We start from the raw sequence: 228627 nt of genomic DNA on the forward strand, positions 1-228627 counted from the left end.
AGCGCCGCGGCATCCTCCGCGCGGCCCTCGGTGATCGCCCGATGGATCTCGTGGTGCTGCGTGCGGAGGGCGGCGACGACGTCCTCCCAGTCCGCGACCTCGGTGAGGGCCTCGAGGATCGGGGCCCTCAGGGAGGCGCGGATCGCCTCCGTGAGGTCGGAGAACAGCGCATTGCCGCCCGCTCGCGCGATCGCGACGTGGAAGGCGGTGTCGGCGTCGTTGAAGGCCTCCCGGCTCACCGCGGGATCGTCCATCACGGCCAGGAGCCGCTCGAGCTCGGCGCGGTCCTGGGCGTCGGCCCGCTCGGCGGCGAGCGCGGCGCTGGCGTGCTCCAGCAGCGTCCGCGTCTCGAGCACCTCGGCGATGCGGAAGTTCGACAGCGCCACGTGCAGACGGAGGAACTGCGCCAGGGCGGCGCTGGGCAGCGAGGCCACGAAGGTGCCGGCACCGCGCCCGGACCCGACCTCGGAGCGCAGCACGCCGTGGGCCTCGAGCACCCGGATCGCCTCGCGCACCGCGGCTCGGCTCACCTGGAGCCGGGAGGCGAGCTCGCGCTCCGGCGGCAGGAGGTCGCCGACGGTCAGGGTGCCGGTCATGATCCGCTCCTCGATCGCGTCGATCACCAGCTGGTGGGTGCTGCTGCGGGAGACGGGCGTCCAGGCCGCCTCGGCGCCTCGCGCCCGCTGCGGTCGGACCTCATCGTGGTTCGTCAGGTCGGCCATGGCGCAGTTGTAGCACAGGAGCGTCCGCCGCATCCCCGACCGCCTTGCCCTCCCGCGCGGTGCGGCGTAACATTTCCGCTGGTCATCTGTGGTCCGACCACATGATGGTCAACCCCACTCAGTCGATCACTCCGCCCGACCCTCCCGAAGGAGCCCCCTGTGGTCCAGCGCCAGGTCCCCCGTCCCGCCGAGCTCCTCGAGCTCATGAGGTTCCGCCGCATCGATCTGGACGGGCGGCGCCGGCGGCTCTCCTCGGCGCTGTCGATCGACGATCTGCGCACCATCGCGAAGCGCCGCACCCCGGCCGCCGCCTTCGACTACACCGACGGCGCCGCCGAGCGCGAGATCTCGATGGCTCGCTCCGTCCAGGCCTTCGAGGACATCGAGTTCCACCCCTCGATCCTCCGCGACGTCTCGCAGGTGGACACCACCGCCCAGATCCTCGGCGGCAGCTCGGCGCAGCCGTTCGGCATCGCACCCACGGGCTTCACCCGTCTGATGCAGACCGAGGGCGAGGTCGCCGGCGCCGGCGCAGCGGGCGCCGCCGGGATCCCTTTCACCCTCTCCACCCTCGGCACCACCTCGATCGAGGAGGTCCGCGCCGCCAATCCGCTGGGTCGCAACTGGTTCCAGCTCTACGTGATGACGCAGCGCGAGATCTCCTACGGCCTCGTGGAGCGGGCGGCGGCGGCCGGCTACGACACCCTGTTCTTCACCGTCGACACCCCGGTCGCCGGGGCGCGGCTGCGCGACGTCCGCAACGGCTTCTCGATCCCGCCGCAGCTCAGCCTCGGCACGGTGGTCGACGCCATCCCCCGGCCCTGGTGGTGGTGGGACTTCCTGACCACCGCGAAGCTCGAGTTCGCCTCGCTCAGCGAGACCGGCGGCACCGTCGGAGAGCTCCTGAACTCGGCGATGGACCCCAGCATCGATTTCGACGACCTCGCCGAGATCCGGGCGATGTGGCCCGGGAAGCTGGCCGTCAAGGGCGTGCAGACCCTCGAGGACGCCCGGAAGCTCGCCGACCTCGGGGTCGACGCGATCGTCCTGTCCAACCACGGCGGGCGCCAGCTGGACCGCGCCCCCGTGCCCTTCCACCTGCTGCCCGAGGTGGCCCGCGAGGTCGGGGACGACCTCGAGATCATCCTCGACACCGGGATCCGCAGCGGCGCCGACATCGTCGCCGCGATCGCGCTCGGAGCCGACTTCACCCTCATCGGCAGGGCGTACCTCTACGGCCTCATGGCCGGCGGCCGGGAGGGCGTGGACCGGGCGATCGCGATCCTCACGGACGAGGTCGAGCGCACCATGAAGCTGCTGCAGGTCCAGTCCCTGCAGGAGCTCGGGCCGCAGCACGTCACCCAGCTCAGCCGCCTCACGCCGCTCGCGGCGGATTCGCGGGGGCGCCGGGCCGCGCGCCCCTGAGGCCCTTTCCCTGCGCCGGGACCCGGGTCTAGGGTCGATCCATGACCGCCGACGACGCCTCAGCCCCTGCAGCCGACGCCACTTTCTCGGCCCCGGACCTCAAGCCCCGCAGCCGTCAGGTGACCGACGGCCTGGGCGCGACCGTCTCGCGCGGGATGCTGCGCGCGGTCGGCATGGGGGATGCGGACTGGGACAAGCCGCAGATCGGGATCGCGAGCTCCTGGAACGAGATCACGCCGTGCAACCTCTCGCTGGACCGGCTCGCCCGGGCGGCGAAGGAGGGCGTGCACGCCGGCGGCGGCTACCCGCTGCAGTTCGGCACGATCTCGGTCTCCGACGGCATCTCCATGGGGCACGACGGCATGCACTACTCGCTCGTCTCCCGCGATCTGATCGCCGACAGCGTCGAGACCGTGATGAGCGCCGAGCGACTCGACGGCTCCGTGCTGCTGGCCGGCTGCGACAAGTCCCTGCCGGGCATGCTCATGGCCGCCGCCCGGCTCGATCTGGCCTCGGTCTTCGTCTACGCGGGCACGATCATGCCCGGCCGCGTCTCCCTCTCCACCGGCGAGGAGAAGGACGTGACGATCATCGACGGCTTCGAGGCGGTCGGCGCCTGCGCCCGCGGGCTCATGAGCCGTGAGGACGTGGACCGCATCGAGCGCTCCATCTGCCCCGGCGAGGGGGCCTGCGGCGGCTACTACACCGCGAACACCATGGCGAGCGTCGCCGAGGCGATCGGGATGTCGATCCCGGGCTCGGCCACTCCCCCGTCGGCCGACCGCCGCCGCGACGCCGACTCCCGTGCGGCGGGCGAGGCCGTGGTGGGGATGCTGCGCCGCGGGCACACCTCCCACGACATCATGACCAAGGCGGCGTTCGAGAACGCGATCGCGGTGGTCCAGGCCTTCTGCGGCTCCACCAACGCGGTGCTGCACCTGCTGGCGATCGCCCATGAGGCGGACGTGGACCTGACCCTGGACGACTTCGCCCGCATCGGGGCGGAGGTGCCGCACCTCGCGGACCTGAAGCCCTACGGCCGCTACGTCATGAACGACGTCGACCACGTCGGCGGCATCCAGGTGGTCATGAAGACCCTGCTGGACGAGGGCCTGCTGGACGGCGACTGCCTGACCGTCACCGGACGCACGATCGGCGAGAACCTCGAGGTGCTCGCGCCGCGCCCGGCCGACGGGACCGTGCTGCGCACGGCGGCGGCGCCGATCGCCCCCACCGGCGGCATCACGATCCTGCGCGGCTCGATGGCCCCCGAGGGCGCGGTGGTGAAGTCGGCCGGCTTCGAGTCCGACGTCTTCGAGGGCACCGCTCGGGTCTTCGAGCGGGAGCAGCAGGCGCTGGACGCCCTGAACGACGGCACGATCACCCATGGCGACGTGGTGGTGATCCGCTACGAGGGCCCCAAGGGCGGCCCGGGCATGCGCGAGATGCTCGCCATCACCGGCGCGATCAAGGGTGCGGGCCTGGGTAAGGACGTGCTGCTGATGACCGACGGCCGATTCTCCGGCGGCACCACCGGCCTGTGCGTCGGGCACATCGCGCCCGAGGCGGTGGACGGAGGCCCGATCGCCTTCGTGCGCGACGGGGACGGGATCCGCCTGGACGTCGGCTCCGGCGCGCTCGAGCTGCTGGTGGACGAGGCGGAGCTGGCCTCCCGGCGCGAGGGCTGGGAGCCGCTGCCGCCGAAGTTCACCAAGGGCGTCCTGGGCAAGTACGTCAAGCTCGTGCAGTCCGCGTCGACCGGGGCGATCCTCGGCGACTGAGGCGCGCAGCGATCAGCATCCCGGCGGGCACCAGCACGAGCAGGAAGCCGCTCGGACCCACCACCCAGAAGCAGGCGCTCGCCCACAGCGCGAGCACGATGCCGACGACGGCGGGGACGGTGCGCCCGAGACGGCCCTCACGGAGGACCATCAGCCCCAGGAGGGCGCCGGGCGCGACGAACCCGCCGGGCAGGCCCCAGAACTGGGCAGCCTCGTCGGCACCCACCTCGCTGTCGCGGAAGGGCCCTGCGAGCCAGTCGGCCCAGTAGGGGTGGACGGAGAGGACGAGCGTGTGCAGGAGGCAGATCACGAGGATCGTCGCTCCGGCGGCGCGGGTCAGCCGGAGAGCGGCGGAGGTCGGGGACAGGGGTGCTGTGGTCATGGCATCGAGCCTCCCGGGGCCGGGCCCGCCGTGCATCCTCCTGCAGGGTGGGGCCCTTCCCCCGCCCGGGGGATCCGACCCGATCGATCAGCGGCGTCGGGCGCTGATCGCTCCGTGCGGGCGCGATCCGGGGTCCTGGCGCCGCTGGCTGTCGAGTACCTCGAACCCGGCCTGCTCCACGAGCTCGGAGATCAGATCGAGCGGCCAGTGCTGGGCCGGGGCGACGGCGTGGTCGAAGGCCTCCTGGCGCGGACCGTCGAAGAAGCCCATCAGGAGCGCACCGCCCGGGGCGAGCGCGTCATGGAGGGTCGCGAGGGTTTCGGGCACCGCGGACGGCTCCAGGTGGATCAGCGAGTACCAGGCGAGGATCCCTCCCCAGCTCCCGGGCCGCTGTGCGAGGTCCGCGAAGGTGCCGAGCGAGTACGGGATGCCCGGGTGGGCGCGCTGGGCGATCTCGACGAACTCGGGCACCGGATCCATGCCGCGGGCGTCGTGGCCCCGGGCGGCGAGGTGCGCCGTCCAGTGGCCCGGCCCGCAGCCGGCATCCAGCAGCGGACCCCGCACCGTGCCCGCCCAGTCCAGGATCGTCCGCTCGTCCGTCGGGGACATCGCCTCCATGCTCCCCAGCAGGTCCGCGTACTCCTGGGCCCGGGCGGAGTAGGCGGAGAATGTCATGGCGACCAGCCTACGGACTCGCTACGGTGACCGGATGCACCGACCCGAGGAACAGCCGCTGAGCGGCGGCAACGCGACCGAGGGCGTGGTCCGTGCGGGCGACACCGTCCGCAAGCCCTGGGGGCCGACGACCGCCGCCGTCCACGAGCTGATGCGCACCGTCGCCGCCGCCGGCGTGGACGTCCCCGCCCCGCTGGGCAGGGACGAGCAGGGGCGTCAGGTCCAGGAGTTCGTGCCGGGCCCGCTCGCCATGGACTCCCCTCCCCTGACCCCTGTGGAGCTGCGGCGCGTCGGCACGGTGCTGCGCGCGATCCACGACGCCAGCGAGGGCTTCACCCCGTCGGCGCCGACGCCCTGGGAGCCGCTGCTCCCGGTGCCCGGCGGCGGAGAGGATCTGATCTGCCACGGCGACCTCACCCCGTGGAACCTCATCCTCGGGGAGCGGTGGGTGTTCATCGACTGGGACGGGGCGGCACCCAGCACGCGGCTCTGGGACCTCGCGTACTCCGCGCAGGCCTTCACCCTCAACGACCCGTCGGCGCGACCTGCGGAGGCGGCCGCCGATCTCGCCGCCCTGGTCGACGGCTACGGGGCCGATGCCGCGCTCCGCGCGCAGCTGCCGGACGCGATGATCGATCGCACCGAGGCGATGCACACGATGCTGGAATCGGCGCACCGCGAGGGCCGCGAGCCCTGGGGGACGATGTTCGTGGAGGGCCACGGCGCGCACTGGCGCGGGGCCGCGGACTTCGTCACGGAGCACCGGGAGCTGTTCGCGGCGGCGCTGAGCGGGGTCACGGGCCGGGGCTGACCGGGTCGGTCCGTCGTCTGTCGGACCCGGTCGCTAGGTTCGCGGCATGACCACCACAGGACCGGTCCTCGCACACCCCTCGACAGGCGGCACCGCTCAGGTCGAGCGGGAGCAGATCCGCGCCCTCCTGGTGGAGCGGCGTCCGGAGCTCGCCGCTCTGCTGCAGGTGGGCCCGAGCGGCGCCCTGCTCCTGCCCACGACGGCGGGTCGCGGGATCGAGGTGGGGCGGATGCGCCGTCGTGGTCGGTCGCGCTGGGTGGTCGTGGTGCCGGAGGTCGAGGGCGCCCGGATCCGCGAGCCCGCCTCGGTGCACGCCGCCGCACGGGTCGCTGCGGAGGCCTGGGATCAGCGGCGCGGTGCGGCGGTCAGTCCCCGGTGAGGAGCTCGGCGAGCAGCTCGACCTGGGTGGCCAGGATCTGCTCGCCGATGGCGGCCGCATCGGCTCCCAGCTGACGGAACACGTGGGCGCTGATGACGCCGACGAGGCTGCTCCAGGCAGTCACCGCCCGCACCCCGGCCTCCGCCCCCGCGTCGACGGAGAACTGGGCGAGGTGGCTGTCCAGGAGCGCCGCGACCTCCGAGGAGATCTCCAGGTCGCGACGCGGGTCGCCCGCTGATGCCGCCGCGATCTCCAGCACGCGGGCGATGACGCGCGTGCCGTCGGCGTTGGTGGTCTCCGCCGGGGCGTCGTAGCCGCTCACGGGGGTGCCGTAGAGCAGGGTCCAGCGCTCGGGGTGCGCAATCGCCCAGCGGATCATCGCCACGGCGAGCGCGCGGAAGCGTGTGCGCGGGTCCTCTCCGTCCACCGTCGCGAGCGCGGCGTCGACCTCGTCGGCGAGGTCACCGTAGGCGTCGACGATCAGCAGGGTGAGCAGCTCGTCGCGGCTGCTCACGTAGCGATAGACGGCGGAGGAGACCATGCCGAGGCCCCGTGCGATCTCCCGAACGCTCAGCTCCGCCGCTCCGCACTCGGCCAGCTGGGCGTTCCCGAGCTCCACGATGCGGGCCATCGTGCGCTCCCGGGCCTGCGCCCGCGGGGTCGCGGGGCGACCGCTCGCGCTCTCGTCCTGACTGCTCTGCTCGACCATGGCGACATCCTGCCACATTCCGAGAGCAGTGCTCTTGACTCCGAACCGAGAGCGGTGTTCACTGTTTTCATCCACTTCAGAGAGCAGTGCTCACACTTCGGGAGTTCCCATGCATCATCTCGTCATCGGTGAAGGTCAGATCGGCCGTGCGCTCATCGAGCGCGCTCGGGCGGACGGCGACCGCGTCACCATCCTGCGGCGCAGCGAGGTCGCCCCCTCCCCGGGCATCGACCGCGTCGCCGGCGACGTGCTCGACCCGACCGCGCTCGCCGCGGCCCTGACCGGGGTCGACGCGGTCCACGCCGTCTTCCATGCCGCCTACGACGCACGCATCTGGCGACGCGACCTGCCGCCTCGCGAGCTCGCCGTGCTCGACGCGGCCGTCGAGCGCGGGATCCCGGCCCTCTTCCCGGAGTCGATGTACGGCTTCCAGGGCGAGGCCCGGAACCTGGTCGAGGGCGCCGGACCGACGCCGCTGGACGCGAAGGGCGAGGCGCGCATCGCCCTGCTCGAGCAGCGCCGCCGCCACGCCGCGCAAACGATCAGCCTGGTCGCCTCGGACCTCGTGGGCCCGACGGCCGTGGGCACCGGCGCCGCGGTCGCCTCGGCGATGATCATCGAACGCATCGCCGCGGGGCGGCGCCCTGTCGTGGTCGCCGCTGCGGACGCCCCGCACACGCTCACCCATCTCCCCGACCTCGCCGCCGCCATGCTCCATGCGGCCCGGCACGCCGAGCGCCTCGCCCCGAGCGGGGACGCGGTGCTGCATGCCCCGTCGGCCCCTGCCCGCTCGCAGCGCGAGCTGGCCGCCCTCGCCTCGTCGCTCCTGGGACAGCCGGACCGTCGGCCGCTGCGGATCCCGATCCTCGCCCTGCGCGCGCTGTCCGGCGTGAACACCTTCGCCCGGGAGCTGTCCGGCATCTCGCGGATCTGGTCGGAGCCCTGCGTCCTGCAGCCGGGCATCCTCACCACTCAGGAGGGGCTGGAGCCCACGCCCTGGTCCCAGGCCGTGCGCTCCACCGTGGAGCAGGCCGAGGCGGCGCGGACCGGCACCCGCACGACCGAGACCTCCTCGAGCGCCCCGCGCCTCCGATGAGAGAGCGTGCTTCGGGAGAGCGGCGGGTCGCCCGCGCCTGCTAGCGTCCCGCCCATGGACGAGAGCACCGGACCGAGCACCACCCGCCACCTCGACGTCGTCATCGAGCGCCCGTGGCGCGAGGTGTACGAGGTCGCGAGCGATCCGCGCAACCTGCCGCGCTGGGCCGCAGGGCTCGCCGGCGGCGAGGTGAAGCGCGAGGTGACGCAGTGGTCGATGACCTCGCCGATGGGTCGGGTGCTCGTCAGCTTCGTGCCGGAGAACGAGTACGGGGTCGTCGACCACACCGTGACCCTCCCCAGCGGCGAGTCCGTGCTGAACCCCATGCGGGTGCTGGCGCTGGACGAGACCCGCTGCGAGGTGGTCTTCACCCTGCGCCGGGGCTCGATGAGCGAGCAGGAGTTCGCGGAGGACGCCGCAGCGGTCTCGGAAGACCTCGCGACGCTCAAGGAGATCTGCGAGCAGGAATGACCCGATGTCGGGCCAGCCCGACATCCTCTGACCCGGTGCCAGGATGGGAGCGGCGCCTCCTCGCCGCCAGAGTGGAGACATGACCACCGTGAGAGCTCTCAGCCCCTCCTCCGCCCCCGCTGCCGACGTGCTGCAACCCGACGAGTCGTGGAGCGTCGGCCGATGGGCCGCGCGCATCGGGCGCTTCCTCGCCTACTCCTTCCTCGCCCTGCTGCTGGGCACCGTCGGCTTCTCGCTCGTGATCGGCCTGCTCTCTGCCGGGGCCTCCACCGTCGTGGTGTGGATCGGGCTGCCGATACTGGTCGCCGCGGTGCTCGTCGCGCACGGATTCGCGAAGGCCGAGCGCGGGGTGCAGTCCGCCCTGCTGGGCACCGACCTCCCCTCCCCCGCACCGGTGCGGCCGCCGGAGGGCGCCGGGGGGATCCGCCGGATGCTCACCCCGCTCACCGACCCGCAGAACTGGCTGGACTCGCTGTGGGTGCTGGTCAACTTCGTGCTTGTCCTGGTGACCTTCCCGCTCGCCCTCGCCTGGACCGTCGGCGCGATCGGCACCATCGGCGGACCCCTCAGCACCCTGATCCTCGAGCAGGTCCTCCCCGGCGACGGGCGCCATGGGCTCGGGGAGCTCGTGGGCGTCCCGGAGCCCTACACGCTCCCGGCCGATCTCCTGCTGCAGTTCCTCGCCGGCCTGCTCTTCCTGATCACCCTGGGCCCGGTGGTCCGCGGACTCACCCTCCTGCACCAGGGCGTGGCGCGCGGCCTGCTGAGCTCGCGCCACCAGGAGCAGCAGCGCCTCCACCGCACCGAGCAGTCCCGGGCCGCCGGCCGCAGCGCGGAGTCCACGGCCCTGCGCCGCCTGGAGCGCGACCTCCACGACGGACCGCAGCAGCGCCTGGTGCGCGCCTCGATGGACCTCGCCCGGATCGAGTCGCTGGCCGACCGGAATCCGGAGCGAGCACGGGCCGTGCTGCGTGAGACGCGCGAGCAGCTGGGGCAGACCCTCGACGACCTGCGCCGACTCTCCCGCGGCATCGCCCCGCCGGTGCTGGTGGACCGCGGCCTGCACGCCGCGCTCACCGAGCTCGCCGCGATCTCCCCGATCCCGACCACCGTCGAGTGCCCGGAGCTCGAGCTGCCCGAGCATGTGGAGATCGGCATCTACTACGTGGTCTCCGAGTCGCTCACCAACGCCGCGAAGCACTCCGGTGCCGGGTCGGTGAATGTGGAGGTGGCCCGGATCGGGGATGATGCTCGGGTGAGGATCGAGGACGACGGGCGCGGCGGCGCCGAGATGCGCACCGGGGGCGGGCTGGCCGGACTGGCCGGCCGGGTGGCCTCCCTGGAGGGACGGCTCACGGTCGCCTCGCCGCCCGCCCACGGAACCCGGATCGAGGCGGTGATCCCGTGCGCGTCCTGATCGCCGACGACTCCGCACTGATCCGCGAGGGCCTGCGCCTGGTGCTCGAGGACAACGACCATGAGGTCGCGGGCACCGCGTCGACCGGCACCGAGCTGGTGGCGAGGGCGCTCGAGCTGCGGCCGGACCTGATCATCTCCGACATCCGCATGCCTCCCAGCCACACCGACGAGGGGCTTCGCGCCGCGCAGGAGATCCGCGCCCGATGGCCCGAGGCGCCGATCATGCTGCTCAGCCAGTACGTGGTGGTCGGCTATGCGACCGAGCTCATCGAGTCCGGGGAGCACGCCACCGGCTACCTGCTCAAGGACCGCGTGTTCGACATCCGCTCCTTCCTGGAGTCGATCGAGCGCGTGGCCGCCGGCGGGGTCGCGATCGATCCGGATGTGGTGGGGCAGGTCATCTCCTCGAGGCGCCGCACCCCGCTGGACGAGCTCACCCCGCGTGAGCGCGAGGTGCTCGAGCTGATGGGCGAGGGGCTCACGAACGCCGGCATCTCCGAGCGGCTGTTCATCAGCGGCGGCGCGGTGGAGAAGCACACGCAGCGGCTGTTCGCGAAGCTCGGGCTCAGCGAGGATGCGAGCGTGCACCGCCGGGTGACGGCGGTGCTGACGCTGCTGGGTCGGTGAGGGCCGGGGGTCCGGGGCGTCGTCGACGCTTCTGAACCGATGACGGCCCCTCCCCACGTTCGATTCATCCACATTCCTGCAAACCCGCCGCTCCGCCTTCCGGGACGGCTGCGCCACCTGAGCACGAGCGGTCGGCCTCTCAGAGAGAATGCCAGGTGGGAGGCCCTGACCGTTCCTCCACAGGACCGGTTCGTACACACTCGAGTTCACATTCAGTGTTCATGGCTTGGCGGCTTCACCGAGTTATCCACAGATTTCTCCTGACGGTGCAATCCGGTATCGAACCTGCATACGATCGAGGGCATGGAATCGACGATGCCGACGAACGCCGGGGACGACCCCGCGAAGCAGCACCGCTCCGCGGAGCGGTCCCGGCGCCGTCGTGTCGGCCCGCCGGACGCCCTGGACGGGGCCGCCGCTGCACTCGTCGGGATCGAGGCGAGCCCCGCCGCGCGGCTCGTGCTCGCCCGAGTCCTCGGCGCCACCCTCCAGGCGTTCACGAGCACCCGGTCGGTGCGCGACGCTCTGCCGGACACCGCCGCCGGATCGCCCGGGGAGGCGCTCTCGGTGCTCGCCGGGATCGATCAGCTGCGGTCCTCCCTCGCCGCGATGGACGCCGGCTGGCAGGTGACCGCCGAGCAGCGGCTCCGCCGCGCCGACGCCCGGCGCGACGTCCCCTCCTCCGAGCAGAGTCGGGGCGCGGCCGGGGAGATCGCGCTGGCCCGGCGCATCTCCCCTGCCGCCTCGTCCTTCTCGCTCGCCTCATCCCGGCGTCTGGTCCAGGACATGCCCGGCACGGTGGAGGCGCTGCGGGAGGGCGCCCTGAGCGAGCAGCAGGCCTCCGCCGTGGCAGGTGCGCTGTCCACGGCCTCTCCCGAGACCTGCCGACGGATCGACGAGATGATCCGTCAGGATCCGCAGACCCTTCACGGCAAGGGCCACAGGCGCCTGCGCTCGGACATCGAGGAGCTGGTGCAGCACCTGGAGCCCGGCACCTCGCGTGAGCGCGCCGAGCGTGCAGCCCGGGCGCGGCACGTGACGATGACCCCGCTGGCGGACGGGATGGCTAGGGTGACCGCGATCCTGCGCGGCCTCGACGCCGCCGCCCTCATGCACTCCCTGCAGGCGCAGGCGGGCTCCCTGCGCGCCGACGGCGCGAAGACCTCCTCGCCCGCGCTGCAGGCGGACCTGCTGGTGGACGCGGTCCTCTCCTCCGCAGGCTCCCCCGCGCGTCCTCGTCGACATCCCGTCGTCGAGGTCGGGATCGTCATCACCGACTCCGCACTGCTGGGCCGGGACGACGACGCCGAGACGGCCCGGATCGAGGGGTACGGCATCATCCCGGCGCACATCGTGCGCGACACCCTCAGAGGCCTACCTCCCGGGACGGTGCACGAGATCGAGAGCGCTGACCAGCATCCCGACGGGGAGGTCTCCGCCTTCTTCCGACGCCTCTACCGGGCGCCTTCCACCGGGGAGCTGGTGGCGATGGAGTCCCGCTCCCGCGCCTTCCCGGCGGGCCTGGCCCGCATGATCCGCTGGCGGGACACCACCTGCCGCACCCCATGGTGCAACGCGATCATCCGTCAGAGCGATCACGTGGTCCCCCACCATCGAGGCGGACCCACCAGCTTCGCGAACGGTCAGGGACTGTGCGTGCGCTGCAACCTCCTCAAGGAGCTCGGCCCCTGGCACCTCGAGCCGCTCGCTCCGCAGAGCACCGCGGAGACGGAAGCGCCCGAGGAACCACCACCCGTCGCCTGGGCGTGGACCAGTCCCCACGGCGCACAGGGCATCTCCCGGACTCCCCCGCTGCTCGCCCGCCTCCCCGCCGAGGACGAGGTCGAGGCGGTGGCCGAGGCGGTGGCCGAGGCCGAGGCCGTGGCCGATCCCCCACCCGAGCCATCGCCCGCGTAGGGTCGCTTCATCGAGCGTGACGGTGACGGCAGCGTGGGCGCGATGCTCCCCAGCACCGGAGCCAGCGCCGGAACCATCGCCGCGTCGTCGAGGAAGGCCATCCCATGTCGACACCGCTCACCGTCCGCGTTCTCGGCGCAGGCGTCTCCGGGCTCGCCGCCGCGCATCTGCTGGCCGCCGACGGCCACGAGGTCGAGCTCGTCGACGAGCGCTTCACCACCCCCGCCGTCGGCACGGCTCTCGGGCTGTTCTCCCCGGCTCAGCAGGTGCTCTCACGGCTCGGGGTGCTCGAGGAGGTGCGGTCGATCTCCGCCGCTCCCGAGGTGGGCACGCTCCGCGCCGCCGACGGTCGCATCCTCGCCACCGTCCCCGCCGGAAACGCTCTGCTCGTCTCCCGCTCAGAGCTGGTGCGGATCCTCCTGGATGCGCTCCCCGACCGGGTGACGACCACCCGGCGGCGCATCGAGGACGTCCGTCCGCTCCGCGCCGGTGCGGACCTCCTCGTCGGGGCCGACGGCGTCCACTCCCTGACCCGGCGCTCCGGCTGGCCCGGCCGTCCGCGCGCCCGCTCCCACGGACTGACCGTGCTGCGCGGCACCACGGCGCTCGAGCCGCCCGAGATCTCCGAGACCTGGGGACGCGGCTGGCTGTTCGGCATCACGCCCCTCGCCGGGATCGGCACGAACTGGTTCGCCTGCCTCCCCGAGCACCGCACGTCATCACCCGCCGAGGACCTCGCCCACCTCCGCCGCACGATCGGCGGTCACCGCGAGGCGATCGACGCCGTGCTCGACGCCGCGACCCCGCAGCGGACCCTCATCCACGGCATCCACACGGCACCACCGGTGTGGCCGGTCCGGGAGGACGTGGTGCTGCTGGGCGATGCGGCGCATGCGATGGCTCCGAACCTCGGTCACGGCGCGAACACCGCGCTCCGGGACGCCCTCTCGCTCTCGCTCGCCGTGTGTGGGAACGCGGAGGTGCGTCGGGCGCTGCACCGGTATGCCCTGCGTCGGGCTCTCCCTGGTCAGGGATGGCGGCTCGGCTCGGAGGCCGTGATGCGACTGGCCATGACGGCGTCCACCGCCGCGCTGAGGGATCGGGTGCTCAGCGGGTCTTCCGCGCGAGGGTCGTGATGACGTGCCAGTGCTTCTTGTCGGCGAGGAAGCGGCCGTCCTCGTCCCGGACGGAGCGATCGATCACCTGGAAGCCGCGGAACATCTCGTCGATCTCCTCGAGCGGGAGGGTGGCCACATCCGGTCGCTCCGCCCAGGAGTCGTTGGTGCCGAAGAAGTCCACCGCCATCACACCGCCGCGCGGCAGGGCGTCCACCAGCTTCCTCCACACCGCGGGAAGCGCCTCGGGGCCCAGCAGGCCGAGCGTGTACGTCGAATAGACGATCTGCGCGGCAGGGAATTCGGGGACATCCGCGATGTCTGTGTGGTGGAAACGCACCGAACCGGTCATCCGTTCGTTCTCCACCAGCCGCGAGGCGAGGGTGTCGTCGCTGTCGTAGGCGTGCACCGTCCAGCCGTGCCGGGCGAACTGCAGGGAGTCGGCACCGGCGCCGGCGCCGAGATCGAGCACCACCCCGGGGCGGCGGTCACCTCCGGCCGCAGCGATCGCCTTGGCCACCAGGCGACGAGCAGGGCGGCCCGCCGCATGGGCGTTCAACGCAGCCCAGTCAACCTTCTCCGCCGTTTCCATGCTTTTCAGGCTGGAGCAAGCCGGTGCCCAATTCAACTTCCCGTGACGCAGGCCGCGTCCATTTTCGTCACGGGCGAACAGCAGTGCACCCTGTGCCACTGGCAGGTCGCTCGGGCAGCGGCGTCCCCGGACCTCCCGCCTAGGATGGCGGGCATGTCGGACGCCCCCCTGCGCATCGCCGCGATCTCCCTGCACACCTCCCCGCTCGAGGAGCCCGGCGGAGCGGACGCCGGCGGGATGAACGTGGTCGTGCTCGAACAGGCCCTCGCCCTCGCCCGCCTCGGTCACCGCGTCGACCTCTTCACCCGCCGCAGCGACACCGACTCGCCGGACATCGTCGAGATCGCCGACGGCGTGCGCCTCCATCACCTCGTCGCCGGTCCGCCTGCTCCGCTGGCCAAGAGCGCGATGGAGCAGGCGATCGCCCCGTTCCGCAGCGCTCTGCACGAGGCGCTCACCGCCGCGGACGACCCGACCCCCTGGGACGTCGTGCACTCCCACCACTGGTTCAGCGGCGTCGCCGCCCTGCCGGTCGCCCGCGAGCTCGGCATCCCCCATCTGCAGTCCTTCCACTCGGTCGCCGCTCCGGACGGCGCCCGCACCCTCGACGCGGGCGAGCCCGCGGAGTCCGACGGCCGCATCCCCGGCGAGCAGTTCGCCGCCACGGGATCCGACCTGGTCGTCGCGGTCTCCGAGGCCGAGGCGCGCACGGTCGGCGAGCGCTACGGGGTCCCCGGCTCGCGGCTCGGCGTGGTCCGCCCCGGTGTGGACCTCGAGCGCTTCCGCCCCTGCCCCGACGTCGAGGAGCGGCGGATCCGCCCCACCCTCCTGTTCACCGCGCGTCTCCAGCCGCTGAAGGGCCCCGACCTCGCGCTCGAGGTCCTCGCCCGCCTGGACCCGGCGCTCGGAGCCCGGCTCGTGCTCGCCGGCGGCGTCTCCCAGGACTTCTCGGAGTACCTCGAGGAGCTGCGCGGACTGGCGCGCGAGCTCGGGGTCGAGGACCGGGTCGACTTCGCCGGCTCCCTGGGACGCGACGAGCTCGCCGAGGCAATGCGCTGCGCGGGGGCCCTCGTGCTGACCAGCTGGTCGGAGACCTTCGGCCTGGTCGCTCTGGAGGCACAGGCCAGCGGCACCCCGGTGCTCGCCTGGCGCTGCGCGGGCGGGGTGCAGGAGGCCGTCGGTCCGGACGGGATCGTGCTGGAGAGCCGTGACCCCGATGTCTGGGCCGAAGCCCTCCAGTCCCTGCTCGGGGATGCCGACGGGTACCGCACCGCCGTGCACTCCGCGCAGGAGTTCGCGGCCACCCGCACCTGGGCCGCCGTCGCCGAGGCCCTCTCCGGCCTGTACACCTCCGTCCTCGCACACCACACCTCGGGAGACGCTTCATGACCACGCCCGCCGCATCCGGCCCGGCCCCCGTCCCCGATCCCTGGCGCCTCCTCGACGAGGCCTCGACGATCCTCGCGGTCCACGCCCATCCGGACGATGAGTCCCTCTCCACCGGAGCCCTCCTCGCCTCCCTCGCCGCGAGCGGCACCCGGGTGGTGCTGGTGACGGCGACCCGCGGGGAGGAGGGTGAGATCGTGGCCGGCGCGATCGAGCCCGGGGACACCCGAGCGCTCGAGGAGATCCGCGAGGCGGAGATCGCCGCGGCGACCGCCGCCCTGGGCATCGCCGAGCGGCACTGGCTCGGCACCGCCCCCGCCCTCGCCCAGGCCTCCGCACCGCGCCGCTTCCGGGACTCCGGCATGCGGTGGGTGCGCGAGGGCCTCGCCGGCCCCGCGGACACCGCCGGGCCCGACAGCTTCTCCCTGCGCCCCCTCGACGAGGCCGTCGGCGACCTCGCCGCGCTCATCGAGTCGGTGCGCCCCGACGTGATCCTCGGCTACGACGACGAGGGGACCTACGGGCACCCCGATCACGTCCGCGCCCATCACGTCGCCGTCGGCGCGAGCGCCCGCACCGGGGTCCCCCTGCTCGAGGTCGCCAGCACCCTCCCACAGGTTCCGGGGTCTGATCCGCGGATCCTCGAGCGGGACCACCCCGGGACCGCCGAGACCGTGCGACGGGCGGTGGACTCCTATCGCACCCAGCTCACCGTCGTCGGGGACGCGGACGGAGGCATCGCGATCCGGCACGTCGGCGGCCAGGACGACGTGGTGCTGCTGCGCACCGGGCTGCACGCCCGGGGCTGATCCGCTCCGGGACCGGCCCGGCCGGGGATCGGCGAGATCAGAGGGAGACGTCCAGCAGCGTCGGCAGATGGTCCGACGCCCCGGACAGCCGCGCCTCGTCGACCGTCCGCGTCGAATGCACCGACCGCGCCTCGCGCACCTCGATGCCGTCGGTGACCAGCACCGCGTCGATCCGTCGGGTCGGCGATGCGGCGGGGAAGGTGTGCTCCTCGGGGCTCGCGGGATCGCGCAGCAGCGGGGACAGGAGGCGGCGGGCGGTCCCGTCGGCGGTCTCGTTGAGATCCCCGCCGAGGATCACCGGCGCCCCGGCGCCGCGCACCAGGGCGGAGAGGTGCTCCGCATGACGCATCCGGTTGTCCTCCTGCAGCGCCAGGTGGGTCGCGGCGACCACGGCCGTCCCGCCGCCCGGCACCGAGAGGCGCAGGGCGGCGACGCCGCGCGGATAGGTCGAGTTCAGGTCCGAGACGGTCTGGGCCACGGGATGCGCGCCGCGACGGATCACCTGGGCAGCGACCTCGTCGGTCGCGAGGATCGCCAGGCCGCGCCCGCCCGCCCCGCCGAGCAGGATCCGGCGATCGATCTGCCGGGCGAACCAGCGCAGCCGCGTCGTCGGCAGCACGAACCGCGGAGCCTCCTGGACCAGCAGGATGTCCGGCTCCAGATCCCGGACGGCCTCCACGAGCGCCGCGAGATCACCGCGCAGCTCCCACAGGTTCCAGCTGAGCACCCGCAGATCCCAGCTCGCCCGGCTCATGCGCGGGTCCCCTCGCCGCCCTCGCGGACCATCGGGGCGATCACGCGCTCCACCAGGCCCCAGAGCTCGTCGACCTCGTAGCTCGGCCAGCCGAAGAGCATGCGCCGCCACTCGGGCAGCACGGCCTTCGGACCGAGGGCCGCCCCCATCAGCGCCCCGGTGATGCAGGCGACCGTGTCGGTGTCGTAGCCGGCGCGCACGGCGGATCGCAGCGCCACCACCAGGGCATCGCGCTGGGCGAACTTCCCCTCCGGGATCGGGCTGACGCCGGAGATCGCGGCCCAGGCGGCCTGGAAGGCGCCGACCACCCAGCCGTTGCGACGGAACATCTCCGGGGTGGACTGCTCCGCCTCCTCGATCCGTTCGAGCCAGACCTCGCGCCGCTCCTCGGACAGCTGCGCGAGCCCCACCCGCACATCGATCTCGCCGGTGAGGATCGCGCGGCGCACCGCCAGGCCCCACAGGATGTTCGCCTCGATCGTGTCGGGATGCACGTGTGTCAAGCGACACACCGCGGTGATCGCCTCGACCGCATCCTCCTCCGGGGAGAGCAGATAGGGCAGCACGGTGACGTGCGCGCGCATCAGCGATCCGTTCCCGGCGGAGGCGGGGAGCTGCTCGTGGGCGGTGCTCGCCGCGATCCGGAAGTCCTTGGCCCGGGGCGCGTAATGGCCGTCCTCCCGGGCGAGATCGGCGGCGGTGCGGACCACCTGCGAGGTGAGCGTGCCGATGTCCGGAGTGCCCAGCGACCAGGAGTACCACTCCCGGGCGATGTGGTCCTGAGCGGTGTCGAGCCGCAGGTCATGGCCGTCCGACGCGGCGAGGGACGCCTCCAGGACCACGATCGCCATCGCGGTGTCGTCGGTCCACTCCCCCGGCTGCCAGTCGAGGACGCCGCCCCCGATCATGTCGATCTCCTCGACGTCGGGCACGGGCGGCTGGAACTCGTAGGGAGCACCCAGGGCGTCCCCGGCGGCTGCGGCCACGACGGCGCCCACAGCGCGCTGGCGCTGGAGGGGCGACAGGCCCTCTCCCCCGGTGGTCATCGCATCCGTCCTCACGGGCCCATGGTTCCACACCGAGGGCGTCGGATCGCATCCTGTCCGTCCCCGGTACCCTGGTGAGGACCCAGAAGGAGCCCCATGCCAGACACCCCTGCGGCCTCCGCACCGCACTGCGACGACCCGCACGACCACACCGGCCACGACCATCCGCCCACCGGCGCGGACCTCGTCCGGGATCTCGTCAAGGGACTGTCGATCCAAGCGCTGCTGATCCCCGCGGTGGGCGTCGTGCTGCTGCTCGCGATCCTCCCCGTCGCCCCGCTCTCCCCGGTCACCCTGCTGCTCGGCATCGGCCTCGGCGCCGCCCAGCTGATCTCCCTGATCGCCACCAGCCTGTTCGTGGCCCGCACCCGCACCCAGCTGGCCGTGAACCCCGGCCTGCTGGCCGTGCGCAGCGTCGTCGACGAGCTGCTGCGCGTCGCCGCCGTGCTGCTCGCGATCCTGCTGTGGCCGGCGGACATCCGCTCGGAGCTCGGGATCTGGGTGGGCGCCGGCTGCGCGCTGGTGTGGCTGATCCTCGCCACCGCGCAGACGGTCACCACCCGGCAGCGGATCGCCCGCCCCGGCGAGTGGTCCGAGGAGGCGATCTCGACCCTGCTCGCGCACCGCGTCGGCGCCCGCTCCACCGTCGTGATGCGACTGCTGGACGTGCTCGGAACGGTCATGTTCCAGGTCGGCGCCACGGTCCTGGTGATCCTCTCCCCGGTGCTCGTGATCGGCACCGTCGTGCTCTCGATCGGCGTGGGCCTGTCCACGCTGGTGCTGCACCGCCGCCCGCCGGCCGGCCGCTCCCGCAGCCCCTGGGCCTACGCGCCCTTCGGGCTCGGGCTGCTCGCCCTGCTGCTCGCCGTGTTCGGCCTGAACGTCCTCTGACCCGCCGTACCCCCTCCACACCTCGCAGGAGCCGATGATGACCACTGCCCCCTCCGCTCGCCCCTCCGGCCTCTCCCTCGACCAGGTCGACGAGTCCGTCCGGATCCAGGACGACCTCTTCGGGCACGTCAACGGCCGCTGGCTCAGCGAGCACGTGATGCCCGCTGACCGCTCGAGCGACGGTGCCTTCCACGCCCTGCGCGACCTCTCCGAGGAGCGGGTGCGGGAGATCGTCGAGGAGGCGGCGGCCGACGTCACCTCCCGCGACCCGCGCGCCGAGCAGGTCCCCGCCACGGACCATGACCGGGTGGGCGCCCTGTACCGCATGTTCATGGACACCGACGCGATCGAGGCCGCCGGGGTGGGCGTGCTCGAGGACCTGCTGGGCACCGTCGCCGCCGCCGCGGACCTCGATCAGGTGGTGCGGGTCATGGCCGCCCCGGACTCCGGCGCCTCCGCACTGCTGGCCTACGTCTGGACCGACGACATGGACTCGACGAACTACCAGGTCAAGATTCATCAGGGAGGCCTCGGCCTGCCGGACGAGTCCTACTACCGCGAGGAGCACTACGCCGAGATCCGCACGGCGTACGTCGAGCACCTCGCGAACCTCGCCCGCCTCGCCGCCCTCCCCGGACGCGAGGGCCTGGTCGCCGGGAGCGCCGAGGACCTCGCCGCCGCGGTGATGGGCTTCGAGACCCGCCTCGCCGCCTCCCACCTGGACGTGGTGCGCCTGCGGGACCGGGAGAAGTCCTACAACCCGATGGATGATGCGCAGCGCCGCGAGCTGGCGCCGGCCTTCCCCTGGGACGCCTACATCGAGGGCACCGGTGCGCCGGCGAAGGCCTTCGAGGTGGTCTCGATCGGCCAGCCCGAGTTCGTCACCGCCGCCGCGGAGCTGCTGGCCGGCGAGGACCTCGCCGTGCTGCGCACCTGGCTCTCCCTCCACTCCGTCGCCTCCTACGCCCCGTACGGCCCCGCCGCCCTGGTCGAGGAGGACTTCGACTTCTCCGGTCGGACCCTCTCGGGGGCAGAGGAGCTGCGCGACCGCTGGAAGCGCGGCGTCGCCTTCGTCGAGGGCGTGGTCGGCTTCGCCGTCGGCCGCGAGTACGTCTCCCGCCACTTCCCGGTCTCCCACAAGGAGCGCATGACCGAGCTGGTCGACGCACTGATGGCCGCCTACCGCACCTCCATCGAAAGCCTCGAGTGGATGACTCCCGAGACCCGTCGGAAGGCGCTCGCGAAGCTCGAGAAGTTCATCCCGAAGATCGGCTATCCCGATCAGTGGCGCGACTACGACGGGCTCGAGATCGTGCCCGGCGACCTGGTCGCCAGCGCTCGTGCCTCGCGCCGCTTCGAGGCCGCCTTCGAGTTCGCCAAGGTGGGCGGGCCGATCGACGAGACCGAATGGCACATGACCCCGCAGACGGTCAACGCCTACTACAACCCCGGCCGCAACGAGATCGTCTTCCCGGCGGCCATCCTGCAGCCGCCCTTCTTCGACGCGGAGGCCGACGACGCCGTGAACTTCGGCGGCATCGGTGCGGTCATCGGGCACGAGGTGGGCCACGGCTTCGACGACCAGGGCTCGAAGTACGACGGCGACGGCAACCTGATCTCCTGGTGGACGCCCGAGGACCGCGAGGCCTTCGACACCCGCGCCGCGCAGCTGATCACCCAGTACTCGACCCTCTCCCCCCGGGAGCTCGACGACTCCCACCGGGTCAACGGAGCCCTCACCATCGGTGAGAACATCGGCGACCTGGGCGGTCTGTCCATCGCCGTCAAGGCCTACCTGGCCAGCCACGACGAGGAGCAGGTCGCCGCCGAGATCGACGGCTTCACCGGCCTCCAGCGCGTGTTCTGGTCGTGGGCCACCGTGTGGCGCGGCCGGAACCGGGTCCAGGAGGCGATCCGTCGCCTGGCCGTGGATCCCCACGCCCCGATGGAGTTCCGCTGCAACACCGTGGTCGGCCACCTCGAGGAGTTCCACACCGCCTTCGGCGTGGTCGAGGGCGACGCGATGTACCGAGCCCCCGAGGAGCGGGTGAGCATCTGGTGAGGCCCGAGGCGCCCTTCTACGTGGGCCGCACCCGGCCCTCGGCCATCGGCTGGACCCGGATCGGGCTCACGCTGCTGGCCGGGGCCGTGCTCGCGCTGATCATGGCCCAGCGCTCCACGGCGCTCGGCGTCCTGCTGGTGGTGGCGCTCTTCGCAGCCCTCGCGCTGTGGACGTGGATGGGTCAGTGGACCCGTTTCATCGTCGACGAGCACGGGCTGACGGTGAGCCTCGGCGGCTTCCTGCCGCGCCGGGCCTGGCCGCTCGAGGACTTCCGCACCGTGCAGCTGCGCGAGCTGCCGCGGTCGACGGTGGGCGTGACCCTGGGCGGCTACGGCTGGCGGCGGGGCCGCGCGAGCACCCCGAAGCTCGCCGAGCTGACCCCGGTCGGCTCCCGCAAGGTGTTCACCCTCGATGACCTGCAACGTCCCTACAGGATGCTGGTCACCCGCGAGGGCACGATGGTCGAGATCATCGGCCGGGGGACGACGCAGTACATCCTCTCCCCCGAGGACCCGCACGCGACCGCCGACGCCGTCGACCAGGCGATCCGCGCACGACGCTGACCGGACGAGCGGACCCGGTCGCGTAGACTGGTCGATCGTCATCCACTGACAGGGGAGCACCGCAGGGTGCTGAGAGTGCGCGCAGGCGCAGACCCTCGAACCTGATCCGGCTCGCACCGGCGTAGGGAGTCGGGATTTCCGTGGGGGCACCGCCGGTGCCCTGCGCCCCTTCCACTGGGAAGGAGAAGTGATGACTCGTTTCCGTACCGTGGACCTGCTGGTCACCGTGCTGATCGGGGCGGCCTTCGGGGTCGCGTTCCTGGGCTACGGCCAGCTGTACACGCTCATCGGTCCGCTCACCGCGGCGTTCAAGCCCGCCGAGGGGCTGCTCGCAGGGATCTGGTTCCTGCCCGCGATCCTCGCCGGTCTCATCGTGCGCAGGCCGGGCGCCGCCCTGCTGGCGGAGATGATCGCCGCCGTGCTCTCGATGCTGCTGGGCAGCCAGTGGGGCTGGGGCACCGCGATCTCCGGTCTCCTGCAGGGCGGCGGCGTCGAGCTCGCCTTCCTGCTGACCCGCTACCGCCGCTACACCCTGCCGGTCGCGATCCTGGGCGGCGTGCTCGCCGCCCTGCTCGAGTGGGGCTGGGAGAGGTTCGCCTACTACCAGGAGATGAGCTGGGGCTTCTCCGGCGCGATGCTCGGGTTCTTCCTCATCTCCGGGGCGCTGCTGTGCGGCGTGCTCGGCTGGGCGGCGACCCGAGCGCTGGTCGCCACCGGGGCGGTGGACTCCCTCGCCGCCGGCCGGGAGCACGCCCGGACCGTCGCGGTCTGACCGGGAGGCCACGATCCCCGCGCCCCGCTCCTCCGTCACGACCGGTCACCAGCTGACCGGTCTGACCTGGCGACCCCTGACCCGGCGGGAGCCGACGATCGCCGGGCTCGACCTCGCGATCCCCGCCGGGCAGCGCGTGCTGCTCGCGGGCGCGAGCGGGAGCGGGAAGTCCACGGTGCTGCGTGCCCTGGCCGGCCTGCTCGATCCGGAGGACGGCGAGGGCACGGGCCTGCTCCCGCCGCCGCAGCGAACCGGCGAGCGGGGCCTGCTGCTGCAGAACCCCGCCCACGCCCTGGTCGCCGCGACCATCGCGCGGGATGCCGCCTTCGGGCCGGAGAACGCGGCCCTGGACCGACCGGAGATCCACGAGCGCGCGGCGGCGGCCCTCGCCGCGGCGCAGGTGGGTGTGGAACCCTCGCGCGCGCCGCTCGACCTCTCCGGGGGCCAGCAGCAGCGGGTGGCACTCGCGGGCGCGCTCGCCCTGGACCCGGATCTGATGCTCCTGGACGAGCCCACCAGCATGCTCGACGCCGACACCGCCGCTCTCGTTCGCGAGGCGGTCCTGAGTGCGTGCGACCGCTCGCGCTCCACCCTGGTGGTCGCCGAGCACCGCCTGGAGCCCTGGATCCCCCATGTGGACCGGCTGGTGGTGCTCGGCGCACAGGCGGAGGTGATCGCCGACGGCGACCCCCGGGCGGTGCTGCGCGAGCACGCGGCGCTGCTGCGGCAGGAGGGGGTGCTGGGCGCGGAGCCGCCGAGCACGGAGACGGCGACGGCAGGTCCCGTGCTCGCCTCGCTGCAGGGCGTGACCGTCCCGGCGCGCGGCCTGCACGAGCCGCTGGGCCTCGAGGCCCGGGCCGGCCGGATCACCGTGCTCACCGGCCCGAGCGGCGCCGGGAAGACGAGCCTGCTGCGCGCCCTTCTGGACCCGGGCGAACCCGCCACCGGCGCCGTCACCCGGCCGGAGCCCGAACAGACCGCCTTCGTCCCCCAGGATCCCGAGCACTCCTTCGTCGCCGCGACCGTGGGCGAGGAGGTCCTCGCCTCCCCCTGGGCCGCTGATCCCGGGCTCGCCGACGAGCTGCTCGAGCGGGCCGGTCTCTCCGCGCTGCGCGGCGCCCACCCGCATCGCCTCTCGGGCGGCGAGCAGCGCCGGCTGGCGATCGTCGCGGCGCTCGCGCAGTCCCCGTCGCTGCTGGTCCTGGACGAGCCGACCGTCGGCCTCGACGCCCGCCGCCGCGCCGCGGTGCTCGCGCTGCTCTCCGAGGCCGCCTCCCGCGGCTGCGCGGTCCTGGTCGCCTCCCACGATCCCGAGCTGATCGCCCGCGCCGACCACCGCACCGAGCTGCCCGCCCCGGATCCCGCCGGTCCTCCCCTGACGCCGCGCCGCCGGATCCCCGCGGACGCCCTGAACCCGCTGACCCTGTGCCTGATCGGGATCCTCGCGGCGATCGGCTCCTTCGCCGTCCAGACCTGGCAGGGCGGTCTGCTCGCGCTGGTGCCGACGGTGCTGCTGGCCCCGCTCGCGGTGCGCACCCTGCGCGGCGGGGTGCTGCGCCTGCTGCCGATCCTGCTCTCCGCCGCCGGGCTGGCCTGGACCACGGCCCTGCTCGGCGACGCGCCCGCCCTCTCCGGCGAGGCCTGGCTGGTGGGCCTCAAGGAGGCCGCGAGGATCACCGCCTTCGTCGCCCCCGGGGTGCTCGCGCTCGGCGGCGTGGCGGCGACGCCCCTCGGAGACGCGCTCGCGCAGCGGCTGCGGATGCCGGCCCGACCGGTCGCCGCCTCGGTGGTGGCGCTGGTGCGCGTGGGCCACCTGGGCCGGCAGTGGGAGATGATCCTGCGCACCCGGATCCGCCGCGGTCTGGGCACCGCCCGTTCGCCGCGGCTGCTCGCGGGGGCCACCCTCGCCCTGCTGGTGGACACCCTGCGCGGCGCCGAGCAGCAGGCCCTCGCCATGGACTCCCGCGGCTTCGCGACCGCCTCCCACCGCACCTGGGCCGAGCCCAGCCCCGTCCGTCCCGTGGACCTGTGGGGGCTCGGGATCGCCGTGCTGCTGCTGCTCTGGCCCGCTGCCGCCGAGCTGCTCGTGGGGTGAGCACGGCCTCGGCGCCTCGTATCCTGGCCGGATGAACGACACCGCTGATCCGACCGGTCCCTCCGAGGACGAGGCCGTCATCGCCCTCGCCGCCTCGATGCTGGACGCCGCCCGTCAGGGCGACGCCGCCGCCCTGCTGCCGCTGCTGGACCAGGGCGCCCCGGCGAACCTGCGCGACAGCGCCGGGAACTCCCCGCTGATGCTCGCGGCCTATCACGGCCACGCCGAGCTGGTCCGCGAGCTCGTCGCCCGCGGGGCCGACGTGGACCTCCAGAACGATCGCGGCCAGACCCCACTGGCCGGGGTCGCCTTCAAGGGCTTCACCGAGGTCGCCTCCGTGCTGCTGGAGGCCGGGGCGGATCCGGACCTCGGCGTCCCGAGCGCCCGAGAGACCGCGGGCTACTTCGAGCGGGCGGAGATCCTCGCGATGCTCGGGTCCTCTCCGGCCTGAGCGGGCCGGCGCACCATCGCGACGTGCTCGATGCCGGCCTCCCAGAACATCTCGCTGACCGTCTCGAAGCCCATCGAGGCGTACCACTGCTCGAGGTAGGCCTGGGCGTCGATGTGCACCTCCGCGGCGGGAGCGGTCTGTGCGATGTGGGCGATCGCCGCCTCCATGAGAGCGCGGCCGTGGCCGCCGCGGCGGTGGTCCGCCCGGACGGCGACCCGGCCGATCCGCGCGGTGCCGTCCTCCTCCGGCAGCACCCGCAGGTGTGCGATCGGCTCGCCGGTCAGGCCCGCCCGCTCGGCGAGCGGACCGGGGACCTCGAGCCACATCACGGTGGTGGAGGCGTCGAGCTCGCGCCCGTCGAGGTCGGCGTCGGTGGCCTTCTGCTCGAGGGTGAAGACGTCCTGGCGGAGCATCGCGAGCAGGTAGAGGGTCCGCGGATCGATGTCGGCGAGCGCGGAGCGGTGCAGTACGGGCATGCCCGTCAGATTACTGCCGCTCGCCGGGTGCTGCGTCCACCATCGCTGCGACGGCCTCGCGCCAGATCTCGCCCATGAGCGGGCCGCCGTGGCCCTCCTCCTCGACGATCCTCAGCTCGCTGCCCCGCCAGGCCCGATGCAGCTCCCAGGCGGTCAGCGCCGGACCGGAGACGTCGCGTCGGCCGTGCACCAGCACGCCCGGGATCCCGTGCAGACGGTGCATCCCGCCCAGCAGCCCGCTGCCGGGTGCGGCGCCCCAGGGCACGGCCCAGTCGGCGACGAAGCCGTCGTGGGCCCAGTAGTGGGTGACCAGGCGCACGAAGCCGCGGGCATGCTCGCTCACGGGCTCGTCGTCCGGCTGGGCGTGCGGCTGGGACGGGCCGCCCGCCCCGATCGCTATGTGCGCGTCCTCCCAGCGCATCCAGGCCCGCACCGCCAGGTCGACGAGCACGGGGTCCTCCCCCGTGACCATCCGACGGTAGGCCTCGACGAGGCGCAGCCGGTCCGGGGCGCGGTCGTGGCGGTCGAAGCGGGCGCGGGTCTCGGCGAACGCGGCGACGGCGTCCCACTCCTCGGGGTAGAGGGCGCCCACCCCCTCGGTGATCCAGTCGACCTCGCGACGGGAGGTGGAGGTGACGGCGAAGAGCACCACGCCGAGCACCCGCTCGGGATGCGCCTGGGCGTAGGCGAGGGCGAGTGTGCTGCCCCAGGAGACGCCCTGCACGATCCAGGTCCCGATCCCGAGATGCTCCCGCAGCAGCTCCAGATCCGCGACCAGGTGCGCGGTGGTCTGGGCGGCGAGGTCGACGGCCCCGGGAGGGCCGGCCGTGGGGGTCGAGCGACCGGCGCCGCGCTGGGAGAGGCCGATGATCCGGGCGCGGTCCTCCGGGGAGCTGCGCCGGTAGCCGGGGGTGAGCCGGCCGCCGGGTCCGCCGTGGAGGTACAGGGTGGGCACGCCGTCGGGGGCGCCGGACTCCTCCCAGTGGATCTCGTGGCCGTCACCGACGGCGAGCATGCCCTCGTGGCGCACGGAGGGCGGGGGCGGGAGCGTCATGCGGCCTCCTCGGTCTCTCCTGCATCGGCCGCCTCGGCCCAGGGCGCGGCGGGATGCTCACGGGTCCAGCCGGCGCGCCGGCTGCGGACGCTCTGGCAGCGGGGACACCAGAACACGGTGCGTGCGGCGAGGTCGGCGGAGCGGATCACCGTGCCGCAGAGACGGCAGGGCAGGGTCTGGCGGTGGTAGACGTAGAAGGACCGCTCGCGGGCGACGATCCCCGGGTCCTCGTCCCCGTTCTGCCGGGTGCCGCGGGAGCGCTCGACGATGCGGGCCTCGAGATCGCGGTGCTCGGGCTGGGTGGTGACGATCCGGCCGGTCCGGGCGCCGTAGGCCATGAGCGCCACCAGGTCCTCCCACATCTCCTCCAGCATCCCGGCGCTGAGGTCGCGGCCGGGCACGAGGGGGTCCAGCCGGGCGCGGAACAGCAGCTCGGCGCGGTAGATGTTCCCGATCCCCGAGACGACCTTCTGGTTCATCAGCAGGGCTCCGATCGTGGTGCGGGAGCGGCGCACGGCCTCGACGAAGCGGCGGCGCTCCCGCCCGTCGGGATCGGGCCGCAGCGGGTCCGGTCCGAGCCGGTCGATCACGGCCTGCCGCTCCTGGGCGTCGAGGATCTCGCAGGCGGTGGGTCCGGTGAGATCGGCGAGGCCGTGCTCCCCGGCGACCCGCAGGCGCACCGTCGGGCGCGGCACCAGACGACGCCAGTCCGGGCCGCCCTCGAGCTGCTCCTCCTGCTCCCCCAGCCGCAGGCGCGGCGCCCCGATCGCGTGGGCGTCGGCGAAGCCGGGATCGCCCGCGAAGGTCCAGGAGCCGTACAGGCCCAGGTGGATGTGCACGTGCCGCACCGCCGGGGAGTCGGGGGCGACGTCCGCGGCGGGGGCGAAGGGCAGGAACAGGTGCTTGCCGACCGCCTCTGCGCCCAGCATCACCATCCCGTCGAGCTGGGCCGCCTCGGAGAAGCGTCCCTGCGGGCTCGAGGTGCGCACGTGCTGCCCGCCGAAGGCGCGCTCGAAGGCGGCGGCCAGCCGGTGGACGGTATGTCCCTCCGGCATCAGCTCTGGGAGCTCGTGTACCCGCCGGTGCGCTCGTAGAGCCCCACCAGGTCGATGCGGCGCTGGTGGCGCTCCTCGCCGGTGAAGGGCTCGGCGAGGAACAGGTCGATCAGCGCCTCGAGCTCCTCCTCGGAGTGCTGGCGCGCCCCGACGGAGATGACGTTGGCGTTGTTGTGCTGACGGGCCAGCCGGGCGGTGTCCTCGTTCCACACCAGCGCCGCGCGCACGCCCTCGACCTTGTTCGCGGCGATCTGCTCGCCGTTGCCGGAGCCGCCGATCACGATGCCCAGCGAGCTCGGGTCCGCGACCACGGCCTCGCCGACATCCGTGCAGAAGGGCGGGTAGTCGTCCAGGGCGTCGTACTGGTGGGCGCCGTGGTCGGTGACCTCGTGCCCCTTGTTCTGGAGGACCGTCACGAGCCGGTTCTTGAGCTCGAAGCCGGCGTGGTCGGTGCCGATGTGGACGCGCATGGGTGAGGGGTTCTCTCTCTCGGGATGGGGCGGGGTCGGTCGCGGGGATGGATCGACCGTTGAGCTGGATCGACCGGGGGCGGTCAGCTGAAGTCGATGCCGCCGCTGCGGGAGCGCTTGAGCTCGTAGAAGCCGTCGATCTCGGACAGGGTCGCGAGCGCGTCGAGCAGACGGCCGGCGTCCTCGCCCTTCGGCGCCGGGGAGACGACGGGACCGAAGTAGGCGGTGCCCTCTCCGAAGGAGATCACCGGGGTTCCCACATCGTCGCCGACCCGCGAGATGGCGCCGGCGTGGGAGGCGCGCAGCGCCTGGTCGATCTCGTCGCCGGCCACCGGGTCGTAGGACTCGATGAGCGACTCGGGCAGCTCGGCGTCGGCCAGTGCGGCCACGGCGGTGGCCCGTCGGTCGGACTGCTCGCCGCCCACGTGGTAGCGCTCGCCCCAGGCGGTGTACCAGCGGGCGAAGGCCTCGTTCCCCTCCGCGGCGCTGATCGCGATGGCGAGCCGGGCGGGGCCCCAGGAGTCGTCGAGCATCGCGCGGTAGCCGGGATCGAGGTCGCGGCCCTCGTTGAGCACCGACAGGGACATGACGGAGAAGGTCGGGCGGATCTCTCGGACCTGGGCGGCCTGCAGGAGCCACCGGCTGGTCATCCAGGCGAAGGGGCAGACGGGATCGACGAACAGCTCGACGGGGCGCGCACTCACAGGGACTCCTCGGCTCGGGGATGATGGCCTCCATTCTGTCACCGGTCGGGTCAGGGCGGGCCCCTGGCCGCGAGGTGACCGGACCGACACCCGTGCCCGGCAAAAAACGTTGCACTGCGCAGGCCGGACGGGTTGGATCAACAGGTGCTCGATTCCCGTTCCGCCGACGTCGCGGCCCCCGCCCCTCCCCGTCCCCCCGCTCCCGGGGTGATGCGCTCGATCGTGCGCGGCCACCGCCGGATGCTCGCGATCGTGCTGCCGCTGGCGACCATCGCGGAGGGCGTCGAGCTCACGATGCCGATCGTGCTGGGCATGATCATCGAGCACGGCGTGCTGGCCGGCGATCTCGGCCTCACCCTGCTGGGCGCCGCGGGCCTGATCCTGCTGCGCGTGGTGGGCGTGGTGCTGTGGGCGGCGACCTTCCTGCACTCGCAGAAGGCCGTCATGTTCGAGCGCCACCGCCTGCGCGTGGGCCTGACCGGCGCGGTGCTCGATCCCCGCTCGCGCCCCGTGCAGCGGCCCGCCGGCGAGGTGCTCTCCATCGCCACCTCCGACGCCGACAAGGCCTCCGACCTCCTGGACATGATCCCGTGGGTGGTGCCCTCGCTGATCGCGGTCCTGGCCGCGACCGCGTACCTGACCGCGATGGATCCCTGGCTGGGCCTGGCGATGCTGATCGGGATCGCCGTGATGGTGGTCGTGATCCGCGTGATCACGCCGACCCTCTCCGCCCGCTACGACGACCAGCAGTCCCAGGCCGCCGAGGCCGCGGCCACCGCGACCGACCTGGTCCACGGGCTGCGCGTGCTGCAGGGCCTCGGCGTGCAGAGCCGCGCCCGCGCCACCTACCGGCGCCGCTCGCGCTCCGCACTCCAGGCGGCGCTGGTCAACGCGCGCTACTCGGGGATCTCCTCCGGCCTGACCACACTGGTCACCGGGCTCATGCTCGCGGCCGTCGTGGTGCTCGCCGCGCTGCGCACCCTGGACGGCGCCCTCTCCCTCGGCGTGCTGATCTCCGTGGTGGGCGTGGCCCGCTACGTGATGGGGATGCTCCAGGGCCTCTCCGGCGCACCCGTCTGGTGGGCGGGCATGTCCACCTCCGCACGGCGCGTGCGCGACCTCTACACCGACCTCGGCCGCACCGTCGACGACCCGGAGCTGGGCCTGGACGTGCTGACCACCCGGCGCGACGACCGCGGGGACGCGGGCTCCGCCGGCGCCCGACGCGGCGCCGCCGGCGGCCTGCACCTCGAGCAGCTCTCCGTCGCCGACGGCGAGATCGTGGCGCTGGCCTGCGCGGATGCGAGCGACGCGGAGGCCGTGGTCGATGCGGTCAACGGCCGCGGCGCGTCCGAGGCACGGATCGGCGAGCACTCCCTCGCCTCCGGCGACCGGCTCGGGCTCCGCTCCGACCTCCTCGTCGAGCCGCATGTGGTGGACCTCTTCGACGGCACCCTGCGCGAGCAGCTCGCCACCCGCGCCCCGGAGTGGTCGACGACCGAGGACGACGCCTGGGCCGACGAGGCCCTGCACGCCGCCGGCGCCGAGGACCTGCTGCGGATCCTCCCCGAGGGCTACGACTCCCGGATCCTGGACCGCGGCGCGAACCTCTCGGGCGGGCAGCGACAGCGCATCGCCCTGGCCCGGGCGGTGGCGTCGGACGCCCCGGTGCTCGTGCTGCACGACCCGACCACCGCGGTGGACGCGGTCACCGAGCAGAACATCGCCGAGGCGCTGATCGCCGCCCGGCGCCGCACCGACCGCGCGACCCTGCTGGTCACCCGGGCACCCGCCCTGCTGCAGGAGGCCGACCGCGTGGTGTTCATGCGAGACGGCGAGGTCGTCGTCGAGGGCGATCACCAGGACCTGATGGGCGACGAGGACTATCGAGAGGTGGTGCGGCGATGAGCGATCTGGACTGGAAGCGTCCGCTGGAGGACGTCCTGGGCGGTGACGAGACCGCGCGCCGGCAGCTCGCCGAGCACGCACAGCTGCTGCCCATCGCGGATGCGCGCACCTCGCTGCGGTTCATGGCCGCCCGGCTGCGGGAGCACTGGGTCGCGACCCTCATCACCCTGGTCGTCACGATCTCCGGGGCGATCGCCGCCGCGATGCTGCCACGCCTGATCGGCTCGGCGGTCGACGTCGTCGCCGCAGGCGGTCCGCAGGAGAGGATCTGGACCCTCGGCGGCCAGATCCTCGCCGTCGGCGTCGTCCAGGCGGTGCTGATGGCGCTGGGCTGGTCGCTCGTCTCCGCGCTCGGCCAGCGGATCCTCGCCGGCATGCGCGAGGACGTCATCGACCGGGCGCTGGACCTCCCCGCCCAGACGATGGAGACCACCGGCATCGGCGATGCGCTCTCCCGCGTGGCCGATGACGTGGACGTCGCAGCCCGGGCCGTGAACAACCTGGTCCCGAACCTGATCCAGCTGGGCTTCATGGTGCTGATCACCCTGGTCGGGATGGCGACGCTGTCGCCGTGGCTGCTGCTGATGGTGGTGGTCATCGTGCCGATGTACGTGCTCGCGGCCACCTGGTACCTGCGCCGCACCGGGCCCATCTACCGGCGGGAGCGGATCGCGATGGGCGCCCGGGCACAGGGCCTGCTCTCCGCGATCCATGGCATCCCCACGGTGCATGCCTACGGCATCGAGCGCCGGGAGACCCGCCACGTGGCGGTGCTCTCGGAGACCGCCGCGCTGCTCAACATGCGCGTGATGTTCCTGGTCAGCCGCCTGGTGATGGGGCTGAACGTGCCCGAGAACATCGCCCTGGCGATGGTGCTGCTCTTCGGCTTCGTCATGGTGCAGGTCGGAGGCGCCCCGGTGGGCCTGGTGACCGCCGCGGCGGTGTACCTGGTGACCCTGTTCTGGCCGATGATGGCGGTGATCTTCAACCTCGACGAGGTGCAGTCGGCGCTCGCGAGCCTGGCCCGCATGATCGGGGTCATCACCTCGATCGACCCCGCCGCCTCCCCCGGCACCGAGCGTCCCGCGGATCCCTCGATCCGGCTCGAGCAGGTCTCCCATGCCTATGGGGAGGACGAGGACGGCGAGGAGCGGATCGTGCTGCGGCCGATCGACCTCGAGATCGACTCCGGCGAGGTGGTCTCGCTCGTGGGCGCCTCGGGAGCCGGCAAGTCCACGCTCGCCGCGATCCTCGCCGGCACCCTGGCCCCGCGTCATGGGCGGGTCCTGCACGGCGGGGCGGACCTCGCCCGGTCGGACCTCGAGGCGGTGCGCTCGCATGCCTCGATCGTCAGCCAGGACGTGCACGTCTTCCGCGGGACGCTCCGCGAGGACCTCCAGCTCGCCGCGCCCCGCGCGACGGACGAGGAGCTGCGCCGGGCGCTGCGCCGGGTGGACGCCCTGGGCTGGGTGGACCGCCTCCCCAAGGGTCTCGACACCGAGGTGGGCGAGAAGGGCGAACGGCTCACCGCCGAGCAGTCCCAGCAGCTGGCCCTCGCCCGGATCGCCCTGCGGGACCCCGCGGTGCTGATCCTCGACGAGGCCACGGCCGATGAGGGCTCCTCCGGGGCCAGGGTCCTCGAGCGCGCCGCGCTCGAGGTGGCGCGCGGCCGCACCACGATCATCGTCGCCCACCGCCTCTCGCAGGCGATGATCGCCGATCGCATCCTGGTGATGGCCGACGGCGCCGTGGTCGAGCAGGGCACCCATGAGGAGCTGGTCGCCCGCGGCGGCGACTACGCGCGCCTGTGGGAGGCGTGGTCCTCCTGAACCGGTGCTGCTGAGCCGGTCCTGCGCTCAGCGGCGTCGGTGGCGGAGCACCAGCACGCCCGCGAGGCCGCTGAGCACGCCCAGCATCGTCAGCGCCCCGGCGCCTGCGAACGCCGCCAGACGGCTCCACGAGGCGTCGATGCCGAGGGCCGAGAGCGGTCCGTGCTGCATGGTGGCATCGCCGAGCTCCAGGACGCTCCCCTCGGCGGCACCCTCCGCCGGATCCCCCTCCACCTCGAGGGTCAGGATCAGCCGCACGGGATCGTCGCCCTCGGGGTCCTCCGCGACGGACTCGGCGGAGCGCTGGACGCGGCTGAGCATGACCGTGTGCTGACCGGGCAGCCAGGCGGAGGCGATCGCGAGGTCGTCCGAGCCGCGGTTCCCGCGATCCACCGGGGCCGCCATGCCCCCGCCCGAGACGGCGCCGACGGAGCTCAGCGACGACCTTCCGCCGCCCACCGTCACCAGGTCGCGGGTGGCGTCATGGACCTGCAGGCTTAGGTCTCCCGCGTTCGCCGGAGCGGCGGTGACCTCGGTGCGCCAGCGCAGGCGCTGCCCCTCCGCGACCGACAGGCTGAGCACCGCGGTCTCGCCCGGCAGCAGCTCGAGCACCACGGAGCCCGGCTCGACGACGAGCGGGTCGGCGAAGGAGCGCCCCGGGCTGAGGGGATCCGAGCTCTCCGGCGCGACCGGCGAGGCGCCCGCGTCCTCGACGGGCTCCTCGAGCACCGGGGCGCTGCCGCCGATCCCGGTGGGCTGGACCGCGACCTGCACCTCGACGGGCAGGGGCGTGTCCATCAGGCGGCTCCCCGAGCGCGCGACCGCCACGTACAGCGCCTCGCCGGCGCAGCCGTCCGGGCCCACGGCGGACGAGACGGCGACCGAGGTCACCGCCCCGACCCCGGTCTGCGGCTCGCCGATGTCCGACTCCTCGGAGTCCTCGCACTCGGTGCCGTCGGCCGTCACCACGGAGACGCGCAGGTCCAGCGGTTCGGACTCCGCTGGGAGCCCGTCGGCATAGGGAGGCGCAGCGATCGTCGCCGCGGCGTGCACGCGCTCCCCCTCAGCGAGATCGACGCGGTAGTACTTGACCGTCCCCGACGTGCCGTACTCCGCAGCCCCCGCGGCGAAGGAATCCCGGTACGCGCCGGGGGTGATCGTGGGCGCCTGGGCGATCGAGGCCCCGCCCGCGATCTCGGCGCCTGCGGCCGTGTACGCCTCCTCGGGCACTGCGGGCTCCGCGCCCGGATCCGCGACGGCCCGGGGCGCGCCCGCCAGGACCAGCAGGAGGGAGGCGGCGACCGCGACCCCGAGGGTCCCGCGCTCGCGGAGGTGATCTAGCATGTGCCCATCATGTCCGATGTCATCGCCGGTCGCATCGCGCTGATCGAACCCCTCGCCCGCGGCGCCTCCGGGTCCCTGTGGCGCGCCGTGGACCGCCGCTACGACGCGGTGTGCGCGGCGAAGGTGATGCGACAGCGCGACGGCGCCGACGTGCTTCGCTTCGTGCGCGAGCAGACGGTCGGGACCGCGCAGGGACTCGGACAGCACCCGCACCTGCTGCCGCCGTACACCTGGGTCGCCGAGGACGACACGATCGTGCTGGTGATGCCGCTGGTGCATGGCGGGACCCTGGCCGACGCCCTCGCCGAGCAGGGCGCGCTCTCGCCGTCCCTCGTCGCCGAGCTGCTGCGACAGCTGCTCGACGCGCTCTCGGCGATGCACGAGGCGCACTGGGTGCATCGGGATCTCAAGCCCGCGAACCTCCTGCTGGAGGCGACCGGTGACGCCGCGCCGCACCTGCTCCTGGCCGACTTCGGGATCGCGCTGCACGAGGACGACGTGCGTCTGACCGAGACCGGTTTCGCCCATGGCACCCCGGGCTTCATGGCGCCGGAGGTCCTCGAGGGCCTGGGCACCTCCGCCGCCCAGGACGTGTGGGCCGCCGCGGCCTGTGCGCTCGACGCGCTCGCTCCGCAGCGGCCCCGGGAGCGGCTCGCCCCGTCGGAGCTCCCGGAGAGGCTGAGGCAGGCGCTCAGGACGAGCCCCGATCCGTCGGCCGGCCCGCTCGAGGCGCTGCTGCAGAGCATGCTCCTGCGGGATCCGGCCTCACGCCCCACGGCGGCGCAGGCGCGGGACCGCATCCCCCGTCCCTGGGCGCCGACGGCGCAGTGGGCCCGGACCGCGGGCGGGGCACCGTTCACGGTCCCCGACCGGGTCGAGGCCTCCGACGGCCGACGGGAGGTGCCGCTGGACGGCCCAGGTGCCCTCGCCGGGCTCGCCCCGGGCCTGCACGAGCGGCTCACGGCCCGGTCCCGGTCGGCGACCACCCCCGTCCCGCCCGCCGCGAGCGCCGAGCCCTCCGACTCCCCGAGCACCACCGAGCGCCTCGCCGAGGTCCCGCCTCACCGGGCGGCGATCACGACCGGCGTGGTGCTCCTGGCGGTCTCCGCGCTGAGCTTCGCCGGGGCGGCCGGGCTGCTGTGGTCGGCGCTCAGCTGACCCCGGGGCCGACCCCGCGCGAGCGGGCTCACCCGCCGGGCTGCACCAGCCCGGACTCGTACGCGGCGACGACCAGCTGCGTGCGATCGCGCAGCGCCAGCTTGCCGAGGATCCGCGAGACGTGGGTCTTGACGGTCTGCTCCGCCATCACGAGCTCCGCCGCGATCTCCCGGTTCGCGAGTCCGCGGGCGACCAGCCGCAGCACGTCCAGCTCCCGCTCGGTGAGCACCGACAGGCTCTCGTCGACCTCCGCCACCCGCTCGGGGCGGGCCACGAAATCGGCGATCAGGGCCCGGGTCACCCGCGGCGCGAGCAGCGACTCGCCATCGGCCACCACCCTCACGGCCTGGACCAGCTCCTCGGGCGTGGAATCCTTGAGCAGGAACCCGCTCGCCCCTGCGCGCAGCGCAGCGAACACGTACTCGTCGGCATCGAAGGTGGTCAGCACGATGATCCTCGGCGGCTCCCCCGGCATCTCGAGCACCGTCCGGGTCGCCTCGAGCCCGCCCACGATCGGCATGCGGATGTCCATCAGCACCACATCGGGCCGCAGGCGCTCCACCACCTCGGCGATGCCCGCCCCGTCGGCGGCGGTCCCCACCACCGCCATCCCGTCCTGGGCGTTCAGCAGCGCCTCGAAGCCACCGCGGATCATCGACTGGTCGTCGACGATCAGCACCCGGATGTCGGTGCTGCCCGGACGGGCCTGTTTCGGTGGCTGCTCCATGGCGCCACGGTATCCCTGTCCGCCTGGAGGGAGCGTGGATGTTCCTCATCCCTGACCGCCACGCCCTGCGACGGCTCCGCCATGACCTGGCCCTGGTCATCCCCGGGCTCCCGCTGACCCTGTTCGCCGCGCTGAGCCTGCTGCCGCTGATCGTCGTCTCCGCGGCGCTCTCCATCGCCTGGGTGGGCGTGCTCCTGTTCCCCGTCACGCTGGCGCTGGCCTCCGCCTGGGCGCGGCTGGACCGAGCGCGGCTGCGCCGCTGGGGCATCGAGGTCACGACTCCCTCGTACCGGCCCCGGGGGCGGGGCGCCGTCGGGCCCCTGCGGCTCATCACGGACCCGCGCCGCTGGCTCGACCTGGCCTTCGAGGCGATCATCGCGCTGCCGGTGCGGCTGCTGACCGCCGGGATCACGATCGCCTGGCTCGCCGGCGCGGTGGGCGGGCTGAGCTGGTGGGCCTGGGCGCCCCTGCTGCCGCCGGCGCTGACCCCGCTGCCCGGCCAGTGGGCGCTGGCCATGGTGGTCGGCCTGATGCTCGCGCTGTCCTTCCCCGCCATGGTCCGCGCCCTGGCGCTGCTGGACCTCGTGGTGACCGCTCCGCTGCTGGGCGGGGCGGTGCCCGGCTCGAGCCTGCGCGGCACGATCCCCCCTCCGCGGTCGGCGGAGGCCGACGCCCGGCTGCGGGAGAGCGCCTGGACCCGGATGACCATCGCCTTCCTCGCGTTCGTCCTGGTCGTGGTGGGCTGGCCGGTCACCGCCGCGGTCTACGGCGTCCACCCCTCCCCCGCGATGCTGGTGGCGCTCGGGGGCGGTGCCGCCGCCCTGCTCGCGGTGCGATGGCCCTGGGCCGGTCTCTCCCTCGACGTGGTCGCGGTCGCGGCGATGATGCTCGTGACCCTGCCCGCCTCCTCGGAGGCCTCCTGGCCCTGGCCCGTCACCGCCCTGCTCGCCCACTGCCTGACCCTGCTCGTCCTGGCCGTGCTGCACCGGTGGTACTGGACGGTCTCGACCTGGTCGGCCGGGGCGCTGCTCACCCTCGTCGCGCTGCTGCTGACCGATGCCCGCGTGATGCCGGGCGGCATGCTGCGCGAGCTGATGACCAACGGCGTGGTGCTGCTGGCGGTCAGCGGCGGGGTGCTGCTGCTGGGCATCACGGTCCGGCAGTGGGTCCTGGTCACGGGAGAGGTGGAGCGGGCGCAGACCCTGAGCGCCGAGGAGGTGCGCCGCCGCTACGAGCTCCAGGAGCGGGGGCGGATCGCCCGCGAGCTGCACGACGTGGTCGCCCATTCGATGTCCGTGATCACCGTGCAGGCCGGCACCGCGAAGTTCCGCCTGCCGGGGCTGGATGCGAGCACCGAGCAGGAGTTCGAGGACATCGCCGCCTCCTCCCGGCAGGCCCTCGGCGAGATGCGCTCCCTGCTCGCGATCCTGCGCACCGACGAGGACCTCGCCGAGGTCCCGATGCCGGGGCTGCCCGATCTCGAGGAGCTGCTGCGCACCACCCGCGCCGCAGGAGCCGCGATCACGGCGGACCTCACCCTGCCCGAGGTGCCGCCCACCGCAGGGCTGACCGCGTACCGCGTGGTCCAGGAGGCGCTGAGCAACGCGCTGCGGCACGCCCGCGGCGCGGCGATCGACGTACGGGTGGGGACGGCCGACGGGGCCCTCGTGGTGGAGGTGACCAACGAGCTCTCCGAGGACCCTGCGGAGTCGATCCCGGGGTCGGGGCTGGGCCTCGCCGGCGCGCAGGAGCGGGTGCGCGCCCTCGGCGGCGACGTGGAGGCGGGTGCGACGGCGGAGGGCGGCTTCCGCGTCACCGCCAGGATCCCGATCGCGGACCCCCTACCCCGGTAGGGGGTGCGGGTTCGCTCCCGCGGGGGACGCGCGCGTGCCACCTGGCGTTCTAGCGTCAACGGCATGACCACCACTGCACAGCCTCGCGCCGCACGGGCCCAGGGCCCGCGGGCCGCCGCCCAGACCCGTGACTACTTCGAGCTCTCGCAGAGGGTGAAGGACGCCGGGCTCATGGGACGCAACGTGCGCTCGTACATGGTGCGCACCGCCGTGCTCGCACTCGGCTTCGTCGGCGCCTTCGCGCTGCTGCTCACCCTCGGCGGCACTTGGTGGCAGCTCGCCGTCGCAGTGCTCTTCGGCATCCTGTTCACGCAGGCCGCGTTCATCGGCCACGACGCCGCCCATCAGCAGGTCTTCGCCTCCGGCAAGCGCAACGCCTGGTTCGCCCGCATCATCGGCAACCTCGTGGTGGGTCTGGCCATCGCCTGGTGGACCCGCAAGCACAACAAGCACCACGCGAACCCCAACACCGTCGGCCGCGACGGCGACATCGCCGGCGGCGTGCTCGTGTTCATCCCCGAGGAGCAGGCCGACCGCACCGGCTTCATGGCCTGGTTCGCGAGGCGTCAGGGATGGGCCTTCTTCCCGATCCTCACCCTGTTCGGCTTCGTGCTGCACTACGAGGGCATCACGGCCCTGCTGACGACCGAGAAGGTCAAGCACCGCCGGGTCGAGCTGGCGCTCGTGCTGGTGCGCCTCATCGGGTTCCCCGCGATCGTGCTGTCCACCCTGGGCCTCGGCATGGGCCTGGCCTTCCTCGGCGTGCAGATGGCCGTCTTCGGGGTCTACATGGGATCCTCCTTCGCCCCGAACCACAAGGGCATGCCCCTGATCCCGAAGGGCCTCGAGGTCGACTTCCTGCGCCGGCAGGTCCTCACCAGCCGCAACATCAAGGGCGGCCTGCTGATGAACTGGGCGATGGGCGGCCTGGACCTGCAGATCGAGCACCACCTGTTCCCCCGCATGCCCTCGGCGAACCTGCGCAAGGCGAAGCCGATCGTCAAGCAGTTCTGCGCCGAGCGCGGGATCACCTACACCGAGACGAACCTGCTGACCTCCTACGGGATCATCATCAAGTACCTCAACCGGGTGGGGCTCGGCTACGCCGACCCCATGGACTGCCCGCTGGCCGCACAGCTGCGCGGAGCCTCCGTCTCCTGAGCCGACCGGACTCGGCGCGCCGCCCGCGCGGTCGGGGGGCAGGCGGTATGGTCGCCCCATACGCCTACCCCTTCACGGGCAGCGCAGCCCCGACTCGGTGGCCGGTCGGTACGGGGCGTCCGTGGAGGCCGATCCGGCCGGGATCACCACCATGTCTTCCACCCCGCGCTGGTCGCCCGGCGACCAGGTGACCTGGACCTACTACACCCTTCAGCACCCCACTCGCACCGTTCGACCCGGCACCGTCGTGCTGGACGACGACCGCGGCGTGGCGGTCTGGATCGCGCCCGGCACCGAGGTGCTGCTGCCGGTTCTGGAATCCGGGGCGGCCCTGCGCCGCGCCGGCGACGAGGGCATGTTCACCGCCCCTCGCGTGCAGTCCAAGCAGCTCTGGACCGGCAACGGCATCCTCATGATCGGCCTGCCGGACAAGCCCTATTCGATCTGGCTGTTCTACAAGGACGACGGCTCGCTGGGCTGCTACTACGTGAACCTCGAGACCCCCTACGAGCGGACCGAGGAGGGCGTGCGCACGCGCGACCTCGTCCTGGACCTGGTGGTGCTGCCGCGCCGCGACTGGCACTACAAGGACGAGGACGAGCTCGAGGGCGCCGAGCGGACCGGCTACTTCTCCGCCGAGGAGATCGAGCAGATCCGCGCCGCCGGCCGCGAGGCGGAGCAGCACATCGCCGACTGGCAGTACCCGTTCTCCGCCGGCTACGAGTACTTCTTCCCGGATCCGTCCTGGCCGCTGCCGAGACTGCCCGAGCACTACACCTGGGACCTCGACCTCACGAGGCGGTGAGCCGTCCTGCCCGGCGCTCAGCGCAGCTGCTCGGTGAAGATCTCCGCGAAGCGGCTCCCCGGCACCAGGAGCTCCTGGTAGGTGCCGCTCTCCACGATGCGGCCCTCCTCGAGCACGTGGATGCGGTCCATACCCCGCAGCGTCCATGCCCGATGCGAGACCACGAGGGTGATGTGCCCGGCGGCGGTCTCCCGGAGCTGTGCGAAGACCTCCTGCTCGGCCTCGGCGTCGATCGCGGACGTCGGCTCGTCGAGGACACGGATCCCCGCCCCGCGCAGGTGGATGCGGGCCAGCGCGAGGCGCTGCCACTGCCCGCCCGAGAGCCCCGTCCCGCCGAACTGCGGGCCGAGCATCGTGTCCAGGCCGTGCGGGAGGCGGCGCACCAGATCACCTGCGCGGGCCGCGTCCAGGGCGATCCAGATCTCCTCGTCGGCCACGTCCTCCTTCGGGGTGCCCAGTGCGATCGCCTCGCGCACCGTCATCTCGTAGCGGCCGAACTCCTGGGTGACCAGCCCGAAATGACCGAGGCGCGCGGCGGCGGAGAGCGCTCGGGCCGGCTTGCCGTCCAGCAGCGCCTCCCCACGCTCCGGCTCCACGATGCCCAGCAGCGCGTTGACCAGCGTCGTCTTGCCGGCGCCGTTGACCCCGACCAGCGCGATCATCTCCCCGCGCTCCGCACGCAGGCTCGCACCCTCCAGCGAGGGGACCCGCGCCCCGGGGTACGTGACCGTGAGATCCCTGATCTCGAGCGACTCCACCCCCGGCACGACCACCTGGGTCTCCGTCTCCTCGGGCAGGGCCTCGATCTCGCGGAACCGGGCCACGAGCGGACCGGCGGAGATCACGTCCCCTATCGCGAAGCCCGCCCCGCGGGTGGCCTGCAGCCCGGCGACCACGCCGAGCACCCCGGCGCTCAGCCCGGCGGCACCGCCGTCCTCGGCGAGCACCGCGACCAGGGCCCCTCCGAGCAGCACCGCGGTGACGAGGCCGCCCAGCAGATCCCCGCGCAGCAGCAGCGCATAGAGACGATCCTGGATCCCGGTCATCCGGGCCTGGGCCGCTGCGGCGTCCCGGGCGACCCGCGGCCCCGTGCCGAGCGTGGCGAGCTCGGTGCCGGTGCGGGCGTCCACGAGCTGATCGAACAGGTAGCGGAAGCGGGCGCCGTGCGCGGCGGCCTCCTCGAAGCGGCGATCCTGGATCCTCGCGGACCAGGCGAAGACGAGCAGGTTCGGCACCAGCGCCGCGACGACCAGCACGGCGGCCAGCATCGAGAAGGGTGCGATGGCGGCACCCAGCGCGAGCGCGGCCAGCAGCGAGGAGAGCGCACCGATCACGGCGCCGGGGCTTCGGGAGAGCGCCCAGGTGCTCGTGCGCGTCCCCTCGAACAGGGCATGCACCCGCGGATCCGCCGTCCGCCGCGGGGACAGCGCCGCCGCGCTGGCGGCGAGGCGGGAGTCCAGGGCGAGCATGAGCCGCATCGAGATCCGCTGCCCCACCAGGTTCTCCGCGCTGCCGAGGATCTGACCGACCCCGACCAGGACGGTCAGGAGCAGCAGCGGCGCAAGGGCTGCCAGCAGGCCGCCGGCCTCCGCGACGCCCACGAGCCAGGAGACCGCCCGCACCTGCGCGGCCGGCACCAGCGCCAGGACGAGCGAGGTGAGGATGGTGAGCAGGAACCAGGCGGGAGATCGCCGCGCCGCGAGCGCGATCGACCAGCGCACCCCGCCGAGCACCCGGCCGATGCCCCCGCCGCGTCCGGGCGCGGGAGCAGGAGGCGGGGACGGCATGTCCGCACCTTATCGAGCAGGACCCGATGGGGCACCCGATATCCCTCCGAGTGGCAGGATGGCTCCCATGTCATCCGAGAACCTCACTCGCGACGAGGCCCGCAGCCGCGCCTCGTTCCTCAGCACCGACTCCTACGAGATCCGCCTCGACCTCACCACCGATGAGCGGACGTTCCTCACCGAGACCACGATCCGCTTCACCTCCACCGCCGCTCGGGCCACCTTCGTGGATCTCATCGCGCAGTCCGTCGAGGAGATCGAGCTCAACGGCGAGCTGCTCGAGGATCCCGCGTCCCGCTTCGACGGGGCCCGGGTGCAGCTGCCGGAGCTCGCCGAGGGCGGGAACACCCTGCGGATCCTGGCCACCGGTCGCTACATGAACACCGGCGAGGGCCTGCACCGCTTCGTGGACCCGGTCGACGACGAGGTCTACCTGTACACGCAGTTCGAGGTCTCCGACGCGCGCCGCATGTTCGCCTGCTTCGAGCAGCCGGACCTCAAGGCGACCTTCGCCCTGGACGTCACCGCTCCCGCCCACTGGCGGGTCATCTCCAATGCGCCCACCCCTGCCCCGTCGGCCGCCGGCGAGGGCACCGCCACGTGGAGCTTCGAGCCCACCGAGCGAATCTCCACCTACCTGGTCGCGCTGATCGCCGGGAACTACCAGGGCGGCACCGGTGAGATCACCACGCGTGACGGCCGCACGATCCCCATGGGCGTCTTCGCCCGCGCGTCGCTCGCCGAGCACGTGGACGCGCAGGACGTCATCGACGTGACCAAGGCCGGCATCGACTTCTACGAGGAGGCCTTCGACCAGGACTTCCCGTTCCGGAAGTACGACCAGGTGTTCGTGCCGGAGTACAACATGGGCGCGATGGAGAACCCCGGTGCGATCACCTACGTGGAGGCGTACGTGTTCCGCTCCGAGGTCTCCGACGCCGTGCGCGAGCGCCGCGATCTCACGATCCTCCACGAGCTCGCCCACATGTGGTTCGGCGACCTGGTCACCATGCGCTGGTGGGACGACCTGTGGCTGAACGAGTCCTTCGCCGAGTACGCCTCGACCCTCGCCAGCGCCGAGGTCACCCGCTGGAGCGACTCCTGGACCACCTTCGCCCTCTCCGAGAAGGGCTGGGCCTACCAGCAGGACCAGCTCCCCTCGACCCACCCGATCGTCGCCGACATGGTCGACTTCGAGGCCGTGGAGACGAACTTCGACGGCATCACCTACGCCAAGGGCGCCTCGGTGCTGCGCCAGCTGGTCGCCTACGTGGGCCGCGAGGAGTTCTTCGCCGGGGTGCGCGCGTACTTCGCCAAGCACGCCTGGGGCAACACCGAGCTGCGCGACCTGCTGGTCGAGCTCGAGGCCACCAGCGGCCGCGACCTCAGCAGCTGGGCCGAGCTCTGGCTGCAGCGCGCCGGGGTCAACACCCTGCGCCCCGAGATCGAGCGCGACGCCGACGGCGTCGTCACCCGCTTCGCGATCGTCCAGACCGCACCCGAGGAGCACCGCACCCTGCGCCCGCACCGTCTGCAGGTGGGCGGGTTCACGCTCCGCGACGGGGCCCTGGTGCGCACCGAGACCGTCGAGCTCGACGTCGACGGCGAGCTCACCGAGGTGCCCCAGCTGACCGGGAAGCGCGCGGACCTCTGGCTGCTCAACGATGGCGACCTCGCCTACGCCAAGGTGCGCCTGGACGAGCAGTCCCTCGCCGTCGCGATGGAGCACCTGCGCGACCTCGATGACTCCCTGGCCCGCACCCTGCTGTGGTCCGCCGCCTGGGACATGGTCCGCGACGGGGAGCTGCCCAGCCGCCGCTACCAGCAGCTGGTGCTCGCGAACCTCACCGGGGAGGCCTCCTCCTCGGTGGTCCGCACCCTGCTGCAGCAGCTCGAGTCGGTCGCCGGGCCCTATGCCGCGGTCGACCAGCGCGAGCTGCGCACCGAGCAGGCGGCCTCGGCCGTCTGGGAGCTCGCCCAGGGCGCCGAGGCCGGCTCCGACGCCCAGCTCCAGTTCGTCGAGGCCTTCGCCCGCCTCGCCCGCTCCGAGGAGCACCACCACACCCTCGAGGGCCTGCTGGGCGGCAGCATCGCCCTGCCCGGACGCACCATCGACACCGATCTGCGCTGGAAGCTCGTGATCTCGCTCGCCGTCCTCGGCGGGATCGACGCCGCCGGGATCGACGAGCAGCTCGCCTCGGACGACACCCAGTCCGGTCGCAAGAGCGCCCTGACCGCGCGCGCCGCGCTGCCCACCGAGGTCTCCAAGGCCAAGGCCTGGCGGCGCACGGTGGAGAAGGACACCCTGGCCAACGAGTCCATCACGGCCGTGATCCAGGGCTTCCGCCGCGTGACCGACGAGTCCCTGCTGGCCCCCTACCGCCAGCGCTACTTCGACGTCATCTCGAGCGTGTGGAAGGAGCGCTCGAACGAGATCGCGGCCCGCATCGTCGGCGGCTACTTCCCGAACTCCTACGGCGGCCAGGGCGTGCTCGACGCCGCCGACGCCTGGCTCGCGGAGGCCGAGGAGGCGCCCTTCGGGCTGCGTCGCATCATCATCGAGGGCCGGGACACGGTGGCCCGCCAGGAGAAGGTCCGCGCCGCGGACGTGGCCTGATCCGCCGACGGTGACACACCTCGCCCGGGGCCGCTGCGGACAGCGGCCCCGGTCGCGACTATCGTCGGGAGCATGGTGGACGACCCCCTGGACCCTGGCACCCTGCTGACGGCCCCCACGACCGATGAGGCGCTGACCCTGATGGATCAGCTGCTGAGATGGCTGGCCACCAGCGGCATCAAGATCGTGATCATCCTGCTGGCGGCGATGCTCCTGAGCCTCCTGGCCGGATGGTTCCTGCGCCGCTTCTTCCGCACCATGGTGCAGTCCGGCTCGAAGATCTCGACCGTGACCGGCACCGTGATCCGGCGCGACCCGCGCGCGCAGAAGGCCGCCCAGGCCCGCCGCGAACAGCGCGCGAGCACGCTGTCGAACGTGGCGCGGAACATCTCCCGCGTGATGATCTGGGCGATCGCCACGATGATGATCCTCTCCGAGATCGGCGTGAACATCGCGCCGGTGATCGCGAGCCTCGGCGTGGTGGGCCTCGCCGCGGGCATCGGCGCGCAGACGATCATCAAGGACGTGGTCGCCGGCGTGGTGATGCTGTTCGAGGACATCGTCGCCGTGGGCGACTGGGTGGATCTCGAGTACGCCGAGGGCACCGTCGAGTCGATCAACCTGCGCGCCACCCAGGTGCGCGGACTCGACGGCGTGCTGTGGACGGTCCGCAACGGCGAGATCGTCCGGGTGGGCAACTACGCCCGCGGCCACTCGATCGCCGTGGTGGTGCTCGACATCGACGCGGCGGCCGACGACGACCAGGTCACCCGGGTGGTCCAGCAGGTCGTCGCCGAGATCGGCGAGGACCCCGCCTGGGACGACACCATCCTCGCCCCGGGCGATGTCACCGGCATCCTCGCCGTCGACGCCAACCGCTACCAGCGCCGCGTGACCATCCAGACCGCACCCGGCCGGCAGTGGGGCGTGGAGCGGGAGCTGCGCGCCCGCATCCGCGCCGGCTTCGCGGCCGCCGACATCGCCTTCGCCATGCCCCGCTTCGTCGAGACCGTGCAGAAGTGATCCAGCAGAAGTGATCCAGCAGAAGTGATCCAGCAGAAGTGACAGCCCCCCCCGACCCGGAGGACCCCTCATGACCAGTCCCAGCGCCCGCCCCGAGCAGGTCAGCTTCTACGAGGAGATCGGCGGGCACGAGACCTTCGTGCGGCTCGTGGACCGCTTCTACGAGGGTGTCGCCGAGGACCCGGTGATGCGGCCGATGTATCCCGAGCAGGATCTCACCGGGGCGCGGCACCGGCTGACCACCTTCCTCGAGCAGTACTGGGGAGGCCCGAAGACCTACGGCGAGGAGCGCGGCCATCCGCGGCTGCGGATGCGCCACGCCGTCTTCGCCGTCTCCCCCGCGGCGAAGGACGCCTGGCTGCGCCACATGCGCGCGGCCGTGGACTCCCTGGACCTGCCGCCCCTGCACGAGCAGACGCTGTGGGACTACCTCGACCGGGCCGCGCACTCGCTGGTGAACACGGTCAACGGCGGCGAGGCCCCGGCGGCCGGGCAGAGCATCCCGGACCGCCTGAGCTGAGGAGACCCGGGAGCTGAGGAGCCCGGGCGCCGTCAGTCCCGGAAGCTCAGCGGCTCCCCCTGGAACCGTGCGAGCATCTCGCGGGTGCCGGACTCGAGCCGCACCGGGGCGCCCGTCTCCGCGTCGATCAGCACCACGACGGTGCGTGCCCGGGCGTAGGGCGCGGCGCCGTCCGGGTCATCGCGCGTGAGCACCAGGTAGTCCACGCTCAGGCTCGCTCCGCCGATCCGCGAGAGCCACAGCCGCACCACCACCCCGTCACGGCGGTGCTCGAGGGAGCGGGCGTACTCGATCCGCTGCGAGGCGATCACGGTGCTCAGCGCCGAGCCCGCGCCGCTGACCGGCAGGGCCGCGGCGGGAGCCGGGGCGCCCAGGGCGATCTGCTCCGCCGGCGGCTGCCAGAACGCGGCGATGCGCGCCTCCTCGAGCAGCCGCACCATCGCGGCGTTGTTCACGTGCCCGTAGGCGTCCAGATCCGTCCAGCGGACGGGGACCGGGACGTCCAGCGGTCCGGGAGTGAGATCGGGTGCATCGTCAGCGGAGGAGGGGGTCATGGCACTCATCGTAGGAGACATGACCAGTACGATCGGGCCATGACGTTCCCCCGCACCGACCCCTCGGAGATCGCCGCCGGCCTGGTGGACCTGCTGGACCTGCGCGAGATCGCCCCGTCGGGAGAGTTCTCCACCCCGGCCACCGTCGCCGCGTACCAGGGCGACTCCTCGCCCCAGCCGGGAGGCCACGTCTTCGGCGGCCAGGTGATGGGGCAGGCGGTCACCGCCGTGGGGCGCACGGTCTCCCCGGGACGTCGGATCCACTCGATGTACTCCTACTTCCTCGCCCCCGGCGACCCCGAGCACCCGATCCGCTTCCAGGTCGACGCCCTGCGCGACGGCGGCTCCTTCTCGGTGCGTCGCGTGCTGGCGACCCAGCCCGGGAAGGAGGCCGACGAGGAGGAGCGCACGATCCTCGCGATGACCGCATCGTTCCAGGAGGAGCAGGAGGGTCTCGAGCACCAGGAGCGCGCCCCCGAGGCACCGGACCCCGAAGGGCTCCCGACCACGGCGGAGGTGCTCGCGGGCATCGACCATCCGGTGGCGCACTACTGGGCCACCCAGCGCCCGATCGACATCCGCCATGTCACCGATCCGATCTACCTGCGACCCGATCCGGTCTCCGGCACGGGCGATGCGCAGATGGTCTGGATGCGGACCCTCGCCCCGGTGCAGGCCGAACCGCTGCTGCACGACGCGATCCTCGCCTTCGCGAGCGACTACACGCCCTTCGAGCCGATCCTGCGCCGCCAGGGCCTGAGCTGGATGACCCCGGGGCTGAAGATGGCCACGATCAACCATGCGATCTGGTGGCACAAGCACGCCGATCCCAGCGACTGGCTGCTGTACGTGCAGCGCTCCCCCTCCGCCTCCGGCGGGCGCGGCCTCACCCACGGACAGGTCTTCGACCGTGCCGGCGACCTCGTCGCGACCGTGACCCAGGAGGGCATGATCCGGGCCTCGACAGGGCGCTGACGTCAGCCCAGTTCCTTGTTCGCCGCCTTCTGGGCACGGGGCAGCGCCTCGGCGGCGTCGGTCTCGCCGCGGAACACCTCGGCGATGATCGGCAGGGCGGTGCCGGTCGCGATCGTCGAGCGGTTCCCGGTCTCCGGTCGAGCGACCGTCTCGGGGAGATCGATCATCGAGACGTCCACCCCGGCGGCGGACCAGCTCTTCTCCCAGGCACCGCGCAGATCGCGGTGGGCGGGGATGCCGAGCCGGTTCTCCGCGAGATCCCGCTGGCCGTCGACCCCGCCGAGGAAGCGCAGCAGCTTCCCGACCGCGTCCCGGCGGTCGTCGTCGTCCGGATCCATCCCGACGACCGCGATCGCGTGCACCATCGGGAACGATCCCTCGGGACCCTCGACGGCCGGGTGGATCCCCCAGGTGAACTTCTTCCCGATCTCCTCGCTCAGCGCGTGCAGGTCGTAGGTGCCGGTCTGGAGCAGTCCCAGCTTTCCCGACTGGAAGAGCGTCCGGCACAGCTCCGGATCCTCGACCGTCTCCGTGCCCGCCGGGGCGAGATGGTCGGCGGAGAGGTCGGCGAGGTACTGCACCGCGGCGATGCCCTCCCCCGAGGCGAAGGTCATCCGTCCCTTCTCGTCCTGCCACTGCCCGCCCTGCGCGGCGATGAAGGGGCCCAGCAGCGCGGTGCGGTCCGGCTGCGCGCCGAAGCCGTGGATCGCGCGGGAGGTCGGGTCGAAGCCGTCGTCCCCGGGATGCCTGCCCTCGCCGTCCACGGTGACCGCCCGGGCGAGGTCCCGCAGCGGATCGGTCGGGGCCCCGGCCTCGAAGCTCAGGGCCGCCGCATCACCGTCGGCCTCGCCGATCAGACCTTCATGCGCCACCAGGATGCTCTGCTCCCACACCTGGGGCACGCCCCACAGCCCGTCCTCGGTCCGGTAGAGGTCGGTGGCCGCGGTCTCCCACTGCGAGGCGACGTCGCCGGCGATCTCGCCGATCTCCAGCAGATTGCCGTCAGCACGCACCTGGGCGAGGTTCGCCGTGTTCATCCAGAGCACGTCGGGCAGCTTGCCCGAGGCGACGTCGAGCGGAAGCTGGGTCCAGTAGTCGTCCCAGGTCATGACCTCGACGCCGACCTCGATGCCGGTCGACTCCGTGAACGCCTCGAGGGCTGCCTCATAGGCGCTGGCCGCGGACTCGCTCCACACCCGCATCCGGAGGGCGTCCCCGTCCTCGAGCTCCGCGGGCGCCGCGCCGGTGCAGCCCGCGAGGGCCCCGGCACCCATCACCCCCATCGCAGCGGTGGAGAGCAGGAGCTGGCGACGGGTCGGCACGGGGGCGGGCCTTTCGGACGGAGACGCAGGGCGGCTCAGGCGGTGGTGACCAGCCCGAGCTCGGCGCGGGAGGCGAGCACCGGATGCTGCGGGGTGACCCGCACGGTGCAGCCCACCCGGCCGGGAGCCGACAGCGCGAAGCGGGCGGCCCAGCGGCCGTCCTCCCCACGCCGCAGCGGGATCAGCTGAGGCTCGATGATCTCATCCTCGGCGCCGATCTCGCCGAGGACCGCCTCGACGAGCACGTCCGTGTCGCGCAGGGGGCCCAGCTCGACGTCGGCGACGAGGGTCAGCTCGCTCCCGGCGGCCACCGTGCCCTCCTGTACGCCCTCGAGGATCACCTCGCGCACAGCGACCTGTGACCAGGCCTCCTGCACCTCGGCCTTCCAGGCGGTGAACTCGCCGGCCAGCGCCGGATCCGCGACGAAGGCCGACGCCGCGCGGGCGGCCGGCAGGTACAGATCCGTCACGTAGTCGCGGACCATGCGGGCCGCGGTGATCCGTGGCGCCACCTTGACCAGCGAGGAGCGGACCTTCGTCATCCAGCCGTGCTGCATGCCGCGGGCATCGCGCTCGTGGAACAGCGGGACGATCGACTGCTCGAGGATCTCGTAGAGGGCATCGGCCTCGATCGCATCGCGGCGGGCCTGGTCCTCGACCTGCGCGGTGGGGATCGTCCAGCCGGCCTCGTCGTCCTTCATCTCGTCCCACCACCCGTCGGAGACGGAGAAGGTGAGGGAGCCGTTCAGGACCGCCTTCATCCCGGAAGTGCCGGAGGCCTCCTCCGGGCGGATCGGGTTGTTCAGCCACACGTCCGAGCCCGCGATCAGCACGGAGGCCATGCGGATGTCGTAGTCCGGCAGGAAGGCGATGCGGTGGCGCACCCCGTGGTCATCGGCGAACTGCACCAGCTGCTGGAGGAACTCCTTGCCGGGACGGTCCGCCGGGTGGGACTTGCCGGCGACCACGATCTGCACGGGGCGCTCCGGATCCAGGAGGATCCGCTTGAGCCGCTCCGGGTCCGAGAGCATCAGGGTCAGGCGCTTGTACGTCGAGACTCGACGCGCGAAGCCGATGGTCAGGGCGTTCGGGTCGAGGATGTGATCGGTCCAGGCGAGCTCGGCCTCGTCGGCGCCGCGCCGCAGCCAGGAGTCCTTCACGTGCCGGCGCGCCATGGCCACCAGGTCCGCGCGCAGCCCGTCGCGGGTCTCCGTGAGCTCGTGGTCGGTGAGCGTGGACAGGGCGCTCCAGTCGGTCAGGGAGGAGATGTCCACGTCCCCGAGCGCCTTCTTGTAGAGGTCGTCCATGGGCGCGGAGATCCAGGTGCGGCGGTGCACACCGTTGGTGACCGAGCCGATCGGCACCTCCGGGACGTCGAAGCCGGGGTAGAGGTCCTGGAACATGGCCCGCGAGACGGCGCCGTGCAGCTTCGCGACGCCGTTGGAGCGCTGGGCGATGCGGAAGCCCAGCTGGGCCATGTTGAACACGTCCCCGCCCTCCTCGATGCCGAGGGCCAGGGCGGCCTCGACCGGCAGCGAGGGGATCAGATGGGACAGGCCCGACCCGTCGGCGTCGAGGTAGGAGCGCAGCTGGGAGGCGTCGAAGCGGTCGATGCCGGCGGGCACCGGGGTGTGCGTGGTGAAGACGGTGCCGGCGCGCACCTCGGCGACCGCCTCGGAGAAGCCGGCGCCGGACTGCATCCGACGGCCCACGCGCTCGAGGCCCGAGAAGCCGGCGTGGCCCTCGTTGAGGTGGAACACGGTCGGGGCCGGAGCGCCCACCAGCGCGCTGTACGCCTCGACGGCGCGGACGCCGCCGATGCCGAGGACGATCTCCTGCACGATCCGGTGCTCGTGATCACCGCCGTAGAGCCGGTCAGTGATCTGACGCGCCTGCTCGTCGTTGGATCCGACGTTCGTGTCCAGCAGCAGCAGCGGCACCCGACCCACCTGCGCCGTCCACACCGCGATCGCGACCTCGCGGCCGCCCGGCAGGGAGACGGACACCGTGAGCTGCTCGCCCGCTCCGTCGAGGACGGGCTCGACGGGGAGCTCCGCGGGGTCGTTGAGGCGGTACTCCTCCTGCTGCCAGCCGCTGCGGTCCAGCGACTGGGAGAAGTAGCCCCACTGGTAGAGCAGGCCCACCGCGGTCAGCGGCACGCCGAGGTCCGAGGCGGACTTCAGATGATCGCCCGCGAGGATGCCCAGGCCGCCGGAGTAGATGGGCAGGGTGGGGGTGATGCCGAACTCCATGGAGAAGTAGGCGATCGAGGCTCCGCCGTCGCTCCCCTGCGCTCCGGCGGCGGTGCGCTGGAACCAGCGGCCGGAGTCGAGGTAGGTGCGCAGATCGCCGACCTCCGCGCGCATCCGGGCCAGGAAGGACTCGTCCCGAGCCGCCTCGGCGAGGCGACCGGCAGACACCTGCGGGAGCATCGCGATGGGGTTCTCACCGCTGGCCGCGAACACGGCCGGATCGAGAGAGCGGAACAGATCGGCGGCCTGCCGGCGCCAGGTCCAGCGGAGGTTCAGCGCAAGATCGCGCAGGGGCGCGAGGGCGTCCGGGAGATCGGACGCGACCGTGATCGTGGAGAGCGGCTTCATGGCTCATAAGGTACCCGAACCAGGGGGTCCGGAACGCAGCGGCCCAGCGCTGCGCCGGCGACGGTCCTGATCGTCGATATAGGAGCCTCACCAGGGACGATGGATGTTCACGAAGAGTTCGTCGACCGGTGGTCGGGGCCCTTCGGCGGGCCTGTCCCGCCAAGGTCCCGCGAGCGGGGCATCCGCCTGCGACAATGGTCCTCCGCCGTGGGGCGGTGGACTGATCTGAGCTGGAAGTGCACGGAGGGGCCCGATGGCGAGCGTTGCAGGGACCGGGGAGCTGCCGGCCATCCCGGAGGACACGATCGACCTCGGGGAGAGGCTCGATCCGATCCGGACGCTGCTGCGGCGCACGGCCGCCGGGGACGAGCGCGCCGCCGCCGCGCTGGTCGACGTGCTCGGCCCGCGCATCCACGGGCTCGCCGTCCACGTCACCGGGTCCTCCGCCCGAGCGGAGAAGCTCACCGTATCCGTGCTCCGCTCCTGCCTGCGGGATGCCGGGGATCTCGCCGCCAGCGGTCTGCCGGGAGAGGCGGCCGTGCTGGACCGCGCCCGTCGCGCCGCGGTGGCGACCCGTCCTACCGGGGACGTCCGCTCCCTCGCCGGTCCGGGGCCGGTCGCCGACCGCACCAGCGATCGTCGGGAGATCGAGGTGCTCCGCGTGCTGCTGGAGCTCCCGCTCGCCCAGCGCGCCCTGGTCGAGTCCGCGGCCCAGGGCCGCTTCGCCTACTCCGGCGCCGACCGTCAGCAGGCGGCGCTGACCATCTCCCGGATGCTCGATGCCCTGGTTCCCTTCGGCGGCCCCGAGGATGCCGAGACCCGCGGTCTGAGCTCCCTGGACGCCCTCGCCCTCGCCGATGCGGGCGAACGGCTGCGCCTGCGGGAGCTCACCCGTTCTCCGGAGACCGCCGGCATCCATCGTCATGCGATCGAGGCGGCCGCGCGCCTGGCCCTGCTCACCGCCGTCCCGCCCTCCCGTGACCTGCGGATCGCGGTGCTCGAGGGTTTCGGCGATCGCTCCCGACCGGCGCAGTCCGTCCTGGCTCCGCGCGGGCCCGCCCCGTCCGAGCCCGAGACCGCCTACAGCGGCAGCTACTCGACCCCCGTGCTCGGCACCGACACCCAGCGCCGCGTGGTCGGTCCCCCGCCACAGGCCGGAGGGCCCCACGGCAGCGCCACGGAGCTGTCGGCGCTCTCGCCGCCGACCCCCGACTCCGCCGCCCTGCCGCCCCGCGGCGCGCAGGACTCCTCCGCCGCCCCGGCTTTCGCCTTCCGCTCGAGCGACGAGAAGACCCGCTCACGGCGCGATCGGCGTCGGGAGAAGCAGCGGGCACGGGCGGGCACCCGGCGCGTGCCGTGGATCTCCCGATCGCTCGCCGCCCTCTCCCTGATCGCCGCGCTGGTCCTGGGCGGGCTCCTCTGGGACAGCCATCGTCGGCTCGAGGCGTCCGAGTCCTTCTCCGACGCCTGGGCCGATCGCAGCATGGCCGCCGACGCCCAGCTCGTCCCCGGGACCAGCGACAACGGCACCTGGCAGGCGGTCCTGACCGACGACGGGCTCGTGCTGCGCGCCGAGGGCGTCACCGGCTGGGACGGCGAGGTGCTCGAGCTGTGGGGCGAGGCCGATGGCACGACCCACAGCCTCGGCGTGCTCGACCTCTCCGCCGACGGCACGATCGAGTTCACCTCGGGCGAGAGCGTCCAGCGCCTCGTCGTGACCCGCGAGATGTCACCGGGCAACGAGTCCGGCTCCCCCTCCTCCCGGGTGGTCGCCGATCTCGACCCGGAGGGCACCTGAGCCCCGCCCCCGAGACCCGACGGACCCCCGCACGCCGAGGCGTGCGGGGGTCCGTCGGGTCCGGGCCGGCTCAGTCGCGGGTGAGGCGACGGTAGGTCACGCGGTGGGGACGCGCGGCGTCCTCACCCAGGCGGGAGACCTTGTTCTGCTGGTAGGACTCGAAGTTGCCCTCGAACCAGTACCAGTTCGACGGGTTCTCCTCGGTGCCCTCGTAGGCCAGGATGTGGGTCGCGACCCGGTCCAGGAACCAGCGGTCGTGGGAGACGACCACGGCGCAGCCCGGGAACTCCAGCAGCGCGTTCTCGAGCGAGCCGAGCGTCTGGACGTCCAGGTCGTTGGTGGGCTCATCGAGCAGCAGCACGTTGCCGCCCTGCTTGAGGGTCAGCGCGAGGTTCAGGCGGTTGCGCTCGCCGCCGGAGAGGATCCCGGCCTTCTTCTGCTGGTCCGGGCCCTTGAAGCCGAACTGCGAGACGTAGGCGCGCGAGGGGATCTCGACCTTGCCGACCTGGATGAAGTCCAGACCGTCGGAGACGACCTCCCAGAGGTTCTTGTCCGGATCGATGTTCTCGCGGTTCTGGTCGACGTAGCTGATCTGGACCGACTTGCCGACCTTCAGCTCGCCCTCGTCCAGAGGCTCGAGGCCCACCATGGTCTTGAACAGCGTGGTCTTGCCGACGCCGTTGGGGCCGATGACGCCAACGATGCCGTTGGGCGGCAGGGTGAAGGAGAGCCCGTCGATGAGGATCCGCTCGCCGAAGCCCTTCTTGAGGTCCTTGGCGTCGATCACCTGGTTGCCCAGCCGCGGGCCGGGCGGGATGGTGATCTCCTCGAAGTCGAGCTTGCGGGTCTTCTCCGCCTCCGCGGCCATCTCCTCGTAGCGGGCCAGACGGGACTTGGACTTCGCCTGACGGCCCTTGGCGTTGGACCGCACCCACTCCAGCTCCTCCTTGAGGCGCTTGGCGAGCTTCTGGTCCTTCTTGCCCTGGACGGTGAGGCGCTCCTCCTTCTTCTCCAGGTAGGTGGAGTAGTTGCCCTCGTAGGGGTAGAGGTGGCCGCGGTCGACCTCGGCGATCCACTGGGCCACGTGGTCCAGGAAGTACCGGTCGTGGGTCACGGCGATGACGGCGCCCTCGTACTGCTGGAGGTGCTGCTCGAGCCAGAGCACGCTCTCGGCGTCGAGGTGGTTGGTCGGCTCGTCCAGCAGCAGCAGGTCGGGCTTCTCCAGCAGCAGCTTGCACAGCGCCACGCGGCGGCGCTCACCACCGGAGAGGTGGGTGACCTTCTCGTCGCCGGGCGGGCAGCGCAGGGCGTCCATCGCCTGCTCGAGCTGGGAGTCGAGGTCCCAGCCGTTCGCCGCGTCGATGTCGGTCTGGAGGGTGCCCATCTCGGCCATCAGCGCATCGAAGTCCGCGTCCGGCTCAGCCATCTCCTCGCCGATCGCGTTGAAGCGCTGCACCTTCTGGAACAGCTCGCCCATGCCCTCCTGGACGTTCTCCAGGACGGTCTTGGACTCGTCCAGCGGCGGCTCCTGGAGCAGGATGCCCACGCTGTAGCCGGGCGAGAGCTTGGCCTCGCCGTTGCTGGGGGTGTCCAGGCCGGCCATGATCTTGAGGATGGTCGACTTGCCGGCGCCGTTGGGGCCGACCATGCCGATCTTCGCGCCCGGGTAGAAGCTCATGGAGACGTCATCGAGGATGACCTTGTCGCCCACGGCCTTCCGGGCCTTGTACATGGTGTAGATGAACTCTGCCAACTCGTGTTCCTGTTCGGAGAGGGGTCCGGGGATTCTCACCGGCGCGCCCTGGCAGGGCGCCGCACGGGATGTGTCGCAGTGACCGACTCTACCCCGCTCGCGCCTGCTCGACGCCCCGTCAGTCCAGCGGGACGCCGCGGGCGGTCAGCACCCGGCGGGCGATGTCCGCGCCGTGCTCCGCGCCGCCGTCGCCGTTGCGCGGCCACAGATGGGCGTCGATGCCGAGCGCCTTCGCGGCCTCGACGTTCTCCTCGCGGTCGTCGAAGAAGATCACCGCCGAGGGGATCGACACTCCCCCGGTCTCGTGGGCGAGGACGTCCAGCAGCAGGTCGTAGATCTCGCGGTCGGGCTTGACCGTCCGCTCCTCCCCCGAGATGACGGCGAGGGTGAAGGCCTCGAACCAGTCCGCGCGGCGCACCGCCTCGCCGAAGGACTCCGAGGCGTTGGAGAGCAGGGCCAGGCGCACCTGGTTGCGGGCGAGGTCGTGGATGAGGGTGCGCGAGGCGGGGTCCAGGCGCAGGAAGTAGCGGTTGTCCGCGGCCTGCACCTCGGTGACCTCGTCCTCGGAGAGCTGGTCGACGCCGACGGCGGCGGCGACCGCGCCCCAGTACTCGGCGGCGCTCACGGCGCCGCGGTCGTAGGCGGCGCGCTCGCTCCACAGCGCGTCGGCGAGCGCGTCGGCGTCGCCGCCCAGCAGCTCACGGACGTCCGGCACCGGGTCGTGACCGGCGCTCAGGACCCCGCCGAAGTCGAAGACGACGGTGGGCTTGGGGGGTGTGCGGCGACGATTCTTCTTGCTCATCGGGTGGTCACGTCCTCACAGGTGGGAAGGCCTTCGGTGCTGCCGGTGTCGGCGATGGTCTCGGTGGCGGTCAGGGCGTCCGCGAAGGTGGAGACCGCGACGACGTCGAGTCCGTCGGGCTCGTTGCCGACCACCTCGTCGCAGTTCGCACTGGGTGCCAGGAAGTACTCGGCCTCGGAGTCCGCGGCGCCGACCATCTTCTGGCGGATCCCGCCGATGGGCCCGACCTCGCCGTCGTCGGAGATGGTGCCGGTGCCGGCGATGCGATGGCCCCCGGTCAGGGCGCCCGGGGTCAGCTCGTCGTAGACGGAGAGGGAGAAGATCATGCCGGCGCTCGGGCCGCCGATGCCGCCCACCGAGATGTCCACGTCCATCGGGAACTCATGGCCGGCCGCGAGCACCACGCCCATCCGCGCGACGCCGTCCTCCTCCTTCGTGGGCACCTCGAGCTGGACCTCCTCGCCGTCTCGGCGGACGGTCATCGGGACCTTCTCGCCGGCAGGGACCTTCTCGATCAGCCGCTGATAGCCCGCGACGTCGGCCGCCGTCTCGCCGTCGACGGAGACGATCACGTCACCGCCCTTCAGGACGTCCTCGGCGGCGCCGCCGGACTCGACCCCGGCGATCATCACCACGTCCTGGTAGTCGATCCCCAGCTCGTCCAGGGCCACGGCGACGGCGCCCTGCTGCGAGGTGCTCATCGCCGCGGAGTTGACCAGCGTGGTCTGCTCCTTGGTCTGGTCCTCGGGGAAGACCGCCTCCCGGGGCAGCACCATCTTGGAGCTGTCGAACCAGGCCGCCACGACCTCCGTCGGCGTGACCCGATAGCCGGGGCCGCCGTCCACGGAGACGGTCGTCATCATCAGCGCGCCGTCCGTGGGGTGGGTCTCGGCGCCGTCGATCGCCAGGATCTGCTCGTCCTCGTAGTCACCGAGCACATCGATCGCCGGGCCCGGACGTTCGATGACATAGGGCACGGGCAGCAGCGTGCCCCCCAGGATCAGCACGCAGAGGACCACCAGCGAGGTCAGGGCCACCGCCGGGCGGGCGAACTGGGCGTCGTCGATCGCGCGGGTGATCAGCGCGCGCGCTCGACGAGGTCGGTCGGGTCGGGTGGGGGCTTCGGTCACCCCGACATTGTGCCCCACCCTGAGCCGACCCCCAGGAGGGATCGGTAGGCTGGATGCCCCACGGACTGCTGGAGCCCACGAACTGCTGGAGGTGGCCATGAGCGACGCCCCGATCCCGGGTGGACCCGGTGACATGGACGAGGAGGCGCTGAAGCGCTTCCTCAAGGAGACCTTCGGGGACGCGCTCCCCGAGGGAGCCCTGGACGGACTGGACCTGTCGGCGCTGGCGCAGCAGGCGAACCTGCCGCAGGACCCCGCCCAGCTGCGCGCGGCCGCGGCGCAGATGCAGAGCATGTTCGCCGCGCAGGGCGACAGCCCGGTGAACTGGGACATGGCCGAGGACATCGCGCGCCGCACCGCGGCGGGCCAGACCGGCATCCCCGGCATGCCCGAGCCCACCGGCACCCCCGGCGACCCCGGCCCGAGCGACTCCTCGGTCTCCGAGCTGCGCCAGGCCGCCCAGGTGGCGCGGCTGTGGCTGGATCCCGTGATCTCGATCGACGTGCCCTCCACCGAGCTCGGCGTGTACAGCCGCGGCACCTGGCTGCACCGCACCCTGCCCCACTGGAAGCCGATCGTCGAGCCGGTCGCCAAATACATGGCCGGCGCGATCGGCGAGGCGATCGCCGCGCAGCTGGGTGAGATGGGCGACCTCGGCGGGGCCGGCATGGGAATGCCCGGAGGCGACCCCGCGGCGATGATGGAGCGCATCGGCGGGACCATGTTCGGCGTGCAGTTCGGCCACGCCATCGGCGCCCTCGCCCGGGAGGCGGCGGGCACCACCGATCTCGGCCTCCCGCTGGGCCGGGACGGCGAGCCGGCCCTGGTCGCCTCGAACGTCGAGGACCTGATCGCGGCGCACTCGCTCGACCCGGGCGCCGCCCGCATCTTCCTGGCGGCCCGCGAGATCGCCCACACGGCCCTGTTCACCTCCGCCCCGTGGCTGGGGCGGGCTCTGTTCTCCGCGATCGAGGACTACTCGCGCGGTATCACCCTGGACCTCGACGCGCTCGACGAGATGGTGCGCGGGCTCGATCTCGCCGATCCGGAGGCCATGCAGGCCAGGCGTCCCGAGGAGATGTTCGTGTTCACGCGGCGCGCATCGCAGGAGCGCGCCCTCGAGGAGCTGGCCACCACCCTCGCCCTCATCGAGGCGTGGGTGGATCACGTGACCACCAAGGCGCTCGACGGCAAGCTGCCGGATCTCGAGGCGATGCGCGAGGTGCTGCGGCGCCGCCGCGCCGCGGGCGGGCCCGCCGAGGAGATGCTCTCGAAGACCGTGGGCATCGAGCTGCGCCCGCGCCGGGTCCGCGAGGCGCTGTCCTGGTGGGAGAGCGTCCTGGACACCGAGGGCGAGAGCGGCCGCGAGGCGAAGTGGGACCACCCGGACCTGCTGCCCACCGCGGAGGTCCTCTCCGGTCGGCCGCAGGCCCCGCGGCCCGAGGCGGCCCCGACCGAGGCCGAGGAGCTCGCCGGGGTGGCCCTTCCCGAGGACTTCGACGCCGAGCTGGAGAAGCTGCTCTCCGGCGACGGCCAGGACCGTGCCCCTCGCGAGGACGAGCAGGGCGGCCTGCGCGGCTCCGCTTCGAGCGCGCGGGACGAGACCGAGGCCGACGCGACGGGCGAGGACGGCTCGGGCGAGGATGGCACGGGCGAGGACGGCACGGGCGAGGACGGCGAGGGCGGTCGCTCCTCCGCGGGCGACGATGAGCGCTGAGCCGGCCGGGCAGGTCCTGCCCGCCTCCGCCCCGACGACGGCGCTCGCCGAGCTCGAGCACGCCACGGATGCGCTCTCGGGCCCGACGATGGCCCGCGAGTTCCGCGAGCTGCTGGGCGACGCCCCGGAGCTGATGCTCCGCGACGGCGGGCCGATCCATCTCACCGCGAGCGCGATCGTGATCGACGCCCCCGGAGATCACGTGGCGCTGGTGTGGCATCGCAAGGGCCGTTTCTGGGTCCAGCCCGGCGGCCACCTCGAGGCGGGCGAGACCAGCTTCGAGCAGGCCGCCCGGCGCGAGGTCGCCGAGGAGATCGGGATCGACTCCCTGGAGCGGGTGGGCGACGGTCCGGTGCTGCTGCATCGGCACGCGCTCGATGCGGCCTTCGGCAGATGCGCCGAGCACTGGGACGTGCAGTTCCTGCTGCGCGCCCCGGTCCCGGCCGAGGAGCTGCCCCTCACGGAGAGCGAGGAGTCGCCCGAGGTGCGGTGGGTGCCGTGGCCGCTGCTCGGCGCGGGTCCCGAGCGCGACCTCTCGGCGCTGCCCGAGGGAACCGTGCCCGATCTGGCGCCGACTCTCGAGGCCCTCGCACCCCTCCTCGCCCGCCGCGCCGGCTGATCCGGCTCTCAGTCGGTCGCTGCGCCCACGTCCTCTGCGCCGTCGGCCGCGGCGCCGTCGTCCACGTCTCCGCCGCCCTTAGGGAGGTGCTTGGACCAGGAGACGCCGTCGAGGAAGCCCTGTGCCTTCTCCGCCTGCGGATAGTTCGCCATGAGCGCCCGGAACTCGGGTCCGTGCCCCGGAACCAGCAGATGGACCAGCTCATGCATCATCACCGAACGCACCACGTAGTCCGGCATGCCCTGGAGCTGATGGGACAGGCGGATCGTCCCGTCGCTCGGCGTGCAGGAGCCCCAGCGCTGGTTCTGTCGCGAGGACCAGGTCACCGAGGAGGGATGCGCCCGCCCGCCGAGGTGGGCCTCGCTCACCTCCCGCGCCATCCGCAGCAGCGTCTCGTCGCTGCGGCGCGCCGGTGCCCGCCGAGCCTCCTTGCTGACCAGCTGGTCGACCATCTTGGTCACCCACTGGCGCTCCTGGCGCGCGCTGAAGGTCGCCGGGATCGCGATCAGCAGATCGCCGTCCCGGCGCGAGATCGACACGGTGCGTCGTCGACGCGCGCTGCGCCGTACCAGCACCCGCTCCCCGCGCGGGCCGGTGATGTTCTCGTGCAGGACCGGATCGTTCATGGACCACAGCCTCGCACGTGCTGTGGACAGAAAATCTTCGTCCACATGTGTGCATCGCATCAGGGCCGATCAGAGCGCTGTGACCGGCAGATCCGTCCCTTCCTCCACAGTGTGCGCACGCTCGTGGACAGTCTGTCCACAGTAGGAGGACGGTTGTCCACAGCCGGTCCCCGACCGGACTTTGACCCGCCGTGTCCGCAGGGGCTAGGTTTCCCTCCACGTGGGATCCCGGGATAACTAGCAGGACGCACACGGGGAAGGTGCGCGTGGTGCTGAGCGCCCCCGGGATTCCACGGCCCTTCGAGGCCTGACGGCGCCTTCGGGGCCTGTGATGTCGGCTCGTCGCGCGCACTTCCTCGGCTCCTCATGGAGCTCCCCAGCACCCGAAGCGCGCGACGGGCCGCCCCGAACAGACCACATCGACGGTCCCTGATTCGTGCGGCGAGTTCCCGCCCCGTTACAGTGGATCGATCCCAGTGGCGCGGCACCCGCCGCGCGTCCGGGAATGCACATCATCGACAAGCTACGAGGAGCGGATATGGCCGACGAGACCTATGCCGGAGAGTTCTACTGCGTCAAGTGCCGTGAGAAGCGGGAGGCCGAGGGCAACGTCGTCGTCTCCAACGGCCGTCGCATGGCCAAGGCCGTGTGCCCGGAGTGCGGCACCAAGCTGAACCGGATCCTCGGCAAGGCCTGACCCACCCCAGGTGGGGCCCGACCACGGGCCGCATCGTCGAAGGCCCCGGACCGCATGGTCCGGGGCCTTCGACGTGCCTCGGGCTCCGCACGGGCCCGGACGGGCATCGAGATCGGGATCCGCCACCTCTTCCCCGGGGGAAGCTGTGCTGGGTCCCGATCTCGATCTCTCGCGGGGCCGTGCGGGGCCGGTGAGGTCGGCGGATGGGTGAGGATCGCTGCGGAGCACCCGGTGGGAGGCCGGGAGCCGGTGTGCCGCCAGGGGCACGGGCCGGCTCACGCGACCTCCTGCACCGGGTTCTTGCGGGGCCGGCCGCGGCCCCGCTTGACCGCGATGATGCGGCCGGAGTCGAAGATCGCTCCTCCCCACACGCCCCAGGGCTCGGCCCGGTCGAGAGCACCCTGTCGGCACTCGTCGATGAGCGGGCAGCCTGCGCACAGGGACTTGGCCTGCTCGAGGTCCGTGGGTCGCTCGGAGAAGAAGAGGTCTGCGGCCTCCGTGTCATGGCACGGGAGCATGGACGCGGAGGTCTCCGCGGGGTTCAGGAAAGTTGTCAGAAGAGTAGTCATCGTCTCGCTGCTTCGAAGTCCGTCGGGAGGGACATGCCCGTCAGGGCGGGGGCGCGGCGGCGGTGCCGGCACCCGAAGCGAGGGAGGACCTCGTCAGCTCAGGATGGACACCGCGGGGGCAGAGCCCCGTTCACGCTGCAGAAGGGACTGCGCGCCGAAGGGGCGCAGGCCTGCTCCTGCGAGATTCCGAATATCGATCACTGAGGCCACCCCCTTTCATCTGCGCGCGTCCCGGTGTCCCGGACCACGACTGTGGACGATTGACGAGAGTGACTCTACACGGGTTCCGCGGAACGCAAAAGTATTTTTTGACCTGCAGTTTCGAGGGAAGTTCTCCCGACGTTCCCCCTCGGTCGACGCCGTCAGACCCCGCGCTGGTCGGCGCCCAGGAGCTCGAGCAGCTCGGCGCCGTAGCTGGCGACCTTGCCCGGGCCGATCCCCGGGACCTCGAGCAGCTCCTGCTCGGTGCGCGGGGCGCGCTCGGCGACCGCCTCCAGGGCGGCGTCGGTGAGCACGGCGTAGGGCGGCGTCCCACGACGGCTCGCCTGCTCGCGCCGCCAGGTGCGCAGGGCGGTGAGCAGTCCCTCCCCCGCGGCCGAGGGGCATCCCTCGTGGCGGCCCAGGCGCTGCTCCTTCGGGGCGACCAGTCCCTGCCCGCACACGCGGCACTCCGAGTAGACGGTCGCGGAGCGGCGGCCGGTGCGGCGCGGCCCGGCTCCGGGAGCGGTCCTCGGCGCATCGGGGTGGGCGAGGACCCCGTCGAGGAAGCGGGAGGCCTTGCGCGACCCCCGGGCGCCCGGGGTGCGGGCGACGGACCAGCTCACGGTGAGCAGGTCGCGCGCCCGGGTCAGGGCGACGTAGAACAGCCGTCGCTCCTCCTCGACCTCGGCGGGGGTCTTCGCCATCGAGATCGGCAGCAGCCCGTCGCTGGCGCCGATCACGTACACCACCGGCCACTCCAGGCCCTTGGCGGCGTGGACCGAGGCCAGGGTGACGCCGTCGACGACCGGCGCGGCCTGCGACTCGGCGCGCTCCTCGAGCTCGCGGACCACGTCGGTGACGGTGGTGCCGGGGCGCGCGGTGATGGTGTCGGTGAGACCCACCAGGGCGTTCAGCGAGTCCCAGCGGTCACGGACCGCGCCGGTGGTCTCCGGCGCGGTGGGCGACCAGCCCTGCTGGGAGAGGATGTCGCGCACCGCACGGGCCGGGTCGAGCTGCTCGACGCGCGCCGCGGCGCGGAGCGAGACCATGGCGCGGCGCACCTCCTGGCGCTCGAAGAAGCGGTCGCCGCCCCGCACCAGATAGCCGATGCCGCGGAAGGTCAGCGCCTGCTCGACGGCCTCGGACTGGCTGTTGGTGCGGAACAGGACCGCGATCTCGGAGGCGGAACGGCCCTCCGCCACCAGCGCGGCGATCCGTTCGGCGATGCCGTCGGCCTCGGCGGGGTCGTCGGGGAAGGACTCCACCAGCGGCGGCGGGCCGGGCTCCCGCTGCGAGTGCAGGGTGAGCCGGGTCTCCCGGGTGCGGCCCTGGGCGCCGTCCAGGACGGTGTTGGCCATCCGCACGATCTCCGGGGTGGAGCGGTAGTTGCGCTCGAGGCGGATGGTGCGGGCCCGCTTGAACTCCTTGCGGAAGTCCAGCAGGTAGGAGGCGCGGGCGCCGGCGAAGGTGTAGATGGTCTGGGCGGCGTCGCCGACCACGCAGAGGTCGTCCGAGGTGCCCAGCCAGAGCCGCAGCAGAGCATGCTGGAGCGCGGAGACGTCCTGGTACTCGTCCACGACGAAGTGCTTGTACTGGCCGCGCACCTCGCGGGCGACGTCGGACCGCTCGGTGAGGAAGCCGACCATGTGCAGCAGCACGTCCTCGAAGTCGATGACCCCGCGCTCCTTCTTCACCTCCTCGTACTGGGTGAGGATCCGGGAGATGGAGCGGGAGTCGAAGCCGGCGACGCCCGGCCGACGGGCCTTCTGCGCGGCCTCCGGATAGGACTCGGGGGTGAGCATCGAGACGCGGGACCACTCGACCTCGGAGACGATGTCGCGCAGCGCCGCCCGGTCCACGCTCAGGTGGAGGCGCTGGCACGCCTCGCCGATGCCCGCGAACTTGTTCGTCAGCAGCTCGGGCATCGGGCCGCCCACCACGCGCGGCCAGAAGTGGCGCAGCTGCCGCAGCGCGGCGGCGTGGAAGGTGCGGGCCTGGACCGCGGGCACGCCGAGGTCCCGCAGCCGCGAGCGCATCTCCGCCGCCGCCTTCGCGGTGAAGGTCACCGCGAGCACATGGCGCGGGTTCATCTGCCCCGTCGCGACGCCGTAGGCGATGCGGTGGGTGATGGCGCGGGTCTTGCCGGTGCCGGCGCCCGCGAGCACGCACAGCGGGCTTCCGAAGCTGCGTGCGACCTCGCGCTGCTCGGGATCGAGCGCGGCGAGCAGCGACTCCGCGTCCTGCGGGGCGGAGTCGGGTGCGGCGTCGGGGTCAGCGCTGTGGTCGGTCATCACCGATCATCCTGCCAGGAGGGTGGGACGGCCCGCGGACCGCTGTGGACGGCGGGTGCCGCACGCCACCTCGCCCCCGCCCGCCGCGCCCCGGCGCGGGGGCCTCAGCGCTGCGCCGAGCGGCCGAACCAGTCATCGATCAGGGCGCGCCCCATCGAGGCGGGCCCGGGCAGCGCGATCTCGTCGGCCTCGAGCGCCGCGGCGAGGTCCTCCCGGCTGTACCAGCGGGCCTCGGCGATCTCCTCCTCCTGCAGGGTGAGCTCACCGGCCCCGGGCGCCCAGGCCCGGTAGCCGAGCATGAGCGAGCGCGGGAAGGGCCAGGGCTGGCTGCCCACGTACTCGACCTCCTCGACCACGACGCCCACCTCCTCGGCGACCTCTCGGGCCACGGCGTTCTCCAGGCTCTCCCCGGGCTCGACGAAACCGGCCAGGACGGAGTGGAAGCGGCTCGGGAAGTGGGCGTTGCGGGCCAGCAGCAGGCGGTCCTGCCCGTCGCGCACCGCCATGATCACCGCGGCGTCGGTGCGGGGGAACTGCTCGATGCCGTCCTCGCGGCAGCGCAGCACCCAGCCGGCCATCTCCGCCTCGAGCGCCCCGCCGCACTGCGGGCAGTGGCGCATCGAACGGTGCCAGAAGCCCATCGCGACCGCGGCCGCCGCGAGGTCCGCATCGCTGTGGGCCAGCAGATCGGCGACCTGCCGGAGCTCGCGCAGATCCCGTCCGGGGACATCGATCTCGGGGCTCGGCTCCTCGATCTCGACGGCCAGGACCCGCATCCCGTCGCGGCGGCCCAGGAGCACGAGCGGCTGCCGGGTGCCGTCGCGGGGGTCCTCCTCCTCGAGCACCGCGCGCAAGGTGCCGTCCTCGTCCTCGCGCAGGCAGACGGCGCCCGCCCTGGTGACCAGGTAGCGGGCGTCCTCGCCGGGCGCGACGGCCCCCGGGTCGTCGCGCAGGAGCGCGTCCCGATCGGAGCCGAGGACGGTGAGAGGGGTGCTGAGATGAGGGCCACGGAGCTTCGCCATGCTCCGAGCCTACGCGGAGGGGCCCTGCTCTCCGGGTACGGTGGACGCGTGCATCGCAACTCGTACTCCCTGGCTGCCCTCGCCGCGGCGGCGGTCCCCGGCCTGGTCCCCGCGAGGACCATGCCGATCGCCGTTCCGTCCGAGGACCTCGACGTCGCCGGCATCGTGGGAGAGGACGGCCGACGGGTGATGGTCCTCTCCCCCGCCTCGACCGCGGCCGGTGTCCGCCTCGAGCGCGACCTCAAGGTCGCCGACGCCCTCAGCGGCACCTCGCTGCGCAGCGTGATCCCGCCCGTCCTGGGCTTCGTGAAGCTCTCCGAGGGCGGGCGCTGCGCCGTGACGGAGGCCCCCGTCGGCCGCCCGCTCATGCTGGATGATCTCGCCGGCTCCCCCGATCTCGCCCGCTCGCTGGGAACGATCCTCGCCCGGATCCACACCGTCCCGCGCTACGCCGCGGAGGCGGCCGGGGTGGAGTCCTTCACCCCGGAGGCGATGCATGCCGCGCACCGCGCCCGCGTCGAGACCGTCACCGCCGCGGGGCACCTGCCCGCCGCGGTCGCCCAGCGCTGGCAGGCGCTCCTCGAGGACCAGGAGCTGTGGGACATCACCCCGCAGTTCGTGCACGGCGACCTCTCCGAGGAGAGCCTGTTCACGGCGGACCACCAGGTCAGCGCGATCCGCGACTGGTCCTCCTCGACGGTGGGCGATGCCGCCTCCGATCTGGCCTGGCTGATCTCCTCGCTGGACCCGGAGCGCTTCGACGATCTCTACTCCGCCTACCGCGAGGAGCTCCCCACCTCGACGCATCCGCGGCTGATGGAGCGCGCGCAGGCGCTCGGCGAGTTCGCCGTGGCCGAGTGGCTCGCCCACGGCCTCGAGGTCGAGGACGAGGACATCGTCGCCGACGCCCGCGGCATGATCGCGGACCTCGATGCGGATCTCGCCCAGCTCGCCCGCGACGAGGCCGAGCGCGCCTACGAGGAGATGAGCTCCCGGGAGGACGGGCCCGCCTGAGCCCTGCCCGTCACCGCGCCGCTCACCCCTCGGTGAGCATCTGTGCGATGCGCTCGCGCGAGGGATGCCGGCGCACCTCGTGGGTGACCCCGTCGGCCACGAAGTGGAAGGCGGTGCGGATCCTCGCGAGCGGCAGTCCCGTGCGCTCGTGCCAGGCGAGCCGGTAGAGCGAGAGCTGCAGGGCGCGCTCGCGCAGCTGCGCCGGGCGGGGGACCCGGCCGGTCTTCCAGTCCACGATGATCACACCCTCGCCGCCGTCGGTCCCCTCCGGATCGGCGAAGACCGCATCGATGACGCCGCGCACGGCGATCTCGCCGAGCCGGGTGCGGACCTCCTGCTCGACCGCGATCGGCGAGCGGTCCGCCCACTCCGAGGCGGCGAAGGCCTCCCGCAGCGCACGATGATCGGCCTCGGCCTCCTCCTCGATGCCGTCGTCGAGCAGGTCCTCGAGATCCAGCAGGGTCGCGCTGTCGAAGCGGGACTCCAGCCAGGCGTGGAAGGCGGTGCCGCGGGCGGCGGCCGCGGAGGGCTGCCGTGGCAGCGGGCGCAGCAGATCCAGCGCGGCGGCCCGCGGGGAGCGCGCCTGGTGCACGACCTGCGAGGCGGAGAGCCTCGGCGGCGAGTGCACGAGCGGCGGAGCGGCCTGCTGCTCGAGGTCCTCGACGGCGCGGCGCACCAGCTCCGCCAGCTCGGGATCGACCGGGACGCCGTCCTGCCCGGCGATCTCCTCGAGCAGGGCGGCGGCCCGGGCGCGCTCGTGCTCCGGCTCCCCCGGGGCCGGCGGCCACTGCGCCTGGGGACGCTCGCTCTCCAGCGGGTTCTGCTCGGGGACCTCCTGGACGGTGCGGAAGGGCTCGGGCACCAGCTCGGCGACCTCGGTGAGATACCGGGAGCGGGGCCGGGCCGAGCTCAGCCCGCTGCGCCAGGCGGCCGAGGTCAGCAGCAGTCGCCGACGCGCCCGGGTCACGGCGACGTACATCAGCCGACGGTCCTCCCGCAGCGACTCCTCGCCCTGGGCGAAGCGGTAGTCCTGGATCAGGGCCTCGGCGTCGACCTGGGTGTCGGCCTCGGCCCAGGCCAGCTCCGGCAGGGTGTCGGCGTCGCCGCGCAGGGCGGTGGGCACCGCGGCGGAGGCGAGCTTCCCGAGCCATCCGTCGGCCGGGACCCGCACGCGCCCGGCCTCGTCGGTCTTCGCGCGGCGCAGGTCGTAGGAGGGGACGGTGCCCTCGGTGAGCCCGGCGACGGCGACCAGGTCCCACTCCAGGCCCTTGGCCGAGTGCATGGTGACGATCGTGATCGCGGCGGGATCGTGCGCGGCCTCCGGAGCGGCGGTCACGGCGAGCCCGGCCTCCTCGTCCTCGCTGATCTCGAGCAGATCGAGGTAGGCGCCGAGGCCGCCGCGACGGGCGGTGCGGTCGAAGGCGGCGGCGTGGTCGCGGAAGGCCTCGAGATCGGCGAGCGCCCGTGATCCGGGATCCCGTTCCAGCAGAGCCAGATCCACCTCGAGCAGCCGGGTCGCGGCCGTGACGAGGTCGGGCAGGGGCAGCGGCAGCAGGCGGCGCATCTCGCGCAGGATCTGCTGGACCTGGAGCAGCCGCTCCCGGCCCGTGGCGCTCAGACTGCGCCCGGAGGGGTCGGTCCAGTCCGCGGGCGGGAGGTCGTCGACCGCATCGACGAGGGAGACCGTCTCCGCCTCGTCCTGGCCTCCCGGCGCCGCGCCCTCCCGGCGCAGGCGCGAGCCCATCCGATCCCGCCAGCGGCCCAGCACGGCCAGGTCGCTCGCGCCGAGACGGACCCGGGGACCGGTGAGCAGCCGCATCAGGGCATCGCCGCGGCCGGGGTCGTGGGCGCACTCCAGCACGGCGCGGACGTCGGCCACCTCGGGACGATGCAGAAGGCCTCCGAGACCCACGACCGCGACCGCGAGTCCGCTCTCCTCGAGCCCCTCGACCAGGGCAGGGATCTGTCGGCGTGCGCGCACCAGCACGGCGGCCGTGGCCGGGGCCGCGCCCTCCTCCTGCTCGGCGCGGCGGTCGAGGATCCAGCGACCGATCGCGAGGGCCTCGGCGTGCTCATCGGCCGCCTCGATCGTCTCGCAGGCGCCCTCCCCCGCACCGGGACGGGGAGTCAGCTCGGGGATGCTCACCCCCGCGCCGGCGCTGCGCAGTGGACCGGCGAGCCGGTTCGCGACGGCGAGGACCGCCTCGTCGTTGCGCCAGGAGGTGGACAGGGTGCGCTGCAGCACCGGGCTCCCCGGGGTCGCGAAGGACTCCGCGAAGCCGGCGAGGGAGGCGGCCGAGGCACCGCGCCAGCCGTAGATCGCCTGCTGCGGATCACCGACGGCGCAGGCGGCGTGGCCGGGGCCGAACAGGTCGGTGAGCATCTGCAGCTGGGCGACGGAGGTGTCCTGGAACTCGTCCAGCAGCACCACCCGGTGCATCCGTCGGGCCAGGTCGCTCGCGGCCGGCACCTCGCGCGCCACCCGGGCGGCGAGGGAGACCTGGTCGGCGAAGTCGAGGGCGGAGGACTCGGTGCGGATCTCGGCGAAGCGCTCCAGCAGCGGGAGCAGCGCGAGTCGTGACTCGAGCGCCCCGAGCACGGCGGCGACGTCCTTCGGCGTGGTGCGGCGCCGCCCCTCGACCTGGAGCGGGATCTGGGAGAGGTGGTCGCGGATCCCCCGGAGGTGGGCCTCCAGCTGCACGGGGGTGACGAGGTGGTCGGCGAGGGAGGAGGTGAGGGAGAGCAGGGCCGCGGTGAGGGTGGCCGGGGAGGCCTCGAGGTCGAGCGAGTCGTCCCAGCCCTCGACGATCTCGTGGGCGAGCTGCCAGGAGGCGGAGGTGGACATCATGGTCAGCTCGGGGTCGATGCCGACGGCGAGCGCATGCTCGCGCACGAGGTCCAGGGCGAAGCCGTTGTAGGTGTGGACCAGGGGGCGCTGGCCGACCAGGTCGTCGCCGCCGCGCTCGAGCCCGCGGGGCAGTGCGAGGCCCTCCGCGCGCAGCGCCGCGGCGAGGGTGCCGAGGCGCGCCCCGATCCGCTCGGCGAGCTCATGGGCCGCCTTGCGGGTGAAGGTGAGGCCGAGGACCTGGCGGGGTTCGACGATGCCGTTGGCGATCAGCCACACCACACGGGAGGCCATGGTCTCGGTCTTCCCGGAGCCGGCGCCCGCCACCACCAGCATGGGGGCGAGCGGCGCCTCGATGACGGCGGTCTGCTCCGCGGTGGGCGGTGGCTGCTCGAGCAGCGCGGCCAGGCGGGCGGCGGAGTGCTCGTGCCGGCTGGGCGCCGAGGACGGGGACGAGGATGCGGACGGGTTCACAGCTGGTCTCCTTCGGGCTGCAGGGGGCAGCTGCTGCGCACGGCGCAATGGGTGCAGTGGGCGTTGACCCGGGCGATGACCGCGGATCCGGAGACATCGCGGGAGACTCCCTGGACGAGGTCGTCGAACCACTCGGGATCCTCGGCCCGCTGCAGGGCGCCCTGGGTGCGCACCGCGGCCTTCCTGGCCCCGGTGCCGACGTACACCAGCTGGGCGCCGTTCAGGCGTTCGGGGGCGTCGGCGCCGAGCTCCTCCTCGAGCGCCCCCTCCCGCACCGCGGCCTGGTACGCCGCCAGCTGCAGATCCTGCTCGGCGCTCTTGGCGCTCTTCGCGGCGCGCCCCGTCTTGAGGTCCACCACGCGCAGCCCGGTGGGATCGCCCTCGATGCGGTCGATGCTGCCTCGGAGCCGGACGCGGCCGAGCTCGACCTCGAAGGGCGCCTCGACGGCGAGCGGCTCCCCGGCGCCGCGCAGGTGCTCGGCCAGGAGGCGGGCGGCGTCCTCGGCGCGGCGCACGCGGCGCCTGCCGGACCAGGTCTCGGTGCCGGGCACGGTGCGCAGGAGGGTGTGCAGCTCCTCGAGGAGGTCCGCACCGTCCTCCGGTCCCCGCGGGTGGATCTGTGCGAGGTGGTGCAGAGCGGTGCCGATGAGCTGGGCGGGGCCGCCGCTGCGGGTGCCTCCGGCGCGCTCCATCAGCCAGGACTGCGGGCAGTCCACGGCGCGCTCGAGGGCGGAGGGCGAGAGACGGATCGCCGTCCCCTCCTCGTGGAGCGGAGCGGTGGAGCTGGGCTCCTGGTGGTACCAGCGGGCGGGATCGGTCCCGGGGGCCCCGGCCCGTCCGAGCGCGTCGAGGGCCAGGGCCGCGTCGTGGGCGAGGGCCGGGTCGTCCTCGCGCAGACGTCGGCGCAGGGCAGCGACCAGACGGCGGGCGTCCGGGGCGGGGCCGGGATCGCGGCGCAGGGTCTCGAGGTCGATCCACGGCTCGGCGGACCGATCGGCGAGCTCGGCGAGGGCGTCGAAGAGGGCGGAGGGCTCGGAGCGGTCGTCCTGGACGGCGGTGACGAGCACCCGGTGCCGGGCGCGGGCGAGGGCGCTGACCGCGAGGCGGAGCTCGTCGGCGATGACCTGCTCGCGCTGGAGGGCTCGCACCGCCTCCGTCTCGAGCGGGATCTCGGCGCCGGGCCGCGCACCGGCGCAGAGGGACAGCTCGGCGGCGCCGAACAGTGTCGAGCGCAGGCGGAGGTCCGGCCAGGCGCCCTCCTGGAGGCGGGCGATGACCACGGTGTCGCGGTGCTCGCCCGCGAGATGGGCGGGGGTGAGCACGGCGATGCGGCCGCGGGCGGCGGCGGCCGGGGCGAGGGTGTCCTCGACCACCGCCTGGGAGCGGACCTGCTCGACGAGGTCGAGGGCCCCGGCGCCCGGCCGACGGTCCGCGAGCCGTTCGGCGGCCGCGAACAGCTCCAGCAGGGCGTCCAGCCGGGAGGCGGCGAGGCGGGCGCGGGCGCCGTCCACGTCCCCGGGCGCCCCCAGGGCCGCCCGCCGCCAACCTCCGGCCAGACCCGAGGCGTCCCAGGCCTGCCAGAGCACCAGCTGCGCGTCGGCGTCGCGGTGCGCGCGCACCGCGGCGATCATGTCCCGCACCCTGTGCACCGGGGCGGCGGCACGGTCGCGGGCGTCCGGGGCGGGCAGCCCGGGGGCCTCGGGCTCGACGAGGGCCCGGGCGAGCAGCTGCTCGCTGGTGGTGATGCTGTCGGGCTCGGCGGCGCGATGGGCGGCGAGCAGCAGACGGCGGATCCGGCGCAGGCGGAGCGTGTCGGCGTCGCCGAAGGGGCCGCGGAGCAGCTCGGTCGCGAGACGGGCGTCCAGCGGCGCGCCCTCGGGAGCCAGGCCGATCTCGAGGATGCTCAGCAGGTCGGCGATGGCGGGGACCTCGCGCAGCGGCTGAGGGCGGTGCGGCACCCGGACCGGCAGGCCGGTGCGGGAGAGCAGATCGGCGACGTCCGCGACCGCGGCACCGGAACGGCACACCACCGCCATGTCGTCATAGGCGACCGCCTCGCGGTGGTGGAGGTCGCGCAGCGCGGACCCGATCAGCCGGGCCTCGTCCAGCGGGTCCTGGGCACGCAGCGCCACCACGCCGTCCGGCGCTGCGCCCGGGACGGGCCCGTGCTCGGCGGGCGTGCGCGGCCGACGCGAGGCGGCCGGGGCACCGGCCAGGGGCAGGCGCCCGCGCAGCGCGTCGACCGCGGCGGTGAGCTCCTCGCCCTGCGCATGGGCCCCCGTGAGCAGCAGGTCGCCCACCGGCCGCGGGAGCGCGGCGCGCAACCGGTCCGCGGCATCGGGCAGGGCGCCGCGGAAGGTGTCGACCGCGGCGTCCGGGCAGCTGCACACCATCACCCGCGCGCCGGCCTGGGCGAGCGCCGCGACCAGATCCACGCCTGCGGCGGTGAGATCCTGGGCGTCGTCCACGACCACGGCGCGGAAGGGCGGCGGCGTCGCCGGGTCGGCGAGCAGCCCCACCGCCCGCCGCACCAGCGCGCCGGAGTCGAGGCGGGGTCCGGCGTCCAGGGCCGCGGAGGCCTCGAGGTCGAGCACGCCGAGGTAGTCGCGCAGGAGGGCGGCGGCGTCGCGCCAGGCGGGTCGGTGCCGCTCGTGGCCGAGCGCCTCGAGCGCGGCGGGAGCCAGGCCGAGCTCCGCCGCCCGGGTGATCAGGTCGCGCAGCTCGGTGCGGAACCCGGGCAGCGATCGGGCACCGGGATCGGCCTCGAGGTGCCAGGTCTCGCGCTGGGCGATCAGCTCCGAGAGCAGCGCGTCCTGCTCGGCACCCGTGACCAGGGTCGGCTCCCCCAGCCCGCGGCGCAGCGCGTCGGCGCGCGCGATGGCGTGCCCGAGAGCCGGTGGAGTCATGGCGCGCGCCTCCCCCGTCCCACGGACGGCCAGGGCATCGCGCAGGCGACCGGCGGCGGCGCGGCGCGGCGCCAGCAGCAGCGTGCCCGGCCCGGAGAGCTCGGCGGCGGTCAGGGCGAGCGCGGTGCGACCGCTGCCGGGACCTCCGTGGACGATCACGTCGCCGCCGGCGAGGAAGCGGTCCAGGGCCGCGCGCTGCCCGGCGTCCAGCTGCTCGGCGGGGAGGAGGGCGGGCAGCGCCGCGAGGTCGGGTCCGAGCAGACGGATCCCCTCGCCCGTGATCGTGCCCGTCCGTCGCATGCCCCTATTCCACCTCACCGCACCGACAGAGGCGGGCAGGTGCCGTCGCGGAGCGCGGCGGTAGAGTGTCCCGGATCACGGGTCACCGGCCGCTGCTCCGCGCGAGCACCTGCAGCCGTCGGCCCCGCTGTTGTTCCCCTGCCCCTGGAGTCGGAGGTCGAGACCGTGTCCACGCCATCCACGGCGCGAATGCCGCGCGCACAGCGACGTGCGCAGCTGCTCGAGCTCGCCACGAAGGTGTTCACCGCCAAGGGCTTCCAGTCCACCTCGATGGACGACATCGCCGCCGCCGCCGGCGTCACCAAGCCCGTTCTCTACCAGCACTTCGACTCGAAGGAGTCGCTGTACGTCGAGGTGCTGGACATCATCGCCGCCTCGATGATCGCCGAGGTCCGCACGATCGGCGAGGGCACCGGGGACACGATGGTCCGCGTGCGCGCCGGCCTGCACCGCTTCTACGAGTTCGTCGCGCTGGACAACTCCCTGCGCCTCTTCACCGGCAGCGAGATGATCTCCGACGCCGTGCAGGAGAAGGTGGTGACCGTGCTGGACCGGATGGCGGTCGAGCTGGCCGGGGTGCTCACCGCGACGCGGCACATCGGCGCCGAGGAGTCCCGGGTGCTGGGGCGCGGCGTCATCGCCGTCACCCAGACCACCGCGCAGCTGCTCCAGGCCGCCTCCGACGAGGCCGAGCGGGAGGCGATCCTCGACACTATGACCACCTCCGTCGTGCACGGGCTGACCGGGTTCTCGCCCCGGGCGGACTCCCCTCTCGCCGGAGTTGTGCTGGGGGCGGACGACGCCTCGAGGCCGGTCTCCGACGCGTAGACTTCCGGCAGCACAGCAACGGACGTCCCGCCCCCTGGGCGGAGAGAAGGTCAGGTCATGGAGATCCGAATCGGCATCCAGCACTCCCCGCGCGAGATCGTGATCGAGTCCGAGGAGACGTCCGACGCCCTGATCGAGCGGCTCAGCACCGCGATCGGCGACGGCGCCCCGGTCACCCTGGTCGACGACAAGGGCCGCACCGTGCTGGTCCCCGGCGCGAAGGTCGCCTACGTCGAGGTCTCCACCGAGGAGCCCCGGCGCGTCGGCTTCCTCGGCTGAGTCCCGGGACTCCGCGGTGTCCCCCGACGACGACCGCCCTGCCCGCGACGCGGAGGGCGCGGACGCCGCAGGGGATGCCGTGCCCGAGGCACCGGAGGCCTCTGCCGCGCAGGCGGCCGTCCCGCATCGAGGGCTCCGTCGCCGTCGGCAGGGCCGCCAGCGGCTGCTGCACGTCGCCACCACCACGGTCGTGGCGGTGCTCGGCGCGATCGTCGGCCTGCTGCTGGTCCCCGACACGACCGTCGAGGTCGGCCCGTTGACGGCGAGCGTCCACCTGCGCCCCTCCCTCTCCTCCGAGACGGTGCTCCTGCTCCCGCCCGTGGGCCAGGTCGCCTTCGACTCGCACACCGCGCCGGTGCGCATCGAGGCGCGCATCAAGGGCGTCGACGTCGAGAAGGCCGAGGCCCTGTTCTACGCGGACTCCGGCTTCGCCGAGCTGCAGAGCTCCGCCCCGGAGACCATCGCCGCCGCCGCGGCGAAGAACGCGGCGCTGAACGCCCTGTTCGCCGCCCTCGGGGCCGGTCTCGCCGTGGGGCTCACCTTCCGTCGGGTCCGTCGCGCCCTGGTCGCAGGAGGCGGCGCCGTCGCCGTCGTAGGAGCGTCGGTGGCCGCGACCTCCGCGACCTTCTCCGCCGAGTCGCTGAGCCAGCCGAGGTTCGAGGGGCTGCTCTCCCAGGCGGCGTACATCGCGGATCTCGGCCAGGGCAAGGCCATCGACTACCAGAGCTACCGCGCCACCCTCGCGGAGTTCGTCGGCCAGGTCTCCGCGCTGTACATCGCCGCGGACTCCCTCCCGGTGGGCCTGGACCAGGAGAACCTGATCACCGTCCTGCACGTCTCGGACATCCATGACAACCCGCAGGCCTACGACGTCATCGATCAGCTGCACACCCAGTTCGCGATCGACGCGGTCATCGACACCGGCGACATCATCTCCTGGGGCACCCCGGTGGAGAACGAGCTGCTGCACCGCATCGGCACCCTCGACGTGCCCTACGTCTACATCAGCGGCAACCATGACGGCGCCGCGGCGGCCGCGACGATCGAGGACCAGCCCAATGCCACCGTGGTCGACAACGAGGTGGTCGAGGTCGCGGGCCTGCGCATCGCCGGCATCGGCGATCCCCGCTTCGCGGCCGACGACGACTCCGACGCCGGCGGCTGGCGCGAGGGCGACGAGGCGGTGGACGCCAGCGTCTTCCAGCTCGGGGACACCATCCAGGCGTACGACGCGACGCACCCCGAGGAGCCGGTGGACATCGCCCTGGTCCACGACCCGACCCAGCCGGAGGGGCTCCTGGGCCGCACCCCGCTGGTGATGTCCGGGCACATGCACACCTCGAAGGTCGAGCTGGACCGCGAGGGATCCGGCACCGACTGGCTCACCGTCGGCTCGACCGGCGGGGCGCTCGCCTCGGGCGGGGTGCAGCCGGTCCTCCGGGGAGAGGCGCCCCTGGACCTCACCGCACGGATGCTCTATTTCGACAAGGAGACCCGCCGGCTGGTCGCCTACGACGACATCGTCATGGGCGGGCTCGGCCTGGTGTCGGTCTCGATCGCCCGCACGCAGATGCCCGAGGAGGCGCCGGTGCTCGAGATCCCTGACAGCGCCGAGACGCCGGAGGGCACCATCCCGCCGGAGCAGGAGGTCGCCCCGGGCGAGGGCCTGCCGGACGAGGACCGCGTCACCCCCACCGACCCCGTCAGCCCGCCGCCCGAGACCGACGGTCCCGCCCCCTCGGACAGCGGCGGCGGAGCAGGCGGGGGCGGAGGAAGCGACGGCGGAGGCGGCTGAGGTCGCGCCGCGGACGGTCGCTCCCGCAGGGGCCGTGGTCACCTTCTGCCCGCTCCGGCCCGTGGGATGCGGGCCTGGAGGCTACGATGGCCGTGCATATCCATGACCAGAGAGTTGAACGGTGCCTGAATCCACCCCGCACACCGATGAGGCCGTGTCGGCCTCCCCTGCCGTCGAGCTGAGCTCCGGCACCCCTGCATCGCCCGAGCCCGAGAAGACCTTCGCCGACTTCGACGTCCGCACGGACATCGTCGAGGCACTGGCCGCCAAGGGCATCACCACCCCCTTCCCGATCCAGTCGATGACGCTGCCGGTCGCCCTGCGCGGCCGCGACATCATCGGGCAGGCCAAGACCGGAACCGGCAAGACGCTCGGCTTCGGCATCCCGCTGCTGCAGAACTCCGTCGCGCCGGGCGAGCCGAACCCCCAGAACCGTCAGATCGGCAAGCCGCAAGCGCTCGTGGTGCTCCCCACCCGTGAGCTCGCGGTGCAGGTCGCCCAGGATCTCGAGACCGCCTCGGCGAAGCGTCCGATCCGGATCCTCACCGTCTACGGCGGCCGCGCCTACGAGCCGCAGATCGAGGCGCTCGAGAAGGGCGTCGAGGTGGTCGTCGGCACCCCGGGGCGCCTCATCGACCTGATGCGCCAGAAGTACCTGGACCTGTCCCAGGTACGCACCGCGGTGCTCGACGAGGCCGACGAGATGCTCGACCTCGGCTTCCTCGAGGACATCGAGAAGCTGCTCCAGGCGGTTCCCGAGAACCGGCAGACCATGCTGTTCTCCGCCACCATGCCGGGTCCGATCATGGCCCTGGCGCGCCGCTTCATGAAGCAGCCCACGCACATCCGGGCTCACGACCCGGGCGACGGCGCCCGCACCAAGGCCGACATCAAGCAGGTCGTCTACCGCGCCCACCAGCTCGACAAGATCGAGGTGATGGCCCGCATCCTGCAGGCCCGCGGCCGTGGTCTGTCGATCATCTTCATGCGCACGAAGCGCCAGGCCGACCGCGTCGCCGGGGACCTCGCCGATCGCGGCTTCGCGGCCGCGCCGCTGCACGGCGATCTCAGCCAGGGCGCCCGCGAGCAGGCGCTGCGCGCCTTCCGCAACGGCAAGGTCGACGTGCTGGTGGCGACCGACGTCGCCGCCCGCGGCATCGACGTCACCGACGTCACCCACGTCGTGAACTGGAACTGCCCGGACGACGACAAGACCTACCTCCACCGCACCGGCCGCACGGGCCGCGCTGGCAAGAAGGGCACCGCGATCACCTTCGTGGACTGGGAGGACCTCGCGCGCTGGGCGCTTATCGCCCGACAGCTGGGGCTGAAGTCCACCGAGGCCGTGGAGACGTACTCCACCTCCGAGCACCTCTTCGCCGAGCTCGACATCCCCACCGAGTCCAAGGGCACCCTGCCCAAGGACAAGCGCACGCGCGAGGGCCTGGACGCCGAGGAGATCGAGGACCTGGGCGGTCCGGACGGCGCACGCGGCGGGCGCGAGAGCTCCCGCGGCGAGCGTGATCGCGGCGGCCGGGGTCGTCGCGAGGGCGAGAGCGGCGGCCGAGGTGGCCGCGGCGAGCGCAGTGAGCGCGGCGAGCGTGGTGGCTCCCGCGGGCGGAAGGACGGCGGACGGCGGGGCGAGCGTCAGGACGCCGCGGAGAGCACCTTCACCGCCCCGGCCGAGGGCACCGGGCCCGTCGCCGAGGAGAGCACGGGCGAGCGTCCCCGACGCAGCCGCTCGCGCTCCCGCACCCGCCGGGTGGGCGGCGACGTGGTCTCGAGCGACGAGGGCCGCGCGGCGGAGTCGACCGGCGATCGCTCGGGCTCGGGCGAGGCGCAGGGCGAGCGGAAGGACCGACGCGAGGGCGGAGAGTCCTCGGGCGAGGGACGGCCGCGTCGGCGCCGTTCCCGCGGCGGCCGCGGCCGCTCCGGCGGATCGTCCCCGCAGGAATCGGCCTCCCAGGAGAGCTGACCTCCACCACCTCGTCGACCGTTGCACCGTCGGCGTTCTGATCGCTCAGGACGCCGACAGCGCAACGGTCGACGTCGTTCCGAGGCCGGTGGCGTCGGGGCGCGGGGGCAGAGACCGGCTCAGGGGCGCAGGATGCGCGTGGCGCTCGTGGCCCGGGCCGCGATCTCCTCGAGCACCTCCGGCGCGGTGAGGTTCTCCGCCAGGCGGTTCTCCTTGCCGGTGCCGTGGAAGTCGCTGCCGCCGGTGATCAGCAGCTCGTGACGGCGCGCGAACTCCCGCAGCCGGATCCGCTCCTGATCGTCGTGCTCGCGGTGATCGACCTCGATGCCGTCCAGACCGGTCGCGACCAGCTCCTCGAGGAGGTCCAGCGGGAGGTCGTCGTCCCGGGTCACGGATCCCGGGTGGGCGAGCACCGAGATGCCGCCGGCCGCTCGGATCGCACGCACCGCGGACTGCGGCGAGGGCGCGTAATAGGGGACGTAGTACGGGCCCGAGGGCCGCAGGATCTCCGTGAAGGCCTCCGAGCGGTCGCGGACCACCCCGGCCTCGACCAGGGCATCGGCGATGTGGGGCCTGCCGATCACGGTGCTCTCCCCCGCCACCTGCGCCTCCACGTCCTCCCAGCGGACCGGGTGGTCCGAGGAGATCAGGTCCACCATGGCCCGTGCACGATCCGCCCGCGAGCTGCGGGCCCGGGCCATCTCGGCCGCCAGCTCGGTGTCCGGCGAGGGATCCACGAGCAGGGCCAGCAGATGCACGCTGCGGCCGTCGGCCTCGCTGGAGACCTCGATGCCGGGGACCGCGGCGACCCCGCTGGCGGCGACGGCGTCGGCGAGCTCGGGCCAGCCGGTGACGGTGTCGTGGTCGGTCAGCGCCAGCACGTCGAGCCCCGCGGCCGCGGCCTGCGCGAACAGCTCCGGGACGCCCGTGGTCCCGTCGGACCATGTGCTGTGCGCATGCAGGTCGATCCGCGGGGCGACGTCGGCGTCAGTCCTCTCACTCATAGTCCCAGGGTAGACCGCGCCATGAGACGATCGGGGGGTGAGCACCGAGAACAAGACGTCGCAGAACAGTTCGGCCCCGAGCAGCACCGCCGGGGGTGCCGATCCGGAGGGCGGCGAGCGCCTGAAGGACCTCGCCTCACGCGGGGACTCCCGTTCGCAGCGCCCCAGCAGCGAGGCGTTCCGCGAGTTCATCTCCTCCGGCTGGGACGAGACGGTCCCCGACGCCGAGCGCCGCGAGGCGGCCGACCTCACCCCTGATCGCCGTGACGCGCTGGTGCGGCGTCTGCCCGCCACGCGGTTCGTGCTGCCCGCCGGTGTGCTCAAGGTGCGCTCGAACGACACCGACTACCCGTTCCGCCCGGACACCGCCTTCGCGTACTACTCGGGGCTGGGCACCGACGAGGAGCCGGACAGCGTGCTCGTCATCGAGCCCTCCGCACAGGATGCGCAGCGTGCCGAGGCGACGTACTTCTTCCGCCCGCGCGCCGGCTTCGACACCAGCGAGTTCTATGCCGACGCCCGCTACGGCGAGATGTGGGTGGGGCGACGTCCCACCGTCGACGAGGCCTCGCAGCGCCTCGGCATCGAGGTGCGCCACATCGACGAGCTCCGCGACCACCTCGCCAAGGACGTCGGCGCCCAGCTCTCGCTGAGCGTCATGCCGGCCGTGGACGCCTCGGTCGAGGCGATGGTCCAGGAGATCCGCTCCCAGAACGGGCTGCCCGGCGGGGACGAGGCCGCTGCGGAGCAGGCCGCCCTCAAGGAGGCCGCGAGCGAGCAGCGCCTGGTCAAGGACGAGTACGAGATCCGCCAGATGCGCCGGGCCGTCGACGCGACCCTCAAGGGCTTCGAGGACGTGGTGCGGAACCTGCCGCGCGCCGTCGGCCACCCGCGCGGCGAGCGGGTCATCGAGGGCGTCTTCGCGGCCACCGCCCGGGCCGACGGCAACGGCGTCGGCTACGACACCATCGCCGCCGCCGGCGACCATGCCTGCACCCTGCACTGGACCCGCAACAACGGTGTGGTCCGGGCCGAGGAGATGGTGCTGATCGACGCCGGGGTCGAGATCGACTCGCTGTACACGGCCGACATCACCCGCACCCTGCCGGTCTCGGGCACCTTCTCCCCCGCCCAGCGGAAGATCTACGACGCCGTGCTCGAGGCCTCCGACGCCGCCTTCGCGGTCGCCCGGCCCGGTCTGCGCTTCCGCGACCTGCACACCGCCGCGATGGAGGTGCTCGCGCGCCGCCTCGAGGAGTGGGGCCTGCTGCCCGGCACCGCCGAGGAGTCCCTCGCCGAGGACGGCCAGTGGCATCGTCGCTGGATGCCGCACGGCACCAGCCACCACCTCGGCCTGGACGTCCACGACTGCGCCCAGGCGCGCCGCGAGATGTACCTGGACGCGGAGCTGGAGCCGGGGATGGTCTTCACCATCGAGCCCGGTCTCTACTTCAAGGAGAACGACCTGCTGGTGCCCGAGGAGCTGCGCGGCAACGGCGTGCGCATCGAGGACGACGTGCTGGTGACGGCAGACGGCGTCGAGAACCTCTCGGCAGCCGCACCGCGCCGCGCCGAGGACGTCGAGCGCTGGATGATCGAGCTGCAGCGGTGAGCACCACCGCGCCGCCGCGCTTCTACGCGGCACGACTGGCCGGCACCGCCGTCTTCGACCCGATCGGGGACATGGTGGCGACGGTCCGCGACGTGGTGGTGGTGCCCCAGGCCCGCACCAGCGCGCGGGCCGTGGGCCTGGTCGTCGAGGTCGGCGCGAAGCGTCGCGTGTTCCTGCCGATCACCCGGGTCACCTCGATCTCCCCGGGCCAGGTGATCTCCACCGGGGTGCTCAACGTGCGCCGCTTCGAGAAGCGCACCGGCGAGCTGCTCGTGATCGGCGACCTGCTGGATCGGGCGGTGACGCTCGAGGACGGCAGCGGCGAGGCGACGGTGCTGGACATCGCCCTGGATCAGGACCGCCACCGGGACTGGAACGTGTCCCGGCTGCACCTGCGCCGCCAGCGCCGCGGCGGCTCGCTGAGCCGTCTGGTCTCCCGGGGCGAGACGGTCACCGTCGAGCCCGAGGGCGTCGCCGGCCTGTACGGCACGCAGGCCGAGCAGTCCGCGCACCTGCTGGCCGCGTCGTACCAGGACCTGAACCCGGCCGACCTCGCGGAGATCATCCAGGAGCTCGAGCCCAAGCGGCGCATCGAGCTCGCCGGCGACCTGGCCGACGAGCGCCTCGCCGACGTCCTCGAGGAGCTGCCCGAGGACGTCCGGGTGGAGGTCGTCACCGGCCTCGACGCCACCCGCGCCGCGGACATCCTCGATGCGATGGATCCCGACGACGCCGCGGACCTCGTCCAGGAGCTTCCCGAGAAGGTCGCCGCCCATCTGCTGACCCTGATGGAGCCGGAGGAGGCGGAGGACGTGCGCCGCCTGCTCGCGTACGACGAGTACACCGCCGGCGGCATGATGACCACCGAGCCGCTGATCGTGGCCCCGGAGACGCCGGTCGCCCACTGCCTGGCGATGATCAGCCGCGAGGCGATCCACGCCGCGCTCGCCTCGACCGTGCACGTGTGCCGGTCGCCGCTCGAGACCCCCACCGGGAAGCTGCTGGGGATCGTCCACTTCCAGCAGCTGCTGCGGGAGCGGCCCGACCGCCCCGTGGGCGAGATCCTGGACCAGGACAAGGTCTCGGTCGGCCCCACCGCACCGCTGTCCACGGTGACCCGGGAGATGGCCACCTACAACCTCGTCTCGATCCCCGTGGTCGACGACGACGGGCGCCTGCTGGGCGCGGTGACCGTCGACGACGTGCTGGACCACGTGCTGCCCGATGACTGGCGCGAGCAGGACGAGGCGCCCACGACCACCGGCCAGATCGACCTCTCGGAGATCGCCCGGGCCACCTCCCGGGATGCCGGGGACGACGCCACGACGGAGGGGTGAGCATGGCAGAGCACCTTCCCAGCCCGCTCGACGATCCGGCGCCCCGCGGCCGCCGGCTGCGCAACCCCCTGCGCGGCGACGCCTTCGGCCGCGGCGCGGAGTCCTTCGCCCGGATGATGGGCACCCCGGCCTTCCTGGTCGGGATGACGGTCTTCTGCGCCGTGTGGCTGACCTGGAACTCCCTGGCGCCGGAGTCAGCGCAGTTCGACCCGCGCGCGCTGAACTTCACCCTGCTCACCCTGATCCTCTCGCTGCAGGCCTCCTATGCCGCTCCCCTGCTGCTGCTCGCGCAGAACCGGCAGGACGACCGCGACCGGGTGCAGGCGGAGCAGGACCGCCAGTCCAACGACCGCAACCACGCCACCACCGACTTCATCACCCGGGAGATCGCCTCGCTGCGCCTGGCCCTGAACGACGTGGCCACGCGCGACTTCGTGCGCGGAGAGCTGCGCGACCTGCTCGAGGAGCTCGAGGAGCCCCCGGCGCAGGACGCCGACACGCTCCGAGCCCTCCTGCGCGAGGAGATCGAGGCGGTCCTGGATCGCCGCACGAGCACCACGGACGCTCTGTCGGCGAGCTCCACGGCACCCACCCCCACCACCACGAAGGAGCAGGACCCCCGGTGAGCACCTCCGAGCAGCCCGGCACCGACGAGCGCGTCTCGCGGATCCACGAAGCGCTCAGCGGCGTGATCGACCCCGAGATCCACCGCCCCATCACCGAGCTCGGCATGGTCGACTCGGTGACGGTCGACGAGGACGGCACCGCGCGCGTCGAGGTGCTCGTGACCATCGAGGGCTGCCCGATGCGGGACCGGATCGAGCGCGAGACCGCCGAGGCGACCGCGACCGTGCCGGGGCTGACGCGGGTCGAGGTCTCCACCAGCGCGATGACCGAGGAGCAGCGCCGTGCCCTCACCGAGCGACTGCGCCAGGGTCGGCGACAGATCCCCTTCAACCGTCCCGGCTCGCTGACGCGCATCTTCGCGATCTCCTCCGGCAAGGGCGGGGTCGGGAAGTCGACCGTGACCGCGAACCTCGCCGCGGCGATGGCGGCCGACGGGCTGCGTGTTGGCGTCATCGACGCGGACATCCACGGCTTCTCGATGCCGGGCATGTTCGGCATCACCGACCAGCCCACCAAGGTCTCGGACCTGCTGATGCCGCCCGAGGCTCACGGCGTGGCCGTGATGAGCATCGGCATGTTCGTGCCCGAGGGCCAGGCCGTGGTGTGGCGCGGCCCCAAGATGCACCGCGCGATCGAGCAGTTCGCCTCGGACGTCTTCTGGGGCGATCTGGACGTGCTCCTGCTGGACCTCCCGCCCGGCACCGGGGACGTGGCGATCTCGGTCGCCCAGCTGCTGCCGAGCGCCAAGATGGTCGTGGTGACCACGCCGCAGCAGTCCGCCTCGGGGGTCGCCGAACGGGTCGGCTCGCTGTCCACCTCCACCGAGCAGGAGGTCGCCGGGGTGGTCGAGAACATGGCCGGGCTGACCCTCCCGGACGGCAGCGTCATGGACGTCTTCGGGACGGGCGGCGGGGACCGGGTGGCGGCGACGCTGGCCCGGGCCGTCGGGCACGACGTGCCGGTGCTGGGCCGGATCGGTCTGGACCCGGCGCTGCGCGAGGGCGCGGATCAGGGGGTGCCTCTGGTGGTCTCGGACCCGGACTCCCCCACGGCGATGGCGCTCAAGGGAGTGGCCCGGTCGTTGGTGCGCACTCCGCGGGGACTGGGCGGGATGAAGCTCCCGCTCACCGTCTCCCGCTCCTGAGGGGTCTCTCCTCGGGCCCTGCCGCGGCTCAGCGGTGGATCAGGTGGCCTCGTCGTCGAAGGGCGCCCGCTGGGGGCCCTTGTCCTTGGCGGACTTCTTCGAACCCTTGGCGCCCTTCGCGGCGGCACCCGCTGCGGCGCCGCCGGTGGCGATGCTCATCGCCTCCTTGCCGGGCACGAGATCCTCGAGGGAGGTGTCGCCCCAGGCCTCGCGGATGATGCGGCGCGGATCGTACTGGCGGGGATCGTACTTGCGGAGGTCCTCGATGGCGATGCCCATCTCGTCCTCGACGGTGGAGCGGGAATCGTCGACCCAGCGGCGCGCCTGGCGCACCCACTGCACGAGCTGCCGCGTCACCTCGGGGAGCCGCTGCGGCCCCACGATCACCAGGAACACGACGAGCAGGACGACGATCTCCCAGCCGCCGAGGCCCATGAATCCGGTGCCGCCCATTGTCCACCTGTACGTGTCGAGGTCCGCTGATGCGTCGCCATTATTGCATCGCGAGCCCTGCGTGGCTCACAGGAGCGCGCGCTGTCGTAGGATCGGCCAGATCGCACTGTGAACGGAGAGGATGCGCTGATGTCGTCGGGAAAAGTGGCCGGATGGGCCCACGGTGAGGAATTCGTCGACGAGGCGGGCCTCTTCTCCGATGACGGCGTGCTGGCCCGCGCCAGGGAGCGGGGCAACGAGCTCGGCGCCACCCCGGTGCTCCCGGGCGCCGGCGCGCTGATGCGCGTGCTGGCCGCCTCGGTGCAGGCCAGGTCCGCCGTCGAGATCGGCACGGGCAGCGGAGTCGGGTCCCTGTACCTGCTCTCGGGCATGCACCGCGACGGGGTGCTGACCACCATCGATCCCGAGGTCGAGAACCAGCGCGCGGCGCGCGAGGCCTTCGTCGAGGCCGGGATCCGCTCCCCGCGGGTGCGCACGATCGCCGGGCGACCGCGCGACGTCGTCGGCCGCCTCACCGATCACGCCTACGACCTCGTGAGCTTCCCCGCCCACGCTCCGCACGCCCTGGACCTGCTCGAGCACGCCCGGCGCCTGCTGCGCCCCGGCGGCGTCCTGGTGATCCCCCACGCGCTCTTCCATGACCGCGTGCCGGATCCGACCGCGCGGGATGCCACCACGCAGTCCGTGCGCGCGCTCCTGCGGGCCGTCACGGAGGCCGAGGATCTCGTCTCGGTGCTCACCGGCAGCGGCGACGGCGTGCTCGCCGCCGTGCTCCGTCCCTGACCTCACGGGGGCGATGAACGCCCCGCAACGATGACAGCCCCGGAACGATGACAGCCCTGGAACGATGACAGCCCCGCACCGAGCGGTGCGGGGCTGAGATCCGGGCTGGTGACCTGCTACTTGATGACACCCTCGAGGGCGTCGCGCAGCTCCACGGCTTCCGATGCGGCGATCTCGACGACCAGGCGGCCGCCCCCTTCGAGCGGGACTCGCATGATGATGCTGCGACCCTCCTCCACGACCTCGAGCGGACCGTCACCGGTGCGCGGCTTCATAGCAGCCATCGTGCCTCCTTGATGAGTCACTGCCCTTGCATGGCTCCCCCGGACGGGGCCTCGGACAATGCGCGTACGGTGGCCATTATCTCAGGTCTTGGGAGCGTCGCGCACGTCGGGTCCGTCGAGGCCTCTCGGGAAGCTCGATCCCGTCCCCGATCCGACCCGTCGCGACCCCCACCATCAGCACCCCCACCAGCAGTGCCACCAGCAGCAGGAGGATCACGATCGGTCCGACGGCGCTCATGTCACGATCTGGTCCGCGCCGGTCTGCGGACCCTTCCGCGCCGCCTCGCGGAGCACGTCGAGGGCCTCCTGCGGGGTGTCGACGACCCGCATGAGGTCGATGTCCAGCGGGCCCACCATGCCTCCGTCGACCACGGCGGTGCGCAGCCAGTCCAGCAGGCCCTGCCAGTAGTCGCGGCCCACGAGCACCACGGGGAACATGTCGATCTTGTGGGTCTGCATGAGGCAGAGCGCCTCGAACAGCTCGTCGAAGGTGCCGAAGCCGCCGGGCATCACGACGAAGCCGCTGGAGTACTTCACGAACATCGTCTTGCGGGCGAAGAAGTAGCGGAAGTCGACCCCGAGGTCGACGTACTCGTTCATCCCCTGCTCGTGGGGCAGCTCGATGCCGAGTCCCACGGAGATCCCGCCGGCCTCCTGCGCGCCGCGGTTGCCGGCCTCCATGATCCCGGGCCCGCCGCCGGTGATGACCGCGTAGCCCATCTCCACGACGCCCCGGGCGATCTCCATCGCACAGGCGTAGAAGGGGCTGTCCTCGCGCAGCCGCGCCGAGCCGAAGATCGAGATCGCGGGGCCCAGCTCGGCGAGCGCGCCGAAGCCCTCGACGAACTCGGCCTGGATGCGCATCACCCGCCAGGGGTCCGCATGGACCCAGTCGGCGGGGCCGTCCTCCTCGAGGAGGCGCTGGTCCGTGGTGCGTTCGGGTCGCTGGGAGCCGCGCAGGGTGATCGGTCCCTTGCGGTGGCGGTCTCGTTCCTCAGGCGTCATGGTGCGAGGGTAACGGCTCGAGCCGTGAGGATCGCCTGAAGCCGACCACCGGCCATCGCTCAGGCGGGGACGTCCAGCCAGCGACGCAGGCTCGCCAGCGAGGTGCGCAGGTCCTCCAGCGGCACGTGCTCGTCGTCGGTGTGGGCGAGCAGCGGATCGCCGGGGCCGAAGTTCACCGCCGGGGTGCCGAGGGTCGCGAAGCGGGCCACGTCGGTCCACCCCTGCTTCGCCTCGATGCTCACGTCCTCGCCGAGGGCGGCGAGGAAGTCGCGGGCCGCGCCGGCGTCGAGGCCCGGCAGCGCGCCCCCGGCGGAATCGGTCACCGTGATCTCCACGGGCAGGCCGGCGAGCACCTCGCGCACATGGGCCTCGGCCTGCTCGACGGAGGTGTCGGGGGCGAAGCGGTAGTTCAGGACCGCGCTGGCACGATCGGGGATCACGTTCCCGGCGATGCCGCCGGAGATCGAGACGGCGTTGAGGCACTCGCGGTACTCGAGCCCGTCGATCACGGCGCGGCGCGCCTCATAGGCGGCGAGGCGCTCGAGTACCGGGGCGAGGTGATGGATCGCGTTGTCCCCCACCCAGTCGCGGGCGGAGTGCGCGGCGACGCCGGTCGCGGAGACCTCGAGCTTCATGGTGCCCTTGCAGCCTCCCTCGACGCCGGAGGAGGTGGGCTCCCCGAGGATCGCGAAGTCCGCCGCGAGCAGCTCGGGGCGCTCGGCCGCGATCCGGGTGAGGGAGTTGTCCGCCGCGGCGACCTCCTCGTGGTCGTAGAAGATCCAGGTGAGGTCCACGGGCGCGGCGGAGGCCTCGACGGCCAGCTTGAGGAACACCGCGACGCCGCCCTTCATGTCGCAGGTGCCGCGGCCCACGAGCTCCTCGCGTCCCTCGCGGAAACGGCGGGAGGAGGGCAGGTTGCCCGCGAGCGGGACGGTGTCCAGGTGGCCGGCCAGCAGCACCCTCTGGGCGAGGCCGCGCTGGGTGCGGGCGATGACGGTGTCCCCGTCGCGGAGCACCTCCAGGTGCGGGGCGTTCTCCCGCAGCGTCTGCTCGACCGCGTCGGCGAGCGCCTGCTCGTTCCCGGAGACGGATTCGATGTCGACGATCGCGGCGGTGAGGTCGACGATGTCGGCGTGGGGATCGAGGGCGGGTGCGGCCTGGTGCTTCATGGTCCTCATCGTGCCACGTCCTCCTCGAGCGCTCCGCCCGCGCGGGCGAGCCGCAGCGCGACCGCCTCGGCGTGCCGCAGCAGCTGGGCGCCGGTGCCGGGCTCGGCGCTGATCGCGGAGCCGGGCTGCGCGGTGCTGACGGGGACCCCCACCAGCAGGCGGCGCTCGTAGACGGTGTCGTCGACGCCGACGGGGGCGTACAGGCCGTCCACCGCGATGGATCCGGTGAGCATCCGTCGCCGGCTGCCGCGGGAGGCCCAGGAGTCCTTCTGCACCTCTCCGCGCTCTCGCCAGGCGCCGAGCAGGGGGCTGCGGTAGGCGGGCAGGTCCACCGGCGGCAGATGCGCCTCGAGCACGCCGTCGCACAGGGTGATCGGGCCGTCGCCGCCGCGCACCGCGTACCGTCCCGCCGCCTCGTCGATGTCCAGGTGCATGCGAGGGCCGGTGAACTCCAGCAGCCCGGCCTCCTCGAGGGCGAGGACCTGGCGGGCGCGGAGCACGGGCGGCCCCGAGGCCCAGGAGGCGAAGGCGTTGCGCAGGTGGCCGTCGATGTCGCGGCGCACGGAGTCGGTGGTGTAGGCGCCGAGATCGGTGAGGCGGCCCACCTGGATGCGCAGCGCGATCAGCACCCGGTAGATGAGCACCCAGGCCGGGTCGGGCTCGGAGGCGGCGCGGAGCGATTCGCGCAGCACGTCCCGGGTGCTGCGGTGCGGCACCGGGGCCTCGCCGCCGCGCCGACCGAAGGGGAACAGCAGCGGGAGCAGGAGGTCGTCCTCCGCGAGCTCGGGGAATCCGTCGCTGCGCAGCGCCCGGCGCAGCTCGGCGAGCATCAGCGGCATCACGTCCCGCTCGTGGTCCACGCCCGCCGAGCGGACGGCGAGCTCGAGCACCCTCTCGCCGGTGAGCACCTCGGGGAGATAGGGCTCGGGCATGCGGTCCCCGAGGTCGGGCTTGGGCCGGTAGACCATCCCGGAGCGGGAGCCGACCAGCAGGCGCGGCTCCTCGCCGCCGGGCAGGTAGCGCAGCCCGGAGGGAGCGGTCGGGTCCGGCTCGAAGCGTCCGCCGGCGACCTCGGTGAGCATGCCGATCGCGTCGTAGAAGTTCAGCCCCATCCCCTGCACCGCGACGACCTCCCGGCCCAGCAGGCCGGCGTAGTCCACCTCGAGCGGGTTCGCGGGGCCGATGTGGACCAGGCCGTGGCGCTCGGCGGCGTCGGCGAGCTGCTGGGAGCGGGGGCCGAGGGCGGTGGGCAGGTGGCCGAGCGCGAGGGCGACCGCGTCGGCGCGCAGCACGCGCCCGTCGCTGAGCCGTACGCGCTGGGGCCCGTCGGCCGGACCGGTGACGTCGACGGCCTCGGCGGCGTGCTCGACGATCCGCAGCCGCTGCGGGTCCGCGGTCGCCGTCGCGGTCTCCAGCACGTGGGCGAGATAGCGGCCGTGCGCCGCCCGGGAGGCGAAGTCGGTGGGGGCCAGGCCCTCGTCGGCGAGATGGTCGGCCAGGGTCGCGCGCCGCAGCACCGGGAGCACGGCGTGGCAGGACTCGTCGGGATACATCGTGGTCTGGCAGGTGGTGGTGTTCATCAGCAGCACCTCGGACTGGTCGTGCCGCCAGACGGCGCCGCCGCGGCCCACCAGCGGGTCGATGAGGTGCACGGTGAGCGCCCCGCGCCAGTCGGGAGCGGTGGAGGCCGCGACGAGCCGCTCGATGATCGCCGTGCCCCGCGGCCCCGCCCCGACGACGGCGACGGTGCGGACTGGTTCAGCGGCTGCGGTCATCGCACCAGTATCTCCCGGACCTGCCCGCCGACGTGCCCCCTCCGGGCCGTCCCGGCACGGGCGCCGACGATCTGGGACGATGTCGCCATGTCGACTCCCGCGCCGCCGCCGAGGCATCTCCCCCACGACGGTCCTGCGACGCCCTCGAACCAGTTCGACGGGCGCCAGGCGGCCCGGCTGCGCGCCGCCGTCAGCGCGGATCTGCTGCCCCAGGAGCGCGCCTCGGCCGATGCCCTGGTGATGACGGCCTGGCTCACTGCTGAGCAGAGGGCGCTGTACGCACCCTCACTGGGCTCCGGTCCGGGCACCGAGGAGTTCGCCCAGCGGCTCGCGGACGAGCGCCGGGTGGTGCTCGAGGAGGGCGCGGACCCGGTGGAGGACGAGCTGGAGTCCGCGGAGCAGGCCGAGCGGGCGGCGCGCCAGCTCCCCCTCCGCCTCGTGGAGGCGGTCCTGCTGGTGGTGGCGTTCGGCCTGGCGTTGATCACGATGGTGCAGAGCCTGCGCTCCGACGCCGCCGAGATCGCCGATCGCCTGCCCGAGCAGGGTGTCGCGCTCCTCGTGCTCGCCGTCGTCTGCGGTCTGCTGGCAGCCCTGGTGGGCGCTGTGGCGACCCGCCGACGGGACCGGATGCTCCTGGACTGGGCGGTCTCGCGGCCCGGTCAGCTCGGCCGTGGCCTGCCGCTGCGCCGTCCGCTGCAGGGCGATTCGGCCGGCCCCGCCGTGGCGCGGTCCCTCGGCCCGGCCCTTCTGGTGGGAGCCGGGGTGCTCCTGATCGTCGCGGGCGCCGCCCTGCTGCTGATCTCCCCGATGCTGGGCGATCTGGGCGGCTACTCGGTCTGGGCGCCGTGGCTGCTCGGCGGGGGCTTCGCAGCCCTGCTCGTCGCGGTGGCGCTGGTCTACATCCGCTCCCGACGGGTCCGACAGATCTCGCGGCGCTCGCGCGCGGCGCAGTGGGTCGGCCCGACGCCGCTGAGCGAGGAGCCGCCCGCGGTGTGATCGGTCCGTCGACCGACCTCCCTGACTCGGGCCAGGAGACGCACACCTTCCGCATGCTCTGGGCCGCCGTGGGCGACCCTGGACGAGATCAGTCCCCGGAGGCCGACGCCCCGCCCTCGTCGACGGCGAGCCCTTCCTCGCGGGCGTAGCGCTCCCACTGCGGAGCCGTCGGGATCCGGCGCAGGTCCCGTCCCAGCAGCCCGGCCAGGGCGCCCAGTGCGAGGACCCCGGCGAAGACGAGCATGGTGGGCATCAGTCCCACGAGATCGAGACCCCAGCCGGCCATCGCGGGCGCGAGCGGCATCAGCGATGAGGAGACCACCCGCATCAGGGAGCTGACCCGTCCCTGCATCGCCACCGGGGTGATGTGGGTGAAGAAGCCCTGGCTGGAGGCGTTGATGGCCGGGATCCCGATGCCCAGCACCGCATAGGCCGCCCCGACCAGGAGCATCGAGGGGCCCGTCGCGAGGAAGACCCCCACGAGGGCCATGAGGCTCACCGGCACGATCGCCAGCACGCCCGTCGGCACGGTGTCCACCATTCGCGGGGCGAGGAACGCTCCGAGCAGGATCGCCGCGGCCAGCACCGTGTTCAGCAGTCCGATGCGGGTGGCGGAGACGCCCTCGGAGGCGAGGTCCAGCAGCACCGCGAAGATCAGGCCGTTGGCCCCGAGGTTCACCGAGGAGGCGATCGCCAGGATCTGCAGGCGGAGGGGCTGGGAGATCGTCCACCGCAGCGCTTCGCGGAGGTCCTCCCGCACCCGCGTGCGCACCGCCCCCTCGGAGCGCGGGTGGTAGCGGCGCTGCATGGTCAGCGTCGCGAGCAGCGAGCCGAGGTTCCCCAGCAGCTGCGCGAGCGGCGGGAACACGACCGACAGCCCCAGCAGCGCACCGCCTGCGGGCCCCGAGCCCATCTCGACCGCCGCCTGGCGGCCCTGGTTGACCGCGACCGCCCGCGGCAGCTGCGCGGTGGGGACGATCTGCTTGAGCATGGCGTGGGAGGCGCTGCCCAGCAGCGTCTCGCGGAACCTGTCGGCGAAGGCCAGCACCGCCAGGACCACCGCACCGGCCGCCCCGCTCAGCAGCACGATCACGAGGACGGCCTGGAGCAGCGCGCCGGTCGCGCCGGCCAGCAGCCGCAGCCGGCGGCGTTCGACGCGGTCCGCGAGCAGCCCGCCGGGGATCAGCCCGGCCAGCGCGCCGAGCCCCTGGACCAGTGCGACCAGCCCCGTCGTGCCCAGGTCGCCGGTGACCATGTAGGTGATCAGGGGGAAGGCGAAGGCGCCGATCCCGGTGCCCGCGTCGAGGAGGAGATCGCCCACGAGCCAGCGCAGGTACTCGGATTTCCGGCGCAGAGGCATCCGGGGCGCCGGGGGCGGCTCCGAGCCGGTCGCGGGGGCTGTCACCGGCGACCGACCCCGCAGGCCGATGTGCGGTCCGTCCCGCGCAGGGCGCGGCAGATGACCGGGCACCCGCCGGATTCGTAGACTCGGGGGATGACCTCCACGACACAGGACTCCCCCGCCTCGACGGCCTGGGGCATCGCACTCACCACCCTCAGCACCGACGGCTCTGTCCTCGATGCATGGTATCCAGCGCCCCAGCTCGGCGAGGCGCCTTCCGAGATCGAGACTCTTCCGTTGCACGCCCAGCTCACGGCCGCCGCCCGCGCCGACGAAGCGCGCGGCACCACCCAGGAGGTCGTGGTCCGATCGATCACGCTGTCCGAGCCGCCGGCCGATGCGGCCGATGCCTACCTGCGCCTCCACCTCCTCTCCCACCGTCTGGTCCAGCCCAACGGCCAGAGCCTCGAGGGGCTCTTCGGCGCGCTGACCAACGTGGTGTGGACCTCCGAGGGCCCCTGTGCCGTGCCCGGCTTCGAGGAGACCCGTCTGCGCCTGATCGCCGCGGGCCGCACGCCCACCGTGTTCAGCCTCGACAAGTTCCCCCGCATGGTCGACTACGTGCTGCCCACGGGCGTGCGCATCGGCGACGCCGACCGCGTGCGCCTTGGCGCGCATCTCGCCGAGGGCACCACGGTCATGCACGAGGGCTTCGTGAACTACAACGCGGGGACGCTCGGCACCTCCATGATCGAGGGCCGCGTCTCGCAGGGCGTCGTGGTCGGCGACGGCTCCGACGTCGGCGGCGGCGCCTCCACCATGGGCACCCTCTCCGGCGGCGGCACCCAGCGCGTCAGCATCGGCCGACGCTCGCTGGTCGGCGCGGAGGCCGGGGTGGGCATCGCGCTCGGCGACGACTGCGTGGTCGAGGCGGGGCTGTACGTCACCGCGGGCACCAAGGTGCAGCTGGTCGGCGAGGCCGGCACCGAGCCGCGCGTGGTCAAGGCGCTCGAGCTCTCCGGGCTCTCGAACCTGCTGTTCCGTCGCAACTCGCTGACCGGTGCCGTGCAGGCGGTGGCCCGTGAGGGCCAGACCGTCGAGCTCAACGCCGCGCTGCACGCGAACTGACGCGGGACCGGGGCACGAGGTGGCGTCAGGCGCACGGCGGCGCACCCGTCGACGGACCCGCGGCGGAGGGTCCTCCGTCGGGCGCCACCTCGTGATCCCCCTGGTGATGGTGCTGCTGTTCGGCGGCATCGCCGGCGGCAGCTACATCGCCCTGCAGCGCTACGGCTCGCCCGCCCATGAGGGCACCTGCGTGGCCGAGGGGCTCGGGACCAGCCACCGCTACTCCACCGATCGGGTCGCGAACGCTGCGCTGATCAGCGCGATCGCCGTGGATCGGGAGCTGCCGCCGCGGGCCGCCTCGATCGCCCTGGCGACCGCCTACCAGGAGTCGCAGCTGCGGAACATCGACTACGGGGACCGCGACTCCCTGGGGCTGTTCCAGCAGCGACCCTCGCAGGGCTGGGGCACCGCGGAGGAGATCCAGGACCCGGTCCACTCCACCAATGCCTTCTACGACGAGCTGGTGAAGATCCCCGCCTACGAGAGCGCCGACATCAACGACGTGGCCCAGCAGGTCCAGCGCTCCGGGCACCCGGAGGCATACCGGGACCACGAGACCGAGGGCCGCCTCTACGCCTCGGCGCTGACCGGGCAGAGCGGCGCGAACCTGCGCTGCACGCTCGGGGCCGTCGGCGCGACCGCCTCCCCCGAAGAGGTCCGCTCCGAGCTGGAGCGCCAGTTCCCGCGCAGCATCGACTCGGGACGGCTGAGCGCGCAGCTCGCCGCCGCCTCCGGCGCCGCACCGCAGCTGCCGGAGACCGCCGGCGCGACCGCTCTCGTCATCGACACCGGCGGCGACGAGGCCCTGGCCTGGGCAGTCGCGAACTGGGCGGTGGCCCGTGCCGCCGAGGACGGCGTGGTCCAGGTGTCCTACCAGGGGCGGCTCTGGGACCGTGCGGCGCACGGCGAGGAGGCGACGGGCTGGGGCACGGCCGAGGGCGGCGCCGCGGACCGCGTGGTGGTGCTGGTCAGCGGCCGCTGACGACGACGCCCCGACCGCGATCGCCCTCAGGGGGCGGGATCGGGATCGGGGCGACGGGATCGCTGCGATGCGGTCGCAGCGGCGCGGTCAGCCGCGCTTGGCGATGTCCGACTGGAGCGCGGCCAGGTGCAGCTCGCTGGTGCCGGTGCGCTCGCCCATCTCCTTGTAGGGACGCTCCGCGTGGCCGGTGTAGATCTGGCGCGGGCGGCCGATCTTCGTCTCCGGGTCGTGGACCATCTCCTCCCACTGGGCGATCCAGCCCGGGAGGCGACCGATGGCGAACAGCACCGTGAACATCTCGGTGGGGAAGCCGATGGCCTTGTAGATCAGGCCCGTGTAGAAGTCGACGTTCGGGTAGAGCCTGCGCTCGACGAAGTAGTCGTCCTTCAGGGCGATCTCCTCGAGCTTCATCGCGAGCTCGAGCCGCGAGTCGTTGACGCCGAGGCGCTCCAGGACGTCGTCGGCGATCTTCTTGACCAGGCGCGCACGGGGATCGTAGTTCTTGTACACCCGGTGGCCGAAGCCCATCAGGCGGATGCCGTCCTCCTTGCGCTTCACCTTCTCCATGAAGTCGCGCGGGTCCATGTTCTCGGCCTGGATCTGGTCGAGCATGTCCATCACCGCGGCGTTCGCGCCGCCGTGGGCGGGGCCCGAGAGCGCGCCGATGCCGGCGGAGATCGAGGTGAACAGGTTCGCCTGGGCGGAGCCGACGAGGCGCACCGCGGAGGTCGAGCAGTTCTGCTCGTGATCGGCGTGGAGGATCAGCAGCTGCTCCATCGCGCGCACCACGACCGGATCGGCGATGTAGTCCTCGACCGGGAACCCGAAGGTCAGGCGGAGGAAGTTCTCGATCAGGGAGAGGCGGTTGTCCGGGTAGAGCAGCGCATGGCCCTGGGCGATGCGGTGCGCGTAGGCCGCCATCGTGGGCATCTTCGCGAGCAGCCGCACGGCCGAGAGACGCACCTGCTCCTCGTCGAAGGGGTCCAGCGAGTCCTGGTAGAAGGTGGACAGCGCCGAGGTGCCGGCCTGCAGCACGGCCATCGGGTGGGCGTCGCGCGGGAAGTTGTCGAACATGCGCTTGAAGCGCTCGTCGAGGAGGGTGCGGTGCTCGACCTGGGCCTCGAAGTTGTCGAGCTGGCCCTTGGTGGGCAGCTCCCCGTTGATCAGCAGGTAGGAGACCTCGAGGTAGCTGGACTTCTCGGCCAGCTGCTCGATCGGGTAGCCGCGGTACCGCAGGATTCCCTCGTCGCCGTCGATGTAGGTGATCGCGGACTTGGCGTTCGCGGTGTTCATGAAGCCGGGGTCGTAGGTGACCTCACCGGTCTCCTTGCGCAGGGGGGCGATCGAGATGCCGGCGTTGCCCTCCACGGCCGGGACGATCGGGAGATCGAGGGACTTCTCCCCCAGAGTGAGCTGAGCGGACGTCGTCGCGTGATCCATGGGCTCTCCGTTGTGCGTGGTCGGATCGGTGAGGCGCCCGCAGGCGCCGGAGGTTCTAGAGGCGCTCGAGGCGCCGGGCGGCGGCAGCGATCCGCTCGTCGGTCGCGGTGAGCGCGACCCGGACGAATTCTCCACCACCGACACCATAGAACATCCCCGGGGCCACCAGGACGCCGAGGTCCGCGAGGCGTTCGACACTGGTCATCGCGTCCTCGCCGAAGGTGGTCCAGAGGTAGAGACCTGCCTGGGAGGCATGGATCTCGCCGCCTGCGGAGCGCAGCGCCGGCTCGAGGACGGCGCGACGGGCGCGATAGATCTCACGCTGCGCGGCCGGGGCCTCGTCGTCGCGCAGCGCCGCTGTCATCGCCGCCTGGAGCGGCCCGGGCAGCATCATCCCGGCCTGCTTGCGCACGGCCACCAGCTCGCCCACGAGCGCCGGGTCTCCGGCGACGAAGGCGGCGCGGTAGCCGGCCAGGTTCGACTGCTTGGACAGGGAGTAGACGCACAGGAGCCCGTCGAGCGAGCCGCCGTTCACGCGCGGATCCAGCACCGAGGGGACCTCGTCCACGGTCCAGGGCAGCAGCGCGTAGCACTCGTCGGAGGCGACCACGATGCCCCGCTCGCGGGCCCAGCGGACCACCGCGGCCAGCTGCTCGGCGTCGAGCACCTCGCCGCTGGGGTTGGACGGGGAGTTCAGCCACAGCAGCCGGATCCGCTCCACGGCCGACGGGTCCTCGAACGCGGCATCGCCGTCCGCGGCGAGGCGGCCGATGTCCACCGGCAGCGGGTCCGCGCCGATGAAGCGGGCGCCCATGTCATAGGTGGGGTAGGCGATGTGCGGGAACGCGACCGTGTCGCCGGCGCCCAGGCCGAGCTGGAACGGGAGGTGGGCGACGAGCTCCTTGGAGCCGACGGTGGGCAGGACCCCATCGACGCCGAGGCCCTCGGGGGCGCCGCGGTGGCGGCGCACGAAGTCCACGAGCGCCTCCCGCAGCTCGGCGGTGCCGATCGTGGTCGGGTAGCCCGGGCTGTCGGCCGCGGCGGCGAGGGCCTGCTGCACGGAGACGGGCGTCGGGTCGACAGGGGTGCCCACGGAGAGATCCACGATCCCCTCGGGATGGGCGGAGGCCCGCTGCTTCGCCGGGATCAGGGAGTCCCAGGGGAAGGCGGGCAGACGCTGGGCGAGGCCCTGGCGCGGAGCGGCGTGACGGTCGACGGAGGTCGCTGCCACGGCTCAGGCCAGCGGGTTCGGCTGGGTCGGCAGGGCCTCGATGATCGCGTGGTCCTTGTCGATCACGCCCATCTTGGCCGCGCCGCCGGGCGCGCCGAGATCGTCGAAGAACTCGACGTTGGCCTTGTAGTACTCGGCCCACTGGTCCGGGGTGTCGTCCTCGTAGTAGATCGCCTCGACAGGGCAGACGGGCTCGCAGGCGCCGCAGTCCACGCATTCGTCGGGCTGGATGTAGAGCATCCGGTTGCCCTCGTAGATGCAGTCCACAGGGCACTCGTCGACGCAGGCACGATCCTTCACGTCGACGCAGGGCAGGGCGATGACGTAGGTCATGAGCGGCTTCCTTCCGTCGGAGACGGCACCCATCATCTCATCCCGTCCGCTCCGGGGACCGCCCGCACGGGCACCGGGCCCAGGAGGTGACAGGTCGCACATCCGCTGCGGGCAGCAGGGCTCCTCCGGGCGGGTCTAGCCTCGTGGCATGACGATGCACGACGGTCACCGGGCCCGCGCCGGATGGGCACCCTTCCTGGCGGTGGGGCGCCGCGTGGTGCTCCGCTACGCGATCGATGCCCGGACCTCGCCCCACGGGGAGTCGATGACGGATGCGCTGGGCACCGTGGTGGGCAGCGACGAGAGGACCGTGCAGGTGATGACCCGCCGCGGCGAGGTGCAGGTGCCCCGCGCCCTGGTCATCGCGGCGAAGCAGGTCCCTCCCCCGCCGACCCGGCCGCCGGGGCGCTCCGCGCCCTGAGGATGTAGTCGATCCCCGAGGCCGTGTGGAGCACCACCCCGGCCCACAGCAGCCATCGCACGGCGGGCAGCATCGGGGGCCACCAGGCGGCTACCGCCACCAGCAGGAACACCGAGGCCATCAGCACGAAGGTGCGCACCTTGCCGAGCCACGACACGGAGATCCGCCCGCCGAGCGCCGCACCGGTGGCGAGGGCCACCATGGCGACGTCGACGACGACGATGATCACGAGCGCCGCCCAGGGCAGCAGGTCTGCGGCCGCGAGGGCCAGCACGATCGCGGCGAGCCCGATGCGATCCGCGATGGGGTCGATGATCGCCCCGGTGCGGCTGGTCTGGTCCAGGGCCCGGGCCAGCAGTCCGTCCACCCAGTCGGTGCTGGCCCACACCAGCAGCAGCACCACCGCGAGGGTGTCCGGGCCGTCCAGCAGGAGCAGGCACACCGGCGCCAGCAGCACGAGGCGCAGCAGGGTGACGAGATTCGGGATCGTCGCCCAGTCGGGCCTCGTGGAGGAGGTCATCGGCTCAGCGGCGTCGCGGTGCGCGCCGTCCGAGGACCGTGACCAGCCCGGCCATCAGGAACGGGATCAGGATGCCGAGGCCCTGGACGATCCAGCCGGAGATCTGCGGGATGTCGGCGACCTGGGCCGGCAGCAGCACTCCCCCGCCGATGCTCTCCCCCAGGAACGGGGTGGCGAGCATTCCCCAGAGGCCGCCCACCAGCAGGAGCGGGAAGCGGGATCCGGTAGCCGACCAGAGGAACACGCAGATCACGATCTGGAGCACGGCGCCGAAGACCAGCCCGGCCGGGAGGTCGATCCCGCCCAGGGCGAGCTGCAGCCGATGCGTGGTGAGCATCAGCAGCACCGAGACGATCGTGAGCACGATCGCCATCGCGGCCTGAGCGAGGCGCGCCCCGAGGGAGGCGGTGTCGATGGTGCGACCCGACTCCCCCGGTGGCTGCGACACGCTCATGCCGTCACTTCCCCGACTTGGCCTTGGAGTTCGCGCGCTTGCGCTCGTTGGCGTCGAGGATGACCTTGCGGATGCGGACGATCTCGGGGGTGACCTCGACGCACTCGTCCTCGTTGGAGAACTCGAGGGACTCCTCGAGGGTCAGACGACGCGGCGGCACCAGGTTCTCGAAGGAGTCCGAGGACGCGGCGCGCATGTTCGTCAGCTTCTTCTCCTTGGTGATGTTGACGTCCATGTCCTCGTTGCGGGAGTTCTCCCCGACGATCTGACCGGCGTACACCTCGGAGGTGGGCTCGACGAAGAAGGAGCCGCGCTCCTGGAGGTTGATCATCGCGAACGGCGTCACGCTGCCGGCGCGGTCGGCGACCAGCGAGCCGGTGGCGCGGAACTCGATCTCACCCATCCACGGCTCGAAGCCGTCGGCGTAGGAGGAGGCGATGCCGTTGCCGCGGGTCTCGGTCATGAAGCGCGTGCGGAAGCCGATGAGGCCGCGGGCGGGGACCACGAACTCCATGCGCACCCAGCCGGAGCCGTGGTTGCTCATGGTCTCCATGCGGCCCTTGCGCGAGGCCATCAGCTGGGTGACGGTGCCGAGGTACTCCTCGGGCACGTCCACGGTCATCCGCTCGACGGGCTCGTGCACCTTGCCGTCGATCTCACGGGTGAGCACCTTCGGCTTACCGACGGTCAGCTCGAAGCCCTCGCGGCGCATCTGCTCCACGAGGATCGACAGCGCGAGCTCACCGCGGCCCTGGACCTCCCAGGCATCCGGACGCGGAGTGGGCAGGACCTTCAGGGACACGTTGCCGACCAGCTCCTGGTCGAGGCGGTCCTTGACCTGACGGGCGGTGAGCTTGTGGCCCTTGCCGTTCTTGCCGGCCAGCGGGGAGGTGTTGATGCCGATGGTCATCGAGATCGCCGGGTCGTCGATCGCGATCAGCGGCAGCGGGCGGGGATCCGCGAGATCGGCGAGGGTCTCGCCGATCATGATCTCGGGGATGCCGGCGACGGCGACGATGTCGCCGGGCAGTGCGGCCCGGGTCATCGGCTGGCGCGAGAGGCCCTTGGTCTCCAGCAGCTCGGTGATCTTGACCTGCTTGACGGTGCCGTCCTGGGTGCACCACGCGACCTGCTGGCCCTTGGTGAGCTCGCCGTTCTTGATGCGGAGCAGCGCCAGACGGCCGAGGAACGGCGAGGCGTCGAGGTTGGTGACGTGCGCCTGCAGCGGCACCTCGTCGTCGAAGGCCGGGGCCGGGATCGACTCGAGGATGGTCTTGAACAGCGGCTCGACCGTCTCGTCGTCCGGGAGGGTGCCGTCGGCCGGCTGGGTGGTGGAGGCGCGGCCGGCCTTGCCGGAGGCGTAGACGACGGGCACGTCGAGGACGGCGTCGAGATCGATGTCGTCGATCTCCTCGGAGAGGTCCGAGGCCAGGCCCAGCAGCAGGTCGGTGGCCTCACCCACGACCTCCTCGATACGGGCGTCGGGACGGTCGACCTTGTTGACCACGAGGATCACGGGGAGCTTCGCGGCCAGCGCCTTGCGCAGCACGAAGCGGGTCTGCGGGAGGGGGCCCTCGGAGGAGTCCACCAGCAGCACGACGCCGTCGACCATGGACAGGCCGCGCTCGACCTCTCCGCCGAAGTCGGCGTGGCCGGGGGTGTCGATGACGTTGATGGTGATGCCGTCGGGCTCGCCGATCGCCGCGGCGGAGGGGCCCGTGTACCGGATCGCCGTGTTCTTGGCGAGGATCGTGATGCCCTTCTCGCGCTCGAGCTCGCCGGAGTCCATCGCCCGCTCGTCATGCTTGTCGCGTTCGCCGAAGGCGCCGCCCTGGGTGAGCATGGCGTCGACCAGGGTGGTCTTGCCGTGGTCGACGTGGGCGACGATGGCGACGTTTCGCAGGTCGGTGCGGTGCTGGATGGTCATACGCAGGTGCTCGTTTCAGGTTGCGCGATGGGCGAGGACCCTTCAGCGCTGTCTCGCACCGCGCGTGCGAACCGCTCGAGGGCCTCGGCGAGTCTATCGGCCAGAACGCCTCCTGCCATCAGGTGCGGGATGAGACCTTCGACGCGCTCCGCGCCGCTGCGCGGCCGTGAGCCCAGCATCCGTGGTCCCCGCGCCCGTGGTCCCCGCGCCGTGCCGTTCCCGCGCAGCAGTGCGGCCCGCGGCCGGAGCACCTCTGGGGGTCCCTCCCGGTCGCGGGCCGCAGCGGGCCGCGGGGCTCAGACGTGCCCGGCGCTCGCGAAGGGGTCGATCGGTCCCTCGTCCTCGGGGCGCGACGCGCCGCCGCCCGGCTGGTCGGAGTCGGCATCGGCATCCGGGGCCACGACGTCGATCGTCTCCGAGCCGGCGAGCGGAATGGAGCCGCCCGGGATCGCCGCGAGCAGGCGCTTGGTGTAGTCCTGCTGCGGATTGTGGAACACCTCGTCGGTGGTGCCCTGCTCGACGACCCGCCCCTTCTCCATGACCAGCGTGTTGTCCGCGATCTGGCGGACCACGGCGAGGTCGTGGGTGATGAAGAGGTAGGACAGCCCCAGCTGGGCCTGCAGATCGTTGAGCAGCTCGAGGACCTGCGCCTGGACGAGGACGTCCAGGGCCGAGACGGCCTCGTCGCAGATCACGACCTCCGGATCGAGCGCCAGGGCGCGGGCGATCGCCACCCGCTGGCGCTGGCCGCCGGAGAGCTCGTTGGGGTACCGACGCATCATCGCCGACGGGAGCGCGACCTTGTCCAGCAGGTCGCGGACCTTCGCCTCACGGCTCTTCCCGTCGCCGATCCCGTGCAGGCGCATGGGCTCCTCGATCGTGCTGAAGATCGAGTACATCGGATCGAGCGTGCCGTAGGGGTTCTGGAAGATCGGCTGCACCCGGCGGCGCAGGGACTTCAGCTCGCGCCCCCTGTAGGTGGTGACGTCCTTGCCCTCGAAGAGCACCCGGCCCGCAGAGGGATCGAGCAGCTTCAGGACCATCTGGGCCACGGTGGACTTGCCCGAGCCGGACTCCCCCACGATGGCCGTGGTGGTGCCGCGACGGATCGAGAAGGAGACGTCGTCGACGGCCGCGAAGCGCGTGGTGCGCCACGGGACCGAGCCCCGGATCGGGAAGACCTTGGAGAGCTTCTGCACCTCGATCACGGCCTCGGGATCCGCGTCGCGGTAGCCGAACTCCGGCGCCTGCTCGTCGGCCGTTCGACCGGCGGGCTCCGGATCGGTGACCTGCGCGTGCTCCTGGGCCTGCTCGCGGATCTCCGCGCGCTCGCTGCCGGAGACCAGCCGACGGGAGGCGAGCGAGGGCGCGGCGCCGATGAGCCGCTGGGTGTACGGGTGCTGCGGGTTCTGCAGCAGCTCGATCGCCGGACCGGACTCCACGATCTGCCCCTTGTACATCACCACCAGGTGCTGGGCGCGCTCGGCGGCCAGCCCGAGGTCGTGCGTGATCAGCAGGACGGCCACGCCGAGCTCCGCGGTGAGCGTGTCGAGGTGATCGAGGATCTGCTGCTGGACGGTGACGTCCAGGGCGCTGGTGGGCTCGTCCGCGATGAGCAGCTTCGGGCGGGCCGCGAGGCCCATCGCGATGAGCGCGCGCTGCTTCATGCCGCCGGAGAACTCGTGCGGGAACTGGTTGGCGCGGCGCTTCGCGTCGGGCAGCCCCGCCTCCTCCAGGAGCTCCACCGTGCGCGCACGGGCCGCCGCGCCCTTCGCGACGCCGTTGGCGGCCAGCGCCTCGCTGATCTGCGAACCGACCTTCCACATGGGGTTGAGGTTGCTCATCGGATCCTGCGGGACCAGACCCACCTGGTTGCCGCGCAGCACCCGGATCTCCTTCTCGGAGACATGGGTGATGTCGCGGCCCTCGAAGAGGATCTGTCCGCCGGTGACCGAGCCGTTCTTGGCGAGCAGATGGGCGATGGCCATCGCGGTGGTGGACTTGCCCGAACCGGACTCGCCGACGATCGCGACGGTCTCCCCCGGGTACACCTCGAGGCTCGCGTCCCGCACGCCCTTCACGGGTCCGCTCGAGGTGGAGAAGGTGATCTCGAGGTTCTTGATCTCGAGCAGGGGCTGCGACAGTCCGGCGGAGGCGCCGAACGAGGTCGTGGAGGTGGCGGTCATCGCTTCCTCGCCTTCGGGTCGAGGGCATCGCGCACCGCATCGCCGAGCATGATGAAGCTCAGCACGGTGATGGCGAGCGCCAGGGAGGGGTAGAAGAGCATCATCGGCTGGGTCCGCAGCGCGGTCTGGGCGACGGAGATGTCGCCGCCCCAGGACACCGAGGTGGTCGGGAGGCCGACGCCCAGGAACGACAGGGTCGCCTCGGAGACGATGTAGACGCCCAGGTTCACGGTCGCCGTGACGATCACGGGGGCGATCGCGTTGGGGACCACGTGCTTGACGAGGTTGATCACCGGATTCGCGCCCAGCGCCTTGGAGGCGGTCACGAAGTCCTGGTTCTTCACCGAGATCACCGAGCCGCGCATGATGCGGGCGACGTTGGTCCAGCCGAAGACGCCCAGCACCAGGATCACCATCCACACGTTCATGGAGTCCACGCGGTTCGCGATGACGATCGCGCCGAGGATCAGCGGGATCGCGAAGAAGATGTCCGTGATGCGGGAGAGCAGCGAGTCGAAGAACCCGCCCACGTAGCCGGCCAGCGCACCGAGGATCCCGCCGATGAGGGTCGCGAGGATCATCGTGAGGAAGCCGACCATCACCGAGGTGCGGGTCCCGTAGATCACGCGGGCGAGCACGTCGTACCCGAGGCGGGTGGTGCCCAGGGGGTGCTCGCTGCTCGGCGGCTTGCTCGAGGACGAGATGTCCCCGTAGTTGGGGTCCTGGCTGGTGAACAGGCTCGGGAACGCGGCGACGAACAGGATGAAGACGATGAGCGCCGCGGAGATCAGGAAGACGGGGTTGCGCACCAGGCTGCGCCCGGCCTCGGCCCACATCGAGCGCGGCGCGGAGGTGGTGTCCACCGCGTCGACCGCCTGCAGGGGGGTCTCGTCCAGCCGGGCGACGAAGTGCTCGGCCGCGGGGCGGCCGGATCGGGAGACGGGTTCACTTCGCATAGCGGATCCTCGGGTCGAGAACGGCGTAGAGCAGGTCGACGATCAGGTTGGCGACCAGGAAGATGATGACCAGGAGGGTCACCACGGACACGATCATCGGGCTCTCGCCGGCGTTGATGGCGCGGAAGAGCAGCGAGCCGATGCCGTTGATGTTGAAGATGCCCTCGGTGACGATCGCGCCGCCCATGAGCGCACCGAGGTCCGCTCCGATGAAGGTGACCACGGGGATCAGGGAGTTGCGCAGGATGTGCTTGGTGATGACGCCCCCGCGCGAGAGCCCCTTGGCGGTCGCGGTGCGCACATGGTCGGCGGTGGCGACCTCGGCGATCGAGGTGCGGGTCAGGCGCAGCACGTAGGCGAAGGAGACCGCACCCAGCACGAAGCCAGGGACCAGCAGGTTCTGCCAGGAGGGATCCCGGCCGACGTTCACCGGGGCGATCCCGAGCTGCACGCCCAGCACGAACTGCGCCACGAAGCCGATCACGAAGGTGGGGACGGCGATGACGAGCAGCGACACCATCAGCAGCGTGGTGTCGATGAGGGTGCCCTTCTTCAGGCCCGACACGACGCCGGCGATCACGCCGAAGACCGTCTCGATGATCACGGCGATGATCGAGAGCCGGATGGTCACCGGGAGCGCCGCCTGGATCTGATCGATGATCGGCCGCCCGTTGAACCCGATGCCGAAGTCACCCTGCAGAAGATTCCGCAGGTAGATCAGCCACTGGACCACCACCGGCTGGTCCAGGTGGTATTGCGCACGGAGCTTGTCGGCCACGGCCGGGGAGATCGGCTTGTCACCCGCGATCGCCGCGATGGGGTCCCCGGAGGACGAGAAGGCCATCAGATAGACGATGAGGGTGGCGCCGAGGAACACGGGGATCATCTGCAGCAGTCGCCGCCCGATGTACCAGATCACGTCGGTCACCTTCGGTTGAGAGAGCACGGGGCAGGAGGGAGTCGTCGCGCGCTCGCGCCCCGTGCAGGTGGACGCGCGACGGCGGGAGACGGCACGAGGGCCGCCTCCCGCCGGAGGGCTGGGTCAGATCACTTGGTGATCGCGTAGTACAGCGGGACCGTGTCCCAGCCGTACTGGACATCCGAGACCAGGTCGGAGTACCCGCCGAAGGTGTTCTGGTACCACAGCGGGAAGGCCGGGAGGTCCTCCATGAGGATCGCCTCGGCGGCGTGGAACTTCTCGTTCGCGGCGTCGATGTCCGCAGCGGCGAGACCCTCCTTGAGGAGGTCGTCGAACTCCGGGTTCTTGTAGTCGCCGTCGTTGCTGCCCTTGCCGTCCGCCGCGGCGGAGGAGTAGATCGGGCCGAGGAAGTTGAAGACCGAGGGGTAGTCGGCCTGCCAGCCGGAGCGGAAGGCACCCTTCAGCGTGCGCGCGGTGATCTGCTCGCGGAACTCGCCGAACGCCGGGAACGGGTTCGGCGTGGCCTCGATGCCCAGGGTGTTCTTGACCGAGTTGCACACGGCCTCGACCCAGTCCTTGTGCGGGGAGTCGGCGTTGTAGGCCAGGGTGAACGGGCCCTTGAAGGGCTGGATCTTCTCCGCCTCCGCCCACAGCTCCTTGGCCTTGGCCTCGTCGAAGACGAGCACCTCGGCGCCGGGGATGTCGGTGGCGCCGCCGCCGTCGATCACGGGAGCGACGAAGTCCGTCGCGGGGGTGCGGGTGCCGTAGAACAGCGAGTCGCAGATCGCCTTGCGGTCGATGGCGTACGAGAGCGCCTTGCGGCGGATCTTGCCGGCCTCACCGGAGAAGTCCGGGTCGTTCTGCGGGATGGTGAACGACTGGAACACCGCGCCGGGCGCGTTGACCGCACGATCGCCGAGCTCGTCCTCGAAGGTCGCCAGGGCGCCCGTGGGGATCATGTCGGAGACGTCGACGTTGCCCGAGAGCATGTCGTTGTAGAGCGTCTCGTCGTTGTCGTAGATGACGAATGTGACGCCGGCGTTCTTGGCGGCACGGGGGCCGTCGTACTCCGGGTTCGGGACCAGGACGATCTCGGAGTCGTGCGTCCAGGAGTCGACCATGTACGGGCCGTTGCCCACCGGCTTCTCGCCGAAGGCCTCGATGTCGTCGAAGGCCGAGGCGGGCAGCGGCGAGTACGCCGAGTACCCGAGGCGGGAGGAGAAGTCAGCCTGGGTGGAGACCAGCTTGACGGTGAAGCTCGTGTCGTCCACGACCTTCAGGCCCGAGAGCGTGAGGTCCTCCGTGGCATCCTCGGCCGCGACCTTGTCGAAGCCCTCGATCGGCTCGAAGAAGGACTGGCTCTTCTGGGCGTTGGCCGTGTTGGCGCCGAAGTTCCAGGCGTCGACGAAGTTCTGCGCGGTCAGCGCGGAGCCGTCGGAGAACTTCAGACCCTCGCGGATCGTGATGGTCCAGGTCTGGTTGTCGTCGGACTCGATGGACTCGGCGACCTCGTTCTCGACCTTGCCGTCGGCCGTGTAGTACACGAGGCCGGAGAAGACCGAGGTGACGACGCGGCCGCCGCCGACCTCGCTGGTGTTGGTGGGCACCAGCGGGTTCTCGGGCTCGGTGCCGTTGGCGAGGATCGGCTCCCCCGAGCCGGCGCCTCCGCCGTCGCTGCCTCCGGAACCGGAGTCGTCGCCACCGCAGGCGGCGAGGGTCAGTGCAGCGGCACCGCCGGCGGCGGTGCCCAGCATCATGGAACGGCGCGTGATGGCCATGTGTTCTCCTGGATGATTAGAGACTGTGAGCCGTACGACCATTGTGCGGCACGCCTCCAGTGTGCACCCTCGAATGTCAACTACATTCCATCAGCTGGTAACGCTTCGGTCTCGGCACCTTTCAACCACCTGTGCGGCCACGAGCGAAACCTGCTGCACGAGCGACCCACGCCAGGTCCATGCGGTGTTCAATGGCCGTATGACTTCTCCCGACACCTCCTCCCCGATCGATCCGACCTCCACCGACGCCTGGGCCGAGCTCGAGGCGCACAACCTCGAGATCGAGGGCTCGCTGCGCGAGTGGTTCGACACCGACTCCGGGCGCGCCGAGCACTTCACCCACGACGCCGCCGACCTCCACGTCGACCTCTCCAAGAACCTCGTGCTCCCCCGCACCATGGAGCTGCTGCTGCAGCTGGCCCGCGAGGTGGGGGTCCAGGAGCACCGCGACGCGATGTTCGCCGGCGCGCACATCAACTCCACCGAGGACCGCGCGGTGCTGCACACCGCGCTGCGCCGCCCCGCCGGCGCCTCCCCCGCCCTCGAGGTCGACGGCCAGAAGATCGACGAGGACGTCCAGGAGACCCTGCGCCGCGTCTACGACTTCGCGCGCTCCGTCCGCTCCGGGCAGTGGACGGGCGTCACCGGCAAGCGCATCGAGACGGTCGTGAACATCGGCATCGGCGGCAGCGATCTCGGCCCGGTCATGATCTACGAGGCGCTGAAGCCCCTCGCCCAGGACGGGCTCGAGGCGCGCTTCCTCTCCAACATCGACCCCACCGACGCCTACGCCACCACGAAGGACCTCGATCCCGAGACCACCCTCGTGATCGTCGCGTCCAAGACCTTCACCACGCTCGAGACCCTCACCAACGCGCGGCTCGTGCGGCAGTGGCTGCTGAGCGGTCTGCGCGAGAACGCGGGCCTGACCGTCGAGCAGGAGGCCGAGGCGATCGCCAAGCACTTCGTCGCCGTCTCCACCGCCCTGGACAAGGTCGAGGCCTTCGGCATCGACCCCGCGAACGCCTTCGGGTTCTGGGACTGGGTGGGCGGCCGCTACTCGGTGGACTCGGCCATCGGGACCGTGCTCGCCACGGTGCTCGGGCCGGAGGTCTTCGAGGAGCTGCTGGCCGGCTTCCATGCGATGGACGAGCACTTCCGCACCGCCCCGGCGGAGCAGAACGTGCCCCTGCTGATGGGCCTGCTGAACGTGTGGAACGTGAACTTCCTCGAGGCGGAGACGCACGCGGTGCTCCCCTACTCCCAGTACCTCCACCGCTTCCCCGCCTACCTCCAGCAGCTCACCATGGAGTCCAACGGCAAGGCCGTGCGCTGGGACGGCTCGCTCGCCACCACCGAGACCGGCGAGGTGTTCTGGGGCGAGCCGGGCACCAACGGCCAGCACGCCTTCTACCAGCTCATCCACCAGGGAACCCGCGTGATCCCGGCGGACTTCATCGCCTTCGCGACCCCGAACCACGCGCTGGTCGACGGCGAGCAGGACGTCCACGAGCTGTTCCTGGCGAACTTCTTCGCGCAGACCAAGGCGCTGGCCTTCGGCAAGACCGCCGAGGAGGTGCGCGCCGAGGGCACCGAGGGCGCTCTGGTCGCCGCCCGCGAATTCTCCGGGGACCGCCCCACCACCTCGATCATGGCGCCGAAGCTCACCCCCGCGGTGCTGGGCCAGCTGGTCGCGCTCTACGAGCACATCACCTTCGTGCAGGGCGTGGTCTGGGGCATCAATTCCTTCGACCAGTGGGGCGTGGAGCTCGGCAAGCAGCTCGCCAAGGGCCTCGCCGGCGCCGTCGCCGGGGACGAGCAGGCGATCGCGGCCGAGGACGCCTCGACCGCCGCGCTGATCCGTTACTACCAGGAGCACCGCAAGGCCTGACTGGTCTCCCCGGCGCCGGACCCGCACTGGGCCTGGCGCCGGGCCCGCGTCGGGGCCCCGCCTGTCGGCCCGACGCCGAATGTCAGCTGGCGAGCCATATCCGGCCTGGATATGGCTCGCCAGCTGACACTCGGGCCCGGTGGGGCCAGCACGTCGATCAGGCCAGAGCCCGACCGCCCGATCTCCTGCCGCTCGTCCCTCGCAGCACGTCGATCAGGCCAGAGCCCGACCGCCCGATCTCCTGCCGCTCGTCCCTCGCAGCACGTCGATCAGGCCAGGTAGTCCACCTCGCGGGTCTCCTTGCCGACCAGGAGCGCCACCAGGGTGATGATCGCGGCCAGGGTGAGGTATCCGCCCACCAGCCAGAGCGAGCCGTCCAGCGCCTGCCACAGGGCGATCATCGCGTAGGGCGCCGGGGCCGCACCGATGACCGAGGCCATGTTGTAGCTGACCGCGCTGCCGGTGTACCGCACGTCGGAGCGGAACATCTCCGGCAGGAACGCCGCCATCGGGCCGAAGGTGAGGCCCATCAGGGTGAAGCCGAGGATGAGCGCGGCCATCACGCCGGCGGTCCCCGCGTGCATGAGCGGCTCGATGAGGAAGCCGAAGACGCCGATGCCCACGGTCACGCCCAGCAGCAGACGGCGCCGACCCATCCGGTCCGCGAGCGGCCCGGACACGAGCGTGAAGATGCCGAAGAAGACCACGCCGATGATCAGCATCGTGAGGAACTGCGGGCGGGCATAGCCCAGGCCCGGCACGAAGCCCGCGACGTCGAAGGGCTTGCCGGCGGCCTCGGCCGCGGCCTGGGCGATGCCCTTGTCGGACGCGGTGGTGCCGACCACCATGAGGAACGCGGTCATCAGGTAGAAGAGCACGTAGGTGGCGACCATCGCGATGGTGGCGAGCACCAGCGGCTTCCAGGCGGTGCGGAACACACGGGCGATCGGGACCGCGGCCACGCGCTCCTCGGCGATGACCTTCTGGAAGGCGGGGCTCTCCATGAGCTTCAGCCGCACCCACAGCCCGACGATCACCAGGACCGCCGAGAGCAGGAAGGGCAGGCGCCAGCCCCATGCCATGAACTGCTCGTCGGTGAGCTGCAGGCTGAGCACCACAAACAGCAGGTTCGAGAGGATGAAGCCGATCGGAGCGCCGAGCTGCGGGAAGGTGCCGAACAGGGCGCGCTTTCCGGGTGGGGCGTTCTCGGTGGCCAGCAGCGCCGCACCGGACCACTCGCCGCCGAGGCCCACACCCTGGCAGAACCGCAGCAGGACCAGGATCGCCGGGGCGAGCACCGTGAACCCGGGCGTGGACGCCGTGGGCAGCACGCCGATGAGGAAGGTCGCGATGCCCATCACCAGCAGGCTCGCCACGAGCGTGGTCTTGCGCCCCACGCGGTCGCCGAAGTGGCCGAACAGCAGCGAGCCCAGCGGGCGGGCCACGAAGGCGACGCCGAAGATCGCGAAGGAGCTCAGCAGCTGGTTCGCCGGCGACTGCGTCGGGAAGAACAGCGCCGGGAAGACCAGCGAGGCCGCTGTCGCGTAGGCGTAGAAGTCGAAGAACTCGATCGTCGTGCCCACCATCGACGCGGTGATGACGCGCGCAGGGGTGTTGGCGGGCGCCGCGGCGGGCGCGGACGATCCGGTGGATGTCGTCGGAGGTTCAGTGGTGCTCACGACGGAAGACGCTACGTCCGCTGTCCCGCGATGCGGACACCCTCGACACATGGTGAGACCCGGCGCGCGACCCCCTGCCGGATCGAGGTCACGATGCCGTCTCCACTGCCGGGATGACAGGGCGCGAGACCCCGGCAGATGGAAGGATGTATCGGTCACGTGTGCACTGACTCGAGGGGAACCCATGGAACTGTTCTTGCCCATCATCGTGGTGATCGTCATCGTCGCGATCGTCCTGCTGATCGGGGTGGTCGCGCTCATGCGCAGCTACCGGATCGCAGCGCCCAACGAGGCCCTGATCATCACGGGCCGCAATGCGAAGGCGAGCCCCACCGGGGACATCGACCTCGAGTCCGGCAGCGCCCGGGTCATCATCGGCGGCCGCGCGATCGTGCGCCCCATCGTGGACCGCGCGTTCGTCCTCAGCCTGAGCTCGCGCCAGATCCCGGTCGAGGTCGAGGGCTACTCGATGAACGGCATCTTCCTCCGGCTGCGCGGGGTGGCGCAGGTGAAGGTCGGCGGCAACGTGGACGACGTCCGCAAGGCCTCGCAGCGCTTCCTCGACCAGCAGCAGCAGATCGACCACTACACCCAGGAGATCCTCTCGGGCACCCTGCGCGCCGTGGTCGGCACCCTGAGCGTCGAGCAGATCATCCGTGACCGCGCCTCCTTCGCCAGCCAGGTGCAGGCCGAGGCCGAGCACTCGATGAACAACCAGGGTCTGGTCATCGACACCTTCCAGATCTCCGCCATCGAGGACGACGGCTCCTACCTGCGTGACTGGGGTCGTCCCGAGGCGGCGCTGGTGGCCAAGCGCGCCGCGATCGCCGAGTCGGACGCGAACCGTGAATCGACCCAGGCCCGCAACGTGAACCTCCAGCAGGAGGCCGAGTCGAAGCAGGCCTTCGACCTCCGCAACGCGGAGATCAAGGAGGAGACCGATGCGCGTCAGGCCATCGCCGACGCCTCCGGCCCCCTGGCCCGTGCCGCTCAGCAGCAGCGGATCATCGAGCAGGAGGAGCTCATCGCGGTCCGCAACAACGACCTGCGGGAGAAGCAGCTGATCGCCGAGGTCCACAAGCCCGCCGAGGCCAAGCGCTACGCCGAGCAGCAGGATGCGGACTCCAAGAAGTACGCCCGCATCGCCGAGTCGGAGGCGCAGCTGACCGACGAGCGCAACCGTGCGGAGTCCCGCAAGGTCACCGCGGACGCCGAGGCGCACGCCATCGAGACCCGCGGTCGAGCCGAGGCCGAGGTCGACCTCCAGCGCCGGTCGAAGGACGCCGAGGCCGTGCGCCTCGAGGGCGAGGCGGAAGCCGCGGCCCTGCGCGCCAAGGGTGAGGCCGAGGGCGCGTCGATCCGCGCCAAGGGCGACGCCGAGGCCGAGACCACGCGCGCTCGCGCCGAGGCCTACAAGCAGTTCAACGACGCCGCGGTGCTGAACCAGGTGCTCGAGGTGCTGCCGGCAGTCGCCAACGAGCTGTCCGCTCCGTACTCGAACATCTCCAACCTGTCGGTGTTCTCCACCGATGGCGAGGCGAAGATCGGTCAGAACATCTCGCTGGGTCTCGCCCAGGTGCTCGACATGGTCAAGTCCACCACCGGTGTGGACTTCCAGGACACGCTCCAGCGCGCCGCCGACGGCGGCCGGGTGGTGCGCGAGCAGGCCGATCAGGTCCCGCCGGCGCCGCAGCCCGCGGCCGACGACGCGGCGGACCCCGCCGTCGAGGGGTCCGACGCCTGAGTCCGATCCGTTCCACCGCGAACGCCCCGGTCCTCCTCACAGGGAGGGCCGGGGCGTTCGTCCTCCGGAGCAGCGTCCTGCCCGCTGCTCAGCGGGGCGCGGGCCCGGGGAGGAGATCCGCGATCGCGTCCTCGAGGCGCGGATGCCGGAGCACTCGGGCCCAGGCGCCCTGAGTGCGGCCGTCCCAGCCGACGTCCCGGATCTCCCCCTTCTCGTGCCCCGGTCGGGGCGAGCGGGTGAGCACCACGACCTCGTGGCCGGCAGCGGCGAGCGCGGAGGAGAGCGCGCGGCCGAGCGCCCCGGCACCGCCCGCCAGGACGATCCGGCTCACCTCTCCACCACCGATCGCTCCGCGCCGATCTCGCCGAGCAGCGCCTTCGCGTAGGAGGCCTGCACCGACTCCTCGTCGGAGGGGTGGTACATCCCGGCGCGCACGTCCCGGGAGAGCCGCTCGAGCTCGCTGCGGCGGAAGAACTGGGAGCCTCCGCTGGCCCGCAGCACCTCGTCGACGGCGCCGATCGCCGCCTCCGTGGAGCAGGACTTCACGCCGGAGAAGTGCAGGAACCAGCGGGGTCCGTGGTCGACGGTCCCCGCACCGCTCTCGCCGGTGCCGAGGGCGTCGAGATCGGCGAGCAGCTTCTCGATCTGCAGCACGGAGCCGTCCACGGCGATCGCGGCGCGGGCGAGCCGACGGCGGATGTCGGGGTCGTCGGCGTGGACGATGCCCTTGGTGACGCTTCGGCGGGAGCCGGCGATCTCCGCGCCGACGGCGACGGCGCGCTCGGCGACGCCGGTGTAGACCGACGCGATCAGCAGCTCGAAGGCCCCGAAGACCCCCATCACGAACGGATCGGGGTTCGGGCCGACGGGGGTGGTGGTCAGCACCTGATCGGCCGGGATCCGGGCGCCGTGGAGACGGGTGGTGCGGGACTGGGAGGGGCGCATGCCGTGGGTGTCCCAGTCATCGAGGGTCTCGACCTCCTCGGTGCGCTCGAGCACGCCGAAGACCAGCCGCGGATCGACCTCGGAGGCCTCGGCGAGGCGACCGTGCACCACCAGGCGGTCCCAGACCGGGGCGAGGGAGGTGAAGATCTTCGTTCCGGTGACGAGGTGGGAACCGTCCTCCTGCTCCTCGGCGCGGGTCGAGGAGTCGAAGAGCATCGCATCGTTGCCGGCCTCGGAGATCCCGAAGGCGAAGAGCTTCCCGGCGGCGGCCTCCTCCAGGATCGTGCGCACCGCGCCGATGCCGAGGCGGTGGGCGTGCAGCGCGGCCCCGGTGACGACCAGGTGCATGTTCATCGACAGCGCGGTCGCGGGGGCCGCCTGGGCGAGCCGACGCTGGATCCGCGAGGCCTCGAGCAGGCTCCCGCCCAGCCCGCCGAGCTCGGTGGGGACCAGCAGTCGGAGGTAGCCGAGCTCACGGAGATCGGCGAGGTCATCCTTCGGGAAGGTGTTCTCGCGGTCATGGACCGCGGCCCGCTCGCGGAAGGTGGCCAGCAGCGGGTCGGGCAGGAGGTCCTCGGCGGTGATGCTCATGGGTCCACGCTAGTCCAGCCCGAGGGCCGTGGCAGGGCCGTCGGTCCCGGTCATCGCACACGGTCCGGGGCCCGGTCGCCGGGCCCGGTCGCCGGGCCTGGTCGGCGGGCCCGGTCGGCGGGCCCGTCCTGCTCCGATCGCCGGCCCTGTTCATCACCCGCGCGAGCCGCCGTCGCTCAGCGCGGCAGGTGCAGGGTGGCCGTGATCGACCGGTGGTCTGAGCTGCCGCGGGGGCCGACGGCGACCTCGGTGGCGGTGATCCCGCCCCGCACCCAGATGACGTCGATGCGGCGCACCGGGAATCCGGCGGGGTGTGTGGCCGCGGTGGGGCGGGCGGGACGCCGACCGGCGAGGTCCAGCAGGGGCACCACGCGCCGCCGCAGCGGCGGGATCACGACGCGCCGCACCAGCGGCAGAGCACGGCGCAGAAGCGGGAGCGGGGTCCGATCCAGCAGCATCGGCGACCACATGTGCACGGCGCGGTCGTCGGTGCGCCGTGAGGCCGCGCGCGCCGCTGCCATCGCGGACTCGAGCTGCTGGGCGGCGTCCTGCCAGCCGGTGGCCGGGAGGGCGGCGAGCTCCGCGGAGGCGGGGTCGGCGTTCATGTCGCCCATCAGCACCACCGGTCCGGTCAGCGCATCGGTCAGGCGGACGATGCCCTGCACCTGGGAGGTGCGGTGCGCTCCGTCGCCCGCCTCCAGGTGGGTGACCAGCACGTCGAGCTCCTCACCATCGTCGCGGCGAAGCCTCGTGTGGAGCACCGCGCGGGGCTCGCCGGGGGCGACGGCCGCCGGGTGGTCCGGCAGCGGGTGCAGGTGCTGGGAGAGGATCTCGTGGCGGGTCAGCAGCGCGACCCCGTACCGCCGTCGCGGACCGTCGGCCTGCGCCGGTGGGAGGTCCAGCGCGGCGCCGAAGGCGTGCCGCATCCCCAGCAGCCCGGCGAGGACCGTCGGCTGCTCCACGCCGCCGGAGCGCGGGCCGTAGCCCGCGTCGATCTCCTGCACCCCGATCACATCGGCTCCGAGCGCACGGAGCTCCCTCGCGGTGCGCTCGAGGTCGACCCGGCCGTCGTCGCCGAGCCCGTGGCGGATGTTGGCGCTGGCCACCCGCCACGGGGCGATCCGGTCCTCGCCTCCCGGGTTCATCGGCTCACTGGAGGCAGCTGGGGCCCAGCAGCGTCTTCAGCGAGGCGTACAGCGCGGCCGACGGGGTGACCGAGAGGCGCTTGTCCAGCTGCATGAGCGTGGTGCGGCCCGGCTCCTGCAGACGCAGGCGCACCTCGCTGGACCCGGGATTGTCCTCCAGGACCCCGCGCAGCTCGCTGACGATGCGCTCGCTCGCCCGCAGGGCGGGCAGGGCGATGACGACGGGCCCGTCGGCCCCTCCCCCGGTCTCCGGGATGGTCATCTCCATGACGCGCAGCTCCGGCATGCCCTTGGAGGTGTCTACCCGGCCCTTCATCGAGACGATCAGGTCCTCGGCGAGCTCGGTGGCGACCGTCTGATAGGTCGAGGGGAACATGAGGCAGTCGATCGAGCCCTCGAGGTCCTCGACCGTGGCGATCGCCCACATGTCGCCCTTCTTGGTGGTCTTGCGCTGCAGGGAGGTGATGAGCCCGGCGATCGTGACCATGGCGCCGTCCTCGACGGCGCCGTCGTCGGCGAGCGCGCTGATCGAGGTCGAGGAGTTCTGGGCGATGACGTGCTCGAGCCCGTACAGCGGGTGGTCCGAGACGTACAGCCCCAGCATGTTGCGCTCGAAGGCGAGCTTCTCCTTGCGGTCCCATTCGGGCAGGTCCGGGATCGTGATGGTCGCGGCGGAGCCGGTGGCCATGTCGTCCTCGCCGCCGCCCCCGCCGCCGAACACGTCGGCGAAGAGGTCGTACTGGCCCTGGGCCTCCTTGCGCTTCACGTCGACCACGGAGTCCACCGCGTCCTCGTGGATCAGCACCAGCGAGCGGCGGTTCGCGCCGAGCTCGTCGAAGGCGCCGCCCTTGATGAGCGACTCGATGGTGCGCTTGTTGCACACGCTCAGCGGGACCTTGTCCAGGAAGTCGGTGAAGGAGGTGAAGGCGCCCTTCTCCTCACGGGCGCGGATGATCTCCTCGACCACGTTCGCGCCCACGTTGCGGATCGCGGAGAGGCCGAAGCGGATGTCCTCGCCGACGGCGGAGAAGTAGAGGTCCGATTCGTTGACGTCCGGGGGCAGCACCGTGATGCCCCGATGGCGGCAGTCGCCGAGGTAGAGGCCCAGGCGGTCGCGGTTCTCCTGGCTCGAGGTGAGCAGCGCGGCCATGTACTCGGTGGGGTGGTTGGCCTTCATATAGCCGGTCCAGTAGGAGATCACGCCGTAGGCCGCGGAGTGCGACTTGTTGAAGGCGTAGTCGGAGAAGGGGAGCAGGGTGTCCCAGAGCGCCTTCACGGCGGCGGCGGAGAATCCGTTGTCCTTCATCCCGGCTTCGAACGAGGCGTACTGCTTGTCCAGCTCCGCCTTCTTCTTCTTGCCCATGGCGCGACGGAGGATGTCCGCCTGGCCCAGGCTGTACCCGGCGACCTTCTGCGCCGTCTGCATGACCTGCTCCTGGTACACGATCACGCCGTAGGTCTCGCCGAGGATCTCCGAGAGCGGCTCCTCGAGCTCCGGGTGGATCGGCGTCATCTCCTGCAGGCCGTTCTTGCGCAGCGCGTAGTTGGTGTGCGAGTTCATGCCCATCGGGCCCGGCCGGTACAGCGCCGAGACCGCGGTGATGTCCCCGAACTGGTCGGGCTTCATCTGCCGCAGCAGGGTGCGCATGCCGGAGCCGTCCAGCTGGAACACGCCCAGGGTGTCACCGCGCTGCAGCAGCTCGTAGGTCGCCGGGTCGTCGAACGGCAGCGCCTCGAGGTCGAGCGCCTCCTTGCCGTTGCGCTCCATGTTCTGCACCGCATCGGAGAGGATCGTGAGGTTCCGCAACCCCAGGAAGTCCATCTTCAGCAGGCCCAGGGTCTCGAGCGTGGGGTACTCGAACTGGGTGATGATCTGGCCGTCGGAGGGGCGGCGCATCATCGGGACGATGTCGACCAGCGGGTGGCTGGACATGATGACCGCGCAGGCGTGCACGCCCCAGCCTCGGGTCAGGCCCTCCACGCCCTTGGCGATCTCCACGACCTTCTGGACGTCCGGATCCTCCTCGTGGATCCGGCGGAACTCCCCGGCCTCGGCGTAGCGCCTGTCCTCCGGGTCGAAGATGCCCTTGATGGAGATGTCCTTGCCCATGACGGTGGGCGGCAGCGCCTTGGAGAGGCGGTCGCCCATCGCGTACGGGTAGTCCAGCACGCGCGAGGCGTCCTTGAGGGAGTTCTTCGTCTTCATGACGCCGTAGGTGATGACCTGCGCGATGCGGTCGTCGCCGTACTTGCGCTCCACGTACTCGATGACCTCGCCGCGGCGGCGATCATCGAAGTCGACGTCGAAGTCGGGCATCGAGACGCGCTCGGGGTTCAGGAACCGCTCGAACAGCAGACCGTGCTCGAGCGGGTCGAGGTCGGTGATGCGCATGGCGTAGGCGACCATGGAGCCGGCGCCCGAGCCTCGGCCCGGGCCCACGCGGATCCCCTGCTCCTTGGCCCACTTGATGTAGTCCGAGACGACGAGGAAGTAGCCCGGGAAGCCCATCTGGAGGATGACGGAGACCTCGTAGTCGGCGCGCTTCTGCACCTCGTCGGGGATGCCCGAGGGGTAGCGGTACTCGAGGCCGCGCTGGACCTCCTTGATGAACCAGGACTGCTCGTCCTCCCCGGCAGGGGTGGGGAAGTTGGGCATGTAGTTCGCGCCCTCGTTCGTGGTGCGGAACTCCACCTCGCACATCTCGGCGATGGTCAGGGTGTTGTCGCAGGCCTCGGGGAACTCCCGGAACAGCTCGCGCATCTGCTGCGCGGACTTCAGGAAGTAGCCGGAGCCGCCGAACTTGAAGCGGTCGGGATCGTTCAGGCGGGAGCCCGAGTTGATGCACAGCAGGACGTCCTGGATCGTCGCATCCTGCTCGGTGACGTAGTGGAGGTCGTTGGTGGCCACCAGCGGGGCGCCGACGGCCTTGGCGACCTCGAGCAGGTCCTTGGTGACCCGCTTCTCGATGTCGAGCCCGTGGTCCATCAGCTCGATGAAGTAGTGGCCCTTGCCGAACATGTCCTGGTACTCGCCGGCGGCCTTGACGGCCTCGTCGAACTGGCCCAGGCGCAGGCGGGTCTGCACCTCGCCGGAGGGGCAGCCGGAGGTGGCGATGAGCCCCTCGGAGTACTTCGAGAGGATCTCGCGGTCCATGCGCGGCCACTTGCCCATCTGACCGTCCAGCGACGCGGCGGAGCCGAGCCGGAACAGGTTGTGCATCCCCTCGGTGGAGCGGGAGAGCAGGGTCATGTGGGTGTAGGCGCCGCGGGCGGAGACGTCGTCTCCCGCGAGCTGCTGCTCGCGGGTGCCCCACTGCACGCGGGTGCGGTCGTGACGGCTCGTCCCGGGCGTCACGTACGCCTCGATGCCGATGATCGGCTTCACGCCGGCGCTCGTGGCGGCCTTGTAGAACTCGTAGGCGCCGAAGAGGTAGCCGTGGTCCGTGATCGCCACCGCGGATTGGCCCTGACGTGCGGTCTCGGCGACGAGTTTGTCGATCTTCGCGGCCCCGTCCAGGAGTGAGTAGTCGGTGTGGACGTGGAGGTGCACAAAATCATCGGAGTCCGCGGAAGCCATGCCCTCCAGCGTAGTCCTGCGAGGGACGTCCGGGGCGCTCAGGAGGGGGTCGGAGAGGTCACCTCGGCGCGTCCGGCGTGTCGCCGTCGGAGACGCGGGCGGAGCGACCTCACCGCGGCGCGGCGACCTCCGCGTGGGTGCGCAGGATCCCCTCCGTGGTGCCCTCGGGGGCGCGGCCGATGCCGCACTCCGTGGCGACGCCGAAGGAACCCGCCACGGCCGACGAGGCGGCGGCGATGCGCCGACGGGCGCCGTCGGCGCCGTCCTCGCGATGGACCAGGCCGAGGTACAGCTCGGGCACCTCCGCGAGCTGTGCGAGCGGGGCGAAGTACGCCTCGTCGTCCCGGGTGATCGGCACCGGGAGGTGCAGCCAGGACAGCTCGCGGCCGACGGAGTCGACGACCGCGTTCGCGACCCGCACCAGGTTCGCGGTGTCTGTCGGCTCGACGAAGTGCTTCTCCCCGGCGTCGCCGTAGCAGAGGTGCATCCCCACCTCGACGTCGGTGGGGACGGCGTCGACCAGAGCGGCGAGCCGTGCGACGATCCCGCCCAGCACGTCCCCGCTCCACCAGTGGTCCATCACGGAGCCGTAGCCGGAGGCTCCCTCGAGGATGCCCATCTCGCTGGCCACGTCCCACTGGATCGCGAGATCCGCGGCGGGGATCCCCTCGAGGATCTGCTCGAGCTCGCCCAGGAGCGCGTCGGCGTAGATCGGCTCGATCGCGACACGGTCCTCGCCGCGGAAGAAGGAGGAGATCACCGCGACCGGGGTGGGCAGGGAGACCTGGAACCGGATCCCGGCCGGGATCGCGCCCTCCTCCCGCAGACGGGTGAACAGCGCATAGGACTCCACCGCGGCCTCGGCGTAGCCCAGCGGCGGCAGATCGATGCCCGCCGGGTCCACGCCGTCCGCCAGGCGCAGCGGGCGGGCATCGATCCCGGCGCCGAAGGGGATCGGCTCCTCCCCCACCCGCTCGATGCCCTCGGCGGCGCCGAGCACGTCGGGCTGGAACATGATCCAGTGGAACCGCCTGCCCACCTCGCCGTCGGGGATCCGGCCCACGTGGGCGCCGAGGACCTCGGCGACCGTGCGGAAGGTGGTCTCGGCATCGTCGTAGTTCACGCTGCCGGTGAGCAGGGCACCTCTGGGCTGGGTCATGGGCTCAGCGTACGGGGCGCCGACGACCGGTCATGGTCGCCGACGCCCCGTGGGCTCAGAAGCTCGCGCGGACCGTCGTGATCTCGAAGGGCCTGAGGGTCAGCGGGAGCGCCTCCCCCTCGACCGACGCCGCGCGGTGCCCCAGCGGCGACTGCTCCGTCAGCGGCCGCTCGAGCAGGTCCGCCACGGTGAGCGAGCGAGCGCCCGACGCCGTGAGCTCCACCTCGGTGCGCCGTCCCTCGGACTCGTACAGGCGCACCACGAGATCGCCGGATCGGTCCTCGGCGAGCTTGAGGGTCTGGATCCGGGCGCTGTGGTCCTGACCGGCGCGCACCGCCTCGAGGGCGGCGAGCGGCGCGAGCGGCTCGTCCCGGACCAGCACCCGCGGGGCCTGGTTCAGCTCCTCGCCCAGATCGATCGCCGCGGCGACGCCCGCCTCGGGCTGGATCGCGTAGCGCAGCGAGTAGACGCCCTCCTCGGCCGACGGGTCGGGGAACTCGGCTGCCCGCAGCACGGTCGCCCGCACCACGGTGGTGGTGCCGCCGTCGTCCTCCCGCAGCACGCGGCGCACGTCATGCCCGTAGGAGGAGTCGTTCGCCAGCGCGATCCCGAAGTCGGGCTCGGCGACCCGCACCCAGCGGTGGGCGCAGGTCTCGAACCGGCCGAAGTCCGCCGTGGTGTTCACGGGGACGGGACGGTCGAGGTGCCCGAACTGGATCTCGCTGCTCATCACGGCGGCGCGGACGTCCAGCGGGAAGGCCAGCTTGAGCACCTTCTTGCGCTCGTGCCAGTCCACGTCCAGGTCGATCCCGAGGGCCGTGGCTCCCGGGGCGACCGAGTAGGTCAGGGTGATGCGGGATCCCGTGCCCCGGGAGGGCATCGCCTCGGCGGGCCGCTCGAGGTGGCCCTCCTCCCGGGTGCGGTACGTGACCGCCACCCGGACCGTGCCGTCCTCGGCGCGAGAGAGCTCGGGGGCTCCGTCGGCCTCCAGATCGCGGTGGACATGGCGGTAGAACTCGTCGATGTCCCAGGAGTCCCAGGCGTTGGGAGCATCCCGGTGCAGCTGGAGCAGCGCCCCTCCCGCTCCCGGAGCGATCGACTCGCGTCCCTCGGCCCCCGCGCGCAGCGAGGTGAGCAGGCCCCGGTCGTCGATCTCGACGTGGAGGTCCGCGGTGCTCACCCGGATCGTGCCATCGGCCTCGCGGACCTCCGGCGCGGTCCCGGGCGCGGAGGCCGCCCCGATCGCCAACGGCGCGACGCCGTGGCGGGACCGGGAGGAGGAGTTGGCGGCCACGGGATCCCCGGCCTCGTCGCCGAGCGCCTCGAGGGCCGCGGCGACCAGCGCCTCGCCCCGCTCGGTGATGTGCTCGTAGGAGTGCTCCGCCTCGCGATGCACCCAGGCGATGGAGGACCCGGGGAGGATGTCGTGGAACTGGAGCAGCAGCAGCTTGTCCCACAGGGAGTCGATCTCCTCGTAGGGGTAGTCGAAGCCGTCGACACGGTGCGCCGCGGTGGCGCTCCACAGCTCCACGTCGTGCATCAGCGCCTCGGTGCGGCGGTTGCCCTGCTTGCCGTGGATCTGGGAGGAGTAGGTGCCGCGGTGCAGCTCGAGGTACAGCTCGCCGTTCCACACTGGCGGCTCGGCGTACTCCTCGCGCGCCCGGTCGAAGAAGTCCCGCGCGGTGGACCACTCCACCTTCGGCGCCCCCTCGAGATCGGCGAAGCGCTCCTGCGCGGCGATCATCTCGCGGGTGGGACCACCGCCTCCGTCGCCCCATCCGGTGGGAGTCAGGCCGATGTGGCTGGCGCCCTTGTCCTTGAAGTTCTTCTCGAAGTAGGCGAGCTCGGCGGCGGTGAGCTGGCCGTTGTAGCCGTCGATCGGCGGGAAGTGCGTGAACTGCGTGGTCCCGTCGATCCCCTCCCACTCGAAGGTGTGGTGGGGGAAGGTCGAGTACTGGTTCCAGGAGACCTTCTGGGTGAGGAAGGAGTCGTTGCCGGCGAGCGCACAGATCTGTGGGAGCGCCGCGGAGTAGCCGAAGGAGTCCGGCAGCCAGGTCTCCGTCGTCTCGACCCCGAACTCCTCGAGGAAGAACTTCTTGCCGTGGAGGAACTGCCGCGCCATGGCCTCGGAGCCGGGCATGTTCGTGTCCGACTCGACCCACATGCCGCCCACCGGCAGGAAGCGACCGGCGGCGACGTGACCGGCGATGCGGCGGAAGAGCCCCGGGTACTCGTCCCGGATCCACTGGTACTGCTGGGCGGAGGAGCAGGAGAAGGTCAGCTGCGGGTAGCGCTCCAGCAGCCAGCACACGTTGGAGAAGGTGCGGGCGCACTTGCGCCGGGTCTCCCGCAGCGGCCACAGCCAGGCGGAGTCGATGTGGGCGTGCCCGGTCGCCACCACCGTCAGCGCGGAGGCGTTCGCGGGCGCCTCGAGCACGCCGCGCAGCTCCTGCCGGGCCTGCCCCGCGCTCGCGTGGAGGTCGTCCGGATCGGCGGCGTCCAGCGCCCTGCCCAGGGCATGGAGGATGTCGAAGCGTCGCGGGGACTGCTCGGGCAGGGTGTGCAGGAGGCCGTTCAGCGCGACCATGTCCTGCTCGAGCTCCCAGACGCTCTTCGAGCGCCAGGCCAGGCGGAGGGTGGTGAGGTCGTAGATCGGGTCCTCGCCGGCGGTCGCGAGGTCGCCGAGGGCGGTGGGTGCGAAGGTCCAGTCGCCGGGCACGTTCGGGTTCGCGGCGCACTCGAGGTAGAGGTCGATCTCCTGACCGGCCTCGAGGGTCAGGTACTGGTTGTAGGGATTGATGGCCTTCACCGTCTCCCCCTCGGGGGTCCAGATCAGGGCCTCGGCCTGGAAGCCGGGCATGTCGGTGAAGGAGAGGTCGAGCTGGAGCTCGACGTCGCGATCCTCGTCCACGGTCCAGGAGGCGGGCACGGTCCCGGTGAGGTGCAGCCAGAGCGTGGACCAGGGCCGGCCCCAGCGGTCGCCGACGGCGATCGGCCGGTACACCTGCTCGCGCGCCTCGGCGAAGTTCACCGGCTCGCCCGGCGCCTCCCAGGCCTCGATGGTCAGCTCGGCGGTGGCGAGGTGACGGCGGGCCGGCAGCAGCTCGCCCAGGAACCGGCGGACCCGGTCCTCGCTGGTGGGACGGTTGTCATGCATGGGTGCTCCTCGATGAGCGTCGTCAGGGCGAGCGGTCGGGCGCGGGCCGCCGGGGCGTGTGATGGCCGGCGGTGACCGCTGACCGGGGGTTAAGCGGTTTAGGAAGCGTAGCACCGGCGCCCCGCGGCGCCCCCGCGGCGACCGGGCGGACCGCGCCGGAAGGCTCGGACCGCACCGGGAAGCTCGGACCGCACCGGGAAGCTCGGACCGCTGCGGGAGGCTCAGACGGCGTCGTCCTCGGCCTCCTGCTCGCGGCGGGTGTCCGCCAGCAGGATGTTCATGTAGTCATGCACATCCTCGAAGCTCAGCGAGCGCTCGTCGCGCCGGGGCGGGATGCCGCCCACGAAGGCTCCGCCGTGCCAGGACATCGAATCGTCCGGCAGGGATGGGTCGTCGTCGCGCCACAGGTCGATCGGGATCGCGTGCGCGGCCAGGTCACGGGTGATCTCGTCGGCCTGGGCGGGGTGGCCGATGCGCTGCAGGACGGCGACGAGCAGGGACTGCGCGGCCCAGGCGATGGCGTCGTCCGTGCTGTCCTCGCCGGGATCGATCGACTCCTGGACCAGGGCGATGTAGCTCGCGGCGAGTTCGTCGGCGCCGTCCTCGTGATGGTCCTTCGCCACCCGCAGCGCGACCCGCGGCACGAGGTCCCGGGCATCCCACAGCACAGCCGCACCGACCAGCGCCATGCCCACGCCGGTCGGGAAGTCGGGATCCAGGGCGAGGGCGCTCGAGGGGACGCGGCCTGCGCGCCGCTCGTCATCGGCCGTGAGGAACTCCTGGACCGAGCGGGCGATCGCCGAGCGCGCGGTCTCGTCGTCCTGCAGGGCGAGCTCGGCCCCGGCCGGGTCCAGGCCGAGCCGGCGCGCGACCCGCGCGAAGGGGAAGTCGGGCCGGGACAGGGCCGCATCACGGGTGGGCGCCAGCGCGCCGGGGGTCTGCTCCTCGCTCATGCCTCGACGCTACCCCCTGAGAGGTCCGCCCGATGGCCGCGACTCCCCCGGCCCGGCCCCTGCCCCTCAGCGACCGCGCAGCCGCTCCAGGGCCCGCTGCAGATCGGCCGGGTACTGCGAGCTGTAGGTGACCTGACGGCCGGTCACGGGGTGCACGAAGGTCAGCTCCATGGCGTGCAGCCACTGGCGGGTCAGGCCCACGCGCTCGGCCACCGTCGGGTCCGCGCCGTAGAGCGGGTCGCCGACCAGGGGGTGATGGATCGCCGACATGTGCACACGGATCTGGTGCGTTCGGCCCGTCTCGAGGCCCACCTTCAGCAGCGTCGCCCCCTGGAGATCCTCGAGGGTCTCGTAGTGGGTGACCGAGTGCTTGCCGTCATTGCGCACCGCGAACTTGTAGTCGTGCTGCGGGGACCGCCCGATGGCCGCCTCGATCGTGCCGCGCGACTGGTCCGGGGTGCCCTGGCAGACCGCGTGGTAGGTCTTGCCCACCTGGCGGGCGCGGAAGGCGTCCTTCAGGGTGGTGTAGGCGCGCTCGGTGCGGGCGACGACCATCAGCCCGCTGGTGCCCACGTCCAGGCGGCTCACGATGCCCTGGCGCTCCTGGTCGCCGGTGGTGCGGATCTCGACGCCGGCGGCGGCGAGATGGCCCAGCACCGTCGGGCCGGACCACCCGGCGCTGGGGTGCGCGGCGACTCCCACCGGCTTGTCGATCACGACGATGTCCTCGTCCTGATGGATCAGGCTCATGCCCTCGGCGATCTGGGGGCGCACCTCGACCGCGGGCTTCTCGTCCGGCAGCTCCACATCGACCATCGCGCCGGGCTCGAGCCGGGTGGACCGGGCCGGGACCTGCCCGTCCACGAGCACGTGGCCGGCCATGACGAGGTCGGCGGCGCGGGTGCGGGACAGGCCGAGCATCCGGGAGATGCCCACGTCGACCCGCTCGCCGGCGAGCCCGTCGGGCACCATCAGGGTGCGCGAGGCGGTCATCGATCCTCCTCGGAGGTGGTGCGGGTCGTCTCCTCGGACTCCGCGGGAGCATCTGCGGCCGCACCGCCGGCGTCGGCGGAGGGATCCGCGGCGATGCCGAACAGGCCCAGCGCGACCACCAGGACCGCGCCGCCCACGACGCCCATGTCGGCGACGTTAAAGACCGGCCAGTTCGGCAGCTCGAGGAAGTCGACGACGGCGCCGTGGAAGGGCGAGGGGTCGCGCAGCAGTCGATCATGGATGTTGCCGAGCGCGCCGCCCAGGATCAGGCCGAGGGCGAGGGTGTACCAGCCGGAGCGGACCACCTTGACGGCGAAGACGAGCACGCCGATGACGATCGCGATCTGCAGGCAGGTGACCACCGGGGTGATCTCCGCACCCATCCCCCAGGCCGCACCGGTGTTGTACAGGAGGGTGAGCTGCAGGACCTCACCGAGGAACGGCTGGGGCTCCAGCAGGGGCAGGTTGGCCTCGGCCCAGTTCTTGGTGATCTGGTCGATCACGGCGAGCACCACGGCGATCACCACCATGGCGCCCAGGACCGTGGGGCGGCTCAGACGGCGACGAGCGCCGGACCCCTGGGGCCCGGCGCTCGTCGACTCGGTGGAAGCGGCGTTCACAGACCGAAGTTCGCCTGCTTGTCCTGCGTCTCGCTGGTGTCGAGATCGCGGAGCTGGTTCTCCAGGTAGTTGCGCAGGCGGTTGCGGTAGTCCCGCTCGAAGTTGCGCAGGCCCTCGATGGTCTTGTCGAGCTCGGCCTTCTTCTCCTCCAGCTCGGTGAGGGTGAGGCGCGACTTCTCCTCGGCCTCGCCGACGATCCGCTTGTGCTCGTCATTGGCCTCGGTGATGAGACGGTCGCGCTCGTCCTCGCCGTTCTTGACGTGCTCGTCGTGCAGACGGTTCGCCAGGGCGATGATGCCGGCGGCGGACTGGTCCGGGGTCTCCCGGGCGGGGGCGGTCTCGACGGCGGGCTGCTGCGCGGTGGCGGCATCGTCCTGCGCGGCGACGGGCGCGACGACCGTGTCATCGGTCTCGGCGGCGGCGTCGGTCTCGTCCGCGGTGTCGTCACCGGCGGTGACCGGGGCGGTGTCGATGATCGCGTCGGTCTCGTCGCTCGCGGAGGTCTCCGCGGCCGGGGCCACGGCGGAGCCGCCGGCCTCGAGCTCGGCGATGCGGTTGTGCGCCTCCTCGAGCTCGCTCTTGAGCCGCTCGTTCTCGGCGATCAGTTCCTTGAGACGAGGTTCCACGTCGTTGTCGAGGAAGTTGTCGACCTCGTCCATGTCGTAGCCCTCGGAGAACCGAACGGGGGTGAACCGCTGATTCTGCAGGTCTTCGGGCATCAGAGCCATGGGTCACCTTTTCTTAGTGATGTCGTCAGAAGCGCTGTGCGCGCAGTGCGATCAGCCTAGCGGATCCGGCGGAACTTCCCGAACCGGATGGTCCTCACAGGGCGAAGCGGCCGAGGACGCCCAGCAGGATCCATCCCACGATCAGCAGGATCATCAGGCTCAGGTCCAGCGAGACCATGCCGAGACGGATCGGAGGGATCAGCCGACGCAGTCCCTTCACCGGCGGGTCGGTCAGCGTGAAGACGACCTCGAAGAGCACCAGGACGAGCCCGGTCGGCCGGTACTCCCGCGCGTAGGACTGGATCCACTCAAGCACCAGCCGTGCGAGGAGCACGATCAGGTAGACCAGGGCCGCGAGGTACAGAACTCCCGCGATGAGCTGCACGGCGCCGCTCAGCTCTGGTTGTAGAAGCTGCCCTCGTCGGCAGAGCTGTCCCCGTCGACCTGGACGAACTCCGGGGAGAGCAGGAACACCTTCGAGGTGACGCGCTCGATGGTGCCGCGCAGGCCGAAGACCAGGCCGGCGGAGAAGTCCACCATGCGCTTGGCGTCGCCGTCCTGCATGTCGGAGAGGTTCATGATGACCGGCACGCCATCACGGAAGGACTCGCCGATCGCCTTCGCGTCGTTGTAGGACCGCGGATGGATCGTGGTGATGCGGTGCATCGACTCCTCCACTGCCGGGGCCATCGCGACCACGTTGGAATGCTGGCGGATCGGGGTCACCTGGGCCTCCCGTTCGGGTGCGGACTCGATGCCGCGCTCGGTGCGGCGGGGCTGCGCCACCATCTCCTGGCGGTCCCGCTCGTCCTCGTAGTACTCGTCGTCGACCTCGTTGGCGAGGCCGAGTGCGACCATGGCGTTGCGCCAGGTTCCCATCGCAGATCTCCCAGTCTGTTGTTCACGCTGACCTGGGCTCCAGGGAAGCACGGGGAGTGCGCGGGAGCCCTTGCCCACTGAAAGTACAGCAGGCATTTCCCTCACCCCGGGAGGTGACCGGCGTGTCGTGCGCGTGTCCGGCGTGGCGGCGGGCACGCGAGGTGCCCGCCCACCGGCCTCCGGCCTCGACTCCGCTCCCCCGCCCGAGTCTCAGGCGCGGCGGATCACCCCGGCGAAGCGGCCGGTGCGCGCGGCGCGGCGGTAGGAGTAGAACCGCTCGTCCTCGAGGGTGCAGGGATGCTCCGCGTCGATCGCCGCACGCGGCACCCCGGCGGCCTCGAGCACCGCCGCCGCCCCGGCGCGCAGATCCAGGGAGGGCGTGCCCCAGGAGGTGGTGGCCCAGGTCTCGGGCAGGATCTCCGCGGCCTCTCCGCGCATCGCGGCGGGGACCTCGTAGCAGGCGCCGCAGATCGCGGGACCGATGCTCGCCTCCAGATCCTCCGGGCGGGCACCGAGGCGGACCATCGCCGAGACCGTGTTCTGCAGCACCCCGGTCAGCAGGCCCTGCCGGCCGGCGTGGGCGACCGCCACCACTCCGGCGCGCGGATCGGACAGCAGCACCGGCAGGCAGTCCGCGACCATGATCCCCAGCGCCACATCGCGCCGATCGGTGACCATCGCATCGGCGGTGACGATCGCGCTCTGCCCCGTCTCCGGCAGCACGTGCACGTCGGCGGAGTGGACCTGGTTCACGAAGATCACCGGCACCCCGACCTCCTCGGCGAGCAGTGCCCGGTTGTGCTCCACAGAGAGCTCGTCGTCCCCGACGTGTCGGGCGAGGTTCAGCCCGGCGTGATCGCCGATGCTCACCCCTCCGCTGCGCCCGGTGAACAGGGAACGGGCCCCGCGAAGTCGCGGGGCCCGTTCACAGAGGGATGCGCTCACTTGAGGAACGACGGCAGATCGAGGTCGTCGTCGTCCGACGGCGGCTCCTCGATGTGCGGCGGGCGTGCCTGCTCGCGCTCGGGTGCCCGCGGCGCGGGCTGCGGGGCGACCTGCTGCTGCGGCCCGGTGTCCTCGACATCGGCGGCGTCCATGACCTCGGTCTCCGGCTCCGCGGCGCTGGCGCGGGACGGCGAGAACGCCTGCTGCGGCAGACCCCAGGCGCCGGGAGCGGCCGCGGCGCCGGCGGGGCGCTGCTCCTGGGCCGCGGGACGCGGCTGGGCGGCGCGCGGCGCGGCGGACTGCTCGGCGCGGGGCGCGGGGCGCTGCTGCGGGGCGATGTCCTGGCGCGGCGCGGGGCCGCCGCCCTCGAAGCCGGCGGCGATGACGGTCACGCGGACCTCGTCGCCCAGGGCGTCGTCGATGACGGAGCCGAAGATGATGTTCGCATCCGGGTGCGCTGCCTCCTGGACCAGGCGGGCCGCCTCGGAGACCTCGTACAGGCCGAGGTCGCTGCCGCCCTGGATGGAGAGCAGCACGCCGTAGGCGCCGTCGATCGAGGCCTCGAGCAGCGGGCTGGAGACCGCGAGCTCGGCGGCCTGCAGCGCACGATCCTCGCCGCGGGCGGAGCCGATGCCCATGAGGGCGCTGCCCGCGCCCTGCATCACGGACTTCACGTCCGCGAAGTCGAGGTTGATCAGACCCGGCGTGGTGATCAGATCGGTGATGCCCTGGACACCGGAGAGCAGGACCTGGTCCGCGCTCTTGAAGGCGTCGAGCATGGAGACCTGCTTGTCCGCGATGGAGAGCAGACGGTCGTTCGGGATCACGATGAGGGTGTCGACCTCGGCCTGGAGGGCGGCGATGCCCGACTCGGCCTGGGTGGAGCGACGACGGCCCTCGAAGGTGAAGGGACGGGTGACCACACCGATGGTCAGGGCGCCGAGGCTGCGGGCGATCTTCGCCACGACCGGCGCGCCGCCGGTGCCGGTGCCGCCGCCCTCGCCGGCGGTCACGAAGACCATGTCGGCCCCGCGCAGGACCTCCTCGATCTCCTCGGCGTGGTCCTCGGCGGCGCGCTTGCCGACCTCGGGATCCGCGCCGGCGCCGAGGCCGCGCGTGATCTCCTTGCCGACGTCGAGCTTGACGTCGGCATCGGACATGAGGAGCGCCTGGGCGTCGGTGTTGATCGCGATGAACTCGACGCCCTTGAGCCCGGACTCGATCATGCGGTTGACGGCGTTGACACCTCCGCCGCCGACGCCGACGACCTTGATGACTGCGAGTGAGATCTGGGTTCCGGCCACGTTTGGGTCCTTGCTCTTGTCGTTCCTCCGGGGAAAGGGGCCTGCGTCGCTCCTGGTCACGACTTTCCGAAACCCTGGACCTCGAGTTGAGGTTCGGACTTCGGGGCGCCTCTCCTTTCCTCTGACGCTAGGGACCGGCGCACCTGCACGCAAACACAAAGAGCGCGTGTCGGCGCCCGAGGGCGGGTGAGATCACCTCGGCGACCACGGCGCACGTCACCGGGTGACGGGGGCGACCGGGGAGGAGACGTCGATGACGGAGCCTGGCTGGTCGATGAGCGCCTGCACCACCTCGGCCTTGAGGTCGGCGTCCCGAGCGTCGCCCCACACGACGGTCTTGCCGCCGCCGCCCTCGACGCCGAGCACGAGGGTCACGTCGCTCGCGCTGGAGGCCGAGACCTCCTGCACCGATCCGCGCAGCGACTCGGGCATCTCCACGAGGACCTCGCTCATCGCCGCGGCCGCCCCCTCGGGGTCGGTGGAGCCGCTGGTGATCGAGAGCGGGACCAGCTCCTCGCCGGCCGCGGCCGCCTCGGGCAGCTGACGGCCGTCCTCACCGATCACCGCCTTGGTGCCGTCCAGCTCGGTGAGCACGGCGATCGGCGGGGTCTCGCTGATGCTCACGCGGACGCCGTCCGGCCAGACCCGTTCGACGTCGACGGAGGCGACGCCCGGCACCGCGCCGACATCCGCGGCGATCTCGTCGCCCTGCAGCAGGAGCACGCTCCCGCCGGCATGGGGAGCGGCCGCCTCGCGGATCTCCGACTCCTCGAGATAGCCGGTGCCCTCGACCGTCACCTCATGGACCTGGAGGGAGGGCAGGAAGATCACGGTGACGAGCGCGGCGACCAGCAGCAGCGCGGTGATGGCGGAGCCCAGCAGCATCGCCCGACGGCGTCGGCGCCAGGGGCGTCCTGCCACCAGCTCGCGGAACCTTCCGGCGGCCTGGACCACCGTGCCTCCGCCCGTGCTCTCCTCGGGCTCCTCGGGCCGGGGTCGAGGCCGGCCGACGGAGCGGGAGCGCGGAGCCGGGGAGGGCGAGGCGGCCGACAGCGCCGATCGTGCGGAGGGAGCGGAATGCGCCGAGCGCGCAGAGGGTGCAGAGCGCGCGGAGGGCGCAGATCGGACCGATCGGGCGGCCGGCGCCGGCGCCGCTGACGACGCCGACGCCGACGACGCAGCGGATGCGGACGGCGCAGAGGGTGCAGAGCGCCCGGTCTGTGCCGGGCCCGCGGTCGGGTTCTCGGCCGCCCGCTGCCGCGACGTCCCGGTCCGCTCCCCCGCCGACGGGGTCGATGCCGGGCGGCGAGGGGTCGCCGGAGCCCGGGTGCTCTTCCGGGGCCGGGGCGCGCTGGGTCGACGAGCCATCAGCCGCGGCCCCGACCGTTCTCCAGCGCGCTCATCAGCGCGGGCGTGATCTCCACGATGTCGCCGGCGCCGAGCATGAGCAGGAGGTCCCCGGGGCGCGCCGCGGCGGCGGCCCGGACGAGGAGGTCCTCCTTCCCCTCGACCGGCTCGACGGGGCCGGTGGCGAGGTCGGTGACGGTCCGGGCGTCGACGCTCGGGTCGGGATCCTCGCGGGCCGCGTAGACGGGCAGGACCCACGCCTGATCCGCGGCGGAGAGCGCGTCGGCGAAATCGGCGGCGAAGTCACGGGTGCGCGAGAAGAGATGGGGCTGGAAGGCGACGAGCACACGACCCTCGCCGGGCTGCTCGGCGACGATGCCGCGGGCGGCGGCGATGGTCGCCGCGACCTCCCGGGGGTGGTGGGCGTAGTCGTCCACGACCGTCACGCCCTGGACGGTCCCGGCCACGTCGAACCGGCGGGAGGCACCGGTGAAGGTGCCGAGCCCCGCGGCGAGGTCGGGGAGGTCTGCGTCGGGCACGGCGGCGGCGGTCGCGGCGAGCGCGCCGAGGGCGTTGAGCACGTTGTGGTGCCCGCTCACCGCGAGCTGCACGGTCAGCTCGCCGCGGGGCGTGCTGATCCCGATCTCGGCGCCGTGCGGCCCGACCTGCTCCCGGCGCAGCGACCAGGCCGCCGCCTCGTCGGAGCCGTAGAGCACCACGGTGATCCCGCGCTCGGCGGCGCGTCTCCCGAGGTCCCGGGCGCCCGGGTCGTCGGCGCAGACCACGAGGGTGCCGCCGGGGGCGAGCTGCGCGGTCAGGGCGTCGAAGGCCGCGGTGAGGTGGGCGGCGTCGCCGTGGAAGTCGAGGTGGTCGGGCTCGAGGTTCGTGACGATGAGGGAGCGCGGGGCGAAGGCGAGGAAGGAGCCGTCGGACTCGTCGGCCTCCACGACCGCGAGGCCGGTGACCGCTGACGGTGCGGCAGGGTCTGCGCCGAGCCCGGCGTTGCGGCCCAGGTCCGGCACGGCGGCGCCGAGGGCCCAGGCCGGGTCGAGGCCCGCTCCGCGCAGGGCGGTGACGGCCATCCCGGTGGTGGTGGTCTTGCCGTGGGTGCCGGCAACCGCCACCAGGTCCCGCCCGGTGAGCAGACCGGCCAGCGCGGCGGCCCGGTGGATGACGGGGATGCCGCGCTCGCGGGCGGCGATCACCTCGGGGTTGTCGGCCCGCACGGCGGTCGAGACGATCACCAGATCGAGGTCCGCGGCCAGCAGCTCGGCGTCGAAGCCGATGCCGATGCGGGCGCCGGCTTCGCGCAGCGGGGCGATGAACTGGCCGTCCTGGGAGTCGGAGCCGCTGACGGTCAGCCCGGATTCCAGGGCCAGGCGCGCGACGGCGCTCATGCCGGCGCCGCCGATGCGCACCACGTGCACCGAGCGCACCTCGCCGGCGGGCCATCCCGGCTCGGTGACGACGTCCCCGGCGCGCAGGATCGTGCGCGGCGTGACCGGGGGAAGGGAAGCGTTCTCGGGGCCGGAAGTCATGAGGTCACCGTAATCCGCTCGGCTGGATCCCCGGGTCAGGCTCGGCGTGCGACGCCGGTCACGACGTCCGCCATCACCTCGGCGGCGTCGGTGATCCCGAACGCCCGCGCGGCCTCGCTCATCGCCTCGAGCCTGTTCCGGTCCTGCAGCAGCGGCAGCACCGTCCCGGTGAGGTAGGCGGCGTCGACCTCGGAGTCGTCGATCATGAGCGCGCCGCCGGCGGCGACCACCTGCTCGCCGTTCAGCGACTGCTCGCCGTTGCCGATCGGCAGCGGGACCAGCACGGCGGGGAGGCCCACGGCGGTGAGCTCGCTGACCGTCCCGGCGCCGGAGCGGGTCAGCGCGAGGTCCGCGGCGGCGTAGGCGTCCTCCATCGCGGTCACGTACTCCACGACCCGGTATCCCTCCCGCTCGGGGAGGTCGGCCGCCTTGCCGCGGCCGGTGATGTGCAGGATCTGCGCCCCGGCCCCGACCACGGCGGCCGAGGCCTCGGCCACGGCGGCGTTGAGCCGCTGAGCGCCGAGCGAGCCCCCGGTGACCAGGAGCACGGGACGCGCGGGGTCCAGGCCCAGGGTCCGCACCGCCCCCTCGCGCCGTGCGGCACGGTCCAGATGGGCGACAGCTTCGCGCATCGGCATCCCGATGCGGCGGGCCCCCGGAAGGCTCGACCCGTCGAAGGCGGTCAGCACCGCGGCGGCGCGGGGGGCGCCGAGCCGGTTGGCGAGCCCGGGCCGACGATTGGCCTCATGGACCACCAGCGGCAGCCGCAGCGAGGCGGCGGCGAGATAGGCCGGCGGGCAGACGTAGCCGCCGAACCCGGCGACCACGTCGATCTCCCGCTCCTTCAGCACGGAGCGCACCTGGCGCAGGGTGCCGAGGAAGCGGCCCGGGAAGCGCAGCGCCGCACCGTTCGGCCGGCGCGGGAAGGGCACCTTGTCGATGGTGATCAGCTCGTACCCGGCGGCGGGCACCAGATCGGCCTCGAGACCTTCTCTGGTCCCGAGCACGACCACCTCGGCCTCGGGGCTGCGTCGGGTGATCTGTGCGGCGGTGGCCAGCAGCGGGGAGACGTGCCCGGCGCTGCCGGCCCCGGCCAGGAGGATGCGGGGCGTGGTGGAGGACATCAGGACCTTCGGGAGGAGGGGGCGGAGCCGCGACCTCGGCCGCGGGAGGTCGGGGTGCGCTTCGCACGGGAGGGCGAGGAGCGGCGGGCACCGGAGGTCGAGCTGCGCTTCGCGGTGGAGGCGGCATCGCGCTTCGCAGAGGGGGCGGAGCTGCTCTGCGGCGTGCTCTTCGCGGCCCCGCTGCGGCGGGAGCCGGCCGCGGCCTGCGTACGGGAGCTCGTGGAGGACGCGGCCCGTGCGGACCCGGATCCTGAGGAGCGTCGGCGCGGAGCGGGCAGGATGTGCAGCGAGCTGCGCACCGCGCTGACCCGGGCCCCGATCGCCTCGGCCGCGCCGGGCTCGCGCCGGGCGAAGGAGAGCAGCACCCCGAGCGCCGACATCGACGCCAGCAGCGCTGACCCTCCGGAGGATATGAACGGCAGCGGCACGCCGATCACCGGCAGCAGCCCGGTGACCACCGACATGTTCACGAACGCCTGGCCGAGCAGCCAGGCGCTCATGCCGGCCACAGCGATCTGCATGAAGTGGTCGTCCAGGCGGGTGATCATGCGGAACATGATCAGCGCGAGCGCCGCGAAGAGCAGGACCACGCCGAGGGTGCCGATGAGGCCCAGCTCCTCGCCGATGATCGCGAAGATGTAGTCGTCCTCCGCGGCGGGGAGGCGGCCCCATTTCTGCCGGGACTCGCCGAGCCCCACGCCCCACCAGCCGCCCTCGGCCAGGCCCATCAGGCCCTGGTCCGACTGGTAGCAGGAGTCGCCCTCGCAGATCCCGTGGATCCAGTTGGTGATGCGGGCCATGCGGTTGGCGCTGGTGACCGTGAGGATGATGATGCCGATCATCCCCAGGCCGCCGGCGAGGGCGAACCAGCGACGCGGGATGCCCGAGACCCACATGGCCCCGGCGACCAGCATGGCCATGATCATCATGGTGCCGAGGTCATGGCCGAGCACGACCAGTCCGAGCGCGAGCAGCACCCCGGGGATCAGGGGGAAGAGCAGGTGCCCTGGCTTGTGCAGGAGCGGACGCTTGATGGACAGCAGGGCGCCGAGCCACACCGCGAGCGCGAGCTTGAGGAACTCCGAGGGCTGCAGGGTCTGCCCGGCGATCCGGATCCAGTTCTGGTTGCCGTCGACCGCCCAGCCCAGCCCCGGCACGAACACGAGGCACTGCAGGGCGAGGCCGATGCCCAGCAACGGCCAGGCGGCGCGCCGGTAGAAGCCGGGCGGGAGCGCGGCCGCGATGATCAGCAGCACGAGGCCCATGGCGGCGAAGGTGCCCTGGCGGAACAGGCCGGCGAAGCCGGAGTTGCCGCGGGAGATGTTCAGGACCGCGGAGGAGGACAGCACCATCACGAGCCCCACGCTGATCAGCAGGGTGCCGACCACGATGAGGCCGTAGAAGTCCAGCGCCGGGGACTTCAGCCAGCCGGCCACGCCGTCGCGGACCCGGCCGCCGATGTTGCCCAGCGGGTGGTCCTCGTCCGGCCGCACGACGTCCGTGGAGCGGCGAGGATCCCGACGGGACTCCTTGCGGGTGTCCTCCATCGTCATGCTCGCTCTCCTGGCAGTCGGGTCACGGCCGCCGCGAACAGGTCCCCCCGCTCCGCATAGTCACGGAACTGGTCGATGGAGGCGGCCGCGGGGGCCAGCAGCACCACGTCCCCCGCCTGGGCGAGCGAGCGGGCGGCCTGCACCGCGTCGTCCATCAGCCGGGTCCTGCCGGCGACGTCGCCAGTGTCGCCCGGATCGATGCGACGGACCGGGACCTCGGGTGCGTGTCGCTCCAGTGCGCTCGTGAAGGGAGCGTCGTCCCTGCCCAGGAGCACGACGCCGACCAGCCGGTCGCGGACCGCGGCGACGAGTTCGTCGAGATCGGCGCCCTTCGCGTCGCCGCCGGCGATCCAGACCACGCGCTCGGCCGCGCTCAGCGAGGCCGCGGCGGCGGCGGGGTTGGTGGCCTTGGTGTCGTCGACCCAGTCGATGCCGTCGACGGTGGCCAGATGCTCGGCGCGGTGGCCGCCCATCCGATAGGCCCGCAGACCGTCGCGGACCGCACTCGGCTCGACCCCGTGGGCGCGGGCGAGTGCGGCGGCGGCCAGGGCGTCCAGGACGAGGTGGGGACCGGCGCCCTGGGCCCCCAGATGTGCGAGGTCCTCGAGGGTGGCGAGCTCGGCGGCGGTCGTGCGCCGGTCGGCGACGAACGCGCGGTCCACGAGCAGGCCGTCGATCACGCCGAGCTCGGAGGGACCGGGGGCGCCGAGGGAGAGGCCGACGGCGCGCGCGCCCTCGGCCACGTCGGCCTCCTCCACCAGGTGGCGGGTGGTGGGGTCGGCGACGCTGTAGACGCAGGCGGTGCGGACGCCCTCGAAGATGCGGCCCTTGGCAGCGGCATAGGCCTCGGCGCCGCCGTGCCAGTCGAGGTGGTCGGCGCTGACGTTCAGCACCACGGACGCCTCGCAGTCCAGATGCTCGGTCCAGTGCAGCTGGAAGCTGGAGAGCTCCAGGGCGAGCACGTCGAAGCCCTCGGGGTCCAGCGCCGCCTCGATGACGGGCAGTCCCACGTTGCCGCAGGCGACGGCGCGCAGGCCCGCGTGCAGCAGGATCGACTCCAGCATGGTGACGGTGGTCGTCTTGCCGTTGGTGCCGGTGATGGCGAGCCAGTCCGGTCCGTCGGCGGGCTGCATGCGGCGGGCGAGCTCGACCTCGCTCCAGACCGGGATCCCGGCGGCCAGGGCTTCGGCCAGCAGCGGCTGGTCGGGGCGCCAGCCCGGGGAGGTGACCACGAGGTCGACCTCGCGCCCGACGGGGAGCGCCCGGGTGTGCTCGGCTCCCAGCAGGAACTCGACGCCGAGCACCTCGAGGATGTTCGCACGCTCCCGGATCTCGGGGCTGTCCTTCCCGTCGACCACGAGCACCTGGGCGCCGCGCTGCATGGTCTGGTCCGCGATGGCGTAGCCGGAGACCCCGAAGCCTGTGACGAGGATCCGCAGGCCGCTCACATCCAGTCCGGGCCAGGAGCGATCCTCGGCGGGGACAGGGGACGTCGCCTGCGTCATGAGGCGAACCTCGGCAGGGCGTCGAGGTAGAAGATGCCCAGGCCCAGGCCGGCGAGGATGCCGGCGACGATCCAGAAGCGCACCACGATCGTGACCTCGTTCCAGCCCTTGAGCTCGAAGTGGTGCTGCAGCGGAGCCATGCGGAAGACCCGCTTGCCGGTGAGCTTGAAGCTGGTGACCTGGATGATGACCGACAGCGAGATGATCACGAAGAGGCCGCCGATGATGGCGCCGACGATCTCGGTGCGGGAGACGATGGTCAGTCCGGCGATCGCGCCGCCGAGCGCCAGCGAGCCGGTGTCGCCCATGAAGATCTTCGCGGGCGAGGTGTTCCACCACAGGAAGCCGACGCAGGCGCCGATGATGGTCGCGCACAGCACGGCGGTGTCCAGCGGGTCGCGGGCCGAGTAGCAGTGCACCACTCCCCCGGCGTCGAGGTCGATGTTGCACACCTGGCGCCACTGCCAGAAGCTGATGATCAGGTAGGCGCCGGTGAAGATGATCGTCGCGCCGCTGGCCAGTCCGTCCAGGCCGTCGGTGAGGTTGACGCCGTTGGACCAGGCGGCCACCAGGAAGTTCGCCCAGATCGCGAACAGGATGAAGCCCGCCGCGGTCCCGAGGGCCGCGAGGTCGAGCCACTCGATGTCGCGCACGAACGAGAGGTTCGTGGAGGCGGGGGTGATGCCGTTCTCGTCCGGGAACAGCAGCGCGAGGATCGCGAAGGCGGTCGCGACCACGAACTGGCCCACGAGCTTGTAGCGCGGGCGCAGGCCCGTGCTGTCCTGCTGCGAGATCTTCAGGAAGTCGTCGAGGAAGCCCACCACCGCGAGGCCCACGGTGAGGAACAGGACCAGCAGCACCGAGACGCTGGGCGGGGTCCACAGCACCAGGTGGGTGAGGAAGTACGCGACCAGGACCGAGAGGATGATCGCGACGCCGCCCATGGTCGGGGTGCCGCGCTTGGTGGCGTGGGAGGTGGGGCCGTCGTCGCGCACGAACTGGCCGTAGCCGCGCTTCTCGAGGACCTTGATGAACAGGGGCGTGCCGAAGATCGACAGCGCGAGCGCCGCCGCCCCGGAGATGATGATCGCGATCATCGATCGGCTCCTGTCAGGTCGGGCTCTTCGGAGTCTCCGCGCAGCTCGAGCTGCTCGACCAGGGGGCCGGCGATGCGGCGCAGCCCGGCATCACGGGAGGACTTCAGCAGGACCGCGTCCCCGGGGCGCACGGTCCGCTGCAGCAGGTCGATGGCGTCCTCGACGGTGTCGAGGTACTCGGACTCGCCGCCGAAGCTGCCCTCGAGGCTGGCTCCGTGGTGGATCGCCGCGGCTCCGTCGCCGACCACGTACAGCTGGCCGATGTTCAGGCGAACGGCGAGGCGTCCGATCTCGTCGTGCAGGCGCACGGTGTCCGGGCCCAGCTCGAGCATCTCGCCGAGCACCGCGATGGTCCGGTGGCTGCGGCCCAGGTGGGCGAGCGTCTTCAGGGCCTGACGCATGGAGTCGGGGTTCGCGTTGTAGGCGTCGTCGATGATCAGCGCGCCGCCGGCGTGCAGGGCCTGCATCCTCTGGCCGGAGGCCAGGGTGGCGCCCTCGAGCGCCGCTGCGGCCGCGCTCGGGTCCACCCCGGCGACGAGGGCCGCGGTCAGGGCCGCGAGGACGTTCGACGCCTGATGCTCGCCCAGCAGATCGGTCCGCACCGGGAAGTCGCCGGCCGGGACGCTCGCTCCGGAGAGCGTGGTGAGCCCGGCGGGGACCTCGAGGGAGAAGCTCACGCGGGCCTGGTCGTCCAGGGACAGGTCCCCGCCGCGGACATCACCGGTGGTGAAGCCCCACGTGACGACAGGGGCCTCGGAGCGCTCGGCCATCGCGGCGACGAGGCGGTCCTCGGCGTTGAGCACGGCGCGGCCGGTCGGTGCGAGGGCCTCGACGAGCTCGCCCTTGGCCCGGGCGGTCGCCTCGACCCCGCCGAACTCGCCGAGGTGGGCGGAGCCGACATTGAGCACGAGGGAGATGTCCGGGCGGGCGATCGCGGTGAGCTGGGCGATGTGCCCGATCCCGCGAGCGCCCATCTCGAGCACCAGGTACCGGGTCTCGGCGTCCAGACGCAGCACGGTCAGCGGCAGGCCCAGCTCGTTGTTGAGGCTGCCGACGGGGGCGACGACCGGACCGGAGGCGCGGAGGATCGCGCCGAGCAGGTCCTTGGTGCCGGTCTTGCCGGCGCTGCCGGTGACCGCGAGGACCACCAGCTGCGGGTTCTCCTCCCGGGCGCGGTCCAGCTGCGCGTGCGCGAGCTGCGATAGCGCCTCGCGGACGTCCGCGACCCGGACGGCGGGCACGCCGCGGTCCTCGGTCACCAGCGAGAGCGCGGCGCCGGCGCGATGCGCGGCGTCGAGGAACTCATGGCCGTCGACGCGCTCGCCGCGGAAGGCGGCGAACAGGTCACCGGTGCTCACCTCGCGGGAATCGATCTGGGCGATGCCGGTGACGAGCTCGTCACCGCTCGCGCCGCCGACGAGGTCACCGCCGGTGAGGGCGGCGATATCCCGTGCCGTGGTCTGCAGCATGCTCAGCGTCCTTCGTCCATGTGGTCGGCGCCTCCGCGCGCCGTCTGTGCAACCCGCAGCGCATCTCGAAGGCGGAGGCGGTCATCGAACGGCTGGACGATACCGCCGATCTGCTGTCCGGTCTCGGCTCCCTTGCCCGCGACGAGGATGGTGTCGGACACGTCGGCCAGATAGGCGGCCAGAGCGATCCCCTCTCCTCGTCCATCGACGTCGTGGACCTGCGCGTTCGTCCCCTCGGGGATGCCGCTGAGCACCTCCCGGCGGATCTCGGCGGGGTCCTCGGAACGGGGGTTGTCGTCCGTGACGATCACCACGTCCGCGAGGCGTGCGGCGACCTCCCCCATCCGGGGCCGCTTGCCGCGATCCCGGTCGCCGCCGGCGCCCATGACCACCAGCAGACGGCCGGAGTCCGGCAGCCCGCGCAGCGTCGTCAGCGCCTGTTCGAGGGCGTCAGGGGTGTGGGAGTAGTCGACGATGCCGCGCACCGGCGCATCGGCCACCGACTCCATCCTCCCGGGCACGGTGCCGGCCTCGCCCAGGGCGTCGACGACCTCCTCGCCGCTGCGGCCGATGGTCTCCAGCAGCAGATCGGCCGCGAGGGTGTTGGCGACGTAGTGGCGCCCGGGCAGGGCGGCGCGGAGGGTGCGCGTGCCCTGCGGTCCATGGACCTCGAAGACCGAGCCGAACCCCTCGGGACGGTGCTCCCCGGCCCGATGGTCGGCCTCGACGCCCGGCCGGGTGGCGTAGGTGATCACGGGGATCCGCGCCTCCCGGGCCAGGCGGCGCCCCCAGTCGTCGTCGACGCACACGATGCCGGCGCGCGCGTGCTCGGGGGTGAACAGCTCCCGCTTGGCCTCGTAGTAGGCCTCCATGGTGCCGTGGAAGTCGAGGTGGTCCTGGGTGAGGTTGGTGAAGCAGGCGACGTCGAAGACGACCCCGTCGGCGCGGTGCAGGACCATCGCGTGGCTGGAGACCTCCATCGAGACGACCTCGACGCGGTCCTCGACCATGCGGGCCAGCAGGCCGTGCAGCTCGGGTGCCTCCGGGGTCGTGCGGACGGTGCCGATCGCATGGTCGCCGCCGTCCGCGTCGCGATAACTGGTCCCGCTGGTGCCGATCATCCCGGCGGGGACGCCGAGCTCGAGGAGGGTGCGCGTGATGGCGGTGGTGATGGAGGTCTTGCCGTTGGTGCCCGTGATCCCGACGGTCGCCAGGCGCTCGGCCGGACGACCCTGGATCACCGCCGCCGCGGCGGCGGTGGCGGCGCGGGGGTCCTGGACCTCGAGCACGGGGAGCCCGGCGGCCTCGCAGCGCTCGCGTCCTGCGGGATCGGTCAGCGCCATCGCGGCCCCGAGGCCGGCGGCCTGGGAGGCGAACTGCGCACCGTGGGCGTTCGCTCCGGGCAGCGCGCACCAGAGATCTCCGGGCTCGACCGCGCGGGAGTCGAGCGTGACTCCGCTGAGCTGCACGTCGTCCGCGGGCGCGTTCGCACCGAGGGCGCGTGCGAGCTCGATCGCGGAGGCGCCGTGCGCGCGGCGGGGACGCGCCGGTTCGAGCGAGGGCTCGTCGGAGGAATGGGTCGGAGTGGTCATCGTGCGCTCACCAATCGTTCTCGAGCTCGCGGCCGGGCACTCCGGTCGGGGCGACGCCCTGGTTCTGCAGGGCGAAGGTGGTCAGCTCGGAGAAGGCGGGAGCAGCCGCCCGGTTGCCGGAGATGAAGGTGTTCAGACCGAAGATGAACACGCCCACCACGATCTCGGGGTCGTCCGCCGGGGCGAAGCCGATGAACGACGCGGTGTAGGAGCCGTCCCCGACCTGTGCCGTGCCGGTCTTCCCGGCGACCGCATAGCCGTCCACGGCCGCCGCGGAGGTCTTGTCGTCGACGGTGTTGTCCATCAGCGCGCGCACCGTCGCCGCAGTCCCGCTCGAGACCACCCGGGTGCTCTCGGGCTCGCCCAGCGGCCGCACGGACCCGTCGGGCTGGCGGATGCCGGAGACCAGGGAGGGCCGGACCCGTACTCCGTCGTTGGCGAAGGTGCCCACGGCGGAGACCATCTGCAGGGCGTTGACGCTGTACCCCTGGCCGAAGGCGGTCGTGAAGCGGGTGCGCCCCGTCCACTGGTCCGCGGGATGGACGACGCCGGCGGACTCCGCGGGGAGCTCCACCCCCGTCTTCTCCCCGAGGCCGAAGGCCTTCAGATAGTCGTAGCGGACCTCCGGGGAGAGGGTCTCGGAGATCTGCACGGTGCCGACGTTCGAGCTCTCCTTGAGCACGCCCGCGAGGGTGAGCCGCTGGTCCGGGTGGGGATGCGAGTCCTTGATGCGCTCGCCGTCGAACCACTTCTCGTAGGGGACGTCGTACTTCGACTCCGGAGTCACCTTCCCCTCCTCGATCGCGGCGGCCATGGTGAACAGCTTGCCGGTCGAGCCGGGCTCGAAGACGCTGGAGATCGAACGGTTGCCGAGGTCCTCGGACTTGAAGGCGCCCGGGGTGTTCGGATCGAAGCTCGGGTACTCGGACAGAGCGAGCACCTCTCCGGTGCGGGAGTTGTAGACGACCGCGCTGCCGCCCTGGGCTCCCCACTGCTCGACGGCGCCGGCGACGACCTGCTGCGCCTTCCACTGCAGATCGCGGTCGATGGTGAGGACCACGTCGTCGCCGTCGACCGCCGGGGTCGTCTCCTGCTTGCCGGTGGGGATGATCTGCCCCTGGGCTCCGCGCTCGTACGTGGTCTTGCCGTCGGTGCCGCTGAGATCGCTGTCGAAGGAGAGCTCGGTGCCTGCGAGGGCCGAGCCGTCGTCGCCGACGAAGCCCAGGATGTTGCCGCCCACGCTGCCGGCGGGGTAGATCCGCTCGGCCACGCGATCCGCGCCGATGCCGGGGATCTTCAGGGAGAGGGCGGCATCGCGCACCTCGGGCTCGACGCTCTTCAGGAGGTAGGAGAACCCTGCGTCGCCGGTCAGCGCCTTCTCGGTCTTCGCGACGCTCCAGCCGAGCACGGGGGCGAGGTCCTGAGCGGCGGCCTTGACCCCCTTGACCTCGGCCGTCTTGGAGTTCTGGTGGTACTCGTCGACCTGGAGCTGGTTGACCCACAGGTCATAGCGCTCCACGGAGCTCGCCAGGGTGGTGCCGTGACGATCGGTGATGTCACCGCGCAGCGCGGGGATGGTGCGGGTGACGGTGCGCTGGGCGATCGCCTCCTCGGCACGCGCGCTCGCGTCGAGGCCCTGCACCCAGACCAGGCGGCCGGAGAGCGCGAGGACCGCCACCATGATCACGCAGATGAGCAGGCGGTGACGCGTGGACGGGTCGCCGACCCGCGCCGGACGGAGGAGGGTTCGCCCCGTGCCGCCGCTCCGAGATCCCCGAGCACCTCCTGGTGCTCGGCTGCTGCTCCGCCGGCTGCTGCGCGGTGGCGTCATCCTCAGGCCCCTTCGTTGCCCATGCCGTGGTAGGCGCTGGGCTCGTCGTAGATCTGAGCCGGCGGCACGGCGACCTTCTCGGGCACCTCGGCCAGCTCCGGGTTGCCCTCAGTCTGCGCCGCCGGGGACGTCTCACCGATGATCTTGCCCGTGTCGAGGTCGATGTATGCCGGATCCGACACCGGGACCATGCCGATCTCGCGCGCCTGACGCGCGAGCTCCTGCGGGGTGCCCATGCGCTCGTTGGTCTCGGCGAGCGACTGGCCCTCCTCGGCCAGCCGCTGGGACTGGTTCTCGAGCCGGGTGATCTCGTAGCTGGTCCCGGACATCTGGATGTTCATGTAGAGCAGCGCGGCGAGCGTCGCGACGACGATCAGGGTGCACAGCAGGGTGAACGGCATCGAGCTGCCGGCGGCCTTCGGCGTGGCGACGACCGTCAGTCCCGGGCGTGCGGCGGCGCTCCTCCGGGTCCCGCGGACAGGACGGATCGCAGGTGCGTGAACGGCGGACGTGCTGGCCATGTCAGTGTGCTCCCTGGTCGGGTCGGGTCCGGGTGAGTGCACGCAGCCGGACGGAGGCTGCTCGCGAGTTGCTGCCGCGCTCGGCGTCGTCGGCCTGGAGCGCGCCGCGCACGAGCGCGGTGAAGGTGGGCTTGTGCTCCTCGAGCTCGACCGGCAGTCCGGGCGGGGCGGAGGAGCGGGTGCGGCGCGTGAACGCGGTCTTGACCAGGCGATCCTCGCCGGAGTGGTAGGACTCCACAACGATGCGCCCGTCCACGTGCAGGCAGTCCAGCGCCGCGTCGATCGCGGAGGTCAGGATCTCCAGCTCCTCGTTCACGGCGATCCGCAGCGCCTGGAAGGTGCGCTTGGCCGGGTGGCCGCCGCTGGCCTTCGAGGCCGCGGGGATCGCGCGCTCCAGGAGCTGGACCAGCTCGCCGCTGCGGGTCAGCGGCGCGGTCTCGCGCTGCTCGACGAGGCGGCGGGCGATCCGCTTGGCGAAGCGCTCATCGCCGAGATCGCGCAGGATGCGGGCGAGCTCCGCCTCGGGCAGGTCCCGCAGCAGGTCGGCGGCGGTGGGTCCGTCGGAGGAGGGATCCATCCGCATGTCCAGCGGGGCGTCGACCGCGTAGGAGAAGCCGCGATCCGCGGTGTCGATCTGGAAGCTGGAGAGGCCCAGGTCCATCATCACGCCGTGCGCACCGGGGAGCCCGAGATCCTCGAGCACCTCGGGGATCTGGTCGTAGGTGGCGTGGACCAGGGTGGCCCGCTCCCCCACGCCGTCGCGGTCCAGGCGCTCCCGGGCGAGGGCGAGGGCCTGGGGGTCGCGGTCGATGCCGACGAGGTGCGCGGCGGGTGCGGCCCGGAGGACGGCCGCGGCGTGACCGCCCATCCCGAGGGTGGCATCGATGTGGACGGCACCGGGCTGCTGGAGCGCGGGGACGAGGAGCTCGACCGAGGTGTTCAGGAGGACCGGGACGTGCCGGTCCTCTGCCGGTCGTCCGCTCTGCGTCTCGTCCATGTCACCCCCTGGGTCCTTGCTGTCGTGCTGTCTGTGGTGAGCCGGGCGCTGCGCCCTGCCCGTCTCCGCGAGCTGTTCGCGGGGCCGTCCTGTCAGATTCCTCGTCGTTCCCGACCCGCCACCGGGGAAGTTGCGTCGGGGCGGGAACGACGAGAGGTCTCACAGGACGGAGATCCTTCGGGCCGAGCTCAGAACAGGCCGGGGATCACCTCCTCGGAGGTCTCCGCGAAGCCCTCCTCCTTCTGCTCGAGGTAGCTCTCCCATGCCGGGCGCGACCAGATCTCGAGCCGGTCGAGGGCGCCGATCACTGCGCACTCCCGGTCCAGATCTGCGTAGCTGCGCAGATGGCCCGGGATCGTGATGCGGCCCTGCTTGTCCGGGATGACGTCCTCCGCTCCGGAGAGCAGCACTCGCAGGTAGTCACGGGTGCGCTTGTCGGTGGTGGGCGCCCGACGTGCCTCCTCGAGCTTCTGGCGGAACTCCACGAGCGGGTACACGGCGATGCAGTGCTCCTGCCCACGAGTCATGACCAGTCCCGAGGCGAGCTCGTCGCGGAACTTCGCCGGGAAGATCAGGCGGCCCTTCTCGTCGAGCTTGGGCGTGAAGGTGCCGAGGAACATCAGCGCCCTCCTTCACCTGCCGCGACTCGCGATCCGGACTCCATCTCCTCCCAACACGCTCCACTTTACCCCACAACTCCCCACCAAAGGACCCAGAATCGCCGACTCTCCCCTCGATCGACACCATCAACCCAGGTCAGAGGGGTGGGGCAAGGTGGGGGGAAATTCCCGTCACGCCGACCGGCGGGAGTGTTCCTGCGAGCGAGTCCGCCCGGGCTCCGGGGGCGGCGCAGCAGGAGTCGGGACATAACCCCAGGTGAGCGCTCCGGCGAGGTCCGGGCACTGCACCCGGGGAGCGGAGTGGAGGGGTGGGGGGACCGAGCGTGGAGGACAGTGGGGAATCGCGGGGCGGGCAGGTCGGGACCGCGCGATCAGCGGCGGCGATGCCGGACTCGACCGTTCGGTCGATGAAGCGCCTGCGCAGCCGGTGGAGCCCGCGGACCGGGCCCGCGGACCGGGCCGGCGGCCGGGCGGGTGCGCCGCGCGTGGACGCGGCCGCGTCGACGACGATGTCGACGCGGCGGGTGGTGCCGCCGGACATGACGATGCCCCGGCTCGAAGGAGCCGGGGCATCGTGAGTCGTGAGTTCCTCCGGGGCGTGCCGCGGAGGGGCGCGGTCAGTAGCGGGGGTCGTCCCCGGTGCGCTTCTCCCAGCGCTCTTCCATCTTGCGCATGAAGGTTCCGCCGTCGTCCCCGGTGGGGACCTCCGGTCCGGATCCACCGCCGCCACCACCGTCGCCGGTTCCCGTGCCCTGTGATGAGCCGCCGGGCGCCGTGACCGCGTACACCGCACCGGCCAGCATGCCGATGAAGGCGATCACGCCGAGCCAGATGGCCGGGATGCTCACCGCCAGCACGAGGACCCCGAGGCCCACGACGACGGCTCCCAGGCCGATGAGGATCCGACGCCCGCTGCGCCGTGGCGACGCCTTCGGCGCGAACGCTCGTGCGAGGCGCGGATCGTCAGCGAAGAGCTGACGCTCCATCTCGTCGAGCATCTTCTGCTCGTGTTCAGACAGCGGCATGATCCCGCTCCTTGTCCCCGTCCTCTCGCGCCGGTCGGCGCCACAGCCGCCGGGCGAGGACCCTGGCCCTCGTCGGCGGTCCGTCCAGTTTAGATCCTGTTCCTGGGTAATGGGAACTCCGAGCCCGGACCGACGCCGCAACCCCCACGACCCGGCCTCATCTCCGCTCGCGACCTCTGGGGAGAGGACTCGGGAACAGGGACGGCGACTCCTGATCGGCGAGCGGCGCCGGGTCGGGGTCGGGGCGCTGAGCCGGCGCGGCGCCGCGGCCCCGCGCGGACCCTGGAGCAGCGGTCCGGTCAGGAGCTCCGGTCGGCTCCGGGGACTCTGTCCGGTCGGACGCGCCGGCTCGATCCCCTCCTGAAGCCGCCGCGGGATATGTGGACCCTCTGCCCAGGCTCCGCGATCCGAAGCGCTCGAGCGCCTGGTCCATCGCCGCCTCCAGGTCCTGCCAGCCCGCCGACCGGGCGGAGAGCTCGGACTGCACGGCGGTCCCCGCAGCCGGCTCGAGGTGCGACGCCCGCACACCGGCCAGCCGGATCCGAGGCATCGTGGGGCTCTCCCGCTCCCAGAGGGAGACCACCTGCTCCCGCAGTCGCTCACCGCTCGCGGTGGGCTGATCGAGGGTCGAGGAGCGGGTGATCGTGGTGCCGTCCGAGGCACGCAGCTTCAGCACCACCGTCCGAGCCACGAAGCCTCCACGGCGCAGCTGACGGGCGACGTCGTCGGCCATCTGGGTGATGCGCCGACGCACCTCCCCCGCGTCGGTGAGGTCCTCGTCCCAGGTGCGCTCGGTCCCCAGCGACCTGTCGCGGGTGCGCTGCCCGAGCCCTGTCCGGTCGCTGCCCTCGGCGAGCGCGGCGATCTCGGGCGCTCGCGGCCCGAGAGCACGGGTCAGCGCAGAGCGCGGGATCTCCCGGAGCTGGCCGATGGTGCGCACCCCCAGGCGGGCGAGCGAATCCTGTGCCTTGGGTCCGATGCCGGAGATCACCGAGACCGGCAGCGGGGCGAGGAACTCGGCCGTGCGCCCGGCCGGGACGATGAGCATGCCGTCGGGCTTCGCCTGCGCGGAGGCGATCTTGGCGACCGCACGCGAGACGGACCCGCCGACCGAGCTGGGCAGGCCCAGCTCCTCCCGGATCCGCCGCCGCAGCAGCTCGGCGATCTGCTCGGGTCCGCCGAACAGCCTTCGGGCGCCGCGCACGTCGAGGAAGGCCTCGTCGACGCTGATCTGCTCGATGTCGGCGACCACGTCCCCCAGCACCGCCATCACGCTCTGCGAGATGCGACGGTAGTGATCGATCCGAGGCGGCACGATGACGAGATCGGGGGCCAGACGGCGCGCCGTCGCCATCGGCATCGCCGAGCGGATCCCCCGGGTGCGTGCGGGATAGCTGGCGGCGGCCACGACGCCGCGTGCCCCGGCACCGCCGACCACCACCGGCAGGCCCTGCAGGCTCGGATCGTCCCTGACCTCGACGGAGGCGAAGAAGGCATCCATGTCCAGGTGCAGGATCCCCGGGATCTCCTCGACCATGTCCACACGCACGTCCATCGACACCTCCCTCGCGAGGAACTCTACTCGGGCACGATGCGGCCTCGAACTCGGCCTCAGCCCGCCTCGACCAGCTCACCGGGATGAGTGGGCAGATCCTCGAGCAGGCGACGGGCGACCGCCTCGAGATGCGCCGCCGTCCCCTCGAGATGGCCGCTGAGCAGTGCCGGATCGGGCATCGCGGAGGCGTCCCGATCCAGCCGCGCGCGTTCGTGGACAAGCGGGCCGAGCTCCTCCGCACGTTCGGCATCCTCCCCGCCGAGGCGCTCGAGGGCGGTCCACACGTTCAGCGGCAGGGCGCGCCGCCGCTCGCGGTTCGCCCGTGACACCAGCACTCCGGCTCCGCGCAGCGCCGCGCGGTGGATCAGCTCGAAGGCTCCCCGCGGATCGCTGTCCATGAGCATCCGCCCCTGGTGCAGCAGATCCCGGGCACGGTCGAGATCCGCCTGATCCTGGTCGAGGCGCGCCAGGCGCAGACGGACGGTGCGCGTGCTGGAGACGATCTGTGCCGAGACCGTTCCTCGGCGGGTCATCGTGCGGGTCATCGGTCTCCTCCTCCGGAGCGGCGGCGGTCGCCGGCTGCGACGTCCTGGTGCTCAGAACGCTACGGGCGGGGTGTGACAGTCGAGCCCGAGCCGATCGGTCCTGTGGACGGAGGACGGGTGGGGAGGAACCACCTCGGGAGCTCCTGCAGGGTCGGGATCTCCTAGAGTGGGGCGATGTCCCGCCGCGACCGCTCGCGCCGTGCTGCCTTCGAGCACCTCGGCCCACTCGACACCCTGATCCCCATCTCCACCGGCTCGGCCAGGCTGACAACGGAGAGCGACGGGTCCGTGCTGCTGGACGTCAACGGTGCCCCCTCCTCCCATCTGCACCCCGACCCCGAGCATCTGGTGTTCGAGTACATGCGCTGGATGCTGCTGGTGATCGACCGACACCTCGAGGAGAGAGCGGCCCCCTCGACCGACGGCGACGGCTCCTCGGGCGCTCCGCAGCTCGCGCACCTGGGCGGCGGCGGCTGCTCGCTGCCGCGGGCGATCGCCGCCCGCCATCCCCGCACCCGGCAGATCGTGGTCGAGATCGACGCGCTGCTCGCCGAACAGGTGCGGGTCTGGTTCGATCTCCCCCGCTCCCCGCAGCTGCGGCTGCGCACCGAGGATGCGCTCAGTGCGCTCGTGTCCTGGCGTGAGGATCGGTTCGACGTCCTGGTCCGCGACGTCTTCAGCGGCACGCTGACCCCTCCCGAGCTCACCACCGTCGAGACGGCCGCGCATGCGGACAGGGTTCTCCGGGACGGAGGGATCTACCTGGCGAACTGCGCTGCACCACAGGGCAGCGGACTGATGGCCGACGAGGTCGCCACGCTCTCGCAGGTGTTCCCCCACGTCGGCGTCATCGCCGAGCCCGCCCATCTCTCCGGGAAGCGTCGGGGCAACTGCGTCCTGCTGGCCTCCCGCCGACCGCTCCCCGAGGCCATCGATCGGGATCTGCGCTCGGACGCGGTCTCCGTGCGGCTGGCCCGCCGGCCGCAGGTCGAGGCCCTCGCCCGTGCGGGACGGGTGCTGCAGGCGCACTGAGACCGCCGGGCCCGGACGACGAAGGACCGGGCAGGAGCGCGATGCTCCTGCCCGGTCCGTGAAGTCGGCGGTTGCCGACGATCAGACGGGACGAACCTGCTCGGCCTGCGGCCCCTTGTCGCCCTGGCTGACCTCGAACTCCACTCGCTGACCCTCGTCGAGGGCGCGGTAGCCGTCCATGTCGATCTTGCTGTGATGCACGAAGACGTCTGCGCCGCCTCCGTCGATCTCGATGAATCCGTAGCCCTTTTCGGCGTTGAACCACTTGACCGAGCCCTGTGCCATACCTGTCACCTTCTGTGTCGTCCTTCATCGATCGCACGACGCGACCGCGGTGCCGCGTGAAGCCGTCCCCCGTCGGAACGGGTGGCGTCAGGTGCAAGCCGTACTGCCGTGCCGAGGCACCGTCGTCGGACTGTCCTGCCTAACCTGCATCACCGCAACTCCTCCATTCTGGCACGAGCGTGGCCCGGTTCACACGGAGATGGCCAGGACGTGATCACGAAGAGGTAACGAACTGACCGTGCTGGGGGCCTTCCGACACCTCCGGAGGCACCCCGGCGCCGTCAGCGCGGCGGAGGATCCTCCGGGAAGTCACCGTCGTGATCGGCCAGGAAGCGCTCGAAGTGCTCGCCGATCTCGTCCGCGGTCGGGAGGTCCATCGTGGTCGCGAGGGGTGAGGTGTCCTCGCCGTCGCTCAGCGAGTCGTACTGCTCCTCGAGGGCGCTGACGATCTGGCGCACCTCCGCGTTCTGCTCGAGGGAGCCCTGCAGCGCCACGGTGGCCGCATCGGTGAGGTCCCCGAGGTGGACCAGCGGCAGGTCGAGGCCGGCGGCCTCGCTGACGCGGCGCAGGAGCGCCAGGGCTCCCGCCGGGAAATCCGTCCGGGCCAGGTAGTGCGGGATCTGCGCCGCGTAGCCCATCGCCGGGTGACCGGCCCTGCCCAGCCGATGCTCCAGCAAAGTGCTGAAGGCGGCGGGGATCACCAGCTCGGCGGTCCCCTCCTCGTCGAGCTCGGGGACGGTGCCGGGAGCCGGGGAGGCCCGAGCGCCGGGCCGGCCCAGCAGGGAGGGGTCGTTGGCATGCGCGAACAGACCGATCGGCCGGGTGTGGGGCACGGCCATCGGCACGCCCTGCATGCTGACCACCCGCTCGACGTCGAAGTACTCCACGAGGTCGATGATCGCCTCGGAGAGCCGGCCCCACTGCAGGTCCGGCTCCGGGCCGTCGAGGAAGAGGAAGGGATGGTCCTGCTCGTCGTACATCAGGGAGAGCGTGAGCTCGGGCAGCTCCACCTCGGTGAAGGAGGTGCCGTCGAAGGTCGCCTGGGGGCGGGCGCCGCGATAGTCGATCAGCTCATCGGTGTCGAAGGAGACCAGACGGAGGTGGCGCAGCTCGTCGCGCAGATAGGTGGCGGCGATCCGGCACGCGTTGCCGGCGTCGACCATCCCGGGCAGGGAGTGCACGAGGGTCAGCCCCCCGCGCGGCACCGCCTCCAGGACCTCGGTCGACTCGAACCGATACAGGTCACGAGGGTCTCGCATCGTGCCTCCTCCCGCGCAGCCGGCTGGTCGTCGCTCACCTGATGGCACGCGAACCCAGGCGCATCAACCATAATGGACCACTGTGCTTCGCCGACCCGGGGTCCGCCGGTCGACGGCGCGGCATGTGGACGCACAGGGTGAGAGGCAGGGCCGTGGACGACGCTGAAGAACAGATCGCCCGGGAGATCGCACGCGAGCAGACGTACGCAGACCGTCTCTATCGACGGTTAGACGAACTGATCGTCCAGGTCGAGGGCAATCTCGATCAGATCCAGGGATCGCAGCACGCCTCGACGCATCAGAACCGCTCCGAGCGGGACTCCTTCATGGCGCTGTACGAGGACCGGCTCGCGCTGCTGCGCTCGGTCTCCCACAGCCTCGTGTTCGGCCGGCTCGACATGGATGATGCCGCGCGCCACTACATCGGTCGCATCGGGCTGTTCACCCCGGATCGGGAGCAGCTGCTCGTGGACTGGCGAGCACCTGCGGCCGCCGCCTTCTATCGCGCCACCAGCACGGATCGGCTCTCCGTGCGGCTGCGACGGCACCTGATCAATCGGGGGCGCACGGTGACGGGCCTCGAGGACGACGTGCTGGACCAGTCCGTGCTCGAGGATCCGGATCATGACGTGGTGCTCCAGGGCGAGGGGGCTCTCCTGGCCGCGGTCTCCGGCCGGCGCACCGGACGCATGGGCGACATCGTCGCGACCATCCAGGGCGAGCAGGACCGCATCATCCGCTCCGAGAACCGCGGCGTGCTGGTGGTCCAGGGCGGCCCCGGAACCGGAAAGACCGCAGTGGCCCTGCACCGGGCGGCCTATCTCCTGTACACCCACCGACGTCGCCTCGAGCACACGGGCGTGCTGATCATGGCCCCCACGCCCGGCTTCCTCCGCTACATCGAGCGGGTGCTGCCCAGCCTCGGCGAGTCCGGGGTCGTGATGCTCACCCCCGGCGAGCTCTTCCCGGGGGTCGAGACGTTCCGGCACGACGAGGACGCAGTGGCGCGTGTGAAGGGCGACCTCGCGATGGCCGAGCTGATCCAGAACGCGGTCAAGCAGCGTCAGGTGGTCCCCCGGAACGATCTCCGCTTCCGCATCGACGGCACGCCGATCACTCTCACGCGGGATCAGATCCGCGCCGCGCGACGCGAGGCACGAGCCACCCACAAGCCGCACAACGCCGCCCGAGCCGTCTTCGTGCGCGCCGCGATGGATCGCCTGGTGGAGAGCTACGAGCGCGCCCTGAAGGCACAGGGGAGCACCATCATCCCCGAGGACCGCCCGGACCTGCTCGCGGATCTCCGGGGCGACGCCGAGGTGAAGCGGGCCCTGAACCTGGCCTGGCTCCCCTACACCCCGCAGGGCTTCCTGCGGATCCTCCTGTCCCGGCCGGACCGTCTCCGGGCGGCCGCCCCGCGATCCCTCGTGGACACGGTCGATCTGCTGGTGCGCCCCAAGGACGCGCCCTGGACGGTGGAGGACGTCCCGCTGCTGGACGAGGTCGCCGAGCTGCTGGGCGAGGACTCCGCCCCGGCGGAGGCGCGAGCCCGGGACGACGCCGAGCGACGACGTGCGGACGTCGAGTACGCCCGGAAGGTCATCGAGAACATCGACAGCTCGGGGATCATCCGCGCGGAGGATCTCGCCGATCAGGTGCGCCATGTGCGCGACGGCCGCACGCTCGCCGAGCGCGCCTCCTCGGAGCGCAGCTGGACCTACGGGCACGTGGTGGTCGACGAGGCGCAGGAGCATTCGCCCATGAGCTGGCGCGCGCTCATGCGGCGCGCGCCCACCAAGTCCTTCACGGTGGTGGGCGACGTCGCCCAGACCTCCTCCGCCGGCGGCACCGACTCCTGGTCGGCCGCCCTCGCCCCGTACATCCAGGACCGTCTCCAGGTCGAGCACCTCACCGTCAACTACCGCACCCCGAGCCGGATCATGGACCGGGCCGTGGCGATGGCACAGGCGCACGACCTGCCGGTGACCGCGGTGAGCTCCGTCCGAGAGGGCGACCGCGACCCACTGATCGAGCGGACCACGGCCACTGAGCTCACGGCACGCACGACCGATGCCGTGGCGGCAGTGCATGAGGAGCGTCTGGGTCGGATCGCCGTCATCGCGGCGCAGGAGCGGGTCGACGCCCTCGCCGCGGCCCTGCGATCACGCAGCGGCCTGCCCTCGGTGGGCGCGGGCTCCGCGGGGGTGGACGACGAGATCGCCGTGATGACCGCCCAGGACGCCAAGGGCCTCGAGTTCGACGCGGTGGTGCTCGTGGAGCCGGCCGAGCTGATCGCCGCCCACGGCGCCGGCGACCTCTATGTCGCGATGAGCCGTTCCACCCAGCATCTCGGTGTGGTCCACGCCCAGGTGCTGCCTGCCGGCATCGCCGGGTGAGCCTCACGGCCGGCGGTCCCGGAACAGGGATCGGCGGCCGTGGCTTCCCCTCCACGACCGCCGATCAGGTGTGCGCTGCGTGAGCGCACGAGGGATATCTTAAGCACAACCGCAGGGCACTCCGCGCCAGATCCGCGATTTGGGAGGAAACCGATCTCCCTCGATCCGCCTCGGGCGAGGGCGGATCCTCGCGATCGACCCCGGGAGGGCCTCAGCCCGCCGACTCGGGGACCGACTCCCCGTTCTGCTTGGCCTCGGCGCGGAGACGCGCGATCGCCGACTCGAAGTCCTCGAGGGTGTCGAAGCCCTGATAGACGCTCGCGAAGCGCAGATAGGCGACGACGTCCAGCTCCTGGAGCGGCTGCAGGATCGACAGCCCCACCTGATGGGCGTCGATCTCGGCCTGGCCGCTGGAGCGGATGCTCTCCTCGACCCGCTGGGCCAGCATCGCCAGCTGATCATCGCTGACCGGCCGTCCCTGGCACGCCTTGCGGACCCCGGAGATCACCTTGGCCCGGCTGAACGGCTCGCTGACGCCGGAGCGCTTGAGGACGGAGAGGGAGGCTGTCTCCGAGGTCGAGAAGCGGCGGGAGCAGTTCGGGCACTGCCGGCGACGGCGGATCGTCGCACCGTCGTCGGACGTGCGCGAGTCGACGACGCGGGAGTCGGGGTGGCGGCAGAACGGGCAGTGCATCCGCCCAGAATACCGGCACCCTCGTCCGCTCAGCGGGCGGAGTCCTCCAGGACGGGCAGCTCGATCTGCTGGCCTGCGGTGACGCGACCGGTGGGCAGCTGGTTCTCGGCACGCAGCTCGGCGACGTACTCCTGGGCGCCCATGCCCTCGGGGGCGTACTGCTCGGCATAGCCCCAGAGGGTGTCGCCGTCCTGGACGGTGATCGTGACGGGCTGATCGCCCTCGGTGCCCGCGAGCGCCGGGAGCGCGACGACGAGCAGCACGGCGGCGGCCACGATCAGGCCGAGCACGAAGGCGGCGGCGGTCAGCAGCGCGCGACCGCGACGGGTCGGTTCGAGTCGAACGCGCGCTCGAGGAGCGGCCCCATCACGGGTCGACTCCTGCGCCGGGAAGGGAAGCAGCGTGGCGGTATCGGTACGCATATCCGAACTCCTGTTCGATCGAATGTCTGTGCGACTGTAACCCGGGGCGTCCGCGACACGCAACAGAAACATCGAACATATGTTTGGCTTCTGGTGAACGCCGCCCTACGCTGGGTCACAGGACAACGGAACCGCACGGGTCCGACAGACGACGCCAGGAGGCCGCACGATGACGCCGAGCACCCCCAAGCCGATTCCGCTGCGCGAGGATGCTCCGTCCGACGAGCGCACCTCGGGGCTCACGCGGCGCCAGCGGCTCATCCTCGAGACGATCAACGACGCGGTGGCCACCCACGGCTACCCCCCCACGATGCGCGAGATCGGCGACGCGGTCGGCCTGACCTCCTCGTCCTCCGTCGCGCACCAGCTGCAGTCCCTCGAGCGCAAGGGGTTCCTGCGGCGCGACCCGAAGCGCCCGCGGGCGATGGAGGTCGTCATGCCCGATGCGGACGACACCCCGGCTCCCCCGTCCTCCGCCCCGGAGCCCGAGATCATCCCGAACTCCGTGACGGTCCCTCTGGTGGGCAGGATCGCCGCCGGCGTCCCGATCACCGCCGAGGAGCAGGTCGAGGATGTCTTCACCCTCCCCCAGCGCCTCGTGGGCGACGGCGACCTCTTCCTTCTCCAGGTGGTCGGCGAGTCGATGATCGACGCGGCCATCTGCGATGGCGACTGGGTGGTCGTGCGCTCCCAGAACACCGCCGAGAAGGGCGAGATCGTGGCGGCGATGATCGACGGCGAGGCCACGGTCAAGACCTTCGTCCAGCGCGACGACCACGTCTGGCTGATGCCGCACAATCCGTCGTTCGCCCCGATCCTCGGCGATCACGCCGAGATCCTCGGCAAGGTCGTGGCGGTGCTGCGAGCGGTCTGACGACCCGCACCCGCTCGTCCGACGACGCCGCGGCCGCCCGCTGAGGGCGGCCGCGGCGTCGTCGCGTCAGGCCTCGGTGGATCGGACCTCGTGGGACCGGGCGTCGACCGGACCGACGACGGCGGATCAGGCCTCGGCGAGGCGGCGCAGCGCCGCCAGGGCGACCTCGGGATCCGTGGTCGGCCACAGCGGCGGCATCGACTCGCGCAGGAACCCTCCATAGCGAGCGGTCGACAGGCGCGGGTCGAGCACCGCGACCATCCCGCGGTCCGCGTCCGCGCGGATCAGGCGCCCGGCGCCCTGGGCGAGCAGCAGGGCGGCGTGCTGCGCGGAGATCGACATGAAGCCGTTCCCGCCCCGGCGGCCGATCCTCTCCTGGCGCGCGGCCGTCAGCGGGTCGTCGGGGCGCGGGAACGGGATCCGGTCGATGGTGACCAGCCGCAGCGACCGTCCCGACACGTCCACGCCCTGCCACAGGGTGAGGGTTCCGAAGAGGCTCGCGTCCTCCTCCTCGCGGAAGGTGCGCACCAGATTCGTCATCGAGTCCTCGCCCTGCACGGCGATGGTGAGATCCAGGCGGGCGCGGACGTGCTCGGCCGCGAGCTCGGCGCCGCGCCGCGAGGAGAACAGGCACAGCGCTCCCCCGCGGGAGGCCTCGACGAGCTCGGTGAGATGGTCCAGCATCGCCGGCGAGGGACCGTCCCGACCGGGCTGCGGCAGATGACTCGCGGTGTAGAGGATTCCCTGGCGCCGGTACTCGAAGGGACTGCCCACGTCGAGGCCGGCCCACGCGTTCGCGTCCTCCAGCGGCGGGATCTCCTCGGGAGCCATGCGCGCGGCGCGGGCCAGCCCCACCTCGCCCGCAGCGGGCTCGAAGCGACCGCCGAGGGCGAGGGTGGCGGAGGTCAGCACGGCTGTGCGGTCCTCGAGGATCGCCCCGCGCATCGCGGCGGCGACGCTGAGGGGCGCGACCTGGATGCTCGAACGTCCCGTGGCCTGAGAATGCGATATCGAGACGACATCGTCCTCCCCCGGCGCCGAGAGTCGCTCGCAGACGTCGATGATCTCCTGCAGGTTCGCCCGGACCGTCTTGCGGGCCCCGGCGGAGGAGTCGTCGCCGGCATCCTTGGCATCGGAGTGGGCGGTGCGCGCCTCGACGCGCAGCTGGGTGACGGCGTCCGCCAGACGCTCGGGCAGATCGCCGATGACGCGGCCGTCCGGAGCGAGCTCGAGGGCCTCCCGCAGCTCCTCCGAGGCGTCGTCCAGGGCGGTTCCGGCGACGCCCAGGCCGCGCAGATCGCGAACGGTCCCGCGCAGCATCCCGGGAGTGAGCACATCGGTGACCGCGCTCGTCACGCGGGTGGAGAGGTCGTGCGCCTCGTCGAAGACCACCACATCGTGCTCGGGGATGATGCCGTGGTTGTCGAAGGCGTCGATCGCGAGCAGCGCATGGTTGGTGACCACCACGTCGACCTCCCTGGCGATCTCCCGGCTGCGCTCGGCGAAGCAGTCCTCGACCATGGGGCAGCTGCTGCCGATGCACTGGGTGCCGGTCACCGAGACCTGGCGCCAGGCGCGATCGGAGACCGCATCCTCGAGCGAGTCCCGATCACCGCTGTCCGTCTGCTCGGCCCATTCCCGCAGCCGCCGCACCTGGGCACCCAGCCGTTCTCCGCCGTCCCGAGCAGGATCCGTGGAGGCCTCCGCGAAGAGCGCGCCGGGCTCGATGTCCACCGGGTAGCCGCCGGCGATCTTGTGCTTGCACAGATAGTTCGCGCGCCCCTTGAGCAGGGCGAAGGTGGGAATGCGGGGAAGATGCGGGGCGAGCGCCTCGACCAGGCGCGGGAGATCCTTGCGCACGATCTGCGACTGCAGCGCGATCGTGGCGGTCGAGATCACCACCGGCCGCCCGCTGACCAGGGCATGACGCATCGCCGGGACGAGATAGGCGAGGGACTTGCCGGTGCCGGTGCCCGCCTGCACGAGCAGGTGCCGGCCGCCGGACATCGCCAGGTCGACGGCCTCGGCCATCGTCTGCTGCCCCTGCCGGGGAGAGCCGCCGATGGCGGACACCGCCGCATCCATAAAGGTGGACAGGGGGATGTCCCCCGCCGCGGGGGCGGCGGGGTGCTCGGTCGGGGCGGTCATCCGTCAAGGGTATCCGCGCCCCGCCCCCTGATCCGTGAGGCTCCGGACGACAGGCCGGAGCGCTCTCAGGCCGCGCCGCGGAGCTCGGCCGCGAGCGCCTCGTCGACCCGTGCGTGCAGGCGCGTGCCCTCCATGAGGTGCTCCTCGGAGAGCACCTCTCCGCTGGTGTGGACCCGGGAGATCAGGTCACCGCGGGAGTAGGGCACCACGAGGTCCACCTCGACGGCAGGCCGCGGCAGACGGTCGGCGATCAGCTCCCGCAGCTCCTCGATGCCCATCCCGGTGCGTGCCGAGACCACCACGGAGTCGCCCACCTGGCTGCGGATCCGGGCGATGGTCTCCGGCTCGGCGAGGTCCGCCTTGTTCAGCACCACCACCTCGGGGACGTCGAAGCCCTCGATCTCGCCGAGCACGGTGCGCACGGCGGCGATCTGCCCCTCCGGGTCCGGGTGCGAGGCATCGACCACGTGCAGCAGCAGGTCCGAGTCCCCGACCTCCTCGAGCGTCGAGCGGAACGCCTCGATCAGCTGTGTCGGCAGATGGCGGACGAAGCCGACGGTGTCGGCATAGGTGTACTCGCGTCCGTCCGGGGTGGTGGTGCGCCGCACCGTCGGGTCCAGGGTCGCGAAGAGCGCGTTCTCGACCAGCACCCCGGCGCCGGTGAGCCGGTTCAGCAGCGAGGACTTGCCGGCGTTCGTGTAGCCCGCGATCGCGACGGCCGGGATCTTGTGGCGCCTGCGGTCCGCCCGCTGGGCGTCGCGTCCCGGTGCCATCGCCTTGATCTCGCGGCGCAGCTTGGACATGCGGTCGCGGATCCGTCGGCGATCCAGCTCGATCTTGGTCTCGCCGGGCCCGCGCGAGCCCATGCCGGCGCCCGCGCCGCCCACCTGGCCGCCGGCCTGACGGGACATCGACTCGCCCCAGCCGCGCAGTCGCGGCAGCAGGTACTCCAGCTGCGCGAGCTCCACCTGGGCCTTGCCCTCCCGGGACTTCGCATGCTGGGCGAAGATGTCCAGGATGAGCGCGGTGCGGTCCACGACCTTGACCTTGACGATGTCCTCCAGGGCACGGCGCTGCCCCGGCGCGAGCTCGCCGTCGGCGATGACCGTGTCCGCACCGTTGGCGGCGACGAGGTCCGCCAGCTCGGCGGCCTTGCCCTTGCCGAGGAAGGTCGCCGGGTCCGGATGGGCACGACGCTGGAGGACGCCGTCGAGGACCTCGGAGCCCGCGGTCTCGGCGAGCGCGGCGAGCTCCTGGAGGCTGGTCTCGGCCTGCTCGGTGTTGCCGGAGGTGTAGAGGCCGGCGAGGACCACGCGCTCCAGGCGGAGCTGGCGGTACTCGACCTCGGTGACGTCCTCGAGCTCGGTGGAGAGCCCGGCGACGCGGCGCAGCGCCTGGCGGTCGGCGAGGTCGTACTGGTCCCCGTCGGTCTCGGAGTCGTAGGTGACCGCAGAGAGGGACGCATCGCCGCGGGCGAGGATGCGCTCGGTCAGCGGGTCACGGGTGGGACGAGCGGCGGCGGGAGCGTCCTCGGTGCGGTCCGCTCCGCTGACGTGCTCGGCCCCGGGCCCTCCCGCGCTGGTCCCGTCGACGTCGGCGTCGGAGTCGGGTTCGGGATGGAAGGCGATCGGCACGGTCTGGGCACTCCTGGGTCAGGGGACATCTGGAGCTCCAGAATCCCACGTCCGGGCACAGGGGTCGAGACATTTTGCGCAGGGCGGAGCGGACAGGACGGCGACGAGGCTCCTCGCCCGACGGGTCGCCGCCGGGATCCGTATCCTGCTGTGGTGGACGAGCACTACTTCACCCCCTCCCCCTCGACCGAGGATCGCCGCTTCCCGCTGCAGGTGCGCCTGGCCGGTCGCGATCTCGACCTCGTCTCGAGCGCCTCGGTGTTCAGCGGACGCGGTCTGGACAAGGCGACCGCCGTGCTGCTGGATCGGCTCGACGAGATCGCCGAGCCGCCGCCCGGAGCGACGATCGTGGACCTCGGCTGCGGCTGGGGTCCGATCGCCCTGACCGCCGCGCAGCTGCATCCGGACGCCCACGTATGGGCGGTCGACGTCAGCGAGCGCGCCCGGGAGCTGACCGCGGAGAACGCCCGACGCGCCGGCCTGGACAACGTGCGCGTCCTCGCCCCGGACGAGATCCCCGAGGATCTGGCCCCGGACGCGATCTGGTCCAATCCCCCGATCCGGATCGGCAAGGAGGCCCTCCACGCCCTGCTCCAGGAGTGGACCGCCCGGCTGGCCCCAGGGGGCACCGCGGCGCTCGTGGTGGGCAGGAACCTGGGCGCGGATCCGCTCGCCCGCTGGCTCGGCGAGCAGCTGCCGGACCGCAGGGTCGAGAAGGTGGCGAGCGCGAAGGGCTTCCGGATCCTGGAGGTGGGTCCCGCCTCGTGAGGGCGGGTCGCGGTGCGCTCCGGCGCTGTCAGACCAGCGTGGTGCCGTCCGCCACCAGACGGGCGGGACCGGTGAGCTGGACCTCTCCGTCCGCGGACCAGCTGACCTGCAGCCGGCCGCCCGGCACGTCGACGGTCCACGGCTCGCGGGAGTCGTCACCGGCGCGCAGCGCAGAGGCGACCCCGACCGCAGCCACTCCCGTCCCGCAGGAACGGGTCTCCCCCACTCCGCGCTCGAGCACCCGCATCGCCACATGGCGCGTGCCGCGGGAGGCGACCAGCTCGATGTTCGTGCCCTGAGCCGGGGCCGGGTCGGCGGCCGGCGGGCGGAGCTGCAGGTCGAGGTCCTCCAGCTCGAGCCCCTCGGGCAGGAACGCCACGGCGTGGGGGTTCCCCATGTCGACGTCGGCCGCCTCCAGGCGATGCCCGTCGACCACCACGGACCGTGCCGCGGGCGTGAGCTCGCTGCGCCCCATGCCCACGCGGACGCTCCAGTCGGCGCCGGGCGTGGCCGGCGCTCCGAGGATCTCGACGGTGCGCACCCCGGCCCGGGTCCACAGGGCGAAGCGGTCCTCGGCCACGTGCCCGGCTCGGCGCAGGTGGGCGGCGATCACGCGCACCCCGTTCCCGCACATCTCGGCGACGGAGCCGTCGGCGTTGCGGTAGTCCATGAACCACTCCGGGGCGTCCTCCGGGGCGTCGATGCCGGCGCTGCGGGTGCGGACCGCGCGGATCACGCCGTCGCCGCCGATGCCGGCTCGACGGTCCGCGAGCACGCGGACCTGCTCCGCCGTCAGATCCATCCGACCCTCCGGGTCGTCCAGCACCACGAAGTCGTTCTCGGTGCCGTGGCCCTTGGTGAAGTCGATGCGCTCGCTCATGCCCCGAGCCTACGGCCGATGCCCGCCGTGCGCCGTGACGGCCGCCTCGATCTCGGCGATCGCCCGGGGCAGGAGCTCCTCACCGGCGTCGGCCTCGAGCCATCGCACCCGCTGATCACGGCGGAACCAGGTGTCCTGCTTGCGCACCAGGCGCCGGGTGCCGGAGATCGTGTCCTCGATCGCCTGGTCGCAGCCGAGGGTGCCGTCCAGCACCGCCAGGCCCTGCTCGTAGCCGATGGCGCGGCGCGCGGTGCGGCCCCGGTCCAGCCCCCGCCCGCGCAGGGAACGGATCTCCTCGAGCAGTCCGTCGTCCACCATCCGGTGCACCCGCGAGGCGATGCGCTCGTGCAGCTGCGGGCGCTCCAGGCGCAGCCCCAGCTGCACGGTGGAGGCGTCGTGGTGCACGGGGCGGGGCAGGAAGGCCGTGAAGGGGCGTCCGGTGAGCTCAACCACCTCGAGCGCGCGCACGATCCGGCGGGTGTCGTGGCTCCCGATGGTGCGAGCGGCCTCCGGGTCGGCGATCACGAGCTCCCGATGCAGGACCCCCACCCCCTCGTCGGCGGCGCGCTGCTCGAGCCGGGCACGGACGGTCGGGTCCGTCGGCGGGAACTCGATCTCGTCGAGCGCGGCACGGACATACAGCCCCGAGCCGCCCACCAGGATCGGGACCCTGCCGCGGGACCGGATGGCCGTCACCGCCTCGCGGGCGGCGCGCTGGAAGGCGGAGACCGACGCCTCCTCGGTCACCTCCAGCACGTCCAGCAGGTGATGCGGGATCCCGCGACGCTCCTCGACGGTGACCTTGGCGGTCCCGATGTCCATCCCCCGGTACAGCTGCAGGGCGTCGGCGTTGATGACCTCGCCGCCGAGCTGCTCGGCCAGGGCGATCGCGAGATCGGACTTCCCGGTCGCGGTCGCGCCGACCACGGCGATCAGCGGCGCGGGGCTGCTCTTCCCGGCGGCGGTCGATGCGGCGGCGACGTCCATGACCGGCACTGTATCGGCGTCCTCGCGAGCGCGGATCCGTGCGGCCGACCCGGGGTCAGCGGGATCACCCTTCCGACGGAGGCCGTTCCCACGGCGAGGGAGTAGGGTGATCGGCGATCCGAGGCCTCGGATCTTCCTGGACCCTGTATCGATCGCCCGAGGTGGGAAGTGACTGCACCGAACGAGTCCCCTGTTCAGACGGGCAAGGGATCGGCCGACGCCCTGGCTCCCCTGTCCCTGGAGCGGGTCGAGGAGAGCCTCTCGCGTCACGGCTATGCCTTCGTCGAGGACGAGGAGCACCCGGAGATCCTCCGTGCCCGCTTCGACGACTACCGATTCCAGTTCATGATCTCCGGCGACGAGCACGGCGTGCTGCAGACCCGCGGCCGCTGGAGCCACTCGGTGGACGTCTCCCGCAAGGTCGAGATGGTCAAGCTCTGCAACGAGTGGAACATGAACCGGATCTGGCCGAAGGTCTACGTGCGCCGGGAGTCCGAGGGGCTGCTGGGCGTCTACGGCGAGCTCGCCGCGGACTTCCGGGCCGGGGCCCTGGACTCCCAGATCGACAACGGGATCACCTGCGGGCTGAGCACCGTGATCGCCTTCTTCCACAGCCTCGAGGAGCGCCTCGGCGCCGAGCTGGACGACCTCGACAGCTGACTCCCGGCCCCTCCGGGCCGACACAGCAGGACGGCACCCTCCGCACGCGGGGAGGGTGCCGTCCTGCTGTGCGGGTCAGCGCAGTCGCAGCGAGGGCATTCCGAGGGTGATCGGGCCGCTCGGGGCCGCGCCGCCACCGGTGCCGCACGAGCCGCCGGTCTCGAGGCCCAGCGCTCCCGCCTCCCAGGCGTCACCGGACCGGGTGCGGCGCACCGAGAAGAGATCCTCGGCCGAGCTCCCGGCGCCGGCGCGCTCCAGGGCGCTGTCCGCGATGAGGTAGTGCGGGGCGGCGTGGGTGACGCGCGCGGTCACCAGGTCTCCGGGTCGGGGGCGATCGGACTCGGAGAGGCCCTCGGGCAGGGAGAAGTGGACCAGGCGGTGGTCACGGGAGCGGCCCGAGAGACGATCCGTGCGGGCATCGCGCGTCCCTTCGCCCTCGGCGACCAGGATCTCGACCGTCCGCCCCTCCAGGGCGAGGTTCTCCTCGTAGGTGATGCGGTCCTGGAGCGCGGTGAGGCGTTCGAAGCGCTCCTGGACGACCTCCTTGGGCAGCTGGCCCTCCATCGTCGCCGCCGGGGTGCCGGGACGGATGGAGTACTGGAAGGTGAAGGCGCTGGAGAACCGCGAGGCCTCGACGACCTCGAGGGTGCGCTGGAATTCCTCCTCGGTCTCCCCCGGGAAGCCCACGATGATGTCGGTCGTGATCGCGGCCTCGGGGATCCGATCACGGACCCGCTCCAGGATCCCCAGGAACTTCTTGGAGCGGTAGGAGCGCTTCATCCGACGCAGCACCTCGTCGCTGCCGGACTGCAGCGGCATGTGCAGCTGGGGCATGACGTTCGGGGTCTCGGCCATCGCGTCGATGACGTCGTCGGTGAACATGGCCGGATGCGGGGAGGTGAAGCGCACGCGCTCGAGCCCGTCGACCTCTCCGCAGGCGCGCAGCAGCTTCGCGAAGGCGCCGTGGTCGCCGAACTCCACGCCGTAGGAGTTCACGTTCTGCCCCAGCAGGGTCACCTCGATGGCGCCGGACTCGACGACGTCGCGCACCTCGGCGAGGACCTCCCCCGGCCGGCGGTCCTTCTCCTTGCCGCGCAGCGAGGGCACGATGCAGAAGGTGCAGGTGTTGTTGCAGCCCACGGAGATCGACACCCAGGCGGCGTAGGAGGACTCGCGCCGCGTGGGCAGCGTGGACGGGAACACCTCGAGGGACTCGAGGATCTCGACCTGAGCCTCGGCGTTGTGCCGCGACCGGTCCAGCAGCACGGGCAGCGAGCCGAGGTTGTGGGTGCCGAAGACCACGTCCACCCAGGGCGCGCTCTCGACGATGGCGTCCCGGTCCTTCTGGGCGAGGCAGCCGCCGACCGCGATCTGCATGCCGGGGTTGGCGTCCTTGCCCGGGCGCAGCGATCCGAGGGTGCCGTAGAGCTTCTTGGCCGCGTTCTCCCGCACCGCGCAGGTGTTGAAGACGATCACGTCCACCTCGCCGCGGCGGGCGTCGGCCCCGGCCGGGGCGGCGACGTATCCGGACTCCTCGAGCATGCCGGTGAGGCGCTCGGAGTCGTGGACGTTCATCTGGCAGCCGAAGGTGCGCACCTGGTAGGTGCCGCGGGGCGGGGTGGCGGCGTCCAGGGAGGGATCCGACGACGGGTGCGGTGCAAGCGAGCTGTGGGACATGATGGCTCCGAGTTTACGGCGCTCAGCCCTCAGGGGCCTCGGCGGCGGCACGCAGCTCGCCGGAGATCACGTGCACCGCGAGGGACCCTGGATAGCCCTTGCGGGTGAGCAGGGCATCCAGCCGACGCGACAGCCGGCGCCGGTGGCTGCCGTCACGGTCGCTGCGCAGCTGTTCGCGGTCGCGGTGCCCGATCCGGGAGCGCACCAGCTGGCGGCAGCGCTGCTCCTCCTCGTCACCGCCCTCCAGAGCGGCCTCGATCCAGCAGGCGTCGACCTGCTTGGCCTCGAGCTCCCGACGCAGGGCCTCGTCCCCGAGGGAGCGCAGCTCGCGGCGCTGCTCCACCCAGTCGCGGGCGAAGAACTCGTCGTCGATCAGCCCGGCGCGGTCGATGCGGGCCAGCGCCTCGTGGGCGATGGATCCCGGCACCTCGCGCTGGCGCAGACGCTCACGCATCTCCCCCGCCGAGCGGCGGCGGATGGCCAGCAGCCGCATGAGGTAGCGGCACTCATGCACCACGGCCTTCTCCCGCGCGGCGTGCTCCGGATCCGGTGCCGGACGGGGGCGGGAGAGGACCTGCCGGGTGCGATCGGCCAGGCGCTCGCGGACCTCCTCGGGCGCGGCGGTCGCGGCGGACGTCCGGGGGCTGGAGATGCCGGCGGCGCCGGGGACCGGATGGTCCTCGGCGCCGCCGGCGGGTGGGATCGATGCCATCGCTCAGATGGTGACCGGGACGTCCTCGTCGAGGAACTCGTCCTCGTCGAGCGGAGCCTCGACCTGCGGGGCCTCCTGCTCGGCCGCGTACTTCCCCACGCCGAGGGTGCGCAGGATCTTCTCCTCGATCTCCGCGGCGAGGTCGGTGTTGTCCTTGAGGAACTGGCGGGAGTTCTCCTTGCCCTGGCCCAGCTGGTCGCCTTCGTAGGTGAACCAGGCCCCGGACTTGCGGACCACGCCGTGCTCGACGCCGAGGTCCAGCAGACCGCCCTCGCGGGAGATGCCCTCGCCGTACAGGATGTCGAACTCGGCCTGCTTGAAGGGCGGGGCCATCTTGTTCTTGACCACCTTGACGCGGGTGCGGTTGCCGACGGAGTCGGTGCCGGTCTTCAGCGTCTCGATGCGACGGATGTCCATGCGCACGGAGGCGTAGAACTTCAGCGCCTTGCCGCCCGTGGTGGTCTCGGGGCTGCCGAAGAACACACCGATCTTCTCGCGCAGCTGGTTGATGAAGATCGCGGTGGTGCCGGAGGCGGAGAGCGCACCGGTGAGCTTGCGCAGGGCCTGCGACATCAGTCGCGCCTGGAGGCCGACGTGGGAGTCGCCCATCTCGCCCTCGATCTCGGCCTTGGGCACGAGGGCCGCCACGGAGTCGATGACCACGATGTCCAGCGCGCCGGAGCGGATCAGCATGTCCGTGATCTCCAGGGCCTGCTCGCCGGTGTCCGGCTGGGAGACCAGCAGGGCGTCGGTGTCCACGCCGAGCTTCTTCGCGTACTCCGGGTCCATCGCGTGCTCGGCGTCGATGAAGGCCGCGATGCCGCCGTTGCGCTGGGCGTTGGCCACCGCGTGGAGGGCGAGCGTGGTCTTGCCGGAGGACTCCGGGCCGTAGATCTCGACGATGCGCCCGCGGGGCAGCCCGCCGATGCCGAGCGCGGCGTCCAGCGCGACGGAGCCGGTGGGGATGACCTCGACGGGCGGGCGGGTGTCGTCGCCCAGACGCATGATCGAGCCCTTGCCGAACTGCCGATCGATCTGGGCGAGGGCGTTGTCGAGCGAGGAGCTGCGATCCTTCGCGGACGACTTCGTGACCGGGGGCTTGGAGGCTGACTTCGGTGCTGCCATGAGCTGTTTCCTTCCTGAGGGCCGGGAATGCCGACGCGGTGACCAGTGCGGCCACAGTAGGCGCCGGCCCCGACATTCGCCGCCGCCCCGGATCCGCTGTGGACAGCGGCTGGCTGGGGAGGGGAGATCAGTGCGTGGAGGCGGTGCTGGAGGGACCGTCGGGGACCACTCTACCGAACAGGCGTTCGAACGCGCGACACCTGCGCGTCGCGAGGATCGGCGTGTCGCACGATGGGCCGAGCACCCGGACCGCGGCGCCCCGGGCGGCGTCCCCGGAGGGCCTCAGCGTCGTCGCTGCTCGGCCGCGATCTCCCAGCGGGCGGAGTCCGGCACGTCCATGGCGTCGCAGAGCGCATTCCACACGGAACGCACGGCGACCCCGCGCTCGAGAGCCTGCTCGGCGCTGATGCCGCCGATCTCCTCGAGCACGAGGTCGCTGGTGTAGGTGCGGGCGAGAGCAGGACCGAACACGTGGTCGGCCAGCTCCGTGAACTCGCTGCGTCGCACCTCAGCGGGCGCCGACGAGCGGCGCGGTGCCGTCCGCGAGTCCCTCCGGGACCGTGTCCGGGATCGTCACGCGCTCGGCGACGGCGATTCGGTCGGACACCTCTCGGAGCACGAAGGACAGCGGGAGACCCAGGGCGTCGGTCACCGAGACCAGCAGCTCGCTGGAGGCCTCCTTCTGACCGCGCTCGATCTCGCTGAGGTAGCCCAGCGACACGCGAGCATCGGAGGACACCTGCCGCAGCGTGCGGCCCTGGGAACGGCGTGCGTCTCGCAGCACGTCGCCCAGCTCCTGGCGGAACAGGATCATGGTCCTGCCTCCTTTCCTCTGGCTCGCGGAGAACTCATGGTGCAGTTCGGGGGTCCGATGCGTCGATGTCATCACGGATGGTCCAACGCCTCGCCCCACGATTGTGTTCCCACGAGTGTAGTGGGACACCCCGGGCGCTGCCTGAACCCTGTGCAGGACGGGACGGTGGGGAGGGCGGGTGCGCGCGCCGCCGGTCTGAGCTGGGGCGGCGTCTACTCCGCGAGTTCCGCGGCGAGCATCAACAGCGCCGCGTCGACGGTGCGGGAGCGGATCTCGGCCCGCCCGCCGCTGAGACGGAGTTCACGGGTCCACGTCGAGCGGCCGCGTCGTGCGATCCCGAGCATGACGGTCCCCTCGGCGGCTCCCCGGGCGTCGGGGCCGGGTCCGGCCACTCCGGTCGTCGAGACGGCGAGATCCGCGTCGTAGAGGGCGAGCGCCCCCTCCGCCATGGCCGCCGCCACCTCCTCGGTCACGGCGCCCGTGGCGGCGAGGAGATCAGCATCCACCCCGAGCACCCTGGTCTTGGCCTCGTAGGAGTAGCAGGCCGCTCCTCCGGCGATGGCCGCGCTGGATCCGGGCACGTCCGCCAGCCGGGCCACCACGGCCCCTGCGGTCAGCGACTCCGCCGTGGCGAGCATCCATCCGCGAGCGGCGGCCCGCTCGATGATCGGGCGCGGGTCGACGGGTCCCCCGTCGGCCGCCTGCTCGACCATCAGGCGCCGGTGCCGGCGGCGAGGGCCTCACGGCGCAGCCGCAGACCGTCCTTGACGTTGACCGCGCCCGACCACACGGTCAGGACCACGGCCAGGAGCATCAGCGCGAGGCCGATCCAGCGCGCCGGGCCCCACCACAGCTCGAAGGGGATCAGGCAGAAGGTGATCGCGATCGTCTGGACCATGGTCTTGGCCTTGCCCGCCATGTTCGCGGGCAGCGCTCCGTACTTGAGGATGGTGAAGCGCATGACGGTGATGCCGATCTCGCGCACCAGGATCAGCACCGTCATCCACCACGGCACGTAGTCCCAGACCGACAGCATGATCAGCGCCGCCCCGGTCATCGCCTTGTCCGCGATGGGATCCATGATCTTGCCGAAGTCGGTGATCAGGTTGCGGCTGCGGGCCAGATGCCCATCCGCGAAGTCCGTGATCATCGCGAGCACGAACACGCCCGCGACCAGGAGCCGTCCCGGGACCGAGTCCGCGTGGAGCACCGCGAGGACCACGAGCACGGGGACCATCGCGCACCGCACCATGGTGAGGATGTTGGCGATGTTCCAGAGCGGGACCTCGGCGGTGCGCGGTGCGGTCATCTGTGGCTCCTGGGCTGGGTGGGTTCTGAGGTCGTCACGGGCGATCGTGCGGAAGGGGCGAGGTGCGGCGGAGACGGGCGATCAGCGCCCGGTGAGGCTCCACGCGTCCTCGCCCTCCTCGCCGGAGTCGTCGTCGTAGTAGTCGATCGCCGGCTCGGAGTCGTCCTCGGCCAGCGGGTCGCTGCCGTACCGGTCCTGGGAGGCGTCCGCGCCCTCGGCCTCCACCGGGGTTCCCGGGGTCTGGTCGACGGCGTCGTCCCCGCCGTAGGGCGCATCGCCCTCGGCGGCAGGGGCATCCTCGCCGCGGATGCGGGCGATGGCGGTGCCGAGCTCGTCCGGGTGGACGAGCACGTCGCGGGCCTTGGATCCCTCCGAGGGGCCGACGATCTCGCGGGACTCGAGCAGGTCCATCAGGCGACCGGCCTTCGCGAAGCCCACGCGGAGCTTGCGCTGCAGCATGGAGGTCGAGCCGAACTGCGTGGTGACCACGAGCTCCGCCGCCTGCAGCAGCACATCGAGATCATCGCCGATGTCGTCGTCGATCTGCTTCTTCTCGGCGACGACCTGGACGTCCTCGCGGTAGTTCGGCTTCATCTGGGTCTTGACGTGGTCGACGACCTTGTGGATCTCCGACTCGTTGACCCAGGCGCCCTGGACGCGCATCGGCTTGGCCTTGCCCATGGGATGGAACAGGGCGTCGCCCTGGCCGATGAGCTTCTCCGCGCCGACGGAGTCGAGGATGACGCGCGAGTCCTGGAGCGACGAGGTCGCGAAGGCGAGACGGCTGGGCACGTTGGCCTTGATGATGCCGGTCACCACGTCGACCGAGGGACGCTGCGTGGCGAGGATCAGGTGGATGCCCGCGGCGCGCGCCAGCTGGGTGATGCGCTGGATCGACGCCTCGACGTCGCGCGGGGCGACCATCATGAGGTCCGCGAGCTCGTCGACCACGACCAGCAGGTACGGGTACGGGGCCAGGCGCCGCTCGCTGCCCGCGGGCACCTTGACCTCGCCGGCGCGAACGGCCTTGTTGAAGTCGTCCACGTGCTTGAACCCGAAGGCGGCGAGGTCGTCGTAGCGCGCGTCCATCTCCTTGACGACCCACTCGAGGGCCTCGGCGGCCTTCTTGGGGTTGGTGATGATCGGCGTGATCAGGTGCGGGATGCCCTCGTAGATGGTCAGCTCGACCCGCTTGGGGTCGACCAGCACCATGCGCACCTCCTCCGGGGTGGAGCGCATCAGGATCGAGGTGATCATGCCGTTGATGAAGCTCGACTTGCCCGAGCCGGTGGCGCCCGCGACCAGCATGTGCGGCATCTTGGCGAGGTTCGCGACGACATAGCCGCCCTCGACGTCCTTGCCCACGCCCATCACCAGCGGATGCTCGTTGCGTCGGGCCACCGAGCTGCGCAGCACGTCGCCGAGCGCGACCGTCTCGCGGTCGGTGTTGGGGATCTCGATGCCGATCGCCTTCTTGCCGGGGATCGGCGAGAGGATCCGCACGTCGGCGCTGGCCACGGCGTAGGAGATGTTCTTGTCCAGGGCCGTGACCTTCTCGACCTTGGTGCCCGGGGAGAGCTCGACCTCGTAGCGGGTGACCGTCGGCCCGCGGGAGAATCCGACCACCTCGGCATCGACCTTGAACTGCTCGAAGACCTCGGTGAGCGCGGCGACGACCTGGTCGTTCGCCTCGGAACGGGTCTTGTGGGGCGGACCCTCCAGCAGGAACGAGGACTCCGGCAGGGTGTAGACCACGTCGCCCGCGAGCTCGAGCTGCTCCCCCGCCCGGGGCAGATCGCCCAGCGGCGGCGGGACCAGGTCCGGCTTCTCCTCCGGGGCAGGCTTCGCCGCCGGGGCCTTCGCAGCGGCCGACGGGATCGCGGCTGTGCGACCGGCACCCTTGGCTTCGGTGGACATCGGAGTGGTGGCCTGCCCGGCGGCGCCCGGGCCGGGGAAGGTCTTGGCGCGATGGTTCTCGTCCTCGACGACGTCGAAGACCTCGTCGGCGTCCTCGGGCGCGCCACGGCGCGATGCGGCGCGACGGCTCTTCTTCCCGCTCTTCACCTTCCCGGCGGCGGCTGCCGCGTCCTCGTCGACACCCTGCTCGAAGGCCTCGTCCCCGGCGTATCCGAAGGCCTCGTGGTCGCGCTCGGCGTCCTCCGCCTTCTCCTTGCGGGTGCGCCGACGAGTCCGACCTGCCGGCTGAGCCTCGGTGGCCTGGTCGTGCACGGCAGGGTCGACGCGACGAGGGCGCATGCCGAAGGCGACGCGCTCCTCGTCCTCCTCGACGCCGCTGCCCACCATGACCTCGTAGACGCCGCGCACGCGGGAGGGGATCGACTCCACCGGGGTGGCGGTGAGGACCAGGATGCCGAAGGCGATCAGCACCGAGTGGAGCACGATGACCGCGACCGGGGGCACCAGCGCCTCGAGCGGGGCGGCGGCGAGGTAGCCCAGCACACCGCCGCCGCGGGCGAGCGCGCCGATGCCGTCCGCCGGCGCGGGCAGGCGGGCCGAGACGGAGGCGATCGCCGAGATGGCGGTGAGCAGGATCCCGATGCCGATGGCGATGCGGGAGTTGGCCCGCACCTGGTCGGGACGACGGAACATCCGCAGCGCCCAGCCGGCTGCCAGCAGCGGGATCACCATCGAGGAGATGCCGAAGGTGCCGGCCACCACCGTGTGGACCGCGCCGAAGACCGGACCGGCGGACTGCCACCACTCGACGACGGCGACGAGCGTCGCGATCGCCAGCAGGAACATCGCATAGCCGTCACGACGCTGCTCGGGCTCGACCTCCCAGCGCTGCACGCCGATCGAGCGGACCATGCCGCCGACCATGCGAGCGATCGCCAGATAGCCGGAGCGCACAGCGCGCACCGGAAGAGGGAGCGTCGAGGGATCGTTCGCCGCGGAGCCCTTGGTGCGCGAGGTACCGGCAGCAGAGGTCCGCGAGGAGCCTTTCGACGCACGTGCGGGGGAAGACGTACGTGTCGCCATGGCCCCGATCGTACCGTCCCGGGCCCGCCGCGCCCGGGAGGCGACCCGCACGGCCCCGTCGTCCCAGGCAGGGATCACAGCTCCCAGGCCGGGGCGGACGGGAGGCGCCGGGTCGGCGCGGGGCGGGCGGGGAGGCCTTTCCGGCGGAGGATCCGGTCGACCAGGGGCGCCGTGGCGGCCACTGCGGCCATATCGGCATGCTCACCGCCAGGACGCCAGTACCCGACCACCGATGACGGCGCGGCCTCAGCAGCACGTCGACCCGGGGAGGATCAGGACTCGATGACGATCGGGATGATCATCGGGCGGCGGCGCAGGCGCTGGCCGACGTACCGGCCCACCACGCGGCGCATCACCTGCTGCAGCTGGTGGGTGTCGTGGCGGTCGGTCTGGTCGGCGACCGCCTTCTCGAGGGCCTTGATGATCTCCGGGCGGATCTTCTCGAACACCTGGGCGTCCTCGGCGACGCCGCGGGCATGGATCTCCGGGCCGGCGATCAGCGCACCGGTCTCGGAGTTGACCACGGCGAACAGGGAGATGAAGCCCTCGTCGCCCAGGATCCGCCGATCCTTGAGGTCCGCCTCGGAGATCTCGCCGACGCTGGAGCCGTCGACGTAGACGTATCCGTTGGGCAGCTCCCCGACCGTCGTCGCGATCCCGTCCTTCAGATCCACGACGTGGCCGTCCTTCGCCAGCACGATCCGCTCCCGCGGCACCCCGGTCCTCTCGGCGATCCGGCCGTTGGCGATGAGGTGGCGCACCTCGCCATGGATCGGCATGACGTTCCGGGGACGCACGATGTTGTAGCAGTACAGCAGCTCGCCCTCGCTGGCGTGCCCCGAGGTGTGCACCTTCGCGTTGCCCTTGTGGACCACCTCGGCACCCAGCGCCATCAGGCCGTTGACCACACGGAACACGGCGTTCTCGTTCCCCGGGATGAGGGAGGAGGCGAGGATGACGACGTCTCCCGGCCCCACGCTCACGCGGTGGTCACGGTTCGCGATCCGGCCCAGCGCCGCCATCGGCTCGCCCTGGCTGCCGGTGCACATGAGCACCACCTGGTCATCGGGCAGGCCGTCGATGCGCCTGACGTCGATGAGGGTGTCGTCCGGGACGTGCAGATAGCCCATCTGCTCCGCGATGCCCATGTTCCGCACCATGGACCGGCCCACGAAGGCGACCTTCCGACCGTGCGCCGCCGCGGCGTCCAGCACCTGCTGGACGCGGTGGACATGGCTGGAGAAGGAGGCCACGACGATCTTCTGGTGAGCTCGCGCGAAGATCGTGTCCAGGGTCGGGCCGATCTCCTGCTCGCCGACGGTGAAGCCGGGGACCTCGGCGTTGGTCGAATCGGTCATGAACAGGTCGACCCCGGCCTCGCCGAGACGGGCGAAGGCGCGCAGGTCGGTGATCCGACCGTCCAGCGGCAGCTGGTCCATCTTGAAGTCGCCGGTGTGCAGCACCGTCCCGGCCGGCGTGGACACGTGCACGGCGAGAGCGTCGGGGATGGAGTGGTTGACCGCCACGAACTCGCAGTCGAACGGGCCGAAGCTCTCCTGCTGCCCCTCCGCCACCGCGAAGGTGTACGGCCGGATGCGGTGCTCCTTGAGCTTCGCCTCGATGAACGCGAGCGTGAGCTGGCTGCCCACCAGTGGGATGTCCGGCTTCCGACGCAGCAGGTACGGGACGGCCCCGATGTGGTCCTCGTGGCCGTGCGTGAGCACGATCGCGGCGACGTCGTCGAGCCGGTCCTCGAGGAGGTCGAAGTCGGGCAGGATCAGATCGACTCCGGGCTGGGAGTACTCCGGGAAGAGGACGCCGCAGTCGACGATCAGCAGCCGACCCTCGAACTCCAGCACGGTCATGTTGCGGCCCACGTCGCCGAGCCCGCCGAGCGGGACGATGCGCAGCGTCCCCTCGGGCAGCGGCGGCGGGAGCGGGAGACGCCGGGCGAAGACGGTGGACATCGGAACCTCCGAGCGCGGGGAACGGGTGGACCTGGTCGGACGGACGGGCCTCGCGGGCCGGGCGTGCTCAGAGCAGTCCGGCGGCCTCCAGCGCGGCGGCGAGGGCGCGCACCTGATCCTGATCGGCCGGCACGTGGGGGCCGCGCATCGCGGCGTGGGGCAGCACGCCCTGCAGGTGCAGTGCGGCTTTGGCCGCCACCGCGCCGGGCATGTGGCCCATGATCGCCTCGACGACGGGGACGAGTCGATGATGGGCAGCGCGGGCGGCGACGAGATCGGACCGGTCCACGGCCTCGATCATCGCCTTCTCCACGTCGCCGGAGACCTGGCTGACCACCGAGACGATGCCGGCGGCGCCGATCGAGAGCCACGGGAGGTTCAGCGCGTCCTCGCCGGAGTAGTAGGCCAGATCCGTGCGCTCCATGACCCGCGAGGCCTGCTGCAGATCGCCCTTGGCGTCCTTGACCGCGAGGATTCGGGGGTTCTCCCCCAGCCGCAGGATGGTCTCGTAGGCCAGCGGGATGCCGGAGCGGCCCGGGATGTCGTAGAGCATCACCGGGAGGTCGGTCGAGTCCGCGACCGCGGTGGTGTGCGCGATGACCCCGGCCTGGCTGGGCTTGGAGTAGTACGGCGTGACGACGAGCAGGCCGTCGACGCCGAGCTTCGCGTGCTCGCGGGCGAGATCGATCGAATGGGCGGTGTCGTACGTGCCCACTCCGGCGATCACCGTGATCTCGGGCCCGACGGCCTCGCGGACCGCACGGGCCAGGTCGAGCTTCTCGACGTCGGTGAGGGTCGGGGCCTCGCCGGTGGTGCCGGAGACGACGATCATGTCGTGCCCGTGCTCGACGACGTGCCGGGCGAGCTGCTGGGCCGCGTCGAGGTCCACAGCGTGGCCGTCCTCGGTGAGCGGGGTGACCATGGCGGTCCCCACCGCGCCGAACGGCCGCGCCGGGCTCTGGTCGGTGCTGGTCATGAGATCCTCCCGAAAATGCTCTGCTGTCCGGAGCCTAGACCAGATCCGAGCTCGTTCACCGCTGTGTCGCGGTGCCGAGATCCACCAGGACCGCCATCGGGGTGCGCTGACGGCCCTGACCCAGCGGGTTGTCGGCGAAGGTGGCCTCGAGGTTCTCGTGCGGCGTCGCGACGTCCGAGCCCAGCACGTTGCGGCCGATGTCGTTGGCGTCCATCACCACGGTGCCCACGAAGCTGTCCCGGAGGGCGGCGGGGATGTCCGCGCCGCGGATCGCGGCGGAGATCCGCGCGGAGACCGCGTCCGGATCCTTCGGCGGCAGCTTGGCGGAGACGTTCGAGGGGAAGGCCGAGTACGGGGTGGGGCCGTCGATGGCGCGCACGTTGGCGCCGACGACCTCGTAGAAGAGTCCCTTGCGGCCGACGGCCTTGCCCGCGGCACCCGCGGCCGAGGCCGCCAGGACGCGGGGCAGTCCGACCTCTCGGATCGCGAGCTCCATGGTGGTCGGGTCGCCCAGGCCGATGCCGGCCGGGGTGCGGCTGACGAAGCGGCTGAGGACCTTCGCCGAGCGACGCGGCTTGACCTCCCAGGTGAACCAGGAGCGGCCCTGCGAGATAGCGATGATCTTCTCGCTGATCACGAAGTACCACGGGACGCCGGCGGGCGATGCATCCTCGGGGAGGTCGGCGGCGAAGCGCTCGACCCGCTCGCGGACGAGCTTCTCGATGTCGTCGCCGCGGGCGACCAGCTCGGTCTGCAGCGGGAAGCGGCGCCAGGTGTGGCCGTCGGCCTCGGAGACCAGGTCGAGCTCCTTGCCGGGGTTGGCGAGGTGGTCGCTCTTGGGCTCCTCGACGGTCTCCTCCGGAGCCGGGGCGAGGACCGGGGCGGGTGCCCCGGCGGCCTCGGCCGAGCCGCCGAGGGCGCGGACGGCCCCGTCGGCATCGTCGAAGAAGGTGCGCATCCACAGCTCGACGTTCAGCAGGCGCCAGAACATGAGCGTGCCGTGGTTCTCGGGGTGCGCGATGTAGTCGTCGAACAGCGCCAGCACGCTCGCGGCATCGAAGTAGGGTCGCGAGGCGAAGGACGGCGAGGCGAAGATCTCGCGCAGCTGCGGGGCGATGTTCCGGAACCACTCCCCCTCCGGGGTGGTGAAGCCGATCTTGTTGCGGCGCTTGGAGATCATGTCGGGGAGGATCCCGAACATGGACTCGCGCAGGATCCGCTTGTTCCAGCCGTCGTGGATGATCGCGGACTCGTCGAGCGAGAAGAGGAACTTCAGCAGCTCCTTGTCGACGAAGGGGACGCGCCCCTCGATGCTGAAGCGCATCGTGTTCTTGTCCTCGTAGCGCAGCAGCGACGGCAGCGAGGAGCGGAAGGTGTCCTCGAGCAGGCGCTCCTTGAGGTCGTCCTGGACCGAGGAGACCTTCTCGCCGCTGTGCTCGGCGACGAAGCCCGAGTTCAGCAGCGCCTCGATCGGGACAGAGGTGCGGCCGGAGAACTTCGTCCGGGCGAGCTTGCGCAGGATGTCGCGCGAGCCGACGACCTCGCTGGCGAGCTCCTTGAAGCGCTTCTGCTTCCGCAGCTGACGGAGGTAGACGTAGAAGTACGGGTTGTACCCGGCCATCATCTCGTCGGCGCCCTGGCCGTCCAGCAGCACGGTGACGTGCTGGCTGGCCTCGCGCATCACGGCGTACTGGGCGTACGGGCCGGTGGAGATGATCGGCTCCTCCTGGGTGCGCACGAAGTCGTGCACGTCCTCGAGGAAGGCGCCGGGCTGCGGCGTGATCTTGTGCGCGGTGATCTGGCCCTTGTTGTCCTCCAGCAGCGCGTCCACGTAGCGCTCCTCGTCGTTCGAGGAGTTCGGGAAGACGGCCGAGAAGGTGTTCTGACGGGAGCCGACGGCGCTGTAGCGCTCGTCCTCGGGCTGGTCGCGCAGGTGGCGGGCGATCACGGCGGCGACCGCGGAGGAGTCCAGGCCGCCGGAGAGCGAGGTGCCGACGGGCACCTCGGACTGCAGGCGCAGGCGCACCGACTCCTGGAAGCGCTCGCGGTACTCGTCGACCACGGACTCGTCGTAGGGACGGCTGGGGCGCGCGGCGATCTCGCGCAGCTCCTCCTGGAGCCGGGTGAAGGACGAGACCTCGGTGCCGTCGGCGCGGATCTCGAGCACCTGGCCGGCCATCAGGCGGCTGACCCCCGCGAAGAAGGTCTGGGAGTCGTCGTCCTGGACCCGGAACTTCAGGTAGCGGTAGACCGCCCGGTCGTCCGGCGCGGCCTCGAACACGCGCGCCGCCAGCAACGAGCGGATCTCGGAGCCGAACACCACGCGCGGGGAGTCGGCTCCCTCGGCCGCGGGATCGATCCAGTAGTAGAGGGGCTTGATGCCGAAGTGGTCGCGGGCGATGGTGACGGTGCCCGTCTCCGCGTCGTGGATCGCGAAGGCGAACATGCCGTTGAAGCGGTCGTAGGCGGCGGTGCCCCACTCCGCGTGCGCCTCGAGGAGCACCTCGGTGTCCGAGTCGGTGCGGAAGGTGTGGCCGAGCTGCTCGAGCTCGGTGCGCAGGTCGAGGTAGTTGTAGGTCTCGCCGTTGTAGATGATCGTGTAGCGGCCGTCGGCCGTGGTCATCGGCTGCGCACCGTGCTCGCGGTCGATGATCGCGAGGCGGCGGTGGGCCAGGCCGATCTGGTCGTCGACGAAGAGGCCTTCGCCGTCGGGACCGCGGTGGGCCAGCGCACCGCTCATGCGGCGGGCGATGCCCTCGGTGTCAGCACCGAATCCGTAGGTACCGGCGATTCCGCACATGGGACGAGTCCTTTCGAGGGGGACGGCTCCCGCACCTGGTCGCAGCGCGGGAGCGCGGGGACGTGCCGACGTCCGAAGACGCGTGGACGGGCCAGGTGCGGCCGCCCGAGCCTATCAACGGCGGCGGTCGCTCCGAGGCAGGCGCGACGTGATTCTCATCCGCCGCGGCGGGAGAGCAGGAGCTCGTTCCCGTCGATGCGGATCTCGAGGTCGTCCAGGGAGGTGACCAGCGCGTCCGCGAGCGGAGCGAGGTCCCCTGCGGGCGTGGTGCTGGTCACCGCGACGGTGCGTGATCCGGCGGCCGCCCCCGCCCGCAGGCCGCCGAGGGAGTCCTCGACCACGACGGCGGCGGACGGCTCGACGCCGAGGCGCTCGGCGCCCAGGAGATAGGGCTCGGGATGCGGCTTGCCGTTGCTGACCTGGTCCGCCGTGACGAGCCCTGCGGGGACCGGGAGCCCGGTGCGGGCCCAACGCGCCTCGAAGAGCGGGGCCGTGCAGGAGGTGACGATCGTCCAGGTGGGCCGACCGAGCTGCTCGGCGGCGGCGTCCAGCTCGGCGAGCAGCCGCTCCGTGCCCGGGAGCACCACGATCCCGTCCACGTCCGAGATCTCGAGCTCCTCGATCCTCCGGTGAGCCGCCGTCAGCTCCTCCTCCCCCAGATCCGGGAGGACCTGCCCGAGGACCTGCCGGGCGGGCATGCCGTGCTGCTGCGCCCCGAACTCGAGGTCGGTGCCGAGCTCGGCGAAGAGCGTGTTCCAGGACCGCTCCACCGCGGGCCCGGAGTCGATGAGGGTGCCGTCCATGTCCAGCAGCAGCACAGAGGCGCGCAGCGGCAGGGAGGGCACGGCGCCGCTGTCTCCGGCGCGGTCGTCAGCTCGGTCGGCGGCGGGGTCCGGAGGCAGCGTCATGGTTCTAGATTCTCATACCCCATCGCGGACAGTGCGGTGGCGTCGTCCCAGGTGATCGTAGAGTGTCGAGCATCATGAGCACTGCTTCACCCGGGCCTGCGGAGTCCCTGCCCGAGGATCACGGCGACGGGGCCCTCAGCCTCCGCAGCATCCGCCGCACGGGCCTCTCGATCGGGATCGCCACCGGGCTCTACGGGATCTCGTTCGGAGCGCTGGCCACGGCCTCGGGTCTCGACGTCTGGCAGGCGATGGTGCTCTCGGCGGTGATGTTCACCGGCGGCAGCCAGTTCGCCTTCATCGGCGTGGTGGGCGCAGGAGGCTCCGCCCTCGGCGCGGCGCTGGCCTCCGTGCTGCTGGGGATCCGCAACACCCTGTACGGCCTGATCCTGGCCCCCTCGCTCCCCCGCGGCGGACTGCGCGGTCTCGCCCGGGTCCAGCTGACGATCGACGAGTCCGCCGCCCTCGCGGCCTCCGGCACCACCGTCGCGCAGAAGAGGGCGGGCTTCTGGGCGGCCGGGGTGTGGGTCTACGTGTTCTGGAACCTCTTCTCCCTGGTGGGGGCGCTGGTCGGGCAGCATGTCGCCGATCCTGCGGCGTGGGGGCTCGATGCGGCGGCGGCCGCCGCGTTCCTCGCGCTGCTGTGGCCACGGCTGCGGAGCAGGGACGCCGTGGCGATCGCGGTCGCGGCGGCCTTCGTGGCGCTCGTGAGCACCCCCGCTCTGCCACCGGGCCTGCCGGTGCTCGCCGCCGCCCTCGTCGCGGTGGCCGCCGGTCTGCTGGGTCCGGTCCCGGCGCCGCGGCACCGGCAGCGAGCGGCGGAGGCCGATCAGGTTCCGGACGACCGGGAGGAGCCCCGATGAGCCTGCTGTGGATCGCCGTGATCGGCGCGTCGGTGCTGTCCTTCGCCCAGAAGTGGATCGGCTATCAGGCACCGCCGGACGTGCTCGAGAGGCCGCGCATCTCCCGCATCACCACGCTGCTGCCGATCGCGCTCCTCGGCGCCCTCGTGGCCACCCAGACCGCGACCAGCGGCAGCGAGATCGTGCTCGACGCCCGCCTCGCCGCGCTGGCGGCGGCCGCCGTGCTGCTGTGGCTGCGGGCGCCGTTCCTGGTGGTCGTGATCGGTGCCGCGGTCGTCGCGGCGGGCCTGAGGGCGATGGGCTGGGCCTGAGCGCTCAGCCCCGGCTCTCGGCGATCGCCCGACGTGTCGCCATCCTCGCGCCCCTGCGGTCGCGCAGCGATTCATAGGCCAGGGCGAGGCGGAACCAGGCGCGCCAGTCGCTCTCCTCGCCCTCCTGGATCGCCGACCGTGCCGCCTCGAACTCGGCGCGGCGGTCCTCCCCGTCGGCCGTCGCGGGCGGCTCGTACTGCGCCGCGAGCCGCCCTGCGGCCAGGCCGAAGAGAACCTCCCGCCAGGTCACCCACACCGTGAGCAGCAGCAGGATCACGATGGCGAGGGCGAGGCCCAGGCCCAGCGCGCTGCCGGCGCGGAGGAAGCCCCAGGCGATCCAGCCCAGGCCCCAGGCGTAGGCGGCGCTGACCAGCACCAGCAGGACGACGAGGATCCTGTCCTTCATGGGCGGGCGCCTCAGCCGAGGTCCATGTAGCCGTCGAGGCCCACGGTGAGCCCGGGATGCGCGGCGACCTCGCGCACGCCCAGCAGCACGCCGGGCATGAAGCTGACGCGGTCGAAGGAGTCGTGGCGCAGCACGAACTGCTCCCCCACCCCTCCGAACTGGACCACCTCGTGGGCGACCAGTCCACGCTGGCGCACCGCGTGGACGTGGATGCCGTCGACCACGGCACCGCGAGCGCCGTCGGGGTCCTTCTCCGTCGCATCCGGGACGGGGCCGAGCCCGGCCTCCGCCCGGCCACGGGCGATCGCGGCCGCGGTGTGGCGCGCGGTGCCCGAGGGGGCGTCGAGCTTGTTCTCGTGGTGCATCTCGATGATCTCGGCGCTGTCGTAGTAGCGCGCGGCGATCTCCGCGAAGCGCATGGCGAGCACGGCGCCGATCGCGAAGTTCGGCGCGATCAGCACGCCCACGCCCTCCGCGCCCTCGAGCTGGGTGCGCAGGGCGTCGAGGGACTCCTCGGTCCAGCCGGTGGTGCCGACCACGGCGTGGATGCCGTGCTCGACCAGCCAGCGGACGTTCTCGGCGGTGACCGACGGGATGGTCAGGTCGATCGCGACCTCCGCGCCGGCCTCGGCGACCGCGGCGATGTCGTCACCGCGGCCGATCCGCGCGACGAGCTCGAGATCGGCCGCGTCCTCGACGGCGGCGCAGGCGGCGGCGCCCATGCGGCCGGAGGCGCCGAGGACGGCGACCCGGGTGGGACGGGACGGGGACTGGATCATGGGATTCTCCTCGAGGAACGCAGGGGTGGGAGGGACAGGGGGCGCATGGGGTGGGCGCGGGCCTCCGCTCAGCTCTCCGGACCGATCTCGACCCGGGTGCTGAACGAACGCGAGAATCGGGCCGCGAGCGTGGCGACATCGTCGACCCCGACCGCGCCGATCTGCGCGAGGGTCTCGTCGACGCTCGTGTACCGGCCATGGACCAGCTCGATCGTGCCGAGCCTGCCCATCCGGGAGCTGGTGTCCTCGAGACCGAGGGCGAAGGATCCGGTGATCTGGCCCTTGGCCCGCTCGAGCTCGAGCGCCGAGATGCCCTGCTCCCCCATACGCGTCAGCTCCTGCGCGAGCAGCTCGACCACCTGACCGGTACGGCCGGGGCGGCAGGCGGCGTACATGCCGAACAGGCCCGCATCACGGTAGGCGGCGCTGAAGGAGTAGACCGAGTAGGCCAGGCCCCGCTGCTCGCGGATGTTCTGGAACAGGCGGGAGGACATCCCGCCGCCGAGGATCGACATCAGCACCGAGAGGCTGTGGCGGTCCTCGCTGACAACGGTGAGCCCGGGGCCGCCGAGGTAGATGTGGTTCTGCTCGGTGGGGCGGATCAGACGATGCGGGGTGATCGCGGCGACCTCGGAAGGATCCATCACGAGCCCGGCATCGTCGGCGCGATGCACGGCCGGGGTGGGCCGACGGCGCGGCAGAGCCCCCTCGGCCAGCTCCCACCCTCCACGGCGGAGACCCTGTTCAAGAAGCCCGGCGAGCTGTTCATGGTCGACGTCGCCCACCGCGGTGACCACCAGGTTCTCGGGCCGGTAGTGCTCGGTGAAGTGAGCTCGCACGTTCTCGATGCTCAGCGCGCTCACGGACGCCGCGGTGCCGCCGACCGGCCGGCCGATCGCGGTGGCCGGGCCGAGCACATCGGCGAGGAAGGTCTCGTACCCGATGTCCCCCGGATCGTCCTCGGCCATCGCGAGCTCCTCGAGGATGACCTCGCGCTCGGTGACGAGCGCCTCCTGCTCGAGCAGGGAGGCGGTGATCATGTCGGTGAGGACGTCCACGGCCATCGGGATGTCCGCCGACCGGACCCGGCCGTAGTAGAGCGTGTGCTCCTTCGCGGTGACGGCGTTGGAGTCACCGCCCACCTCGTCGAAGGCGGTCGCGATGTCCATCGCACTGCGCCGACGGGTGCCCTTGAACAGGAGATGCTCGAGCACATGGGTGGAGCCAGCATGAGCCGGGGTCTCGTCCCGCGAGCCGACCGGCAGCCACAGGCCGATGCTCGCGCTGCGCACGCTCCGGTCGGTCTGGGTCAGCAGGCGCACGCCGCCGGGCAGGATGCTGCGGCGCACCCCGGCGGCAGGTTCGAGCAGCACATCGGAGCGGGGATCATCGTAGGCGAGGTCGAGAGGCATCGATCGATTGTTCCATGGTCCCGGCGCCCGGCGGACAGGGTGATCTCAGGAAGCCTGTGGAGCTGGGCCGGGTCCAGCCCGCACACTGCCCACGTCACGTCCGGGCCCTCTTCCCCTCCCCGTGTCGTGGGCAGGCGCGCCGTCTCCTCGTCATGGGCGGGCGCGCGCGCGTCCCTCCCCACGTCATGGACGGGCCCATACCGACGCGAGGTGGCATATATGCCACCTCGCGCTGCTATACGCCATCCCGCGTCATCCGACCGCGGCACCTGGCCACCGGGACCGGCCGCGGCGCCCGGCCACCGGGACCGGCCGCGGCGCCCGGCCGCTGGGACCGACCGCTGGGACCGACCGCGGCGCCCGCCCACCGGGACCGGGGATGCAGGAAGGGGAGGCACCCTGGTGGGTGCCTCCCCTTCCGCTGCCGTCAGCCGAGGGCCGGCGGATGGATCACTCCGCGGAGTTCTCCTCGGCCGGAGCGGCGTCGTCGGACTCCGCCTCGTCCTCGATCACCGCGAGGGAGATCTTGCCGCGGGCGTCGATCTCGCGGATCTCCACCTCGATCTTCTGACCGACCTTGGCGACGTCCTCGACGTTGTCGACCCGCTTGCCGTCGTTCAGCTTGCGCAGCTGGGTGACGTGCAGCAGGCCGTCCTTGCCCGGGGTCAGCGAGACGAAGGCACCGAAGTCGACCACACGCACGACGGTGCCGAGGTAGCGCTCGCCGATCTCGGGGACCATCGGGTTGGCGATGGCGTTGACCGCGGAGCGCGCGGCCTCGGCCGAGGGGCCGTCCGTGGCGCCGATGTACACGGTGCCGTCGTCCTCGATGGTGATGTCCGCACCGGTGTCGTCCTGGATCTTGTTGATCATCTGGCCCTTCGGGCCGATGACCGCACCGATCTTGTCGACCGGGACGGTGACCGCGAGGACGCGCGGGGCGTGCGGGCTCATCTCGTCGGGGGTGTCGATCGCCTCGGCGAGCACGCCGAGGATCGCCAGGCGGGCCTCGTGGGCCTGCGACAGCGCACCGGTGAGCACGGCGGCCGGGAGGCCGTCGAGCTTGGTGTCGAGCTGGATGGCGGTGACGAACTCGCTGGTGCCGGCGACCTTGAAGTCCATGTCGCCGAAGGCGTCCTCCGCACCGAGGATGTCGGTGAGGGCCGCGTAGCGGGTCTCGCCGTCGACGGTGTCGGAGATCAGGCCCATGGCGATGCCGGCGACCGGGGCGCGCAGCGGCACACCGGCGTTCAGCAGCGACAGGGTCGAGGCGCAGACGGAGCCCATCGAGGTGGAGCCGTTGGAGCCGAGGGCCTCGGAGACCTGACGGATCGCGTAGGGGAACTCCTCGCGGGTGGGCAGCACCGGCACGATGGCGCGCTCGGCGAGCATGCCGTGGCCGATCTCGCGACGCTTCGGGGAGCCGACGCGGCCGGTCTCACCGGTGGAGTACGGCGGGAAGTTGTAGTGGTGCACGTAGCGCTTGCGCGTGACCGGACCGAGCGAGTCGATCTGCTGCTCCATCTTGAGCATGTTCAGCGTGGAGACACCCATGATCTGGGTCTCGCCGCGCTGGAACAGTGCGGAGCCGTGCACGCGCGGGAGCACCTCGACCTCGGCGGAGAGCGCGCGGATGTCCCGCAGGCCGCGGCCGTCGATGCGGACGCCGTCGGTGAGGACCTTCTTGCGCACGACCTGCTTGGTCAGCGAACGGAATGCACCGGAGACCTCCTTGTCGCGCCCCTCGAGCTGCGCACCCTCGGCGGACAGCTCGGCGACGACCTCGGAGAGGAGCTCCTCGGTGCGCTCCTCGCGCTCGGTCTTGGCGGCGATCGACATGACCTCGGCCAGGCGATCGGCCGCGGCGGCCTCGACGATGCCGTAGGCGTCCTCCTGGTAGTCCAGGAACAGCGGGAACTCGCGCACCGGCTTGGCGGCCTTGGACGCCAGCTCCTGCTGGGCGACGCAGAGGCTGCGGATGAAGACCTTGGCGGCCTCGAGGCCCTCGGCCACGACGGCCTCGGTCGGGGCGATCGCGCCCTGCTCCTTGATGAGGGTCCAGGCGTTGTCGGTGGCCTCGGCCTCGACCATCATGATCGCGACGTCGTCCTCGACGATGCGGCCGGCGACGACCATCGAGAAGACGGCCTCGTCCAGCTGCGAGAAGGTCGGGAAGGCGACCCACTGGCCGCCGCCCTGGGCGTCGGGCATGAGCGCGATGCGCACGCCGCCGATCGGGCCCGAGAAGGGCAGACCGGAGATCTGGGTGGAGGCGGAGGCGCCGTTGATGCCGACGACGTCGTAGGCGTCCTCGGGGTTGTTCGCCATGATGGTGAGCACGACCTGGACCTCGTTGCGCAGGCCCTTGACGAAGGCGGGGCGCAGCGGGCGGTCGGTCAGGCGGGCGGCGAGGATCGCGTCGGTGCCGGGGCGTCCCTCACGACGGAAGAACGAGCCGGGGATGCGACCCGCGGCGTACATGCGCTCCTCGACGTCGATCGTCAGCGGGAAGAAGTCGAAGTGCTCCTTCGGCTTGTTCGAGACGGCGGTCGCCGAGAACACCATGGTGTCGTCGTCGAGGTAGACGGCGACGGCGCCGGCGGCCTGCTGGGCCAGCCGACCGGTCTCGAAGCGGACCTCGCGACGGCCGTAGGAGCCGTTGTCGATGACTGCGGTGGTGGCGGTGATGTCGGGGCCTTCCATGGCCATGTGACTCTCCTTGGATGAAGGGGTGCCCTGCCGGTGCGGCCTTCGTCAGTCACCCGCGGCGGCCGGACCCCGATGTCAGGGTCCTGCTCCGAAGGTCACTGCCGAGGACCGAACCTGGTCGGGGCGGTGGACGGGCGACCCGCCGTCCGAGGACGACGGGCACACGAAACCGCCGCCCGCCCTCAGGGGCGAGCGGCGGCGATCGTCAGCGGCGGATGCCGAGACGCTTGATCAGCGAACGGTAACGCTCGATGTCGACGCCCTGCAGGTACTGCAGGAGGCGCTTGCGCTGACCGACCAGCAGCATCAGACCACGACGCGTGTGGTGGTCGTGCTTGTGGGTCTTGAGGTGCTCGGTCAGGTAGGTGATGCGATGGGTGAGGAGCGCGACCTGGACCTCGGGCGAGCCGGTGTCGCCCTCGGTGGTCCCGTACTCCTTGATGATCTGCTGCTTCGTAGCGGTGTCGAAGGCCATGGCTCTCCTGGGTCGTTGCGCGGCGCTCCGGACCTGATGCCCGGGCTCTGGGTCGAACGGCCCCGGCACGCGCGTGCCTGGAGGCAGGTGCGATGACGAGGAGGATCCGCTCTCCGCGGCCGATGTGACGGCGCTGGCAGGATATCAGTCGGCGGTGCCGGGCCGGGACTGCTCCGTCGCGAGAGTGCGGCGGGTCACCTCGACGTCCCGGTCCATCTGCTCGACGAGGGATTCGACCGAGTCGAACTTGAGCGTGGGCCGCTGGTAGTCGACGAATTCGAGCCGCACGAGATCGCCGTAGAGGTCCAGCTCGTGATCGTCGTGCACGTAGGCCTCGACGGTGCGGCGGGGGCCGCTGTCGGGGTCCTCGCCCTCGAAGGTCGGGTTGGTCCCGATGGAGATGGTCGCAGGGGCCCCTGCCAGCGGCTCGACCCCGAGGTGCGCGGGATCCTGCTCGGTGACGGTGAGGTATCCGGCGTACACGCCGTCGGCGGGGATGAGGCCGGCCGGGGCCGGGCCGAGGTTCGCGGTCGGGAAGCCCAGCTCGCGACCGCGACGGAAGCCGTGGTGGACCACATCGGTCACGGTGTGCAGGCGGCCCAGCGCACTGTTCGCGGCGGCCACGTCCCCCTGGAGCAGGTCGTGGCGGATCCCGGAGGAGGAGATGCGGCCCGAACCCGCGCCCTCCGGTCCCATCTCGTCGACAGTGACGACCTCGAAGCCGTATTTCACGCCGAGCTCGCGCATGGTCTCGATGGTGCCCGCGTTCGCGCGACCGAAGAGCGCGTCCTCCCCGAGGACCACGCACTTCGCCCCGAGACCCTCGACCAGGAAGATCCGCACGAACTCCTCGGGCGAATGCTGCGCGAAGTCCAGCGTGAACTCGAGATCCAGGACGCCGTGCATCCCGGCCAGGAGCAGCAGGCGGTCGCGGTCCTCATGACCGGTGAGCAGCGGGGTGCGCGAGGGGTCTCCCATCACGTGCCGCGGATGCGGCCAGAAGGTGATCGCCACAGGTGCCAGCGACCGCGCCTCGGCATGGTGACGCAGCTGGTCCAGCACGAAGCGGTGCCCGCGGTGGACGCCGTCGTAGTTGCCGATCGAGACCGCGGTGGGTCCGAGCTCAGCGGGCACCTCCTCGACGGAGTGCCAGATGGGGACGCGGGTCACGACGCAGTCATGTCCTTCCGGGGACGGGTGCGCTCTCGGCGCGGGGCGAGGGAGCTGGGCCGGGCGGCGACCCCGGGCGGCCGGGACACCGGGCGGCCGGTGCGACGGCGGGGATCGCCGGTGCAACTGTAATGCCGTCGCCGCCCCTCCTGGACGGCCACGGCCGCGGAGCTCGTCACCATCGGCCGGCCCGCCCTGATGCGGAGAGGGTGATGACGGACCGCAGCACATCCGTCGTCACATCGGGGCCGCCGTTGCGAACCTGTGACGAATCTCGGGCAGGTCGCCATATCGTGCGCGGTACCCCTCCACTACCCTGAAGGGCAAGGCGGCGCCGGGGAGGGACCCCTGTGCCCTCCCGCACATACCTGCGGGGGCAGTCACGACGGCCGCCGAGATCGGATCTGAATCCATGACCAACGTGACCCACACGGCCTCGCTGGGCGGTCGCAACGGGCGTCGCCGAGTCGCTCTGCTGATCGTGGCCATCCTCGCCGTGCTCGCCGTCGTCCTCACGGGCGGCGCCCTGGCCTACGCCAAGCAGTTCGACGGCCGCGCGCTCCCGGGCACCACCGTGCTCGGGCAGGACGTCGCCGGCAAGACGCCGGAGGAGATCTCCGCTCTCGTCACCGAGCGCGCCGAGTCCGTGAAGGTCACCGTCACCGCCGGCGACCAGGAGCTCGAGAAGTCGCTCGCCGACCTCGGGGTGAGCGTCGACGCCGACGCCACCGCGAAGGCCGCCGTCGACCGCGACGATTCCCTCCCCGGTGTGCTCTCGTCGACCTGGTCGGGCGAGCACGCCGTGAAGCCCGTGGTGACCGTCGACGAGAGCGCGACCGCCAACTTCGCCGAGGGCCTCGTGCCCAAGGACAGGACGACCCCGGTGGACGCCTCCGTCACCTTCGATGAGGACGCACAGACCTGGAAGGCCGTGCCCGGCCAGCCCGGCCAGGGCGTGGACCCGAAGCCGCTCGTGGCCGCCGTGGCCGAGAAGGCCCCCGCGCTCGAGGACTTCTCCGTCGAGCAGACCATCGAGGAGATCGCTCCGGCGATCACCACCGATGAGGCCGAGGAGGTCGTCGGCTCGATCTCGAAGCTGCTCGAGCAGCCCATGGCCATCAAGGGCGCCGACGGCGAGACCCACGAGGTCTCCGCCGAGCGCCGTGCCGGCTGGATCTCGGTGGCCCCTGCCGAGGACGGCCAGTCCCTCACCATGACCGTGGACGAGGAGTCCGTGCGCGAGTGGGTCGCCGCCCGCGCCGATCAGGACGCCGTCGAGGCCGAGGACGGCATCGAGCAGGTCGACGAGGACGGCAAGGTCGTCAAGGTCGTCACCGAGAAGAAGGACGGCCTGTCGGTCACCAACACCGACAAGGTCGCCGACGACCTGATCACCGCCATGAAGGGCATCACCCCCCTCGAGGCGACCTTCGAGTCCAAGAAGGTCGAGGCCGAGGTCGAGCAGGTCGACGCCCCCAAGGACGAGAAGGACGAGGACGAGAAGGCCGAGGACAAGAAGGACGACGAGAAGAAGTCCGACGACGAGAAGGGCACCTCCGACGAGGAGGACGAGCCTGCGGCCGAGCCCACCGGCGAGAAGTGGATCGACGTCGACCTCACCAACAAGACCGTCACCGCCTATGTGGGCGACACCCCGGTGTGGGGCCCGCGCTCGATCGTCGACGGCAAGAAGGGCAATGAGACGCCCACCGGCACGTACGACATCTACCTGCGCTACGACCGCCAGGACATGACCAACGCGGCGTTCTACCCCGAGGATCACCCGAAGTACTACTACACCAAGGATGTCCCCTGGGTGCAGTACTTCCACCACGGGTACGGCTTCCACGGCGCACCGTGGCGCTCGTCCTTCGGGTACTCCGGATCGCACGGCTGCATCAACATGACGGTCTCCGATGCGAAGTGGCTGTACGACTGGGCCAGCATCGGCACCAAGACCGTGGTGCATCGCTGATCACCTGAGCGGCGGCGCAGTCCCCCCGACGCACAGAGGAAGGGCCCTTCCCGGGAACACCGGGAAGGGCCCTTCCTCTGTGCGTGATGGGCTCCGAGCGACGGCGTCGCCACCCTCGAGCCGCCCAGCGGATCAGCAGCGTGCGGGAGGCGGCACCACCAGCGCGGGGCGCCAGGAGTCCCCGTCACGGGCCAGGATCGCGATCAGGCGTCCGGCGGCGTCGAGGGCGGCGACCGGAGGCTCCTCGCCGGCCTGGGCGGCTCGCGGGAGCGGGCCGGGTGTCGGCGCGACCTCTGCCGTCGAGCGGATGCGACGGCCGGAGCCGAGCGCCTCGACCTGCTCCGCGTCGACCCTCAGCGTGGCCAGCACCCGGGAGGCGATCTCCCTCAGCCCGTGCAGAGGGAGCTCGACGTCGTCCCCCTCCCCCCGAGCCGGGACGTGCAGGGCGTCCTGGACCGAGAAGGGTCCCACCGCGGTGCGGCGCAGGGCGGTGAGATGCCCGCCCACGCCCCGCGCTGCGCCGAGGTCCCGAGCGAGGGCGCGCACGTAGGTGCCCGAGGAGCAGTCGATCACCGCATCGAGATCGAGGTGCGGCCCGTCGGTCGCACGACCGGTCACCTCGAAGCGGGAGATCCGCACGGGCCGGGCGGCGAGCTGGACGTCCTCCCCGGCGCGGGCGCGGGCATAGGCGCGCTTCCCGTCGATCTTGATCGCGCTCACCGTGGACGGCACCTGCTCGATGTCTCCCCGCAGGGCGCCGAGCGACTCCTCGATCTCCGCCTCGGAGAGGGCGGTCGCGTCGACGACCTCGCCGAGCTCCTCCCCCTCGCGGTCATCGGTGGTGGTGGCGCGGCCGAGCCGGATCGTGGCCTCGTAGGTCTTGTCGAGGCCCACCAGATAGGTCAGCAGACGCGTCCCCTGGCCGACGCCGAGCACCAGCAGGCCGGTCGCCATCGGGTCGAGCGTGCCGGCATGGCCCACCTTCTTGGTGCCCAGCAGCCAGCGGACCCGAGCGACCACGTCGTGGCTGGTGCGCTCCGGGGCCTTGTCGACCAGCAGGATGCCGTGCGGGGCGGAGGTCACGCCTGGCCGCGGTCGGTCTCGTCGTCGGAGAGCGACGAGTCGTCGCCGTCCTCGTCCTCCTCGCGCGGCTTGCGGTAGGGATCGGCCTCGCCGGCGTAGGCGGCGCCGGCCTTGGCCTGCTCGAGCTCGGCGTCGCGCCCGCGGGCCTCGGAGAGGAGGTCCTCGATGACGCGGGCGTTCTCGGGCACCGCATCCGCGATGAACTCGAGGGTCGGGGTCAGGCGCACGCCGGTCTGGCGCCCCACCTCGCGGCGGAGCATCCCGGTGGCGCTGGCGAGGGCGGCCCCGGTCCCCTCCCGCTCCTCGTCGGTGCCGAAGACGGTGTAGAAGAGCGTCGCGTGCTGGAGGTCGCCGCTGACGCGGACATCCGTGATCGTCACGAACCCGAGACGCGGGTCCTTGACCCGGGTGTCGAGCATCGTCGCGACGATGACCTTGATGCGGTCGGCGAGCTTGAGGGCGCGGGGGCTGTCGTTCATGGGGTCTGATTCTCCTGATCGGCGGCGAGAGCGGAGAGCTGCTCGACACGAGGGTGGTCTGCGGGGACCGCGAGCAGGACGTCGCGGTCGATGGACTGGTCGACTCGGTGGCGGAAGGCGCCGTCGGCGCTGAGCACGCGCAGCCCGGACTCGGCGAGGACCGCCGAGGCCTGCTCGTGATCGAGGGTGCGGCGGTTCACGGCCAGGGCCACGCCCGCGCCGTCCCGCAGCAGGCGCCGCCATCCTGGGGCGGCCTCGCGCAGCACCTCGAGGGGCGAGCGCTGCCAGGTCCCGCCGGCGCGGGATCCATGCTGGACGCCGTAGGGCAGATCGGCGACCAGCGCGTCGACCGAGGCCGCCGGCAGCAGGGCGCCGATCCGGGTGGTGTCGCAGCCGAGCACGGTGAGGCGCTGGCCGCCTCCGGCGCGGAAGGACTGCTTGTCCGGGGCGAGCTCGACCTCGAGCCGCGTCCCGAGCTGCTCGCCGCGCACGGTGAGCCGGGTGGAGTCCAGGGTGTGCTTGTACCGGTGGTCCTTGAGCCAGGTGCCCAGGAAGGCGCGGTAGGCCTCGACGTCCTTGCGGTCGATCTCCGCCCCGATCGGGCTCAGGCCCAGGCGCAGGGCGCGGTTGAGCGTCGTGCCCCGGCCGCACAGCGGGTCCAGCAGCGTGAGCGTGCCGTCGAACAGGCCCGCTCGGCGGGTGGACAGGGCTGCGGCCAGCGAGATCAGGAGCGCGGTGAACTGCTCGTTGGTCTTGCCCGGGTAGCGGAGGATCGTCTCCAGATCCGCGGGATGATGCAGGATCCCGGGCAGCGCACGCGGACGCAGCAGCGGTCCCTCCGGATCCGCGGCGGGCTCCTCGACCACGTCGAGCACCCCGAGCGTGGAGGAGAGCGAGCCCAGCAGCCGCCCGAGCTGCTCGGGGTCGTCCTCCGGGGAGGCCCCGTCGGCGCCGAGGCTCACCTCGAGGGCATCCATCCCGCCGACAGTCCGCTCCCGGAGGGCGGCGGACCTGCCCAGATGCGCGCCGAGCACCCAGTGCGCCTCCGCACGTGCGAGCGCACCCGCGGCCTGCGCGTAGACGCGATTGGCCGAGGGTGCGCGCAGGACGAGGGACACCTGGGTCATCGTGGGCTCCTCCCCCGTCGGGCGCGTCCGGGCGTCCCGCAGGACGCCCGGCCGCCGCCTGATCAGATGCGAGGCTTCTCCTGCATCTCATAGGTGGTGATGTGGTCCTCGAGCTGGAGGTCGTTGTACGAGCCCAGGTTGATGCCGCACTCGAAGCCGTCTCGGACCTCGGTGACATCGTCCTTGAACCGACGCAGACCCGCCACCTCGATGTTCTCGGCGACGACCACACCGTTGCGGGTGATGCGAGCCTTCGCACCGCGCTTGATGATGCCGCTGCGCACGATCGAACCGGCGATGTTGCCGAACTTGGAGGAGCGGAAGATCTCGCGGATCTCCGCCGAACCGAGCTCGACCTCCTCGTACTCCGGCTTGAGCATGCCCTTCAGGGCGGACTCGACCTCGTCGATGGCGTTGTAGATGACCGAGTAGTACTTGATCTCCACGCCCTCGCGGTCGGCGTAGTCCGCGTTCAGACCCTCGGCGCGGACGTTGTAGCCGATGATGACCGCGTTCGAGGCGACGGCGAGGTTGATGTTGTTCATCGTGATCGCGCCGACGCCGCGGTCGATGATGCGCAGATCCACGCCCTCGCCGACCTCGATGCCGAGCAGCGACTCCTCGAGCGCCTCCACCGCACCGGCGGCGTCACCCTTGAGGATGAGGTTGAGGGTCTCGACCTTGCCGTCGGCCATGTGCTGGTTGATGTCCTCGAGGCTGATCCGCTTGCGGACCTTCGAGAGCGACGCGGCGCGCTTGGCGGCCTCGCGCTTCTCGGCGATCTGGCGGGCGGTGCGCTCATCCTGGGCGACCAGGAAGGAGTCACCGGCGCCGGGCACCGAGGTCAGACCGAGCACCTGCACCGGACGGGACGGACCCGCCTCGGTGACGGTCTCGCCGTTCTCGTCGAGCATCGCACGGACACGGCCATGGCCGGTGCCGCAGACGATCGCGTCGCCGACATGCAGGGTGCCCTGCTGGACCAGGACGGTCGCGACCGGGCCGCGACCCTTGTCCAGGTTGGCCTCGATGGACACGCCGCGCGCGTCCTTGTCCTCGACGGCGGAGAGCTCGAGAGCGGCGTCCGCGGTGAGCAGGACCGCCTCCAGCAGCGCGTCGATGTTGACGTTCTCGCGAGCGGAGACATCGACGAACATGGTCTCGCCGCCGTACTCCTCCGCGATCAGGTTGTACTCGGTCAGCTGCTGTCGGATCTTCTCCGGGTTCGCATCGGGCTTGTCGATCTTGTTGACCGCGACCACGATCGGCACGTTCGCCGCCTGGGCGTGGTTGAGCGCCTCGATGGTCTGGGGCATCACGCCGTCATCCGCGGCGACCACGAGGATCGCGATGTCGGTGACGTCCGCACCACGGGCACGCATGGCGGTGAACGCCTCGTGACCCGGAGTGTCGATGAAGGTCAGCGCACGGGGCTGGTCCTCGTGCTCGACCTCGACCTGGTACGCACCGATGTGCTGGGTGATGCCGCCGGCCTCGCCCGCGCCGACCTTCGCCTTGCGGATCGTGTCCAGCAGGCGGGTCTTGCCGTGGTCCACGTGGCCCATGACGGTGACCACCGGCGGACGCGGCACGCGGTCCTCGGCGTCCTCGGCGTCGAGCTCGGCATCGAGATCGATGTCGAACTGCTCGAGCAGCTCGCGCTCCTCGTCCTCCGGGGAGACGATCTCGATCTTGTAGCCCAGCTCCTCGCCCAGCAGACCGAAGGTCTCCTCGTCGAGCGACTGGGTCGCCGTGGCCATCTCGCCCAGGGCGAAGAGGACGGTGATCAGCGACGCGGGATTGACGTCGATGCGATCGGCGAAGTCGGACAGCGAGGCACCGCGGCGCAGACGCACGCTCTGGCCGTTGCCGCGCGGGATCGAGACGCCACCCGGCGCCGGAGCCTGCTGCTGCTCGAACTCCTGACGCTTCGCGCGCTTCGACTTGCGCGAGCGCGCCGGCTTGCCGCCACGGCCGAAGGCACCCTGGGTGCTGCCGCGACCGCCGCGACCGCGGGGGCCGCCGCCACCGCCGCCGGCGGGACCGGCACCGGGACCGCCCGGACGACCGCCGGGGCCGGGACGACCGCCACGGCCGCGACCGGCGCCGCCGCCCTGGTTGGCGTCGGCGAGGCCGCCGCTGGAGTGCTGGCGCATGATGCCGGGCGTGGGCATGCCGGGACGGGGTGCACCGCCGCCGGGACGCGGAGCGCCGCCCTCACGAGGAGGACGGCCGCCGGCCTGGTCACCGGCCGCCGGACGCGGCGGGCGCTGGCCCGGACGGGGCATGCCCTGCGAGCTGGCGAAGGGGTTGTTGCCCGGGCGGGCACCGCCGGGACGGGGGCCGCCCTCGCCGCGCGGCGCACGGCCGCCGCCCTGTGCGGGCTTGCGGGAGCCGGGACGCGGCATCCCCTGCGAGCTGGCGAAGGGGTTGTTGCCGGGGCGGGCACCGCCGGGACGGGGCGCGGGGCGCTCACCGCCGGGCTTCGGCGCGGAAGAGGGCTTCTCCGTCGCGGCGGGCTCGGTGGCGGGCTCGGTGGCGGGCTTCGCCGCGCCGGGCTTCGGCGCGGTGCTCGGTGCCTCCTCGGCCGGGGCCGGGGCGGATGCCGTCGGGCTCGGCGCGGGGGTCTCCGCCTCGGGGGCCTTCGGGGCCGGCTCGGCGGCAGGCTTCGGCGCGGGCTTCATGCCCGGCTTGGGCGCGGAGCCGCCGGGGCGCGGGGCGCCGGAGGACTTGGGGGACGAACCGGTGCCGCTCGCGGATGCGGAGGCGTCGCCGCCCTTGGCGGGCAGCTCCTCACGCAGACGGCGGGCCACCGGGGCCTCGATGGTCGAGGAGGCGGAACGGACGAATTCGCCCATGTCCTGCAGCTTCTGCAGAACGATCTTGCTCGGGTGTCCGAGCTCCTTGGCGAGCTCGTGGACGCGGACCTTAGCCACATTTCTCCTGTCTCGGTCCGGCCGACAAGAGGGCTCGGACCATTAATTCCTGAAGGTGCTCATTGGTGAGTACTCATCGGATGTCCATGGTTCTTCTACCTGTTCCACGTTCGGGTGAAATCGGGGTTCTCGAGCGATTGGGCGAGGAGCCCGGTGTCGACCGGCCCCCGGAAGGACCGGGGGAAGCCGCCTCGCCGGAGGGCGAGCTCGAGACATGATGCAACCGGGTGGAGCCACGAACCGCGGCCGGGTGCCGATCCCGAGGGATCGACGCGGACTCGCGGAGCGGTTCCGTCGGGAGCGGACTCCCGGACCAGACGCACCAGTGTGTCGCGCGGGGCCACCTCACGGCAACCGACGCACGTGCGCTCGGGGCGGTGGGAGGAGCGGGTGTCCATTCCTCCCTCTCCGTTCCGAGCGACTCCGCACGAGCAGGTGCACGATCGACGTCCGATCAGTGCGTCCGCTCGGCGAACAGCCTCCCCAGTGTAGCCGATCGGCTCGTCACCGACCGCGCCGGGGAGGCGTGGGACACACCTCAGTCGGCGGAGCCGGGCTCCGGCGCGCCTTCGGCGCGGATGTCGATCTTCCAGCCCGTGAGCTTGGCGGCGAGGCGGGCGTTCTGCCCGTCCTTGCCGATCGCGAGGGAGAGCTGGTTCTCGGGGACGACGGCCCGCGCCGAACGCCCGACCTCGTCGAGCACCGTCACGCTCGTGATCCGCGCCGGGGACAGCGCGTTGACGACGTAGGTCGCCGGATCCTCGTCGAAGTCGACGATGTCGATCTTCTCGCCGCCGAGCTCGTTCATCACCGAGCGCACTCGGGCGCCCATCGGACCGATGCAGGAGCCCTTCGCGTTGACGCCGGGCACGGTGGCGCGCACGGACATCTTCGTGCGGTGGCCCGCCTCACGGGCGAGGCCCGCGATCTCGACGGTGCCGTCGGCGACCTCCGGGACCTCGAGGTCGAACAGTCGACGCACCAGGTTCGGGTGCGAGCGCGAGAGGGTGATCTGGGGGCCCTTGGGCCCGCGTCGCGCCTCGGTCACGTACGCCCGCAGCCGACGGCCGTGCGAGTAGTCCTCGCCCGGGACCCGCTCGTGCGGGGGCAGCACGGCCTCGACCTCGCCGAGGTCGACGAGGACCATGCGCGGGTCCCGCCCTTGCTGGATGATGCCGGAGACGATCTGGTCGGCGCGGTCGGCGTACTCGCCGAGCACCGCCTCGTCCTCCAGATCGCGGATGCGCTGGAAGATGACCTGGCGCGCCGTCGACGCCGCGACCCGGCCGAAGTTCTCGGGGGTGTCGTCCCACTCCTCGAGGACGACGCCCTCGGCGTCGCGCTCGCGGGCGATCACGGCGACCTCCCCGGTGCTGTCGTCGATGAGCACCTCGGAGTCGCGCACCGGGTGGTCGGTGTGGAGGTAGGCGGCGTGCAGCGCAGAGCGGATCGCGTCGAGCAGCACGGGAAGGCTGATCTCGCGCTCGCGCTCCAGGGCCCGGAGGGCACCCATGTCGATGTCCATCTCAGCTCTCCTTCTGTGCGTCCGCGCCGGGTGCGGCGGTCGCGTCGTTCGTGGTGGTCGCGTCGTCCGTGGTGGTCTCGTCGTCGGCGGCCTCGTCACCGATGGCGGCCGCCGCGCCGGCGGCGGTCGCGCTCTCGGCGTCGGCGAGCAGCTGGGCGAGGTCCTCGGGCGGGTCGAACTCGACCTCGACCCGGGCGCCGGTGACCTCGGCGATCGGGAGCCGCAGATGCTCCGTGGTGCCGGCGGGCAGCTTCACGGGGCGCCCGCGGTCGTCGCGGCCGGGCTCCTGGCGCAGGTGCAGCTCCTCGCCGTCGACGGCGAGGAGGCGGGCGCGGAAGGCGGTGCCGTCCGCGGCGGTGAGGATCAGCAGCCGGCCGCGGGAGCGGCGGAAGTGGCGCGGGGCGGTCAGCTCGCGCTCGACGCCCGGCGTGGTGACCTCGAGCAGGACGGGTGCGCTGCCCAGCACGGCGTCGTCGGCGTCCACCGCCTCGGAGAGCTCGCGGGAGGCCTCGGCCACGGCATCGAGGTCCGCGCTGCCCAGCTGGTCCTCGGGGAGATCGACGATGAGCCGCACCTGCGGCATCCCGCCGCCCTGGCGGATCTCGACGTCCTCGAGGACGAGCCCGTGGGCGTCCAGCACCCGGGTCGCCGTCTCCCGCAGGATGGTCTGGTCGTCGAGTGCGCTCATGGCCCGCCCGCCTCCTGCTGCTATGGGTGTCTGTGCCGCCTCGGGTCGGTCCCCGGAGCGTTGGCACCAGGATAGTGGTCATGACGTCCTCGTGCCTCTCCGGGAGGCGCCGATGCGAGAATCATCCCGTGTCCCGTCGCCTCGCTCGCTCGCCGTCCGCCCTCGCCCCGTCCCGCCGTGCGCTGCTGCGCGCCGTCGGCGCGGCGGCGCTGGTGCCGCTCGCGGCCTGCGGACCGATCGCCGTCGGCGGGCCGGAGGAGTACACGCCGCCGCCGCCCGGGATCGACGACCTCTGCCGCGCCGATCTCCTGGAGCTGCTGGACCGCGCCCTCGCGGGCACCGAGCAGGTGCAGGCCTCCGGCGCCGCGGACCCGGTGCTGAGCTCGACGCTGGCCGCGCTCGCCGCGGCCCTTCCGGTGCAGCGCCGTGCCCTGATGACCGGGGCCGAGATCGAGAAGGAGCAGCAGGCGGAGGACGACCCGCAGCCGGGGCAGACCTCCGCCCCTCCGCCCGGGGAGGTGCCGGAGGATGTGGCCGGCCTGGTCTCCGTCCTCGTCGAGCTGCGGGACCTCGCCGCCGCGGCCGCCCGGCAGATCTCCGGCTCGCTGGCCCGGCCCGTGCTCGCGGTCGCCGCGCACACGGCCTGGGCGAGCACACGCCTCGAGAGCTCGGCGGCGAGCGGTCACCTCACCCCGTCCCCCGCCGCCGAGGAGCTCGTGCCGCAGCGCGAGGTGCCCGCGGCCGATCCGCCGTCGGTCGGGGCCGAGTCCGACTACCACACCACCATCGAGCGCGCCCAGCTGGAGGAGTGGTATGCGGGATACCTCCACGAGGTGCTCGCGGCGCGCGTCGACGGCGCTGGGCGCCAGCAGCATCTGGACCTCGCCGCGCTGCACCGGAAGCGTGCCGAGGAGCTGGGCGCCGTGGCCGAGGAGGACGGCGCCCCCGTGGTGGCCCGTCAGGCGGTCTACGCGGTCCCGGGCGGGACCCTCGACGACCAGAGCGCCGCGGCGCTGCCCACCCAGCTCGCCCAGGGCCTGATGGTCGATCACATCGCCCTGGCCGGAGCCGCCCCGTTCGAGCGTCGCCCGCTGCCGATCGCCGCGGCGCTCCAGGAGGCCGAGCAGCTCGCATCGCTGGTGGACCGGATGGATCCCCTGCCGAGCCTCGAGGTCCCGGACCCGCCGGCCGCCGTCGGCTGATCGGAGTCCCGGAGGGTCGGGCGAACGGGAGAGGCCCGGTCACCGCAGCGCGATGACCGGGCCTCTCCGGTGTCTCAGGCGCGGCGCGACTCGGCGAGGACCGCGTCGACGACCTCCTGCGGCGAGACCTCGCGGACCTCGCCGGTGGCGCGGTCACGGACCTCGACGACACCGGTGGCCAGGCCGCGGCCCACCACCACGGAGGTGGGCATGCCCAGCAGCTCGGCATCCTTGAACTTCACGCCCGGGGAGACCTTGGGCCGATCGTCGTAGAGCACCTCGAGCCCCTGGGCCTCGAGCTCCGTCGCGATCCGCTCGGCCTCCTCGAAGATCTCCTGGCCCTTGCCGGTGGCCATGATGTGCACATCGGCCGGGGCGAGCCGACGGGGCCAGGCCAGGCCCTTCTCATCGTGGTACAGCTCGGCCAGGGCCGCCACCGCGCGGGTGACGCCGATGCCGTAGGAGCCCATCGTGACCACGACGGCCTTGCCGTTCTCGTCGAGGACCTTGAGATCCAGCGCCTCGGCGTACTTGCGGCCCAGCTGGAAGATGTGTCCCATCTCCATGCCTCGGGTCAGGCGCAGCGGACCGGAGCCGTCGGGAGCGGGATCGCCGTCGCGGACCTCCGCGGCCTCGATGGTGCCGTCCGCGGTGAAGTCGCGGCCGTAGACCAGGTCGTAGACGTGCTTGTCCTGCTCGCCGGCGCCGGCGACCCAGGCGGATCCGGGCACCACACGGGGGTCCACGAGGTAGCGGATCCCGGACTCGGACTCCAGGCCCAGCCCCTCGGGGCCGATGAAGCCCTTCTTCAGCACCGGGTGCTTCGCGAAGTCCGCATCGGTGAAGGGCGCCGCGACCGCCGGGGCGAGCGCGGTCTCGAGCCGCTTGGGGTCGACCTCGCGGTCACCGGGCACCGCGATCACCAGCGGCTCGGTGGAGCCGTCGGGGAGGGTCAGCAGGTAGACGAGGTGCTTGAGCATCTCGTAGCGGGTCCACTCGCCGTTCTCGGCGACGGGGCCCCGACCGGGGAAGGCCTGGTTGGAGTGGTCGGTGAGCGCCGCGATGGTGGAGGCCCCGGGGGTGTCCTCGAGGTGCATCGCGGGGAGCGCGCCGATCGCGGCCTCGTCCAGCGCGGGCGGGGCCACGGTGGTCACGGCCTCGACGTTCGCGGCGTAGCCGCCGTCGGAGACCACGAAGGTGTCCTCCCCCACCGCGGTGGGGTGGAGGAACTCCTCGGAGCGGGAGCCGCCCATGGCGCCGGCGTCGGCCTGGCAGATCACGATGGGCAGGCCGAGCCGTTCGAAGGTGCGCTGGTAGGCGCCGCGCTGCTTCTCGTAGGAGGCGTCCAGGCCCTCGTCGGTCACGTCGAAGGAGTAGGCGTCCTTCATGATGAACTCGCGGGTGCGCAGCAGGCCCGCCCGGGGGCGTGCCTCGTCGCGGTACTTGCTCTGGACCTGGTAGAGCATCGTGGGCAAGTCCTTGTACGAGGAGAACAGGTCCTTCACCGTGAGGGTGAACGCCTCCTCGTGGGTGGGCGCGAGCAGGTAGTCGTCCTGCCGACGGTCCTGGAGGCGGAACAGGGTCGAGCCGTACTCCTCCCACCGCCCGGTGCGCTCGTAGGGCTCGCGGGGCTGGAGCGCCGAGAACAGCACCTCCTGGCCCCCGATCCCGTCCTGCTCCTCGCGCACGATCTGCTCGACCTTGCGCAGGACCTTCAGGCCCAGCGGCAGCCAGGTGTAGACGCCCGCGGCGCTGCGACGGATGTAGCCCGCGCGCACCAGGAGCTTGTGGCTCGCGACCTCGGCGTCGGCCGGGTCCTCCCGCAGCGTGCGGACGAAGGACGAGGACAGACGGATCATGGGGCAGGCCTTTCACACAGGGCGGATCGGTGCGCTGCCACCGGTGGCGCGCACGCGCCCCATCGTACTGGTCGGGAGCACCCCGTCGCGCTCGTCCCTCCGGTCATCGGTACGCTGGAGACATGGACCGGCGAGGACAGCAGGTGCCGGCTCCCGGTGCCGCGGCGACACGGGCGGAGGCCCCGGCGCCCGCGACGGCGCTCTCCACCCGTCGGCAGCTGCTGCTCGGCACCGGGGCCCTCGGCGCCCTGGCGGCGGTGGGCGCCGGTTCGGTCGCCGGCCGACGGCTGAGCAGCGGCCCCGTCGATCCGCGCACCGAGATCTCGCTGTGGTCGCAGACCGTCGCCTACGACGCCACCGGGAGCCGCACCCTCGTCAGCGGCGACGCCGCACCCCTGGAGCTCGACCCGGACTCCCGCTGGGCCGCGGAGCTCGCGGCCTCCTCCCCCGTCCGCGAGCGCGCCGCCGCGTTCCGGGACGGGACGGAGCAGTGGCGGGCGCGGCTCGATGAGCGCCTCCAGTGCGGGACCACCGGCGACAGTCCCGCGACGACCGCACAGCTCGGCTCCCTCGCCGCCACCGCGCTGCTGGACCTCTGGGTGCTCAGCGATGCGCTGCCCGCTCCCGTCGCCGGATGGAGCGCTCCGTGGCGGTACGTATGGCCGCGCGACGCGGCCTTCGGCGCCGTCGCGCTCTCCCGGATCGGTCACCGCGAGCAGGCGATCTCGGTGCTCGAGCACCTGGGGACCCTGCAGGGCCGGGACGGCTGGTTCGAGGCGCGGTACGTGCCCGGCACGGACCGCGCACCGGATCGCCGCCCGCGGCAGTTCGACGGGACGGGCCTGCTGCTGTGGGCGTGCGACGAGGTGGTCCAGGATCTCGAGGGCCCCGCGGCGACGGGCGCGCTCGAGCGGCTCTCCCCGCTGATCACCCGGTCGCTCAGCGCCCTCCACGGGAGCACGTCGGCCGGGACCTGCCTGCCGCCCGTCTCCCCCGACTACTGGGAGGTGCGCGAGCGCAGCGTGACCCTGGGGATCATGGCGGCGGCGCTGGCCGGGCTGCGGGCCGGAGCCCGGCTGACCGGCTCCCTTGAGGCACGGCGGGCCGCCGAGGCGTTCGCCCTCCTGCTCGAGGGGACGTTCGGCGCCACCGGCTACCAGCGCTACCGCTCCGGGGGCGGCGCCGACTCCGCCCTCGCCCTGCTCGCGGCGACCGGGGGCGCGGACCTGGCCACGGCCGAGCGCCTCCTCCCCCTCCGGGAGTCGCTGGCGCGACCCGGCGGCGGGATCGCCCCCGGCGCGGCGTGGCGCGAGGACGGGGTGAGCTGGACGCCGTCGACCAGCCTGCTGGGACTCGCACTGGCCCGCGCCGGGGAGACCGGCGCGGCGCTCGAGGTGCTCAGCTGGCTCGCCGAGCACCGCACCGAGGCGGGATCGCTGCCCGAGAAGGTGCTCTTCGACGGTCGTCCCGCAGAGGTGGCACCGCTCGCCTGGACGGCCGCGAACGTGCTGCTGACGCTCGACACCCTCGCCCGGGGCTGAGCCCGCGGGGCTCTCAGGCGAGCTCGGCGAGGAGCTGCTCGGCCGCCTCCGGCGGAGCAGTGGTGGTGAGGTCCAGGAGCACCGCGTCCTCCGGGGCGGGCATGGGCGGCTCGGCCAGCAGCTCGCGGAGGATCCCGGGATCCACCAGCTTCGAGCGCTCGGCACGGCCCGGCGAGGCGACCCGCGCGACGAGCGCCTCGGCGGATGCGCTCATCCACACGGGCACGAAGCGTGCCCTGCGACGCGCCGCCAGGTCCCGCAGACGCCGCACATAGGCCGCGTTCTCCGGGCTGTCGGGCACCCAGATCGTGAAGACATGGCTCAGCCGCGGCGAGGCGGCGAGGGTGGCCTCGAGCACCACGTCCAGGACCCGGGCGCGCAGCGCGTCGGTGTCCTCGAGGGTGACCTCGGCGTCCCGGCCCATGCCCAGCGGCACGAACACCGCGTTGTTGACGAGATGGTTGTCGACCACGATCGCGCCGGTGCGCCGCTCGATCTCGCGGGCGAGGCTCAGCTTGCCGACGGCGGGGACGCCCTGGAGCAGGTACAGCCGCGGCTCCGTGGAAGCGGCGTCGTCGAGGGGCAGCGAGGGGGTGCTCATCGGCGCATCCTACCGACACGGAAATCAATGGCCACCTCCTGCCCTGCTCGATAGCGTGCAGGCCATGAGCACCTCAGAGTCCTGGTTCGAGGACAACCGCGCCAACTGGGACGACCGCGCCGCGCTGCACGTCGCCTCGGGCTACGGCATCGATGAGCTGATCGCCGACCCCTCCCGGATCACCCCGGAGGTCGACCAGGACCGGGGACGCCTGGGCGATCTCGAGGGGCTGGACGTGCTGCACCTGCAGTGCCATCTGGGCACGGACACGGTGAGCCTCTCCCGGCTCGGGCCACGGCGGGTCGTCGGCGTCGACCTGTCCCCCGCCTCGCTGCGCATCGCCCGCGACCTCGCCGCACGCGCCGGGGCCGAGATCGACTACGTCGAATCGAACGTGTACGACGCGCGGGAGGCCGTCGAGGGGTCGTTCGACCTGGTCTACACCTCCATCGGCGTGCTGTGCTGGCTGCCGGACGTCGCCGGCTGGGCCCGCGTGGTCGCCTCGATGCTGCGACCGGGCGGCCGCTTCCTGCTCCGCGACGACCACCCGATGTTCATGGCGATCGGGGAGGACGTGAGCGACGGGCTGCGGCTCGAGCAGCCGTACTTCGAGCGGCCGGCGCCGATGACCTGGGACGAGCCGGGCAGCTATGTCGAGACGCCGGAGGGTGCCCCCGAGTTCCGCCACGGCCGCAACCACCAGTGGAACCACTCGATCGGCGAGATCCTCACCGCGGTGCTCGGGGCGGGTATGGTGCTGGACTCGTTCGAGGAGACCCCGTTCTCGGCCTGGACCCCCTGGCCCGAGCTGATGGTCCGCGAAAGCGACCGGTATCGCCTGCGCGAGGAGCCGGATCGCGTCGCGATGCAGTACGTGCTCACCGCCCACCGCCCGGCCTGAACCGCTCGGCTGAGCCGCTCGGCTGAGCCGCCCTGCGTGGACGGCGCGCGGAGTCAGAACAGTATCGTCGAGAGCTCGCCGACCTGTCGGAACCCGGCGGCCGCGTAGGCGCGGCGAGCGGGGTCGTTGAAGTCGTTGACGTAGAGCGAGACCTGCGGGGCGTGGTCGCGACGCACCTGGCGCACGAGCTCCGCCATCGCCGCCCGGCCGAGGCCGCGGCCGCGGTGCGTCGGCCGGACCCACACCCCGTGGATCTGGGCGACCGGACCGAACAGCGCACCGACGTCGGCCTTGAAGTGCACCAGGCCGTTCTCGATGACGACGTAGGTGCGCCGCTGGCGGATCAGCTCGGTGACCCGGGTGCGGTAGGAGCGGCCACCGTCCCCCAGGAGCGGGTCCACCCCCACCTCCTCGCGGAACATGGCGACCGCCGCCGGGAACACCGCCCCCTCCTCCCCGGGGAGCGCGGCGCGCAGTCCGACCTGGTCGAGGGCGGGCGCGTCTTCCGCGAGCAGGAGCGGCTGGCTCCAGCGGTACTCCCGCACGTCGGCGCCCCAGGCCCCGGAGAGGTGCTCCCAGAGGACCTCGACGGAGCGGCGGTCGCCGACCACGGAGCTCGAGCGCCGGGCGCGGGAGGCCTGGAAGCGTCCGAACTCCTCGAGCGCATGGTCCGTGGCGGACACCGGCGCGAGGTTCACACCGTGCCAGAGCAGGCCCTCCGGGCTCATCTCCTCCCCGCAGAAGGAGAACTCCTGGGCGAGCCCGACGGAGCGGTCGAGCTCCCTCAGCCGAGCACCGGCCAGGGCATTGGTGACCGGCTCGGACAGGGCGAGGGCGAGCGCGGCCTCATGGCCGCCGGTGCGGACGGAGCGGACCCGTCCCCCGCGCCGGAACATGCCCGGTCAGCTCACGGAGACGGAGGGGGCGCCGCCCGAGGGAGCGTCCTCCCCCATCTCGGCCGCGATCCGGTTGGCCTCGGCCAGCAGGGTCTCGACGATCTCCGCCTCGGGGACGGTCTTGATGACCTCGCCCTTGACGAAGATCTGGCCCTTGCCGTTGCCGGAGGCGACACCGAGATCGGCCTCGCGGGCCTCACCCGGACCGTTGACGACGCAGCCCATCACGGCCACGCGCAGCGGCACCTCGAGGTGCTTGAGCCCCTCGGTGACCTCATCGGCGAGGGTGTAGACGTCGACCTGGGCGCGGCCGCAGGACGGGCAGGAGACGATGTCGAGCTTGCGCGGCTTGAGGTTCAGCGACTGCAGGATCTGGTTGCCGACCTTGACCTCCTCGACCGGCGGGGCCGAGAGCGAGACGCGGATGGTGTCGCCGATGCCCTCGCCCAGCAGGATGCCGAAGGCGACGGAGGACTTGATGGTGCCCTGGAAGGCAGGGCCCGCCTCGGTGACGCCGAGGTGCAGCGGCCAGTCGCCCTCCGCGGAGAGCTGGCGGTAGGCCTCGACCATGATGATTGGGTCGTTGTGCTTCACGGAGATGCCGAAGTCGTGGAAGTCGTGCTCCTCGAACAGGGACGCCTCCCACTTCGCGGACGCCACGAGCGCCTCGGGGGTGACCCGGTCGCCCTTCATCATGCGCTGGTCGATGCTGCCGGCGTTGACGCCGATGCGCAGCGCGGTGCCGTGGTCCTTCGCCGCCTTCGCGATGTCCTTCACCTGGTCGTCGAAGCGACGGATGTTGCCCGGGTTCACGCGGACACCGGCGCAGCCGGCCTCGATGGCGGCGAAGACGTACTTGGGCTGGAAGTGGATGTCGGCGATCACCGGGATCGGAGACTTCGCGGCGATCGCGGTGAGCGCGTCGGCGTCCTCCTGACGCGGGCAGGCCACGCGCACGATGTCGCAGCCCGCAGCGGTCAGCTCCGCGATCTGCTGGAGGGTCGCGTTGATGTCGTGCGTCGGGGTGGTGGTCATCGACTGCACCGAGATGGGTGCGTCGCCGCCGACGTAGAGGCTGCCGAGCTTGACCTTGCGGGTCTTCCGTCGCGGTGCGAGGACCGGCGGCGGAGTCTTGACGGAGGGGATGCCGAGGCTCACTGAAGTCACCACTCCATTATGGACCGCGAACGCCGCGCCGCGGGGCGAGGTGCGACACCTCCACCGCTCCTGCACGCCCGAGGTGGCCCGTGGCACAGCGCGCCGCACCCGGGCGAGCAGACAGGGCTGTGCTGTGCAGTGCTGTTCCGGGCTGTTCCGGGCTGAGCCGGGTCAGGGGAACAGCGTGATGGGCTTGACGATGTCCGCGTACAGCAGCAGGACGGTCATGAGGATGAACACGATCGCGACGGCGTTGGTCAGCGGGAGCATGCGCGACATGTCCACCGGGCCGGGGTCCGGACGCCCGCGCAGCCGTGCCAGGAACCTCCGCACGCCCTCGAACAGCGCTCCGGCGACATGCCCGCCGTCGAGCGGGAGCAGGGGGATCAGGTTGAACACGAACAGCGCCATGTTCAGCGAGGCGAGCATCGAGATCATCGTCCCGGCCTTCTCCCGCAGCTCGAAGCCGGGCTGATCCGCGGAGGCGACCTCGCCGGCGAGGCGCGAGACGCCCACCACGCCGAGCGGGCCGTTGGGATCGCGCTCCCCCGGCCCGAAGGCCGCCTGGCCGACCTCCCACAGGCGGACCGGCAGCGTGAGGACCAGCCGACCGGTCTGGGTGAAGGCGGACCACGCCATCTGCGGGACCTGCGCCGGGGACTGCGGCACGAGGTCGGGGGTGCCGGCGACGCCGAGGAAGCCCACCTGCTCGGTGACCAGCTTCCCGTCGGCGTCGCGAACCGCGGCGCCGTCCTCGTCCAGCACGGGGCGTGCGTCGACGATCATCGTGGCCTCGAGATGGAGGGTCTCGCCGTCGCGCTCGACGACCACCGGGACGGTGCGGTCCCCCGCCGCGCGGACCGCGACGGTGACGTCCTCCCAGCGATGGATCGGGTGGCCGTCGATCTCGGTCAGGGTGTCCCCGGGGCGGATGCCCGCCGCCAGCGCCGGGGCCTCCGGCCTGCCCTCGCAGGAGACGTCGGCCGGGGCGTCCGCCGGGACCACGCACTGCGAGACCGACTGGACCGTGGGCGTCACCGCCGGCAGCCCGATCCCGCAGACCAGCACCACCATCAGCGCCACCGAGATCAGCAGGTTCATGGTGGGGCCTCCCAGCATGACCACGAGCTTCTTCGGCACGGAGAGCGCGACGAAGGTGCGGTGGGCGTCCTCCGGGCCGTACTGCGAGGACTCGTAGGCCTTCGCCTCCTCGGACAGCTCCGTGATCTGCTGGAGCAGCCCGGTGGAGTCCTCACGGATGGTGCCCTCGGGCTCGCCCCGGTGCGGGGGATACATCCCGATCATCCGGATGTAGCCGCCCAGCGGGATCGCCTTGATGCCGTACTCCGTCTCTCCGCGGGTGCGGGAGAAGACGGTGGGGCCGAAGCCGATCATGTACTGCGTGACACGCACGCCGAACAGCTTTGCGGGCACCAGATGCCCCACCTCGTGCAGGGCGATCGAGAGGGCGAGGCCCACGCCGATCACCAGGATGCCCAGGACGAACAGCAGCATCGCTCAGCCCTCCGTGGAGGAGATCAGGTCGCGGGCGGCGGTGCGCGCCCACCCCTCGACGGCGAGCAGGCCCTCGACGCCGTCGGCCGCGAGCGCGCGCGGTCGCCGCGGACTCTCCAGGACCCGGCGGATTAGCGCCGTGATCCCGAGGAAGTCGAGATCACCGGCGAAGAAGGCGTCGACGGCCTCCTCGTTGACGGCGTTGTAGACGGCCATCGCTCCCCCGCCCTCGCGGTGCGCGGCGCGGGCCAGCGGGATCGCGTCGAAGGTGTCCTCGTCGACCGGCTCGAAGGTCCAGGACTGGGCGGTGGTGAAGTCCAGCGGCGCGGCGAGGCCGGGGAGCTTCTCGGGGTGCGCGAGCGCCCAGCCGATCGCGTGGCGCATGTCCGGCGGGCTGGCCTGGGCGATGGTGGATCCGTCGACCAGCGTGACCATCGAGTGGACGATCGACTGCGGGTGCACCACCACCTGGACCCGGTCCTCCGGGAGGTCGAACTGGAAGCAGGCCTCGATGACCTCGAGGGCCTTGTTCACCAGGGTCGCCGAGTTGGTGGTGATCACCCTCCCCATCGACCAGGTGGGATGGGCGAGCGCCTGCTCCGGCGTCACGGCGGCGAGCTCCGCACGGCTGCGCCCGCGGAAGGGACCTCCGGAGGCGGTCACCACCAGGTGGTCGATCTGGTCGTGGCGCACGCCGGCGAGGGCCTGCGCGATCGCGGTGTGCTCGGAGTCCACCGGGAGGATCTGTCCCGGGGCGGCGGCATCGGTGACGAGGTGGCCGCCCACCACGAGCGACTCCTTGTTCGCGAGCGCCAGGCGCGCGCCGGAGGCGAGGACGGCGAGGGTGGGCAGCAGGCCCACGGAGCCCGTGATGGCGTTGAGCACCACGTCGCCGGGGCCGAGGCAGCCGGCCAGCTCGACGACGGCGTCCGCGCCCACGTCGATCCGGGGCGCGGGGATGCCCGCGGCGGCACAGGCCCGATGCACGGCGGCCTCGACCGCTGCGGCGTGGCCGGCCGCGGAGACGACGACACGCTCCGGACGATGGGCGAGGACCTGGTCGGCGACGAGATCGGGGCGGGTGCCGCCGACGGCGAGGCCGTGCAGGCGCGCCACCTCCGGGTGACGGACCAGGACGTCCAGCGCCTGGGTGCCGATGGAGCCGGTCGCGCCCAGCAGGACGAGCCGGCGCCCGGGAGCTCCGATCACGGAACGGAGGCCATCACGTCCGCGACATGATCGAGGTAGACGTCGACCACGGCCTCGCGGTAGCCGTCCGGGCCGCGACGGCGGCTGAAGGCGGCACGGCGCACGTCATCCACGCTCATGGGGTGACCGTCGGTGAAGTAGGCGACCAGCTGATCGCACAGGGCGTCCACGTCGCCCTTGTCGTAGGCCGGCTCGCCCTGGGCGGCCGGGGAGAAGCGGTCGCCCGCCGGGCGCTCCAGCCGCTCCTTGAGGACCTCGGCGCGCTCGGTGAGCTGGGCGACCCAGGTCTCCTCGCCGTGCTCGGCGACCGCGTCATCGCGTGCCTGGAGCGCGAAGGCGTCGGAGAGGCGGTCCAGCGCCTCGTCGACGACGCGCATGTCATAGCCGCCGCGCTCGGTGCCGAAGCTCGCTGCGGTGATGTCGCCGCCGGAGAAGGCGGGGTCACGGCCCTCATAGGCGGTGCGGGCGCGGGAGAGGAACTCGTCGACCTCGCGCATGTCGTATCCGACGCTGAAACGAGAGACACGCTCGAACGATGTGCTCACCAGGTAGGTCCTTCCTCGGTGCTGTCGGTGCCCCACTGTAGCGGGGCGGACGGGGTGGGGCGGGGAGGCGTGCGGGTCAGCGGCGACCGAACAGCCGCGAGAGGAACCCTCGCTGCTCGGCGGGATGCGGCACGGGGCCGCCGGAGCCGGCCGCCGGGGCATCAGCCGGACGCGGCCGAGCCTCTCCCGACGGAGCGGGCTCCCGGGACGCTGCTGCCGGTGCAGCGGCGTCGCGGAACTGCGGAGCCAGGACGTCATCGAGGAACTGGTCGACCTCGTCGGTGTCGTAGGCCTCGCTGAAGCGGGTCTGGCGGAAGCGGGCCCCGAGCACCGTCTCGGCCGTGACCGAGCCGTCCCCGGAGGCGAGCGCCTTCTCGCAGCGGTCCAGGAAGTCGTCGACCTCGGCCATCTCATAGCCCGCGGCGAAGCGGACGGGGGTGAAGCGGACGTCCATCAGAGCTCCTCTCCGTCTCCGCCACGTGCGGCGGCGACGGCCTCGACCCGCGCGACCCGCGCCTCACGGTCGGCGCGATGGGTGTCGGACTCGATGACCTCGGCGGCGAGCTGTCCGCAGGCGCCGTCGATGTCCGAGCCGCGGGTGTCACGGATGGTCGCGGAGATGCCGTTGTCCCGCAGGGTCTCCACGAAGATCTTCTCCACCCGGGGATCCGAGGCGGTCCACTTCGAGCCCTTGACCGGATTCAGCGGGATCGGGTTCACGTGCACCCAGTGCGCGCCTCCCTTGGCGATGAGGCGGTCGGCGAGCAGCTGGGCCCGGTGCTGCTGATCGTTGATGTCGCGGATCAGCGCGTACTCGATGCTCACGCGACGCCCCGTGGTCTCGAAGTACTCCCAGGCGGCGTCGAGGATCTCGTCCACGTCGAAACGGGTGTTGATCGGGACCAGCTCGTTGCGCAGGGCGTCGTCCGGCGCGTGGAGCGAGACGGCGAGGGTGACCGGGATCTTCTCCGCGGTGAGCTTGCGGACCGCCGGGGCCAGGCCCACGGTGGAGACGGTGATGTGGCGGGCGCCCATGCCGAACCCCTCGGGGGCCGGGGCGTTCAGGCGACGGCACACGGTCGCCACGGGGCGGTAGTTCGCCAGCGGCTCCCCCATCCCCATGAAGACGATGTTGTTCACGCGGCCCGTGCCGCCGGGCAGCTCGCCGCTGGCCAGCATCTTGTTGGCGATGCGCACCTGCTCGAGGATCTCGGCGGCGGAGAGGTTGCGGGTCAGGCCCATCTGGCCGGTGGCGCAGAAGGGGCAGTTCATGCCGCACCCCGCCTCCGAGGAGATGCACAGGGTGTTGCGGTCGCTGTAGCGCATCAGCACCGACTCGACCATCGGCCCGTCGAACAGCTGCCACAGGAACTTCTGGGTGGCGCCGTGGTCGGCGGACTGCCGGGAGACCTGGGTCAGCAGCGGCGGGAAGAACTTCTCCACCAGCTCGTCCCGGCGGTCCTTGGGGATGTCCGTGAGGTCCTCGGGATCGGTGGTGAAGTGCTCGAAGTAGTGCACCGAGAGCTGCTTGGCGCGGAAGCCCGGCAGTCCCATCTCCTCGACGGCGGTCTTCCGCTCCGCGAGCGTCATGTCCGCGAGGTGCACCGGCGGCTTCCCGCGGCGGGAGGGTTTCATCTGCAGCTGGCCGGGAGCCAGGGCGATCTTCTGGCCGGGCACCGCCTCGCGGGAGAGGTCGGGGTTGGTGGACAGCGCCACCGGGGTGGACGTGTCGGGGCGCCTGGTCGGCTCCTCGGGAGTGGTCATGGCAGCAGTACCTCCAGCATGATGTAGGTGGTGGGGGCGGCGAGCAGGATGGAGTCGACCCGATCCAGCACTCCCCCGTGGCCGGGCAGAAGGTGGCCCATGTCCTTGATGCCGAGGTCCCGCTTGAGCAGCGACTGGGAGAGATCGCCCCCGGTGGAGACCAGCACCAGGACCACGCCGATCGCGGCCGCGGCGGCGACCGGGAGGTCCAGGGCGAGCACCCCGACCGCGGTGACCGAGGCGGTGCCCAGCACCAGGGAGCCGGCGAAGCCCTCCCAGCTCTTCTTGGGGCTGATCCGCGGCGCCATCGGATGCTTGCCGAACAGCACGCCGGCGACGTAGCCGCCGATGTCGTTGCCGACCGGCCCGAGGATCGCGAGCAGGACGAGCATCGGTCCGTGCTCACGGGCGAACAGGAGCAGCAGGAAGCACCCCAGGAACGGCACCCACGCCAGGGCGAACACTCCCCCGGCCACGTCCCGCAGAGCGCTCAGGCCCATCGACTCGCTGACGCGCCACAGGATCAGGACGCAGACGGCGACGGCGGTCGACACCAGCAGTCCCTCGACCCCGAGCACGACGGTGGAGACGACCATCCCGATCGTCCCGACCAGCAGCGGGATCTGCGGCAGCTGGAGGCCGCCGTGGGCGAGCGCCCGCGTCACCTCGATCACGGCGATGACCATCGCGATCGCGGCGACCACCGGGAAGGCCTGCGGCACCACGAACACGGCGAGGATCAGGATCCCGCCGAGACCTGCACCGACCGCGATGGCCGCCGGCAGGTTCCGCCCGGCGCCGCGCCGCTTGGCGTGCTCGACATCCCCTGCGGGCGCATCGACGACCGCCTCGAGCGGGCTCGAGGCGGTCGTCGTGACGGGGACCGACGGATCGGCGTTCACGCCGTGGATCCGTCGGGTCGCGATCTGCGGTGCAGGATTCTGCTCTCCTGTGCGGCGGCTCGGAGGTGCGACGGCTCAGACGGTCTCGAGCTCGGTCTCCTTGAGGCCCAGCGCCTCGTCGATGAGCTCGATGTACTTCTTGGTCAGGGCCTCGAGCTCCTTCTCGGCGCGGGTGCCCTCGTCCTCGCCGATCTCCTTGTCCTTGACCAGCTTCTCGATCGACTTCTTCGCGTTGCCGCGGCTGCCGCGCACGGAGACGCGACCCTCCTCGGCCTTGTTCTTCGCGAGCTTCACGTACTCCTTGCGACGCTCCTCGGTCAGCGCCGGCAGCACGACGCGCAGGGTGTCGCCGTTGTTCGTGGGGTTCACGCCCAGATCGGACTCGCGCAGCGAGGTCTCGACGGCCGACATCGCGGACTTGTCGTACGGGGTGACGATGACGGTGCGCGCCTCCGGGAACGTCAGCGAGGCGAGCTGGTTCAGCGGCGTGGGGGCGCCGTAGTACTCCACGTTGATGCCCTGGAACATCGCGGCGTTCGCGCGACCGGTCCGGATGGCGGTGAATTCGTCCTTGGTGACCTCCACGGACTTGGTCATCCTCGACTCCGCGGTCTTCAGGATGCTCGGGGTGTCGTCGCTCACGGGATGCTCCTCGGTTCTGGGTGGGTGTTCATGGTCCATTGTCGCGCACCGACCGTGACGGCCGGTGCGCCGGGGGTCCTCGGGCGCGCCCCTGGCTCTCGCCGAGGGTCCGCCGGAGCGGGGCCGGGCTGCGCCCGGCGCCCGATCACTTGGTGACGACGGTGCCGATCCGGTCGCCGCGCATGGCGCGGGTGATGTTGCCGGGGGTGTCCAGTCCGAACACCATCATCTGCTGGGCGTTGTCCATGCACAGGCTGAAGGCGGTGGAGTCGACGACCTTCAGACCCTGCTGGAGGGCGTCGTTGTAGGTGACGTGCGCGAGCTTCTTCGCGTCGGGGTTGGTGCGCGGATCCGAGTCGTAGACGCCGTCGACGCCGTTCTTCGCCATCAGCACCTCCTCGCACCCGATCTCCAGGGCGCGCTGCACCGCGACGGTGTCGGTGGAGAAGTACGGCATGCCGGCGCCGGCGCCGAAGATGACGACGCGGCCCTTCTCGAGGTGGCGCACGGCGCGCAGCGGGATGTACGGCTCGGCGACCTGGCCCATCTCGATGGCGGTCTGGACGCGGGTGGAGATGCCGCGCTGCTCGAGGAAATCCTGGAGGGCGAGGCAGTTCATGACGGTGCCGAGCATGCCCATGTAGTCCGCGCGTCGGCGGTCCATGCCGCGCTGGGAGAGCTCCGCACCGCGGAAGAAGTTGCCGCCCCCGACGACGATGGCGCACTCGATGCCCTGGGAGACGCCTTCGGCGATCTCCCCGGCGATCCGGGAGACGACGTCGGGATCGACGCCGACGGCGCCTCCTCCGAAGGCCTCGCCCGAGAGCTTGAGGAGGACTCGTCGTCCGTCCTCAGGCTTCGGGAGAACAGGAATCGGTGACGTGAACGTCTGGGTCATGTCGGTCCTTCCGCGCTGGGTCCTCGGCGATGATACCGGTGCGGCCCCGCACCGATGGTGCGGGGCCGCAGGGCGGTGGCCACGCTCACGCGCAGCCGGTGGGAGAGGCCCGCAGGGGCCGCTCCCGGGGCGTCAGTTGCCGACGCGGAAGCGGAGGAAGCCGGTGAGGGTGCCCCCGGCCTCCTCGACGACCTGGCCGACGGACTTCTTGGTGTCCTTGGCGAACGCCTGGTCCAGGAGGCAGTTCTCCTTGAAGAAGCCGTTCAGGCGGCCCTCGATGATCTTGGGCAGGGCCTTCTCGGGCTTGCCCTCGTTCTTCGCGGTCTCCTCGGCGATGCGACGCTCCTCGGCGACGGTCTCCTCGGGGACCTCATCGCGCGAGAGGAACTTCGGGGTGAACGCGGCGATGTGCATCGCCACGTCGCGCGCGACCTCGGCACCGGCCTTGTCGGTGGCGACCAGCACGCCGACCTGCGGGGGCAGGTCCTTGTTGGTGCGGTGCATGTACGAGGAGACGACCTCGCCGGAGACGCGGCCGATGCGACGCACCAGGATCTTCTCGCCCATGGTGGCGCCGGCGTTGGTCAGCGCCTCGCCGAAGGGGGTCTCGGCGAGCTGCTCGGGCTCGGTGGCACCGGACTCGACGGCCGCGGCCACGGCCTCGTCGCCGAGGGCGACGAACTTGTCGTTCTTGGCCACGAAGTCGGTCTCGGAGTTGAGCTCGACGAGGGTGCCGGTCTGGCCGCCCTCGCTGTCGCGGATGTCGACGGCGATGAGGCCCTCGGAGGCGGTGCGGCCCTCGCGCTTGGCGATGCCCTTGAGGCCCTTGACGCGGATCAGCTCCACGGCCTTGACCTTGTCACCGTTCGCCTCGTCGAGCGCCTTCTTGACGTCGAGCATGCCCGCGCCGGTGGACTCGCGGATCTCCTTGATGTCTGCTGCCGTGTAGTTGGCCATGTTCCTCTTCCTTGTGGGAGCTGCTTCGGGAGGGGAGGGAGGCGTGGTGCGCCTCCCCGTGGAGAGGCCCGGGACCGGTCGTGCCGGCCCCGGGCCCTGGTGTCACTCGGCGGCGGGGGCCTCGGAGGACTTCTCCTCGGTGGGCTCCGCAGCGGCGGTCTCCTCGGCGGCGGGCGCCTCGGCGGCAGGGGTCTCCTCGGCGGCCGGGGTCTCCTCGGCCGCGGCGACGGACTCCTCGGCCGGGGCGTCCTGCTGCTGGACCTCGGACTGCTTGAGCAGCTCCTGCTCCCACTCGGCCAGCGGCTCGGCGTCGACGGCCGAGACGTTCTTCTCGCCACCGGTGGACTTGGCGTGGCGCTCCTGCAGGCCGGCGGCCACGGCATCGGCGATGACGCGGGTCAGCAGGGTGACGGAGCGGATCGCGTCATCGTTGCCCGGGATCGGGTAGGTGATCTCGTCGGGATCGCAGTTGGTGTCCAGGATCGCGACGACGGGGATGTTGAGCTTCTGCGCCTCGTCGACGGCCAGGTGCTCCTTGTTGGTGTCCACGACCCACACGGCCGAGGGGGCCTTGGCCATGTCGCGGATGCCGCCGAGGGTCTTCTCCAGCTTGTCCTTCTCGCGGCGCATCATCAGCAGCTCCTTCTTGGTGCGGCCGGAGGAGGCCACATCGTCGAAGTCGATCTGCTCGAGCTCCTTGAGGCGGTTCACGCGCTGGGAGACGGTCTGCAGGTTGGTGAGCATGCCGCCCAGCCAACGCTGGTTCACGTAGGGCATGCCGACGCGGGTGGCCTGCTCCTGGACGGACTCCTGCGCCTGCTTCTTGGTGCCGACGAAGAGGATGGTGCCGCCGTGGGCGACGGTCTGCTTGACGAAGTCGTACGCCTTGTCGATGTACGTCAGGGTCTGCATCAGGTCGACGATGTAGATGCCGTTGCGCTCGGTGAAGATGAAGCGACGGACCTTCGGGTTCCACCGACGGGTCTGGTGTCCGAAGTGGACGCCGCTCTCCAGGAGCTGGCGCATGGTGACGACTGCCATGATGGTGTCCTCTGTTCTCCGGCCCTGGGCTCACACGGCTCGCCCGTAGGCGTCCGCGGTCATCGCGCAGGACCTGCTTTCTCGGTTGTTCCCCCGCCACCGGACGGTGCGAGGCCTGGTGCCCGGGACGCCGACCGCCCCGGTGCACCCGCGCGCGAGGCGCAGGCACGGTCGAGGACCGCTGGTCGGCGGGCCCTGGTGGGCACGCGAAGTCATCCGGACGGACCGGATGCTGGGAAGAGTCTATCCGACGTCTCCACCTCCCCGTGCGCGTCGTGCGTCACCCTGCGGGGTGTCGTCCGCCGCATGGGCGGGGGTGGCCGGGAGCGGGTGCGGAAGACGCCGAGCAGGGTCGAGGGGCGGAGCGCCGACGGTTCCTCCCCACTCCCCCGCCGTCCACCTCGCGACGGCCGCCCGACCGCTGCGGCCTCCGGTCCCGGAGGATGCGGGCATGGCACACCTGAGTGGAAGCACTCCCCCGCGATCGCCCCACCCCCGCGGCGCTCACCCGTCGAGCCGCCGCGCGCTGCGCCGGATGCTCGCGCTCCTGACGGTCCTGATGGCATCCGTCGTCGCCGTCGGCACCCTGTCGCCACCGGCGCATGCCGATGGTCCGCGCTGGCAGTGGCCGCTGCCGGCGCCGCACCGGGTGCTCGAGCCGTTCCGCGCGCCGGAGCACCGCTACGGTCCCGGCCATCGGGGGATCGACATCGAGGTCGCGGCCGACGGCGCCGCGGTGCGTGCGGTGGAGGCGGGCACGGTGCAGTTCAGCGGGATGGTGGCGGGCCGGGGCGTGGTGTCGGTGCGGCACGCGGACGGGCTCCTGTCCACCTATGAGCCGGTGATGGGCACCCTCGAGGTGGGGACGACGGTCGAGGCCGGACAGGTGCTCGGCACCGTCGCCGCGGATCCGGTCGCCTCGCACTGCGCAGGGAGCACCTGTCTGCACCTGGGGGCGAGACGGGGCGAGACCTACATTGATCCGCTGACCCTGCTCGGTGCGCGGGGTCCGAGCATCCTGCTGCCCTGGGGAGGCGGAGCGACCGGGAGCGAGATGACGCCCGGGGGTGGGATGGTGCCCGGGGGCGGGATGGCCGGGGCCCGGGTCCCCGGTGCCCCGGTCTCAGGCGCGAGGGTGGGCCTGGTCGACGGTGCGGCGCAGCCTCTCGGCGCTGACGTGGGTGTATATCTGCGTGGTCGCCAGCGAGGAGTGGCCGAGGAAGTCCTGCACGCTGCGCAGGTCGGCGCCGCCCTCCACGAGGTGGGTGGCCGCGCTGTGGCGCAGGGTGTGCGGGGAGATGTGGCGGCTGATCCCGGCCTCGCTCGCGTGACGGTCCACCAGGGTGCGCACGGCGCGGTCCCCGAGCCGCCCGCCCCGCGCTCCGAGGAACAGCGCATCCCCCGCCCGTGAGGCGGAGCCGCCGCCCCGCAGCAGCACCGGGCGACCCTCTGCCTCCCACCGCTGCACGGCGTCCAGGGCGGGAAGCCCGACGGGGACGATCCGCTCCTTGTCCCCCTTGCCGCGCACCCGCACTGTGTGCTGGCTGCGGTCGATCCCGGAGCGGTCCAGGGCGACCAGCTCGGAGACTCGCAGCCCGGAGGAGTAGAGGAGCTCGAGCACGGCGGCGTCCCGCAGGAGCAGCGCACGTTCGTGGAGCGTGCTCTTCTCGTGGAGGGCCCGAGGATCTCGCCCTGGCTGCTGCCCCGGATCCTGCTCCGGCACGGACTCTGGCGTCGACCCCGGATCGGGGCGTTCCCCCAGTGCGGTGGACCGGGTCTGCTCGGTCCGCTCGGTCTGGCCGAGCCCGTCGAGCAGAGCCCCGGCCTGATCGCCCGTCAGCACGGTGGGGAGGTGCCGCCCTCGGCGCGGCGCGCGCAGACGCCCACCGACGTCGTGCGGGATGCGTCCGGTGGCCGCGAGCCAGGTCGTGAAGGTGCGGGCCGCGGCGGCGGACCGAGCCAGCGTGCTCGCACCGGCCCCGGTCTCCGATCGGGCGGCCAGCCAGGAGCGCAGAGCGTTGACGTCGAGCTCGGTCACCGAGATGCGCTCGATGCTCCGCAGGTGCTCGAGCAGCCCGGCGGCCTCTCGGCGATAGGCGCGCACGGTGTGCTCCGACCGGCCGCGCTCCAGGCGCAGGTGGGCGGCGAAGTCGTCGACGACGGTCTCGTCGTCGTGCTCCCGATCGGTGCTCATGGCCACAGTCTCCCGCATCACCGGCGGCGCTGCCGCGTCTCAGGGGGTGGTGCGGGCGCGTCGCACCCGCTGCGCCGAGCACTCCACCAGCCCCAGCAGCTCCAGACGCGCCAGGGCGGCCTCGACCTCCTCCGGGCGGAAGCCGACCTCGTCCGCGAGGCGCGTGCCGGTGGTGCTGGACCGGGGCGGCACGGCGTCGAGCACCCTGCGGTCCGCCGGGGCGAGCAGATCCAGCTCGTCCTGGACGGCGAACCCGCCCTCGCCGGCGGCGGGGCCACCCGGGAGCAGGTCCAGCAGGTCACCCGGCTCGGTGATCAGCACGGCACCGCGCTCGCGGATCAGGCGATGGCTCCCGGCGCTCGCCGCGGAGGTGATCGGGCCGGGCACAGCGCCGACGGGACGGGAGAGCTCGTCGGCCAGTCGCGCTGTGGACAGGGCGCCCGAACGCCAGGAGGCCTCGACCACCACGGTGGCCCGGGACAGCGCGGCGATCAGCCGGTTGCGGGCCAGGAACCGCCACCGGGTGGGAGCGGTCCCCGGCGGTGCCTCGCTGACCAGCAGGTGCCGGGCCCCGATCTCCTCCAGCAGCTGCGTGTTGCCCCGCGGGTAGAGGCGGTCCAGCCCTCCGGCGAGGACGGCGACGGTCGCTCCGCCGTCCGCCGCCAGCGCGCCGCGATGCGCCGCGGCATCGATGCCGTACGCACCGCCGGAGACGACGGTCCCGCCGCCAGCGGCGAAGGCGGAGGCCAGCGTCGCGGCGGTGTCCTCGCCGTACGGGGTCGAGGCGCGGGAGCCGACCAGCGCGGCGGTGCGCGGTCCCAGCAGGGCATCGAGGTGCCCCGGCCCCTGCACCCACAGGCAGTGCGGGGCGGTCTCCTGCAGATCCTCCAGCAGCTCCGGCCACTCCCCGTCCTGCGGGGTGAGCTGACGGATGCCGCGCCGACGGGCCTCCTCCCGGACCCTCTCGACGTCGACGCGGCCCAGTCGAGCCGCCCACCTCTCGACAGCCCGGTCGATGCGGGCCCGCGGCGCTCCGCGTTCCGGATCCGAGGCCTGCGTGGGCAGATCCCCGCCGAGCTCGCGCAGCAGCGTGGCGGCCTCTCCACGGCGCGCCAGGTCGAGCGCGACAGCGTGACCGAGCACCGAGCAGACGGCGAAGGCGATCGCATCCGAGGGCTCGGCGATCAGCGACCAGGTGATCCGGGCGGTGCGATCGGCCGCGGCAGCCTGGTCGGAGCCGTGCGGGCGAGGGTGGTCAGGGGTCATCGGAGCTCTCCTCCACGCAGGGTCAGTGCCTGACCGATGTGCTCGGCGGCGGGGCGCTCGGCCTCATCGAGGTCGGCGAGGGTCCAGGCCAGACGCAGCACACGATCGTGCCCGCGCAGGGTCAGTCGTCCTTGGGCGACGGCGTGGTCGAGCAGGCGGCGCTCTCTGCGCTCCGGAGCGAACTCCCTGCGCAGCAGCGGTCCGGGCACCTGGGCGTTCAGCTCCCAGCCCCGACCCTCGAACCGTCGGCGCTGGCGCTCGCGGGCGGCGGCGACGCGTCGAGCCATCACGGCGCTCGGCTCCCCCGGGATACCGGCCTCCCCGTGGAGGTCCACGGGGCCGACGGTGACGCGCATGTCCACCCGGTCCAGGACGGGACCGGAGAGCCGCGCCAGGTACCGGCGTCTCTGCTGCGGAGTGCAGCTGCACTGGTCCCCCTTGCCCCAGGCCTTGCCGCAGGGGCACGGGTTGGCCGCCAGGACCAGCTGGAACCGTGCCGGGTATCGCGTGACGCCGCGGGTGCGATGCAGGGTGATGTCCCCGGTCTCGAGCGGCTCGCGCAGCGCCTCCAGCACCCGGGAGGGGAACTCCGGCGCCTCGTCGAGGAACAGCACCCCGGCGTGGGCGCGGGAGATCGCACCGGGACGCGCGAGGCCCGCCCCTCCCCCGACGACAGCCGCCGTGGAGGCGGTGTGGTGGGGGTTCTCGAAGGGCGGAGTGCGCAGGAGGCCGCCGCGCGCGTCGAAGCGTCCGGCCAGCGAGTGGATCGCGGAGACCGCCTGGGAGTCCTTCGTGCCCAGCGGCGGGAGGATGCTCGGCAGGCGCGAGGCGATCATCGTCTTGCCTGCACCGGGCGGGCCCATGAGGAGAAGATGGTGGGCGCCGGCGGCGGCGACTTCCGCCGCTCGGCGGGCCGTCGCCTGGCCCAGGACGTCGGCGAAGTCGGGTCGGTGGGCGGCGACCGGGACGGGTGCCGTCTCGACCTCGCCGGAGTGCGACGGCTGGCGCACCGGGGAAGGCGGGACGTCGGCCCCGTGGCGGTGCAGGAGCGCCGTGAGGTCCCCGGCCCCTGTGACATCCATGCCGTCGACCAGCTGGGCCTCAGGCAGGTTCTCCTCGGGCACGACCGCACGAGTGATGCCCTGGGCCCGCGCCGCCAGCAGCGCGGGCAGGATCCCCGGGATCGGGCGGACACGACCGTCCAGGCCGAGCTCCCCGAGCAGCACGAGGTCCGCCGGGACATGGACGAGCAGGTCCCCCTGGGCATCGAGCACCGCCATCGCGATGGCGAGGTCGAATCCGGAGCCGTGCTTCGGCCGCCAGGCGGGGGTCATGTTCACCGTGATCCTGCGGGCGGCGAGGCGGATCCCGCTGCGGGCGGAGGCGGCGCGCACCCGTTCCCTGGCCTGGAGGGTGGAGGAGTCGGGCAGCCCGACCACGGAGAACGCCGGAAGCCCCGCAGAGACGTCCGCCTCGACCTCCACCAGCAGTCCGTCCAGGCCGCTGAGGCTCACCGAGAGCGTGCGGGCGTGTCCCATCAGGACACCGCCTCGAGGTGCTCGAGGGAGAAGGTCCCTCCGGGGTGGGCGTGCACGGCGACGACGTCGATCCGCACGTCGCGGTGCGGGGTGGAGCGCTCCATGAGGTACTCGCCGGCCAATCGGCGCAGACGCCGCATCTTGTCCGGGGTGACCGCGGCCTGAGGCACTCCGGTGACGAAGGAGCGCCGCGTCTTGACCTCGACGAAGACGAGCGTGGTGTGGGCCAGCGCCACGATGTCCAGCTCTCCGTGGCGCAGGCGCAGATTGCGTTCGACGATCTGCCAGCCGCAGGCGCTCAGGTGGGCGGCGGCCAGGTCCTCGCCGGCGCGCCCCAGCTCGGAGGTCGTCATGGCGCGGATCTGCTGGGCAGAAGGCACGGCGATCGGTCCGGAGGCCGGCGGATCGGCGGCGGCGCCAGGGGCTCTGGCGGCAGCGGGGGCTCTGGCGGCAGCGGTGGCGCCGGAGGCGAGGGAGACGTCGGGGCGGCTCGCCGCGCGACCCGTCCGGGGCGAGCCGGACGGCGCCGGCGCGGCGCGGCGCCGAGGGCGGCCTGCGGAGGGATCAGGGGTGGTGGCGAGGCTGTTCATGCGGCCAGCGTGGCCGCATCCCGGCTCGTGCGGTACCGCCTCGCCACAGGTGTGGACGACGGGGCTCTGGGGAGGAACGGTGCGCCGAGGCGGCTCCCGCGCGATCCCGCTCGGGGATCAGGGCAGGGAGATGTCCTGCTTGTTGAGCTCCTCGATGTTGACGTCCTTGAACGTCACCACGCGCACCGAGCGCACGAAGCGGTTGGAGCGGTAGATGTCCCATACCCAGACGTCCGCGAGCCGCAGCTCGTAGAAGACCTCACCGCCGCCGGAGCGGACCTGGAGGTCCACCTGGTTCGCGAGGTAGAAGCGACGCTCCGTCTCGACCACGTAGGTGAACAGGCTGACCACGTCGCGATATTCGCGGAACAGCTGGAGTTCGAGGTCGGACTCGTAGTTCTCGAGGTCCTGGGCGCTCACCGACGCTCCTTCCCATCCTGCGGGTACCACTGGTCGTCCCACAGTACGCCAGCGGCGGGGGCCGACGGGACCTCCGCCGGAGCGTCGTCCGGGGCAACCGGCATGGCCGACGGCACGGGGACCGGTGCAGGTCTCGCCGCCGGTACCGCCGACGCGGCGGGCCGGGAGCCGAGGCGCCAGCTGCGGCGGTGGTGCTCGTGCGCACCGAGGCGGTCGATCGCCTCGCGATGCGCCGCGGAGCCGTAGCCCTTGTTCGAGGCCCAGCCGAAATCGGGGGCCTGCGCGTCGAGCTCGACCATGAGGGCGTCGCGGGCGACCTTGGCCAGGATGCTGGCCGCGGAGACGCTCGCGCAGTCGCGGTCCGCCGCCACCTGGAGGTGGACGAGCGGGGCGGGGCGACGCGCCGCGGCGAGGGACGGGGTGAGCACGTCGACGTCTCCGTCCAGGACGATCGCGTCGACCTCGCCGTCCAGCCCCAGGCCCTCGAGGGCGCGCAGGGCCGCGCGGGTCAGCGCCGGCATGATCCCGATCTCGTCGATCTCCGCAGCGCTCGCCCAGCCGACGGCTCCGGCGCGGGCGGACTCCCGGATGGGGTCCACGAGCGCCTCACGACGGCGCGCAGTCAGCTTCTTGGAGTCGCGCACGCCCTCGGGCAGCGGCGCGATGACGCCGTCGACCACCTCGATCGCGCAGGCGCCCACGGCGACCGGGCCCGCCAGGGCTCCGCGTCCCACCTCGTCGATGCCGACGACGATGCGCCGCCCTCCCCCGCGACGAGCGGCCAGCGCGCGCTCCACCTCGAGGGTCGGGTCGACAGGGCTCACGGCTGGTCCGGGACGTCGGCGAAGCTCGCGGGGCCGTCGTCCAGGCGCGTCCAGCTGGAGGCGGGCCAGAAGATGACCTCGGCGCGACCGGTGATGTCGGACTCGTCGACGAAGCCGTCCTCCCCGTGGACCTCGTGGTACGCGGAGTCCGCGGAGGCGTAGCGGTTGTCGCCCATCACCCACACCTTGCCCTCGGGCACGGTGATGTCGAAGGCGTCCTGGCAGGCGGGGGTCGCGGGATTGATGTACGGCTCGTCGAGCGTGACCCCGTTGACCTGGAGAGCCGCGCCCCTGGACTCGCAGACGACGTGGTCGCCGGAAGTCCCGATCAGGCGCTTGACCAGGTGGTCCTGGGAGGGATCAGGAGCCAGGCCCACGAGGCTCAGCAGCATCATCACGCGCACGCGCGGGGTGGGGTCATCGGTGGCATCGCCGGGGATCCAGTCGCTGGGGTCCTCGAAGACGATGACATCGCCGCGGTGGAGGTCGAACACCCCCGGGCTGAGCTTGGAGACCAGGATCTTGTCGTTCTGCATCAGCGTGGGGTTCATCGACGCCGAGGGGATGTAGAAGGGCTGGATCAGGAACGTCTTGACCAGCACCGCGATGAGGAGCGCGACCACCATGGTGACCAGGGTGTCCAGCCACAGCGGCATGCGCTGGCGGCGCGAGCGTCGCCCCCGGCCGTGCTCGTCGGCCGACAGGTCGAGGTCGCGTGCGGAGTCCCCGTCGTCCGCGGGGCCCTCGGGGCGGGACCCAGCAGGTCGGGAGTCATGGGTCGCGTTCATCGCGTTGATCCTATCGGCAGAAGCTGGGCGTCAGAGGGCACTTCGTCGCGTGAGAGGCCACACGATGCGATCCGCCTCGCCCACCACGCGGTCCACCGGCACCATCCCCCCGCCGGGGGCTCCGAGCAGATGACGGGAGTCGGTGGAGTCCGCCCGGTTGTCGCCGAGCACGAACATGTGGCCCTCGGGGACCTGCAGGTCGAACTCGATCTCGCTGGGGGCGGTCCCCTCAGGGAGGTAGGGCTCCTCGAGCGGCTCGCCGTCGACGGTGATCTCTCCATCGGTCGTGCAGCACGTCACCCGATCGCCGCCGACGCCGATGACGCGCTTGACCCAGTAGCGGTCGCCGTCCGCCGAGGCGGAGGAGAAGTACCCACGGCCGTTGAAGACGACGATCTCGCCCCGCTCGGCGGTGCCGCGCGTGGTGCGGTCGGCCAGGAGCACGTCACCGACCTGGAGCGTGGGGGACATCGAGGCCGAGGGGACGCGGAAGGGCTGGACCACGTAGTGGCGCACCAGCAGCGCGGCGATCAGCAGCAGCACGACGAAGACGGCGGCGGCCACCACAGGGTGGGACCGCCGCCGTCCGTTCGCGCTGATGCGGGACATTCCTGAGATCAGGAGTGGTCGCGCTTCTCCTTGATGCGGGCCTTCTTGCCCGTGAGGTTGCGCAGGTAGTACAGCTTCGCGCGGCGCACGTCGCCGCGGGTGACGACCTCGATCTTGTCGACGGTCGGGGCGTGCACGGGGAACACGCGCTCCACGCCGACGCCGAAGGAGATCTTGCGGACGCGGAAGGTCTCGCCCACGCCGTGGCCCTGGCGGCCGATGACGTAGCCCTGGAAGACCTGGATACGAGAGCGGTTGCCCTCGATGACCTTCACGTGCACCTTGACGTTGTCGCCGGCGCGGAACGCGGGGATGTCCTCGCGCAGGGACGCCTTGTCGAGCTCATCGAGCTTCTGCATGTTCTTTCTCCAGCCCTCCGCCTCAGGTCGGACAGCTTCGTTCGCAGGGCACCCGTCGGAACGGGGCCCGGTCTGAACTGTCGATCCGGCGAGGAGCGAGCTCCTCGTGCCGGCGTGCTGGGCCTCTGGCGGCGACTCCCATCGCCACGGATCTGCCCGACCGCTTGCTGCGCCCTCCCCTGAGGCAGAGAGACGCGCGGTGCGCACGAGGGGTCATTCTGCCAGGGCGCGGAAGGAGCGGCAAGCCCGGGCGGCGGCGACCGTGCTGGTCATCACCGACAGGCGGTGTCTGCTGCGTCACTCCCTGCCGTGGGGGGGGGGAGGAGGATGCCTCGTCACCTCACGCGCTCTGGGTATCCCCATCCCCGGCCGCCAGCAGATCGGGCCGACGCTCCGCGGTGCGCGCGAGCGACTGCTCCCTGCGCCACGCCGCGATCTTGCCGTGATCCCCCGAGAGCAGGATCGGCGGGGCCTCGCGGACCACCCCGGCCGGATCGGTCCAGGAGGCCGGCCGGGTGTAGAGCGGGTACTCGAGCAGGCCCTCGGAATGCGACTCCTCGACGAGCGACTCGGCATTGCCCACCACGCCCGGGACCAGGCGCACCACGGCCTCGGTGATCGCGAGCACCGCGACCTCGCCGCCGTTGAGCACGTAGTCGCCGAGGGAGGCGAGCGCGACCTCGCAGCCCACGTCCGCGAGGTGCTCGTAGACGCGCTCGTCGATCCCCTCGTAGCGGCCGCAGGCGAACACCAGCCACTCGCACTGGGACCACTCCTGAGCGGTGGCCTGGGCGAACGGTGCACCGGCGGGGTTCGGGAAGATGATCAGCGGCTCGACGTCCTCACCCAGCTCGGCGTGCCCGGCCTCGCGCACGCCGGAGAAGGCGGCGGCCCACGGCTCGGGCTTCATGACCATGCCGGCACCACCGCCGAGCGGGGTGTCGTCCACCGTGCGGTGGCGGTCATGGGTCCACTGACGCAGGTCGTGCACGTGGAGATCGACGAGACCCTCGCGGCGGGCCTTGCCGATCAGCGAGAGCTCGAGCGGGGTGAGGTACTCGGGGAAGATCGTGATGACGTCGATGCGCATGGCCGTCTCAGCGCTTCTTCCGCGCCGGCGCCGAGGTCTCGGGCTCGGGCCCCTGCTCGTCCTCGGGGAGGGCGTCGAACATCCCCCCGGGCGGGTCGGCGATCACCACTCCGGCCTCGAGGTCCACCTCGGGCACCAGCTGCTCGACGAACGGCAGCTGGACCCGGCGACGATCCGTGGTCCGCACCACGAGCAGATCCTGCGCCGGGTAGTGGTCGATCCCGATCACGGTGCCGAGCTCGCGCCCGTCGACGTGCCGGACCGGCAGGCCCTTGAGCTGCGAGAGGTACCAGGCGTCGGGGTCCTCGTCGGCCTCCTGCTCGGCATCCACCTCGACCTCGAGATCGATCCCGCGCAGGGACTCGGCGTCGCTGCGGTCGGCGACCTCCTCGAAGCGCAGGTACCAGCGGTCCTGCTGCACGCGGGTGCTCTGGATCGTCAGGGAGCGTCGGCGCCCACCGGCCTCGACCTCGAAGACTGTCCCGATCTGCAGCCGCTCCTCGGGCTGATCGGTGCGCAGCACCAGGGCGACCTCGCCGCGCAGACCGTGGGCCCTGCCGATGGTCGCGATGATGACGTCGAGCGTGCTCATGATCGTCCTCCATGGTTCGTGCCGGTCCGGCCCTCGGCGCTCGCGCCGACGACCGCATCGGCCTCGTCGTTCTCGTGGTTCCTGTCGTCGATCTCCCCGGCATCCGGGGAGGAGTATCCGGCGGCTTCGCAGGCCGTGCCGAGCTCGGTGAGGGGGCCGCTCAGCCCTTCGGACCGGATGTCGCCGGCCAGGGCGTCCGCGAAGGGGGCGCGCACCTGCTCGAGCGCCGCGCCCACCGCGTCGTCGTCGACCGCGTTGATCTCGACGGCGAGCAGGTCGGCGGTGTCCTGCACGTCCTCCTGACGGTCCACGGGGACCTCGCGCGGCTGCAGGCCCACGAGCTTGAACATGTTCGAGGTGAGCACGTTGGCGTTGGCGAAGTGGGTGAGGGTGCCCGGGGTGTCGAAGACGTCGGCGCAGACGAGTGCCGCCGGCTTGGTCCCGTCCTCCCCCGGGGCGAGCGCCCAGAGCGCCGCCGGGGACACCTCACGGCAGTCGCCCGCCACTCCGTGCCATGCGGTGCGGAAGGCCTCGAGGTCGGCGTCGGCGCCACGCTCGGGCTCGGTGCGGAACCACTGGGCGAGCGTCTCGGCGCTCTGCTGCGCCGCGGACGGCGCGCCCTCGAAGGCGCCCTCGATGTCATCGCCCATCAGGGCGAAGAAGTCGGGATCGTCGGGCCCGGCCTCGGCGGCGCTCGCGGCGCGGGCCAGCACGGTCCGGGAGAGGGGGTCGACGTAGTCGGGGTCTCCCCAGAACGTGGTGCAGGCCGCCTGCAGCGCGGGATCCGCCTGCGGCTCCTGCGTCGCAGCAGACGCGGTGCCGCCCCCGGCGTCGGAGGGGGGCTGCTCGGACCCGGTCCCGGCGCCGGTGCATCCGGCGAGCAGCAGGCTCAGGCCGAGCAGGATCGCGGCCGACCGGCCCGCAGCGCGGCGTCCTGGCACGGACGTGCGCCTGGAAAGCCAGGAGCGGTGCTGCCCGGACCTCTCGGTCCGCTCGGCAGCACCGCTCCGCAGAGTGGCTCGCGGCACCTCAGCGCCGGTCGACGTCGACGATGTCGACTCGCACGTCGTCATCCGACAGGGCGGCCGTCACCGTGCGCAGGGCACGGGCGGTGCGCCCCGAGCGGCCGATGACCCGACCGAGGTCGGCGGCGCCGACCCGGACCTCGAGCAGCGGACCGCGACGCGTGGACTTCTCGGTCACGCGCACGGCGTCGGGGTCATCGACGATGCCGCGGACGAGGTGGTCGAGGGCTTCGGCGCGAGAGCTCATGTCAGGCCTCGTCGGTCGCCGCGTCGGCGGCGTCCTCGGTGGTCTCACCCTCGGCCGGGGCCTCCTCGGAACCGGCGGCGACCTCGGCGGCCTCGGACTCCTTGGCCTTCTTGGCGCCCTCGCGGCTCTCGGCGGCGGCCTTGTCGGCGTCGGCGATGAGCTCCTCGGCGGTCTTCCTGGTCTCGGCGGTCTTCAGGGAGCCGGCGGCGTCGCCCTCACCCTTGAACTTGGCCCAGTCGCCGGTGACCTTGAGGAGTGCGGTGACCTGCTCGGTCGGCTGGGCGCCGACACCGAGCCAGTACTGCGCACGCTCGGACTCGACCTCGATGACCGAGGGGTGCTCGGTCGGGTGGTACATGCCGATCTCCTCGATCACGGCGCCGTCGCGCTTCTTGCGCGAATCGGCGACGACGATGCGGTAGTACGGTGCACGGACCTTGCCCATGCGCTTCAGGCGGATCTTGACAGCCACGTGGGTGGACTCTCCTTCAATGATGTTCGGGTGAGTCCCGCCGCAGCCTGTGGGGTCATGCGGGCGCTGACGGTTCTCGGGGTGTCGTGCACGGACGGGTAGAGGGCCGGTCCGCGCGCATACAGGTTCAGAGTATGCCAGGGATGGGCATCCCTGATCCACTCGTCGCCGTGTGCACCGGGGCACACGGCGCGTCGTGGCCTCACCCTCCGCCCAGCGCGTCCAGCAGCTGGGAGACGCCGAGCACCACGAACAGCAGGGTCACCACGGCGAGCGCGATGTTCCCGGCCGGCCCGTTCCGCCAGGCGGCGGGCATGTGGCGGGAGTTCATCAGCACCAGCAGGGTGACCGCCAGGAACGGCATGAAGAAGGACCCCAGCACACCGTAGGCGATGATCACCTGCACCGGCTTGCCCAGCAGGAGCAGCAGCATCGGCGGGATCGTGAGCCACAGGACGTAGAAGCGGTAGTACTTCCCGCCGATACGGCGGTCCGGATGATCCTCCGCCTTGCCGCGCACGTGGCCCCAGAAGTCCGCGAACATCACCGAGACGCCGTTCCACACCCCGAGCACGGAGGAGAACGACGAGGCCCAGAAGCCGATCAGGAACACCCAGCTGAACACGGTGCCGTAGCGGTCCGCGAGCACGTCCGAGAGATCCAGCAGCCCGCGGTCCCCCTCCCCGATCGCGATGGAGGAGGAGTACAGCAGCTCGGCGCCGACGATGAGCATCGCGACGACGAAGATCCCGGAGATGACGTAGGCCATGGCGTTGTCGATCCGCATGACCTTCATCCAGCGCGGGGTGGACCAGCCCTTCTCGGTGAGCCAGTACCCGTAGGCGGCGAGGGTGATCGTGCCGCCGACGCCGCCGGCGATCGACAGGGTGTAGATCAGCCCGCCGTCGGGGATGCGCGGCACCAGGCCGCCGACGATCTCGCCAAGATTCGGGACGGTGACCGCCGCGGCACCCACGACCGTCACGAACATGACGCCCACGAGGATCGCGACGAGCTTCTCGAGGGCGTGGTACCGCCCCATCCAGACCAGCGCGGCGCCGATCAGCCCCGAGAGGACCGCATAGACCATGAAGGGCATCTGCGCGATCCACTCGACGTCCCCGAGCACGGGCACCTGCGGGATCAGGGCAGCCAGCGGCAGCGCGGAGGCGCTCATCGCGGTCGCTCCGTACACGAAGCCCCAGATCATGATGTACGGACCGAAGTACCAGGAGGTCCAGCGGCCCACGCGCCGCCAGCCCTCGAAGATCGAGTGCCCGGTGGCGAGGGTCCAGCGGCCGGCGCCCTCGACGAGGACGATCTTGATGATCACGCCCGCGATCGCAGCCCAGAGCAGGGCGTAGCCGTACCGGGAGCCGGCGACCAGGGTCGCCACGAGGTCCCCGGCGCCGATGCCGGTGGCCGCGACCACGAGGCCGGGACCGATGAGCTTCCAGCGGGGCGGAGGTCCGGAGCCGTCGGCGGTGCCGTCCGACGCCGCGGCGGATCCGGTGGTCTCGGTGGCGGCAGGCGGCCGGTGCGCTTCATCCTCGGAGTGCATCCCCCGACGGTATCGGTATGTCCGGTCGCTCGGACACCGCTCGGCGAGGGAATCTCGATCCGGTCGCCGCGGTCGCCCGGCGACGTCGGTCACGGGCGGGGTCCGGTGGGGTCGGCCGGGACAGACCCGGCAGGGCTCTCAACGGCCCGCGACGATCCGTCCGCCCAGCACTACATGGCTCCGTCGGCGCAGCACCCGATGATCGGTGCGGGGGTCGCCGGGCAGGACGAGGAGGTCCGCGGGCGCTCCGTCCTCGAGGCCTGGCACCCCGAGGAAGGTTCGGGGCGCCCAGGCCGCGGCGTCCAGGATCGCGGTGGGGTCCAGACCGGCTCGGGCGAGCTCGTCGAGCTCGTCGTGGACGATGCCGTGGCCCAGCACTCCCCCGGCGTCGGTCCCCACCAGCAGCTGGACCCCGGCGTCGTGCGCGTCCCGGGTGCGGTCGAAGCGGGCCGCGCGCAGGCGGCGCATGTGCGCGGCGTAGGCGGGGAACTTCCGCTCGCCCTGACTCGCATAGGCCTCGAACTCGCCGACGTTGACGAGGGTGGTGACGACGGGGACCCCGAGCTGCGCGGCACGGGTGATCGTCCCGTCCGTCAGCCCGGTGGCGTGCTCGAGGCAGTCGAAGCCGGCGTCGAGTGCGAGGGGCAGGGTCGCCTCGTCGAAGGTGTGGGTGGTGATCCGGGCTCCCGCGGCATGGGCGGCGTCGGCCGCGGCGAGGAAGCCGTCGGCGTCCCAGCAGGGGTCCAGATCACCCACCGCCCGGTCGATCCAGTCCCCCACCAGCTTCACCCAGCCGTCACCGCGCCGGGCCTCGCGGGTCACCGCGGCGGGGAGGTCCTCGGGCTCGACCTCGTCCGCGTATCCGATGAGGTAGCGCCGGGTGCGGGCCAGGTGGCGGCCGCAGCGGATCAGTCGTGGCAGATCGTCCTGCCGCTGCAGCGGCGAGTTGTCGATGATCGAGCCGGCGTCCCGTATCAGGAGCACCCCGGAGTCGCGATCCGTGATCGCCTGCCGACGGGCCTCCGCCAGCGTGGTGCCCCCGCCGCCGTCGCCGATGCCCAGATGGCAGTGGAGGTCGGCGAGCCCGGGCACCACCACGCCGTCGAGCTCGCGGATCTCGACGCCCGCGGGCAGCTCAGGTCGCTCGTGGTGGATCCGGCCTCCCACCACCCACGCCCCGAGGATCTCCTGCTCGGGGCCCAGCAGGAGCGGGCCGGTCAGTCGCAGGACGGGATCACGGCGCACCGGGCGCGGAAGGTCAGCGGACATGCCGACGAGCCTAGACGGCAGGGCGAGGGCGGGGCTGCGCCCGGCGGCGTTCCCCTCCCCCACCCGGCTCGCTCATCCGCCGAGGCGCGGTTCTGAACCAGATCCTGGATCAGAACCGCGCCTCCGCAGCCTGGGCGGGAGCGGTATCGGGCCGGGCGGGCGGGGGCGCGGGCGGTACAGGCGCGGGCTCGGGCGGTACAGGCGCGGGCGCGGGAGCGGGAGAGTCAGAGATCGTTCCGGGCGCCTGCGGCGGTGAGTCGCGCGATCGCATCGGCGGGATCGAGCAGATCCGCGACCGACAGCCTCACCACGGACCAGCCGAGCTGATGGAGCACCTCGTTCTTGTGCAGGTCCTTCTGCCATTGCCGACGGTTGAGACGATGCTCCTCGCTGTCGTACTCGACCGCGACCTTCGCCGCCGGATACGCCAGACCGATGACGAACGTCCGTCCCGTCGCCTCCTCACGGACGCGGAGGTTCGGCGTCGGCTCCGGGAAGCCGTGTCGCCGCAGGAGGAGCCGGGTGCGAGTCTCCATCGGCGACCAGACCTCCGCACGGGCGTCCGTCGCGGCACGGCGCACCGCGACGGATCCGGGCCCGCGCAGCCGCCCGACGTCGGGCAGGATCAGAGGAAGAGGGACGTGCACCGCTGCCCCATGCCGTCTCGCGGCGAGAGAGTCGAGGCAGGCCACGAGGTCGTCATGGGACAGCTTCGAGACGATCTGCCGCAGGACCTCCAGCGGCGGGGTGATGGCGAGGCCCCGCAGGCGGCTGCTGGGGAGAGCGGTCGCGGCGTGCACGACGAGGCTCTGCCGCGTCCGTCGGCGTCCGCCGCCGGTGTCCTCAGCGGTTCGAAGGATCGTGCAGTGCAGCGGTGCGCCGCCCGCACGCGTGAGCTCGAGGGGCAGCGGGAGGCCGAGCAGCTCCGCAGCGGTCGCGTGCGAGATGACGGAGCCCGGGACGAGGACGGTCTGCACCAGGAGCGCGACGCGGACCAGCGGAGCAGGAGCGTCGGCGCGGGAGCAGTACCCGGCCACCGGCGTCGCGATCTCATCCGATGCGAGAACCCGCGGGTGCATGCCCTGCTCACGCAGGCCGCGGCGCGAGTAGAGGCGGCCCGGGAGGAGGTCGGTGGCACGGCGGAGCGTCATCGCCGCACCCTAGGCAGCCGTCGATCTCGAGACCGGGCATCCCAGGCCGATGTGCATGACTCATCGCTGGGGAGGAACGCTTCCCGGCCGATTACCCGCAGGTCATGCGCGGTTCTGAACCAGATCCTGGATCAGAACCGCGCATGACCCGGCGGTCACCGGGGATAGCGCGTGCCGAGCCGGGCCGAGCGGGGTGGCGCGGGCCGGGCCGGGCGGGGTGACGCGGGCCGGGCGGGGTGACGCGGGCCGGGCGGGGTGGCGCGGGCCGAGCAGGCCCGCGCCGCGGCGTCACTTGTTGCCGAAGAGCTTCTGCATCTCCGGCGGGAGCTGGCTGGGGTCGAAGTCGGAGAGATCCGTCTGACCGCCCTGCCCGGCGCCCGCACCGAAGGCCGAGCCGCCCGTGGAGCCCCCGGCGGACCCTGCCTCGGAGGCGCGACGAGCGGCCTCGGCCTCCTCGCGCGCCGCCTTCGCGGGGTTCTTGGACTTGCCCTTCTTGACCTGCTTCTGCGGGGCCTGCTTGCCCCGGGACTTCTTGCCCATGCCCATGCCGGGACCGCCGGGCATGCCGGGCATCCCGCCGCCGGCCATGCCCTTGCCCATGGTGCGCATCATCTGCTGGGCCTGCTTGAACCGCTCCAGCAGCTGGTTGATCTGCTGGACCGTGGTGCCGGAGCCCTTGGCGATGCGGTTGCGGCGGGAGCCGTTGATGATCTTGGGGTCGTTGCGCTCGGCGGGGGTCATCGAGCGGATGATCGCCTCGACCTTGCCGATCTCGCCCTCGTCGAAGTTGTCGAGCGCCTCGCGGTACTGGCCCATGTTCGGCAGCATGCCGAGCATCTTCTTGATGCTGCCCATGTTCTTGAGCTGCTGCATCTGGTTCAGGAAGTCGTCGAGGGTGAAGTCCTCGCCGGAGGCCAGCTTCGCGGCGGCCTTCTCGGCCTCCTCCTGGTCGAAGGCCTTCTCCGCCTGCTCGATGAGGGTGAGCACGTCACCCATGTCGAGGATGCGGTTGGCCATGCGGTCCGGGTGGAAGCGCTCGAAGTCCTCGAGGCTCTCACCGGTGGAGGCGAAGAGGATCGGGCGCTGGGTGACGCCGGTGATGGACAGCGCGGCACCGCCGCGGGCGTCGCCGTCGAGCTTGGAGAGCACCACGCCGGTGAAGCCCACGCCGTCGCGGAAGGCCTCGGCCACGCGGGCGGCGTCCTGGCCGATCATCGCGTCGACCACGAAGAGGGTCTCGTGGGGGTTGACGGCATCGCGGATGTTCCGCGCCTGCTCCATCATCTCCTCGTCGATGCCGAGACGGCCGGCGGTGTCGACGATGACCACGTCATGCTGCTGGAACTGGGCGGTGGAGACGCCGTTCATGGCGACCAGCACCGGATCGCCCACGCCGTTGCCCGGCTCGGGGGCGAAGACCGGCACGCCGGCGCGCTCGCCGACGATCTGCAGCTGGTTGACGGCATTGGGGCGCTGGAGGTCGGCGGCGACCAGCAGCGGGGTGTGGCCCTCCGACTTCATCCACGTCGCGAGCTTGCCGGCGAGCGTGGTCTTGCCGGCGCCCTGGAGGCCGGCCAGCATGATCACGGTGGGCGGGTTCTTCGCCCAGTGCAGCTCGCCGGTGGCGCCGCCGAGCACCTCGACCAGCTCGTCGTTGACGATCTTGACGACTTGCTGGGCAGGGTTGAGGGCCTTGGAGACCTCTTCGCCCAGGGCGCGCTCGCGGACCCGGCCGGTGAAGTCGCGCACCACCGACACGGCGACGTCGGCGTCGAGCAGGGCTCGGCGGATCTCGCGGATCGTCTTGTCGACGTCCGCTTCGGTGAGGCGGCCATGGCCGCGCAGACCCTTCAGCGATGCTGTGATGCGATCGGAGAGGTTGTTGAACACGAAGCGCTTCCCCTTGGTCGTATGGACCGCATCAGTGTAGTGCGCTCCGCGCCGACACCCCAGGATGCGCGCGATGGGCCACAGGAGAGAACCACCACCCCGGCCCGCCGCCGCAGGGCGGAGGCGGGCCGGGCCGGAGCGCTCAGGTGGCGGCGGCGTCCATCAGCGCGGCGACGATGCGGCCGACGGTGGGCGGATCCAGCGCCCGGCCGTGCTGATCGGTGAGGTAGAGGACGTCCACGGCCCGTCGGCCGAGGGTCATCACGTGCGCGCTGCGGACCAGCAGGCCGTGCAGCGTGATGGTCTCGGCGAGGTCCGCCAGCAGGCTGGGCCGGTTGCGGGCGTTGACCTGCACCACGGTCGCCTCCCGGGAGGCACCGGGCAGCAGGGTCACCACCGGGGTGTCCTCGGCGGTGCGCGGTGGCGGGGCGGGCGGCAGCTCGAGCACGCGGGCGTCGGGCCGGTCCCGATGGGCCAGCTCGCGGTCCAGGGCCGAGCGCAGCACCGAGGGGTGCGGCAGCTCCGAGGGCAGCCCGGCCACCCACCAGGTGTTCACGGCGATGCCGTCGAGGGTGCTGACCACCGCGCTGTGCACGTCCAGGCGCAGCCTCACCAGCACTCGGGCCATCGCGGCGAAGACGCCCGCGCCGTCCGGGGCGCCCAGGCACAGCTGGGAGATGGGTTCGTCCTCGAGCGGGGCGGGGTAGATCACCTGCGCGCCGCCGGTGCGCAGCACGGCGTCCCGCACCGCCTCCTGGGCGGAGCGCTGAGGGGCGAGGCGGAGCCGCGGCGCGGAGGCCGTGCCCCGCAGGGTGTCCCGGGCGCGCTCGCTGAGGTGGTCCACGAGGTCGGCCCGCCATGCGGACCATGCGGCAGGACCG

General features: G+C 72.1%; 199 protein-coding genes, 1 pseudogene and 1 riboswitch (2 of these 201 running past the window's edge). Of the genes and pseudogenes, 60 read left to right on the forward strand and 140 right to left on the reverse strand.

What is annotated here, in order from left to right:
• A protein-coding gene (locus CFK41_RS10940) for a FadR/GntR family transcriptional regulator (protein ID WP_096799682.1) crosses the window boundary here: on the reverse strand, window positions 1-722 show its 5' portion. 58 nt of this gene lie to the left of the window's left edge; the window shows 722 of its 780 coding nt (coding positions 1-722); it begins with the start codon at window positions 720-722; its stop codon lies off the left edge, out of view.
• 159 nt (window positions 723-881) lie between these two features.
• Between CFK41_RS10940 and CFK41_RS10945 the strand changes: the two genes are divergently transcribed.
• The gene (locus tag CFK41_RS10945; protein ID WP_096799683.1) at window positions 882-2147 is read left to right on the forward strand and encodes an alpha-hydroxy acid oxidase; all 1266 of its coding nucleotides are present in this window, start codon (window positions 882-884) and stop codon (window positions 2145-2147) included.
• Between the two features lie 41 nt (window positions 2148-2188).
• Window positions 2189-3928 carry a dihydroxy-acid dehydratase gene (ilvD, locus tag CFK41_RS10950; protein WP_096799684.1) on the forward strand — a complete coding sequence of 580 codons (1740 nt, stop codon included), beginning with the start codon at window positions 2189-2191 and terminating at the stop codon, window positions 3926-3928.
• Here ilvD and CFK41_RS10955 read toward each other — a convergent pair.
• Entirely contained in the window at window positions 3882-4310 is a 429-nt protein-coding gene (locus CFK41_RS10955) for a DUF6463 family protein (RefSeq protein WP_227873049.1), read from the reverse strand. The two genes, ilvD and CFK41_RS10955, sit on opposite strands and share 47 nt — an antisense overlap.
• 87 nt (window positions 4311-4397) lie before the next feature.
• A complete protein-coding gene (locus tag CFK41_RS10960; RefSeq protein ID WP_096799685.1) occupies window positions 4398-4985 on the reverse strand; it encodes a class I SAM-dependent methyltransferase in 588 nt (195 codons plus the stop codon).
• Window positions 4986-5019: 34 nt separating this feature from the next.
• On the opposite strand from CFK41_RS10960, the gene CFK41_RS10965 reads away from it, so the two are divergent.
• Entirely contained in the window at window positions 5020-5796 is a 777-nt protein-coding gene (locus tag CFK41_RS10965; RefSeq protein ID WP_096799686.1) for a phosphotransferase, read from the forward strand.
• A 46-nt stretch (window positions 5797-5842) separates the two neighbouring features.
• On the forward strand, window positions 5843-6175 hold the full coding sequence (locus tag CFK41_RS10970; protein ID WP_096799687.1) for a hypothetical protein: 333 nt from the start codon (window positions 5843-5845) through the stop codon (window positions 6173-6175).
• Here the strand turns inward: CFK41_RS10970 and CFK41_RS10975 are convergent.
• The gene (locus CFK41_RS10975; RefSeq protein ID WP_096799688.1) at window positions 6162-6884 is read right to left on the reverse strand and encodes a TetR/AcrR family transcriptional regulator; all 723 of its coding nucleotides are present in this window, start codon (window positions 6882-6884) and stop codon (window positions 6162-6164) included. The genes CFK41_RS10970 and CFK41_RS10975 overlap by 14 nt on opposite strands.
• Window positions 6885-6993: 109 nt before the next feature.
• Here CFK41_RS10975 and CFK41_RS10980 point away from each other — a divergent pair, with 109 nt between their 5' ends.
• The 6 genes from CFK41_RS10980 to CFK41_RS11005 all read left to right on the forward strand — a co-directional run bounded on the left by CFK41_RS10980 (window position 6994) and on the right by CFK41_RS11005 (window position 13550).
• Window positions 6994-7980, forward strand: a complete 987-nt coding sequence (locus CFK41_RS10980; protein ID WP_096799689.1) for an NAD-dependent epimerase/dehydratase family protein — start codon at window positions 6994-6996, stop codon at window positions 7978-7980.
• Between the two features lie 54 nt (window positions 7981-8034).
• Entirely contained in the window at window positions 8035-8451 is a 417-nt protein-coding gene (locus CFK41_RS10985) for an SRPBCC family protein (protein ID WP_096799690.1), read from the forward strand.
• 79 nt (window positions 8452-8530) lie between these two features.
• Window positions 8531-9868, forward strand: coding sequence for a sensor histidine kinase (locus CFK41_RS10990; protein WP_096799691.1), 1338 nt, complete (start codon window positions 8531-8533; stop codon window positions 9866-9868).
• Complete coding sequence (locus CFK41_RS10995) at window positions 9856-10497, forward strand: response regulator transcription factor (RefSeq protein ID WP_096799692.1); 642 nt, start codon at window positions 9856-9858, stop codon at window positions 10495-10497. Before CFK41_RS10990 ends, CFK41_RS10995 begins: the two co-directional genes overlap by 13 nt.
• A gap of 303 nt (window positions 10498-10800) precedes the next feature.
• The gene (locus CFK41_RS11000; RefSeq protein ID WP_096799693.1) at window positions 10801-12414 is read left to right on the forward strand and encodes an HNH endonuclease; all 1614 of its coding nucleotides are present in this window, start codon (window positions 10801-10803) and stop codon (window positions 12412-12414) included.
• 104 nt (window positions 12415-12518) lie between these two features.
• Window positions 12519-13550 carry an FAD-dependent monooxygenase gene (locus CFK41_RS11005; RefSeq protein WP_096799694.1) on the forward strand — a complete coding sequence of 344 codons (1032 nt, stop codon included), beginning with the start codon at window positions 12519-12521 and terminating at the stop codon, window positions 13548-13550.
• Here the strand turns inward: CFK41_RS11005 and CFK41_RS11010 are convergent.
• The gene (locus CFK41_RS11010; RefSeq protein WP_096799695.1) at window positions 13522-14121 is read right to left on the reverse strand and encodes a class I SAM-dependent methyltransferase; all 600 of its coding nucleotides are present in this window, start codon (window positions 14119-14121) and stop codon (window positions 13522-13524) included. The two genes, CFK41_RS11005 and CFK41_RS11010, sit on opposite strands and share 29 nt — an antisense overlap.
• Before the next feature lie 153 nt (window positions 14122-14274).
• Between CFK41_RS11010 and CFK41_RS11015 the strand changes: the two genes are divergently transcribed.
• Together CFK41_RS11015 and CFK41_RS11020 are read left to right on the forward strand one after the other, a co-directional pair.
• Entirely contained in the window at window positions 14275-15510 is a 1236-nt protein-coding gene (locus tag CFK41_RS11015; protein ID WP_096799696.1) for a glycosyltransferase, read from the forward strand.
• Complete coding sequence (locus CFK41_RS11020) at window positions 15507-16316, forward strand: PIG-L family deacetylase (protein ID WP_096799697.1); 810 nt, start codon at window positions 15507-15509, stop codon at window positions 16314-16316. The genes CFK41_RS11015 and CFK41_RS11020 overlap by 4 nt, the downstream gene beginning before the upstream one ends.
• A 37-nt stretch (window positions 16317-16353) precedes the next feature.
• Here CFK41_RS11020 and CFK41_RS11025 read toward each other — a convergent pair whose 3' ends face one another.
• Together CFK41_RS11025 and CFK41_RS11030 are read right to left on the reverse strand one after the other, a co-directional pair.
• Window positions 16354-17070 carry an endonuclease/exonuclease/phosphatase family protein gene (locus tag CFK41_RS11025; RefSeq protein WP_096799698.1) on the reverse strand — a complete coding sequence of 239 codons (717 nt, stop codon included), beginning with the start codon at window positions 17068-17070 and terminating at the stop codon, window positions 16354-16356.
• On the reverse strand, window positions 17067-18116 hold the full coding sequence (locus tag CFK41_RS11030; protein ID WP_096799699.1) for an ADP-ribosylglycohydrolase family protein: 1050 nt from the start codon (window positions 18114-18116) through the stop codon (window positions 17067-17069). Before CFK41_RS11030 ends, CFK41_RS11025 begins: the two co-directional genes overlap by 4 nt.
• Before the next feature lie 96 nt (window positions 18117-18212).
• Here CFK41_RS11030 and CFK41_RS11035 point away from each other — a divergent pair, with 96 nt between their 5' ends.
• The 6 genes from CFK41_RS11035 (at window position 18213) to CFK41_RS11060 (ending at window position 24950) form a co-directional block, all read left to right on the forward strand.
• The gene (locus CFK41_RS11035) at window positions 18213-19007 is read left to right on the forward strand and encodes a hypothetical protein (protein WP_096799700.1); all 795 of its coding nucleotides are present in this window, start codon (window positions 18213-18215) and stop codon (window positions 19005-19007) included.
• A gap of 37 nt (window positions 19008-19044) precedes the next feature.
• The gene (locus CFK41_RS11040) at window positions 19045-21069 is read left to right on the forward strand and encodes a M13 family metallopeptidase (RefSeq protein WP_096801050.1); all 2025 of its coding nucleotides are present in this window, start codon (window positions 19045-19047) and stop codon (window positions 21067-21069) included.
• A complete protein-coding gene (locus CFK41_RS11045) occupies window positions 21066-21632 on the forward strand; it encodes a hypothetical protein (protein WP_096799701.1) in 567 nt (188 codons plus the stop codon). Before CFK41_RS11040 ends, CFK41_RS11045 begins: the two co-directional genes overlap by 4 nt.
• 40 nt (window positions 21633-21672) lie before the next feature.
• Window positions 21673-21777, forward strand: a riboswitch (TPP riboswitch).
• A gap of 45 nt (window positions 21778-21822) precedes the next feature.
• Window positions 21823-22404 (forward strand): ECF transporter S component, encoded by a 582-nt coding sequence (locus CFK41_RS11050; protein ID WP_096799702.1) that lies wholly within the window; start codon window positions 21823-21825, stop codon window positions 22402-22404.
• 97 nt (window positions 22405-22501) lie between these two features.
• Window positions 22502-24499, forward strand: coding sequence for an ATP-binding cassette domain-containing protein (locus CFK41_RS11055; protein WP_265415465.1), 1998 nt, complete (start codon window positions 22502-22504; stop codon window positions 24497-24499).
• Window positions 24500-24530: 31 nt separating this feature from the next.
• Complete coding sequence (locus tag CFK41_RS11060) at window positions 24531-24950, forward strand: ankyrin repeat domain-containing protein (RefSeq protein WP_096799704.1); 420 nt, start codon at window positions 24531-24533, stop codon at window positions 24948-24950.
• On the opposite strand, the gene CFK41_RS11065 is transcribed toward CFK41_RS11060, so the two are convergent.
• The 5 genes from CFK41_RS11065 to CFK41_RS11085 form a co-directional block, all read right to left on the reverse strand.
• Complete coding sequence (locus CFK41_RS11065; protein WP_096799705.1) at window positions 24899-25426, reverse strand: GNAT family N-acetyltransferase; 528 nt, start codon at window positions 25424-25426, stop codon at window positions 24899-24901. The two genes, CFK41_RS11060 and CFK41_RS11065, sit on opposite strands and share 52 nt — an antisense overlap.
• A 10-nt stretch (window positions 25427-25436) precedes the next feature.
• Window positions 25437-26480 (reverse strand): alpha/beta fold hydrolase, encoded by a 1044-nt coding sequence (locus CFK41_RS11070; protein WP_096799706.1) that lies wholly within the window; start codon window positions 26478-26480, stop codon window positions 25437-25439.
• Entirely contained in the window at window positions 26477-27535 is a 1059-nt protein-coding gene (locus CFK41_RS11075; protein WP_096799707.1) for an Fpg/Nei family DNA glycosylase, read from the reverse strand. Before CFK41_RS11075 ends, CFK41_RS11070 begins: the two co-directional genes overlap by 4 nt.
• On the reverse strand, window positions 27535-28005 hold the full coding sequence (locus CFK41_RS11080; protein ID WP_096799708.1) for a ribose-5-phosphate isomerase: 471 nt from the start codon (window positions 28003-28005) through the stop codon (window positions 27535-27537). Before CFK41_RS11080 ends, CFK41_RS11075 begins: the two co-directional genes overlap by 1 nt.
• A gap of 83 nt (window positions 28006-28088) precedes the next feature.
• Window positions 28089-28709 (reverse strand): mycothiol-dependent nitroreductase Rv2466c family protein, encoded by a 621-nt coding sequence (locus tag CFK41_RS11085; RefSeq protein WP_096799709.1) that lies wholly within the window; start codon window positions 28707-28709, stop codon window positions 28089-28091.
• Window positions 28710-28853: 144 nt separating this feature from the next.
• On the opposite strand from CFK41_RS11085, the gene CFK41_RS11090 reads away from it, so the two are divergent.
• Entirely contained in the window at window positions 28854-30617 is a 1764-nt protein-coding gene (locus tag CFK41_RS11090) for an ABC transporter transmembrane domain-containing protein (protein ID WP_096799710.1), read from the forward strand.
• Entirely contained in the window at window positions 30614-32446 is a 1833-nt protein-coding gene (locus CFK41_RS11095; protein ID WP_096799711.1) for an ABC transporter ATP-binding protein, read from the forward strand. The genes CFK41_RS11090 and CFK41_RS11095 overlap by 4 nt, the downstream gene beginning before the upstream one ends.
• A 27-nt stretch (window positions 32447-32473) precedes the next feature.
• Here the strand turns inward: CFK41_RS11095 and CFK41_RS11100 are convergent, their stop codons facing one another.
• The gene (locus CFK41_RS11100; protein WP_096799712.1) at window positions 32474-33790 is read right to left on the reverse strand and encodes a hypothetical protein; all 1317 of its coding nucleotides are present in this window, start codon (window positions 33788-33790) and stop codon (window positions 32474-32476) included.
• Window positions 33791-33799: 9 nt separating this feature from the next.
• Here CFK41_RS11100 and CFK41_RS11105 point away from each other — a divergent pair, with 9 nt between their 5' ends.
• Window positions 33800-34948, forward strand: coding sequence for a serine/threonine-protein kinase (locus CFK41_RS11105; protein WP_096801051.1), 1149 nt, complete (start codon window positions 33800-33802; stop codon window positions 34946-34948).
• A gap of 28 nt (window positions 34949-34976) precedes the next feature.
• Here the strand turns inward: CFK41_RS11105 and CFK41_RS11110 are convergent, their stop codons facing one another.
• Window positions 34977-35675, reverse strand: coding sequence for a response regulator (locus tag CFK41_RS11110; RefSeq protein WP_096799713.1), 699 nt, complete (start codon window positions 35673-35675; stop codon window positions 34977-34979).
• Between the two features lie 38 nt (window positions 35676-35713).
• On the opposite strand from CFK41_RS11110, the gene CFK41_RS11115 reads away from it, so the two are divergent.
• From CFK41_RS11115 to CFK41_RS11125, 3 genes are all read left to right on the forward strand, one after another.
• Complete coding sequence (locus CFK41_RS11115) at window positions 35714-37528, forward strand: sensor histidine kinase (RefSeq protein WP_096799714.1); 1815 nt, start codon at window positions 35714-35716, stop codon at window positions 37526-37528.
• A gap of 63 nt (window positions 37529-37591) precedes the next feature.
• Complete coding sequence (locus CFK41_RS11120; RefSeq protein ID WP_096799715.1) at window positions 37592-38689, forward strand: fatty acid desaturase family protein; 1098 nt, start codon at window positions 37592-37594, stop codon at window positions 38687-38689.
• Window positions 38690-38840: 151 nt separating this feature from the next.
• Entirely contained in the window at window positions 38841-39494 is a 654-nt protein-coding gene (locus CFK41_RS11125) for a DUF402 domain-containing protein (protein ID WP_151904737.1), read from the forward strand.
• Between the two features lie 17 nt (window positions 39495-39511).
• Here CFK41_RS11125 and CFK41_RS11130 read toward each other — a convergent pair whose 3' ends face one another.
• A complete protein-coding gene (locus tag CFK41_RS11130; RefSeq protein ID WP_096799717.1) occupies window positions 39512-41281 on the reverse strand; it encodes an ATP-binding cassette domain-containing protein in 1770 nt (589 codons plus the stop codon).
• A gap of 67 nt (window positions 41282-41348) precedes the next feature.
• On the opposite strand from CFK41_RS11130, the gene pepN reads away from it, so the two are divergent.
• From pepN to CFK41_RS11145, 3 genes are all read left to right on the forward strand, one after another.
• The gene (gene pepN / locus CFK41_RS11135; protein ID WP_096799718.1) at window positions 41349-43898 is read left to right on the forward strand and encodes an aminopeptidase N; all 2550 of its coding nucleotides are present in this window, start codon (window positions 41349-41351) and stop codon (window positions 43896-43898) included.
• 72 nt (window positions 43899-43970) lie between these two features.
• Window positions 43971-44921 carry a mechanosensitive ion channel family protein gene (locus tag CFK41_RS11140; protein ID WP_096799719.1) on the forward strand — a complete coding sequence of 317 codons (951 nt, stop codon included), beginning with the start codon at window positions 43971-43973 and terminating at the stop codon, window positions 44919-44921.
• A gap of 70 nt (window positions 44922-44991) precedes the next feature.
• Window positions 44992-45441: a globin gene (locus tag CFK41_RS11145; protein WP_096799720.1), complete on the forward strand. Its 450-nt coding sequence runs from the start codon at window positions 44992-44994 to the stop codon at window positions 45439-45441.
• 32 nt (window positions 45442-45473) lie between these two features.
• On the opposite strand, the gene CFK41_RS11150 is transcribed toward CFK41_RS11145, so the two are convergent.
• Complete coding sequence (locus CFK41_RS11150; RefSeq protein WP_096799721.1) at window positions 45474-45995, reverse strand: acyl-CoA thioesterase; 522 nt, start codon at window positions 45993-45995, stop codon at window positions 45474-45476.
• 39 nt (window positions 45996-46034) lie between these two features.
• Here CFK41_RS11150 and CFK41_RS11155 point away from each other — a divergent pair, with 39 nt between their 5' ends.
• Window positions 46035-46970 (forward strand): acyl-CoA thioesterase, encoded by a 936-nt coding sequence (locus tag CFK41_RS11155; RefSeq protein ID WP_096799722.1) that lies wholly within the window; start codon window positions 46035-46037, stop codon window positions 46968-46970.
• 2 nt (window positions 46971-46972) lie between these two features.
• Here the strand turns inward: CFK41_RS11155 and CFK41_RS11160 are convergent, their stop codons facing one another.
• Window positions 46973-48292, reverse strand: coding sequence for an ABC transporter substrate-binding protein (locus CFK41_RS11160; protein ID WP_227873050.1), 1320 nt, complete (start codon window positions 48290-48292; stop codon window positions 46973-46975).
• Window positions 48293-48327: 35 nt separating this feature from the next.
• Entirely contained in the window at window positions 48328-50892 is a 2565-nt protein-coding gene (glgP, locus tag CFK41_RS11165) for an alpha-glucan family phosphorylase (protein WP_096799723.1), read from the reverse strand.
• Window positions 50893-51145: 253 nt separating this feature from the next.
• On the opposite strand from glgP, the gene CFK41_RS11170 reads away from it, so the two are divergent.
• Window positions 51146-52690 carry a hypothetical protein gene (locus CFK41_RS11170; RefSeq protein WP_096799724.1) on the forward strand — a complete coding sequence of 515 codons (1545 nt, stop codon included), beginning with the start codon at window positions 51146-51148 and terminating at the stop codon, window positions 52688-52690.
• Window positions 52691-52760: 70 nt separating this feature from the next.
• Here CFK41_RS11170 and ettA read toward each other — a convergent pair whose 3' ends face one another.
• The 3 genes from ettA to CFK41_RS11185 form a co-directional block, all read right to left on the reverse strand.
• Window positions 52761-54443: an energy-dependent translational throttle protein EttA gene (ettA, locus tag CFK41_RS11175; protein WP_096799725.1), complete on the reverse strand. Its 1683-nt coding sequence runs from the start codon at window positions 54441-54443 to the stop codon at window positions 52761-52763.
• A 118-nt stretch (window positions 54444-54561) separates the two neighbouring features.
• Window positions 54562-55245, reverse strand: coding sequence for an HAD family hydrolase (locus CFK41_RS11180; RefSeq protein WP_096799726.1), 684 nt, complete (start codon window positions 55243-55245; stop codon window positions 54562-54564).
• Window positions 55242-56375, reverse strand: coding sequence for a YlbL family protein (locus tag CFK41_RS11185; RefSeq protein ID WP_227873051.1), 1134 nt, complete (start codon window positions 56373-56375; stop codon window positions 55242-55244). Before CFK41_RS11185 ends, CFK41_RS11180 begins: the two co-directional genes overlap by 4 nt.
• Before the next feature lie 97 nt (window positions 56376-56472).
• Here CFK41_RS11185 and CFK41_RS11190 point away from each other — a divergent pair, with 97 nt between their 5' ends.
• Both CFK41_RS11190 and CFK41_RS11195 read left to right on the forward strand, forming a co-directional pair.
• A complete protein-coding gene (locus tag CFK41_RS11190) occupies window positions 56473-58092 on the forward strand; it encodes a zinc-dependent metalloprotease (RefSeq protein ID WP_096799728.1) in 1620 nt (539 codons plus the stop codon).
• Entirely contained in the window at window positions 58082-58711 is a 630-nt protein-coding gene (locus tag CFK41_RS11195) for an NUDIX hydrolase (RefSeq protein WP_096799729.1), read from the forward strand. Before CFK41_RS11190 ends, CFK41_RS11195 begins: the two co-directional genes overlap by 11 nt.
• A gap of 8 nt (window positions 58712-58719) precedes the next feature.
• On the opposite strand, the gene CFK41_RS11200 is transcribed toward CFK41_RS11195, so the two are convergent.
• A complete protein-coding gene (locus tag CFK41_RS11200; protein ID WP_096799730.1) occupies window positions 58720-59337 on the reverse strand; it encodes a M48 family metallopeptidase in 618 nt (205 codons plus the stop codon).
• 538 nt (window positions 59338-59875) lie between these two features.
• Here CFK41_RS11200 and CFK41_RS17935 point away from each other — a divergent pair.
• Window positions 59876-60034, forward strand: a complete 159-nt coding sequence (locus CFK41_RS17935; protein WP_010551122.1) for a DUF5679 domain-containing protein — start codon at window positions 59876-59878, stop codon at window positions 60032-60034.
• Window positions 60035-60309: 275 nt separating this feature from the next.
• On the opposite strand, the gene CFK41_RS11210 is transcribed toward CFK41_RS17935, so the two are convergent.
• From CFK41_RS11210 to nudC, 3 genes are all read right to left on the reverse strand, one after another.
• Complete coding sequence (locus CFK41_RS11210) at window positions 60310-60552, reverse strand: WhiB family transcriptional regulator (protein ID WP_321169368.1); 243 nt, start codon at window positions 60550-60552, stop codon at window positions 60310-60312.
• A 413-nt stretch (window positions 60553-60965) separates the two neighbouring features.
• On the reverse strand, window positions 60966-63095 hold the full coding sequence (locus CFK41_RS11215) for an ATP-dependent DNA helicase UvrD2 (protein WP_096799732.1): 2130 nt from the start codon (window positions 63093-63095) through the stop codon (window positions 60966-60968).
• A 104-nt stretch (window positions 63096-63199) separates the two neighbouring features.
• Window positions 63200-64117, reverse strand: coding sequence for an NAD(+) diphosphatase (nudC, locus tag CFK41_RS11220; protein ID WP_096799733.1), 918 nt, complete (start codon window positions 64115-64117; stop codon window positions 63200-63202).
• A gap of 48 nt (window positions 64118-64165) precedes the next feature.
• Here nudC and CFK41_RS11225 point away from each other — a divergent pair, with 48 nt between their 5' ends.
• Complete coding sequence (locus CFK41_RS11225; RefSeq protein ID WP_096799734.1) at window positions 64166-65131, forward strand: phosphotransferase; 966 nt, start codon at window positions 64166-64168, stop codon at window positions 65129-65131.
• Between the two features lie 22 nt (window positions 65132-65153).
• Here CFK41_RS11225 and CFK41_RS11230 read toward each other — a convergent pair whose 3' ends face one another.
• The gene (locus CFK41_RS11230; RefSeq protein WP_096799735.1) at window positions 65154-68450 is read right to left on the reverse strand and encodes an ATP-dependent helicase; all 3297 of its coding nucleotides are present in this window, start codon (window positions 68448-68450) and stop codon (window positions 65154-65156) included.
• Window positions 68447-71656 carry a UrvD/REP family ATP-dependent DNA helicase gene (locus CFK41_RS11235; protein ID WP_096799736.1) on the reverse strand — a complete coding sequence of 1070 codons (3210 nt, stop codon included), beginning with the start codon at window positions 71654-71656 and terminating at the stop codon, window positions 68447-68449. The genes CFK41_RS11230 and CFK41_RS11235 overlap by 4 nt, the downstream gene beginning before the upstream one ends.
• A gap of 189 nt (window positions 71657-71845) precedes the next feature.
• Here CFK41_RS11235 and CFK41_RS11240 point away from each other — a divergent pair, with 189 nt between their 5' ends.
• The 4 genes from CFK41_RS11240 to CFK41_RS11255 all read left to right on the forward strand — a co-directional run bounded on the left by CFK41_RS11240 (window position 71846) and on the right by CFK41_RS11255 (window position 76533).
• A complete protein-coding gene (locus CFK41_RS11240; protein ID WP_227873052.1) occupies window positions 71846-72484 on the forward strand; it encodes a TetR/AcrR family transcriptional regulator in 639 nt (212 codons plus the stop codon).
• A 57-nt stretch (window positions 72485-72541) separates the two neighbouring features.
• Window positions 72542-72763 carry a DUF3107 domain-containing protein gene (locus CFK41_RS11245; RefSeq protein ID WP_096799738.1) on the forward strand — a complete coding sequence of 74 codons (222 nt, stop codon included), beginning with the start codon at window positions 72542-72544 and terminating at the stop codon, window positions 72761-72763.
• Between the two features lie 16 nt (window positions 72764-72779).
• Window positions 72780-74558: a metallophosphoesterase family protein gene (locus CFK41_RS11250; RefSeq protein ID WP_151904739.1), complete on the forward strand. Its 1779-nt coding sequence runs from the start codon at window positions 72780-72782 to the stop codon at window positions 74556-74558.
• Window positions 74559-74679: 121 nt separating this feature from the next.
• Window positions 74680-76533 carry a DEAD/DEAH box helicase gene (locus CFK41_RS11255; protein WP_096799739.1) on the forward strand — a complete coding sequence of 618 codons (1854 nt, stop codon included), beginning with the start codon at window positions 74680-74682 and terminating at the stop codon, window positions 76531-76533.
• Between the two features lie 119 nt (window positions 76534-76652).
• On the opposite strand, the gene CFK41_RS11260 is transcribed toward CFK41_RS11255, so the two are convergent.
• Window positions 76653-77537: a PHP domain-containing protein gene (locus tag CFK41_RS11260; RefSeq protein WP_096799740.1), complete on the reverse strand. Its 885-nt coding sequence runs from the start codon at window positions 77535-77537 to the stop codon at window positions 76653-76655.
• A 37-nt stretch (window positions 77538-77574) separates the two neighbouring features.
• Here CFK41_RS11260 and CFK41_RS11265 point away from each other — a divergent pair, with 37 nt between their 5' ends.
• From CFK41_RS11265 to CFK41_RS11280, 4 genes are read left to right on the forward strand one after another with little or no spacing between them, the layout of a single operon-like run.
• Entirely contained in the window at window positions 77575-79149 is a 1575-nt protein-coding gene (locus tag CFK41_RS11265) for an aminopeptidase P family protein (RefSeq protein ID WP_151904740.1), read from the forward strand.
• Complete coding sequence (locus CFK41_RS11270; protein ID WP_227873053.1) at window positions 79146-80486, forward strand: magnesium transporter MgtE N-terminal domain-containing protein; 1341 nt, start codon at window positions 79146-79148, stop codon at window positions 80484-80486. Before CFK41_RS11265 ends, CFK41_RS11270 begins: the two co-directional genes overlap by 4 nt.
• 2 nt (window positions 80487-80488) lie before the next feature.
• Entirely contained in the window at window positions 80489-81112 is a 624-nt protein-coding gene (locus tag CFK41_RS11275; protein WP_096799741.1) for a DUF1003 domain-containing protein, read from the forward strand.
• Window positions 81109-82257, forward strand: coding sequence for a P-loop NTPase (locus CFK41_RS11280; protein ID WP_096799742.1), 1149 nt, complete (start codon window positions 81109-81111; stop codon window positions 82255-82257). Before CFK41_RS11275 ends, CFK41_RS11280 begins: the two co-directional genes overlap by 4 nt.
• 39 nt (window positions 82258-82296) lie before the next feature.
• On the opposite strand, the gene CFK41_RS11285 is transcribed toward CFK41_RS11280, so the two are convergent.
• Window positions 82297-82710, reverse strand: coding sequence for a twin-arginine translocase TatA/TatE family subunit (locus CFK41_RS11285; RefSeq protein WP_096799743.1), 414 nt, complete (start codon window positions 82708-82710; stop codon window positions 82297-82299).
• A gap of 129 nt (window positions 82711-82839) precedes the next feature.
• Between CFK41_RS11285 and CFK41_RS11290 the strand changes: the two genes are divergently transcribed.
• The gene (locus CFK41_RS11290) at window positions 82840-83493 is read left to right on the forward strand and encodes an O-methyltransferase (protein WP_096799744.1); all 654 of its coding nucleotides are present in this window, start codon (window positions 82840-82842) and stop codon (window positions 83491-83493) included.
• A 116-nt stretch (window positions 83494-83609) separates the two neighbouring features.
• Here the strand turns inward: CFK41_RS11290 and CFK41_RS11295 are convergent, their stop codons facing one another.
• From CFK41_RS11295 to CFK41_RS11315, 4 genes are all read right to left on the reverse strand, one after another.
• A complete protein-coding gene (locus CFK41_RS11295; RefSeq protein ID WP_010551467.1) occupies window positions 83610-83777 on the reverse strand; it encodes a DUF3117 domain-containing protein in 168 nt (55 codons plus the stop codon).
• 234 nt (window positions 83778-84011) lie between these two features.
• Window positions 84012-84782, reverse strand: a complete 771-nt coding sequence (locus CFK41_RS11305; protein ID WP_096799746.1) for an LOG family protein — start codon at window positions 84780-84782, stop codon at window positions 84012-84014.
• A gap of 59 nt (window positions 84783-84841) precedes the next feature.
• A complete protein-coding gene (gene dapE / locus CFK41_RS11310; RefSeq protein WP_151904850.1) occupies window positions 84842-85951 on the reverse strand; it encodes a succinyl-diaminopimelate desuccinylase in 1110 nt (369 codons plus the stop codon).
• Window positions 85952-85956: 5 nt separating this feature from the next.
• Window positions 85957-87726 carry an FAD/NAD(P)-binding protein gene (locus CFK41_RS11315; protein WP_096799748.1) on the reverse strand — a complete coding sequence of 590 codons (1770 nt, stop codon included), beginning with the start codon at window positions 87724-87726 and terminating at the stop codon, window positions 85957-85959.
• Window positions 87727-87813: 87 nt separating this feature from the next.
• Here CFK41_RS11315 and CFK41_RS11320 point away from each other — a divergent pair, with 87 nt between their 5' ends.
• Window positions 87814-88722, forward strand: coding sequence for a hypothetical protein (locus tag CFK41_RS11320; RefSeq protein ID WP_096799749.1), 909 nt, complete (start codon window positions 87814-87816; stop codon window positions 88720-88722).
• 88 nt (window positions 88723-88810) lie between these two features.
• Here CFK41_RS11320 and CFK41_RS11325 read toward each other — a convergent pair whose 3' ends face one another.
• Window positions 88811-90082 carry an MFS transporter gene (locus CFK41_RS11325; protein ID WP_096799750.1) on the reverse strand — a complete coding sequence of 424 codons (1272 nt, stop codon included), beginning with the start codon at window positions 90080-90082 and terminating at the stop codon, window positions 88811-88813.
• A 135-nt stretch (window positions 90083-90217) separates the two neighbouring features.
• Here CFK41_RS11325 and dapD point away from each other — a divergent pair, with 135 nt between their 5' ends.
• Complete coding sequence (gene dapD, locus CFK41_RS11330; RefSeq protein ID WP_096799751.1) at window positions 90218-91192, forward strand: 2,3,4,5-tetrahydropyridine-2,6-dicarboxylate N-succinyltransferase; 975 nt, start codon at window positions 90218-90220, stop codon at window positions 91190-91192.
• Between the two features lie 106 nt (window positions 91193-91298).
• Complete coding sequence (locus CFK41_RS11335; protein ID WP_456061934.1) at window positions 91299-92174, forward strand: hypothetical protein; 876 nt, start codon at window positions 91299-91301, stop codon at window positions 92172-92174.
• Between the two features lie 87 nt (window positions 92175-92261).
• Here CFK41_RS11335 and CFK41_RS11340 read toward each other — a convergent pair whose 3' ends face one another.
• Genes CFK41_RS11340 through fdxA form a run of 3 tightly spaced genes read right to left on the reverse strand, consistent with a single transcriptional unit; the run spans window position 92262 to window position 95178 of the window.
• Window positions 92262-93614, reverse strand: coding sequence for a citrate synthase (locus tag CFK41_RS11340; protein WP_096799753.1), 1353 nt, complete (start codon window positions 93612-93614; stop codon window positions 92262-92264).
• A gap of 55 nt (window positions 93615-93669) precedes the next feature.
• Window positions 93670-94845: a succinyldiaminopimelate transaminase gene (gene dapC / locus CFK41_RS11345; RefSeq protein ID WP_096799754.1), complete on the reverse strand. Its 1176-nt coding sequence runs from the start codon at window positions 94843-94845 to the stop codon at window positions 93670-93672.
• A gap of 3 nt (window positions 94846-94848) precedes the next feature.
• Entirely contained in the window at window positions 94849-95178 is a 330-nt protein-coding gene (gene fdxA, locus CFK41_RS11350) for a ferredoxin (RefSeq protein WP_096799755.1), read from the reverse strand.
• A gap of 148 nt (window positions 95179-95326) precedes the next feature.
• Here fdxA and CFK41_RS11355 point away from each other — a divergent pair, with 148 nt between their 5' ends.
• Complete coding sequence (locus CFK41_RS11355) at window positions 95327-95599, forward strand: putative acetyltransferase (protein WP_096799756.1); 273 nt, start codon at window positions 95327-95329, stop codon at window positions 95597-95599.
• Here CFK41_RS11355 and CFK41_RS11360 read toward each other — a convergent pair.
• The 7 genes from CFK41_RS11360 to CFK41_RS11390 all read right to left on the reverse strand — a co-directional run bounded on the left by CFK41_RS11360 (window position 95538) and on the right by CFK41_RS11390 (window position 104339).
• Window positions 95538-96119, reverse strand: coding sequence for a CDP-alcohol phosphatidyltransferase family protein (locus tag CFK41_RS11360; RefSeq protein ID WP_096799757.1), 582 nt, complete (start codon window positions 96117-96119; stop codon window positions 95538-95540). The genes CFK41_RS11355 and CFK41_RS11360 overlap by 62 nt on opposite strands.
• Before the next feature lie 4 nt (window positions 96120-96123).
• Window positions 96124-96573 (reverse strand): hypothetical protein, encoded by a 450-nt coding sequence (locus CFK41_RS11365; RefSeq protein ID WP_096799758.1) that lies wholly within the window; start codon window positions 96571-96573, stop codon window positions 96124-96126.
• Window positions 96574-96577: 4 nt separating this feature from the next.
• The gene (typA, locus tag CFK41_RS11370) at window positions 96578-98500 is read right to left on the reverse strand and encodes a translational GTPase TypA (RefSeq protein ID WP_096799759.1); all 1923 of its coding nucleotides are present in this window, start codon (window positions 98498-98500) and stop codon (window positions 96578-96580) included.
• Window positions 98501-98796: 296 nt separating this feature from the next.
• Entirely contained in the window at window positions 98797-100686 is a 1890-nt protein-coding gene (locus CFK41_RS11375) for an ABC transporter ATP-binding protein (protein ID WP_096799760.1), read from the reverse strand.
• Window positions 100683-101642 (reverse strand): ABC transporter permease, encoded by a 960-nt coding sequence (locus tag CFK41_RS11380; RefSeq protein ID WP_096799761.1) that lies wholly within the window; start codon window positions 101640-101642, stop codon window positions 100683-100685. Before CFK41_RS11380 ends, CFK41_RS11375 begins: the two co-directional genes overlap by 4 nt.
• The gene (locus CFK41_RS11385; protein WP_096801056.1) at window positions 101632-102561 is read right to left on the reverse strand and encodes an ABC transporter permease; all 930 of its coding nucleotides are present in this window, start codon (window positions 102559-102561) and stop codon (window positions 101632-101634) included. Before CFK41_RS11385 ends, CFK41_RS11380 begins: the two co-directional genes overlap by 11 nt.
• 128 nt (window positions 102562-102689) lie before the next feature.
• The gene (locus tag CFK41_RS11390) at window positions 102690-104339 is read right to left on the reverse strand and encodes a peptide ABC transporter substrate-binding protein (protein ID WP_096799762.1); all 1650 of its coding nucleotides are present in this window, start codon (window positions 104337-104339) and stop codon (window positions 102690-102692) included.
• A gap of 199 nt (window positions 104340-104538) precedes the next feature.
• Here CFK41_RS11390 and pgi point away from each other — a divergent pair, with 199 nt between their 5' ends.
• Window positions 104539-106230: a glucose-6-phosphate isomerase gene (pgi, locus tag CFK41_RS11395; RefSeq protein ID WP_096799763.1), complete on the forward strand. Its 1692-nt coding sequence runs from the start codon at window positions 104539-104541 to the stop codon at window positions 106228-106230.
• Between the two features lie 269 nt (window positions 106231-106499).
• On the opposite strand, the gene CFK41_RS11400 is transcribed toward pgi, so the two are convergent.
• A complete protein-coding gene (locus CFK41_RS11400) occupies window positions 106500-107909 on the reverse strand; it encodes an MFS transporter (RefSeq protein ID WP_227873055.1) in 1410 nt (469 codons plus the stop codon).
• A gap of 184 nt (window positions 107910-108093) precedes the next feature.
• On the opposite strand from CFK41_RS11400, the gene CFK41_RS11405 reads away from it, so the two are divergent.
• Complete coding sequence (locus CFK41_RS11405; RefSeq protein ID WP_096799765.1) at window positions 108094-109653, forward strand: flotillin family protein; 1560 nt, start codon at window positions 108094-108096, stop codon at window positions 109651-109653.
• Window positions 109654-109741: 88 nt separating this feature from the next.
• Here the strand turns inward: CFK41_RS11405 and CFK41_RS18065 are convergent, their stop codons facing one another.
• From CFK41_RS18065 to CFK41_RS11555, 29 genes are all read right to left on the reverse strand, one after another.
• Window positions 109742-109984 carry an NAD-dependent epimerase/dehydratase family protein gene (locus CFK41_RS18065; protein ID WP_174705969.1) on the reverse strand — a complete coding sequence of 81 codons (243 nt, stop codon included), beginning with the start codon at window positions 109982-109984 and terminating at the stop codon, window positions 109742-109744.
• Window positions 109981-111189, reverse strand: coding sequence for an acyl-CoA dehydrogenase family protein (locus tag CFK41_RS11415; RefSeq protein WP_096799766.1), 1209 nt, complete (start codon window positions 111187-111189; stop codon window positions 109981-109983). Before CFK41_RS11415 ends, CFK41_RS18065 begins: the two co-directional genes overlap by 4 nt.
• 176 nt (window positions 111190-111365) lie before the next feature.
• Complete coding sequence (locus CFK41_RS11420) at window positions 111366-112334, reverse strand: endonuclease/exonuclease/phosphatase family protein (protein ID WP_227873056.1); 969 nt, start codon at window positions 112332-112334, stop codon at window positions 111366-111368.
• A gap of 4 nt (window positions 112335-112338) precedes the next feature.
• Window positions 112339-115911: a DNA polymerase III subunit alpha gene (gene dnaE, locus CFK41_RS11425; RefSeq protein WP_096799767.1), complete on the reverse strand. Its 3573-nt coding sequence runs from the start codon at window positions 115909-115911 to the stop codon at window positions 112339-112341.
• A 109-nt stretch (window positions 115912-116020) separates the two neighbouring features.
• Window positions 116021-117070 (reverse strand): hypothetical protein, encoded by a 1050-nt coding sequence (locus tag CFK41_RS11430; RefSeq protein ID WP_096799768.1) that lies wholly within the window; start codon window positions 117068-117070, stop codon window positions 116021-116023.
• Window positions 117071-117125: 55 nt separating this feature from the next.
• The gene (locus tag CFK41_RS11435; protein ID WP_096799769.1) at window positions 117126-120227 is read right to left on the reverse strand and encodes an alpha-mannosidase; all 3102 of its coding nucleotides are present in this window, start codon (window positions 120225-120227) and stop codon (window positions 117126-117128) included.
• Between the two features lie 221 nt (window positions 120228-120448).
• Window positions 120449-121180: a hypothetical protein gene (locus tag CFK41_RS11440; RefSeq protein ID WP_096799770.1), complete on the reverse strand. Its 732-nt coding sequence runs from the start codon at window positions 121178-121180 to the stop codon at window positions 120449-120451.
• 66 nt (window positions 121181-121246) lie between these two features.
• On the reverse strand, window positions 121247-122173 hold the full coding sequence (locus CFK41_RS11445; protein WP_096799771.1) for an RluA family pseudouridine synthase: 927 nt from the start codon (window positions 122171-122173) through the stop codon (window positions 121247-121249).
• On the reverse strand, window positions 122170-122793 hold the full coding sequence (gene lspA, locus CFK41_RS11450; protein WP_227873057.1) for a signal peptidase II: 624 nt from the start codon (window positions 122791-122793) through the stop codon (window positions 122170-122172). Before lspA ends, CFK41_RS11445 begins: the two co-directional genes overlap by 4 nt.
• Complete coding sequence (locus CFK41_RS11455) at window positions 122790-123521, reverse strand: DivIVA domain-containing protein (protein ID WP_096799772.1); 732 nt, start codon at window positions 123519-123521, stop codon at window positions 122790-122792. The genes lspA and CFK41_RS11455 overlap by 4 nt, the downstream gene beginning before the upstream one ends.
• Window positions 123522-123615: 94 nt before the next feature.
• A complete protein-coding gene (locus CFK41_RS11460; protein WP_096799773.1) occupies window positions 123616-123906 on the reverse strand; it encodes a YggT family protein in 291 nt (96 codons plus the stop codon).
• A gap of 8 nt (window positions 123907-123914) precedes the next feature.
• Complete coding sequence (locus CFK41_RS11465; protein ID WP_096799774.1) at window positions 123915-124400, reverse strand: cell division protein SepF; 486 nt, start codon at window positions 124398-124400, stop codon at window positions 123915-123917.
• A gap of 210 nt (window positions 124401-124610) precedes the next feature.
• A complete protein-coding gene (gene pgeF / locus CFK41_RS11470; RefSeq protein WP_096799775.1) occupies window positions 124611-125345 on the reverse strand; it encodes a peptidoglycan editing factor PgeF in 735 nt (244 codons plus the stop codon).
• Window positions 125342-126649, reverse strand: coding sequence for a cell division protein FtsZ (gene ftsZ, locus CFK41_RS11475; RefSeq protein ID WP_096799776.1), 1308 nt, complete (start codon window positions 126647-126649; stop codon window positions 125342-125344). The genes pgeF and ftsZ overlap by 4 nt, the downstream gene beginning before the upstream one ends.
• 216 nt (window positions 126650-126865) lie before the next feature.
• Window positions 126866-127570, reverse strand: a complete 705-nt coding sequence (locus CFK41_RS18165; RefSeq protein WP_227873058.1) for a cell division protein FtsQ/DivIB — start codon at window positions 127568-127570, stop codon at window positions 126866-126868.
• Window positions 127571-128016: 446 nt separating this feature from the next.
• Window positions 128017-129534, reverse strand: coding sequence for a UDP-N-acetylmuramate--L-alanine ligase (gene murC, locus CFK41_RS11485; protein WP_096799778.1), 1518 nt, complete (start codon window positions 129532-129534; stop codon window positions 128017-128019).
• 35 nt (window positions 129535-129569) lie between these two features.
• Window positions 129570-130658 (reverse strand): undecaprenyldiphospho-muramoylpentapeptide beta-N-acetylglucosaminyltransferase, encoded by a 1089-nt coding sequence (gene murG, locus CFK41_RS11490; protein ID WP_096799779.1) that lies wholly within the window; start codon window positions 130656-130658, stop codon window positions 129570-129572.
• Complete coding sequence (ftsW, locus tag CFK41_RS11495) at window positions 130658-132211, reverse strand: putative lipid II flippase FtsW (RefSeq protein WP_096799780.1); 1554 nt, start codon at window positions 132209-132211, stop codon at window positions 130658-130660. Before ftsW ends, murG begins: the two co-directional genes overlap by 1 nt.
• On the reverse strand, window positions 132208-133716 hold the full coding sequence (gene murD, locus CFK41_RS11500) for a UDP-N-acetylmuramoyl-L-alanine--D-glutamate ligase (RefSeq protein WP_096799781.1): 1509 nt from the start codon (window positions 133714-133716) through the stop codon (window positions 132208-132210). The genes ftsW and murD overlap by 4 nt, the downstream gene beginning before the upstream one ends.
• Window positions 133713-134813 carry a phospho-N-acetylmuramoyl-pentapeptide-transferase gene (mraY, locus tag CFK41_RS11505; protein ID WP_096799782.1) on the reverse strand — a complete coding sequence of 367 codons (1101 nt, stop codon included), beginning with the start codon at window positions 134811-134813 and terminating at the stop codon, window positions 133713-133715. The genes murD and mraY overlap by 4 nt, the downstream gene beginning before the upstream one ends.
• Window positions 134810-136282 carry a UDP-N-acetylmuramoyl-tripeptide--D-alanyl-D-alanine ligase gene (locus tag CFK41_RS11510; RefSeq protein ID WP_096799783.1) on the reverse strand — a complete coding sequence of 491 codons (1473 nt, stop codon included), beginning with the start codon at window positions 136280-136282 and terminating at the stop codon, window positions 134810-134812. Before CFK41_RS11510 ends, mraY begins: the two co-directional genes overlap by 4 nt.
• A gap of 2 nt (window positions 136283-136284) precedes the next feature.
• On the reverse strand, window positions 136285-137874 hold the full coding sequence (locus CFK41_RS11515) for a UDP-N-acetylmuramoyl-L-alanyl-D-glutamate--2,6-diaminopimelate ligase (RefSeq protein ID WP_096799784.1): 1590 nt from the start codon (window positions 137872-137874) through the stop codon (window positions 136285-136287).
• A gap of 7 nt (window positions 137875-137881) precedes the next feature.
• Window positions 137882-139555, reverse strand: a complete 1674-nt coding sequence (locus tag CFK41_RS11520) for a peptidoglycan D,D-transpeptidase FtsI family protein (RefSeq protein ID WP_227873296.1) — start codon at window positions 139553-139555, stop codon at window positions 137882-137884.
• Window positions 139556-139707: 152 nt separating this feature from the next.
• Window positions 139708-140226 carry a hypothetical protein gene (locus CFK41_RS11525; RefSeq protein WP_096799786.1) on the reverse strand — a complete coding sequence of 173 codons (519 nt, stop codon included), beginning with the start codon at window positions 140224-140226 and terminating at the stop codon, window positions 139708-139710.
• Between the two features lies 1 nt (window position 140227).
• Entirely contained in the window at window positions 140228-141223 is a 996-nt protein-coding gene (rsmH, locus tag CFK41_RS11530; RefSeq protein ID WP_096799787.1) for a 16S rRNA (cytosine(1402)-N(4))-methyltransferase RsmH, read from the reverse strand.
• 188 nt (window positions 141224-141411) lie between these two features.
• Window positions 141412-141843, reverse strand: coding sequence for a division/cell wall cluster transcriptional repressor MraZ (gene mraZ, locus CFK41_RS11535; protein ID WP_096799788.1), 432 nt, complete (start codon window positions 141841-141843; stop codon window positions 141412-141414).
• A gap of 617 nt (window positions 141844-142460) precedes the next feature.
• Window positions 142461-142868 (reverse strand): DUF3040 domain-containing protein, encoded by a 408-nt coding sequence (locus tag CFK41_RS11545; protein ID WP_096799790.1) that lies wholly within the window; start codon window positions 142866-142868, stop codon window positions 142461-142463.
• A 157-nt stretch (window positions 142869-143025) separates the two neighbouring features.
• Window positions 143026-144423 carry a DNA polymerase IV gene (gene dinB / locus CFK41_RS11550; RefSeq protein ID WP_227873059.1) on the reverse strand — a complete coding sequence of 466 codons (1398 nt, stop codon included), beginning with the start codon at window positions 144421-144423 and terminating at the stop codon, window positions 143026-143028.
• Window positions 144424-144479: 56 nt separating this feature from the next.
• Window positions 144480-144968, reverse strand: a complete 489-nt coding sequence (locus CFK41_RS11555; RefSeq protein ID WP_096799791.1) for an SAV_6107 family HEPN domain-containing protein — start codon at window positions 144966-144968, stop codon at window positions 144480-144482.
• Between the two features lie 174 nt (window positions 144969-145142).
• Between CFK41_RS11555 and CFK41_RS11560 the strand changes: the two genes are divergently transcribed.
• Window positions 145143-146000, forward strand: a complete 858-nt coding sequence (locus CFK41_RS11560; RefSeq protein WP_096799792.1) for a spermidine synthase — start codon at window positions 145143-145145, stop codon at window positions 145998-146000.
• An 81-nt stretch (window positions 146001-146081) separates the two neighbouring features.
• Here the strand turns inward: CFK41_RS11560 and CFK41_RS11565 are convergent, their stop codons facing one another.
• On the reverse strand, window positions 146082-146285 hold the full coding sequence (locus CFK41_RS11565) for a cold-shock protein (protein ID WP_096799793.1): 204 nt from the start codon (window positions 146283-146285) through the stop codon (window positions 146082-146084).
• A 281-nt stretch (window positions 146286-146566) separates the two neighbouring features.
• Window positions 146567-147544 carry a PAC2 family protein gene (locus CFK41_RS11570; RefSeq protein WP_096799794.1) on the reverse strand — a complete coding sequence of 326 codons (978 nt, stop codon included), beginning with the start codon at window positions 147542-147544 and terminating at the stop codon, window positions 146567-146569.
• A gap of 152 nt (window positions 147545-147696) precedes the next feature.
• Between CFK41_RS11570 and CFK41_RS11575 the strand changes: the two genes are divergently transcribed.
• On the forward strand, window positions 147697-149940 hold the full coding sequence (locus CFK41_RS11575; RefSeq protein ID WP_096799795.1) for a HelD family protein: 2244 nt from the start codon (window positions 147697-147699) through the stop codon (window positions 149938-149940).
• 211 nt (window positions 149941-150151) lie between these two features.
• Here CFK41_RS11575 and nrdR read toward each other — a convergent pair whose 3' ends face one another.
• On the reverse strand, window positions 150152-150634 hold the full coding sequence (gene nrdR / locus CFK41_RS11580; protein WP_096799796.1) for a transcriptional regulator NrdR: 483 nt from the start codon (window positions 150632-150634) through the stop codon (window positions 150152-150154).
• Between the two features lie 29 nt (window positions 150635-150663).
• Window positions 150664-151056 (reverse strand): LysM peptidoglycan-binding domain-containing protein, encoded by a 393-nt coding sequence (locus CFK41_RS11585; RefSeq protein WP_096799797.1) that lies wholly within the window; start codon window positions 151054-151056, stop codon window positions 150664-150666.
• Window positions 151057-151225: 169 nt separating this feature from the next.
• Here CFK41_RS11585 and lexA point away from each other — a divergent pair, with 169 nt between their 5' ends.
• Window positions 151226-151930, forward strand: coding sequence for a transcriptional repressor LexA (lexA, locus tag CFK41_RS11590; protein WP_096799798.1), 705 nt, complete (start codon window positions 151226-151228; stop codon window positions 151928-151930).
• 126 nt (window positions 151931-152056) lie between these two features.
• Here the strand turns inward: lexA and CFK41_RS11595 are convergent, their stop codons facing one another.
• Both CFK41_RS11595 and hflX read right to left on the reverse strand, forming a co-directional pair.
• The gene (locus CFK41_RS11595; RefSeq protein ID WP_096799799.1) at window positions 152057-154078 is read right to left on the reverse strand and encodes an ATP-dependent DNA helicase; all 2022 of its coding nucleotides are present in this window, start codon (window positions 154076-154078) and stop codon (window positions 152057-152059) included.
• A gap of 65 nt (window positions 154079-154143) precedes the next feature.
• Window positions 154144-155712, reverse strand: a complete 1569-nt coding sequence (gene hflX / locus CFK41_RS11600; protein ID WP_096799800.1) for a GTPase HflX — start codon at window positions 155710-155712, stop codon at window positions 154144-154146.
• Between the two features lie 153 nt (window positions 155713-155865).
• Here hflX and CFK41_RS11605 point away from each other — a divergent pair, with 153 nt between their 5' ends.
• Complete coding sequence (locus tag CFK41_RS11605; RefSeq protein WP_096801059.1) at window positions 155866-156480, forward strand: class I SAM-dependent methyltransferase; 615 nt, start codon at window positions 155866-155868, stop codon at window positions 156478-156480.
• Between the two features lie 28 nt (window positions 156481-156508).
• On the opposite strand, the gene dapF is transcribed toward CFK41_RS11605, so the two are convergent.
• Window positions 156509-157360 (reverse strand): diaminopimelate epimerase, encoded by an 852-nt coding sequence (gene dapF / locus CFK41_RS11610; RefSeq protein ID WP_096799801.1) that lies wholly within the window; start codon window positions 157358-157360, stop codon window positions 156509-156511.
• A 9-nt stretch (window positions 157361-157369) separates the two neighbouring features.
• On the reverse strand, window positions 157370-158347 hold the full coding sequence (miaA, locus tag CFK41_RS11615; RefSeq protein ID WP_096801060.1) for a tRNA (adenosine(37)-N6)-dimethylallyltransferase MiaA: 978 nt from the start codon (window positions 158345-158347) through the stop codon (window positions 157370-157372).
• 168 nt (window positions 158348-158515) lie between these two features.
• Here miaA and CFK41_RS11620 point away from each other — a divergent pair, with 168 nt between their 5' ends.
• Complete coding sequence (locus tag CFK41_RS11620) at window positions 158516-159007, forward strand: YbjN domain-containing protein (protein WP_096799802.1); 492 nt, start codon at window positions 158516-158518, stop codon at window positions 159005-159007.
• Window positions 159008-159082: 75 nt separating this feature from the next.
• On the opposite strand, the gene miaB is transcribed toward CFK41_RS11620, so the two are convergent.
• The 12 genes from miaB to CFK41_RS11680 form a co-directional block, all read right to left on the reverse strand.
• Window positions 159083-160684, reverse strand: coding sequence for a tRNA (N6-isopentenyl adenosine(37)-C2)-methylthiotransferase MiaB (gene miaB, locus CFK41_RS11625; RefSeq protein WP_096799803.1), 1602 nt, complete (start codon window positions 160682-160684; stop codon window positions 159083-159085).
• Window positions 160685-160706: 22 nt separating this feature from the next.
• Window positions 160707-161396 (reverse strand): regulatory protein RecX, encoded by a 690-nt coding sequence (locus CFK41_RS11630; RefSeq protein WP_096799804.1) that lies wholly within the window; start codon window positions 161394-161396, stop codon window positions 160707-160709.
• A gap of 3 nt (window positions 161397-161399) precedes the next feature.
• Window positions 161400-162521 carry a recombinase RecA gene (gene recA / locus CFK41_RS11635; protein WP_096799805.1) on the reverse strand — a complete coding sequence of 374 codons (1122 nt, stop codon included), beginning with the start codon at window positions 162519-162521 and terminating at the stop codon, window positions 161400-161402.
• A 282-nt stretch (window positions 162522-162803) separates the two neighbouring features.
• Window positions 162804-163028 carry a DUF3046 domain-containing protein gene (locus CFK41_RS11640; protein ID WP_096799806.1) on the reverse strand — a complete coding sequence of 75 codons (225 nt, stop codon included), beginning with the start codon at window positions 163026-163028 and terminating at the stop codon, window positions 162804-162806.
• Between the two features lies 1 nt (window position 163029).
• The gene (locus CFK41_RS11645) at window positions 163030-163335 is read right to left on the reverse strand and encodes a helix-turn-helix domain-containing protein (protein WP_096799807.1); all 306 of its coding nucleotides are present in this window, start codon (window positions 163333-163335) and stop codon (window positions 163030-163032) included.
• Between the two features lie 212 nt (window positions 163336-163547).
• Complete coding sequence (locus CFK41_RS11650) at window positions 163548-164048, reverse strand: CinA family protein (RefSeq protein WP_096799808.1); 501 nt, start codon at window positions 164046-164048, stop codon at window positions 163548-163550.
• Window positions 164048-164644, reverse strand: a complete 597-nt coding sequence (pgsA, locus tag CFK41_RS11655) for a CDP-diacylglycerol--glycerol-3-phosphate 3-phosphatidyltransferase (protein ID WP_096799809.1) — start codon at window positions 164642-164644, stop codon at window positions 164048-164050. Before pgsA ends, CFK41_RS11650 begins: the two co-directional genes overlap by 1 nt.
• A gap of 81 nt (window positions 164645-164725) precedes the next feature.
• Window positions 164726-167524 (reverse strand): DNA translocase FtsK, encoded by a 2799-nt coding sequence (locus CFK41_RS11660; protein ID WP_227873060.1) that lies wholly within the window; start codon window positions 167522-167524, stop codon window positions 164726-164728.
• A 392-nt stretch (window positions 167525-167916) separates the two neighbouring features.
• Window positions 167917-169611 carry a ribonuclease J gene (locus tag CFK41_RS11665; protein ID WP_096799811.1) on the reverse strand — a complete coding sequence of 565 codons (1695 nt, stop codon included), beginning with the start codon at window positions 169609-169611 and terminating at the stop codon, window positions 167917-167919.
• 67 nt (window positions 169612-169678) lie between these two features.
• The gene (gene dapA, locus CFK41_RS11670; protein ID WP_096799812.1) at window positions 169679-170587 is read right to left on the reverse strand and encodes a 4-hydroxy-tetrahydrodipicolinate synthase; all 909 of its coding nucleotides are present in this window, start codon (window positions 170585-170587) and stop codon (window positions 169679-169681) included.
• A gap of 55 nt (window positions 170588-170642) precedes the next feature.
• On the reverse strand, window positions 170643-173387 hold the full coding sequence (gene asnB / locus CFK41_RS11675) for an asparagine synthase (glutamine-hydrolyzing) (RefSeq protein ID WP_096799813.1): 2745 nt from the start codon (window positions 173385-173387) through the stop codon (window positions 170643-170645).
• 155 nt (window positions 173388-173542) lie between these two features.
• The gene (locus tag CFK41_RS11680; RefSeq protein WP_096799814.1) at window positions 173543-174295 is read right to left on the reverse strand and encodes an HAD-IA family hydrolase; all 753 of its coding nucleotides are present in this window, start codon (window positions 174293-174295) and stop codon (window positions 173543-173545) included.
• A 74-nt stretch (window positions 174296-174369) separates the two neighbouring features.
• Here CFK41_RS11680 and CFK41_RS11685 point away from each other — a divergent pair, with 74 nt between their 5' ends.
• On the forward strand, window positions 174370-175155 hold the full coding sequence (locus CFK41_RS11685) for an AzlC family ABC transporter permease (protein WP_096801061.1): 786 nt from the start codon (window positions 174370-174372) through the stop codon (window positions 175153-175155).
• Complete coding sequence (locus tag CFK41_RS11690) at window positions 175152-175466, forward strand: AzlD domain-containing protein (RefSeq protein WP_096799815.1); 315 nt, start codon at window positions 175152-175154, stop codon at window positions 175464-175466. The genes CFK41_RS11685 and CFK41_RS11690 overlap by 4 nt, the downstream gene beginning before the upstream one ends.
• Window positions 175467-175470: 4 nt before the next feature.
• Here the strand turns inward: CFK41_RS11690 and CFK41_RS11695 are convergent, their stop codons facing one another.
• The 6 genes from CFK41_RS11695 to CFK41_RS11720 form a co-directional block, all read right to left on the reverse strand.
• The gene (locus CFK41_RS11695; RefSeq protein ID WP_096799816.1) at window positions 175471-175872 is read right to left on the reverse strand and encodes a hypothetical protein; all 402 of its coding nucleotides are present in this window, start codon (window positions 175870-175872) and stop codon (window positions 175471-175473) included.
• Between the two features lie 11 nt (window positions 175873-175883).
• On the reverse strand, window positions 175884-176651 hold the full coding sequence (gene dapB / locus CFK41_RS11700) for a 4-hydroxy-tetrahydrodipicolinate reductase (RefSeq protein WP_096799817.1): 768 nt from the start codon (window positions 176649-176651) through the stop codon (window positions 175884-175886).
• 68 nt (window positions 176652-176719) lie between these two features.
• Window positions 176720-178063, reverse strand: coding sequence for a M16 family metallopeptidase (locus CFK41_RS11705; protein WP_096799818.1), 1344 nt, complete (start codon window positions 178061-178063; stop codon window positions 176720-176722).
• Between the two features lie 450 nt (window positions 178064-178513).
• Window positions 178514-180766, reverse strand: coding sequence for a polyribonucleotide nucleotidyltransferase (locus CFK41_RS11710; protein WP_151904852.1), 2253 nt, complete (start codon window positions 180764-180766; stop codon window positions 178514-178516).
• Window positions 180767-180977: 211 nt separating this feature from the next.
• Complete coding sequence (rpsO, locus tag CFK41_RS11715) at window positions 180978-181247, reverse strand: 30S ribosomal protein S15 (protein WP_096799820.1); 270 nt, start codon at window positions 181245-181247, stop codon at window positions 180978-180980.
• Between the two features lie 144 nt (window positions 181248-181391).
• Window positions 181392-182417 (reverse strand): bifunctional riboflavin kinase/FAD synthetase, encoded by a 1026-nt coding sequence (locus CFK41_RS11720; RefSeq protein WP_096799821.1) that lies wholly within the window; start codon window positions 182415-182417, stop codon window positions 181392-181394.
• A gap of 412 nt (window positions 182418-182829) precedes the next feature.
• Here CFK41_RS11720 and CFK41_RS11725 point away from each other — a divergent pair, with 412 nt between their 5' ends.
• Entirely contained in the window at window positions 182830-184392 is a 1563-nt protein-coding gene (locus CFK41_RS11725) for a L,D-transpeptidase family protein (protein ID WP_096799822.1), read from the forward strand.
• Between the two features lie 132 nt (window positions 184393-184524).
• On the opposite strand, the gene truB is transcribed toward CFK41_RS11725, so the two are convergent.
• From truB to CFK41_RS11760, 7 genes are all read right to left on the reverse strand, one after another.
• The gene (gene truB, locus CFK41_RS11730; protein WP_096799823.1) at window positions 184525-185475 is read right to left on the reverse strand and encodes a tRNA pseudouridine(55) synthase TruB; all 951 of its coding nucleotides are present in this window, start codon (window positions 185473-185475) and stop codon (window positions 184525-184527) included.
• The gene (gene rbfA, locus CFK41_RS11735) at window positions 185472-185954 is read right to left on the reverse strand and encodes a 30S ribosome-binding factor RbfA (RefSeq protein WP_096799824.1); all 483 of its coding nucleotides are present in this window, start codon (window positions 185952-185954) and stop codon (window positions 185472-185474) included. The genes truB and rbfA overlap by 4 nt, the downstream gene beginning before the upstream one ends.
• Window positions 185951-187081, reverse strand: a complete 1131-nt coding sequence (locus CFK41_RS11740) for a TRM11 family SAM-dependent methyltransferase (RefSeq protein ID WP_096799825.1) — start codon at window positions 187079-187081, stop codon at window positions 185951-185953. Before CFK41_RS11740 ends, rbfA begins: the two co-directional genes overlap by 4 nt.
• A 62-nt stretch (window positions 187082-187143) precedes the next feature.
• A complete protein-coding gene (gene infB / locus CFK41_RS11745) occupies window positions 187144-190017 on the reverse strand; it encodes a translation initiation factor IF-2 (protein WP_096799826.1) in 2874 nt (957 codons plus the stop codon).
• 95 nt (window positions 190018-190112) lie between these two features.
• Window positions 190113-190415 (reverse strand): YlxR family protein, encoded by a 303-nt coding sequence (locus tag CFK41_RS11750; protein WP_096799827.1) that lies wholly within the window; start codon window positions 190413-190415, stop codon window positions 190113-190115.
• Window positions 190416-190555: 140 nt separating this feature from the next.
• Window positions 190556-191542 (reverse strand): transcription termination factor NusA, encoded by a 987-nt coding sequence (gene nusA, locus CFK41_RS11755; protein WP_096799828.1) that lies wholly within the window; start codon window positions 191540-191542, stop codon window positions 190556-190558.
• A 1-nt stretch (window position 191543) separates the two neighbouring features.
• Window positions 191544-192230, reverse strand: coding sequence for a ribosome maturation factor RimP (locus CFK41_RS11760; protein WP_096799829.1), 687 nt, complete (start codon window positions 192228-192230; stop codon window positions 191544-191546).
• Between the two features lie 128 nt (window positions 192231-192358).
• Between CFK41_RS11760 and CFK41_RS11765 the strand changes: the two genes are divergently transcribed.
• A complete protein-coding gene (locus CFK41_RS11765) occupies window positions 192359-193432 on the forward strand; it encodes a DUF4439 domain-containing protein (protein ID WP_227873061.1) in 1074 nt (357 codons plus the stop codon).
• 74 nt (window positions 193433-193506) lie between these two features.
• On the opposite strand, the gene CFK41_RS11770 is transcribed toward CFK41_RS11765, so the two are convergent.
• Window positions 193507-195291, reverse strand: a complete 1785-nt coding sequence (locus CFK41_RS11770) for a proline--tRNA ligase (RefSeq protein WP_096799831.1) — start codon at window positions 195289-195291, stop codon at window positions 193507-193509.
• A 122-nt stretch (window positions 195292-195413) separates the two neighbouring features.
• Between CFK41_RS11770 and CFK41_RS11775 the strand changes: the two genes are divergently transcribed.
• Window positions 195414-196832, forward strand: a complete 1419-nt coding sequence (locus CFK41_RS11775) for a hypothetical protein (protein ID WP_096799832.1) — start codon at window positions 195414-195416, stop codon at window positions 196830-196832.
• A 13-nt stretch (window positions 196833-196845) separates the two neighbouring features.
• On the opposite strand, the gene CFK41_RS11780 is transcribed toward CFK41_RS11775, so the two are convergent.
• On the reverse strand, window positions 196846-197433 hold the full coding sequence (locus tag CFK41_RS11780; protein WP_096799833.1) for a hypothetical protein: 588 nt from the start codon (window positions 197431-197433) through the stop codon (window positions 196846-196848).
• A gap of 64 nt (window positions 197434-197497) precedes the next feature.
• On the opposite strand from CFK41_RS11780, the gene CFK41_RS11785 reads away from it, so the two are divergent.
• A complete protein-coding gene (locus tag CFK41_RS11785) occupies window positions 197498-198334 on the forward strand; it encodes a class I SAM-dependent methyltransferase (RefSeq protein ID WP_096799834.1) in 837 nt (278 codons plus the stop codon).
• A gap of 53 nt (window positions 198335-198387) precedes the next feature.
• Here CFK41_RS11785 and CFK41_RS11790 read toward each other — a convergent pair whose 3' ends face one another.
• The 12 genes from CFK41_RS11790 to rpsB all read right to left on the reverse strand — a co-directional run bounded on the left by CFK41_RS11790 (window position 198388) and on the right by rpsB (window position 209861).
• Complete coding sequence (locus tag CFK41_RS11790; RefSeq protein ID WP_096799835.1) at window positions 198388-199230, reverse strand: GNAT family N-acetyltransferase; 843 nt, start codon at window positions 199228-199230, stop codon at window positions 198388-198390.
• Between the two features lie 6 nt (window positions 199231-199236).
• Window positions 199237-200397, reverse strand: a complete 1161-nt coding sequence (gene ispG / locus CFK41_RS11795) for a flavodoxin-dependent (E)-4-hydroxy-3-methylbut-2-enyl-diphosphate synthase (protein WP_096799836.1) — start codon at window positions 200395-200397, stop codon at window positions 199237-199239.
• 162 nt (window positions 200398-200559) lie between these two features.
• Window positions 200560-201903, reverse strand: coding sequence for a M50 family metallopeptidase (locus tag CFK41_RS11800; protein WP_096799837.1), 1344 nt, complete (start codon window positions 201901-201903; stop codon window positions 200560-200562).
• 3 nt (window positions 201904-201906) lie between these two features.
• Window positions 201907-203112, reverse strand: a complete 1206-nt coding sequence (gene dxr / locus CFK41_RS11805; RefSeq protein ID WP_096799838.1) for a 1-deoxy-D-xylulose-5-phosphate reductoisomerase — start codon at window positions 203110-203112, stop codon at window positions 201907-201909.
• A complete protein-coding gene (locus tag CFK41_RS11810; RefSeq protein ID WP_096799839.1) occupies window positions 203109-203657 on the reverse strand; it encodes a DivIVA domain-containing protein in 549 nt (182 codons plus the stop codon). Before CFK41_RS11810 ends, dxr begins: the two co-directional genes overlap by 4 nt.
• A gap of 76 nt (window positions 203658-203733) precedes the next feature.
• A complete protein-coding gene (locus CFK41_RS11815; protein WP_096799840.1) occupies window positions 203734-204111 on the reverse strand; it encodes a DivIVA domain-containing protein in 378 nt (125 codons plus the stop codon).
• The gene (gene rlmN / locus CFK41_RS11820) at window positions 204111-205421 is read right to left on the reverse strand and encodes a 23S rRNA (adenine(2503)-C(2))-methyltransferase RlmN (RefSeq protein ID WP_096799841.1); all 1311 of its coding nucleotides are present in this window, start codon (window positions 205419-205421) and stop codon (window positions 204111-204113) included. The genes CFK41_RS11815 and rlmN overlap by 1 nt, the downstream gene beginning before the upstream one ends.
• On the reverse strand, window positions 205418-206323 hold the full coding sequence (locus tag CFK41_RS11825) for a phosphatidate cytidylyltransferase (RefSeq protein ID WP_096799842.1): 906 nt from the start codon (window positions 206321-206323) through the stop codon (window positions 205418-205420). The genes rlmN and CFK41_RS11825 overlap by 4 nt, the downstream gene beginning before the upstream one ends.
• A gap of 75 nt (window positions 206324-206398) precedes the next feature.
• Window positions 206399-206965 (reverse strand): ribosome recycling factor, encoded by a 567-nt coding sequence (frr, locus tag CFK41_RS11830; protein WP_096799843.1) that lies wholly within the window; start codon window positions 206963-206965, stop codon window positions 206399-206401.
• A gap of 145 nt (window positions 206966-207110) precedes the next feature.
• Window positions 207111-207863: a UMP kinase gene (pyrH, locus tag CFK41_RS11835; RefSeq protein ID WP_096799844.1), complete on the reverse strand. Its 753-nt coding sequence runs from the start codon at window positions 207861-207863 to the stop codon at window positions 207111-207113.
• A gap of 132 nt (window positions 207864-207995) precedes the next feature.
• Window positions 207996-208820: a translation elongation factor Ts gene (gene tsf / locus CFK41_RS11840; protein WP_096799845.1), complete on the reverse strand. Its 825-nt coding sequence runs from the start codon at window positions 208818-208820 to the stop codon at window positions 207996-207998.
• Window positions 208821-208922: 102 nt separating this feature from the next.
• Window positions 208923-209861, reverse strand: coding sequence for a 30S ribosomal protein S2 (gene rpsB / locus CFK41_RS11845; RefSeq protein ID WP_096799846.1), 939 nt, complete (start codon window positions 209859-209861; stop codon window positions 208923-208925).
• Window positions 209862-210420: 559 nt separating this feature from the next.
• On the opposite strand from rpsB, the pseudogene CFK41_RS11850 reads away from it, so the two are divergent.
• A pseudogene (locus tag CFK41_RS11850) lies at window positions 210421-210786 on the forward strand (murein hydrolase activator EnvC family protein); the annotation flags it as partial.
• Between the two features lie 198 nt (window positions 210787-210984).
• Here CFK41_RS11850 and CFK41_RS11855 read toward each other — a convergent pair.
• From CFK41_RS11855 to CFK41_RS11945, 19 genes are all read right to left on the reverse strand, one after another.
• Window positions 210985-212055, reverse strand: a complete 1071-nt coding sequence (locus CFK41_RS11855) for a tyrosine recombinase XerC (RefSeq protein WP_096799847.1) — start codon at window positions 212053-212055, stop codon at window positions 210985-210987.
• 39 nt (window positions 212056-212094) lie between these two features.
• Window positions 212095-213321 (reverse strand): DNA-processing protein DprA, encoded by a 1227-nt coding sequence (dprA, locus tag CFK41_RS11860; RefSeq protein ID WP_096799848.1) that lies wholly within the window; start codon window positions 213319-213321, stop codon window positions 212095-212097.
• On the reverse strand, window positions 213318-214859 hold the full coding sequence (locus CFK41_RS11865; protein ID WP_096799849.1) for a YifB family Mg chelatase-like AAA ATPase: 1542 nt from the start codon (window positions 214857-214859) through the stop codon (window positions 213318-213320). The genes dprA and CFK41_RS11865 overlap by 4 nt, the downstream gene beginning before the upstream one ends.
• Window positions 214859-215449 (reverse strand): YraN family protein, encoded by a 591-nt coding sequence (locus CFK41_RS18170; RefSeq protein WP_096799850.1) that lies wholly within the window; start codon window positions 215447-215449, stop codon window positions 214859-214861. The genes CFK41_RS11865 and CFK41_RS18170 overlap by 1 nt, the downstream gene beginning before the upstream one ends.
• A gap of 117 nt (window positions 215450-215566) precedes the next feature.
• The gene (locus CFK41_RS11875) at window positions 215567-215869 is read right to left on the reverse strand and encodes a DUF2469 domain-containing protein (protein WP_087484437.1); all 303 of its coding nucleotides are present in this window, start codon (window positions 215867-215869) and stop codon (window positions 215567-215569) included.
• A complete protein-coding gene (locus CFK41_RS11880) occupies window positions 215866-216693 on the reverse strand; it encodes a ribonuclease HII (RefSeq protein ID WP_096799851.1) in 828 nt (275 codons plus the stop codon). The genes CFK41_RS11875 and CFK41_RS11880 overlap by 4 nt, the downstream gene beginning before the upstream one ends.
• Window positions 216690-217481, reverse strand: coding sequence for a signal peptidase I (lepB, locus tag CFK41_RS11885; protein WP_096799852.1), 792 nt, complete (start codon window positions 217479-217481; stop codon window positions 216690-216692). The genes CFK41_RS11880 and lepB (CFK41_RS11885) overlap by 4 nt, the downstream gene beginning before the upstream one ends.
• 30 nt (window positions 217482-217511) lie before the next feature.
• Window positions 217512-218090: a signal peptidase I gene (gene lepB, locus CFK41_RS11890; RefSeq protein ID WP_096799853.1), complete on the reverse strand. Its 579-nt coding sequence runs from the start codon at window positions 218088-218090 to the stop codon at window positions 217512-217514.
• An 8-nt stretch (window positions 218091-218098) separates the two neighbouring features.
• On the reverse strand, window positions 218099-218449 hold the full coding sequence (rplS, locus tag CFK41_RS11895) for a 50S ribosomal protein L19 (protein WP_096799854.1): 351 nt from the start codon (window positions 218447-218449) through the stop codon (window positions 218099-218101).
• 340 nt (window positions 218450-218789) lie between these two features.
• Window positions 218790-219539: a tRNA (guanosine(37)-N1)-methyltransferase TrmD gene (trmD, locus tag CFK41_RS11900; RefSeq protein WP_096799855.1), complete on the reverse strand. Its 750-nt coding sequence runs from the start codon at window positions 219537-219539 to the stop codon at window positions 218790-218792.
• A gap of 7 nt (window positions 219540-219546) precedes the next feature.
• Window positions 219547-220131, reverse strand: a complete 585-nt coding sequence (rimM, locus tag CFK41_RS11905) for a ribosome maturation factor RimM (RefSeq protein WP_096799856.1) — start codon at window positions 220129-220131, stop codon at window positions 219547-219549.
• Window positions 220128-221072 carry a hypothetical protein gene (locus CFK41_RS11910; RefSeq protein ID WP_227873062.1) on the reverse strand — a complete coding sequence of 315 codons (945 nt, stop codon included), beginning with the start codon at window positions 221070-221072 and terminating at the stop codon, window positions 220128-220130. Before CFK41_RS11910 ends, rimM begins: the two co-directional genes overlap by 4 nt.
• Before the next feature lie 88 nt (window positions 221073-221160).
• Window positions 221161-221403, reverse strand: a complete 243-nt coding sequence (locus CFK41_RS11915) for an RNA-binding protein (RefSeq protein ID WP_096799857.1) — start codon at window positions 221401-221403, stop codon at window positions 221161-221163.
• A gap of 1 nt (window position 221404) precedes the next feature.
• Window positions 221405-221875: a 30S ribosomal protein S16 gene (rpsP, locus tag CFK41_RS11920; protein ID WP_096799858.1), complete on the reverse strand. Its 471-nt coding sequence runs from the start codon at window positions 221873-221875 to the stop codon at window positions 221405-221407.
• Window positions 221876-222077: 202 nt separating this feature from the next.
• Window positions 222078-223436 (reverse strand): Nramp family divalent metal transporter, encoded by a 1359-nt coding sequence (locus CFK41_RS11925; protein WP_096799859.1) that lies wholly within the window; start codon window positions 223434-223436, stop codon window positions 222078-222080.
• Between the two features lie 138 nt (window positions 223437-223574).
• Window positions 223575-224705, reverse strand: a complete 1131-nt coding sequence (locus CFK41_RS11930) for an amidohydrolase family protein (protein ID WP_096801063.1) — start codon at window positions 224703-224705, stop codon at window positions 223575-223577.
• Between the two features lie 224 nt (window positions 224706-224929).
• A complete protein-coding gene (locus tag CFK41_RS11935) occupies window positions 224930-225856 on the reverse strand; it encodes a PDDEXK family nuclease (RefSeq protein WP_096799860.1) in 927 nt (308 codons plus the stop codon).
• Window positions 225857-226144: 288 nt separating this feature from the next.
• Complete coding sequence (ffh, locus tag CFK41_RS11940) at window positions 226145-227746, reverse strand: signal recognition particle protein (RefSeq protein WP_096799861.1); 1602 nt, start codon at window positions 227744-227746, stop codon at window positions 226145-226147.
• A gap of 142 nt (window positions 227747-227888) precedes the next feature.
• Window positions 227889-228627, reverse strand: partial view of a [protein-PII] uridylyltransferase family protein gene (locus tag CFK41_RS11945; RefSeq protein ID WP_096799862.1) — the 3' portion only. Its footprint extends 1607 nt past the window's final position; only the last 739 of its 2346 coding nucleotides appear in the window; its start codon lies beyond the right edge, outside the window; it ends in the stop codon at window positions 227889-227891.

This window comes from Brachybacterium ginsengisoli, from assembly GCF_002407065.1.
Classification (GTDB): Bacteria; Actinomycetota; Actinomycetes; order Actinomycetales; family Dermabacteraceae; genus Brachybacterium; species Brachybacterium ginsengisoli.

Excerpts from the sequence above, each read along its gene's own strand:
- CFK41_RS11650 (WP_096799808.1), bottom strand. The coding sequence starts at position 164,048 with ATGGTCGAGCAGGCGGCCGACGGGGGACCCGTCGACCCGCGCCCGATC.
- CFK41_RS11010 (WP_096799695.1), bottom strand. The coding sequence starts at position 14,121 with ATGGAAACGGCGGAGAAGGTTGACTGGGCTGCGTTGAACGCCCATGCG.
- nudC (WP_096799733.1), bottom strand. The coding sequence starts at position 64,117 with ATGGCGAAGCTCCGTGGCCCTCATCTCAGCACCCCTCTCACCGTCCTC.
- recA (WP_096799805.1), bottom strand. The coding sequence starts at position 162,521 with ATGGCAGCACCGAAGTCAGCCTCCAAGCCCCCGGTCACGAAGTCGTCC.
- CFK41_RS11315 (WP_096799748.1), bottom strand. The coding sequence starts at position 87,726 with ATGACCGCAGCCGCTGAACCAGTCCGCACCGTCGCCGTCGTCGGGGCG.
- trmD (WP_096799855.1), bottom strand. The coding sequence starts at position 219,539 with ATGCGCATCGACGTCATCACGATCTTCCCCGAGTACCTCACCCCGCTC.
- CFK41_RS10985 (WP_096799690.1), top strand. The coding sequence starts at position 8,035 with ATGGACGAGAGCACCGGACCGAGCACCACCCGCCACCTCGACGTCGTC.
- pgi (WP_096799763.1), top strand. The coding sequence starts at position 104,539 with ATGACTTCTCCCGACACCTCCTCCCCGATCGATCCGACCTCCACCGAC.
- CFK41_RS11865 (WP_096799849.1), bottom strand. The coding sequence starts at position 214,859 with ATGGGACACGCCCGCACGCTCTCGGTGAGCCTCAGCGGCCTGGACGGA.
- CFK41_RS10970 (WP_096799687.1), top strand. The coding sequence starts at position 5,843 with ATGACCACCACAGGACCGGTCCTCGCACACCCCTCGACAGGCGGCACC.
- CFK41_RS11355 (WP_096799756.1), top strand. The coding sequence starts at position 95,327 with ATGACGATGCACGACGGTCACCGGGCCCGCGCCGGATGGGCACCCTTC.
- dapE (WP_151904850.1), bottom strand. The coding sequence starts at position 85,951 with ATGAAGCACCAGGCCGCACCCGCCCTCGATCCCCACGCCGACATCGTC.
- CFK41_RS11305 (WP_096799746.1), bottom strand. The coding sequence starts at position 84,782 with ATGACGCCTGAGGAACGAGACCGCCACCGCAAGGGACCGATCACCCTG.
- rpsB (WP_096799846.1), bottom strand. The coding sequence starts at position 209,861 with ATGGCAGTCGTCACCATGCGCCAGCTCCTGGAGAGCGGCGTCCACTTC.
- CFK41_RS11420 (WP_227873056.1), bottom strand. The coding sequence starts at position 112,334 with ATGAACCCGGGAGGCGAGGACCGGATCGCCCCGTGGCGGGTGGCCAGC.
- CFK41_RS11705 (WP_096799818.1), bottom strand. The coding sequence starts at position 178,063 with ATGCCTCTCGACCTCGCCTACGATGATCCCCGCTCCGATGTGCTGCTC.
- pepN (WP_096799718.1), top strand. The coding sequence starts at position 41,349 with ATGTCATCCGAGAACCTCACTCGCGACGAGGCCCGCAGCCGCGCCTCG.
- CFK41_RS11245 (WP_096799738.1), top strand. The coding sequence starts at position 72,542 with ATGGAGATCCGAATCGGCATCCAGCACTCCCCGCGCGAGATCGTGATC.
- rlmN (WP_096799841.1), bottom strand. The coding sequence starts at position 205,421 with ATGACCACTCCCGAGGAGCCGACCAGGCGCCCCGACACGTCCACCCCG.
- CFK41_RS11510 (WP_096799783.1), bottom strand. The coding sequence starts at position 136,282 with ATGCTGCAGACCACGGCACGGGATATCGCCGCCCTCACCGGCGGTGAC.
- CFK41_RS11455 (WP_096799772.1), bottom strand. The coding sequence starts at position 123,521 with ATGGCTCTGATGCCCGAAGACCTGCAGAATCAGCGGTTCACCCCCGTT.
- CFK41_RS11195 (WP_096799729.1), top strand. The coding sequence starts at position 58,082 with ATGAGCGCTGAGCCGGCCGGGCAGGTCCTGCCCGCCTCCGCCCCGACG.
- CFK41_RS11855 (WP_096799847.1), bottom strand. The coding sequence starts at position 212,055 with ATGAGCACCGATCGGGAGCACGACGACGAGACCGTCGTCGACGACTTC.
- CFK41_RS18170 (WP_096799850.1), bottom strand. The coding sequence starts at position 215,449 with ATGAACAGCCTCGCCACCACCCCTGATCCCTCCGCAGGCCGCCCTCGG.
- CFK41_RS11525 (WP_096799786.1), bottom strand. The coding sequence starts at position 140,226 with ATGGCCAGCACGTCCGCCGTTCACGCACCTGCGATCCGTCCTGTCCGC.
- CFK41_RS11390 (WP_096799762.1), bottom strand. The coding sequence starts at position 104,339 with ATGGCCATCACGCGCCGTTCCATGATGCTGGGCACCGCCGCCGGCGGT.
- CFK41_RS11050 (WP_096799702.1), top strand. The coding sequence starts at position 21,823 with ATGACTCGTTTCCGTACCGTGGACCTGCTGGTCACCGTGCTGATCGGG.
- CFK41_RS11560 (WP_096799792.1), top strand. The coding sequence starts at position 145,143 with ATGTCCCGCCGCGACCGCTCGCGCCGTGCTGCCTTCGAGCACCTCGGC.
- CFK41_RS11005 (WP_096799694.1), top strand. The coding sequence starts at position 12,519 with ATGTCGACACCGCTCACCGTCCGCGTTCTCGGCGCAGGCGTCTCCGGG.
- CFK41_RS11030 (WP_096799699.1), bottom strand. The coding sequence starts at position 18,116 with ATGACCACCGGGGGAGAGGGCCTGTCGCCCCTCCAGCGCCAGCGCGCT.
- typA (WP_096799759.1), bottom strand. The coding sequence starts at position 98,500 with ATGACCATCCAGCACCGCACCGACCTGCGAAACGTCGCCATCGTCGCC.
- CFK41_RS11155 (WP_096799722.1), top strand. The coding sequence starts at position 46,035 with ATGACGTTCCCCCGCACCGACCCCTCGGAGATCGCCGCCGGCCTGGTG.
- lepB (WP_096799852.1), bottom strand. The coding sequence starts at position 217,481 with ATGAACGCGACCCATGACTCCCGACCTGCTGGGTCCCGCCCCGAGGGC.
- CFK41_RS11200 (WP_096799730.1), bottom strand. The coding sequence starts at position 59,337 with ATGAACGATCCGGTCCTGCACGAGAACATCACCGGCCCGCGCGGGGAG.
- CFK41_RS11015 (WP_096799696.1), top strand. The coding sequence starts at position 14,275 with ATGTCGGACGCCCCCCTGCGCATCGCCGCGATCTCCCTGCACACCTCC.
- CFK41_RS11240 (WP_227873052.1), top strand. The coding sequence starts at position 71,846 with ATGCCGCGCGCACAGCGACGTGCGCAGCTGCTCGAGCTCGCCACGAAG.
- mraY (WP_096799782.1), bottom strand. The coding sequence starts at position 134,813 with ATGATCGCGATCATCATCTCCGGGGCGGCGGCGCTCGCGCTGTCGATC.
- CFK41_RS10980 (WP_096799689.1), top strand. The coding sequence starts at position 6,994 with ATGCATCATCTCGTCATCGGTGAAGGTCAGATCGGCCGTGCGCTCATC.
- CFK41_RS10960 (WP_096799685.1), bottom strand. The coding sequence starts at position 4,985 with ATGACATTCTCCGCCTACTCCGCCCGGGCCCAGGAGTACGCGGACCTG.
- dprA (WP_096799848.1), bottom strand. The coding sequence starts at position 213,321 with ATGACCCCTGACCACCCTCGCCCGCACGGCTCCGACCAGGCTGCCGCG.
- glgP (WP_096799723.1), bottom strand. The coding sequence starts at position 50,892 with ATGAAGCCGCTCTCCACGATCACGGTCGCGTCCGATCTCCCGGACGCC.
- CFK41_RS11140 (WP_096799719.1), top strand. The coding sequence starts at position 43,971 with ATGGTGGACGACCCCCTGGACCCTGGCACCCTGCTGACGGCCCCCACG.
- lepB (WP_096799853.1), bottom strand. The coding sequence starts at position 218,090 with ATGTCCCGCATCAGCGCGAACGGACGGCGGCGGTCCCACCCTGTGGTG.
- CFK41_RS11120 (WP_096799715.1), top strand. The coding sequence starts at position 37,592 with ATGACCACCACTGCACAGCCTCGCGCCGCACGGGCCCAGGGCCCGCGG.
- CFK41_RS11040 (WP_096801050.1), top strand. The coding sequence starts at position 19,045 with ATGACCACTGCCCCCTCCGCTCGCCCCTCCGGCCTCTCCCTCGACCAG.
- CFK41_RS11340 (WP_096799753.1), bottom strand. The coding sequence starts at position 93,614 with ATGGATCACGCGACGACGTCCGCTCAGCTCACTCTGGGGGAGAAGTCC.
- CFK41_RS11750 (WP_096799827.1), bottom strand. The coding sequence starts at position 190,415 with ATGGACACCCGCTCCTCCCACCGCCCCGAGCGCACGTGCGTCGGTTGC.
- fdxA (WP_096799755.1), bottom strand. The coding sequence starts at position 95,178 with ATGACCTACGTCATCGCCCTGCCCTGCGTCGACGTGAAGGATCGTGCC.
- CFK41_RS11515 (WP_096799784.1), bottom strand. The coding sequence starts at position 137,874 with ATGACCACTCCGACCCATTCCTCCGACGAGCCCTCGCTCGAACCGGCG.
- CFK41_RS11695 (WP_096799816.1), bottom strand. The coding sequence starts at position 175,872 with ATGAAGGACAGGATCCTCGTCGTCCTGCTGGTGCTGGTCAGCGCCGCC.
- murD (WP_096799781.1), bottom strand. The coding sequence starts at position 133,716 with ATGACGCAGGCGACGTCCCCTGTCCCCGCCGAGGATCGCTCCTGGCCC.
- CFK41_RS11915 (WP_096799857.1), bottom strand. The coding sequence starts at position 221,403 with ATGAGCTCTCGCGCCGAAGCCCTCGACCACCTCGTCCGCGGCATCGTC.
- CFK41_RS11035 (WP_096799700.1), top strand. The coding sequence starts at position 18,213 with ATGCCAGACACCCCTGCGGCCTCCGCACCGCACTGCGACGACCCGCAC.
- asnB (WP_096799813.1), bottom strand. The coding sequence starts at position 173,387 with ATGTGCGGAATCGCCGGTACCTACGGATTCGGTGCTGACACCGAGGGC.
- ftsW (WP_096799780.1), bottom strand. The coding sequence starts at position 132,211 with ATGACGATGGAGGACACCCGCAAGGAGTCCCGTCGGGATCCTCGCCGC.
- CFK41_RS11780 (WP_096799833.1), bottom strand. The coding sequence starts at position 197,433 with ATGAGCACCCCCTCGCTGCCCCTCGACGACGCCGCTTCCACGGAGCCG.
- CFK41_RS11275 (WP_096799741.1), top strand. The coding sequence starts at position 80,489 with ATGGCAGAGCACCTTCCCAGCCCGCTCGACGATCCGGCGCCCCGCGGC.
- ilvD (WP_096799684.1), top strand. The coding sequence starts at position 2,189 with ATGACCGCCGACGACGCCTCAGCCCCTGCAGCCGACGCCACTTTCTCG.
- dapA (WP_096799812.1), bottom strand. The coding sequence starts at position 170,587 with ATGACCAGCACCGACCAGAGCCCGGCGCGGCCGTTCGGCGCGGTGGGG.
- CFK41_RS11690 (WP_096799815.1), top strand. The coding sequence starts at position 175,152 with ATGAGCCTGCTGTGGATCGCCGTGATCGGCGCGTCGGTGCTGTCCTTC.
- CFK41_RS11125 (WP_151904737.1), top strand. The coding sequence starts at position 38,841 with ATGTCTTCCACCCCGCGCTGGTCGCCCGGCGACCAGGTGACCTGGACC.
- rpsO (WP_096799820.1), bottom strand. The coding sequence starts at position 181,247 with ATGGCCTTCGACACCGCTACGAAGCAGCAGATCATCAAGGAGTACGGG.
- CFK41_RS11405 (WP_096799765.1), top strand. The coding sequence starts at position 108,094 with ATGGAACTGTTCTTGCCCATCATCGTGGTGATCGTCATCGTCGCGATC.
- CFK41_RS11235 (WP_096799736.1), bottom strand. The coding sequence starts at position 71,656 with ATGCGACGGACGGGCACGATCACGGGCGAGGGGATCCGTCTGCTCGGA.
- CFK41_RS11545 (WP_096799790.1), bottom strand. The coding sequence starts at position 142,868 with ATGCCGCTGTCTGAACACGAGCAGAAGATGCTCGACGAGATGGAGCGT.
- CFK41_RS11790 (WP_096799835.1), bottom strand. The coding sequence starts at position 199,230 with ATGTTCCGGCGCGGGGGACGGGTCCGCTCCGTCCGCACCGGCGGCCAT.
- CFK41_RS11060 (WP_096799704.1), top strand. The coding sequence starts at position 24,531 with ATGAACGACACCGCTGATCCGACCGGTCCCTCCGAGGACGAGGCCGTC.
- CFK41_RS11020 (WP_096799697.1), top strand. The coding sequence starts at position 15,507 with ATGACCACGCCCGCCGCATCCGGCCCGGCCCCCGTCCCCGATCCCTGG.
- CFK41_RS17935 (WP_010551122.1), top strand. The coding sequence starts at position 59,876 with ATGGCCGACGAGACCTATGCCGGAGAGTTCTACTGCGTCAAGTGCCGT.
- miaA (WP_096801060.1), bottom strand. The coding sequence starts at position 158,347 with ATGGACGTCGCCGCCGCATCGACCGCCGCCGGGAAGAGCAGCCCCGCG.
- CFK41_RS11595 (WP_096799799.1), bottom strand. The coding sequence starts at position 154,078 with ATGACCGCCCCGACCGAGCACCCCGCCGCCCCCGCGGCGGGGGACATC.
- CFK41_RS11380 (WP_096799761.1), bottom strand. The coding sequence starts at position 101,642 with ATGCGAAGTGAACCCGTCTCCCGATCCGGCCGCCCCGCGGCCGAGCAC.
- CFK41_RS11930 (WP_096801063.1), bottom strand. The coding sequence starts at position 224,705 with ATGTCCGCTGACCTTCCGCGCCCGGTGCGCCGTGATCCCGTCCTGCGA.
- CFK41_RS11630 (WP_096799804.1), bottom strand. The coding sequence starts at position 161,396 with ATGGCATCGATCCCACCCGCCGGCGGCGCCGAGGACCATCCGGTCCCC.
- CFK41_RS11415 (WP_096799766.1), bottom strand. The coding sequence starts at position 111,189 with ATGAGCATCACCGCCGAGGACCTCCTGCCCGACCCGCTGCTGGCCACC.
- CFK41_RS11210 (WP_321169368.1), bottom strand. The coding sequence starts at position 60,552 with ATGCTCCCGTGCCATGACACGGAGGCCGCAGACCTCTTCTTCTCCGAG.
- dnaE (WP_096799767.1), bottom strand. The coding sequence starts at position 115,911 with ATGGCTTCCGCGGACTCCGATGATTTTGTGCACCTCCACGTCCACACC.
- CFK41_RS11800 (WP_096799837.1), bottom strand. The coding sequence starts at position 201,903 with ATGCTGCTGTTCGTCCTGGGCATCCTGGTGATCGGCGTGGGCCTCGCC.
- CFK41_RS11075 (WP_096799707.1), bottom strand. The coding sequence starts at position 27,535 with ATGCCGGAGGGACATACCGTCCACCGGCTGGCCGCCGCCTTCGAGCGC.
- CFK41_RS11565 (WP_096799793.1), bottom strand. The coding sequence starts at position 146,285 with ATGGCACAGGGCTCGGTCAAGTGGTTCAACGCCGAAAAGGGCTACGGA.
- CFK41_RS11295 (WP_010551467.1), bottom strand. The coding sequence starts at position 83,777 with ATGGCTGCTATGAAGCCGCGCACCGGTGACGGTCCGCTCGAGGTCGTG.
- CFK41_RS11110 (WP_096799713.1), bottom strand. The coding sequence starts at position 35,675 with ATGGAGCAGCCACCGAAACAGGCCCGTCCGGGCAGCACCGACATCCGG.
- CFK41_RS11760 (WP_096799829.1), bottom strand. The coding sequence starts at position 192,230 with ATGAGCGCACTCGACGACCAGACCATCCTGCGGGAGACGGCGACCCGG.
- CFK41_RS11935 (WP_096799860.1), bottom strand. The coding sequence starts at position 225,856 with ATGACGCTCCGCCGTGCCACCGACCTCCTCCCGGGCCGCCTCTACTCG.
- CFK41_RS11115 (WP_096799714.1), top strand. The coding sequence starts at position 35,714 with ATGTTCCTCATCCCTGACCGCCACGCCCTGCGACGGCTCCGCCATGAC.
- CFK41_RS11360 (WP_096799757.1), bottom strand. The coding sequence starts at position 96,119 with ATGACCTCCTCCACGAGGCCCGACTGGGCGACGATCCCGAATCTCGTC.
- murG (WP_096799779.1), bottom strand. The coding sequence starts at position 130,658 with ATGTCCTCCACCACGCCCCGCATCCTCCTGGCCGGGGCCGGCAGCGCC.
- CFK41_RS11325 (WP_096799750.1), bottom strand. The coding sequence starts at position 90,082 with ATGCCTCTGCGCCGGAAATCCGAGTACCTGCGCTGGCTCGTGGGCGAT.
- CFK41_RS11465 (WP_096799774.1), bottom strand. The coding sequence starts at position 124,400 with ATGGGAACCTGGCGCAACGCCATGGTCGCACTCGGCCTCGCCAACGAG.
- CFK41_RS11150 (WP_096799721.1), bottom strand. The coding sequence starts at position 45,995 with ATGACCCCCTCCTCCGCTGACGATGCACCCGATCTCACTCCCGGACCG.
- CFK41_RS11025 (WP_096799698.1), bottom strand. The coding sequence starts at position 17,070 with ATGAGCCGGGCGAGCTGGGATCTGCGGGTGCTCAGCTGGAACCTGTGG.
- CFK41_RS11215 (WP_096799732.1), bottom strand. The coding sequence starts at position 63,095 with ATGACCGACCACAGCGCTGACCCCGACGCCGCACCCGACTCCGCCCCG.
- CFK41_RS10975 (WP_096799688.1), bottom strand. The coding sequence starts at position 6,884 with ATGGTCGAGCAGAGCAGTCAGGACGAGAGCGCGAGCGGTCGCCCCGCG.
- CFK41_RS11105 (WP_096801051.1), top strand. The coding sequence starts at position 33,800 with ATGTCCGATGTCATCGCCGGTCGCATCGCGCTGATCGAACCCCTCGCC.
- CFK41_RS11190 (WP_096799728.1), top strand. The coding sequence starts at position 56,473 with ATGAGCGACGCCCCGATCCCGGGTGGACCCGGTGACATGGACGAGGAG.
- CFK41_RS11260 (WP_096799740.1), bottom strand. The coding sequence starts at position 77,537 with ATGAGTGAGAGGACTGACGCCGACGTCGCCCCGCGGATCGACCTGCAT.
- CFK41_RS11665 (WP_096799811.1), bottom strand. The coding sequence starts at position 169,611 with ATGTCCACCGTCTTCGCCCGGCGTCTCCCGCTCCCGCCGCCGCTGCCC.
- CFK41_RS11570 (WP_096799794.1), bottom strand. The coding sequence starts at position 147,544 with ATGCGAGACCCTCGTGACCTGTATCGGTTCGAGTCGACCGAGGTCCTG.
- rplS (WP_096799854.1), bottom strand. The coding sequence starts at position 218,449 with ATGCAGAAGCTCGATGAGCTCGACAAGGCGTCCCTGCGCGAGGACATC.
- dapD (WP_096799751.1), top strand. The coding sequence starts at position 90,218 with ATGACCTCCACGACACAGGACTCCCCCGCCTCGACGGCCTGGGGCATC.
- CFK41_RS10990 (WP_096799691.1), top strand. The coding sequence starts at position 8,531 with ATGACCACCGTGAGAGCTCTCAGCCCCTCCTCCGCCCCCGCTGCCGAC.
- CFK41_RS10955 (WP_227873049.1), bottom strand. The coding sequence starts at position 4,310 with ATGACCACAGCACCCCTGTCCCCGACCTCCGCCGCTCTCCGGCTGACC.
- CFK41_RS11680 (WP_096799814.1), bottom strand. The coding sequence starts at position 174,295 with ATGACGCTGCCTCCGGACCCCGCCGCCGACCGAGCTGACGACCGCGCC.
- lexA (WP_096799798.1), top strand. The coding sequence starts at position 151,226 with ATGACGCCGAGCACCCCCAAGCCGATTCCGCTGCGCGAGGATGCTCCG.
- CFK41_RS11725 (WP_096799822.1), top strand. The coding sequence starts at position 182,830 with ATGACCAACGTGACCCACACGGCCTCGCTGGGCGGTCGCAACGGGCGT.
- CFK41_RS11435 (WP_096799769.1), bottom strand. The coding sequence starts at position 120,227 with ATGCATGACAACCGTCCCACCAGCGAGGACCGGGTCCGCCGGTTCCTG.
- rimM (WP_096799856.1), bottom strand. The coding sequence starts at position 220,131 with ATGAGCACGCTCGACGTCATCATCGCGACCATCGGCAGGGCCCACGGT.
- CFK41_RS11555 (WP_096799791.1), bottom strand. The coding sequence starts at position 144,968 with ATGACCCGCACGATGACCCGCCGAGGAACGGTCTCGGCACAGATCGTC.
- CFK41_RS11520 (WP_227873296.1), bottom strand. The coding sequence starts at position 139,555 with ATGGTGGCGGTCCTCGCGCTCTCCGGCCGCCTGGTCTGGGTGCAGGGC.
- dapF (WP_096799801.1), bottom strand. The coding sequence starts at position 157,360 with ATGAGCGAGCGCATCGACTTCACCAAGGGCCACGGCACCGAGAACGAC.
- CFK41_RS11130 (WP_096799717.1), bottom strand. The coding sequence starts at position 41,281 with ATGCCGTCCCCGCCTCCTGCTCCCGCGCCCGGACGCGGCGGGGGCATC.
- CFK41_RS10965 (WP_096799686.1), top strand. The coding sequence starts at position 5,020 with ATGCACCGACCCGAGGAACAGCCGCTGAGCGGCGGCAACGCGACCGAG.
- rsmH (WP_096799787.1), bottom strand. The coding sequence starts at position 141,223 with ATGGACGAGACGCAGAGCGGACGACCGGCAGAGGACCGGCACGTCCCG.
- CFK41_RS11365 (WP_096799758.1), bottom strand. The coding sequence starts at position 96,573 with ATGAGCGTGTCGCAGCCACCGGGGGAGTCGGGTCGCACCATCGACACC.
- CFK41_RS11375 (WP_096799760.1), bottom strand. The coding sequence starts at position 100,686 with ATGACCGCCACCTCCACGACCTCGTTCGGCGCCTCCGCCGGACTGTCG.
- CFK41_RS11145 (WP_096799720.1), top strand. The coding sequence starts at position 44,992 with ATGACCAGTCCCAGCGCCCGCCCCGAGCAGGTCAGCTTCTACGAGGAG.
- CFK41_RS11000 (WP_096799693.1), top strand. The coding sequence starts at position 10,801 with ATGGAATCGACGATGCCGACGAACGCCGGGGACGACCCCGCGAAGCAG.
- CFK41_RS11100 (WP_096799712.1), bottom strand. The coding sequence starts at position 33,790 with ATGCTAGATCACCTCCGCGAGCGCGGGACCCTCGGGGTCGCGGTCGCC.
- nrdR (WP_096799796.1), bottom strand. The coding sequence starts at position 150,634 with ATGCACTGCCCGTTCTGCCGCCACCCCGACTCCCGCGTCGTCGACTCG.
- nusA (WP_096799828.1), bottom strand. The coding sequence starts at position 191,542 with ATGGACATCGACATGGGTGCCCTCCGGGCCCTGGAGCGCGAGCGCGAG.
- tsf (WP_096799845.1), bottom strand. The coding sequence starts at position 208,820 with ATGGCCAACTACACGGCAGCAGACATCAAGGAGATCCGCGAGTCCACC.
- CFK41_RS11925 (WP_096799859.1), bottom strand. The coding sequence starts at position 223,436 with ATGCACTCCGAGGATGAAGCGCACCGGCCGCCTGCCGCCACCGAGACC.
- CFK41_RS11685 (WP_096801061.1), top strand. The coding sequence starts at position 174,370 with ATGAGCACTGCTTCACCCGGGCCTGCGGAGTCCCTGCCCGAGGATCAC.
- dapB (WP_096799817.1), bottom strand. The coding sequence starts at position 176,651 with ATGATCCAGTCCCCGTCCCGTCCCACCCGGGTCGCCGTCCTCGGCGCC.
- CFK41_RS11785 (WP_096799834.1), top strand. The coding sequence starts at position 197,498 with ATGAGCACCTCAGAGTCCTGGTTCGAGGACAACCGCGCCAACTGGGAC.
- CFK41_RS11440 (WP_096799770.1), bottom strand. The coding sequence starts at position 121,180 with ATGAGCGAGGAGCAGACCCCCGGCGCGCTGGCGCCCACCCGTGATGCG.
- CFK41_RS11815 (WP_096799840.1), bottom strand. The coding sequence starts at position 204,111 with ATGGACGTCCGCTTCACCCCCGTCCGCTTCGCCGCGGGCTATGAGATG.
- pgsA (WP_096799809.1), bottom strand. The coding sequence starts at position 164,644 with ATGACCGCACCGCGCACCGCCGAGGTCCCGCTCTGGAACATCGCCAAC.
- CFK41_RS11445 (WP_096799771.1), bottom strand. The coding sequence starts at position 122,173 with ATGACCGCCTCGCGCACCCTGATGGTGCCCGACGGGCTCGCCGGCGAG.
- miaB (WP_096799803.1), bottom strand. The coding sequence starts at position 160,684 with ATGTCCCACAGCTCGCTTGCACCGCACCCGTCGTCGGATCCCTCCCTG.
- CFK41_RS11775 (WP_096799832.1), top strand. The coding sequence starts at position 195,414 with ATGGACCGGCGAGGACAGCAGGTGCCGGCTCCCGGTGCCGCGGCGACA.
- CFK41_RS11710 (WP_151904852.1), bottom strand. The coding sequence starts at position 180,766 with ATGGAAGGCCCCGACATCACCGCCACCACCGCAGTCATCGACAACGGC.
- murC (WP_096799778.1), bottom strand. The coding sequence starts at position 129,534 with ATGACTTCCGGCCCCGAGAACGCTTCCCTTCCCCCGGTCACGCCGCGC.
- CFK41_RS11180 (WP_096799726.1), bottom strand. The coding sequence starts at position 55,245 with ATGAGCAAGAAGAATCGTCGCCGCACACCCCCCAAGCCCACCGTCGTC.
- CFK41_RS11065 (WP_096799705.1), bottom strand. The coding sequence starts at position 25,426 with ATGCCCGTACTGCACCGCTCCGCGCTCGCCGACATCGATCCGCGGACC.
- CFK41_RS11285 (WP_096799743.1), bottom strand. The coding sequence starts at position 82,710 with ATGGGCGGCACCGGATTCATGGGCCTCGGCGGCTGGGAGATCGTCGTC.
- CFK41_RS11170 (WP_096799724.1), top strand. The coding sequence starts at position 51,146 with ATGGCGAGCGTTGCAGGGACCGGGGAGCTGCCGGCCATCCCGGAGGAC.
- rbfA (WP_096799824.1), bottom strand. The coding sequence starts at position 185,954 with ATGAACGACAGCCCCCGCGCCCTCAAGCTCGCCGACCGCATCAAGGTC.
- pyrH (WP_096799844.1), bottom strand. The coding sequence starts at position 207,863 with ATGACCCAGACGTTCACGTCACCGATTCCTGTTCTCCCGAAGCCTGAG.
- CFK41_RS11080 (WP_096799708.1), bottom strand. The coding sequence starts at position 28,005 with ATGCGCGTCCACATCGGCACCGACCACGCCGGCTTCGAGCTCAAGAAC.
- CFK41_RS11070 (WP_096799706.1), bottom strand. The coding sequence starts at position 26,480 with ATGACGCTCCCGCCCCCGCCCTCCGTGCGCCACGAGGGCATGCTCGCC.
- CFK41_RS11770 (WP_096799831.1), bottom strand. The coding sequence starts at position 195,291 with ATGATCCGTCTGTCCTCGTCCTTCGTCCGCACGCTGCGGGAGGACCCG.
- CFK41_RS11645 (WP_096799807.1), bottom strand. The coding sequence starts at position 163,335 with ATGATCCTGTTCCGCCAGGAGCTGGGCGACGTGCTGCGAGACGCACGC.
- CFK41_RS11585 (WP_096799797.1), bottom strand. The coding sequence starts at position 151,056 with ATGCGTACCGATACCGCCACGCTGCTTCCCTTCCCGGCGCAGGAGTCG.
- CFK41_RS11430 (WP_096799768.1), bottom strand. The coding sequence starts at position 117,070 with ATGACCCAGCCCAGAGGTGCCCTGCTCACCGGCAGCGTGAACTACGAC.
- CFK41_RS11335 (WP_456061934.1), top strand. The coding sequence starts at position 91,299 with ATGGTGCTGCTGTTCGGCGGCATCGCCGGCGGCAGCTACATCGCCCTG.
- CFK41_RS11740 (WP_096799825.1), bottom strand. The coding sequence starts at position 187,081 with ATGACCCAGGTGTCCCTCGTCCTGCGCGCACCCTCGGCCAATCGCGTC.
- CFK41_RS11290 (WP_096799744.1), top strand. The coding sequence starts at position 82,840 with ATGTCGTCGGGAAAAGTGGCCGGATGGGCCCACGGTGAGGAATTCGTC.
- mraZ (WP_096799788.1), bottom strand. The coding sequence starts at position 141,843 with ATGTTCCTCGGCACCTTCACGCCCAAGCTCGACGAGAAGGGCCGCCTG.
- dinB (WP_227873059.1), bottom strand. The coding sequence starts at position 144,423 with ATGGACGTGCGTGTGGACATGGTCGAGGAGATCCCGGGGATCCTGCAC.
- CFK41_RS11320 (WP_096799749.1), top strand. The coding sequence starts at position 87,814 with ATGTCGACTCCCGCGCCGCCGCCGAGGCATCTCCCCCACGACGGTCCT.
- CFK41_RS11095 (WP_096799711.1), top strand. The coding sequence starts at position 30,614 with ATGAGCGATCTGGACTGGAAGCGTCCGCTGGAGGACGTCCTGGGCGGT.